The organism is Streptococcus sp. AS20, assembly GCF_000524255.1.
GTDB lineage: Bacteria > Bacillota > Bacilli > Lactobacillales > Streptococcaceae > Streptococcus > Streptococcus constellatus.
This window is the reverse complement of record NZ_JANS01000009.1, coordinates 1-211,212: the sequence shown is the minus strand read 5'-3', so window position 1 is coordinate 211,212 and position 211,212 is coordinate 1. Positions and strand designations below refer to the sequence as shown.

204 protein-coding genes, 3 tRNA genes, 1 other RNA gene, 4 pseudogenes and 1 riboswitch are annotated in these 211,212 nt (G+C 38.3%); of the genes and pseudogenes, 177 read left to right on the top strand and 35 right to left on the bottom strand.

Going from position 1 to position 211,212, the window contains the following annotated elements; genetic code table 11:
- Window positions 1-68 precede the first annotated feature (68 nt).
- A tRNA-Asn gene (locus HMPREF1514_RS05545) sits at window positions 69-142 on the top strand.
- A 345-nt stretch (window positions 143-487) separates the two neighbouring features.
- On the opposite strand, the gene HMPREF1514_RS05540 is transcribed toward HMPREF1514_RS05545, so the two are convergent.
- Window positions 488-1,837 (bottom strand): aspartate kinase, encoded by a 1,350-nt coding sequence (locus HMPREF1514_RS05540; RefSeq protein WP_037597857.1) that lies wholly within the window; start codon window positions 1,835-1,837, stop codon window positions 488-490.
- 166 nt (window positions 1,838-2,003) lie between these two features.
- Here HMPREF1514_RS05540 and HMPREF1514_RS05535 point away from each other — a divergent pair, with 166 nt between their 5' ends.
- From HMPREF1514_RS05535 to HMPREF1514_RS05470, 14 genes are all read left to right on the top strand, one after another.
- Window positions 2,004-2,795, top strand: a complete 792-nt coding sequence (locus HMPREF1514_RS05535) for an enoyl-CoA hydratase (RefSeq protein ID WP_003070416.1) — start codon at window positions 2,004-2,006, stop codon at window positions 2,793-2,795.
- 91 nt (window positions 2,796-2,886) lie between these two features.
- The gene (gene fabT, locus HMPREF1514_RS05530) at window positions 2,887-3,321 is read left to right on the top strand and encodes a fatty acid biosynthesis transcriptional regulator FabT (protein WP_003070414.1); all 435 of its coding nucleotides are present in this window, start codon (window positions 2,887-2,889) and stop codon (window positions 3,319-3,321) included.
- On the top strand, window positions 3,321-4,295 hold the full coding sequence (locus HMPREF1514_RS05525; RefSeq protein WP_037597854.1) for a beta-ketoacyl-ACP synthase III: 975 nt from the start codon (window positions 3,321-3,323) through the stop codon (window positions 4,293-4,295). The genes fabT and HMPREF1514_RS05525 overlap by 1 nt, the downstream gene beginning before the upstream one ends.
- 53 nt (window positions 4,296-4,348) lie before the next feature.
- Entirely contained in the window at window positions 4,349-4,573 is a 225-nt protein-coding gene (locus HMPREF1514_RS05520) for an acyl carrier protein (RefSeq protein WP_003026017.1), read from the top strand.
- A gap of 263 nt (window positions 4,574-4,836) precedes the next feature.
- Window positions 4,837-5,811 (top strand): enoyl-[acyl-carrier-protein] reductase FabK, encoded by a 975-nt coding sequence (fabK, locus tag HMPREF1514_RS05515; RefSeq protein ID WP_037597851.1) that lies wholly within the window; start codon window positions 4,837-4,839, stop codon window positions 5,809-5,811.
- Window positions 5,804-6,730 carry an ACP S-malonyltransferase gene (fabD, locus tag HMPREF1514_RS05510; protein WP_037597850.1) on the top strand — a complete coding sequence of 309 codons (927 nt, stop codon included), beginning with the start codon at window positions 5,804-5,806 and terminating at the stop codon, window positions 6,728-6,730. The genes fabK and fabD overlap by 8 nt, the downstream gene beginning before the upstream one ends.
- 2 nt (window positions 6,731-6,732) lie before the next feature.
- On the top strand, window positions 6,733-7,464 hold the full coding sequence (gene fabG, locus HMPREF1514_RS05505; RefSeq protein ID WP_037597847.1) for a 3-oxoacyl-[acyl-carrier-protein] reductase: 732 nt from the start codon (window positions 6,733-6,735) through the stop codon (window positions 7,462-7,464).
- An 80-nt stretch (window positions 7,465-7,544) separates the two neighbouring features.
- Window positions 7,545-8,777, top strand: a complete 1,233-nt coding sequence (gene fabF, locus HMPREF1514_RS05500) for a beta-ketoacyl-ACP synthase II (RefSeq protein WP_037597844.1) — start codon at window positions 7,545-7,547, stop codon at window positions 8,775-8,777.
- Complete coding sequence (gene accB, locus HMPREF1514_RS05495) at window positions 8,778-9,272, top strand: acetyl-CoA carboxylase biotin carboxyl carrier protein (RefSeq protein ID WP_037597841.1); 495 nt, start codon at window positions 8,778-8,780, stop codon at window positions 9,270-9,272.
- Complete coding sequence (gene fabZ / locus HMPREF1514_RS05490; RefSeq protein ID WP_003070400.1) at window positions 9,269-9,691, top strand: 3-hydroxyacyl-ACP dehydratase FabZ; 423 nt, start codon at window positions 9,269-9,271, stop codon at window positions 9,689-9,691. The genes accB and fabZ overlap by 4 nt, the downstream gene beginning before the upstream one ends.
- Window positions 9,692-9,705: 14 nt before the next feature.
- On the top strand, window positions 9,706-11,073 hold the full coding sequence (gene accC, locus HMPREF1514_RS05485; protein ID WP_006269349.1) for an acetyl-CoA carboxylase biotin carboxylase subunit: 1,368 nt from the start codon (window positions 9,706-9,708) through the stop codon (window positions 11,071-11,073).
- 17 nt (window positions 11,074-11,090) lie between these two features.
- Window positions 11,091-11,954, top strand: a complete 864-nt coding sequence (gene accD, locus HMPREF1514_RS05480) for an acetyl-CoA carboxylase, carboxyltransferase subunit beta (protein ID WP_037597838.1) — start codon at window positions 11,091-11,093, stop codon at window positions 11,952-11,954.
- The gene (locus HMPREF1514_RS05475; RefSeq protein WP_003070395.1) at window positions 11,951-12,721 is read left to right on the top strand and encodes an acetyl-CoA carboxylase carboxyl transferase subunit alpha; all 771 of its coding nucleotides are present in this window, start codon (window positions 11,951-11,953) and stop codon (window positions 12,719-12,721) included. Before accD ends, HMPREF1514_RS05475 begins: the two co-directional genes overlap by 4 nt.
- A gap of 106 nt (window positions 12,722-12,827) precedes the next feature.
- The gene (locus tag HMPREF1514_RS05470) at window positions 12,828-13,487 is read left to right on the top strand and encodes a VTT domain-containing protein (RefSeq protein ID WP_006269362.1); all 660 of its coding nucleotides are present in this window, start codon (window positions 12,828-12,830) and stop codon (window positions 13,485-13,487) included.
- Window positions 13,488-13,527: 40 nt separating this feature from the next.
- On the opposite strand, the gene serS is transcribed toward HMPREF1514_RS05470, so the two are convergent.
- The 6 genes from serS to HMPREF1514_RS05440 all read right to left on the bottom strand — a co-directional run bounded on the left by serS (window position 13,528) and on the right by HMPREF1514_RS05440 (window position 19,501).
- The gene (gene serS, locus HMPREF1514_RS05465) at window positions 13,528-14,805 is read right to left on the bottom strand and encodes a serine--tRNA ligase (protein WP_037597835.1); all 1,278 of its coding nucleotides are present in this window, start codon (window positions 14,803-14,805) and stop codon (window positions 13,528-13,530) included.
- 211 nt (window positions 14,806-15,016) lie between these two features.
- Window positions 15,017-15,388, bottom strand: a complete 372-nt coding sequence (locus HMPREF1514_RS05460; protein ID WP_003070388.1) for a DUF956 family protein — start codon at window positions 15,386-15,388, stop codon at window positions 15,017-15,019.
- Window positions 15,389-15,534: 146 nt separating this feature from the next.
- Window positions 15,535-16,446: a PTS system mannose/fructose/sorbose family transporter subunit IID gene (locus HMPREF1514_RS05455; RefSeq protein WP_003070386.1), complete on the bottom strand. Its 912-nt coding sequence runs from the start codon at window positions 16,444-16,446 to the stop codon at window positions 15,535-15,537.
- Window positions 16,447-16,465: 19 nt separating this feature from the next.
- The gene (locus HMPREF1514_RS05450; protein ID WP_003070383.1) at window positions 16,466-17,272 is read right to left on the bottom strand and encodes a PTS mannose/fructose/sorbose transporter subunit IIC; all 807 of its coding nucleotides are present in this window, start codon (window positions 17,270-17,272) and stop codon (window positions 16,466-16,468) included.
- Window positions 17,273-17,289: 17 nt separating this feature from the next.
- Window positions 17,290-18,279: a PTS sugar transporter subunit IIB gene (locus HMPREF1514_RS05445; protein WP_037597833.1), complete on the bottom strand. Its 990-nt coding sequence runs from the start codon at window positions 18,277-18,279 to the stop codon at window positions 17,290-17,292.
- A 409-nt stretch (window positions 18,280-18,688) separates the two neighbouring features.
- Complete coding sequence (locus HMPREF1514_RS05440) at window positions 18,689-19,501, bottom strand: Cof-type HAD-IIB family hydrolase (RefSeq protein WP_003070380.1); 813 nt, start codon at window positions 19,499-19,501, stop codon at window positions 18,689-18,691.
- Between the two features lie 106 nt (window positions 19,502-19,607).
- Here HMPREF1514_RS05440 and HMPREF1514_RS05435 point away from each other — a divergent pair, with 106 nt between their 5' ends.
- The 5 genes from HMPREF1514_RS05435 (at window position 19,608) to lytR (ending at window position 24,169) form a co-directional block, all read left to right on the top strand.
- Window positions 19,608-20,207: a DUF1361 domain-containing protein gene (locus HMPREF1514_RS05435; protein ID WP_037597831.1), complete on the top strand. Its 600-nt coding sequence runs from the start codon at window positions 19,608-19,610 to the stop codon at window positions 20,205-20,207.
- 117 nt (window positions 20,208-20,324) lie between these two features.
- Window positions 20,325-21,764, top strand: coding sequence for an NCS2 family permease (locus tag HMPREF1514_RS05430; protein ID WP_003070376.1), 1,440 nt, complete (start codon window positions 20,325-20,327; stop codon window positions 21,762-21,764).
- A gap of 336 nt (window positions 21,765-22,100) precedes the next feature.
- On the top strand, window positions 22,101-22,541 hold the full coding sequence (gene tsaE / locus HMPREF1514_RS05425) for a tRNA (adenosine(37)-N6)-threonylcarbamoyltransferase complex ATPase subunit type 1 TsaE (protein WP_037597829.1): 441 nt from the start codon (window positions 22,101-22,103) through the stop codon (window positions 22,539-22,541).
- Entirely contained in the window at window positions 22,534-23,055 is a 522-nt protein-coding gene (locus HMPREF1514_RS05420; protein WP_037597828.1) for a GNAT family N-acetyltransferase, read from the top strand. Before tsaE ends, HMPREF1514_RS05420 begins: the two co-directional genes overlap by 8 nt.
- A gap of 7 nt (window positions 23,056-23,062) precedes the next feature.
- On the top strand, window positions 23,063-24,169 hold the full coding sequence (gene lytR, locus HMPREF1514_RS05415) for a glycopolymer--peptidoglycan transferase LytR (protein ID WP_037597825.1): 1,107 nt from the start codon (window positions 23,063-23,065) through the stop codon (window positions 24,167-24,169).
- A gap of 40 nt (window positions 24,170-24,209) precedes the next feature.
- Here the strand turns inward: lytR and HMPREF1514_RS05410 are convergent, their stop codons facing one another.
- On the bottom strand, window positions 24,210-24,497 hold the full coding sequence (locus HMPREF1514_RS05410; RefSeq protein WP_037597822.1) for a hypothetical protein: 288 nt from the start codon (window positions 24,495-24,497) through the stop codon (window positions 24,210-24,212).
- 9 nt (window positions 24,498-24,506) lie between these two features.
- Entirely contained in the window at window positions 24,507-24,917 is a 411-nt protein-coding gene (locus HMPREF1514_RS05405) for an HIT family protein (RefSeq protein WP_003070368.1), read from the bottom strand.
- Window positions 24,918-24,986: 69 nt separating this feature from the next.
- Here HMPREF1514_RS05405 and HMPREF1514_RS05400 point away from each other — a divergent pair, with 69 nt between their 5' ends.
- The 12 genes from HMPREF1514_RS05400 (at window position 24,987) to HMPREF1514_RS05345 (ending at window position 37,198) form a co-directional block, all read left to right on the top strand.
- Window positions 24,987-25,718, top strand: a complete 732-nt coding sequence (locus tag HMPREF1514_RS05400; protein ID WP_003070366.1) for an ABC transporter ATP-binding protein — start codon at window positions 24,987-24,989, stop codon at window positions 25,716-25,718.
- Entirely contained in the window at window positions 25,715-26,761 is a 1,047-nt protein-coding gene (locus HMPREF1514_RS05395; RefSeq protein ID WP_037597819.1) for an ABC transporter permease, read from the top strand. Before HMPREF1514_RS05400 ends, HMPREF1514_RS05395 begins: the two co-directional genes overlap by 4 nt.
- Window positions 26,762-26,811: 50 nt before the next feature.
- The gene (ccrZ, locus tag HMPREF1514_RS05390; RefSeq protein ID WP_003070363.1) at window positions 26,812-27,609 is read left to right on the top strand and encodes a cell cycle regulator CcrZ; all 798 of its coding nucleotides are present in this window, start codon (window positions 26,812-26,814) and stop codon (window positions 27,607-27,609) included.
- Complete coding sequence (gene trmB, locus HMPREF1514_RS05385; RefSeq protein WP_037597816.1) at window positions 27,606-28,241, top strand: tRNA (guanosine(46)-N7)-methyltransferase TrmB; 636 nt, start codon at window positions 27,606-27,608, stop codon at window positions 28,239-28,241. Before ccrZ ends, trmB begins: the two co-directional genes overlap by 4 nt.
- A 616-nt stretch (window positions 28,242-28,857) precedes the next feature.
- Complete coding sequence (locus tag HMPREF1514_RS05380) at window positions 28,858-29,547, top strand: VIT1/CCC1 transporter family protein (protein WP_037597861.1); 690 nt, start codon at window positions 28,858-28,860, stop codon at window positions 29,545-29,547.
- Between the two features lie 247 nt (window positions 29,548-29,794).
- Window positions 29,795-30,283, top strand: coding sequence for a ribosome maturation factor RimP (gene rimP, locus HMPREF1514_RS05375; protein WP_037597813.1), 489 nt, complete (start codon window positions 29,795-29,797; stop codon window positions 30,281-30,283).
- Between the two features lie 53 nt (window positions 30,284-30,336).
- Entirely contained in the window at window positions 30,337-31,530 is a 1,194-nt protein-coding gene (gene nusA / locus HMPREF1514_RS05370; RefSeq protein WP_037597811.1) for a transcription termination factor NusA, read from the top strand.
- A 12-nt stretch (window positions 31,531-31,542) separates the two neighbouring features.
- Window positions 31,543-31,839: an RNase P modulator RnpM gene (rnpM, locus tag HMPREF1514_RS05365; protein WP_037597808.1), complete on the top strand. Its 297-nt coding sequence runs from the start codon at window positions 31,543-31,545 to the stop codon at window positions 31,837-31,839.
- Window positions 31,832-32,131: a YlxQ-related RNA-binding protein gene (locus HMPREF1514_RS05360; protein ID WP_020997605.1), complete on the top strand. Its 300-nt coding sequence runs from the start codon at window positions 31,832-31,834 to the stop codon at window positions 32,129-32,131. The genes rnpM and HMPREF1514_RS05360 overlap by 8 nt, the downstream gene beginning before the upstream one ends.
- 16 nt (window positions 32,132-32,147) lie before the next feature.
- Window positions 32,148-34,979, top strand: a complete 2,832-nt coding sequence (gene infB, locus HMPREF1514_RS05355) for a translation initiation factor IF-2 (RefSeq protein ID WP_020997606.1) — start codon at window positions 32,148-32,150, stop codon at window positions 34,977-34,979.
- A gap of 78 nt (window positions 34,980-35,057) precedes the next feature.
- Window positions 35,058-35,408: a 30S ribosome-binding factor RbfA gene (rbfA, locus tag HMPREF1514_RS05350; RefSeq protein WP_003070348.1), complete on the top strand. Its 351-nt coding sequence runs from the start codon at window positions 35,058-35,060 to the stop codon at window positions 35,406-35,408.
- 158 nt (window positions 35,409-35,566) lie between these two features.
- Window positions 35,567-37,198 (top strand): Na/Pi cotransporter family protein, encoded by a 1,632-nt coding sequence (locus HMPREF1514_RS05345; protein ID WP_006269954.1) that lies wholly within the window; start codon window positions 35,567-35,569, stop codon window positions 37,196-37,198.
- 635 nt (window positions 37,199-37,833) lie between these two features.
- Here the strand turns inward: HMPREF1514_RS05345 and HMPREF1514_RS05340 are convergent.
- Window positions 37,834-38,361 (bottom strand): hypothetical protein, encoded by a 528-nt coding sequence (locus HMPREF1514_RS05340; protein WP_020997607.1) that lies wholly within the window; start codon window positions 38,359-38,361, stop codon window positions 37,834-37,836.
- A gap of 685 nt (window positions 38,362-39,046) precedes the next feature.
- Here HMPREF1514_RS05340 and nagA point away from each other — a divergent pair.
- From nagA to HMPREF1514_RS05305, 8 genes are all read left to right on the top strand, one after another.
- Window positions 39,047-40,201: an N-acetylglucosamine-6-phosphate deacetylase gene (gene nagA, locus HMPREF1514_RS05335; RefSeq protein WP_037597806.1), complete on the top strand. Its 1,155-nt coding sequence runs from the start codon at window positions 39,047-39,049 to the stop codon at window positions 40,199-40,201.
- A gap of 314 nt (window positions 40,202-40,515) precedes the next feature.
- A complete protein-coding gene (locus HMPREF1514_RS05330; protein ID WP_037597804.1) occupies window positions 40,516-41,361 on the top strand; it encodes an aldo/keto reductase in 846 nt (281 codons plus the stop codon).
- Window positions 41,362-41,908: 547 nt separating this feature from the next.
- Window positions 41,909-42,661, top strand: a complete 753-nt coding sequence (locus HMPREF1514_RS05325) for a DUF6261 family protein (protein ID WP_006270108.1) — start codon at window positions 41,909-41,911, stop codon at window positions 42,659-42,661.
- Between the two features lie 171 nt (window positions 42,662-42,832).
- Window positions 42,833-43,192, top strand: a complete 360-nt coding sequence (locus HMPREF1514_RS09685) for a hypothetical protein (protein ID WP_232216481.1) — start codon at window positions 42,833-42,835, stop codon at window positions 43,190-43,192.
- Window positions 43,193-43,202: 10 nt separating this feature from the next.
- On the top strand, window positions 43,203-45,035 hold the full coding sequence (locus HMPREF1514_RS05320) for an AAA family ATPase (protein WP_232216480.1): 1,833 nt from the start codon (window positions 43,203-43,205) through the stop codon (window positions 45,033-45,035).
- A 449-nt stretch (window positions 45,036-45,484) separates the two neighbouring features.
- On the top strand, window positions 45,485-46,399 hold the full coding sequence (gene glyQ / locus HMPREF1514_RS05315) for a glycine--tRNA ligase subunit alpha (protein WP_037597802.1): 915 nt from the start codon (window positions 45,485-45,487) through the stop codon (window positions 46,397-46,399).
- 2 nt (window positions 46,400-46,401) lie between these two features.
- Entirely contained in the window at window positions 46,402-48,441 is a 2,040-nt protein-coding gene (gene glyS / locus HMPREF1514_RS05310) for a glycine--tRNA ligase subunit beta (RefSeq protein ID WP_037597797.1), read from the top strand.
- A gap of 15 nt (window positions 48,442-48,456) precedes the next feature.
- Window positions 48,457-48,714 carry a DUF896 family protein gene (locus HMPREF1514_RS05305; RefSeq protein ID WP_003070331.1) on the top strand — a complete coding sequence of 86 codons (258 nt, stop codon included), beginning with the start codon at window positions 48,457-48,459 and terminating at the stop codon, window positions 48,712-48,714.
- Window positions 48,715-48,761: 47 nt separating this feature from the next.
- On the opposite strand, the gene HMPREF1514_RS05300 is transcribed toward HMPREF1514_RS05305, so the two are convergent.
- The 3 genes from HMPREF1514_RS05300 to HMPREF1514_RS05290 form a co-directional block, all read right to left on the bottom strand.
- Window positions 48,762-49,427 carry a potassium channel family protein gene (locus HMPREF1514_RS05300; RefSeq protein WP_006270110.1) on the bottom strand — a complete coding sequence of 222 codons (666 nt, stop codon included), beginning with the start codon at window positions 49,425-49,427 and terminating at the stop codon, window positions 48,762-48,764.
- A gap of 11 nt (window positions 49,428-49,438) precedes the next feature.
- Window positions 49,439-50,794, bottom strand: a complete 1,356-nt coding sequence (locus HMPREF1514_RS05295) for a TrkH family potassium uptake protein (protein ID WP_003070328.1) — start codon at window positions 50,792-50,794, stop codon at window positions 49,439-49,441.
- Window positions 50,795-51,062: 268 nt separating this feature from the next.
- Window positions 51,063-51,251 carry a helix-turn-helix transcriptional regulator gene (locus HMPREF1514_RS05290; RefSeq protein WP_003070327.1) on the bottom strand — a complete coding sequence of 63 codons (189 nt, stop codon included), beginning with the start codon at window positions 51,249-51,251 and terminating at the stop codon, window positions 51,063-51,065.
- Window positions 51,252-51,405: 154 nt separating this feature from the next.
- Between HMPREF1514_RS05290 and rsmH the strand changes: the two genes are divergently transcribed.
- The 19 genes from rsmH (at window position 51,406) to HMPREF1514_RS05195 (ending at window position 68,779) form a co-directional block, all read left to right on the top strand.
- Window positions 51,406-52,356 carry a 16S rRNA (cytosine(1402)-N(4))-methyltransferase RsmH gene (gene rsmH / locus HMPREF1514_RS05285; protein ID WP_037597795.1) on the top strand — a complete coding sequence of 317 codons (951 nt, stop codon included), beginning with the start codon at window positions 51,406-51,408 and terminating at the stop codon, window positions 52,354-52,356.
- An 8-nt stretch (window positions 52,357-52,364) separates the two neighbouring features.
- Window positions 52,365-52,682: a cell division protein FtsL gene (gene ftsL, locus HMPREF1514_RS05280; RefSeq protein ID WP_003070323.1), complete on the top strand. Its 318-nt coding sequence runs from the start codon at window positions 52,365-52,367 to the stop codon at window positions 52,680-52,682.
- Between the two features lie 3 nt (window positions 52,683-52,685).
- Window positions 52,686-54,944 carry a penicillin-binding protein PBP2X gene (gene pbp2x / locus HMPREF1514_RS05275; protein WP_037597792.1) on the top strand — a complete coding sequence of 753 codons (2,259 nt, stop codon included), beginning with the start codon at window positions 52,686-52,688 and terminating at the stop codon, window positions 54,942-54,944.
- A gap of 1 nt (window position 54,945) precedes the next feature.
- The gene (mraY, locus tag HMPREF1514_RS05270) at window positions 54,946-55,929 is read left to right on the top strand and encodes a phospho-N-acetylmuramoyl-pentapeptide-transferase (RefSeq protein WP_037597791.1); all 984 of its coding nucleotides are present in this window, start codon (window positions 54,946-54,948) and stop codon (window positions 55,927-55,929) included.
- 394 nt (window positions 55,930-56,323) lie between these two features.
- On the top strand, window positions 56,324-58,282 hold the full coding sequence (locus tag HMPREF1514_RS05265) for a peptide ABC transporter substrate-binding protein (RefSeq protein WP_037597788.1): 1,959 nt from the start codon (window positions 56,324-56,326) through the stop codon (window positions 58,280-58,282).
- A 186-nt stretch (window positions 58,283-58,468) separates the two neighbouring features.
- Window positions 58,469-58,554: transfer RNA gene (locus HMPREF1514_RS05260), tRNA-Leu, on the top strand.
- Window positions 58,555-58,737: 183 nt separating this feature from the next.
- Entirely contained in the window at window positions 58,738-59,619 is an 882-nt protein-coding gene (locus tag HMPREF1514_RS05255; protein WP_003070319.1) for a class II fructose-bisphosphate aldolase, read from the top strand.
- A 150-nt stretch (window positions 59,620-59,769) separates the two neighbouring features.
- Window positions 59,770-59,842 (top strand) — tRNA-Thr (locus tag HMPREF1514_RS05250).
- 208 nt (window positions 59,843-60,050) lie between these two features.
- Window positions 60,051-60,497, top strand: a complete 447-nt coding sequence (locus HMPREF1514_RS05245) for a LytTR family DNA-binding domain-containing protein (RefSeq protein WP_003073783.1) — start codon at window positions 60,051-60,053, stop codon at window positions 60,495-60,497.
- 5 nt (window positions 60,498-60,502) lie between these two features.
- A complete protein-coding gene (locus HMPREF1514_RS05240) occupies window positions 60,503-61,165 on the top strand; it encodes a LiaF transmembrane domain-containing protein (RefSeq protein WP_037597785.1) in 663 nt (220 codons plus the stop codon).
- Window positions 61,166-61,299: 134 nt separating this feature from the next.
- On the top strand, window positions 61,300-61,488 hold the full coding sequence (gene rpmB, locus HMPREF1514_RS05235; protein ID WP_003025909.1) for a 50S ribosomal protein L28: 189 nt from the start codon (window positions 61,300-61,302) through the stop codon (window positions 61,486-61,488).
- Window positions 61,489-61,681: 193 nt separating this feature from the next.
- The gene (locus HMPREF1514_RS05230) at window positions 61,682-62,047 is read left to right on the top strand and encodes an Asp23/Gls24 family envelope stress response protein (protein WP_003025907.1); all 366 of its coding nucleotides are present in this window, start codon (window positions 61,682-61,684) and stop codon (window positions 62,045-62,047) included.
- Window positions 62,048-62,049: 2 nt separating this feature from the next.
- Window positions 62,050-63,717, top strand: a complete 1,668-nt coding sequence (locus HMPREF1514_RS05225; protein WP_006270062.1) for a DAK2 domain-containing protein — start codon at window positions 62,050-62,052, stop codon at window positions 63,715-63,717.
- A gap of 403 nt (window positions 63,718-64,120) precedes the next feature.
- On the top strand, window positions 64,121-64,996 hold the full coding sequence (locus tag HMPREF1514_RS05220; protein ID WP_006270055.1) for an ABC transporter ATP-binding protein: 876 nt from the start codon (window positions 64,121-64,123) through the stop codon (window positions 64,994-64,996).
- 13 nt (window positions 64,997-65,009) lie between these two features.
- Window positions 65,010-65,741, top strand: a complete 732-nt coding sequence (locus HMPREF1514_RS05215) for an ABC transporter permease (protein ID WP_006270050.1) — start codon at window positions 65,010-65,012, stop codon at window positions 65,739-65,741.
- Window positions 65,742-65,745: 4 nt separating this feature from the next.
- A complete protein-coding gene (locus HMPREF1514_RS05210; RefSeq protein ID WP_006270061.1) occupies window positions 65,746-66,843 on the top strand; it encodes a sensor histidine kinase in 1,098 nt (365 codons plus the stop codon).
- Window positions 66,840-67,439, top strand: a complete 600-nt coding sequence (locus tag HMPREF1514_RS05205) for a response regulator transcription factor (protein WP_006270048.1) — start codon at window positions 66,840-66,842, stop codon at window positions 67,437-67,439. Before HMPREF1514_RS05210 ends, HMPREF1514_RS05205 begins: the two co-directional genes overlap by 4 nt.
- Window positions 67,440-67,567: 128 nt before the next feature.
- Window positions 67,568-68,455 carry an SPFH domain-containing protein gene (locus HMPREF1514_RS05200; protein WP_006267612.1) on the top strand — a complete coding sequence of 296 codons (888 nt, stop codon included), beginning with the start codon at window positions 67,568-67,570 and terminating at the stop codon, window positions 68,453-68,455.
- A gap of 108 nt (window positions 68,456-68,563) precedes the next feature.
- Window positions 68,564-68,779, top strand: coding sequence for a capsule biosynthesis transcriptional regulator (locus HMPREF1514_RS05195; protein ID WP_003025899.1), 216 nt, complete (start codon window positions 68,564-68,566; stop codon window positions 68,777-68,779).
- A 358-nt stretch (window positions 68,780-69,137) separates the two neighbouring features.
- Here the strand turns inward: HMPREF1514_RS05195 and HMPREF1514_RS05190 are convergent, their stop codons facing one another.
- Both HMPREF1514_RS05190 and HMPREF1514_RS05185 read right to left on the bottom strand, forming a co-directional pair.
- A complete protein-coding gene (locus tag HMPREF1514_RS05190) occupies window positions 69,138-69,878 on the bottom strand; it encodes an amino acid ABC transporter ATP-binding protein (protein WP_003070309.1) in 741 nt (246 codons plus the stop codon).
- Window positions 69,875-71,440 (bottom strand): ABC transporter substrate-binding protein/permease, encoded by a 1,566-nt coding sequence (locus HMPREF1514_RS05185; protein ID WP_037597782.1) that lies wholly within the window; start codon window positions 71,438-71,440, stop codon window positions 69,875-69,877. Before HMPREF1514_RS05185 ends, HMPREF1514_RS05190 begins: the two co-directional genes overlap by 4 nt.
- A 127-nt stretch (window positions 71,441-71,567) precedes the next feature.
- Here HMPREF1514_RS05185 and HMPREF1514_RS05180 point away from each other — a divergent pair, with 127 nt between their 5' ends.
- The 8 genes from HMPREF1514_RS05180 to sufU all read left to right on the top strand — a co-directional run bounded on the left by HMPREF1514_RS05180 (window position 71,568) and on the right by sufU (window position 80,249).
- Complete coding sequence (locus tag HMPREF1514_RS05180) at window positions 71,568-73,457, top strand: DUF2207 domain-containing protein (protein WP_037597780.1); 1,890 nt, start codon at window positions 71,568-71,570, stop codon at window positions 73,455-73,457.
- A 66-nt stretch (window positions 73,458-73,523) separates the two neighbouring features.
- Entirely contained in the window at window positions 73,524-74,366 is an 843-nt protein-coding gene (locus HMPREF1514_RS05175; protein WP_037597777.1) for an undecaprenyl-diphosphate phosphatase, read from the top strand.
- A gap of 123 nt (window positions 74,367-74,489) precedes the next feature.
- Window positions 74,490-75,245, top strand: a complete 756-nt coding sequence (mecA, locus tag HMPREF1514_RS05170; RefSeq protein WP_037597774.1) for an adaptor protein MecA — start codon at window positions 74,490-74,492, stop codon at window positions 75,243-75,245.
- Complete coding sequence (locus tag HMPREF1514_RS05165; protein ID WP_022524656.1) at window positions 75,236-76,402, top strand: glycosyltransferase family 4 protein; 1,167 nt, start codon at window positions 75,236-75,238, stop codon at window positions 76,400-76,402. Before mecA ends, HMPREF1514_RS05165 begins: the two co-directional genes overlap by 10 nt.
- A gap of 91 nt (window positions 76,403-76,493) precedes the next feature.
- Complete coding sequence (gene sufC / locus HMPREF1514_RS05160; protein ID WP_003070295.1) at window positions 76,494-77,264, top strand: Fe-S cluster assembly ATPase SufC; 771 nt, start codon at window positions 76,494-76,496, stop codon at window positions 77,262-77,264.
- Between the two features lie 39 nt (window positions 77,265-77,303).
- Window positions 77,304-78,572 carry a Fe-S cluster assembly protein SufD gene (sufD, locus tag HMPREF1514_RS05155; protein WP_037597771.1) on the top strand — a complete coding sequence of 423 codons (1,269 nt, stop codon included), beginning with the start codon at window positions 77,304-77,306 and terminating at the stop codon, window positions 78,570-78,572.
- A gap of 8 nt (window positions 78,573-78,580) precedes the next feature.
- Complete coding sequence (locus HMPREF1514_RS05150) at window positions 78,581-79,813, top strand: cysteine desulfurase (RefSeq protein WP_037597770.1); 1,233 nt, start codon at window positions 78,581-78,583, stop codon at window positions 79,811-79,813.
- Window positions 79,800-80,249 carry a Fe-S cluster assembly sulfur transfer protein SufU gene (gene sufU, locus HMPREF1514_RS05145; protein WP_037597767.1) on the top strand — a complete coding sequence of 150 codons (450 nt, stop codon included), beginning with the start codon at window positions 79,800-79,802 and terminating at the stop codon, window positions 80,247-80,249. The genes HMPREF1514_RS05150 and sufU overlap by 14 nt, the downstream gene beginning before the upstream one ends.
- 89 nt (window positions 80,250-80,338) lie before the next feature.
- Here the strand turns inward: sufU and pbp3 are convergent, their stop codons facing one another.
- Complete coding sequence (pbp3, locus tag HMPREF1514_RS05140) at window positions 80,339-81,580, bottom strand: D-alanyl-D-alanine carboxypeptidase PBP3 (RefSeq protein WP_037597766.1); 1,242 nt, start codon at window positions 81,578-81,580, stop codon at window positions 80,339-80,341.
- 152 nt (window positions 81,581-81,732) lie between these two features.
- Here pbp3 and HMPREF1514_RS05135 point away from each other — a divergent pair, with 152 nt between their 5' ends.
- The 9 genes from HMPREF1514_RS05135 to pepC all read left to right on the top strand — a co-directional run bounded on the left by HMPREF1514_RS05135 (window position 81,733) and on the right by pepC (window position 91,662).
- Window positions 81,733-83,076 (top strand): DEAD/DEAH box helicase, encoded by a 1,344-nt coding sequence (locus tag HMPREF1514_RS05135; RefSeq protein WP_003070285.1) that lies wholly within the window; start codon window positions 81,733-81,735, stop codon window positions 83,074-83,076.
- A gap of 159 nt (window positions 83,077-83,235) precedes the next feature.
- Window positions 83,236-84,045 (top strand): amino acid ABC transporter permease, encoded by an 810-nt coding sequence (locus tag HMPREF1514_RS05130; RefSeq protein ID WP_037597764.1) that lies wholly within the window; start codon window positions 83,236-83,238, stop codon window positions 84,043-84,045.
- A complete protein-coding gene (locus HMPREF1514_RS05125) occupies window positions 84,045-84,788 on the top strand; it encodes an amino acid ABC transporter ATP-binding protein (protein WP_037597763.1) in 744 nt (247 codons plus the stop codon). The genes HMPREF1514_RS05130 and HMPREF1514_RS05125 overlap by 1 nt, the downstream gene beginning before the upstream one ends.
- A gap of 89 nt (window positions 84,789-84,877) precedes the next feature.
- A complete protein-coding gene (locus HMPREF1514_RS05120; RefSeq protein ID WP_003070280.1) occupies window positions 84,878-85,102 on the top strand; it encodes a DUF4059 family protein in 225 nt (74 codons plus the stop codon).
- A gap of 62 nt (window positions 85,103-85,164) precedes the next feature.
- Window positions 85,165-86,076 (top strand): thioredoxin-disulfide reductase, encoded by a 912-nt coding sequence (trxB, locus tag HMPREF1514_RS05115; protein ID WP_003070277.1) that lies wholly within the window; start codon window positions 85,165-85,167, stop codon window positions 86,074-86,076.
- Between the two features lie 172 nt (window positions 86,077-86,248).
- Window positions 86,249-87,625 carry an amino acid permease gene (locus HMPREF1514_RS05110; protein ID WP_037597761.1) on the top strand — a complete coding sequence of 459 codons (1,377 nt, stop codon included), beginning with the start codon at window positions 86,249-86,251 and terminating at the stop codon, window positions 87,623-87,625.
- Between the two features lie 270 nt (window positions 87,626-87,895).
- Window positions 87,896-89,356 carry a nicotinate phosphoribosyltransferase gene (locus HMPREF1514_RS05105; protein WP_037597758.1) on the top strand — a complete coding sequence of 487 codons (1,461 nt, stop codon included), beginning with the start codon at window positions 87,896-87,898 and terminating at the stop codon, window positions 89,354-89,356.
- Window positions 89,353-90,177, top strand: coding sequence for an ammonia-dependent NAD(+) synthetase (nadE, locus tag HMPREF1514_RS05100; RefSeq protein WP_037597755.1), 825 nt, complete (start codon window positions 89,353-89,355; stop codon window positions 90,175-90,177). The genes HMPREF1514_RS05105 and nadE overlap by 4 nt, the downstream gene beginning before the upstream one ends.
- Window positions 90,178-90,324: 147 nt before the next feature.
- Window positions 90,325-91,662: an aminopeptidase C gene (gene pepC / locus HMPREF1514_RS05095; protein ID WP_037597751.1), complete on the top strand. Its 1,338-nt coding sequence runs from the start codon at window positions 90,325-90,327 to the stop codon at window positions 91,660-91,662.
- Window positions 91,663-91,849: 187 nt separating this feature from the next.
- Here pepC and pbp1a read toward each other — a convergent pair whose 3' ends face one another.
- Together pbp1a and recU are read right to left on the bottom strand one after the other, a co-directional pair.
- Window positions 91,850-94,030, bottom strand: a complete 2,181-nt coding sequence (gene pbp1a, locus HMPREF1514_RS05090) for a penicillin-binding protein PBP1A (RefSeq protein ID WP_037597741.1) — start codon at window positions 94,028-94,030, stop codon at window positions 91,850-91,852.
- Window positions 94,023-94,625: a Holliday junction resolvase RecU gene (recU, locus tag HMPREF1514_RS05085; protein WP_003070265.1), complete on the bottom strand. Its 603-nt coding sequence runs from the start codon at window positions 94,623-94,625 to the stop codon at window positions 94,023-94,025. Before recU ends, pbp1a begins: the two co-directional genes overlap by 8 nt.
- A gap of 69 nt (window positions 94,626-94,694) precedes the next feature.
- Here recU and HMPREF1514_RS05080 point away from each other — a divergent pair, with 69 nt between their 5' ends.
- From HMPREF1514_RS05080 to ahpF, 7 genes are all read left to right on the top strand, one after another.
- Window positions 94,695-95,222: a DUF1273 domain-containing protein gene (locus tag HMPREF1514_RS05080; RefSeq protein ID WP_037597739.1), complete on the top strand. Its 528-nt coding sequence runs from the start codon at window positions 94,695-94,697 to the stop codon at window positions 95,220-95,222.
- A 69-nt stretch (window positions 95,223-95,291) separates the two neighbouring features.
- Window positions 95,292-95,633: a cell division regulator GpsB gene (gpsB, locus tag HMPREF1514_RS05075; RefSeq protein ID WP_006267358.1), complete on the top strand. Its 342-nt coding sequence runs from the start codon at window positions 95,292-95,294 to the stop codon at window positions 95,631-95,633.
- Between the two features lie 13 nt (window positions 95,634-95,646).
- Window positions 95,647-96,011, top strand: an RNA gene (rnpB, locus tag HMPREF1514_RS09215) — RNase P RNA component class B.
- A gap of 55 nt (window positions 96,012-96,066) precedes the next feature.
- Window positions 96,067-97,221, top strand: a complete 1,155-nt coding sequence (locus tag HMPREF1514_RS05070; protein WP_037597736.1) for a THUMP domain-containing class I SAM-dependent RNA methyltransferase — start codon at window positions 96,067-96,069, stop codon at window positions 97,219-97,221.
- Between the two features lie 12 nt (window positions 97,222-97,233).
- A complete protein-coding gene (locus tag HMPREF1514_RS05065) occupies window positions 97,234-98,718 on the top strand; it encodes a cell division site-positioning protein MapZ family protein (protein ID WP_037597734.1) in 1,485 nt (494 codons plus the stop codon).
- A gap of 104 nt (window positions 98,719-98,822) precedes the next feature.
- Window positions 98,823-99,389 (top strand): alkyl hydroperoxide reductase subunit C, encoded by a 567-nt coding sequence (gene ahpC / locus HMPREF1514_RS05060; RefSeq protein ID WP_037597732.1) that lies wholly within the window; start codon window positions 98,823-98,825, stop codon window positions 99,387-99,389.
- A gap of 11 nt (window positions 99,390-99,400) precedes the next feature.
- Window positions 99,401-100,933, top strand: coding sequence for an alkyl hydroperoxide reductase subunit F (ahpF, locus tag HMPREF1514_RS05055; protein WP_037597729.1), 1,533 nt, complete (start codon window positions 99,401-99,403; stop codon window positions 100,931-100,933).
- A gap of 48 nt (window positions 100,934-100,981) precedes the next feature.
- Here the strand turns inward: ahpF and HMPREF1514_RS05050 are convergent, their stop codons facing one another.
- Window positions 100,982-101,464, bottom strand: coding sequence for an S-ribosylhomocysteine lyase (locus HMPREF1514_RS05050; RefSeq protein WP_003070253.1), 483 nt, complete (start codon window positions 101,462-101,464; stop codon window positions 100,982-100,984).
- Between the two features lie 216 nt (window positions 101,465-101,680).
- Between HMPREF1514_RS05050 and HMPREF1514_RS05045 the strand changes: the two genes are divergently transcribed.
- The 13 genes from HMPREF1514_RS05045 to HMPREF1514_RS04985 all read left to right on the top strand — a co-directional run bounded on the left by HMPREF1514_RS05045 (window position 101,681) and on the right by HMPREF1514_RS04985 (window position 116,227).
- Window positions 101,681-103,288, top strand: coding sequence for a ribonuclease Y (locus HMPREF1514_RS05045; RefSeq protein WP_037597728.1), 1,608 nt, complete (start codon window positions 101,681-101,683; stop codon window positions 103,286-103,288).
- Between the two features lie 160 nt (window positions 103,289-103,448).
- Complete coding sequence (gene gmk, locus HMPREF1514_RS05040; RefSeq protein ID WP_003070249.1) at window positions 103,449-104,075, top strand: guanylate kinase; 627 nt, start codon at window positions 103,449-103,451, stop codon at window positions 104,073-104,075.
- 25 nt (window positions 104,076-104,100) lie between these two features.
- Window positions 104,101-104,415, top strand: coding sequence for a DNA-directed RNA polymerase subunit omega (rpoZ, locus tag HMPREF1514_RS05035; protein ID WP_003070247.1), 315 nt, complete (start codon window positions 104,101-104,103; stop codon window positions 104,413-104,415).
- A 58-nt stretch (window positions 104,416-104,473) separates the two neighbouring features.
- Entirely contained in the window at window positions 104,474-106,855 is a 2,382-nt protein-coding gene (locus tag HMPREF1514_RS05030; RefSeq protein ID WP_037597860.1) for a primosomal protein N', read from the top strand.
- A gap of 73 nt (window positions 106,856-106,928) precedes the next feature.
- On the top strand, window positions 106,929-107,864 hold the full coding sequence (gene fmt, locus HMPREF1514_RS05025; protein ID WP_037597727.1) for a methionyl-tRNA formyltransferase: 936 nt from the start codon (window positions 106,929-106,931) through the stop codon (window positions 107,862-107,864).
- On the top strand, window positions 107,854-109,167 hold the full coding sequence (rsmB, locus tag HMPREF1514_RS05020) for a 16S rRNA (cytosine(967)-C(5))-methyltransferase RsmB (protein WP_003070239.1): 1,314 nt from the start codon (window positions 107,854-107,856) through the stop codon (window positions 109,165-109,167). The genes fmt and rsmB overlap by 11 nt, the downstream gene beginning before the upstream one ends.
- A gap of 18 nt (window positions 109,168-109,185) precedes the next feature.
- Entirely contained in the window at window positions 109,186-109,926 is a 741-nt protein-coding gene (locus tag HMPREF1514_RS05015) for a Stp1/IreP family PP2C-type Ser/Thr phosphatase (protein ID WP_003028411.1), read from the top strand.
- Window positions 109,923-111,806: a Stk1 family PASTA domain-containing Ser/Thr kinase gene (pknB, locus tag HMPREF1514_RS05010; RefSeq protein ID WP_037597725.1), complete on the top strand. Its 1,884-nt coding sequence runs from the start codon at window positions 109,923-109,925 to the stop codon at window positions 111,804-111,806. Before HMPREF1514_RS05015 ends, pknB begins: the two co-directional genes overlap by 4 nt.
- 255 nt (window positions 111,807-112,061) lie before the next feature.
- Window positions 112,062-112,760 (top strand): cell wall-active antibiotics response protein LiaF, encoded by a 699-nt coding sequence (gene liaF, locus HMPREF1514_RS05005; protein ID WP_037597724.1) that lies wholly within the window; start codon window positions 112,062-112,064, stop codon window positions 112,758-112,760.
- Window positions 112,757-113,752: a sensor histidine kinase gene (locus tag HMPREF1514_RS05000; protein ID WP_037597722.1), complete on the top strand. Its 996-nt coding sequence runs from the start codon at window positions 112,757-112,759 to the stop codon at window positions 113,750-113,752. Before liaF ends, HMPREF1514_RS05000 begins: the two co-directional genes overlap by 4 nt.
- Before the next feature lies 1 nt (window position 113,753).
- On the top strand, window positions 113,754-114,386 hold the full coding sequence (locus tag HMPREF1514_RS04995) for a response regulator transcription factor (RefSeq protein WP_037597721.1): 633 nt from the start codon (window positions 113,754-113,756) through the stop codon (window positions 114,384-114,386).
- A gap of 46 nt (window positions 114,387-114,432) precedes the next feature.
- A complete protein-coding gene (locus HMPREF1514_RS04990; RefSeq protein WP_037597719.1) occupies window positions 114,433-115,833 on the top strand; it encodes a bifunctional Cof-type HAD-IIB family hydrolase/peptidylprolyl isomerase in 1,401 nt (466 codons plus the stop codon).
- Between the two features lies 1 nt (window position 115,834).
- Entirely contained in the window at window positions 115,835-116,227 is a 393-nt protein-coding gene (locus HMPREF1514_RS04985) for a S1 RNA-binding domain-containing protein (RefSeq protein WP_037597718.1), read from the top strand.
- 119 nt (window positions 116,228-116,346) lie between these two features.
- Here HMPREF1514_RS04985 and HMPREF1514_RS04980 read toward each other — a convergent pair whose 3' ends face one another.
- The 4 genes from HMPREF1514_RS04980 to HMPREF1514_RS04965 all read right to left on the bottom strand — a co-directional run bounded on the left by HMPREF1514_RS04980 (window position 116,347) and on the right by HMPREF1514_RS04965 (window position 119,020).
- Window positions 116,347-116,664, bottom strand: coding sequence for a DUF960 domain-containing protein (locus tag HMPREF1514_RS04980; protein ID WP_006269734.1), 318 nt, complete (start codon window positions 116,662-116,664; stop codon window positions 116,347-116,349).
- A gap of 119 nt (window positions 116,665-116,783) precedes the next feature.
- Complete coding sequence (gene ntdP, locus HMPREF1514_RS04975) at window positions 116,784-117,317, bottom strand: nucleoside tri-diphosphate phosphatase (RefSeq protein WP_003070217.1); 534 nt, start codon at window positions 117,315-117,317, stop codon at window positions 116,784-116,786.
- Between the two features lie 86 nt (window positions 117,318-117,403).
- Window positions 117,404-118,180 (bottom strand): recombination regulator RecX, encoded by a 777-nt coding sequence (recX, locus tag HMPREF1514_RS04970; protein WP_037597717.1) that lies wholly within the window; start codon window positions 118,178-118,180, stop codon window positions 117,404-117,406.
- 63 nt (window positions 118,181-118,243) lie between these two features.
- Window positions 118,244-119,020, bottom strand: a complete 777-nt coding sequence (locus HMPREF1514_RS04965) for an aminoglycoside 3'-phosphotransferase (protein WP_037597716.1) — start codon at window positions 119,018-119,020, stop codon at window positions 118,244-118,246.
- A 56-nt stretch (window positions 119,021-119,076) separates the two neighbouring features.
- Here HMPREF1514_RS04965 and rlmD point away from each other — a divergent pair, with 56 nt between their 5' ends.
- On the top strand, window positions 119,077-120,441 hold the full coding sequence (gene rlmD / locus HMPREF1514_RS04960; protein ID WP_037597714.1) for a 23S rRNA (uracil(1939)-C(5))-methyltransferase RlmD: 1,365 nt from the start codon (window positions 119,077-119,079) through the stop codon (window positions 120,439-120,441).
- An 845-nt stretch (window positions 120,442-121,286) separates the two neighbouring features.
- Here rlmD and HMPREF1514_RS04955 read toward each other — a convergent pair.
- Window positions 121,287-122,219: a nitronate monooxygenase gene (locus HMPREF1514_RS04955; protein ID WP_037597710.1), complete on the bottom strand. Its 933-nt coding sequence runs from the start codon at window positions 122,217-122,219 to the stop codon at window positions 121,287-121,289.
- A 334-nt stretch (window positions 122,220-122,553) separates the two neighbouring features.
- Here HMPREF1514_RS04955 and HMPREF1514_RS04950 point away from each other — a divergent pair, with 334 nt between their 5' ends.
- From HMPREF1514_RS04950 to HMPREF1514_RS04895, 12 genes are all read left to right on the top strand, one after another.
- Window positions 122,554-122,787, top strand: coding sequence for a DUF1858 domain-containing protein (locus HMPREF1514_RS04950; protein WP_003070208.1), 234 nt, complete (start codon window positions 122,554-122,556; stop codon window positions 122,785-122,787).
- Window positions 122,787-124,148: a DUF438 domain-containing protein gene (locus tag HMPREF1514_RS04945; protein ID WP_037597708.1), complete on the top strand. Its 1,362-nt coding sequence runs from the start codon at window positions 122,787-122,789 to the stop codon at window positions 124,146-124,148. The genes HMPREF1514_RS04950 and HMPREF1514_RS04945 overlap by 1 nt, the downstream gene beginning before the upstream one ends.
- A gap of 12 nt (window positions 124,149-124,160) precedes the next feature.
- A complete protein-coding gene (locus HMPREF1514_RS04940) occupies window positions 124,161-124,415 on the top strand; it encodes a DUF1912 family protein (RefSeq protein WP_006267273.1) in 255 nt (84 codons plus the stop codon).
- 385 nt (window positions 124,416-124,800) lie between these two features.
- Window positions 124,801-125,364, top strand: coding sequence for a GNAT family N-acetyltransferase (locus tag HMPREF1514_RS04935; protein ID WP_037597707.1), 564 nt, complete (start codon window positions 124,801-124,803; stop codon window positions 125,362-125,364).
- Between the two features lie 119 nt (window positions 125,365-125,483).
- Window positions 125,484-126,395, top strand: coding sequence for a hypothetical protein (locus tag HMPREF1514_RS04930; protein ID WP_232216479.1), 912 nt, complete (start codon window positions 125,484-125,486; stop codon window positions 126,393-126,395).
- Between the two features lie 108 nt (window positions 126,396-126,503).
- Window positions 126,504-126,704 (top strand): hypothetical protein, encoded by a 201-nt coding sequence (locus HMPREF1514_RS04925; RefSeq protein ID WP_037597704.1) that lies wholly within the window; start codon window positions 126,504-126,506, stop codon window positions 126,702-126,704.
- A 57-nt stretch (window positions 126,705-126,761) separates the two neighbouring features.
- Complete coding sequence (locus tag HMPREF1514_RS04920; protein WP_037597701.1) at window positions 126,762-128,396, top strand: AIPR family protein; 1,635 nt, start codon at window positions 126,762-126,764, stop codon at window positions 128,394-128,396.
- An 11-nt stretch (window positions 128,397-128,407) separates the two neighbouring features.
- Window positions 128,408-131,080, top strand: a complete 2,673-nt coding sequence (locus HMPREF1514_RS04915; RefSeq protein ID WP_037597700.1) for a valine--tRNA ligase — start codon at window positions 128,408-128,410, stop codon at window positions 131,078-131,080.
- Window positions 131,064-131,453, top strand: coding sequence for a hypothetical protein (locus HMPREF1514_RS04910; RefSeq protein WP_003028388.1), 390 nt, complete (start codon window positions 131,064-131,066; stop codon window positions 131,451-131,453). Before HMPREF1514_RS04915 ends, HMPREF1514_RS04910 begins: the two co-directional genes overlap by 17 nt.
- A 75-nt stretch (window positions 131,454-131,528) precedes the next feature.
- A complete protein-coding gene (locus tag HMPREF1514_RS04905) occupies window positions 131,529-131,846 on the top strand; it encodes a hypothetical protein (RefSeq protein WP_037597697.1) in 318 nt (105 codons plus the stop codon).
- 65 nt (window positions 131,847-131,911) lie between these two features.
- Complete coding sequence (locus tag HMPREF1514_RS04900) at window positions 131,912-132,097, top strand: hypothetical protein (RefSeq protein WP_156921872.1); 186 nt, start codon at window positions 131,912-131,914, stop codon at window positions 132,095-132,097.
- A gap of 77 nt (window positions 132,098-132,174) precedes the next feature.
- On the top strand, window positions 132,175-133,461 hold the full coding sequence (locus HMPREF1514_RS04895; RefSeq protein WP_037597691.1) for a hypothetical protein: 1,287 nt from the start codon (window positions 132,175-132,177) through the stop codon (window positions 133,459-133,461).
- A 377-nt stretch (window positions 133,462-133,838) separates the two neighbouring features.
- Here HMPREF1514_RS04895 and cysK read toward each other — a convergent pair whose 3' ends face one another.
- Together cysK and HMPREF1514_RS04885 are read right to left on the bottom strand one after the other, a co-directional pair.
- Complete coding sequence (cysK, locus tag HMPREF1514_RS04890; RefSeq protein WP_037597689.1) at window positions 133,839-134,768, bottom strand: cysteine synthase A; 930 nt, start codon at window positions 134,766-134,768, stop codon at window positions 133,839-133,841.
- A gap of 99 nt (window positions 134,769-134,867) precedes the next feature.
- Window positions 134,868-135,503 carry a YigZ family protein gene (locus HMPREF1514_RS04885; RefSeq protein ID WP_037597688.1) on the bottom strand — a complete coding sequence of 212 codons (636 nt, stop codon included), beginning with the start codon at window positions 135,501-135,503 and terminating at the stop codon, window positions 134,868-134,870.
- A 56-nt stretch (window positions 135,504-135,559) separates the two neighbouring features.
- Between HMPREF1514_RS04885 and HMPREF1514_RS04880 the strand changes: the two genes are divergently transcribed.
- From HMPREF1514_RS04880 to HMPREF1514_RS04840, 9 genes are all read left to right on the top strand, one after another.
- Complete coding sequence (locus HMPREF1514_RS04880) at window positions 135,560-136,861, top strand: DEAD/DEAH box helicase (protein ID WP_037597687.1); 1,302 nt, start codon at window positions 135,560-135,562, stop codon at window positions 136,859-136,861.
- Window positions 136,858-137,523 (top strand): ComF family protein, encoded by a 666-nt coding sequence (locus tag HMPREF1514_RS04875; RefSeq protein WP_003043136.1) that lies wholly within the window; start codon window positions 136,858-136,860, stop codon window positions 137,521-137,523. Before HMPREF1514_RS04880 ends, HMPREF1514_RS04875 begins: the two co-directional genes overlap by 4 nt.
- A 78-nt stretch (window positions 137,524-137,601) precedes the next feature.
- On the top strand, window positions 137,602-138,144 hold the full coding sequence (gene hpf, locus HMPREF1514_RS04870; protein ID WP_003032381.1) for a ribosome hibernation-promoting factor, HPF/YfiA family: 543 nt from the start codon (window positions 137,602-137,604) through the stop codon (window positions 138,142-138,144).
- Window positions 138,145-138,341: 197 nt separating this feature from the next.
- The gene (gene rsmD, locus HMPREF1514_RS04865) at window positions 138,342-138,881 is read left to right on the top strand and encodes a 16S rRNA (guanine(966)-N(2))-methyltransferase RsmD (RefSeq protein WP_037565796.1); all 540 of its coding nucleotides are present in this window, start codon (window positions 138,342-138,344) and stop codon (window positions 138,879-138,881) included.
- On the top strand, window positions 138,871-139,368 hold the full coding sequence (gene coaD, locus HMPREF1514_RS04860; protein WP_037597684.1) for a pantetheine-phosphate adenylyltransferase: 498 nt from the start codon (window positions 138,871-138,873) through the stop codon (window positions 139,366-139,368). The genes rsmD and coaD overlap by 11 nt, the downstream gene beginning before the upstream one ends.
- Window positions 139,349-140,404, top strand: coding sequence for a SepM family pheromone-processing serine protease (locus tag HMPREF1514_RS04855; protein ID WP_037597682.1), 1,056 nt, complete (start codon window positions 139,349-139,351; stop codon window positions 140,402-140,404). The genes coaD and HMPREF1514_RS04855 overlap by 20 nt, the downstream gene beginning before the upstream one ends.
- 286 nt (window positions 140,405-140,690) lie before the next feature.
- Window positions 140,691-141,248: a YutD family protein gene (locus HMPREF1514_RS04850; protein WP_003070172.1), complete on the top strand. Its 558-nt coding sequence runs from the start codon at window positions 140,691-140,693 to the stop codon at window positions 141,246-141,248.
- A 33-nt stretch (window positions 141,249-141,281) separates the two neighbouring features.
- Complete coding sequence (rlmN, locus tag HMPREF1514_RS04845; protein WP_037597681.1) at window positions 141,282-142,364, top strand: 23S rRNA (adenine(2503)-C(2))-methyltransferase RlmN; 1,083 nt, start codon at window positions 141,282-141,284, stop codon at window positions 142,362-142,364.
- Window positions 142,357-142,875 (top strand): VanZ family protein, encoded by a 519-nt coding sequence (locus tag HMPREF1514_RS04840; RefSeq protein ID WP_003070167.1) that lies wholly within the window; start codon window positions 142,357-142,359, stop codon window positions 142,873-142,875. Before rlmN ends, HMPREF1514_RS04840 begins: the two co-directional genes overlap by 8 nt.
- Here HMPREF1514_RS04840 and HMPREF1514_RS04835 read toward each other — a convergent pair.
- Window positions 142,870-143,544, bottom strand: coding sequence for a prepilin peptidase (locus HMPREF1514_RS04835; RefSeq protein ID WP_037597678.1), 675 nt, complete (start codon window positions 143,542-143,544; stop codon window positions 142,870-142,872). The genes HMPREF1514_RS04840 and HMPREF1514_RS04835 overlap by 6 nt on opposite strands.
- 150 nt (window positions 143,545-143,694) lie before the next feature.
- Between HMPREF1514_RS04835 and HMPREF1514_RS04830 the strand changes: the two genes are divergently transcribed.
- The 3 genes from HMPREF1514_RS04830 (at window position 143,695) to HMPREF1514_RS04820 (ending at window position 145,085) form a co-directional block, all read left to right on the top strand.
- A complete protein-coding gene (locus tag HMPREF1514_RS04830; protein ID WP_037597674.1) occupies window positions 143,695-144,222 on the top strand; it encodes a Dps family protein in 528 nt (175 codons plus the stop codon).
- 264 nt (window positions 144,223-144,486) lie between these two features.
- Window positions 144,487-144,711 (top strand): YqgQ family protein, encoded by a 225-nt coding sequence (locus tag HMPREF1514_RS04825; protein ID WP_003070161.1) that lies wholly within the window; start codon window positions 144,487-144,489, stop codon window positions 144,709-144,711.
- A complete protein-coding gene (locus HMPREF1514_RS04820; protein ID WP_003070160.1) occupies window positions 144,705-145,085 on the top strand; it encodes a rhodanese-like domain-containing protein in 381 nt (126 codons plus the stop codon). Before HMPREF1514_RS04825 ends, HMPREF1514_RS04820 begins: the two co-directional genes overlap by 7 nt.
- Window positions 145,086-145,105: 20 nt before the next feature.
- On the opposite strand, the gene HMPREF1514_RS04815 is transcribed toward HMPREF1514_RS04820, so the two are convergent.
- Window positions 145,106-145,831, bottom strand: a complete 726-nt coding sequence (locus HMPREF1514_RS04815; protein ID WP_037597671.1) for a 16S rRNA pseudouridine(516) synthase — start codon at window positions 145,829-145,831, stop codon at window positions 145,106-145,108.
- A gap of 180 nt (window positions 145,832-146,011) precedes the next feature.
- Here HMPREF1514_RS04815 and typA point away from each other — a divergent pair, with 180 nt between their 5' ends.
- From typA to HMPREF1514_RS04735, 17 genes and pseudogenes are all read left to right on the top strand, one after another.
- Window positions 146,012-147,853 carry a translational GTPase TypA gene (typA, locus tag HMPREF1514_RS04810; protein WP_003070156.1) on the top strand — a complete coding sequence of 614 codons (1,842 nt, stop codon included), beginning with the start codon at window positions 146,012-146,014 and terminating at the stop codon, window positions 147,851-147,853.
- A 64-nt stretch (window positions 147,854-147,917) separates the two neighbouring features.
- Window positions 147,918-148,196: a DUF3165 family protein gene (locus tag HMPREF1514_RS04805; protein ID WP_003070154.1), complete on the top strand. Its 279-nt coding sequence runs from the start codon at window positions 147,918-147,920 to the stop codon at window positions 148,194-148,196.
- A 79-nt stretch (window positions 148,197-148,275) separates the two neighbouring features.
- On the top strand, window positions 148,276-149,628 hold the full coding sequence (gene murD, locus HMPREF1514_RS04800; RefSeq protein ID WP_037597669.1) for a UDP-N-acetylmuramoyl-L-alanine--D-glutamate ligase: 1,353 nt from the start codon (window positions 148,276-148,278) through the stop codon (window positions 149,626-149,628).
- Between the two features lies 1 nt (window position 149,629).
- Window positions 149,630-150,700, top strand: coding sequence for a UDP-N-acetylglucosamine--N-acetylmuramyl-(pentapeptide) pyrophosphoryl-undecaprenol N-acetylglucosamine transferase (locus HMPREF1514_RS04795; protein ID WP_037597668.1), 1,071 nt, complete (start codon window positions 149,630-149,632; stop codon window positions 150,698-150,700).
- Window positions 150,697-151,755, top strand: a complete 1,059-nt coding sequence (locus tag HMPREF1514_RS04790) for a cell division protein FtsQ/DivIB (RefSeq protein WP_037597667.1) — start codon at window positions 150,697-150,699, stop codon at window positions 151,753-151,755. Before HMPREF1514_RS04795 ends, HMPREF1514_RS04790 begins: the two co-directional genes overlap by 4 nt.
- A gap of 122 nt (window positions 151,756-151,877) precedes the next feature.
- Window positions 151,878-153,263 (top strand): cell division protein FtsA, encoded by a 1,386-nt coding sequence (gene ftsA / locus HMPREF1514_RS04785; RefSeq protein WP_003032354.1) that lies wholly within the window; start codon window positions 151,878-151,880, stop codon window positions 153,261-153,263.
- A gap of 18 nt (window positions 153,264-153,281) precedes the next feature.
- Entirely contained in the window at window positions 153,282-154,556 is a 1,275-nt protein-coding gene (ftsZ, locus tag HMPREF1514_RS04780) for a cell division protein FtsZ (protein ID WP_037597659.1), read from the top strand.
- Window position 154,557: 1 nt separating this feature from the next.
- Entirely contained in the window at window positions 154,558-155,229 is a 672-nt protein-coding gene (locus tag HMPREF1514_RS04775) for a YggS family pyridoxal phosphate-dependent enzyme (RefSeq protein ID WP_037597658.1), read from the top strand.
- A gap of 9 nt (window positions 155,230-155,238) precedes the next feature.
- Window positions 155,239-155,329: pseudogene (locus tag HMPREF1514_RS09810) on the top strand (cell division protein SepF); the annotation flags it as partial.
- Window positions 155,330-155,415: 86 nt separating this feature from the next.
- A pseudogene (locus tag HMPREF1514_RS04770) lies at window positions 155,416-155,781 on the top strand (cell division protein SepF); the annotation flags it as partial.
- A 4-nt stretch (window positions 155,782-155,785) separates the two neighbouring features.
- The gene (locus HMPREF1514_RS04765; RefSeq protein ID WP_003028359.1) at window positions 155,786-156,049 is read left to right on the top strand and encodes a YggT family protein; all 264 of its coding nucleotides are present in this window, start codon (window positions 155,786-155,788) and stop codon (window positions 156,047-156,049) included.
- Window positions 156,050-156,053: 4 nt separating this feature from the next.
- Entirely contained in the window at window positions 156,054-156,845 is a 792-nt protein-coding gene (locus tag HMPREF1514_RS04760; protein WP_037597656.1) for a YlmH family RNA-binding protein, read from the top strand.
- 9 nt (window positions 156,846-156,854) lie between these two features.
- Window positions 156,855-157,640 carry a DivIVA domain-containing protein gene (locus HMPREF1514_RS04755; RefSeq protein WP_037597655.1) on the top strand — a complete coding sequence of 262 codons (786 nt, stop codon included), beginning with the start codon at window positions 156,855-156,857 and terminating at the stop codon, window positions 157,638-157,640.
- A 263-nt stretch (window positions 157,641-157,903) separates the two neighbouring features.
- Entirely contained in the window at window positions 157,904-160,696 is a 2,793-nt protein-coding gene (gene ileS, locus HMPREF1514_RS04750) for an isoleucine--tRNA ligase (protein ID WP_037597652.1), read from the top strand.
- 481 nt (window positions 160,697-161,177) lie between these two features.
- The gene (locus tag HMPREF1514_RS04745; RefSeq protein ID WP_037597649.1) at window positions 161,178-162,302 is read left to right on the top strand and encodes an AI-2E family transporter; all 1,125 of its coding nucleotides are present in this window, start codon (window positions 161,178-161,180) and stop codon (window positions 162,300-162,302) included.
- A 246-nt stretch (window positions 162,303-162,548) separates the two neighbouring features.
- On the top strand, window positions 162,549-164,198 hold the full coding sequence (locus HMPREF1514_RS04740) for a phosphoenolpyruvate carboxykinase (ATP) (RefSeq protein ID WP_037597644.1): 1,650 nt from the start codon (window positions 162,549-162,551) through the stop codon (window positions 164,196-164,198).
- Window positions 164,199-164,314: 116 nt separating this feature from the next.
- A complete protein-coding gene (locus HMPREF1514_RS04735; RefSeq protein ID WP_037597642.1) occupies window positions 164,315-165,655 on the top strand; it encodes a hemolysin family protein in 1,341 nt (446 codons plus the stop codon).
- 35 nt (window positions 165,656-165,690) lie between these two features.
- Here HMPREF1514_RS04735 and HMPREF1514_RS04730 read toward each other — a convergent pair.
- Together HMPREF1514_RS04730 and treR are read right to left on the bottom strand one after the other, a co-directional pair.
- Window positions 165,691-166,947: pseudogene (locus HMPREF1514_RS04730) on the bottom strand (ISL3 family transposase).
- A gap of 184 nt (window positions 166,948-167,131) precedes the next feature.
- On the bottom strand, window positions 167,132-167,845 hold the full coding sequence (gene treR / locus HMPREF1514_RS04725; RefSeq protein WP_037597640.1) for a trehalose operon repressor: 714 nt from the start codon (window positions 167,843-167,845) through the stop codon (window positions 167,132-167,134).
- 175 nt (window positions 167,846-168,020) lie between these two features.
- Between treR and treP the strand changes: the two genes are divergently transcribed.
- From treP to HMPREF1514_RS04685, 8 genes are all read left to right on the top strand, one after another.
- A complete protein-coding gene (gene treP, locus HMPREF1514_RS04720; protein ID WP_037597858.1) occupies window positions 168,021-170,033 on the top strand; it encodes a PTS system trehalose-specific EIIBC component in 2,013 nt (670 codons plus the stop codon).
- Window positions 170,034-170,213: 180 nt separating this feature from the next.
- Window positions 170,214-171,845 (top strand): alpha,alpha-phosphotrehalase, encoded by a 1,632-nt coding sequence (treC, locus tag HMPREF1514_RS04715; RefSeq protein WP_037597638.1) that lies wholly within the window; start codon window positions 170,214-170,216, stop codon window positions 171,843-171,845.
- Window positions 171,846-172,003: 158 nt separating this feature from the next.
- Window positions 172,004-174,208 carry an endonuclease/exonuclease/phosphatase family protein gene (locus tag HMPREF1514_RS04710; protein WP_037597630.1) on the top strand — a complete coding sequence of 735 codons (2,205 nt, stop codon included), beginning with the start codon at window positions 172,004-172,006 and terminating at the stop codon, window positions 174,206-174,208.
- A gap of 166 nt (window positions 174,209-174,374) precedes the next feature.
- Window positions 174,375-175,172: a pyruvate formate-lyase-activating protein gene (pflA, locus tag HMPREF1514_RS04705; protein WP_037597629.1), complete on the top strand. Its 798-nt coding sequence runs from the start codon at window positions 174,375-174,377 to the stop codon at window positions 175,170-175,172.
- A 143-nt stretch (window positions 175,173-175,315) separates the two neighbouring features.
- Window positions 175,316-176,251, top strand: coding sequence for a manganese-dependent inorganic pyrophosphatase (locus HMPREF1514_RS04700; protein ID WP_037597626.1), 936 nt, complete (start codon window positions 175,316-175,318; stop codon window positions 176,249-176,251).
- A 50-nt stretch (window positions 176,252-176,301) separates the two neighbouring features.
- Window positions 176,302-176,814: a YiiX/YebB-like N1pC/P60 family cysteine hydrolase gene (locus HMPREF1514_RS04695; RefSeq protein ID WP_003070095.1), complete on the top strand. Its 513-nt coding sequence runs from the start codon at window positions 176,302-176,304 to the stop codon at window positions 176,812-176,814.
- Complete coding sequence (locus HMPREF1514_RS04690; protein WP_037597623.1) at window positions 176,807-177,505, top strand: DUF1803 domain-containing protein; 699 nt, start codon at window positions 176,807-176,809, stop codon at window positions 177,503-177,505. Before HMPREF1514_RS04695 ends, HMPREF1514_RS04690 begins: the two co-directional genes overlap by 8 nt.
- A gap of 396 nt (window positions 177,506-177,901) precedes the next feature.
- Window positions 177,902-178,660 carry a CPBP family intramembrane glutamic endopeptidase gene (locus HMPREF1514_RS04685; RefSeq protein WP_037597621.1) on the top strand — a complete coding sequence of 253 codons (759 nt, stop codon included), beginning with the start codon at window positions 177,902-177,904 and terminating at the stop codon, window positions 178,658-178,660.
- Window positions 178,661-178,779: 119 nt separating this feature from the next.
- Here HMPREF1514_RS04685 and HMPREF1514_RS04680 read toward each other — a convergent pair whose 3' ends face one another.
- Entirely contained in the window at window positions 178,780-180,225 is a 1,446-nt protein-coding gene (locus tag HMPREF1514_RS04680) for a UDP-N-acetylmuramoyl-L-alanyl-D-glutamate--L-lysine ligase (RefSeq protein WP_037597620.1), read from the bottom strand.
- A gap of 85 nt (window positions 180,226-180,310) precedes the next feature.
- Between HMPREF1514_RS04680 and HMPREF1514_RS04675 the strand changes: the two genes are divergently transcribed.
- The 13 genes and pseudogenes from HMPREF1514_RS04675 to HMPREF1514_RS04620 all read left to right on the top strand — a co-directional run bounded on the left by HMPREF1514_RS04675 (window position 180,311) and on the right by HMPREF1514_RS04620 (window position 193,978).
- Complete coding sequence (locus HMPREF1514_RS04675) at window positions 180,311-181,939, top strand: putative polysaccharide biosynthesis protein (RefSeq protein WP_037597618.1); 1,629 nt, start codon at window positions 180,311-180,313, stop codon at window positions 181,937-181,939.
- A 171-nt stretch (window positions 181,940-182,110) separates the two neighbouring features.
- Window positions 182,111-182,206: pseudogene (locus tag HMPREF1514_RS09475) on the top strand (PLP-dependent transferase); the annotation flags it as partial.
- A gap of 1 nt (window position 182,207) precedes the next feature.
- Entirely contained in the window at window positions 182,208-183,374 is a 1,167-nt protein-coding gene (locus HMPREF1514_RS04670; protein WP_037597617.1) for a MalY/PatB family protein, read from the top strand.
- Between the two features lie 68 nt (window positions 183,375-183,442).
- Window positions 183,443-183,595, top strand: a riboswitch (M-box (ykoK) riboswitch).
- Between the two features lie 208 nt (window positions 183,596-183,803).
- Window positions 183,804-186,458, top strand: coding sequence for a magnesium-translocating P-type ATPase (gene mgtA / locus HMPREF1514_RS04665; RefSeq protein WP_037597615.1), 2,655 nt, complete (start codon window positions 183,804-183,806; stop codon window positions 186,456-186,458).
- A 97-nt stretch (window positions 186,459-186,555) separates the two neighbouring features.
- Complete coding sequence (gene upp, locus HMPREF1514_RS04660; protein WP_003025639.1) at window positions 186,556-187,185, top strand: uracil phosphoribosyltransferase; 630 nt, start codon at window positions 186,556-186,558, stop codon at window positions 187,183-187,185.
- Between the two features lie 88 nt (window positions 187,186-187,273).
- Entirely contained in the window at window positions 187,274-187,888 is a 615-nt protein-coding gene (locus tag HMPREF1514_RS04655) for an ATP-dependent Clp protease proteolytic subunit (protein ID WP_225791046.1), read from the top strand.
- A 90-nt stretch (window positions 187,889-187,978) separates the two neighbouring features.
- Entirely contained in the window at window positions 187,979-188,248 is a 270-nt protein-coding gene (locus tag HMPREF1514_RS04650; RefSeq protein ID WP_037591113.1) for a DUF2129 domain-containing protein, read from the top strand.
- 82 nt (window positions 188,249-188,330) lie between these two features.
- Window positions 188,331-189,494: an ABC transporter substrate-binding protein gene (locus tag HMPREF1514_RS04645; protein WP_006269829.1), complete on the top strand. Its 1,164-nt coding sequence runs from the start codon at window positions 188,331-188,333 to the stop codon at window positions 189,492-189,494.
- Between the two features lie 382 nt (window positions 189,495-189,876).
- Entirely contained in the window at window positions 189,877-190,746 is an 870-nt protein-coding gene (locus HMPREF1514_RS04640; RefSeq protein ID WP_037597613.1) for a branched-chain amino acid ABC transporter permease, read from the top strand.
- Between the two features lie 3 nt (window positions 190,747-190,749).
- Window positions 190,750-191,700, top strand: a complete 951-nt coding sequence (locus HMPREF1514_RS04635; protein ID WP_003070047.1) for a branched-chain amino acid ABC transporter permease — start codon at window positions 190,750-190,752, stop codon at window positions 191,698-191,700.
- Complete coding sequence (locus tag HMPREF1514_RS04630; RefSeq protein ID WP_003070045.1) at window positions 191,700-192,464, top strand: ABC transporter ATP-binding protein; 765 nt, start codon at window positions 191,700-191,702, stop codon at window positions 192,462-192,464. The genes HMPREF1514_RS04635 and HMPREF1514_RS04630 overlap by 1 nt, the downstream gene beginning before the upstream one ends.
- Window positions 192,464-193,174: an ABC transporter ATP-binding protein gene (locus HMPREF1514_RS04625; protein WP_003070044.1), complete on the top strand. Its 711-nt coding sequence runs from the start codon at window positions 192,464-192,466 to the stop codon at window positions 193,172-193,174. The genes HMPREF1514_RS04630 and HMPREF1514_RS04625 overlap by 1 nt, the downstream gene beginning before the upstream one ends.
- Window positions 193,175-193,321: 147 nt before the next feature.
- Window positions 193,322-193,978: a CBS domain-containing protein gene (locus tag HMPREF1514_RS04620; protein ID WP_003070042.1), complete on the top strand. Its 657-nt coding sequence runs from the start codon at window positions 193,322-193,324 to the stop codon at window positions 193,976-193,978.
- 56 nt (window positions 193,979-194,034) lie between these two features.
- Here HMPREF1514_RS04620 and HMPREF1514_RS04615 read toward each other — a convergent pair whose 3' ends face one another.
- On the bottom strand, window positions 194,035-194,898 hold the full coding sequence (locus HMPREF1514_RS04615) for a YitT family protein (protein WP_003070041.1): 864 nt from the start codon (window positions 194,896-194,898) through the stop codon (window positions 194,035-194,037).
- 152 nt (window positions 194,899-195,050) lie between these two features.
- On the opposite strand from HMPREF1514_RS04615, the gene tmk reads away from it, so the two are divergent.
- The 7 genes from tmk to nth all read left to right on the top strand — a co-directional run bounded on the left by tmk (window position 195,051) and on the right by nth (window position 199,448).
- Complete coding sequence (gene tmk / locus HMPREF1514_RS04610) at window positions 195,051-195,689, top strand: dTMP kinase (RefSeq protein WP_037597610.1); 639 nt, start codon at window positions 195,051-195,053, stop codon at window positions 195,687-195,689.
- Window positions 195,686-196,579, top strand: a complete 894-nt coding sequence (locus HMPREF1514_RS04605) for a DNA polymerase III subunit delta' (protein ID WP_037597608.1) — start codon at window positions 195,686-195,688, stop codon at window positions 196,577-196,579. Before tmk ends, HMPREF1514_RS04605 begins: the two co-directional genes overlap by 4 nt.
- Window positions 196,580-196,613: 34 nt before the next feature.
- Window positions 196,614-196,931, top strand: a complete 318-nt coding sequence (yabA, locus tag HMPREF1514_RS04600; protein ID WP_003025601.1) for a DNA replication initiation control protein YabA — start codon at window positions 196,614-196,616, stop codon at window positions 196,929-196,931.
- A 2-nt stretch (window positions 196,932-196,933) separates the two neighbouring features.
- On the top strand, window positions 196,934-197,797 hold the full coding sequence (rsmI, locus tag HMPREF1514_RS04595; protein WP_037597606.1) for a 16S rRNA (cytidine(1402)-2'-O)-methyltransferase: 864 nt from the start codon (window positions 196,934-196,936) through the stop codon (window positions 197,795-197,797).
- A gap of 11 nt (window positions 197,798-197,808) precedes the next feature.
- Entirely contained in the window at window positions 197,809-198,318 is a 510-nt protein-coding gene (locus HMPREF1514_RS04590) for a methylated-DNA--[protein]-cysteine S-methyltransferase (protein ID WP_006269848.1), read from the top strand.
- Between the two features lie 17 nt (window positions 198,319-198,335).
- Entirely contained in the window at window positions 198,336-198,689 is a 354-nt protein-coding gene (locus HMPREF1514_RS04585; RefSeq protein ID WP_003034329.1) for an arsenate reductase family protein, read from the top strand.
- Window positions 198,690-198,824: 135 nt separating this feature from the next.
- The gene (gene nth, locus HMPREF1514_RS04580) at window positions 198,825-199,448 is read left to right on the top strand and encodes an endonuclease III (RefSeq protein ID WP_037597604.1); all 624 of its coding nucleotides are present in this window, start codon (window positions 198,825-198,827) and stop codon (window positions 199,446-199,448) included.
- 25 nt (window positions 199,449-199,473) lie between these two features.
- Here nth and HMPREF1514_RS04575 read toward each other — a convergent pair whose 3' ends face one another.
- Window positions 199,474-200,301 carry an exodeoxyribonuclease III gene (locus HMPREF1514_RS04575; RefSeq protein WP_024052028.1) on the bottom strand — a complete coding sequence of 276 codons (828 nt, stop codon included), beginning with the start codon at window positions 200,299-200,301 and terminating at the stop codon, window positions 199,474-199,476.
- 115 nt (window positions 200,302-200,416) lie between these two features.
- Here HMPREF1514_RS04575 and HMPREF1514_RS04570 point away from each other — a divergent pair, with 115 nt between their 5' ends.
- The 6 genes from HMPREF1514_RS04570 (at window position 200,417) to HMPREF1514_RS04540 (ending at window position 204,150) form a co-directional block, all read left to right on the top strand.
- On the top strand, window positions 200,417-200,650 hold the full coding sequence (locus tag HMPREF1514_RS04570; RefSeq protein ID WP_020997663.1) for a hypothetical protein: 234 nt from the start codon (window positions 200,417-200,419) through the stop codon (window positions 200,648-200,650).
- 369 nt (window positions 200,651-201,019) lie between these two features.
- On the top strand, window positions 201,020-201,919 hold the full coding sequence (locus tag HMPREF1514_RS04560; protein WP_037597595.1) for a CPBP family intramembrane glutamic endopeptidase: 900 nt from the start codon (window positions 201,020-201,022) through the stop codon (window positions 201,917-201,919).
- The gene (locus HMPREF1514_RS04555) at window positions 201,906-202,184 is read left to right on the top strand and encodes an autorepressor SdpR family transcription factor (RefSeq protein ID WP_037597592.1); all 279 of its coding nucleotides are present in this window, start codon (window positions 201,906-201,908) and stop codon (window positions 202,182-202,184) included. The genes HMPREF1514_RS04560 and HMPREF1514_RS04555 overlap by 14 nt, the downstream gene beginning before the upstream one ends.
- Window positions 202,174-202,809: an SdpI family protein gene (locus tag HMPREF1514_RS04550; RefSeq protein ID WP_037597589.1), complete on the top strand. Its 636-nt coding sequence runs from the start codon at window positions 202,174-202,176 to the stop codon at window positions 202,807-202,809. The genes HMPREF1514_RS04555 and HMPREF1514_RS04550 overlap by 11 nt, the downstream gene beginning before the upstream one ends.
- Before the next feature lie 256 nt (window positions 202,810-203,065).
- Window positions 203,066-203,521 carry a DUF3290 family protein gene (locus HMPREF1514_RS04545; RefSeq protein WP_037597588.1) on the top strand — a complete coding sequence of 152 codons (456 nt, stop codon included), beginning with the start codon at window positions 203,066-203,068 and terminating at the stop codon, window positions 203,519-203,521.
- Window positions 203,518-204,150 carry a DUF421 domain-containing protein gene (locus tag HMPREF1514_RS04540; RefSeq protein ID WP_003025578.1) on the top strand — a complete coding sequence of 211 codons (633 nt, stop codon included), beginning with the start codon at window positions 203,518-203,520 and terminating at the stop codon, window positions 204,148-204,150. The genes HMPREF1514_RS04545 and HMPREF1514_RS04540 overlap by 4 nt, the downstream gene beginning before the upstream one ends.
- Window positions 204,151-204,513: 363 nt before the next feature.
- Here the strand turns inward: HMPREF1514_RS04540 and HMPREF1514_RS04535 are convergent, their stop codons facing one another.
- Window positions 204,514-204,774 (bottom strand): SemiSWEET family transporter, encoded by a 261-nt coding sequence (locus tag HMPREF1514_RS04535; protein WP_006267469.1) that lies wholly within the window; start codon window positions 204,772-204,774, stop codon window positions 204,514-204,516.
- Window positions 204,775-205,020: 246 nt separating this feature from the next.
- On the opposite strand from HMPREF1514_RS04535, the gene metG reads away from it, so the two are divergent.
- Complete coding sequence (metG, locus tag HMPREF1514_RS04530; protein ID WP_037597585.1) at window positions 205,021-207,018, top strand: methionine--tRNA ligase; 1,998 nt, start codon at window positions 205,021-205,023, stop codon at window positions 207,016-207,018.
- Between the two features lie 89 nt (window positions 207,019-207,107).
- On the opposite strand, the gene HMPREF1514_RS04525 is transcribed toward metG, so the two are convergent.
- Window positions 207,108-208,289, bottom strand: coding sequence for a DUF2974 domain-containing protein (locus HMPREF1514_RS04525; RefSeq protein WP_037597584.1), 1,182 nt, complete (start codon window positions 208,287-208,289; stop codon window positions 207,108-207,110).
- 91 nt (window positions 208,290-208,380) lie between these two features.
- Between HMPREF1514_RS04525 and HMPREF1514_RS04520 the strand changes: the two genes are divergently transcribed.
- From HMPREF1514_RS04520 to HMPREF1514_RS09760, 4 genes are all read left to right on the top strand, one after another.
- On the top strand, window positions 208,381-209,067 hold the full coding sequence (locus HMPREF1514_RS04520; protein ID WP_037597582.1) for a response regulator transcription factor: 687 nt from the start codon (window positions 208,381-208,383) through the stop codon (window positions 209,065-209,067).
- Window positions 209,051-210,031, top strand: a complete 981-nt coding sequence (locus HMPREF1514_RS04515; RefSeq protein WP_006269847.1) for a sensor histidine kinase — start codon at window positions 209,051-209,053, stop codon at window positions 210,029-210,031. The genes HMPREF1514_RS04520 and HMPREF1514_RS04515 overlap by 17 nt, the downstream gene beginning before the upstream one ends.
- A gap of 123 nt (window positions 210,032-210,154) precedes the next feature.
- A complete protein-coding gene (locus HMPREF1514_RS04510) occupies window positions 210,155-210,913 on the top strand; it encodes a TraX family protein (RefSeq protein ID WP_037597580.1) in 759 nt (252 codons plus the stop codon).
- Between the two features lie 106 nt (window positions 210,914-211,019).
- Window positions 211,020-211,148 (top strand): hypothetical protein, encoded by a 129-nt coding sequence (locus HMPREF1514_RS09760; protein ID WP_006269833.1) that lies wholly within the window; start codon window positions 211,020-211,022, stop codon window positions 211,146-211,148.
- Window positions 211,149-211,212: the final 64 nt, after the last annotated feature.

Genomic DNA, 211,212 nt, shown 5'->3' with positions numbered 1-211,212 from the left:
TAAGCCCTAGAACGCCGGAAGTAGTTGGGGGTTGCCCCCTGTGAGATAAGGTAGTCGCTTAGCATTTATCCGGCATAGCTCAGTTGGTAGTAGCGCATGACTGTTAATCATGATGTCGTAGGTTCGAGTCCTACTGCCGGAGTTGTATATGTTTAGAAATCTTGTTTAAACAAGATTTCTTTTATTATGTGTTCTTTGTCTGTCTGGGTCTGTGAGGTGGAAGATAAATATCTTCCGCTATGCGGGTGCGTATCAAAGGTTATACCTAAAGAACTCCAAACACCCTACAATAACAGTGCTCAAGCCTACCGTAAAGTAAAGGGAGAAAAATATGATACAAAAAGGCACATAGTTTATCACACAAAGTGGAATTGTAAAGCTTGTTACTTTGTCTTCTTTATTTTTTATGGTTCTTGTATAATGTAGCTAAGATATTTCAATGGTAATAAAAATTGACTCTATCATGACTGTCATGATAGAGTCAATTTTATGCAAAAAATGCTTTGTATAGTGCTTTAATAGCTGCTTTTTCTTGTTCGGAATTGATAACAATCATGATTGAAACTTCACTAGATCCTTGTGAAATCATTTGGATATTAATGTGATTATCTGATAATGCTTTTGTTGCGGTAGCAGTCAAACCAATGTGACTTTTCATTTTTTCACCGACAATCATAATGATTGAGAGATTATGCTCAATTTCTGCGTGGTCGACCTCTAATTTTAGTCTTAATTGGCGAAGAATCTCCTCTTCTTTAATGGGGGTCAACTCACGATCCCGAAGAATAATAGATAGGTCATCGATACCAGTAGGCATGTGCTCCCAACGGATATTTAGATCTTCCAATATTTGCAAAACTTTTCTACCAAAACCTATTTCACGGTTCATGAGGTATTTAGACATGTTGATGCTGGTGAAATGGGCATCTGCAGCGATACCTACCACAGGAATATCCCCGTTGCTATGCTTTAAAACAATTCTCGTTCCAGGATGAGTAGGGTTATTTGTATTTTTAATAACGAGTGGAATTTTTCCGCGGTAAGCTGGAATGAGTGCTTCGTCATGTAATACAGTAAAACCTGCATAAGCTAATTCACGCATTTCACGATAGGTTAATTCTGGAATGGAATGTGGCATGTGAATAATGCCAGGATGAGCTGCGAAAATACCATCAACATCTGTAAAATTTTCATAAAGATCAGCTTTTACACCTGCAGCAATAATGGAGCCAGTAATATCAGACCCACCACGTGAAAAGGTGCAAATCTGGTCGTCTTTTGTTACTCCAAAGAATCCTGGTATAATCAATACTTCATCAGCTTCATTTAATTCTTCGATTTTATCATAACTGGAGGGGAGAAGTCGCGCATTTCCTGGTTCACTGGACACAATAAGTCCTGCTTCTCTGGGATGAACATAACGTGCATTTATCCCATTTTGGGAAAAATAGGCTGCAATAAGTTTCGCATTATTATTTTCACCTGCAGCAAGAAAAGTATCATATAGGAATTTATTATTTTCGATAGGAAGGCTTGCGAGCTTTTGGATACTTTTTGAAATTCTTTCTAGAATATTTGGCTTGAGCTCCAGTTCTATCGCCATGTCTTGATAGCGCTGAATAATCCATTGTTGATGTTTTGTTACGTCATTACCAGCAACATGGTCTCGATAATATTTAATGAGGGCATCTGTTACCTTTGTATCTTGTGCGTTTCGTTTTCCGGGAGCAGATACAATCACAAAACGCCGTTCAGAATCTTCTTTGATAATCTGTAATACTTTTGCTAATTGGGTAGCAGAGGCAAGTGAGCTTCCTCCAAATTTAACAACTTTCATAACTTCTCCTATTGGCTAATTGTTTAAATTATAGCAAAATTCTGAACTTTTTTCAAATTTACCTTCCCTCCTTGCAAAAGCAATTATTTTATGCTAGAATGTAATCGCATTATTTGATAGTCAAATAATTTAATTTACAAAGAAAATAATTGTCGGAGGCAATTAAATGCAATTTGAAAATATTTTATATAGCGTTAATGACGGTGTTGCAACATTGACTTTGAATCGCCCAGAGGTTTCCAATGGGTTTAATGTTCCCATGTGTGAAGAAATTTTAAGAGCGATAAAAATGGCTTCTGGAGATGAATTAGTTCAAATATTGCTAATTAATGCAAATGGAAAAGTGTTTTCTGTTGGAGGGGATTTGGCAGAAATGCAGCGTGCGGTGGAGGCAGATGATATTCAGTCTTTGGTAAAAATCGCTGAATTAGTAAATGAAATTTCTTACTCAATGAAACAATTACCTAAACCGATCATTATGAGTGTGGATGGACCAGTTGCTGGTGCAGCAGCTAATATGGTAGTAGCTGCGGATTTCTGTATTGCAACGGAGCGTTCTCGTTTTATTCAAGCTTTTGTGGGAGTAGGTCTCTCTCCGGATGCGGGAGGATTGTATTTGCTTGCAAGAGCGATTGGTGTGACGAGAGCAACTCAATTAGTGATGACAGGTGAGGCATTGAATGCTGAAAAGGCCTTGGATTATGGGCTGTTGTATAAGGTTTGTGAAGTTGAAAAATTAGGTAACGTGACAAGTCAGTTGATTAAGAAATTAAAGCGACATTCTATAAATTCCTACCAAGCTATTAAGGAGTTGATATGGGAGAGTATGTTTGCAGGTTGGCAAAAATATGCTGATTTGGAATTAAAATTGCAGAAATCTCTCGCTTTTACAGAGGATTTTAAAGAAGGAGTTCGAGCCTATGCAGAAAAACGTCGTCCTAAATTTTCTGGGAAGTAAAAAAGTAGTTGCAATTTATTTTGATATCTGATATACTTTTTTAGTCAAATGTTTTGATGATAAAAGTTTTTTGTTAGAGGAGGATAGATTTTTGGATTACCAATTGGTCAATGATTATTTAACGTCTATTTTCAATAATGTATTGGTTATTGAAGAATCTAGTTTGAGAGGCAGTCGCTTCAAGGATATCTCTATCAAAGAAATGCATACGATTGATGTGGTTGGAAAGAATCCCAATGCAACCCCTAGCAGTGTTGCGAAGGAATTGATGGTGACATTAGGAACCGTAACAACTAGTTTAAACAACCTTGAAAGAAAAGGTTATATTGAACGAACACGTTCGGAAGTTGATCGCCGTGTGGTTCATCTAAATTTGACAAAAAATGGCCGACTGATTTATCGTTTGCATAGACGATTCCACAAGAGAATGGTTGAGAGAATCATAGACGGAATGGACAGCAATGAGATGGAAGTGATGGGGAAAGGGCTAACTAATCTGTATCATTTTCTAGAGGATTTGAAATAATGAATTATGCTAAAATTAGTCAAGTTGCTCATTATGCTCCGAGTCAGGTGGTTACAAATGATGATTTGGCAAAAATCATGGATACGAGCGATGAATGGATATCCAGTCGAACAGGAATAAAGCGTCGACATCTGTCACGAACGGAGTCAACGAGTGATCTGGCTACTAAAGTGGCAAATCAATTGTTGAAAAAGGCGAACATCAATGCAAATGAGCTTGACTTTATCATTGTGGCAACTATTACCCCAGACTCTATGATGCCTTCAACGGCTGCACGAGTTCAAGCAAATATTGGCGCCCATCATGCCTTTGCGTTTGATTTGACAGCAGCTTGTAGCGGCTTTATTTTTGCCCTGTCGATGGCTGAGAAGTTAATTTCCTCAGGTCGTTATCAGAAAGGTCTTGTTATAGGAAGTGAAACTTTATCAAAAGTCCTTGACTGGTCTGATCGATCAACTGCGGTTCTTTTCGGTGATGGTGCTGGAGGAGTGCTTCTTGAAAGTTCCTCGAAACAGCATTTTCTCGCTGAAAGTCAATTTACGGATGGTTCGCGTGGGGAAAGCTTGACTTGTGGTAAATATGGTTTGTCCTCCCCTTATTCCGAAAAGAAAGAAGCGGCACTATATTTAACGATGGATGGTCGTAAAATTTTTGATTTTGCTATTCGAGATGTGGCAACTTCTATTAAAGACACGATTGAATCCAGTAATGTTCAAGTAGAGGATATTGACTATTTACTATTACATCAGGCCAATATTCGTATTTTAGATAAAATGGCGAAAAAAATTGGTGTAGCTAGGGAAAAACTTCCTGCGAATATGATGGAATATGGGAATACGAGTGCGGCAAGTATTCCAATTCTTTTATCTGAGTGTGTTGAAAAGGGGGTCATTCATCTTGATGGCAGCCAAACAGTTTTGCTATCAGGATTTGGTGGAGGTTTGACATGGGGCACACTTATTGTTACAATTTAGTTATTATGTGGTAATCACATGAATATAAATATTTATTTTTAAAGGAGTCTATCATGGCAGTATTTGAAAAAGTACAAGAAATTATTGTGGAAGAACTTGGCAAAGAACCTTCAGAAGTTACTCTTGAGTCAACTTTTGATGACCTTGACGCAGATTCATTGGATTTGTTCCAAGTTATCTCAGAAATTGAGGATGCATTCGATATTCAAATTGAAACCGAAGAAGGATTGAACACAGTTGGTGACTTAGTTGCCTATGTTGAAGAAAAAACAAAATAAAAAGTTGAAACGGGGCTGAGATAAGATTCTCGCCCTCTTTTAAAAAAAGTATTGAGGTAGGCAGTGAAGTTAACTGTATAACCGATTTGCTTAAGAAAAAAGAACAGTAAAGAGTTAATTTTGTCGGAGTGGGATAATGAAGTCTATAGTTGGATGATATGTTCCGCTCCCTCTTGTTTAGGTAATAGTTTGATTTTCAAAGTATACAAGTGCTTGAATTGAAAGAATTGAGCCATTACTTAAGCAACATGTAAGGAGGTATTATGCAAACACGTGTCACAGAATTGTTAAATATTAAATATCCTATTTTTCAGGGTGGGATGGCCTGGGTTGCTGATGGTGATTTAGCTGGGGCTGTATCTAAAGCTGGAGGTCTTGGAATTATTGGTGGTGGTAATGCGCCAAAAGAAGTTGTTAAAGCTAATATTGATAAGATTAAATCATTAACAGACAAGCCTTTTGGCGTGAATATTATGCTGTTGTCTCCTTTTGTGGAAGATATTGTTGATTTGGTCATTGAAGAAGGTGTCAAGGTTGTGACAACTGGCGCAGGAAATTCAAGTAAATATATGCAACGATTTCATGACGCTGGGATTACAGTCATTCCAGTGGTACCAAGTGTAGCATTGGCTAAGCGCATGAAAAAAATTGGCGCAGATGCAGTTATTGCTGAAGGGATGGAAGCAGGAGGTCATATCGGAAAATTAACGACTATGACACTGGTTCGTCAGGTTGTTGAAGCGATTGATATCCCTGTGATTGCAGCAGGAGGGATTGCAGATGGTCGTGGTGCAGCTGCAGGCTTTATGCTTGGTGCAGAAGCTGTGCAAGTGGGTACACGTTTTGTTGTCGCAAAAGAGTCAAATGCACATCAAAATTATAAAAATATGATTTTAAAAGCTCGTGATATTGATACGACTATTTCTGCTCAACATTTTGGTCATGCAGTACGAGCTTTGAAAAATAAACTGACTAGAGAATTTGATCAAGCAGAAAAGGATGCGTTTAAGCAAGAAAATCCAGATTTAACTGTTTTTGAAAACTTGGGTGCAGGAGCTTTGGCAAATGCAGTTGTTCGGGGTGATGTTGAACATGGTTCTGTCATGTCAGGACAAATTGCGGGGCTTGTTAGCAAAGAAGAGACAGTTGAAGAAATTTTGAAAGATATATACTACGGCGCAGCAGAGGTAATCCAAAAAGAGGCTAGCCGTTGGGCAGGAGTAACTAGAAATGACTAAAACAGCCTTTCTATTTGCAGGTCAGGGAGCTCAGTATTTGGGAATGGCTCGTGACCTTTATGATCAGTACAATGTAGTGCGAGCAACTTATGATGAAGCAAGTCAAGTATTAGGTTATGATATAAGAAATTTAATTGATCGTGAGGAAGAAAAACTCAATCAGACACGGTATACTCAGCCAGCGATTTTGACGACTTCGGTGGCTATCTATCGGTTATTGCAGGAGGAAGGCATACAAGCTGCCATAGTGGCAGGTCTTTCTCTTGGAGAATACTCTGCTATGGTAGCCGCTGGTGCTTTGGAGTTTACAACGGCGGTTGATTTGGTGGCAAAGCGTGGTGTTTTTATGGAGGAGGCAGCTCCTGCTGGCTCTGGTAAAATGGTTGCGGTTTTAAATGCTGATTTGGCTACGATTGAAACGGCCTGTCAAGAGGCTAGTCGGCTGGGAATTGTATCACCAGCAAACTACAATACACCTAGCCAGATTGTTATTGGCGGTGAAGTTAAAGCGGTTGACAAAGCTGTTGAATTGTTAAAAGAAGTTGGCGTGAAACGTTTGATTCCACTCAAAGTTTCTGGCCCATTTCATACAGCTTTGTTAAAGCCAGCTAGTGATAAATTGTCAAAAGTTTTAGCAACAGTCGAATTTACTGATTTTAAACTCCCTTTGGTAGGAAATACAGAAGCAACTATCATGGAACAAGGGCGGATTAAGGAACTGTTAACTCGTCAAGTTATGGAACCGGTTCGTTTTTATGATAGTATCGCAACAATGAAAAAATCAGGTGTAACGGATTTTATTGAAATTGGTCCAGGTAAGGTTCTGTCTGGTTTTATTAAAAAAATCGATAAATCAATGAAGATAGCTCAAGTAGAAGATATAACTAGCTTGTCTGTTCTTCTAGAAAAAAAGGAATAGGTATGGAACTTAAAGGAAAAAGTGTTTTTATAACTGGTTCAACACGTGGCATTGGACTTGCAATGGCTCATAAGTTTGCAAGCTTAGGTGCCAACATTGTTTTAAATGGTCGCCGTGAGATTGGTGAGGAGCTCATTTCTGAATTTTCAGATTATGGAGGTCAGGTGATTCCGATATCTGGTGATGTATCAAATAGTACAGATGCTAAGCGAATGGTAGAGGAAGCTATTGAAAAACTTGGAAGCGTGGATATTCTGGTCAATAATGCTGGTATCACAAAAGATAAACTTATGTTGAAATTAACTGAGGAAGATTTTGAGCAGGTTTTGAAAGTGAATCTTGTTGGTGCTTTTAATATGACACAAGCGGTTTTGAAGCCAATGACAAAAGCTCGTCAGGGTGCTATTATCAATGTATCTAGTGTTGTCGGCTTGATTGGGAATGTCGGTCAAGCAAATTATGCAGCTTCTAAAGCTGGGCTTATTGGTTTCACTAAATCTGTAGCGCGTGAGGTAGCAGCTCGTAATGTACGAGTAAATGCTATTGCACCAGGCATGATTGAGTCAGATATGACCGATGTTTTGTCTGATAAAGTAAAAGAAGCTACACTGGCTCAGATTCCAATGAAGCGCTTTGGTAATACCAGTGAAGTGGCAGAAGTAGCGACCTTTCTAGCTCGTCAAGAGTATTTAACAGGACAAGTTATTGCTATTGATGGTGGCTTAGCCATGTAACGATAAATTAAGTTGGACAAAAATAGAAGGTTTTGAAGAGATATTTTTCTTAGCTATAAATCAGAATAAAGGAGTTCGATATGAAACTAAATCGAGTTGTTGTAACAGGATACGGACTGACTTCACCGATCGGGAATACACCTGAGGAGTTTTGGAATAGTCTTGTAAACGGCAAGATTGGAATTGGTCCAATCACGAAGTTTGACAATAGTGATTTTGCTGTTCACAATGCAGCAGAAGTTCAAGACTTTCCTTTTGATAAATATTTTATCAAAAAAGATACCAATCGTTTTGATAACTATTCTCTTTATGCACTTTATGCCGCACAGGAAGCTGTAAATAACGCAAAGTTAGATGTTGAAAGCATCAATCATGACCGTTTTGGTGTTATTGTCGCATCAGGTATTGGTGGCATTAAAGAAATTGAGGATCAGGTTCTTCGCTTGCACGAAAAAGGTCCAAGACGTGTCAAACCAATGACGCTACCAAAAGCTTTGCCAAATATGGCAGCTGGGAATGTCGCTATGCGCTTTGGCGCAAATGGAGTTTGTAAATCCATTAATACAGCATGTGCTTCATCAAATGACGCTATCGGAGATGCTTTTCGCTCTATAAAATTTGGTTTTCAAGATGTTATGCTCGTTGGTGGGGCTGAAGCATCTATTACACCATTTGCTATCGCTGGTTTCCAAGCTTTGACGGCTTTATCTACAACTGAAGATCCAGTTCGTGCTTCTATTCCATTCGACAAAGATCGGAATGGATTTGTTATGGGTGAAGGTTCTGGGATGCTGGTTCTAGAAAATTTGGAACACGCTGAAAAACGTGGAGCAACGATTTTAGCAGAAATTGTTGGTTATGGTAATACTTGTGATGCTTATCATATGACCTCCCCACATCCAGAAGGAGCTGGTGCGATTAAGGCGATGAAAATGGCACTTGAGGAAGCTGAAATTTACCCTTCAGACATTGCTTATGTGAATGCTCATGGAACTTCTACACAAGCTAATGAAAAAGGTGAAAGCCAGGCAATTGTCGCTGCTTTAGGAAAAGAAGTACCAGTTTCTTCCACAAAGTCTTTTACAGGTCATTTACTTGGAGCAGCTGGAGCTGTTGAAGCTATTGCAACTATTGAAGCGATGCGTCATAGCTTTGTACCAATGACTGCGGGAACACAAGAACTCTCAGACTACATGGAGGCAAATGTTATCTATGGTCAAGGGAAAGAGTATGATATTCCTTATGCTATCTCAAACACTTTTGGTTTTGGTGGGCATAATGCGGTTCTTGCATTCAAGCGCTGGGAGGCTTAAATGAATATTAATGAAATCAAAGATTTGATGGCTCAATTTGACCAATCAAGTTTACGCGAATTTTCTTATAAAAATCAAAGCGATGAATTAACTTTCAGTAAAAATGAAGGACAAGCTGTGACACCATCTGCCAGAGTAGTTCCGCAAGCAGCGCCAATCCAGCCTTCGGTAGGTATAGCAAATACTCTTTCACAAACAGAAATGCTGGCTCCAGAAACAACTGAAGAAACAGTATCTGTAGCAAAGCCAGAGGCAGCTGAGGGCGATGTGGTTGAAAGTCCTTTGGTTGGGGTGGCTTATTTAGCCGCTGGTCCGGATAAGCCACCGTTTGTATCAGTTGGTGATCAAGTGAAAAAAGGTCAGACCTTGATGATTATTGAGGCCATGAAAGTCATGAACGAAGTTCCGTCACCTAAAGACGGTCTAGTTACAGAAATTCTGGTTCAAAATGAAGAAATGGTTGAATTTGGGAAAGGGCTGGTACGCATTAAATGATTGATATCAATGCAATAAAAGAAGCGCTTCCTCACCGCTACCCGATGCTGTTGGTGGATCGCGTTTTGGAAGTCAGTGAAGATGAAATTGTCGCTCTTAAAAATGTGACAATTAATGAGCCTTTCTTTAACGGACATTTTCCTCAGTATCCTGTTATGCCTGGCGTTCTCATTATGGAAGCTTTGGCTCAGACTGCTGGTGTGCTGGAATTGTCTAAAGAAGAAAACAAAGGTAAGCTAGTCTTTTATGCTGGTATGGATAAGGTCAAGTTCAAGAGACAAGTTGTTCCAGGTGACCAGCTTATCATGACTGCTAAATTTGTCAAACGTCGTGGAACAATTGCTGTTGTGGAAGCTAAAGCAGAAGTTGACGGGAAGTTAGCAGCAAGTGGTACTTTAACTTTTGCACTCGGACAATAAAAGGAGATTTCACCATGTTTCGTAAGATTTTAATTGCCAACCGTGGGGAAATTGCGGTACGAATTATTCGAGCGGCCAGAGAATTAGGAATTACGACAGTAGCAGTTTATTCAAAAGCTGATAAAGAAGCTCTCCATACCTTACTGGCAGATGAAGCAGTTTGTATTGGTCCAGCAAAGTCTACAGAATCTTACCTCAATATGAATGCAGTATTGTCAGCAGCTGTTTTAACAGGCTCTGAAGCAATTCATCCGGGTTTTGGCTTTTTGAGTGAAAATTCTAAGTTTGCGACCATGTGCGAGGAAGTTGGCATTAAATTTATTGGTCCGTCGGGAGCGGTAATGGATTTAATGGGTGATAAAATCAATGCGCGTGCTCAGATGATTAAGGCGAATGTGCCTGTAATCCCAGGTTCTGATGGTGAAGTTCATACGTCAGACGAAGCACTTGCGATTGCAGAAAAAATTGGCTATCCAGTCATGCTCAAAGCTTCTGCTGGCGGTGGTGGCAAAGGTATTCGGAAAGTTGAAAAGGCAGAAGATTTAGCAGCTGCCTTTGAATCGGCTTCTAGTGAAGCCAAAGCAGCTTTCGGAAATGGTGCTATGTACATGGAACGGGTCATTTATCCGGCTCGGCATATTGAAGTTCAAATTTTGGCTGACCAACATGGTCATGTCGTTCACTTAGGTGAACGCGACTGTTCGCTTCAAAGAAATAATCAAAAAGTGTTGGAAGAAAGCCCGTCGGTTGCAATTGGTAAGACCCTTCGTTGTCAAATTGGTGAAGCTGCTGTACGAGCTGCTCAATCTGTTGGCTATGAAAATGCAGGGACGATTGAATTTTTGTTTGACGAAGGAAAAAGAGAATTTTATTTCATGGAAATGAACACTCGGGTTCAAGTTGAACATCCGATAACAGAATTTGTAACAGGGATCGATATTGTTAAGGAACAGATAAAAATCGCTGCGGGGCAAGAGCTAGCTTTTGGTCAAGAAGATATACATATAACGGGACACGCTATTGAATGTCGAATCAATGCTGAAAACCCTGCCTTCAACTTTGCACCAAGTCCAGGAAAGATTTCCAATCTTTATTTGCCAAGTGGTGGTGTGGGGCTGCGTGTAGATTCAGCAGTTTATCCAGGTTATACGATTCCACCTTATTATGATAGTATGATTGCCAAAATTATTGTGCATGGTGAAAATCGTTTTGATGCACTAATGAAGATGCAACGCGCACTCTATGAATTAGAAATTGATGGTGTGGTGACAAATACTCGCTTTCAAATGGATTTGATTGCTAATCCAAATGTTATTGCTGGAGATTATGATACAGCTTTTCTTATGGAGAAATTTTTACCAGCTTATCAAGATAAAAAATAAAGGAGTAAGTAGAATTCATGGCTTTGTTTTCAAAAAAGGATAAATATATTCGCATCAATCCAAATCGTTCTAATCGCGAAACGCCTCAATCAAAGCCTGAGTTTCCCGATGAATTATTTTCAAAGTGCCCAGGTTGTAAACATATCATTTACCAAAAAGATTTAGGAAGTGAACGTATTTGTCCACAGTGTGGTTATACGTTTCGTATTTCAGCTTTTGAACGTCTCAATCTGACCGTAGATGCCAATAGCTTCGAGGAATTGTTTACAGGGATTGAAACGAAGGATCCTCTGAATTTTCCGAATTATCATGAAAAATTGAAAAAAATTCGCGCAAAAACAGGTTTGGATGAAGCAGTGCTCACAGGAATTGCTACAATTGATGGACAAAAGACGGCTTTGGGAATTATGGATTCAAACTTTATCATGGCTTCTATGGGAACAGTTGTTGGAGAGAAAATTACCCGCCTTTTTGAATATGCAACAGAACACCAGTTGCCAGTTACGCTGTTCACAGCTTCTGGTGGTGCTCGTATGCAAGAAGGAATTATGAGTTTGATGCAAATGGCTAAGGTGTCTGCAGCTGTGAGGCGTCATTCTAATGCTGGTTTATTTTATTTGACAGTTTTAACTGATCCAACAACAGGTGGAGTGACGGCTTCATTTGCCATGGAGGGAGACATCATCTTGGCTGAAACGCAAGCGTTAGTTGGCTTTGCAGGTCGCCGAGTGATTGAAACCACTGTCCGCGAAAAATTGCCAGACGATTTTCAAAAAGCAGAATTTCTGCTTGAGCATGGTTTTGTTGATGCCATTGTCAAGCGCTTGGAATTGCGTTCCACCATTGCTAGACTGCTTGCTTTCCATGGAGGTAAACAATGACGAAGATTACTCGAATTATTAAAGAAGCACGAGATCAGGCGCGGTTGACAGCTTTGGATTTTGCACAAGGAATTTGTGAAGATTTTATTGAATTGCATGGAGATCGCTCTTTCCGAGATGACGGAGCGGTAATTGGTGGTATTGGAACTCTGAATAGCCAGCCAATCACTATTGTAGGGATTCAAAAGGGACGGAACCTTCAGGATAATTTGCGCCGTAATTTTGGTCAGCCTCATCCAGAAGGGTATCGGAAGGCACTTCGTTTGATGAAGCAGGCAGAGAAATTTGCTCGTCCTATTGTGACCTTTATTAATACAGCTGGTGCTTATCCAGGGGTTGGGGCTGAAGAGCGCGGCCAAGGAGAAGCGATTGCGCGTAATTTGCTCGAAATGAGTGATTTAAAGGTGCCAATTATCGCTATTATTATCGGTGAGGGCGGATCTGGTGGTGCGCTCGCTTTAGCGGTCGCAGATAGAGTGTGGATGCTCGAAAATTCGATTTATGCCGTTCTCAGCCCAGAAGGTTTTGCTTCCATTTTATGGAAAGACGGCAGTCGTGCTATGGAAGCAGCGGAACTCATGAAAATCACCTCTCATGAACTTCTTGAGATGAAAGTAGTAGATAAAGTCATTGCTGAGACAGGGCTTAGAAATCAAGATTTACTGAATGCTGTGAAGCAGGAAATTGTAGAAGAGCTTACTTATTTATCTAAGCAACCGGTTGAAGAATTGTTAGAAAATCGCTATCAACGATTTAGAAAATACTAATAAAATAGAGCAGAAGATAGTTTTCTACACTGCTCTTTTTATTTTTGCAAATCAGTTTTTTCGCTTTATTTTTTGATATAATAGGTAATAGACAAAAGGAGAAGAGATGTTTATTATTGATTTTATCTTGCATATTGACGAGCATATTTACAATATTGCCAATGCAGTAGGTGGCTGGACTTATCTGATTTTATTTTTGGTGATTTTTATTGAAACAGCTGCTGTTGTATTTCCGTTTTTGCCGGGAGACAGCTTACTTTTTGCCGCCGGTGCCTTATCAGCCAATCCAGAAATGCATTTTAATGTTCTGCTTTTTATGCTCCTATTTTTCGTTGGGGCTTTTGTTGGTGATACCTGTAATTTTTTTATTGGCAGAACCTTGGGCTATCGTTTTGTACATTATAAATTTTTCAGCAAGTTGATAAAAGAAGAGAATATCAAAGAAGCAGAGGTATATTTTGAAAAACATGGTTCCTCTTCCATTATTTTAGGACGTTATATTCCCATTATTCGTACCTTTGTGCCTTTTGTAGCAGGCATTAGTCAATTCCCTATTCATTCTTTTCTGAAACGAACTTTCCTTGCTGCCTTATCTTGGTCTTTGATTGCGACAGGGGCGGGTTATCTTTTTGGGAATATTCCCTTTGTGAAAACTCATTTTTCAGCTATTATTTTTGGAATTGTCATTGTTACCTTACTTCCAACTGTGATAAGTGTTATTCGCAGTGCAATGATTAAAAAGCGAAACAATCAAATGAAGAGATAAGAAAACTCTGAGATAATTTGAAAATCTCAGAGTTTTTATGTTACTTCGGTGCGATGACATCTACACCACCCATGTATGACCGTAGCACTTCTGGAATCGTAACAGAACCATCTTCATTTTGATAATTTTCAAGAATAGCTGCAACGGTACGACCAACTGCAAGACCAGAACCATTCAAAGTATGTAGAAGTTTAACTTTGCCGTCTGCTTCGTCACGGTAGCGGATTTGAGCTCGACGAGCTTGGAAATCTTCTGTGTTAGAGCAACTAGAAATTTCACGGTAGGTATTCTGTGCTGGAATCCAGACTTCCAAGTCGTAGGTCTTAGCAGCAGAGAACCCCATATCTCCCGTAGAAAGAGCTACAACACGGTAAGGCAGATTTAGCTTTTGCAGGATGTTTTCAGCGTTTGCAGTCATCTTTTCCAACTCTTCATAAGATTCTTCTGGCTTGGCAAATTTAACCATTTCCACTTTGTGGAATTGGTGCAGACGAATCAGACCTCGCGTGTCACGACCGGCAGAACCAGCTTCGGAACGGAAAGACGGACTCATAGCTGTGAAGTAGATTGGCAAGTCTTTCCCGTCTAGAATTTCGTCTCGGTAGTAATTTGTCAAAGGAACTTCAGCAGTTGGAATGAGAACATAATTAGTGTCGCACAATTCAAAAGTATCTTCTTTGAATTTTGGATATTGACCTGTTCCAAACATTGAATCATGATTAACCATGTAAGGGGGGATGACCTCTGTGTAGCCCTCTTTTTGATGCTCGTCTAACATGAAATTGTAGATAGCACGTTCTAAACGAGCGCCAAGTCCCTTGTAGAAGAGGAAGCGAGCGCCAGTGACTTTTGCTCCGCGTTCCCAGTCTAGAATATCAAGATTTTCTCCAAGATCCCAGTGAGCTTTTACTTCAAAATCAAATACACGTGGTGTTCCCCAACGGCGGACTTCTACATTATCATCTTCATCAGCGCCTACTGGTACACTATCGTGAGGAATATTTGGTAATGTGGTTGTAAATTCAGTTAGTGTAGCGTCAATTTCTGCTAATTTTGCGTCTAATGCTTTCACTTCGGCAGATAATTTTTGCATGGCAGCAATTTTATCATCAGCATTTTCTTTATTACGTTTTGCTTGGGCAATTTCTGCTGACACCGTATTTCGTTCTGCTTTTAAATTTTCGACTTTAACCAAGAGTTCACGGCGTTTGCTATCAAACTCTTTCATTTTATCAAGTGTTACAGCATCAACGCCGCGAGTTGCTAGTTTTTGTGCAATAGTATCAAAATCTGTGCGAATGCGTTTAATATCTAACATAAGACCTCCTATAATAAAAGTGCACCTGTGAAACTGTTGGAGTGGCAGGGCCACGGTTCCATCCAACTTCACATAAGTGCACTTGATTATTTATGAAATTAGTATTACGGTAGAATTTCAAGCTAGCTCTCTATCTGCTCACAGCTGCCGCAGACTTTCTGAAAGAGATACTAGATTTACTTATCCGTTTCTTACGATTATACAAAAATTCTTATTTTTTTGCAAATAGATTTTTAAAAAATTGACCAATTGTTTGAATCAGTGTTGGTAGTTTAACGACTTTGTCATTACCGATATGATTTCGGGCATGTTTCAAAATAGTCCCAGCATCTTTTGAGGCAAAGAGGAATTTACCTTTGTCGGTAAAAACTTCAAAATGACGACTAATTCGTTTGCCCGAAACATTAGCGCCAATTTGATTGATAGTATCCCAAGGGATTTGGATGTAATCTTCAACATTGGCATCCGCATAAAATTCAAGTGCTTTATCTCCAATTAAAAATTTACCAACTTTTCCTCCAATTCCCAGATAAGAAGTTCCTGTTGTTTGAAAATCAATTTTTGTATTTTGTGATTGTGCCATCTTTCCCTCTTTTTCTTAAATCTTTCCTTTTCATTATACCATATTTGCATTGAAAAATTTTTATTTTCTTCTTTGAAAGGTGTCTTTGATTGCCAAATTTTAAAAATTTAACAGTAAAAAAAGAAGGCTTCTGCCTTCTTTTCATTTTACATCAAACCAATAACCTTGGCGATAATACCAACGATGAATAATCCGATGATGATAGTGATTGGTGAAACTTTCTTCTTAAGCAACCACATGCAAAGGAAAGTAAGGAGAAGTCCCATCAAACCAGGAATCAATGAATTCAATTGACCTTGTAGCGTGTTTGCTCTTTCAGGAGTTAAGCTAAGTCCATTTGCGACATCGCCTAAGATTTTTTGAAGCTGTTCACCACTTACAGCACCTTTAGGGAAATTGATATAAGCTCCTTCTGAGAGTTTTGTTGAAGGAAGTTGAAGTGCAAAGCTAACATTTACCCAGCGTTCAACAAGCACAGCAAGGATGAACATACCGAGAATAGAAGCTCCTTTAGTGATATCTTGAAGGATACCGCCTGACATATCTTTAGTAATTTCAGAACCAGCTTTATAACCGAGTTCTTGAGTGTACCACAAGAAGGCCATACGGATAAGATTCCAAAGAACGAAGAAGAGGATTGGGCCTATGATGTTCCCTGTTGAAGCAAGAGAGGCACCAAGAGCTCCAAGGATAGGACGAACTGTGAACCAGAATACAGGGTCACCGATACCAGCAAGAGGCCCCATCATACCGATTTTAACCCCTTGAATGGCAGCATCATCAATTTCAACACCATTTGCTTTTTCTTCTTCCAAAGCAAGTGTAACCCCGATGATAGGTGCAGCTACGTATGGGTGAGTGTTAAAGAATTCCAAGTGACGTTCAAGAGCAGCAGCTTGGTCTTCTTTGTTAGTGTAGAGTTTTTTGATAGCCGGAATTAACGCATAAGCCCAACCTAAGTTTTGCATCCGTTCATAGTTCCAAGAACCTTGCAAGAAAGTTGAACGCCACCAAATTTTTTGACGATCTGATTTTGATAATTGAATTTTTTCTGTCATGATATTAGTAGCTCCTTTCTTAGTAGTCTTCTAAAATATCACCAATTGGGTCATTTGATGTAGCAGAACCTCCGCCGCCACCATTGCCACCTTTTTTAGAAAGGTTAAGGTAGATAAGAGCGATTGCAACACCGATTGTACCAAGAGCGATAAGAGTTAATTGGCTAACAGCTGCAAGTGCAAAACCGATAGCAAAGAATGGCCATACTTCGCGAGTTGCCATCATATTGATAACCATAGCATAACCAACGGCAACGACCATACCACCACCGATAGCCATACCATCTGACAACCATGCAGGCATTGCAGAAAGTAAGTTTTGTACTGATTCAGCTGGGATAGCAAGAAGAAGCGCAGCAGGAATAGCGATACGCAAACCTTGAAGGACAAGAGCAAACAAGTGAGCACGTTCTACGCTTGCGATATCACCTTTTTTAGCAGCGGCATCAGCACCATGAACAAGGGCAACTGAGATAGTACGAACGATCATTGTAAGGAAAAGACCAGCAACAGCAAGTGGGATAGCAACAGCAGTTGCGACAGCAACACCTTTGTTTGTAAAGTCTCCACCTTGTACCATAATAATAGCGGCAGCAACAGATGCAAGAGCAGCATCAGGCGCAACAGCAGCACCAATATTTGCCCAACCAAGAGCGATCATTTGTAGTGAACCACCAAGCATTACACCTGCTTCCAAGTGTCCTGTTACAAGACCGATAAGTGTACATGCAACAAGTGGTTGGTGGAATTGAAATTGGTCTAAGATTCCTTCAAGTCCAGCAAGAAAGGCAACGAAGACCACTAAAATCATAGAAATAATTGACATATTCTAAATCCTTTCTATTATTGAACGTTGGCTTTATTAATTAAGTCAAACAAATCTTTTTTAGAGTCATTTGGTACTTTACGTACGTCAAATTCGACTCCTAGGTCACGCAATTTTTCAAAGGTTGCAACGTCATCTTTATCCATTGACAAGACGTTATTGACCATTGTTTTACCCGTTGAGTGAGCCATTGAGCCAACATTAAGTGTTTTGATATCGACACCGCCTTCAACCGCACGGAGTGCATCTTGAGGAGTTTCAAAAAGAATCAATGCATGTGTGTTACCAAAACGAGGGTCTTTTGCTACTGCAATCAATTTGTCGATTGGGACAACATTTGCTTTGACATTACCAGGTGCAGCTTGCTTGATCAGCTCCTTACGAAGCTCATCTTGCGCTACTGAGTCAGAAGCAACGATGATACGATCTGCTTTAGAATCTGGTGTCCAAGCAGTCGCAACTTGACCATGCAGAAGACGTGTATCGATACGTGCAAGATTGATTTTTAACTTGCCATCGCCAATAACGGTTCCTTCTGGAATAGTAGCCTGAGCAGTCGGTGCAGTCGGCGCACTTGCTACTTCAGCTACAGGATTTAGTTCTTCAGGAAGAGCTTTTACTCCTTCCTTGGCTTCTTTGATGATGTTTGCGACAACAGTGTCAACGCCAGCATTGGCATCCATCATTCGTTCTGTATAAGCTTGAATCAACATTGGCAGATTCAAACCTGTAATGATCGCGAACTTACGGTCAGGATTTTCACCCATTACGCGGCTAGCTTGGTTAAATGGAGAACCACTCCAAAGGTCAGCCAAAACTAGAACTTCATCGTTCGCGTCAAAAGCAGCCACAGCATCATTGAACTTAGCATACAAATCATCAGGACCTTCGTTTGGCATAAAAGTTACAACTTGAACTTTTTCTTGCTCACCAAAAATCATAGAACCTGATTGATGAATACCAGCAGCAAATTCACCATGGCTTGCAATAATGATTCCGATACTCATTATTGTCTTTCCTCCTTATAAAATGTTTGACTTAAGTTTAAGAAAAATTTAAGACTATTTAAGTATAAAACGTTTTCATGAAAAATGCAATAGTTTAAGCTAAAAAAAGTCAAATTCTTTCATATTTTTGACAGATTGTAAACAGATAAGGCTAGTCATTTAAACAATATATTAACCTTGAAAAACGTTTACAAAAAATTATGAAAGTATGAAAAATATTCTTTCTTTTCTTGGAAAACATCGAACAGAAAAAGAAAACTCAATAAACAATTTAGAGAAATGTTAAATCCAAAAAGCTAAATTCATCATATAAAATTTATAGCATAAAACTGAATCCACTTTACTACATGATTTTGTAACAAACTACTAAAAAGAATCGGGCAGAAGACCTGTCCAACTCTAAGCATTGTTATAAAAATAGTTTCAATAATTGATGAGCCACCCCATCTTGATCATTGGTCAGTGGTAGTTGTTCATCTGCATAGGGAAGAAGTGTTTGACTAGCATTTTTCATAGCATAGCCTGTACCAGCAAATGCTAACATCTCTGTATCATTGTGCTCGTCTCCGAAAGCAATTAAATCTTTTCGATCTACGTTCAGAATATCTAATAAATATTTTAAAGCAAAGGCTTTGTTTACGCCCTTTGGAGTGCATTCAAGGATATTTAGCGGTCCTCCCCAAGTGTTGATAGAGAGCTGCTGTTGATAAAATTGATTTAATTCATCAGCTAAGGCATATTTATCAGTAGCGTGTGTTTGCAAGAGGATACAATTGGGATTTTTAGTCACTAAGTCAGGGATGAATTGATTTTCAGGTCGAAAGGATTCCACACCGAACAATTTTGGATCGGCAATTGCTTCATTTGGTGTTGTAATATAAAATTTCTTTCGGTACTCACCAGCGATGAAGTCTGCTTTAATTTCTTGTTTCCGTTTGACAATATCCAATAGATATTCTTTGTCTAAGGTGATGCATCTTTCTTGTTGCCATTTTTTCTCAGGAATATGAGTCAAAGAACCATTGAAATTAATCATTGGCGTATGTAACTCCAACTCTTTGTAAAATTCTCGTGCCATTCGATAAGGTCGTCCTGTTGTGATAACAACATGGTGGCCTTTTTTAGAAATTTTTTTAATGGTTTCTTTTGTAAATTCAGACAGTTTGCTGTCAGAATTGAGCAAAGTTCCGTCTAAATCTACTGCAATTACTTTTTTTGTCATAATTTACTCTTTCATTTGTGCTGTTTTCTATTATAGCAGATTTTAAGATGAAAGTGCATAATTTGTGATATAATGTTTTCTTATATAATGAAGGAGGACATCGAGTATGCGTAAAACAATTATCATTCATATTTTCTTTGCAATCATTTCTGCTATCGTTTATGTCGAAGGAATTTTAACGAAGGGACCGGATTTGATCTGGAATATGTTTTTAGCTTTGATTGCCTATGATACAGCTTTTCTAGCCATTCAGTTTAAAAAGAAATGGTTTTTCCTACCTGTCATTCTTCTTTGGCTAGCACTTTACCCCAATACGTTCTATATGATTACGGACCTGGTACACATGCACTGGGTGAGTGATACCTTGTGGAATCGAGAAAGCTTACATCTTTTTATGGCATTTGTTCCAAGTATTTTCTTTGGAGTTTTATGTGGAATTGAGAGCTGGAACATGATTGTACATTATTTAAAGTTGAATTGGTGGATAGAGTATTTAGCTATTGGAGCGGTGTCGTTTTTATCTAGTTTAGCCATTTATATAGGTCGTTATGATCGACTTAATTCTTGGGATTTAGTTAGCCATCCTACACTAGTTTTTGAGCGTCTGGCAACGTCTTTGCAGCGGGAGAGTCTGCTGTTCATTTTAGGGTTTACCTTTATTCAAATCATGTCCTTGGTCTTTTTGAGTAAAAATCAGTCTAAATAAAGATTTTATATGAAAATTACTGTGATAATTTGTTTATTTTTTGAAAAATCGTTGAAATTGTGAATGTTTTGTGTTATTATATCTACTATCGTTCGTAAATTTTAAGGAGATTTAAAAATGGACAAGTTTTTTAAACTAAAAGAAAATGGTACAACTGTTCGTACAGAAGTTCTTGCTGGTTTAACCACTTTCTTTGCAATGAGTTACATTCTCTTTGTCAATCCTGAGATGCTCAGTCAAACAGGGATGCCAGCTCAAGGTGTTTTTTTGGCGACAATCATTGGGACTGTTGCTGGAACGCTGATGATGGCTTTGTATGCCAATATTCCTTATGCTCAGGCTCCTGGTATGGGATTGAATGCTTTCTTTACTTATACCGTTGTTTTTGCGCTTGGTTATACTTGGCAAGAAGCGTTGGCGATGGTTTTTCTTTGCGGGATTATCAGCATTGTTGTTACGCTAACCAAAGTTCGTACAATTATTATTCATGCAATTCCAGAAAGTTTAAAATATGCTATTTCTGGTGGGATTGGGATTTTTCTAGCTTACATTGGAGTTAAAAAAGCTGGACTTTTAAAATTCTCAATTGATCCGGGAACTTATAGCGTTACAGGAAAAGGTGCTGATAAGGCACAAGCAGCTATTACAGCCAATGGAATGGCAACACCGGGCTTGGTAGATTTTAACAACCCAGCTGTTCTTGTAGCTTTGTTTGGAATTTTCATCACCATTTTCTTTGTTTTGAAACGTGTGCGCGGAGGTATTGTGTTATCTATTGCGGCAACCACAATCGTAGCCATTTTGGTGGGAGTTGTAGATCTTTCAAAAATCAATTTTGCTTCCAATAATATCGGTGCTGCTGTTCAGGATTTAGGAAAGATTTTTGGTGCAGCTTTAGGCAAAAACGGCTTATTAGCTTTATTTGCAAAACCTTCTCGCATCCCAGAAGTGCTTCTTGCTATTTTGGCCTTTTCATTAACAGATATTTTTGATAACATCGGAACGTTGATTAGTACAGGGCGCAAAGCGGGCATCTTTAACATTGCAGATGAAGAAGCTGCTAAAGATTCGTCTGGCCTTCAAACTAAAATGGATAAGGCATTATTCTCAGACATGGTTGGGACAACTATTGGTGCGATTGCAGGGACTTCAAATGTTACGACTTATGTAGAAAGTGCAGCTGGAATTGAAGCGGGCGGTCGTACTGGCTTGACAGCGCTTGTCGTTGCAGCTTTGTTTGCTGTGTCAAGTTTCTTTAGTCCACTTCTTGCTATTGTACCAACAGTAGCGGTAGCACCTATTCTTATCATTGTGGGAATGATGATGCTCTCTAGCATGAAAGATATTGAATGGGACGATTTATCAGAAGCAGTACCAGCATTCTTTACATCCGTTTTCATGGGCTTTACTTACAGTATTACTCATGGTATTGCTGCAGGTTTCATCATGTATGCTTTTGTGAAAATCATCAAGGGTGAAGCTAAGGAAGTTCATCCCATTATCTGGGTATTGGATGTCTTATTTATCCTAAACTTTATCAGTCTAGCTCTGGCTTAATGATTGAAAAAATGAGGTTGGAACGAAAGTTCCTAGCTTCAAGCACACTGTTGAATAAATCACCAATACAGCAGTTGATTGCTCAAAGCACAGCTTTGAGGAGGTAAATAGAGATTGCGAAGCAAGTCTCAAGAATAGTTGCTTTTCAAACTCAGAAGAGTCCTTTTAAAAAAAACTCTGTTTTCTTTATGCATTACCTCAATAGTCTCTCAGACTGTTGAGCATCTTTGTGGGAGTGAGACTACGAACTAAAAATTTTCAAAATGAGTTCTGTCCCACTCCTTTTTCTTTTGTCAAATTTTAGCAGAAAACGAAAAATTTTGATATAATAGTAAAATGTTTAGTCATAATGAAAATGAGTTAATGGCGTGGGGTGAGAAATTAGGCGCTTTACTCCAAAAACAAGATGTTTTGATTTTAACAGGTGATCTAGGAGCTGGAAAAACAACCTTTACCAAAGGATTAGCACGCGGGCTAGATATCAAACAAATGATTAAAAGTCCGACCTACACGATTGTTCGGGAATATGATGGTCGCCTTCCACTCTATCATTTGGATGTGTATCGCATTGGGGAAGATCCAGATTCGATTGATTTAGATGACTTTCTCTTTGGTGAAGGGGTGACAGTCATTGAATGGGGTGAATTATTGGAAGATAGTTTACCAAGCGATTATCTCAAATTGAAGATTCTAAGAAAAAATGATGGTCGAGAATTGATCTTTGACGCAAAAGGTCATCGAGCTGAGAATTTACTTGAGGAACTTTTCAATGGCTGAGTTAGAATTGCTGATAAGAGAAGCAGAGATTCAGGATGCTGTACATTTGATTGATTTTCTTAATCAGGTTGGGCAAGAGTCAGATTACATGACATTAGATGACGCAGGGATTTTGATGACAGAAGAGCAGATGAGCTCTTTCATTAAACATCAGGCCGCGTCAGATAATCAGATTTATCTAATTGCACTATTAGATAATGAAATTACTGGTCTTGTGAGTATCACAGCTGATTTTCATGAGCGGATTCGGCATATTGGGAAGATCTTTATCGTGGTTAAAAGAGCATTTTGGAATCAAGGCTTAGGAAAGTTTCTTTTAGAAGAGGCGATAAATTGGGCAGAGAATTCTGGAGTGATTCGGCGATTAGAATTGACTGTACAAGCAAGAAATGAACGTGCTGTTCATTTGTATCAGGCATTTGGGTTTGAGATTGAGGGCGTTCAAAAAAGAGGGGCCTATCTTACAGAAGGGGAATTTCTTGATGTTTATCTAATGGGAAAACTGATAGACTAGAATAAATATGTTTAAAAAAATTATCTTAATGTTTTTGAGCTTATGCCTTGTAACTATCGCGGGGCTAGGCGTTTATGGTTTTACTATTTATAACCAATCAACAGATGCTTTGTCTAAGACTTATAAAAGCTTTGGGAAAGAAACAAATGTGATTGCCGCTACCAAACCTTTGACCTTGCTTTTGATGGGGGTGGATACAGGTAGTGGATCACGCTCAGATCGGTGGGCTGGAAATAGTGATTCCATGATTCTCGTAACAGTTAATCCTAAGACAAAAAAAACGACAATGATGAGTTTGGAAAGGGATATTCTTACCAAAATTAAAACCGCTGATGGGACAACGCAAGCAAAACTTAATGCAGCTTATGCTAATGGTGGTGCCGAACTAGCGATTTCAACGATTCAAAAAATGATGAATATTCACATTGATCGTTATGTTCTGATCAATATGAAAGGTCTGGTACAATTAGTTGATGCTGTTGGAGGCATTACGGTCAATAACACCCTTGGTTTTCCTATCTCGATTGAAGAAAACGAGCCAGAATACAAAGCAGTTGTTGAACCAGGGAAACAACATATCAATGGTGATCAAGCACTGGTCTATTCGCGGATGCGTTATCAAGATCCGGAAGGGGATTATGGACGTCAAAAGCGCCAACGTGAAGTGATTCAAAAAGTAGTCCAAAAAGTATTGAGTTTAAATAGTGTTAGTCACTATCAAGCTATTTTAAAGGCTGTTAGCAACAATATGCAGACGAATGTTGAGTTGTCTTCTGGTAGTATTCCTCAATTATTAGGTTATCAAGATGCTTTCAAGAATATTAAAAGTAAGCAGTTAAAAGGCGAAGAAGCAACTCTAGCAGATGGTGGTTCTTATCAAATCGTCACATCAGAGCATTTATTGGAAATGCAAAATATTTTGAGAAAATCATTAGGTTTGGAAGAAGTGACTAAATTGGAAACAAATGCTGTTGTATATGAAGAACTGTATGGCAACACTGTTCCTAGTTCTAGTCAATCAGGGAGTGGTATAGTAAATGGTGTGACCGATTCATCAGCCTACTCAAACAGTTCGTATGGGGCAGATCCAAATGGACAGTATTATGTGCAGTAATAAAAAGGAATTTAGCATTTGGCTAAATTCCTTTTTATATCTATTTTTTGTGAGCATTCCAGGTATCTTGTATTTGCTGAAGACGTGCAGTAGCTTCTTGTTCAAAGAGTTTAAATTGGTAAGTCAAATCCTGTGAAATAGCTTCTAAATGGCTTTTTTGTGCTTGAATGATTTGTACATTTTTTTGAATGTTTTGAAGGTCCTGCTGTATACTATTTATAGAATCATAGGTTTCAACAGCTTCATCCATGATTTTTTTTCTATTTTTAACAAGATAAAAACTGGCAGTAGCTGCACCTGTGAATAACAATAAATTGCTAAATTTCATAGTTTCTCCTTAGGCATTTGAAATTTTTTCGGCTAAAGCTGCCAATGCAGGGAAGTCGGGTTCGTGAGCAACAAAGGTTACGTTCAAATCATCATCTTCAGTATAACGTGGCGCTAAGTGGACATGTGTATGAAAGACAGTCTGACCAGCGATTTCTTCGTTATTATTGATGATATTCATTCCTTTTGCGTCAGTCGCCTTCATCACTTTACGAGCAATAGTTGGTATGCATGCAAAGAGTTGGCCGGCTGCTTCCCCGTCCATTTCAAGCATATTACGAAAATGTTCTTTTGGTACAACTAAGGTGTGCCCAGGAGTAACTTGTGAAATATCTAAAAATGCCAAGACTTGCTCATCCTCGTAAACTTTAGAAGATGGAATTTCTCCTGCAATAATCTTACAAAAAATGCAATCTTCCATCAAAATTTACCTCCACTTTGCTAGATTTTGTTATAATATAAGAACATTATACCAGAATTTGGAGAAAATATGTTAGAAATAAAAGGGCTTACAGGAGGCTATGTGAATATTCCTGTTTTAAAAGATGTTAGTTTTACAGTAGGAAATAGCGAACTAGTAGGGTTGATTGGCTTGAATGGTGCGGGTAAATCTACAACAATCAATGAAATTATTGGACTTTTAACTCCTTATAAAGGGGAAATTTTAATTGACGGCGCTAAACTGCAAGATAATCCCATGGCTTATCGTAAGAAAATTGGATTTATTCCAGAGACCCCTAGTTTATATGAGGAATTGACTTTAAGAGAGCACATTGAAACAGTTGCTATGGCTTATGATGTTGATCAAGAGGTAGCTTTTGCGCGCGTGGAGCAATTATTGACCAAGTTTCGCTTGAAAGAAAAATTGGATTGGTTCCCCGTTCACTTTTCAAAGGGAATGAAGCAAAAAGTCATGATTATTTGCGCCTTTGTAGTTGATCCGAGTCTCTTTATCGTGGATGAGCCATTTTTGGGACTCGATCCAGTAGCGATTGCTGATTTGATAGAGCTTTTGAAAGATGAAAAGACGAAAGGCAAGTCTATCCTGATGAGTACGCATGTGTTGGACTCAGCAGAAAGAATGTGTGATTCATTCGTGATTTTGCACAAGGGGGAAATCCGAGCGAAAGGTAACTTATCAGAGTTGCAATCAGAATTTTCTATGCCAGAAGCTAGCCTGAATGAGATCTATCTGGCATTGACAGAAGAGGCAAGCCTATGAAAGAAGTGTTTCAAAAGCGCAAGCAAGTATTTCGCAATCAATGTTTGAAATATTTACGCTATGTTTTTAACGACCATTTTGTTTTATTTTTATTAGTTTTTATTGGCTTTTTAGCTGTTCAATATAGTCAACTGTTGCGAAATTTTCCTAAAAATCACCTGCCAATTATTCTTGCTTTAGCAGTTCTTTTGGTGTTCTTGTTGCCTTTGGGAAGAATTGCAACGTATATGGAAAAGCCAGATAGTCTATTTTTGTTGGTCAAAGAAGAAGAATTAAAAAGTTATTTACAAAAACAAATGTGTTCATCTTATCTATTATGGAGTGTATTTCAAACGGCTATTCTATTACTAGCAGCGCCACTCCTTTTGGCGCTAGGATTACCATTTTGGGGATGGTTTATTCTTGTATTTTTTATGTTAATAGCAAAATGGTTTCTATTTTTGAAAAAGAGCCAAAGATTTTATCAAGGTGTAGGCATAAATTGGAGCTATCTCATTGACTACGAAGAGAGACGAAAGCAGACAATCTTGCGTTTTTTTGCTCTCTTTACCAATGTAAAAGGAATCTCCAATAGCGTGAAACGCCGAGCCTATCTTGATAGTTTGACGAATATTTTGCCAAAAAGGCAATCAACCACCTGGCAGAATATGTTTTTACGCTCTTATTTGCGAAATGGTGATTTTCTGGCTTTGACCATGCGGTTGCTATTTCTATCTCTTTTAGGAATTGGCTTGCTCGGTCAATCTTGGATTGCGGCTGTTTTTGTGATACTGTTGAATTATCTTTTGCTATTTCAATTGACTGCTTTGTACAATGCTTTTGATTATCAATATTTGACATTCTTATTTCCTCTAGAAATCGGATTAAAGTTAAAGGGTGTGAGACAAGTGATTGTTCTTGTTGGTTACAGTGTGCTGTTAGTTGAAACAATTATGGCGTTGCTATTTTTCCAAGATAGAGTTGCATTGCTTTTCATGGCAGGAGTTACACTATTGCTTTATTTTCTCTATTTACCAGTTAAATTAAAAAGTTTGGTTGACTAAAGGAAGTAAAATTAGTAAAATAGATAGGAAACTTTTTACGGAGGGGAATCATGGACTTGGTTGATAATGAGCTAACTCTGACACCGATTGCAGGTAAAAGTGGAAAAGCCTACATGGGCACCTATCCAGATGGGGCGCGCGTTTTCGTCAAGATGAATACAACCCCAATCTTAGTAGGTTTAGCTAGAGAACAAATTGCACCACAGCTATTATGGAGCCGTCGCATGGCAGATGGTAATGTCATGAGCGCGCAAGAGTGGCTGTCAGGAAAAATTTTGACACCGGCTGAAATGGATAAAAAGCAAATTGTGAATATTTTGACAAGATTGCACCGTTCACGTCCGTTAATGACGCAATTACGCCGGCTAGGTTATGCTCTGGAAACTCCAGCAGATTTAGTTGAGTCTTGGTTAGATCGTGCGCCAATTGCACTTAGTCATAATCATTATTTGCGATCTGTTTTAAAAGATATGCACAGTAGTCTGCCACAATTTCGTGAGGATTATGCAACGATTGTACATGGCGATGTTCGACATAGCAATTGGGTTGAAACAGATAGCGGTTTGGTGTATTTGGTAGATTGGGATTCTGTGCGTTTGACAGATCGAATGTTTGATGTAGCCCATATGTTAAGCCACTATATTCCAGAAGTACGTTGGAAAGAATGGTTGACCTATTATGGCTATCGGTATAATGCAACCGTATTGAAGAAATTATACTGGTATGGTCAATATGCTTACTTGTGCCAGATTGCCAAGTACTATGAGAATGCAGACTTAGAAAATGTGAATCGGGAGATTTATGCACTACGTAACTTCCGTTCAAAATACGGAAGAAAGGTACTATGAGAGTCAGGAATCGTAAGGGAGCGACGGAATTACTAGAAGCAAATCCCCAGTATGTGATTTTAAATCCTACTGAAGCAAAAGGCAAGTGGCACGAGATTTTTGGAAATAATTACCCTATTCATGTTGAAGTTGGGAGTGGAAAAGGTGCATTTATTTCAGGAATGGCAAAAGCTCATCCAAAAATTAACTATATTGGAATCGATATTCAAAAATCTGTTTTGAGTTACGCCTTGGATAAGGTTTTAGTAGCTGATGTTCCCAATATCAAGCTCCTTTGGGTAGATGGTTCTGATTTGACCAACTACTTTGAAAATGGAGAGATTGATCGCTTGTATCTGAATTTTTCTGATCCTTGGCCCAAGAAACGCCATGAAAAACGGCGCTTGACCTACAAATCTTTTCTCGATACCTTTAAGCAAATTTTACCAGAACATGGTGAGATTCATTTCAAAACAGATAATCGTGGTCTCTTTGAATATAGCTTGGTGAGTTTTTCTCAATACGGCATGAAACTAAATGGCGTTTGGTTGGATTTGCACGCGAGCGACTTTGAGAATAATGTGATGACAGAATACGAGCAAAAATTTGCCAACAAAGGTCAAGTCATCTATCGGGTTGAGGCAGAGTTTTAAGGTGAAATAGATAATTGAAAGAGGCTGGGCAAAAAGTATCCCAGCTTCTATCAGATTTAGTAATAAACGAATAACGCAGTATGTGATCGGGCTCTTCATTCGCTGTTCAAGCTCGGAAGAGCACTTTTGGCGAAAACTTCGTTTTCTTCATCTGCAACCTTAAACAGCTTGATAACTGTTTAAGCACCCTTGCGGGGGTGGGACTACGAACTAAAAATTTTCAATTTTTAGTTCTGTCCCACTCTCTTTTCTGGTTTTCAGGAGAAAAGATTGCTAAAAAACAAGAGGAGCAAAAGAATGTCTCAAGCGACAAAATGAACTTTAAAAGCTTCATTTAAACATTTTGTTATAAAAGCTATTAACAAAATTTACGATTCAGGACATTGTAGAAGATTGTGGGATCAATCGGATGACCTTTTACCATATATATGTGTGTGATTTGGTAGAATGGTCTTGTTTTGAGCTTGCTAAAAAGTAAAACGTTGCTGTCCAAGTAGATGTTTAAGAAATTTTATTAAATAGTAGAACTTTTCTCATTTTGTTCTTTTCTCTTGTGCTTGATTAAGTTTTTATTTATAATAATTCTAAATAAAGAAAAAAGAGAAGATTGACGATGATGAGAGAACAAGAAATTGATAAGAATTTTAGCGGTCGGCTTAATATTTTGCGAGCTGGAGTATTGGGGGCCAATGATGGTATTATTTCTATCGCGGGTGTGGTAATAGGGGTAGCAAGTGCGACAGAAAGTATTTGGATTATCTTTCTTTCTGGGTTAGCAGCAGTCTTTGCGGGAGCTTTTTCCATGGCAGGTGGTGAATATGTATCTGTCTCCACTCAAAAGGATACGGAGGAGGCCGCAGTTGTCAGAGAGCGAGATCTTTTAATGAAAAATCCAGATATTGCTAGGCAGTCGCTCTATGCAGCTTATATCCAGAATGGCGAGTGTGAGACTTCTGCCCAGCTTTTAACCAATCGAGCTTTTTTAAAGGATCCTCTCAAAGCTTTGGTAGCGGAAAAGTATGGTATTGAAGTGGAAGAATTTACTAATCCTTGGCATGCAGCAATCTCCAGCTTTATCGCTTTTGTAGTAGGAGCCATCTTTCCAATGTTAACCATAGTTTTCCTTCCTGCTAGCTATCGCATTCCAGCAACAGTCATTGTTGTTGCTTTAGCATTGTTAGGGACGGGATATACTAGCGCTAAATTAGGAAAAGCACCGATAAAAAATGCCATGATTCGAAACTTAGTCATTGGACTTTTGACTATGACAGTAACTTATCTTGTAGGTCAATTATTTGCTATTTAATTTCGAAATAAAAAACCTTTATGAGGAGTGATTTTGATTGTAGGTTATTCTATTTGACTTTATAGTCAATTCTTTTTAGAATTATCTGTCAACCACAATGCTGAAATCAATCAATTTTCTTACGATTGATAAGTATAGCATCAAATAAAATACAGGAATATATTTTCTTGCATTTTATTTTTTCTTATGCTATAATACAAGTAGTGAATATGAAAGAGAGGCGAGGAAGTATCTTCGCCTCTTATCTGTGAGGAGGTGTAGTCTTATCGCAACGATTGTAGAATTGGTAAAAGAGGTTGTCGAGCCAGTCATCCAAGAGCCGTATGAATTAGTGAATATTGACTATGGTAAGATGGGGAGCGACCATGTTCTCAGTATTTTTGTAGATAAGCCGGGAGGGATTACCGTAAATGATACGGCAGATTTGACGGACATCATCAGTCCGCTTTTGGACACGATTAAGCCGGATCCTTTTCCTGAGCAGTATTTCCTTGAGGTGACGAGCCCAGGGTTGGAACGTCCGCTGAAAACGAAAGAACAATTAGCAGATGCAGTTGGGCAATATATCCATGTTAGTCTGTATCAAGCAGTTGATAAAAGTAAAACCTTTGAAGGAACATTGCTTTCTTTTGAGGAAGATAGTTTAACAATGGAATATATGGATAAGACGCGTAAGAAAGTTGTTCAAATTCCTTACCAGCTAGTATCCAAAGCAAGATTAGCAGTCAAATTTTAGCAAGAATATAATAAAGAAAGGATTGCTTTTGTTTCCACAAAAGCTGAAAAAACATGAGTAAAGAAATGCTAGAGGCCTTCCGTATTTTGGAAGAAGACAAAGGGATCAAAAAAGAAGATATTATCGAAGCGGTGACGGAGTCACTTCGTTCGGCTTATCGTCGTCGCTATGGTCAAGCAGATAGTGCAGCCATTGAATTCAACGAAAAAACAGGAGATTTTCGTGTTTATACAGTTCGTGAAGTGGTAGACGAAGTTTTTGATAGCCGTTTAGAAATCAGTTTAAAAGATGCTCTTGCTATTAGCTCGGCTTATGAACTTGGTGATAAAATAAAATTTGAAGAGGCACCAACTGAATTTGGACGGGTAGCAGCTCAGTCTGCTAAGCAAACGATTATGGAAAAAATGCGCAAGCAGACACGCGCAATCACTTACAATAAGTATAAAGAACATGAAAATGAAATCATGTCAGGAACAGTCGAGCGCTTTGACAATCGTTTTATCTATGTCAATCTAGGTAGCATTGAAGCACAGTTGTCGAAGCAAGACCAGATTCCTGGTGAAGTATTTGCTTCTCATGACCGCATCGAAGTCTTTGTCTATAAGGTAGAAGACAATCCTCGCGGTGTCAATGTCTTTGTCAGCCGCAGCCATCCAGAAATGATCAAGCGTTTAATGGAGCAGGAAATTCCAGAAGTTTATGACGGAACAGTTGAAATCATGAGTGTTTCTCGTGAAGCAGGTGATCGGACTAAGGTTGCTGTACGCAGTCACAATCCCAATGTTGATGCAATCGGTACAATTGTTGGTCGTGGTGGTGCAAATATTAAGAAAATTACCAGCAAATTTCATCCGGCTAAATATGACGCCAAATCTGGCCGTATGATTCCTGTAGAGGAAAATATTGATGTCATTGAGTGGGTGGCAGATCCTGCAGAATTTATCTACAATGCGATTGCTCCTGCAGAAGTTGATCAAGTTATCTTTGATAGTGAGGATAGCAAGCATGCTCTTGTCGTTGTGCCAGATAACAAATTGTCTCTTGCAATCGGTCGTCGCGGACAAAACGTACGCTTGGCAGCTCATTTGACAGGTTACAGAATTGACATCAAATCTGCAAGTGAATTTGAAGCTATGGAAGAAGCTGGTGAACTCGGCGGATTTGCTGAAGAAGTAGAAGAATTTACAGCAGTTGAAAGTCCTGTAGAAACAGAATTTGTGGAAAGTGAAGTTGAAGCAGCAGACTAAAGGAGGGAAAGAATGGCAAAAACAAGAAAAATCCCTTTACGAAAATCAGTAGTTTCTAACGAAATCATTGACAAGCGTGATTTACTCCGCATTGTCAAAAACAAAGAAGGTCAAATTTTCATTGATCCGACAGGTAAGGCGAACGGACGTGGAGCTTATATCAAACTTGATAATGAAGAAGCACTTAAAGCTAAGAAAAAGCGAGTTTTTAACCGTAGCTTCAATATGGAAGTCGAAGAAGCATTTTATGATGAGCTGATTGCTTACGTGGATCATAAGGTTAAAAGAAGAGAGTTAGGTCTTGAATAAACAAAAATTAGCCAATTTACTTGGATTAGCACAACGAGCCAATCGTATCATATCTGGTGAAGAATTGGTCGTTAGGGCAATACAAGACGGAAAAGCAAAACTGGTTTTTTTAGCCAATGATGCTGCTCCGAACTTGACAAAAAAAATTACTGATAAAAGTCATTACTATAAAGTAGAAGTATCAACCGTGTTTTCAACACTGGAATTAAGCACTGCTGTGGGCAAGTCTAGAAAAGTACTTGCTATCACTGATGCTGGATTTACAAAGAAAATGAGGTCTCTTATGGAATAGAAGAGGAGGACAAGATTTGTCTAAAGTAAGATTATACGAAATCGCGAAAGAACTGGGAAAAGAAAGTAAGGAAGTTGTGGCGCGTGCAAAAGAGCTTGGTATTGAGGTGAAAAGTCATGCCAGCAGCGTTGAAAATGAAGTGGCCGCGCGTATCACAGCCAGTTTTTCCCAAGTAGCAGCTCCTAAAAAAGAAACGAATCAAAAATCAGATCAACCTTTGGCTAAAGAGCAACAGTCGGCTTCAGCAGCAAAAGAAGTAACAATGACTGAAAAAGTAATGCCTAAGCCAGCAGCGCCGACACAAAAGTCGGAAGTAGAAAGAAAAGCTGCACCAGCGAAGCCAAAAAGTCGTAATTTTAAGGCTGAGCGAGAAGCGAAAGCGAAAGAACAGGCAGAACGACGAAATAAACAGCGAGAAAATCGGCCACAAAAACAACAAAATGGTGAAAAGCGAAATCGAGAAGAGCGCAATCCGCGTAATAATCGAAACAACCAAAATCGAAATGACCGTGGGAATCGCAGCGAGAAACGCGACAATCGCGATCATCGCAATCAGGATAATCGTCGTCAAGAACAAAATCGTTCAAATATTGCAAATCAGAATCGCCCTCAAACAAATCAAGGACCACGCATTGATTTCAAGGCGCGTGCAGCAGCTCTGAAAGCTGAACAGAATGCCGAATATGCTCGTGGAAGCGAGGAACGTTTTAAACAGGCTCAAGCTGCAAAAGCAGCTCAACGTGAGCAGAAGAAACGGAAAGAACCGGTAGAAGAATTATTCAAAGCAGCAGCGCCTATCGTGGAGGCTACGAAGCCGGCTCCACAGTCTCAAGTTGCCCCTGAGGCGGTTCCAACTCCTGCAGTTGATACTCGTCGGAAAAAACAAGCTCGACCAGACAAGAAACGTGATGACTTTGATCGCGAAGAAGATGGTCCAAGAAAACAACAAAAGAATCGAAGCAGTCAAAATCAAGTGAGAAATCAAAAGAATAGTAATTGGAATCATAACAAAAAAAATAAAAAAGGCAAGAACAATCGGAATAACACTCCAACTCCAAAACCAGTTACAGAACGCAAGTTCCATGAATTGCCTAAAGAATTTGAATACACAGAAGGTATGACCGTTGCAGAAATTGCAAAACGGATTAAACGTGAACCAGCCGAAATTGTCAAGAAACTCTTTATGATGGGGGTTATGGCAACGCAGAATCAATCGTTGGACGGCGATACTATTGAACTTCTGATGGTAGATTATGGCATTGAAGCACATGCTAAAGTTGAAGTCGATAATGCAGATATCGAACGCTTCTTTGTGGATGAAGATTATCTTGATCCAGATGCTTTAGTAGAACGTCCGCCAGTTGTGACCATCATGGGACACGTTGACCATGGGAAAACAACACTTTTGGATACCTTGCGTAATTCTCGTGTTGCTACAGGTGAAGCAGGTGGGATTACACAACATATTGGTGCTTACCAGATTGAAGAAAATGGTAAGAAAATTACCTTCCTTGATACACCAGGGCATGCCGCTTTCACCTCTATGCGGGCGCGCGGTGCTTCTGTCACAGATATTACGATTCTTGTCGTAGCAGCAGATGATGGAGTCATGCCTCAAACAATTGAAGCGATTAACCATTCAAAAGCAGCCAATGTGCCAATTATTGTAGCGATTAACAAGATTGATAAGCCAGGTGCTAATCCTGAACGTGTTATCGGTGAATTAGCTGAATATGGAGTTATGTCTACAGCATGGGGCGGTGATTCTGAATTTGTTGAAATCTCAGCTAAGTTCAACCAAAATATTGATGAACTGCTCGAAACCGTTCTCCTTGTAGCTGAAATTCAAGAGCTAAAAGCTGATCCAAAGGTTCGCGCAATTGGTACAGTAATCGAAGCGCGCTTGGATAAAGGAAAAGGTGCAGTTGCAACCTTGCTTGTTCAACAAGGGACCTTAAATGTACAAGATCCAATTGTTGTTGGTAATACTTTTGGTCGTGTGCGTGCTATGACTAATGACCGTGGACGTCGAGTGAAAGTTGCGGGACCATCGACACCAGTATCTATCACAGGTTTAAATGAAACACCAATGGCTGGTGACCATTTTGCCGTATATGAAGATGAAAAAGCAGCGCGTGCAGCTGGTGAAGAACGTGCAAAACGTGCTCTCATGAAACAACGTCAAGCAACGCATCGTGTTAGTTTGGAAAATCTCTTTGATACCCTTAAAGCTGGTGAAGTCAAGTCTGTCAATGTTATTATCAAAGCCGACGTACAAGGTTCAGCGGAAGCATTGACAGCATCTCTTCAGAAGATTGAAGTGGAAGGTGTTAAAGTAACAATTGTTCACTCAGCAGTTGGTGCGATTAACGAATCAGATGTCACTCTTGCGGAAGCTTCCAATGCCTTTATCATTGGTTTCAATGTTCGCCCTACTCCACAAGCTCGTCAACAAGCTGAAGCGGATGACGTCGAAATGCGTCTTCACAGTATCATTTATAAAGTGATTGAAGAAGTAGAAGATGCCATGAAAGGGATGCTTGATCCAGAATTTGAAGAAAAAATTATTGGTGAAGCTGTCATTCGTGAAACCTTCAAGGTTTCTAAAGTCGGTACTATTGGCGGATTTATGGTAGTTAGCGGTAAAGTAACTCGTGATTCTAAGGTTCGTGTGATTCGTGATGGTGTGGTGATCTTTGATGGTGCTCTTGCCAGCCTTAAACATTATAAAGATGATGTGAAAGAAGTCGGAAATGGACAAGAAGGCGGTCTCATGGTTGAGAATTACAATGACATCAAAGTGGATGACATGATTGAAGCTTATATCATGGAAGAAATCGCAAAATAATATAAATGAAGGGGAGACAGACTGTGATATATTGGAGCCTGCCTCAACCCTTTTCTAAAATAAGCGAAAGGAGACATCATGGCAAATCAATTTCGTGTGGATCGTGTGGGGATGGAAATCAAACGCGAAGTCAATGAAATTTTGCAAAAAAAAGTTCGTGATCCACGTGTTCAAGGAATTACCATTACAGATGTGCAAATGTTGGGCGACTTGTCAATGGCAAAAGTGTACTACACGCTGATGAGCAACCTTGCTTCTGAACAAGAAAAAGCTCAGACTGGTTTAGAAAAGGCGAAGGGAACCATCAAACGTGAATTGGGTCACAACTTGAAGATGTACAAAATCCCTGATTTGACTTTCATCAAGGATGAATCGATTGAATATGGGAACAAAATTGATCAAATGCTCCGTGATTTAGAGCAAAAATAAGGCGTGGTTTTAGCTATATCAATATATTTAAAAAGAAAGGAAATTCTATTTTTCTTTCTTTTTTTGATAAAAATGCTAAAAAAGGCTTGTTACTTTTACACTTATCCTTTAAAATAGAAAAGGAGATAATCCGCTACAGATTTTTCGGAGGAGAAAAGATGTCCATCAATTGGCAGCAAATTATATTTAGCTTTTTAGGCGGTTTAGGACTTTTCCTATATAGTATTCGGATGATGGGAGATGGTTTGCAGCAGGCTGCAGGTGATCGGCTTCGTTATTTCATTGACAAATATACCAGCAATCCATTTTTTGGTGTTCTAGTTGGAATTGGTCTAACAGCCTTGATTCAGTCAAGTTCAGGTGTGACAGTTATTACAGTTGGATTGGTGAGTGCAGGTCTTTTAACGCTCAGACAGGCAATTGGGATTGTCATGGGGGCCAATATTGGAACAACGGTAACCTCTTTTATCATTGGTTTTAAACTGGGCGATTATGCATTACCCATTCTCTTTTTAGGAGCGATTTGTCTCTTCTTTACCAAAAAACGCTCTATCAATAATATCGGTCGCGTTCTATTTGGGGTAGGAGGGATCTTCTTTGCTTTGAATTTGATGAGTGGTGCTATGGAGCCATTGAAAAATTTAGATGCTTTTCGTGAGTATATGATAAAGTTGAGTGGAAATCCAGTCCTAGGTGTATTTGTAGGGACAGGTATTACCTTGCTGATCCAAGCCTCATCAGCAACTATCGGTATTCTACAAAATTTATATGCGAGCGGCTTGATTGAGTTAAAGGGAGCCTTGCCAGTCCTTTTTGGGGATAATATCGGGACAACGATTACAGCGATTATTGCATCATTAGGAGCCAATATTGCTGCTAAACGTGTGGCAGGTGCCCATGTCACTTTCAATGTGGTCGGTACTGTTTTATGCTTGATCGTTTTAGGTCCATTTACGAGCTTAATTCATTGGTTTCAAGCAGCACTCCATTTAAGCCCAGAAATGACCATCGCCTTTGCTCACGGAACTTTTAATGTTACCAATACGATTATTCAATTTCCATTTATTGGCTTGTTAGCTACCTTGGTAACAAAACTGATTCCAGGTGAAGATGAAGTTGTGAAATATGAACCGCTTTATTTAGATCCGATTTTAATCAAACAAGCTCCGTCTTTGGCGCTTGGAAATGCCAAAAAAGAATTGCTTCATTTAGGACGTTATGCGATGCGTTCATTTGAGTTGGCTTATGATTATATTGTGAACAATACTGAAAAGTCAGCAGACAAGGGACACAAGGTAGAAGAAGCAATCAATAAAATTGATGAAGATCTCACACGTTACCTCATTGATTTATCTAGTGAGCCTCTTAGCCAAAAAGAAAGTGAAGTGCTGACAAATATTTTGGATTCATCTCGAGATTTAGAAAGAATCGGAGACCATGGTGAAGCGCTGATTAACTTGACTGATTATATCCGTCGGAAAAAGGTGGAATTTTCTCCAGCAGCTTTGCAAGAGTTAGAATTGATTTATAACATGACTCTGACTTTCATTAAAGAATCCCTGGCTTCTGTAGAAAATAATGACCTTGAGTTGGCGGATAGCTTAGTAACGAAGCATGAAGCGATTGATAAAATGGAACGAAAGCTACGGAAAACGCACATTCATCGTCTGAATAGAGGAGAATGCTCGACACAAGCAGGCGTAAACTTTATTGATATCATCTCTCACTATACGAGAGTAGCGGATCACGCCATGAACTTAGCGGAAAAGGTCCAAGCGGAACAAATATAATCATGAGAAACAAACTGCTGGTGCAGTTTGTTTTTTTGTACTCTACTTATCTTGCATGATCAAGTAGAAAGTTTATTAATAATGGCTCTATGAGATCAAGTTGGGTACACAAGAAAAAGTGGAACATCCGTGCTGTAATACTAGCTTGACTTTGCTATCAATCCAATGTAATAGAGCAAATAGAGGTTGAATAGAACTTGAAAGATGTCACAGTTTATTTTTATCAAAGCTTACAAACTCTAAACCAGTTCATCAAGGAGAAAAATACAAATTTCGAAATATACTTTTTACTTTTGATTAAATCTTTCTTGTAAAATTGCATTTGTTAAACTATTCGAACCTCTTATTGCTGGCTATCAGTAGATTGTGGGTATTGAATTAAAAAAAGTTTTAGTATGTTCTATAAGCCAGACTCATGTTTTTTGATGAGAATATTATGGTGATGGGGAGATTGTCATAACTAGTTTATTAAGGATGTTCGGAAACTAGTCATATAAAAAGCCAATCCTCATAAAGCGAGGAATGGCTGGTTGTTTAATTTATTATTAGAACAATATGTATTGAAAGTTAATTTAGCTGCTATGTACTGTATACATACATGATGTGAGAGAAGCTAAACATTAGCTCCTACTGAATTATTCAAAAGTAACCTTAATTGGTACTTTGGCTATGGTTTCTGTGATATCATAAATGACTTCTAAATTGCATTCTAAAACTTTTGGCTTAGTAATACTAACCGCTTCCAATGCATTTATTGGTAATTTAATCCCACCTTCAGAAGCAGCAGAAGCTTTTAAGGTATCAGAACAAATGATAATTTTATGGTCATCACTATTAGAAATATTATTGACTTTACCATTACGAGTTTGCACTTCATATTCCTTATTGGAAGTATTTTTATAAGCTAGTTTAAGAGTATATTCATAATCATCTTTTTCCAACCCTTTATAGGTGACCGTAAGACCTTTGCTTTCATAAATAACTGTATCAGTAGCTGTGGTAGAAAATTCAACAACTTTTGATTTTTGTTCTGCTTTTTGACTAGAACTAGTCTTGGGTACTTCAGAAGATGATGTGTTTGTTGATTTCTTATTATTACCACAAGCAGTTAAAAACAGAATAGCAAGTAAGGAAACAACAACTGTAAAGACTTTCTTTTTCATGGTACACCTCCAAAGATAAGTGTGCTAGGTGAAGACTAAAGTCATTTAAAGCTGATTTGTCTCTTCTAAATTTGAATTTGGAATCAACTCCTTGTGACAATAATCAACACAAAATACTTTTTCCTACTTTTATTATAGCATTATACAAATAATTATTCAATAAAAGATAGAACATAAAGACTTAAATAAGGTAGTAACCGGAAAGTCGAATATAAACTTGATGGTTTAGGTTGAGTGCCTTAATTGATTCATTTGACAGAAATTATCTATTTAGTACTAAAAATATGAAAACAACAAGAAAAAACAAGACGACTATAAGGTTGGCCTGAATTTAATATCGAAAAATATCTAGCAAACAAGACTTGCAAATGGAATGAGTACTAGTATCTGTCCTAAAATAAGCAGCATCAAAGTCGGCTCCTACCAATATGGAATTTAGATCACTCTTTTAAACGAAGTGTACTACAAGTTTGTTAAATGGACAGTATAGAAAATAGTATAAACAGTGGTGTTTATACAATCACTTAAAATCTAGCAAGATAGGTCTATACCATTTACAAAAAGAAAAGAAAGCGATATAATGAAAGAGACATAATGAACAATGCGAGAGTGATTTAAAATAACATTTACAGTTGTCTAAAGCGACAGCTTATATAAACTCTCACTGAAAGAAGGAGGTTTTATTATGCCTAAATATATTCAAGCAGATCGATTTTTCTATCCCCATGGTATCCGTCAAGGTGGCTACTTAGAAATCACAGATGGTAAATTTGGCAAATGGACGAAAGCTATTCCGGCAGGTGCGGATGTGATAGATTATACAGGTTATTCTATCGCACCGGGACTGGTGGATACCCATATTCATGGTTTTGGCGGTGTCGATGTCATGGATAACAATATTGAGGGCACCCTTCATACGATGAGTGAAGGTCTCTTGACGACGGGGGTGACTAGTTTTCTGCCAACGACTTTGACTTCAAGCTATGAACAACTCTTGGCTGTGACAGAAAATATCGGTGCTCATTATCAGGAAGCGACAGGTGCTAAGATTCGTGGCTTATATTTTGAAGGTCCGTATTTCACAGAAAAATATAAAGGAGCCCAAAATCCAATTTACATGAAAAATCCTCGAATGGATGAATTTCGTGCTTGGAAAAAAGCATCGAATGGTTTGCTCAATAAAATTGCTTTAGCTCCAGAACGAGAAGGTGTTGAAGATTTTGTTCGAACCATTACTGATGAAGGCGTAACAGTTGCACTTGGGCACTCAAATGCAACTTTTGATGAAGCTAAAGTTGCGGTAGATGCTGGCGCTAGTGTCTGGGTTCATGCTTATAATGGCATGCGTGGTCTGACTCACCGTGAGCTGGGCATGGTCGGCGCTATGTACGAGCTGCCACACACTTATGCTGAGCTGATCTGTGATGGACACCATGTGGATCCAAAGGCTTGTGACATTTTGATGAAGCAAAAAGGTCATGAACATATTGCCCTCATTACCGACTGTATGACAGCTGGTGGACTAGAAGATGGCGATTATATGCTGGGTGAATTTCCGGTTGTAGTGGAAAATGGCACTGCTCGACTCAAATCAACAGGCAACCTAGCCGGTTCTATCTTGAAATTAAAAGATGGTCTAAAAAATGTTGTAAAATGGGGTATTGCTAATGCGCACCAAGCTGTTATGATGGCGACGCTCAATCCAGCAAAATCAGTTCATATTGAGGATGTTTGTGGTCAAATCAAGGAAGGTCACGACGCTGACTTTATCGTTCTTGACAAGGATTTGGAACTGGTTGCAACCTACTTGGATGGCGAAAAAAGATATGAAGCTAAATAGAATCTTTTTATCTTGAAAGAGTTGGGAAACCGACTCTTTTCATTTTACTTTTTAAAATACATGTAGTTAAGAAAAGGTTTTTAAGGATTTGAATTGCAATAAGGGGCGTGATATAATGAGGTTATCTGAGTCGTATGCTCATGATTGTAGTTGGCATAACTTTTATTACTTATAGTTTTCTCGGCAGGGGAATGGCACCAACCAAGGAGAATGTCTTTAAACCCAAATCCTTGAAAAAGAAAGTTAAGAAATAGATTTTTTGTTGGAAGGGGTAGTTGACTGGGCTGCCTGCTTGCTTAATAAAGGAGACGGAGATGGAACGTTATCAATTAAACAATGGTGTAGAGATTCCGGTTTTGGGCTTTGGAACTTGGAAGGCTCAGGATGGTGAAGAGGCCTATCAGGCAGTGCTGACAGCACTTGAAGCAGGCTACCGGCACATTGATACTGCGGCTGTTTATAAGAATGAGGGAAGTGTGGGTCGTGCAATCAAAGACAGTGGTATCCCGCGGGAAGAGCTCTTTATTACGACCAAGCTCTGGAATGGTAATCATACTTATGAGGAGACTCAAGGAGCTTTTGCCCGCTCCTTAGAGCGTTTGGGGCTGGACTATCTGAATCTCTATCTTATCCACTGGCCTAATCCGAAACCTCTGCGGGAGCAGGATGCTTGGAAACAGCGCAATCGGGAGGTTTGGCGTGCTATGGAAGACCTCTATCGGGAGGGGAAAATCCGAGCTATCGGTGTCAGCAATTTCCTACCTCACCACTTAGAGCCTCTGCTTGAGACAGCGCGTATTTTGCCCGCGGTCAATCAAATTCGTCTGGCGCCTGGTGTCTATCAGGCTGAAACAGTGGACTATTGTCGTAAGCATGATATTCTCCTAGAGGCTTGGGGTCCCTTCGGTCAAGGGGAACTTTTCCGCAATGAAGAAGTCAAGGCTGTAGCCGATAAATACGGCAAATCTGTCGCCCAAATCGCTCTGGCTTGGAGCCTGCAAGAGGGCTTCCTGCCCCTGCCCAAGTCGGTTACGCCTGAGCGAATCAAGAGCAATCTGGACTGCTTTGACATTACCCTCGGTCCAGCAGACCTAGAAGTGCTGAAAAACATTCAAGGTCTTGAAGGCGGCGCTCCAGATCCAGATAAGATGGATTTTTAGATGGTGATTGATTGAAACTGTAATCAAAACTCTCTCTTCTGTGCGATAAAGAAATCAAAGGACTGATTGAGGAGGTTATTGAGCCACTGGGAGTGGGAAGATAAGGAAGAAAAGAAGCAGTCAAGGCTTCAGTCAATATCATTTATCAACATTCTCCTCCAATCTAGGAGTCGAATCGTCTTCCTTACTAAAATTTGGAGGGAATCTAGCTTTCAGATAGTCCTATTTATGAAAATTTCCAAGTAATCTATCCCTCAAATAAGAGGATTTACTAAAATTGATTGGCATTCTATGTCTAGGATGACACTAATCACTAAAGTTTCTAGGTATTCTAAGTCTTGAATGCTCAGATGATTCGTTTTTTATAGACAAATAGTCCCCGTCGGAAGGTTTACTAGCAATCAGATGGGGATTTTTGCTGCCTTTTTTCTTTGAAAAAGAGAGAAATGCTCTTTCGGGTTTTAAAAATAACATTTCAGAGTAGCCTTGCCAAAGATTTATCACCACATGCTATACTTGTTTTATCATATTTTTGGAAAGGATTATTATGACAAAAACCTACACCATTCGCCCCCTGCCTTACAGCAACTTTACTAACCGTGAGTTTGAGAGCTTGATGACGGACTCTCATCAGGTTCTTACTAGCTTTGCCAAGTCCTACAAGGATGAGGCTATGTATGATGATCATCTTGAAGTCTTTGACAGTAAGCTGGAGCAATTCCAAGCCCAGTTGGCCAGCGTAGAAAATAAACAAACCTTGAGTCTAGCAGAAGTGGATAAGGAGCGAGACAGTGCCCTAGTCGGACTGTTTACCTTGCATAGGGGCTTTGCCAAAATCAAGGAGCCCAATCTCAAAGCTGCCCACGAAACCCTAACGCCAGTCCTTGCGAAGTATAAGGACATCACCAAGCATACCAACGATGTCGCAACTGCTGAAATCAAGAGTCTCCTCAAAACCCTCAAGGAGGAACCTTATGATGCAGCAGTGACTACCTTGGGGCTTTTGCCGATGCTTACTGCCGTGGCAACAGCTCAGGAGGACTATGATCGGGCAGAAGCTCTGGCGCGTGCAGCCAAGTCCAGCAAAGAAGTCGGCAAAACCAAGCAGTTGCGTACCGAGCTCTCCCGTATCTATGACCTCTTTATGCGCTATACCGCAGCTTCCGCAGAAGCCTATCCCGAAAAACTCCACTTTGCTAAACTCCTCAAAGACCTCAACACCATCCGCGACAGCAAGCGCCGCCTATCCAGTCCAAGCAAGAAAACAAAAACGGAACCAGCAGTGGAAGTGGCTGGATAAAGTCAATCCCTTAGAAATGATTTCTAGGGGATTTTTGGTGGTTTCGTGGTATAATTTTAATAAATAAGGAGAGGAAATATTTTTAAAGGTTCATTTGATTAAAAATGACAAAAATCTTTATATTCCCTACTAATCTATCTGTTGAGTAGCCGATAGAAAGAAAGGATTTTTATGACTAACACTTCTATTAATTTAACGCAAATCCAATTTGAAGATTCAGATACTCCACTTTTTAAGGGAGAAGAATTAGAATTAGCTTCAAAGAATTTTATTTTTGCTAAAAATGGATCTGGAAAATCAACTTTAAGTAAAGCAATATTAGATCAAAAAGAATCAGAATTTGAAGTTTACGTTTTTAATGGCTTTGAGTCTTTGATAGGTGAAAATGACAATCTGGATGCTTTTTCTTTAGCAGTAGGGGCAGGTGAAAAAGAGGCGGAAATAAAAGAGTTAGAAGACAAAATTATAAAAACAGAGCAGGACTTGTCTTTAATTCAAAAACAACTTGTGGAAAAAAAGAAGCGAGGATGAAGGAACGACTTTGTTTGATGAGTATTCTGAGAAAACAAAATTATTTAATGAACAAGCTAGGAAAATACAAAATTTTTATAAAAAGTCTGCGAGAACTATTTCATTAAGAACGGAACCTATTATTGTAGATAATCCAAAATCTTATAATAAAAATATTTTCGAATCAGAAATTACAAATGCTTGTCGTTTAGAGAAAACTGATATAAAACTATATATGGATATAATGCAGAGCGTTCCGAATGAAATTACTTCTATTAGCGAGAAGAAAATTAATTTTGAAAATTATTTGAAAGCTGTTAATGAAATTATTTCAAGTAAAGTTGTTGAACGAATATTTATTGATAGATTAGATAATCAAAGAAAAATTAATTTTGCTAAAGAAGGATTAGAAATCCATAAGGGAGAGAAAATATGCTCGTTTTGTGGGAATGAGGTTTCGGATAAGGTACTGATAGAGTTGGAAAGCTATTTTTCGGCAGATGAGGTGAAGAAGTTACAAAATCGGATTAAATCTGGTAAAGAACAAATTGCTAACTTATTAAGTGAGATTACAGCAAATGTTAAGATAAAAACAGAAGAATTTTTTCCAGATCTTATAGAAAATGCTGAAAAAGAGTGTGAGAAAATAAAAAGATCTCTGGCAGAGCAGAAATCCTATTTGGAAATATTGCTTAAAACACTAGAACAGAAAGAGAGCAACCTCTTTGTGGAAAGTGAAGAATTAGAGTTATCTGTGCCAGATAATGTGAATTATGATGAGCTAAACAGATTAATTGAAGTACATAATCAAAATGTTTTAGATATAAAAAATAAACAAAAGGAGTCCAGAGACTCACTCCGATATCATGAAATTAAACTATTACTTGAGGAATTCAAATATGATGTTGAGATTGGAAATCTGAATACTTTGGAGAAAGATAGAAACGAAAAACTTTCTGTTTTAAATAGTAAAAAAGATGAGAAGACAAAGTTAGAGCAAGCTCTGCTTGAATATCGAAGTCAGGTTGATAAATTAAAACCAAAAGCGGAAAAGCAGGCTATTGAGAGAATTAATAAAAAACTTAGGTTAAGAGTTGCTTGGGAGTTAGATCATGTAGACAATGAAAATCTTGGTTATTATAGAATCAAAGAAGGTAATCGATACAGAAGTGTAAAAAAACTATCAACAGGTGAAAAAAATGTTATTGCATTTTTATACTTCATTGAGCGTTTGGAAGAGGTCAAAGAGTCTCGGCAGAATAATAAGATTATAGTCTTTGATGATCCAATGAGTTCAAATGATGATACAATGCAATATTTAATTATTTGGGAACTACAGAGACTTTATCAAAGTAAAGATAGGAATAAATTTGATGTTAATAGAGACATCATGATAATTTTAACTCACAATGTCCATTTCTATTTAAATGTTCAGCCTCATGGTAATTTTAAAGATGACCGAGGTAGAACAAAATATGATAAATTTAATTTCTATCGTATTGAGCACCGTGAATTCATTAAAATTACAAGTGAAAAAGAGGATTTTAAAACAAGCTATGATGCCTTATGGATAGAACTGAAAGATTTGTATGAATGTGGTCACAAGTTATCAATGTTAAATACAATGAGACGAATAATTGAAACATTTATGAAATTTAATTCTTTTAGTCAAGATATATTTTATCAGGGAAATGAGCAATATTTGAAATTATTTAATGTGAATTCTCACGCTATTGATGATTTATCTGCAGAGTTATATACTGAAACAATAGAAGATATGAGGGAACTTTTCTATCAAATTTTTAAAGATAACAATTGTGATGCTCATTTTGAAAAACATTGGAAGTTTGATACAGATAGTTAATTTATTCTAAGGGAGGGAAGAATATGAAATTGGAAAAAAGAAAGCAAATAAAAAGTGTTGTTAAATCGGGCAAATGCATTATCTGCCGCAATTAAAAGAACTTTAAGCGATAATTCGGATGTGGTTGGAAAATATAATTCTTGTGTAGTGTGCGTAAAAGAAAATATTTTCCTTTTACAAATTTCCTATTTCTTGCTATAATGTTTTGTATGAAAGAAGTCTCATGCAATTACTTGCTAGCGAGTCTGGGATGGTGGAAGCCAGATAAGAGCTAAATGAAGATGGAGCTTTCGGTAAATTTTAGTCCTTGATGTTATCTTAAGGCCATATTAACAATGAAGTAATAAACTAGGGTGGAACCGCGTTTTGACGCCCCTATGCAAAGCTGTATAGGGTGTCGTATCGATGCAGTTCTACTTTTTTTGATGATAAGGGATAAGGAGTTATAAATGTCTAAAAAATTAACCTTTCAGGAAATTATTTTAACGTTGCAACAGTTTTGGAATGAACAGGGCTGCATGCTCATGCAGGCCTATGATAATGAAAAAGGTGCTGGAACCATGAGCCCATATACTTTTCTTCGTGCCATTGGACCTGAGCCATGGAATGCGGCTTATGTCGAACCTTCGCGACGTCCAGCAGATGGGCGTTACGGCGAAAATCCGAATCGCCTTTACCAACATCATCAGTTTCAGGTTGTAATGAAACCAAGTCCTAGCAACATTCAAGAGTTGTATTTACAATCATTGGAATTGTTAGGGATTAACCCGCTAGAGCACGATATTCGCTTTGTCGAAGACAACTGGGAAAATCCTTCAACTGGTTCTGCAGGTTTGGGTTGGGAAGTATGGCTTGATGGGATGGAGATTACACAGTTTACGTATTTCCAACAGGTTGGTGGTTTATCTACCAGTCCAGTTACATCTGAAGTTACCTATGGTTTAGAACGTTTGGCATCTTATATTCAAGAAGTGGATTCTGTTTATGATATTGAATGGGCAGATGGAGTTAAGTACGGAGAAATTTTCCGTCAACCAGAATTTGAACATTCAAAATACAGTTTTGAAGTGAGTGATCAAGCTTTGCTGTTGGCTAATTTTGATCATTTTGAAGCTGAGGCTAAACGTTGTTTAGAGTATAATCTCGTTCACCCTGCTTACGATTATGTTTTAAAATGTTCGCACACCTTTAATCTATTGGATGCTCGCGGAGCTGTTTCTGTGACAGAGCGAGCGGGTTACATTGCTCGGATTCGTAATTTAGCGCGTATTGTTGCTAAAACCTTTGTGGCGGAACGCAGACGGCTAGGCTATCCATTGTTAGACGAAGCAACACGTAAGAATTTATTGGCTGAGGAGGAATAAAAATGACGAAGAATTTATTGGTTGAGTTAGGGCTTGAAGAAATGCCTGCCTATGTTGTAACACCAAGCATGAAACAATTGCGTGATAAAATGGCAGCTTTTTTAACAGACAATCGTTTGACATTCGATAAGATTGAAATGTTTTCCACTCCTCGTCGCTTGGCTGTACGTGTGTCCAATCTAAGTGAAAAGCAAACAGACCTAACAGAAGACTTCAAAGGACCAAGTAAGAAAATTGCTTTGGATGCAGATGGTCATTTTACGAAAGCTGCGCAAGGCTTTGTTCGTGGAAAAGGCTTGACGGTTGAAGATATCACATTTCGTGAAGTAAAAGGTGAGGAATATGTCTATGTGACCAAACAAGAAATCGGAAAACCTGTTGAAGAATTAATTGATGGAGTAACTGATGTCTTAACCTCTCTGAGTTTTCCGGTCAATATGCATTGGGGTACCAATACGTTTGAGTATATTCGCCCTGTTCATACCCTCACTGTGTTATTGGATGATGAATCTTTTTTGATGAATTTGTTCGATATTGAAAGTGGACGGACAAGTCGGGGTCATCGTTTTCTAGGTCATGAAGTGAAGATTCAGTCTGCAGATTCTTATGAAGAAGATCTGCGCGAAGTTTTTGTCATTGCAAGTCCAATGGAACGGGAAAACATGATTTTGGATCAAATCAAAGAAATTGAGAGAATGCACAATGTTCATGTGGAAATTGATGAAAATTTGCTAGATGAAGTGCTGAACTTGATTGAGTATCCAACCGCCTTTATTGGGCGTTTTGACGATCGTTACTTAGATGTGCCAGAAGAAGTCCTTGTTACGTCTATGAAGGTTAATCAACGTTATTTTGTTGTTCGCAATGAAAATGGCAAGCTTCTTCCATATTTCGTATCGGTACGCAACGGAAATGCAGAACACCTCGAAAATGTTGTTAAAGGAAATCAGAAAGTTTTAGTGGCTCGGTTAGAAGATGCAGAATTTTTCTGGCGCGAAGATCAACGATTGATTATTTCTGACTTGGTTGACAAGTTGAAAAATGTAACTTTCCATGAAAAAATTGGATCATTAGCGGAGCACATGGAACGAACAGCAAAGATCGCAGCTCTTTTAGCAGAAAAAGCACACTTATCTACTCGGGAAGCAAAAGATGTAGCCCGTGCCGCATCTATTTACAAATTTGATTTATTGACCGGTATGGTTGGAGAATTTGATGAATTGCAAGGTATCATGGGAGAAAAATATGCTCTACTTGCAGGAGAAAACACAGCAGTAGCTAGAGCTATTCGAGAGCATTATCTCCCGACTGCTAGTGATGGTGAATTACCGGATACAAAAGTTGGTGCAATTTTGGCTATTGCAGACAAGATAGACACAATTCTTTCGTTCTTCTCTGTTGGACTCATTCCAAGTGGTTCAAATGACCCTTATGCTCTTCGTAGGGCTACACAAGGTGTTGTGCGCATTTTGGATAAATTTGGTTGGCACATTGCCTTAGATGAATTGGTAGATCAACTCTATGCGCTGCAGTTTGATAGTCTCACATATAGTAATAAAGAGCAGGTACTTGATTTCTTCCGTGCGCGTATTGAAAAAATGATGGATAATGATATTCCGAAAGATATCGTAACAGCTGTGCTCAACAGCTCGACGTTTGTTGTACGTGATTTGGTCGAGGTGGCGGCCCTTCTAGCAGAAAAAGCACAAGAAAATTCTTTCAAACCAGCAGTTGAAAGTTTGGCACGTGTCTTTAATTTGGCAGAAAAAGCAGAAGCAGTGAGTGTTGTGAATGAAAGTCTGTTTGAAAATGAAGAGGAAAAAGAACTTCATACAGCAATCGAGCACTTGACTTTATCTGATGATCTTGCAGGTAATATTGAACAATTATTTGCTTTAAGTCCGGTCATTGATGCCTTCTTTGATAACACCATGGTCATGGCAGAAGATGAAGTTATTCGAGCAAATCGTTTGGCGCTCTTAGCTTCTTTAACAACAAAAGCTAAAAAAGTGGCACAATTTAACCAAATCAATACGAAATGATAAGAGGTGAATTTTATGGATTCAAAGAAAATTGCACGAATCAATGAGCTTGCCAAGAAAAAGAAAACAGTTGGCTTAACACCCGAAGAGAAAGTAGAGCAAGCTAAGTTGCGGGAAGAATATATCGAAGGGTATCGTCGTAGCGTTCGTCACCACATCGAAGGAATCAAGATTGTAGATGAAGCAGGAAATGACATCACGCCAGAAAAGCTCCGTCAAGTCCAACGAGAAAAAGGCCTGCACGGTAGAAGTTTGGATGATCCAAATTCGTAACAGAAATGATATAAAAATCGCTGAGAAATATTCTCAGCGATTTTTGGCTATTTGGTAATATCCTCAAAATGATCAAATGTTTGACTATCAACGACAGCCATTAACAGTTCTTTATCTTTAAAAATGTAGCTAGGTGGTGTATCAATATTAAGTACACCATCAGGATTTTCTCGAAAACCGATAATATTCAGATTATAGTTTTGACGAAGTTTCAATTGTGCTAAATTTTTACCAATCCAGGATTGAGGTGGATAAAATTCAACAATGGCTACATTTTTGTCTAATTCAATCACATCAGTAGTGGCTTGGTGCAAGATATTTTTAGCAAGTGAAATCCCAGTTTCACGTTCAGGGGAGATGCAGCGATCAGCCCCGACTTTTAGCAACACTTTTCGGGTTGTCTTGCTTTTTACCTTAGCAATCACTTTTTCAACGCCTAAAGATTTACAGTGCATGACGGCAAGGACGCTGGATTCTAGATTATCCCCAGTAGCGACCACTACAGTATCACAAGTATCAATTCCTGCTGCCTGTAGCAAATCATAGTCTGTAATGTCTCCTACGACTCCGCGTGCCAAAACTGGTTCAAAATGATTGATGACATCATCATGATCGTCAACTGCAATAATATCGCAGTTGTATTTGCAAAGTGTGTTAATGATACTGCGACCGAAAACTCCTAGCCCTAGTATACCAATTGTTCGTTTATCCATTAAATTCCTTCCTATCCAACGATAATATTTGCATTGGCAAACTTAATCGCTTCTTTTTTATTTGGTTTTCGATTGGAGAGACTGACAATTAATGTCAATGGTCCAATCCGTCCGATAAACATCAAAAACATGATAACTGTTAAAGCTGCATGATTTAAAGTAGGTGTTAAATTTGCAGTCACTCCCACCGTTCCAAGAGCAGACATCGCTTCAAACATTAAATAGATGAACCGATGCCCATTATCTGCAGTCAATGTTAAGAATGTCAGTCCCAAAATAAAGGTTGTTGTAAAGACAATCAAAACACTGAAAGCTTTTTGAATGGTGGATGGAGAAAAGGTATGGTGTCCGAAATTTGTATTAGGCAAACCAAGAATTTCTGTTCGAGCAAAGGCTAATACAACTAAGAAAGTGGTAATTTTTAGTCCGCCTGCTGTTCCTCCAGGAGCACCCCCTAGAAACATTTGAATGATGTAAAGAAGTAGTGTCACCGGACGAGCTTGAGTATAGTCAATCGTTGCAAATCCAGCTGTCCGCATGGTGACGGTTTGAAAGAAACTAACTAAGAGTTTATTTCCCATAGGAAGCCGACCAATTGTGTTTGCATTGTGATATTCCGTTAAGAGTGTCAAACAGGTTCCGCTTATTAAGATAATGGCAGTCAAAGCTAGAACTAATTTTGTATGAAAACGTAGTTTTCTTTTTCGACCATTTGTTTGAATATTTGTTTTTAGGTCGAACCAAACTGAAAAACCTAAACCACCCATGATAATTAAAGCAGCAATAGTTAAATTAACCAGAGCATCTGTTTGATAGGCTAGTAAACTATTACTACCTAAATTATCAAATCCGGCGTTACAAAAAGCAGAAATAGCAAGGAAAATGGAAGTTAGAGCGCCCTTTCCCCAGCCTAAAAGAGGGATAAAACGAAAACTGAGAATCAAGGCTCCAAGAGTTTCTATACTAAAAGTGATTAGAAAAATCGAGCGGAGAAAATCACGTATAGAATTTGTTTCGTTTTGACTGAGACTTTCTTGCAAAGTGGTCCGATTGGAAAGGCTGAGTTTCTGATTGGAGCGGACGTAAATCAGCCCGATGAAGCTAATCAGCCCCAAACCACCGATTTGAATAAGAAGCATGCAGATAATCTGTCCCCAAATATTGTAAGTATCTGCAACAGACTGCGTAAAAAGTCCGGTCACACAGACCATTGAAACCGACGTGAAGAGATGGTCGAAATAGTTGGCTTTAGAAGTTGCTACCTGCACGAAAGGCAGATCTAAAAGAAGAGAGCCCACCACAATAACGAAGGCAAAACTCAATAAAATACGCCTCGCAGGAGACAATCTTGATAAAAAACGTGACATTCTTATCTTCCTTCATAGAATAATGACTTTATTTTACCACAAAGCAGCTTAAAAAACGAGAAGGAAGGCGCAAGAAGTCTAATCCTTCTTCAAAAATTTTCGACCGAGAAAGATGCAGCAAGCAATCACTGCCACATCTATCCAAAATAATATCGGATCTGTCAAGGTGAAGAAAAAGTAGAAGGAAATGATAAGGAGAATAGCTAGAAGAGGTAAGATAATTTTTTTGTATTGTTGAAGATTCATTTGAATTTAGTCTTTCTATTTTTTACTTGTTCCAAAAAAGTGTGTTTAGGTCTGTCTTCAAAGCTAGCGCTAAACTAATGCAAAGTTCTAGTGTTGGGTTATATTTGTTGTTTTCAATCATGTTAATTGTCTGCCGCGAAACGCCAATCTTTTTAGCAAGGTCCAATTGTGAGAGATCTAATTTTTTCCGGAAATCTTTTACTCGATTCATGCTTTTATCCTTGGTTTGATGTTAAATATAACTGACTTTTATAATTATATTATTATAGAAGAAACTAAGTAAATATGTCAAGTATAATTTACAAAAAAACTTTACATGATTCTGAAATTCATTTTTTAAATCTTTATGGTATAATAGTAAAGATATGACAAATGAATTTCATCATGTAACAGTTCTTCTACACGAAACCATTGATCAGCTTAATGTAAAACCAGATGGAGTCTATGTTGATGCGACATTAGGTGGGGCAGGGCATAGCGAATATCTTTTGAGTAAATTAGGAAAAAACGGTCATTTATATGCTTTTGATCAAGATCAGACCGCTATTGATTATGCTCAAAAACACTTAGCGCTTTATGTAGCGCGAGGAATGGTGACCTTTATCAATGATAATTTTCGTCATTTAAAGGAACGTTTGCATGAACTAGGTGTTGAAGAAATTGATGGCATTTGTTATGATTTAGGGGTTTCTAGTCCGCAATTGGATGAGCGCAAGCGTGGGTTTTCCTATAAACAGGATGCTCCGCTTGACATGCGGATGAATCAGGATGCAAAGTTGACGGCTTATGCAGTAGTCAATCAATACAGCTATCACGATTTGGTGCGGATTTTCTTCAAGTATGGAGAAGATAAATTTTCAAAGCAAATTGCTCGGAAAATTGAGCAAATGCGTGAAAAGAAACCGATTGAGACTACTACGGAGTTAGCAGAGATTATCAAATCTGCTAAGCCTGCCAAGGAATTGAAAAAAAAGGGGCACCCTGCTAAACAGATTTTTCAAGCCATTCGCATCGAAGTTAATGATGAGTTGGGAGCGGCAGATGAGTCCATTCAACAAGCGATGGACTTGTTGACGGTTGATGGGCGTATTTCGGTGATTACGTTTCATTCGTTGGAGGATCGCTTGACCAAGCAGCTTTTTAAAGTAGCCTCAACAGTAGAAGTACCGAAAGGGTTGCCGTTTATTCCAGAGGAATTACAGCCTAAAATGAAGTTGGTCACTCGGAAACCCATTTTACCAAGTCAAGAAGAATTAGATCAAAATAATCGAGCCCATTCAGCTAAGCTGCGTGTGGCGCAAAAAGTACATAAGTGAGGATTGAGATGGCAACTAGAACAAGAACAACTGGCCAGATACTTCAGGCACGAATTCAAAAATTTTCTCGTGTTGAGAAAGCATTTTATGGAGCGATAGTCTTGACAGCGGTTATCTTAGCAACCAGTGTTGTCTTTATGCAAACAAAATTATTGCAGGTGCAACGTGATTTAACGACTGTCAATTCAAAAATTGAAGCAAAGCGCACAGAACTAGATGATGCTAAACAAGAAGTAAACGAATTGATTCGTAGTGAACGTTTGTCAAAATTAGCAAGTTCACAGGAAATGACCCAAAATAATGAAAATATCAGAACGGCGGAATAAAGCATGAATGGACTCAAAAGACAGATTTTAAACCATGCTTTGAAAAATCGGAGAAATCCTAACTATAACCGTAGACGAGTGGGGAAAAACCTAAGCGTTTTGACGGTTTTTGTCTTTTTTGTTTTCTTGATCAATTTTGCAATTATCATTGGAACTGGAAAAAAGTTTGGTGTGAACTTGGCTAAACAAGCAAGTCTGGTGCATCAGGTGACAAGGATTGTACCCGCAAAGCGTGGAACGATTTATGATCGCAATGGTCTTCCAATAGCTGAAGACGCAACTTCCTATAATGTTTATGCGGTTATTGATAAAAACTATAAGTCAGCAACTGGAGAAATTCTTTACGTAGAAGAATCTCAATATGACAAAGTAGCTGAAGTGTTTAATAAGCATCTCGGCATGGAGAAGGATTACGTCAAAAAGCAATTATCTCGAAAAAAATTACAGCAAGTTTCATTTGGTTCCCAAGGAAATGGAATCAGTTATAGTAATATGAATACCATTCGTGAGGAATTGAAAAAGGCAAAAATAAAAGGAGTTGATTTTACAACTAGTCCAAATAGAAGTTATAAAAATGGGAATTTTGCTTCAGTGTTTATTGGATTAGCGCAACTTCAAGAAAATAAAGATGGTAGCAAAACGCTTGTTGGTACGACAGGTTTAGAAGCTGCTTTAAATAAGACATTAGCCGGAACAAATGGAGTCATCACCTATGAAAAAGATAAAAACGGAAATATAGTACCAGGATCTGACAAGGTTTCAAAGAAAACACAAGATGGAAAAGATATTTATACAACCTTATCCTCAGACTTACAGTCTTTCCTTGAAACGCGGATGAATGCGTTTGTAGAAAAAGCTAAGGGAACTTATGCCAGTGCCACATTAGTCAGTGCAAAAACTGGGGAAATTCTTGCAACGACACAGCGTCCAAGCTTTGATGCTGATACGAAGCAAGATCTGACAAAAGACTTCGCTTGGTCCAGTGCTCTCTATCAAAATCAATATGAACCGGGCTCAACGATGAAAGTCATGACACTTGCTGCGGCGATAGATAACAAGACTTTTCCAGCAAACGAAACCTATAATAATAGTGGGCTGCAAATTGCAGATGTGACGATTCGTGACTGGCTTGTCAATATGGGGCTTTCTGAAGGGCAAACACTAACATATGCCCAAGGTTTTGCCCTTTCTAGTAATGTGGGAATGGCTTCTCTTGAAAAGAAAATGGGAGATGAAAAATGGCTAGACTACCTTAGCAAATTTAAATTTGGATTACCCACGCGTTTTGGAATGAATTATGAAGATTACGGTGGTCTTCCGGCAGATAATATCGTAACCTATGCAATGAGTGCCTTTGGTCAGGGAATTTCAGTTACGCAAGTACAAATGTTACGGGCTTTTTCTTCCATAGCCAATGATGGCGTAATGGTTGAACCAAAATTCATTAGTGCTATCTACGATTCAAAAAGTGGTCGTGCACGCAAGAGTTCTACAGAGATTGTTGGGCGTCCTGTTTCAAAAGAGGCTGCTAAGACAACGAGAGATTATATGGTAACTGTCGGTACAGATCCTGTTTACGGAACCTTGTATAGCAAGGCAGAAGGTGGTCCAATTATCAGAGTGCCTAACCAAAATGTGGCGGTTAAATCAGGTACAGCGCAGATTGCAGGTGAAAATGGTAGTGGTTATCTAACAGGTGAAAATGATTACATCTATTCTGTTGTGGCTATGACACCAGCTGAAAATCCCGATTTTATCATGTATGTAACTCTGAAGCAACCTTCGGAATCTTTCCAACCCATTTTCTGGAAAGAAGTTGTTAACCCTGTATTGGAAGAGGCTGCAGCGATGAAAGATACGCTGAACTTGACGACACAATCTCCTGTTCTAAAATCTGTTTCAAAAGAATTGACTTATAAAATGCCCTCCGCTAAGAATACTAGTCCTGGTGATTTGGCTGATGAATTACGACGCAATCTTGTGCAACCTATTGTTTTGGGAACCGGTAAAAATATTAAGAAAGTTTCCGCGAAAGCAGATGAAGAGCTGAAGTCCAACCAGCAAATTCTTATCCTAACAGATGATTTTACAGAAATGCCTGATATGTATGGTTGGACGAAGAAAAATGCTGAAACATTTGGTGATTGGTTAGGCATAAAAGTCCATGTCAAAGGTAAAGGCTCAAAAGTTGTAGCTCAAAGTGTCAGGACCAACGCATCGCTCAAAAAAATAAAAGAAATAACAATTACATTAGGAGATTAGCATGTTACAAGCTATCATTGCAGGTATTGTGACTTTTATTCTAACTTTAGTTGGAATACCTGCTTTTATTCGTTTTTATCACAAAGCCCATATTTCCGGCCAACAAATGCACGAAGATGTGAAACAACACCAAGCAAAAGCTGGAACTCCTACTATGGGAGGAACTGTGTTTTTGCTAGCTTCTGTGTTATCTAGTTTTGTGACAGCTCTCATTTCTAAAGAACTTTCAAGTGCTGCCTTGATGATACTATTTATTCTGGTTTTGTATGGTATCGTTGGTTTCTTAGATGATTTTTTAAAGGTTTTTCGTAAAATAAATGAAGGTTTAAATCCCAAGCAGAAACTAGCTCTTCAAATTATCGGTGGCATTGTTTTTTACTTCTTTTTTGATACCCACGGTGGGGGAGATTTACTCAATGTTTTTGGTTTCTCACTTCATTTAGGCTATCTTTATATTGCTTTTACTCTCTTTTGGTTGGTTGGCTTTTCCAACGCAGTCAATTTGACAGATGGCATTGATGGATTGGCCAGTATTTCTGTTACAATCAGTTTAGTAGCTTATGCAGTCATTGCGACAGTTCAACATCGTTTAGATATTTTAATTGTTATTTTGAGTATGATTGGTGGTCTGCTTGCATTCTTTATTTTCAATCATAAACCAGCCAAGATTTTTATGGGGGATGTAGGAAGTTTGGCTCTTGGTGGCATGTTAGCAGCAATTTCGATAGCGCTTCACCAAGAATGGACGCTTCTTATCATTGGGATTGTCTATGTCTTTGAGACAACTTCAGTTATGATGCAGGTTTCTTATTTCAAATTGACTGGAGGCAAACGGATTTTTCGGATGACACCAGTTCACCACCATTTTGAACTAGGTGGTTTGTCAGGTCATGGTCAAGCTTGGAGCGAATGGAAAGTTGATTTCTTTTTCTGGGGAATCGGTCTTATAGCTAGTTTACTAACACTTGCGATTTTATATTTATAAGAGAAGCGACTCATTTTAAAGTACTTTAAAATGAGTTTTTTATATAATATCTGAAAAATTTTCTAAAAATTCATAATTTATCTTGTATTTATATAAAAAAAGTGTATAATAGGTTCAATATTTAGTCAAAGGAGGGTAGCGGTTGCTGTTTTAATAAAGTAGAGTATCTTATTTTTTTAACTTAAAAAGAATGTTTATTCAACTTAGTCTAGATAGCGGAATTTGTAATTTTTGATTCTTTATGCATAATTAAAACTATTTTGATTGTATAACCCAACAAATGACTATTATTTAAATGGATAATATTTTATGTTTAAAAATGATTTTTACTTTTTAAAACTATTTTGGCATAATATGCGATGTAATTAAATGTGATATTAGAGGAGGTTTATCTATGAAATCATCAAAATGGATTATCGCAACGGGAGTTGTGCTAAGCACTGGAATCTTATTAGCAGGTTGTGGCAAGTCAACTTCTAATACGTCAACATACTCATATGTGTATACACAAGATCCAGACACGTTGAATTATCTGATGGCTAATCGTGCGACAACTTCAGATGTTGTGACCAATTTAGTTGATGGATTATTAGAAAATGACCGATACGGAAACTTAGTTCCAGCACTCGCTAAGTCATGGACAGTCTCCAAAGATGGTTTGACCTATACCTATAAATTACGTAAAGACGCAAAATGGTACACATCAGAAGGTGAAGAGTACGCAGGTGTAAAAGCACAAGACTTTGTGACAGGTTTGAAATATGCTGCAGATAATAAATCTGAAGCCCTTTACCTTGTGCAAGATTCTGTCAAAGGATTAGATGCGTATATCAAAGGGGAGACAAAAGATTTTTCAACAGTTGGTGTGAAAGCTATAGATGATTATACAGTACAGTATACTTTAAGGCGTACGGAACCTTATTGGAATTCAAAAACAACTAATAATATTCTCTTTCCAGTAAATGCGGACTTTTTGAAATCGCAAGGAAAGAATTTTGGTTCTGTGAAACCGAGTAGCATTCTTTACAACGGTCCATATCTGCTGAAGTCTTTGACGGCTAAATCCTCTATGGAATTTGCTAAAAATCCTCATTACTATGATAAAAAGAATGTTCACTTGGACAATATCAAATTGACTTATTATGATGGATCAGACCAAGAAGCGCTTATCCGAAACTTCACAGATGGCGCCTATAGTGCGGCTCGTCTCTATCCAAATAGTTCAAGTTTTGCTTCTGTCAAGAAACAATATGCCAACAATATCATCTATAGTTTACAAGATGCAACTAGTTATTATTACAATTTTAACTTAAATCGTCAGTCTTACAATCACACATCTAAGAAAACAGATGCTCAAAAATCTTCAACGCAAGAAGCGGTACTAAACAAAGCCTTTCGTCAAGCTATCAACTTTGCTTATAACCGCACTTCTTACGGTGCACAAAGTAATGGGAAAGATGGTGCAGCAAAGGTGTTGCGGAACACGCTCGTGCCACCAACATTTGTTTCCATTGGAGATAAGACTTTTGGCGATGTGGTATCCTCTAAGTTAGTAAATTATGGTTCAGAATGGTCTAATATGAATCTGACTGATGCGCAAGATGCTTACTACAATCCAGAAAAAGCAAAAGCTAAATTTGCTCAGGCAAAAGCAGAATTGCAAGCCAAAGGTGTTCAATTTCCCATTCACTTAGACGTACCAGCTGATCAAACTAGTAAAATCGGTGTTCAGTGGGAAAGTTCTATGAAACAATCTGTTGAGTCTGTCTTAGGAGCCGATAATGTTGTGATTGATATTCAGCAGATGAGCTCAGATGAACTGAACAATATCAGTTATTTTGCCAATACTGCCGCTCAAAAAGATTATGATTTGTACAATGGCGGTTGGTCAGGAGACTATCAAGATCCATCCACTTATCTAGATACCTTGAATACTAAAAATGGTGGTAGTTTGCAGAACTTTGGCTTAGAACCAGGTCAAGAGAATGCTAAGATAAAGGCTGTTGGTTTGGATACCTATACTACAATGCTTGAGGAAGCAAATGCTGAAACCAATGAGACGAAGCGTTATGAAAAATATGCTGAAGCACAAGCGTGGTTGATTGATAGTGCTTTGACAATGCCCAATCTCTCTCTTGGAGGGACGCCGTCTGTGACAAAGACTGTTCCGTTTAGTCGTTCTTACTCTCTGGTAGGGATTAAAGGTGGTTCAAGTAACTACTTTAAATATGTTAAATTACAAGATAAAATTGTGACGACTAAAGAATACGAAAGTGCTAAAAAGAAATGGCTGAAAGAAAAAGAAGCGTCTAATCAAAAAGCACAAGATGATTATGAAAATCATGTAAAATAAAACGGGTACAAGAAATTTCTATGAACGATAAGTTTCATAGAAGTTTCTTTTTTGTACGAAAAGAGCTGTTTTGAAACGATACTGCTTAAAATGCATGTTTCGGATTGTTTACTGACAGTTCCATTTTTTCAAAAAAATTTCTTGACAAGGTGGTTCTATCTTGTTATACTAATAAAGTACTCAATCGCGGGGATGGCGGAATTGGCAGACGCGCAGGACTAAGGATCCTGTGACCGCTTTAGGTCGTGAGGGTTCAAGTCCCTCTCTCCGCATCAGATAGGCTGGCTTCGGTCGGTTTTTTTGTTTTGCCATTTTGAAATATGAGAATGAGAAAATTGTTTTATATGAGAAAACGCTTAAAAGATTAGGAAATGCTGGTATTTTTTCCTGAAAAGTGATAAAATAAACAATGTAAGTGGGGAAACCCATAAAAATAAATAGGAGGCCTAATACTAATGGCAATCGTTTCAGCAGAAAAATTTGTCCAAGCAGCTCGTGACAATGGTTATGCAGTTGGTGGATTTAATACAAACAACCTTGAGTGGACTCAAGCTATCTTGCGTGCAGCAGAAGCTAAAAAAGCTCCAGTTCTTATCCAAACTTCTATGGGTGCTGCTAAATATATGGGTGGTTATAAAGTATGTAAACTCCTCATTGAAAGCCTTGTAGAATCAATGGGAATTACTGTACCAGTTGCTATTCACCTTGACCATGGTCATTATGAAGATGCACTTGAATGTATCAAAGTTGGTTACACTTCAGTTATGTTTGATGGTTCTCATCTTCCAGTTGAAGAAAACCTTGAAAAAGCTCGTAAAGTGGTTGAATTTGCGCATGCAAATGGAGTATCAGTGGAAGCTGAAGTTGGCACAATCGGTGGCGAAGAAGACGGTATCATCGGTGACGGTGAATTGGCTCCAATCGAAGATGCAAAAGCAATGGTTGAAACTGGAATTGACTTCCTTGCAGCAGGTATTGGGAACATTCACGGACCATATCCAGCTAACTGGAAAGGTCTTCACCTTGATCACTTGCAAAAATTGACAGAAGCTGTTCCGGGCTTCCCAATCGTATTGCATGGTGGCTCAGGTATTCCTGATGACCAAATCCAAGCAGCTATCAAATTGGGTGTGGCAAAAGTTAACGTAAATACTGAATGTCAAATTGCTTTTGCTAAAGCTACTCGTAAATTTGCTGCTGAATACGAAGCAAACGAAGCAGAATACGATAAGAAGAAACTCTTTGACCCACGTAAATTCTTGAAACCAGGTTTCGAAGCAATTACAGAAGCTGTTGAAGAACGTATCGACGTATTCGGTTCAGAAGGTAAAGCTTAATTAAGCTTACCAAATAAAAAAGAAAATCTCGCTTTGGCGGGATTTTCTTTTGACTTGAGTTGTTTGTGATGTAGTATAGGATTCATTATTTTTTCTTTTCCTCTTGACAAATCAAATTTGCATGCTAGAATAGATTTATACGTTTATTTCGCCGATTTAGCTCAGTTGGTAGAGCAACGCACTCGTAACGCGTAGGTCGTAGGTTCAAGCCCTATAATCGGCATCATTGAAGGTCTTCATTGAATTGAAGGCTTTTTTGTTGTTTATACAGTACGTAAAAAGGGGCTATAATCTGGTCAGCTCATGAAAAACAAGTAAGTTATTCAGATTTCACGACCACTTACCTATCCAAATGAACCACTTACTGAAAATCGCTTGAATTTCATGTGACAATTGTTATAATAAAATAAAGAAAAGCGAGGGGAGCGTTTATGAAAATTCGAGTAGAGTTAGATTCGAATCTGGAAGAAGCAGAAATTGTCATTAAGGCACCTCGCTTTGATGAACAGATAGAGCGCATTCAACGTTCTCTGGAAGAAGTTGCCAAGCCATCTATACTTTTTTACAAAGATACGAGTGAATATTATGTTGATTTAGCAGATATCCTCTTCTTTGAAACGGATGGAAATAAAATTTTTGCGCATGCTCGAAATAATGCTTATGAAGTCAAACTGAAATTGTATGAGCTAGAAGAATGTTTGCCGCGGTATTTCTGTCGTATTTCTAAATCAACGATTACGAATATTAAAGCAATTTATTCATTAGAAAAGTCTTTTTCAGGAACGAGCAGTATTCGCTTTTATGATACCCATAAGCAAGTACATGTATCTAGGCATTATTTTCAATTCTTAAAAGAAAAATTAGGTGAAATGAGGTAAATATTATGAGAAAAACATTATTTGGAGTAGGGCTTTTAGTACTGGCTGGTTGGATACTGTTGCAAGGGAATTTTGGTATACCATCTATTCGCTTCAATTTTTGGCCACTACTTATTGTGCTTGGATTTGCTTACTTTGCAATTGAAAATTTTTGGAGAGGAAATTTATCTGGCGGGATTATTTTAGCCATTATTTCCTTAATCGTTGCAAATAGCAGCTATCACTTTTTGCCTATCTCATCTGGAACGATTTTCCTAGCAGGGATTTTGGCTTCTATTGGTATTGGATTGATTTTCAAACCAAAACGAATTTGGGGTATTTATCATGGTCAAAATGCTCGTCGTGTCATAAATGGAGACATCAATTTTGGAAGTGGTACACGCTATATCCATTCGGATGATTTTACTTATGAAACACTAGATTGTGCTTTTGGGAATGCTACGGTTTATTTTGACAATGCTATCATTAAAGGAGACTCTGCAACTTTTGATATTGATGTATCTTTTGGGAATGCTACATTATATGTACCAAGTAATTGGCGTGTAGAGTTAGATGTGGATAATGCTTTTGGTACAGTGACGAATCCCCGTAATATCAATGAGAAAGATAAGACTCTTTATGTAAAAGGAGATGTATCTTTTGGTCGCTTAGGAATTATTTATGTTTAAAATTTAAGAAAGTCATTGATCTACTTGAATTTTGAAATATAAGAAAAATAGTCTTGCAAAATCTTAAAAATTGTGATAAAATTTTACGGTATGTGGTATAAAGCCCGTGAAACTAATCAGGAGGACAAGTATAAATGGCAAAAGTATGTTACTTTACAGGTCGTAAAACTGTATCAGGAAACAACCGCTCTCACGCAATGAACCAAACAAAACGTACTGTGAAACCAAATCTTCAAAAGGTGACAATCTTAGTTGATGGTAAACCTAAGAAAGTTTGGGCTTCAGCACGTGCCCTTAAATCTGGCAAAGTTGAACGCGTTTAATTAACGAAAGGATGGACCTTTGAGAGGTTCATTTTCTTTTGCATAAGAAAGCGGATTACGGATATGTTTGTTTTAAGATAAGTAAAAGAAACATTCCATATTGATTGAATCCTTTTTAATGATGTACTCTCTCTTGTACAGTCCGCGTAAAATATGGTAAAATAAACTATAAAATACTTTTGAGGTAGAAATTATGACTGTAAAAATCAATACAAAAGATGGTCAAATCGAGCTGACAGATGATGTTATTGCGACAATCGTTGGCGGAGCGGCAACTGAAATTTTTGGTGTAGTCGGAATGGCCAGTAAAAATGCCATTAAGGATAATTTCCAAGCTTTGTTGGGCAAAGAAAATTATGCAAAAGGTGTTGTAGTAAAAACAACGGAAGAAGGAAGCATTGCTGTTGATGTGTATACAGTTTTGAGCTATGGTACTAAGATAAGTGAAGTGTCTAAAAATATTCAAGAGCGTGTGAAATTCAGTCTTGAGAATCAGCTTGGAATTACTGCTGAAACAGTAAATGTCTATATCCAAAATATTAAAGTTGTAGGAGAATAATCGTGTCAAATATTACTACTAGTTTATTTCAAGAAATGGTGCAGTCTGCATCTACTCGTTTGAATAAACAGGCTGAATATGTCAATTCTTTAAATGTTTTTCCTGTGCCGGATGGTGACACAGGTACCAATATGGGAATGACCATTGAAAATGGAGCAAAGGAAGTTGCAGATAAATCTGCTTCTACTGTTGGTGAAGTGGCTGGAATTTTTGCTAAAGGTCTCTTGATGGGGGCGCGTGGGAATTCTGGTGTTATTACTTCACAGCTTTTCCGTGGTTTCTCTCAAAGTGTGAAAGAAAAGGAAGAATTAACAGGACAAGATTTAGCTCTTGCTTTTCAGTCTGGAGTTGAAGTGGCCTACAAAGCTGTGATGAAGCCTGTTGAAGGAACGATTTTAACTGTTTCTCGCGGGGCTGCAATCGGTGCTAGAAAAAAAGCAGAAGAAACAGACGATGCTGTTGAGGTGATGAAGGCTGCTCTTGAGAGTGCTAAGATAGCTCTTGCGAAGACACCAGATATGCTTCCGGTCTTAAAGGAAGTGGGAGTTGTGGACTCTGGTGGTCAAGGTTTGGTGTTCATCTATGAAGGCTTTTTGGCAGCCTTGACAGGTGAATACATTGCATCCGAAGAGTTTCAGGCAACGCCTGCAACAATGACGGAAATGATTAATGCAGAGCATCATAAGTCAGTAGCGAGTCATGTGGCAACAGAAGACATCAAATTCGGTTATTGTACTGAAATCATGGTGGCTTTGAAAAAAGGTCCAACGTATGTAAAAGAATTTGATTATGATGAATTTCGCAATTATTTGAATGAATTGGGGGACTCACTCCTTGTCGTCAATGATGACGAAATTGTAAAGGTTCATGTCCACACGGAAGATCCAGGTTTAGTCATGCAGGAAGGCTTGAAATATGGAAGCCTTGTCAAAGTCAAAGTAGATAATATGCGCAATCAACATGATGCACAAGTTGAAAAGGAAGAGCGTGAGAACAAGCAAACTGCTGAAGAAAAGGAGTATGCTGTTATTGCAGTTGTGGCTGGTGAAGGTTTGGCAGAAATCTTTAAGGCACAAGGAGTAGACTACATCATCTCCGGTGGTCAAACGATGAATCCTTCAACAGAAGATTTTATTAAGGCAGTTGAACAGGTCAATGCTCGCCATATCATTATCTTGCCAAACAATAAGAATATTTTCATGGCGGCACAATCGGCAGCTGAGGTAATTGAACAACCTGCTGCAGTAATAGAAACAAGAACGATTCCGCAAGGTTTAACAAGCCTATTGGCTTTTGATTCAAGTAAATCTATTGAGGAAAATCATGACCGAATGACGGCTGCTCTTACGGATGTGATAAGTGGTAGTGTGACAACAGCTGTTCGCGATACAACGATTGATGGATTGGAAATTCATGAAAACGATAATCTTGGTATGGTAGATGGAAAAATTGTTGTGTCTAATCCGGATATGTTGACAACATTGAATGAAACATTCAGTAAAATGTTAGATATAGACAGCGAAATTGTGACGATTTACATCGGTGAAGATGGAAGTGAAGATTTGGCAAATGAATTAGCACAAGATATTACTGAAAAATTTGAAGATGTAGAAGTGGAAATCCATAAAGGTGGACAACCAGTTTATCCATATCTTTTTAGTGTTGAATAAAATCAAAGAATCATTGAAAAGCGACTCAACCGAGTCGCCTTTTTTGTGACATTTGTCATGCGAAACGATGACAAAATCATCTAGTTGGAATTTTTGACAAAATATATAATAGAATTATCAAAAGGAAAGGCAGCTGGTTTATGAAAAAGATGTTTGATTCTTTTGTTGCTTATGATAATGATGTTCAGCTCTCTATATTTTAGTGATTCAGCAATCAATGAGAATTGGTCATTATAATGTAATATCTTGATGAAGACTGATAACGAGTATTCTGTACGGCTTGTTCTTTGGAAGTAGGATTTCCAATCAAGATAGGACCGCTGGTATTTTACACTATTTTTGGAGTGTCTTTGCAATCTTGGTTGCTCAGTCTTTATGTATGTACTTATCAAGGAGGAAAAAGATGAATTTGATTGAAGTAAAGGATTTGTCCAAAGAGATTCGTGGGAAAGAAATTTTGAAAAATATTTCTTTTACAATTAACGATGGAGAATGTGTGGCGTTGATTGGTCCAAATGGGGCTGGGAAAACGACATTAATGGATTGCTTGTTGGGCGATAAGTTTCTTACAGGTGGACAGGTCAGGATTCAGAGTTTGCAGCCGACAAATAATCAATTGAAACAGGTAGTTGCTATTTTGCCACAAGAAAACACAGTCGTGGCAGACTTGAAGGTAAATGAACTATTAAACTTTTTCCAAAGTATTTACCTAAATAGTCTGAGCAATCAGGAAATTGATGTTCTGTTGAAATTTACGGATAAACAAAAAGAACAGTTGGCCAGTAAATTATCTGGTGGACAAAAACGGTTACTTTCTTTTGTTTTAGCTCTTATCGGGCGTCCGAAGATACTCTTTTTAGATGAACCAACTTCTGCTATGGATACTTCTACAAGACAGCATTTTTGGGAAGTTGTGGATGAACTAAAGAAAAATGGTGTGACTATTGTTTATTCTTCTCACTATATCGAAGAAGTGGAGCATACAGCGGATCGTATTTTGGTGCTACATAAGGGAGAACTAATCCGAGATACGACGCCGTATGCCATGCGTAGTGAGGAACAGGAAAAACACTTCACTATTCCACTTTCTTACCGAGCTATTGTAGAAAACTTACCTGAAGCAACCGAAATCGAAATCAAGCAAAGTGCTCTGTCCTTTGCAACTAAAGAGGCCAGTAAAGTATGGCAAGTCTTGATCCATAATGGCTGTACGATTGAGGAAATTGAAGTACGCAACCGAACGTTGTTGGATAGTATTTTTGAGACAACGCAAGAGTAAAAGGAGATCTATCATGAAATATATGACTAGTTTAATGAAGATTGAGTTAATTTTGATGAAGCGACAAGCAGCTTATTATTTACTGTCTATCGGCTTACCCAGTGTTTTTTACTTAATATTTTCTGGTATGATGTCGGGGAATGCACCAGCTAGTGTACTTCAGGCATATCTCTTTTCAATGACTGTTTTTAGTATCATGTCTAGCGCCTTCTTTAGTATTCCAAGCACTTTGCAGTCTGATAAAAATAATAACTGGCAAAAAATGATTCAGCACTCGCCGATTTCTATGGTAAAATACTATATATCAAAACTCTGTAGTACGCTGTTGACTTTCATGCTTTCCATTATCGTGGTCTTTTCAGTCGGGCATTTTGTACGCGGTGTTGATCTGCCAATGGTGGACTGGCTCGTTATTGCCTTGATACTTCTGGTGGGAAGTATGGTCTTTATTGCCATGGGTGTATTGGTTAGCCTCTTGCCAAGTGCTCAGCTCATGTCTGTAGTAGGCAATATCGTCTATATGGCACTGGCTGTTCTGGGCGGGCTATGGTTCCCTCTGACCATGTTCCCAAAATGGCTCCAATCCATCGGTAAGCTGACGCCAAGTTATCAACTGATGCAGGTCGTGTCTTCTTATCTAGAACACCATCAATTCAATGGTAAGGCCGCTTTGATTGTTCTGATTTATACGGTTTTGGTTAGCATTCTTGTGTTGCAACTCAAAAATCGAATTGAGGTAAAATAAAACCATGTGGGAAAAATTTAAACAAGTCCACTATATGTTTCATATTGCGCTGGTCTTTATCATCTTTCCAGTGGCGGGAGTGATTAGCGGGGAATACCCGCTTTTCCTCTTGCTCTGGACAGCTACTTTTGTTGTGTCTTACTATGCGGTCTTGTTAAGTAACCATCGCCTTATCCAGTTTTTTTCTTGGTGGTTCTTGGTAGCTTACATATATTATGGTTCTGTCTGGTTAAATGGAGGGTTTACTTGGTACATTTTTTATCTATCTAATCTGCTTATTTACGAACTAGATGATATTTCTTTTAAATCCTGGCGTTTTTTAACCTTTATCGCCTTGCAGCCTATTATTGTGATGACTAATTACTTGGTGGGTAATGTTGGTCCAGCAGAGCTACTCTTCTTTGTTGTAACCTTTCTCTTTTCGGATGGCTTGACCTTTGGTCTCCATCGGATTCAAATGACAGAGCGGATCAAGGAAGAAAAGGTCAAACAAAATGCCCAGCTGAATCTTTTTCTAGCAGAAAATGAGCGTAATCGGATTGGTCGAGACTTACATGATAGTCTAGGGCACACCTTTGCTATGCTCAGTATCAAGACAGAATTGGCGCAACAGTTTCTTCAAATGAAAGCTTATGAGAAAGCTGGCAAAGAATTGCAAGAAGTGCATGAAATTAGCAAGCAATCTATGGCGGATGTACGACGAATTATTGATAATCTCAAAACACGAACGTTAGATGATGAATTGGTGACGATTCAAGTGATGTTAGAAATGAGTGGGATTCAAGTACAAGTACTGAATCAACTCAATATAGCTAGTATTGCACCAACTATGCAATCAAGCTTAAGTATGGTTTTACTAGAATTGGCGACGAATATCATCAAACATGCTCAAGCAAGTCATTGTAAAATTCGTTTATATTCTGAAGACAAATGCTTAATTGCTGATGTTGAGGATAATGGGAAAGGTTTCAAAACTGTCACAGGAAAAGAATTACATTCGGTTCAGGAGCGTGTAGAAGCTTTGTCTGGACAAGTAGAGATTTTAAATTATAAACAGCCAACTAAGATTCGAGTACATTTGCCAATGGAGGGATACAGATGAAATTATTAGTAGCCGAAGATCAAAGTATGTTACGGGATGCTTTGTGCCAATTACTAGAAATGCAGCCAGATGTCGAAATGGTTCATCAGGCTTCTAATGGTCAGGAAGCACTGGATCTTCTCCAATCCCAAAATATTGATGTTGCTATTTTAGATGTGGAAATGCCAGAAAAAACAGGTTTAGATGTTTTAGAATGGGTTAAGGAGCAGCAATCAGTTGTTAAAGTTATCATTGTCACCACGTTTAAACGTCCGGGCTATTTTGAACGTGCTGTAAAGTCTAATGTAGATGCTTATGTTTTAAAAGAACGTAGCATAGCTGACCTTATGAAAACGATTCAAACAGTATTAGCCGGAAAAAAAGAATATTCTCCTGAGTTGATGGAAGTCATGATGACAAGTAAGAATCCCCTGTCCAATCAAGAAATTTTAGTTTTGCAAGCAACAGCAAGAGGCTTATCTAGTAAAGAAATTGCGCAAAAGCTTTATCTATCAAATGGTACCATTCGCAATTATATGTCGAGTATTCTAACGAAATTAACAGCAGAAAATCGTTTGGAAGCAGTTCGAATTGCTCAAGAAAATGGTTGGATATAAATAAGTTTTTGTGAGATATGGATGCAGAGAAATTTAATATAATAACTTAACTAGTTTTTATCGCTTTTGTTTGATAAACACGTTTAAGTATGCTATAATCTTGAAAAAGAAGATAGGAGTTTCATATCATGTTATTTTTAGTATTGCCAATTATTGTTATCGTACTGATTGTTATTCTTTTTAGTTCCTTATATGTTGTTCGTCAACAGTCTGTAGCAATTATAGAGCGCTTTGGTAGATATCAAAAACTTAGTAATAGCGGAATTCATTTGCGCTTGCCATTTGGCATTGATCATATCGCAGCGCGTGTGCAATTACGCCTGTTGCAAAGTGAGATTGTTGTCGAAACGAAGACACAAGATAATGTATTTGTCATGATGAATGTTGCAACGCAATATCGTGTGAATGAAAATAACGTAACAGATGCTTACTATAAATTGATTCGTCCAGAAGCTCAAATTAAGTCTTATATTGAAGATGCCTTGCGGTCATCTGTTCCTAAATTGACATTGGACGAATTGTTTGAAAAGAAAGATGAAATCGCACTTGAAGTACAAAAGCAAGTAGCAGAAGAAATGTCTACTTATGGTTATATTATCGTAAAAACCTTGATTACAAAAGTTGAGCCAGATGCAGAGGTTAAACAATCAATGAACGAAATCAACGCTGCTCAACGGAAACGTGTCGCTGCTCAAGAATTAGCTGAAGCCGATAAAATTAAAATTGTCACTGCTGCAGAAGCAGAAGCAGAAAAAGATCGTCTTCATGGTGTTGGGATTGCAGAACAGCGTAAAGCGATTGTGGATGGCTTGGCAGATTCTATCAAAGAGTTAAAAGGTGCAAATGTTGAATTGAAAGAAGAACAAATCATGTCAATTCTTTTAACCAACCAATATCTTGATACATTGAATAATTTTGCAGATAATAAGGGAAATAATACAATTTTCTTACCAGCCAATCCTGACGGAGTAGAAAGTATCCGAACGCAAATTTTATCAGCTCTTAAAGCAAAATAAAGAATATTCTGAATTATTTTATTCGTCAAAATAAGTTGTCTTTTCCATTGACAAAACAAATAAAAACATTTAAAATGTTTAGTTAGAAATAATAAATAGGAGAAGGAAATGGCTAAATCTAACTTTGAAAAAGTAGAATCAGTTGTTAGCTGGGTTCGTGATAAAAAAATCACGGGTTATCGCATCAGTAAAGAAACGAACGCTCGTGAAATGTCTATCATTGCTCTTGCTCAAGGACGTGCTAAAGTGAAGAATATTTCATTTGAAACCGCTCTCGGATTGATTGATTTTTACGATAAAAATCACGAAAAATTTGAAAACTAATCATCGAATTTTTAGCAGGCTGCCAGCCTGCTTTTTTTATTTACTATCGTACAATAATGTGGCTTGAGATTAAAACAATGAATAATTATATATAAAAAAACTTATTTATTCAAAAAATATCATACACTTTAAACGAATATTTTTACAAAAAAATCATAAAACGCTTTCTTTGATAGATTATATTTTAAAAAATATTCCAAAAAATTAGAAATTTACTTTTTTATAGTATATTTTCTAAGAAATATATATTCAAACGTTTTGTTTTGTTTGAATAAAAATTAGTTTTCAAAAGAGATAGTAACTATTTTGGATAGAAAAAAAGACGAGGCTAGATGTTTTAGTCTCGTCTTTCCTATTTTTATCGTAAATAGCGTTGTAAGAATTCTTTCGTACGTTCTTTTTTAGGATGAGTGAAAATATCATCTGGTTTGCCTTCCTCAGCAATGATGCCTTTGTCCATGAAAATGACACGGTTTGAAACATCACGCGCAAATTCCATTTCATGGGTGACGACAATCATGGTTAAACCTTCTTGAGCAAGGTCTTTCATAATTTTTAGTACTTCACCGACCATTTCAGGGTCGAGGGCTGATGTTGGTTCGTCAAATAAAATGGCATCTGGATTCATAGATAAGGCGCGTGCAATAGCGACACGTTGCTTTTGTCCACCAGAGAGTTGTTTTGGCTTTGCTTGCCAATAAAGCTCGCCCATACCGACTTTTTCAAGATTATCTTTGGCAATTTTTTCAGCCTCTGCGCGTTCTCTCTTGAGAACGGTTGTCTGTCCAACAATGGTATTTTCAAGAACATTGAGATTTTCAAAAAGATTGAAACTTTGGAAAACCATCCCCAATTTTTCACGGTAGTGGGTGAGATTATAATTTTCTTCTAGCACATTTTCTCCACGGTAAAGGATTTCACCGCCACTTGGTTCTTCGAGGAGATTGATAGAGCGCAAGAAAGTTGATTTTCCGCTACCAGAGCTTCCAATGATAGAGATAACTTCGCCGGAGTGGACAGTGAGAGAAATATCTTTTAAAACTTCATTTTGTCCATAAGATTTTTTGAGATGCTTAATTTCTAAAATGATATCACTCATGCTTTTATTCCTTTCGTTTGCATTTGATTAGCGCCTGTTGTGTACTCGTCTGTGTCAAAACGGCGTTCTATATAGCGAAGAATGCGAGTGACAGTAAATGTTAGGACAAAGTAGATAACAGCAATAATAGTGAAAGTTTGGAAATATTGGTAAGTTTGAGTGGCAATCGTATTTCCTGAGAAATAAAGTTCAACAACGGAGATAACATTCAGTACAGAAGTATCTTTAATGTTGATGACAAATTCATTCCCTGTAGCAGGTAGAATATTGCGTACGACTTGTGGAAGAACAACTTTGCGCATGGTTTGATTATGTGTCATTCCTAGAGCGGTTGCGGCTTCAAATTGTCCTTTGTCAACGGCGAAAATTCCTCCGCGGACAATTTCACTCATATAAGCGCCGGTGTTGATTGAAACAATAAAGATAGCAGCGATTGTCCGATCAATAGAAACCCCAAAAGCTTGTGCTGTACCGTAGTAAATAACCATCGATTGAACAATCATAGGCGTTCCACGGAAAATTTCAATATAGATATTCAAGAACCAGCTGAATAAGGTTTGTAACATCGCTAGAACTTTATTTTTGGCAGTAGGAGCTGTGCGATAGACACCGATTAAGAGTCCAATGATGAGTCCTGCAATTGTGCCAGTAATGGAGATGAGAAGAGTTAAACCAGCTCCACGCAGAAACTGGGGCCAGTTATCTTTTAGAATCTTTGTCACTTGTCCAAAGAAACTTGTCTTATCTTGGCTAGAGTCTGTCTCAACAGGCTGATTTCGAATCATCTTATCCATTAAAGCGGTTTGGTCTTTGGCACTGATTTTAGCGATAGCAGCATTAACTTGCTCTATACGATTGTCGTTTTTGCGCATTCCAATTGCGATGGTAGCGTCTTCTTGATTCACTTCAAAACCTTTTTTGAACTGAATCATTTTAAATTTTGAGTTCGCAGCTTCTGCAGTGAGGGCTTCAGGGCGCTCAGAAATGTAGCCGTCTATCACTCCTGACTCAAGTGCTTGGCGCATTTGAGCAAAGTCTCCCATTGCAGTTTCTTGCTTAGCACCAGTCAATTGTGAAATTAGATTATAAAGATAGACACCTTGCTGGGACGTGATTTTTGCCCCTTTGAAGTCATTTAAGGTTTTGGCATTGGCGTAGGCACTATCTTTTTTGACAAGTAGAACTGGCTCACTAGTATAGTAGCTATTTGAAAAAGCAATTTCTTTTTTCCGCTCGGCAGTTGGGCTCATACCTGCTATAATCATGTCCAATTTTCCTGATGTTAAAGCAGGAATCAAACCATTCCAAGACGTTTTGACCACTAACGGTTTTTTGCCTAATTCTTTTGCGACTTGTTTTGCAATTTGGACATCATAACCGTTGGCATATTGATTGGTACCTTCGATTTTGACTGCGCCGTTTTTGTCATCGTCCTGCGTCCAGTTGAACGGAGCGTAAGCTGCCTCCATTCCGATACGTAAATATTCATCGGCATGAACGGTATTTACAAATCCTAGACTGAACAGAAAAAGTGTAAATAGAGATAAGCAAATTTTCTTCATATTATTCTCCTAATTTTAAAATAGGTTCCTTGTATTATATCGAAAAAAGCAATGCTTTTCAATATTGGGTAAACCCTTACTTGAAAAAATGGTATAATAAATCTAACCAGTAAAAGGAGGTTGTCAGATGAAAAAGTTCTTTTGGAGTATAGTGATTTTTTTCTCGTGTTTGTTCATTAGCCAGCGAGTTTTGGCAGTGAGTTACGATATTGAATCCTATAAAGGCAATTTACAGATTCATTCTGATAATACAGCGACATTTGTTGAAACAGTCAATTACCATTTCTCAAGCGGCTACAGGGGACAAATCATTACTTTGGGGACATCTGGTAAAGTTCCTCTGGGCTTTGATGTGGAAGGAAAGCCGACGATTCTAGCTTTAAGAAATGGACAACCAAAAACGGATATTACTGCTGTTCAGGAATACATTGCGGGTGGTTATAAATATAAAATTTATAATGCCGGTAATAAAGGAGACCGTGTAACCATTACGGTTACTTGGAAGTTGAAGAATATGTTGTTTGTCTACAATGATATTGTAGAATTACACTGGATTCCAATCAGTGATTGGGATAAAAAATTAAATAATGTAGAATTTCGGATTACTCCTCCAGCTACTTCACAACAGACTGAATTGTATGCTCACACGGGTTATTTTATGAAGTCAGCTCAAGTGACACGAGAGGGAGATAGCTATCTGATCCGTGTCGCTAGTATTGCTAAAAATAGAAATTTAGAATTTCATGCATATTGGGATCGATCGCTAGTAACTGTTCCTGAAAATAGTTTAGCTGTTACAAAACGCAATCGGTTGCAAGAGTTTCGTCAAGTTGAAAAGGAAGTTGCCACCAGTACAAAAAAATACCAGAGATTAGTAGACTGGGACTTACCACTTGCTTTGGTATTGGTTGGCCTAATTAGTTTGGCTTTTTACATTATTTTTCATCTTAGAACAAAATCCCGTGTAACGTTTCCTAAGCATGCTCGTTTGTATGAAATACCGCAAGATTTACCACCAATGGTCATTGCTTCAAATGTTTATTCAGTAGATTTGACAGAATTGGATCCGACTGAGCGACAAGCTACATCTCTGAAATTTGAAAATCTTGTCCAAGCTACTTTATTAGATTTGATTGATCGAGGTAATCTTGTTTTTACAGATGATACGAAACAGCCAAAATTACAAAGAGTGACAGATAAGGGTTTAGCTGATTTTGAAAAAGAATTTTTAAAAATGGCTATGGGAAACAACAAGCAGTTGCTTGTGAAAAATTTGTTTTCAGATTTTAAAATTGACGATAAGATATATAATAGTGGCGAGAAAGCTGTTCGTAGCGCAGGCAACAGAGTGAGACAACTATTAAAATGCTATTTAAAACTTATTACAGAAAATATACATGAAATTATTGAGCGTGAGCAATTACCAAATAATTATCGCCCTGTTGCTAAAAAGGAGCTCTTGTGTTTATATCTTTCAATGCTCCTTATGAATCTTATTGTGTTTGCTTCTCTTGGCATCTTAGCTTGGATTTTCTTGGAGTATGGACTCGTATTTTATCAATTTGTAGTTAGCTTCTTCATTGCTGGCGGAATGCTGTATTACCTTTTGAGAAAATGCAAAATGGTGAAGCGTGATGGCGTCTTAAATGAAGAAGGGGCAGAAAACTATTATTACTGGAAGAGTTTTGCTAATATGCTGCATGAGATTGCTCATTTAAAGGATACAGAAGTGGAAGGAGTGATTTTGTGGAACAGATTATTGGTTTATGCTGCTATGTTTAATTGTGCAGATAAGGTGGCCAAGACGATGAAACTACGAAAAATCACAATTGATAATCCATCGATGAATGCTTTTGTTTATCAGGATATGGTGTATGATTTTCATGCGAGCTCACATGCTTTTGTTGGCTATGGGGCAGCAGCTAATTCGGCTAGCAGTTTCTCTGTTTCATCAGGTGGAAGTAGCGGTGGCGGCTTCTCTGGTGGTGGCGGAGGCGGAGGAGGAGGCGCTTTTTAAAAAAGTGCCCTATTCTCTTGCTTGAAATTATGCTATAATAAAACAAATCAATCTTAGGAGAAGAAAATGTTTATCGTTGAAATATTGAAGTCCATTATCTTTGGGATTGTAGAAGGAATTACCGAGTGGTTGCCGATTTCGAGTACAGGTCACTTAATTTTAGTGCAAGAATTTCTCAAATATAAAGATCAGAATGCTGCTTTTATGGAGATGTTCAATGTTGTAATCCAATTAGGAGCGATTTTAGCGGTTGTCGTGATTTATTTTGATAAATTAAATCCGTTTAAACCGGGAAAGACAGCGCGTGAAGTGCAGAAAACATGGCAATTATGGGCGAAAGTGGTGATTGCAGCTGCGCCGGCTGCCATTATCGGGCTGCCTTTGGATGATTGGTTTGATGCTCATTTTTATAACTTCATTTCTGTTGCATGTATGTTGATTATCTATGGTGTTGCCTTTATTTTGTTAGAAAAACGCAATAAAACTGTGGAACCTGCGATTACCAATTTGGATCGCTTGCCTTATAAAACAGCGCTTTACATTGGGCTATTTCAAGTATTGTCGCTTTTCCCAGGAACAAGTCGTTCAGGAGCAACCATTGTAGGTGGGCTTTTGAATGGGACCAGTCGTTCTGTGGTAACAGAGTTCACTTTCTTTTTGGGAATTCCTGTCATGTTTGGTGCCAGTGGTTGGAAGATTTTGAAATTTATTATCAAAGGAAACACACTTGGATTTGGGCAATTCTTCTTGCTGCTTGTAGCAATGGGCGTTGCGTTCGGGGTCAGTCTCTATGTGATTCGTTTCTTGACGGATTATGTGAAAAAGCACGACTTTACGATCTTTGGGAAATATCGTATCGGGCTCGGTGTTTTGCTTATCGTGTACGGAATCTTTAAAGCTATTTTTTAAGTATTCAAAACTCAACAGTTTTTGTTGAGTTTTTTATTGGTAAAAGAAAATGAGGTTGTCTATTTTTTGTAAAAAACCCGAAATTTTAGTATAATGAAAAGACTAGAAGTATGAGGTAATGCGATGGAAATGAAGCAAATCAGTGATACAACGATTAAGATCACAATAAAATTAGAAGATTTAGAAGAACGTGGAATGGAGATGGCAGATTTTCTCGTTCCGCAAGAAAAGACAGAAGAGTTTTTCTATGCAATTTTAGATGAGTTGGAAATGCCAGAGAGTTTTTTGGATAGCGGTATGCTCAGTTTTCGTGTAACTCCTAAACCAGACCGACTGGATGTTTTTGTCACCAAGTCTAAGATTGATAAGAATCTGAATTTTGATGATTTGGCAGATTTACCAGATGTAGAAGAGCTGTCTCAAATGTCTCCAGATGAATTTTTAAAGACATTAGAAAAAAATATTTTTGAGAAAAGCAAAGACGATATTGAAGCTGTTCGGTCTTTGGAAACGGCAGAAGCAGAAAATAATACGAGCACTTCTGACATAGAAGATCAAGAAGAAAATAGTGACGACCTTACTCAAAAATATATCTATTATATCTTGAAATTTTCCAGCTTGAAAGAAGCGATTGTCTTTTCTAAAACAGTAGACTATGCTGTTAACACTTCGGAGTTGTACAAAATGGATGGTTACTATTACTTAACAATCTTGGTTGATATTGAAGGACATCCTAAGCGTTATCCAGCTTGGCTTTTGGCTTCTATGCGTGAACATGCAGAAGACACAGATGTGACAAGAGCTGTTTTGCAAGAGCATGGTTATTTATTGCTTGTCAACGAGGCGGTTGCTAGTCTTCAAAAGGTTAAATGCTCATGATTCCTTTCCCTTTAAAATTCATTTTGGTGTTGCTTGGAACCTTTTTTATTGGTGTAATTCTCACACCTTTAGTGCGTCTATTGGCATTTAAGATAGGCGCGGTTGATTATCCCAATGCTCGAAGAATCAACAAAAAACCAATGCCAAGCAGCGGAGGTTTAGCGATTGTCATTTCTTTCTCGGTTGCTACACTTGTTTTTATGCCGATGATTGTGCAAGCGACCTTTCATGGAAAGGGTTATTTTGATTATATTTGGCCGGTTGTCTCAGGCGGCGGCATCATTGCTTTAACGGGGCTTATTGATGATGTGAAAGAGTTGAAGCCTTTAGCAAAGATGTCAGGAATTGTGTTGGCTGCCAGTTTGATTTGGTTATTGACTGATTTCCGTTTGAATCATTTTAAAATTCCTTTTGGCGGACCACTATTGCACTTTGCCCCTTGGTTATCTTTTATTTTGACGGTTATCTGGATTATTTCGATTACCAATGCCGTCAATTTGATTGACGGGTTAGACGGATTAGTGAGTGGTGTATCGATTATTTCGCTGGTGACAATGGGGATCGTTTCTTATTTTTTCTTGCCGGATCACAATGTGTTTTTAACCTTAACTATTTTTGTTCTGGTCATGTCTATCGCGGGATTTTTTCCTTACAATTATCACCCAGCTATTATTTATCTGGGTGATACGGGAGCACTGTTTATCGGTTTTATGATTGCTGTTTTGTCACTGCAAGGCTTGAAAAATGCGACAGCCGTCGCGGTGATTACTCCGATGATTATTCTGGGTGTGCCGATTACAGACACATTTTTAGCGATTGTGCGTAGAACTTTATCTGGTCAAAAATTCTATACGCCAGATAAGCGTCACCTTCATCATCGCCTGCTCTCTTTGGGCTTGACCCATCGTGGGACAGTCTTGGTTATTTATGGCATTTCGATGATTTTTGCCATGATTTCTCTTTTGCTAAATGTTTCAAGTCGAATTGGTGGTGTACTATTAGTGATTAGTCTGCTCTTTGGAGTGGAACTTTTATCGGAACTTATCGGTGTTTTGGGTCAAAATCGGACACCACTCCTTAATGTTCTTCGGTTCATTGGAAATTCTGCTTATCGGGAAGAAATTCGTACAAAATTCAGAAATAGAAGAAAGAAATAGAATCTTAATTAAAACAAAATAAAAGCCTTTTTGGCTTTTTTTTGCTATACTTATAAGGTATATTATGGTTACAAAGAAAGGAAAATTTACCATGTCTGTCTTAGAAATCAAGGATCTCCACGTAGAAATCGAAGGAAAGGAAATTTTAAAAGGAGTTAATCTGACTCTTAAAACAGGAGAAGTAGCTGCGATTATGGGCCCAAATGGGACAGGTAAATCAACTCTATCAGCCGCCATTATGGGAAATCCAAATTACGAGGTAACCGAAGGGGAGGTTCTGCTCGATGGTGTCAATGTTTTAGAACTGGATGTGGACGAACGAGCTCGTATGGGGCTTTTTCTTGCTATGCAGTACCCAAGTGAAATTCCAGGTATTACCAATGCAGAATTTTTGCGTGCAGCTATGAATGCAGGTAAAGAAGACGACGAAAAAATTTCTGTTCGTGATTTTATTATGAAATTGGACGAAAAGATGGAATTGCTGAATATGAAAGAGGAAATGGCCGAGCGTTATCTGAATGAAGGCTTTTCTGGCGGTGAAAAGAAACGCAATGAAATCTTGCAATTGTTGATGCTAGAGCCAACTTTTGCGCTACTGGATGAAATTGACTCTGGATTAGATATTGATGCGCTGAAAGTGGTATCTAAGGGTGTCAATGCCATGCGTGGTGAAAATTTTGGAGCTATGATTATTACGCACTATCAACGCTTGTTGAATTACATTACGCCTGATGTGGTGCATGTTATGATGGATGGGCGAATAGTGGCTTCAGGTGGCCCAGACTTAGCTGTTCGTTTAGAGCAGGAAGGCTATGCCAAATTAGCTGAAGAACTTGGTTTTGATTACCAAGAAGAAGTTTAGTTACCCCTTCTTTTTGCTTGAAAAAGATAGGAGAATGAAATGACAAAAGAAACCATTAAACATTTTTCACAAATGCATGCGGAGCCTGAGTGGTTGGCGAATCTTCGTCAAGCTGCTTTTGATAAAATAGAAGAGTTGAAGTTACCGATCATTGAGCGCGTGAAATTTCACCGCTGGAACTTGGGAGACGGCACGCTTTCAGAAAGTGAATCTCTTGCAAATGTACCTGATTTTACAGCACTGGATAATCATTTGAAATTAGTTCAGATCGGAACGCAGACTGTTTTAGAGCAACTGCCGGCTGACTTGGCGGAGCAGGGTGTCATCTTCACAGACTTTTATTCTGCTCTTGAGGAAATTCCAGAAATCATTGAGAAACATTTTATGTCTGCTGTTAAATATGACGAAGATAAGCTAGCAGCTTACCATACAGCTTATTTCAATAGTGGAGCGGTGCTATATATTCCGGATAATGTTGAAATCAATCAGCCCATTGAAGGCATTTTTTACCAAGATAGTGAAAGTGATGTGCCATTTAACAAGCATATTCTGATTATCGCAGGAAAACATTCTAAAGTGACTTATTTAGAACGGTTGGAAACTTATGGTTCTGGCAGTGTTTCTGCGACAGCAAATATCACGGTGGAAGTCATTGCCCAAACAGGAGCGCAGATTAAGTTTTCAGCTATTGATCGACTAGGAGAAAATGTGACCGCCTATATTAGTCGTCGGGGCAAGTTGGACGATGATTCTATGATTGATTGGGCGATTGGAGTCATGAATGAAGGGAATGTGATTGCTGATTTTGACAGTGATTTGTTTGGGCGCGGAAGTCATGCAGATATGAAAGTGGTGGCTCTCTCTCGTGGTAAGCAGATTCAGGGGATTGACAGTCGCGTCACCAATTACGGCTGCAATTCGATCGGCAATATCCTCCAACATGGAGTGATTTTGGAAAAGGGAACGTTGACTTTTAACGGAATTGGTCACATTATCAAGGGAGCCAAGGGGGCAGATGCGCAACAGGAAAGTCGAGTGCTCATGTTGTCTGACAAAGCACGTTCAGATGCTAATCCTATTCTTTTGATTGATGAAAATGATGTGACAGCAGGGCATGCGGCGTCTATCGGTCAGGTAGATCCAGAAGATATGTACTATCTTATGAGTCGAGGGCTAGATCAGGCAACGGCAGAACGGTTAGTCGTGCGTGGTTTCTTAGGTTCTGTTATCGTTGAAGTTCCGGTCAAAGAAGTCCGTGTTGAGATGATTGAAACTATTGATGAAATTTTAGCTAAAAATAAAAGATAGGAAAAGAAATGTCTAAACTTGATGTAGAAGTCCTTTGGAAAGATTTTCCGATTTTAGATCAGATCGTCAATGATGAGCCACTAGTTTATTTGGATAATGCAGCAACGACTCAAAAGCCAAGGCAGGTTTTAGGAGCAATTACGGATTATTACGAAAAAGATAATGCCAACGTTCATCGTGGTGTTCATACGCTGGCTGAGCAGGCAACGGCAGCTTATGAAGCTGCGCGGGAACGAGTGCGCTCTTTTATCCATGCTGCTTCAACGAAAGAAGTTCTCTTTACGAGAGGTGCGACGACTGGGCTCAATTGGGTGGCACACTATGCTGAAAGTGTGTTGCAGCCAGGAGATGAAGTGCTGATTTCTGTTATGGAACACCATTCCAACATCATTCCTTGGCAAGAAGCCTGTCAGAAGACAGGTGCCAGATTGGTTTATGCTTATTTGAAAGACGGCATGTTAGACCTTGCTGACTTTCAGTCAAAATTGACTGAAAAGACGCGGTTTGTTGCCTTGGCTCACGTTTCTAATGTATTAGGTGTGGTGAATCCTATAAAAGAAATAGCAGGGCTAGTGCATCAGATAGATGCTCTTTTGGTAGTGGACGGAGCCCAATCTGTACCTCACATGGAGATTGATGTTCAAGACTTGGATGTTGATTTCTTTGCTTTTTCAGGTCACAAGATGCTAGGTCCGACGGGTATCGGTGTGCTTTATGGAAAAGAGAAACTCTTGAATCAAATGCCTCCGGTAGAATTTGGCGGGGAAATGATTGATTTTGTTTATGAGCAGAAAGCAACATGGAAAGAGCTCCCTTGGAAGTTTGAGGCAGGCACACCCAATATAGCTGGAGCTATTGGTTTAGCTGCCGCTATTGATTATCTGGATAAGATCGGAATGGAAACTGTTCATCAATATGAGCAAGAATTACTGGCTTATGTCTTTCCCAAATTACAAGCTGTTGAGGGTCTCACCATTTATGGTTCGGAGGATTTGGCTCAGCGGTCAGGTGTTATTTCTTTTAATCTAGCTGGTCTTCACCCCCATGATGTAGCAACAGCTCTGGATTATGAAGGCGTGGCTGTACGAGCCGGACATCACTGCGCTCAACCCTTGTTGAGTTACCTAGGAGTGGCAGCGACTGTTCGAGCTAGCTTTTATATGTATAATACCAAAGCAGACTGTGATAAGCTCGTTGAAGCTTTGCAGAAAACAAAGGAGTTTTTCGATGGCACTTTCTAAACTAAATAGCCTTTATAAGGCAGTTGTGACGGATCATTCAGCTCACCCTCATCATCAAGGTCGTTTGGATGGAGTGGAGCAAGTGAATCTCAATAATCCTACCTGCGGAGATGTCATCAGTCTGTCGGTTCAGTTTGATGAGCAGGGAGTGATTGAGGATATTGCATTTGTGAATTCTGGTTGCAGTATTTCTACAGCATCAGCTAGTATGATGACTGATGTAGTCTTAGGGAAGACGAAGTATGAAGCACTAAAGTTGGCAGAGATTTTCTCTCAAATGGTTCAAGGGAAAGAAGATAAGCAGCAAGCGGAATTGGGAGATGCAGCTTTTTTGGCTAGTGTTGCTAAATTTCCTCAGCGTATTAAATGCTCAACCTTAGGTTGGAATGCTCTTAAAAAGGCAATTGAAGAAGCTGAAAAGTCTGAAAAAGATTAATAATTGAGGTTAAATAAAAAATGCACCGCACCCCAAAAGTTAGACAGAAAAAATCTAACTTTTGGGGTGCGGTACATTATCGCGATTTTTTATAATTTTTCATTGACATATTGGACGAATTCATTCCACCAAGATTTGAGGAAGAAGGGGCGTTCTATTCTTTCTGCTGAAAGCATGGAAATAGTCGGTGGTTTCTTGTCAAGATAGCCTTTTCCAATCAAATCATTGTCTGTATAGGTCAATTTTCCAACAACGACACCCTTTTTTAAAGGCGTAGGATACCCTTTTTTATCGGTTGTAAAGTGGACAGTAGGTTTTTTATGATTGTATCTCCGCACAATAGTAAGTTTCTTACTTGCAACGGCAGTGACTTCATCTTTTTGACCGTTGATAATGCGAGCAGAACTTTTATCATAGGCTTCACCTTTTTTTACAAGAGTTTGGACAGTAAATTGCTGATAAATATAAGACATAAACCTAGAAGTAGCTGTGAAACGGGCGTTTTCATCTTTATCTGCATGATCGACATTGAGAAGGACTGTAATCAAACGCATGCCTCTCTGCTGGATTGTTCCGACAAAGGAAGTTCCTCCTTTATCAGAAGAACCAGTTTTTAGACCATCCACTCCAGCTCGAAAAGCCGGCATATCTTTAAGCATATGATTGGATGATGTAAGCGTCATACCTGCAAAGTTAGATGTAGTTTTTTTGGTAATTTCTAAAACTTCTGGGTAATCAAGAATTAAACGACGAGCAACAATTGCAATATCATAAGCACTCAATTTATTTTCATCATCTTTGTTTGAACCAGGATAAATATGTTCTTCTCCTAAAACAGAATTTTTAAGTCCAGAAGCATTGACAATAGTGGCATTTTTGATTCCCCATTGTTGTAATTTAGCTTTCATCAAATCCACAAATTTTTTCTCACTACCTGCGACCTTCTCAGCCAAAGCAATCGCTGGGCTATTGGCACTGGCTATTAAGGAAGTTTCTAATAGTTCTTCGATAGTGTACCGTCTTGCTTCCAACGGAACGTTACTGGCATCTGGATTAACGGTTAGTTGATAAGGATAGTCAGAAATATCCACTGGAGTTTGTAGAGTGAACTTTCCTTGATGAATGGCTTCATAGACCAAATAAGCTGTTAGCAATTTAGTAATAGAAGCAACTTCAACTGGCTGATCAGCATCTTTTTCATACAAGATTTTTCCAGTTGTGGCATCAACCGCAATAGCGTGCTTGGCGCCTACGTTAAAATTATCGGCCCAGACAGTAGGAGTTAAGATAAGTAAGAGAGTTGTTACAAGAGTAATAATAAATTTTTTCATGGTAATCCCTTTTTGTGAACTTAACATTATTGTATCATAAAAAGAGAGAGCTTCATAGAAAAGGGCGGGAAATGACAAAAGAAATGATTCGTTTTTATTTTTAAAGTAAGTTCTGGTATAATAGGTAGGACAAGTAACGAATAGAGGAAAACATGAAATTTACAGAATTTAAGTTTAAAGATTATATTCAAGAGGCATTAATAGATTTGAACTTTGTCGAGGCGACAGAAGTACAGGAAAAATTGATTCCAATCGTACTTGCGGGTCGAGATCTAGTTGGAGAGTCCAAAACAGGTTCAGGGAAAACCCACACTTTTTTATTACCGATTTTTCAAAAGATGAATGAGGATGCAGATAATGTTCAGGCTGTCATTACAGCTCCCAGTCGTGAATTAGCCACGCAGATTTATCAAGCTGCACGCCAAATTGCTACTTTCTCTGATAAGGAAATCCGAGTGGCTCATTATGTTGGTGGGACTGATAAAAATCGTCAGATTGGGAAATTGGCTTTCAGTCAGCCGCATATCGTTATTGGAACACCGGGACGTATCTATGATTTGGTGAAATCAGGTGATTTGGCTATTCATAAGGCGAATACCTTTGTAGTAGATGAAGCAGATATGACCTTGGATATGGGCTTTTTAGAAACAGTGGATAAGATTGCGTCCAGTTTGCCAAAAGAATTGCAATTTTTAGTCTTTTCAGCAACGATTCCACAAAAATTACAGCCATTTTTAAAAAAATATCTATCAAATCCTGTCATAGAGCAGATCAAGACCAAAACAGTCATCTCTGATACGATTGAAAACTGGCTGATTTCGACTAAAGGTCAGGATAAAAATGCGCAAATTTACCAAATCACTCAGCTTTTGCAGCCTTATCTAGCCATGATTTTTGTTAATACTAAAACACGAGCTGATGAGCTGCACAGTTATTTGACAGCGCAAGGACTTAAGGTCGCTAAAATTCACGGAGACGTTCCTCCGCGAGAGCGCAAACGGATTATGAATCAAGTGAAAAATCTGGAATTTGAATATATTGTGGCGACCGATCTAGCAGCAAGAGGGATTGATATTGAAGGGGTCAGTCATGTTATCAATGATGCAATTCCGCAAGATTTGTCTTTCTTTATCCACCGAGTTGGTCGGACAGGACGAAATGGGTTGCCAGGCACTGCCATTACCCTATATCAGCCAAGTGATGATTCAGATATTCGCGAGTTAGAGAAATTGGGGATTCAGTTCATTCCTAAGATGATAAAAGCTGATGAGTTTCAGGATACTTATGACCGAGATCGTCGTTCTAATCGTGAAAAACGCCAAGAAAAATTGGATACAGAGATGATTGGTTTGGTTAAAAAGAAGAAGAAAAAAATCAAACCGGGCTATAAAAAGAAAATTCAATGGGCTGTCAATGAAAAACGCCGAAAAACCAGGCGTGCTGAAAATCGAGCACGCGGTCGTGCAGAAAGAAAAGCGAAACGTCAGAGCTTTTAGTCTTAAAATTTTTTTATCACTCTCATAAATAAAAACAATTATTTTTTATAAAACGAATGTGATAGACTAGTCTTGCTAGTCTATTTTTATCGTAGTAAATAATTGGTGAATTTATAAAATTGTGATAGAATTAGACATTATTGAGAAAGAGAAGTTACAATGATTGTTACAACAGTGATTTTAGCGTCTAATTGGTATCAAGAATTGATTCAGAAAATTCCAGACGGGCAGCTTTTTAGCTGGCGATCTGTGTTTGACGGACTGCCAAGAATTATCGAAAAATTACCGACAACTTTGCTATTGACTTTTGGAGGAGCTTTTTTTGGCTTGATTTTGGCTCTCATTTTTGCGATTGTCAAAATCAATCGTGTGAAGATTTTGTATCCTCTTCAAGCCTTTTTCATTAGCTTTCTGCGCGGGACCCCTGTGCTTGTTCAGCTCATGCTAACGTATTATGGGATTCCTTTGCTTCTGAAAGCAATCAACTTGCGATTCGGTACGGGTCTAAATATAAATGCTATTCCAGCTTATCTATTTGCAATTGTAGCTTTTGCCTTTAATGAAGCAGCTTATGCCAGCGAAACTATTCGAGCAGCGATTTTATCAGTAGATTCGGGTGAGGTTGAAGCGGCTCGTAGTTTGGGCATGACAAATAGGCAAGTTTATCGTCGTATCATTATCCCAAATGCAGCAGTCGTTGCTACACCGACTCTAATTAATTCTCTGATTGGTCTGACCAAAGGTACTTCTCTGGCTTTCAGTGCTGGAGTTGTGGAAATTTTTGCTCAAGCGCAGATTTTGGGCGGTGCGGATTATCGCTACTTTGAGCGCTTTATCTCGGTGGCTCTTGTCTATTGGGGTGTGAATATAGTGATTGAACTATTTGGGCGGTTTATCGAAAAGAAAATGGTGATTGAAGTGCCTGATAATCTCAATCCACAAATACGAACGAAAGGAGATGTTCGTTAATGATTCGTATTTCAAATCTCAGCAAATCCTTTTCTGGACAAATTGTTTTAAATAATCTTAGCTTAGAGATTCAAAAAGGTGAAGTAGTTGCTTTGATTGGCTCATCTGGTGCAGGGAAATCTACTTTCTTACGCAGTTTGAATTATTTAGAGCAACCAGATAGCGGAACGATTACAATTGATGATTTTACAGTTGATTTTTCCAAGATTAGCAAAGAAGAAATTCTAACTTTGAGGCGAAAGTTGGCGATGGTATTTCAACAGTTTAACCTTTTTAATCGTCGGACAGCTTTGGATAATGTCAAAGAAGGTTTGTTGGTTGTAAAAAAATTCTCAGACCGAGAAGCAACGAATCTTGCAAAAAAAGAACTGGCAAAAGTTAGTCTGTCGGATCGTGAAAATTACTATCCACGTCATCTGTCAGGTGGACAAAAACAACGGGTCGCTTTGGCACGAGCTTTAGCGATGAAACCAGATGTGTTACTATTGGATGAGCCAACATCTGCCCTGGATCCTGAACTAGTAGGAGAAGTTGAAAAATCTATTGCAGATGCAGCCAAGGCTGGTCAGACCATGATTCTAGTTAGTCATGATATGTCCTTTGTCTCTCAAGTGGCAGACAAGGTACTCTTTTTGGATAAAGGACACATCATTGAAATGGGAACTCCCGAAGAAATAATGAGCCACCCTAAAGAAGAACGCACAAAAGAATTTTTTGCCAGTTACAAACGGACATATATTTGATATAATAAAAAAGAAGCCCAGTTCTTGCTAGCTGGGTTTATTTTAAGCATTTTATGTTAAGTAAAAGTTAATTTGATGGGGAGAATGACATGTTATTTCGAGTTTTTATACTTTATTTAGAGAGTTTACTGATTACAGCGCTACTGGTAGGGAGTTTTTTAGGATTATGGATTGGTCTTCGCGCTGTCCGGCGTGTTGATAAAACGGTCAGAGATCGACAAGCTCATCTGTATGACATGTTGCTAATCGCAGTGATGACAATTCCGATTTTATCTTTTGCTATGATGGGGATTTTACTTGTCTTAAAAGCATAATTCTTGAAAAAAAGCTCTACTAACGTTAGAATAACAGTGATTACAATAAAGGAAGTGACGATATGTACGATACAATTATTATTGGATCAGGACCAGCGGGAATGACAGCCGCTTTATATGCTGCTAGAAGTAACCTCAAAGTTGCTCTTTTGGAGAGAGGCATTCCAGGCGGGCAAATGAATAATACCTCAGATATCGAAAATTATCCTGGATATGCTAATATTAGTGGTCCAGAACTAGCAGAAAAAATGTTTGAACCGCTCGAAAAATTGGGAGTAGAGCATTTGTTTGGCTATGTTAAAAAGATTGAAGATCATGGAAATGTGAAAAAAGTATTCACAGAAGATGAAGTTTTTGAAACAAAGACTGTTATCATTGCTTCGGGAGCTTTCCACCGCCATCTTGGCGTATTAGGAGAAGAAGAGCTCAACAGTCGTGGTGTTTCCTACTGTGCAGTTTGTGATGGTGCCTTTTTCCGTGATGAAGATTTGTTAGTAGTCGGTGGAGGCGACTCTGCAGTGGAAGAAGCTGTATTTTTGACTCGTTTTGCAAAAACGGTGACGATTATTCATCGGCGCGATGAACTCCGTGCACAAAAAGTGCTTCAAGATCGTGCATTTGCCAATGAAAAAATCCGCTTTATTTGGGGTTCAGTTGTGAAGGAAATCAAAGGAGACAAGCGTGTTAGCAGCGTTATAGTAGAAAATGTCAAAACAGGTGAAATATCTGAACATGAATTTGGCGGTGTCTTCATCTATGTTGGATTAGAGCCAGTCAGTGAGTTTGTCAAAGATTTAGGCATTACCAATGAAGCTGGCTGGATTGTGACTGACAATCATATGAAAACGGCTATTTCTGGCATCTATGCCATTGGTGATGTTCGAGAAAAGAACCTTCGTCAAGTAACGACAGCTGTTGGTGACGGAGCAATCGCAGGACAAGAAGTTTATAAATATATTACAGAGAATTTTTAAGACTGGGTTCATATCCAGTCTTTTCTGATTAGCAAAAACACATCAATGCACTGATGGAGTGATAATAAGAGTGCTTCTTTGGACTTGTTCAATTCTCGTGCCTTCATAAATGACTAGTGAAATTGTCAGAATTGTGGTACAATAGAAAAGTTCACGTAAAAAGGAGACTTGTATGAGTGATAAACATTCTGAAAAAAATCAAAACAAGATGGAACGTGGTTTGCAAAATCGCCATGTGCAAATTATAGCTATCGCTGGGACCATTGGGACGGGTCTCTTTTTGGGAGCTGGACGTTCGATTAATCTGACAGGACCGTCTATTATCCTCATTTACATGTTGACAGGTGTCTTTATGTATTTGATGATGAGGGCGATTGGAGAAATGCTGTACTATGATCCAGACCAGCATACATTTATCAATTTCATCACAAAATATCTTGGTAATGGCTGGGGTTATTTTTCTGGCTGGTCGTATTGGATCTCCCTCATTTTTATTGGTATGGCAGAAATCACGGCAGTTGCGCAATATGTCCAATTTTGGTTCCCAACTTGGCCGGCTTGGTTGATTCAAATTGTCTTCCTTGCTATTTTGAGCATGGTCAATCTGATTGCGGTACGAGTCTTTGGCGAGGTTGAGTTTTGGTTTGCCATGGTTAAGATTGTAGCGATTATTGCTTTGATTGTGACAGCTATTTTTATGGTGTTGACAGGCTTTAAAACCCCAAATGGTGTAGCCAGTTTAAGTAATATCAGTCAAAATTTCCAACTTTTCCCCAATGGCTTTATGAGTTTTGTCATGGGCTTTCAAATGGTTTTCTTTGCTTATCAGGCGATTGAATTTATTGGAATTACGACTTCAGAAACAGCCAATCCTCGTCAAGTATTGCCTAAAGCAATAAAGGAAATTCCTTTACGAATTGTCTTGTTCTATGGTGGCTCACTTTTGGCAATTATGGCGATCATCCCGTGGAAAGATTTAGCAACAACAGACTCTCCTTTTGTTATTGTATTTAAGTTAGCAGGGCTCAAATGGGCGGCAGCTTTGATTAATTTTGTGGTACTGACCTCAGCCGCTTCGGCCTTGAACTCTACTTTGTATTCAACAGGACGCCATTTGTATCAAATTGCTCATGACTCGCCAAACCGCTTTCTGAATGGAATTGGTGCTGGCAAATTATCCAGACAGAACGTTCCGAAAAATGCTATTTTGACATCAGCGGTAGTGATTGCATTGGCTGCTTTTATTAAGGTTTTACCGGGAGTGTCCGATTCCTTTGTTTTGATTACAGCCTCTTCATCAGGTGTTTACATTGCTATCTACGCCCTCACTATGATTGCTCACTTGAAATACAGAAAATCAAAAGAATTTATGGCAGATGGTTATCTAATGCCAGCTTACAAATTTCTCAACCCACTCACCTTACTCTTCTTTGCTTTTGTATTTGTCACGCTCTTTTTACAAAAGTCAACTGTTGTGGGTGCTATCGGATCAGCCATCTGGATAGTTGGATTTGGAATGTACAGCCAATGGAAGTTTAAATCAAAATAAATATGTCATAAAGCTAAGAAAAATGATACGATGTTTTCAAGTTGTTTCAAGACTTTCTTAGCTTTTTATATTGGTAATGAGATTGTCAACAGGGAGAAGTTTCTGATGAAAAAAGTAATGGATAAACATTCTAATATATAATCAAACGCAATCTTATAATCACTAAAAGTTAAAAATAATTGTTTTTGCCATTCAAAGATTGACAAGATTTCCGCTTGCTCTTTTTATTTGTGGTATAATAAATGAAAATATATCTTACAAGGAGTCATTATGTACCCAGATGATAGTTTAACTTTGCATACAGATTTGTACCAAATCAACATGATGCAAGTTTATTTTAGAAAAAATATTCACAATAAACGAGCAGTTTTTGAAGTATACTTCCGCAAAGAGCCTTTTCACAGTGGTTATTCTGTTTTTGCAGGCTTGGAACGGATGATCCATTATTTAAATCATTTGACATTTTCAGGAAGTGATATTGCCTATCTTCGTTCTCTTGGCTATGATGAAGAATTTCTAGCTTATCTAGCCAATTTAAAATTGGAATTAACAGTACGCTCTGCACAAGAGGGCGACTTGGTCTTTGCCAATGAGCCAATTGTTCAAGTAGAAGGCCCACTTGCCCAATGCCAATTGGTGGAGACAGCGTTATTAAATATTGTCAACTATCAAACTTTGGTAGCGACAAAAGCAGCCCGGATTCGCTCAGTCATTGAAGATGAGCCTTTAATGGAGTTTGGTACCCGCCGAGCACAAGAAATGGATGCAGCTATTTGGGGGACTCGTGCGGCAGTTATTGGTGGAGCAAATGGAACCAGTAATGTGCGTGCTGGAAAACTTTTTGATATTCCAGTCTTGGGAACGCATGCTCATGCGCTCGTTCAAGTCTATGGTAATGATTATGAAGCTTTCAAAGCATATGCTGAAACGCACCATGACTGTGTTTTCTTAGTGGATACCTATGATACGTTTCGTCTGGGGGTGCCAGCAGCTATTCGTGTGGCACGTGAAATGGGAGACAAAATCAATTTCCTCGGTGTACGGATTGACTCAGGTGACTTGGCTTATATTTCTAAAAAAGTCCGGCAGCAACTGGATGAAGCTGGATTCCCAAATGCGAAAATCTATGCATCAAACGACTTGGATGAAAATACAATTCTCAACTTGAAAATGCAGAAAGCCAAAATTGACGTTTGGGGCGTCGGAACGAAGCTCATCACTGCTTACGACCAGCCAGCGCTGGGAGCAGTTTACAAGATTGTGGCTATTGAAGATGAAAATGGCAATTTGCGCAATACAATCAAGCTCTCTAATAATGTGGAAAAAGTATCAACGCCAGGTAAAAAGCAAGTTTGGCGTATTACTAGCCGTGCAAAAGGGAAGTCGGAAGGGGATTACATCACTTATGACGGTGTAGATGTTAATGCGATAACAGCATTAGAAATGTTCCATCCGACTTACACTTACATTAATAAAACTGTGACAAATTTTGATGCAGTACCTCTGTTAGTAGACATTTTTAAACAAGGTCAACTTGTGTACCAATTGCCAAGTTTAACAGAAATCCAAACATATGCTCGCAAAGAGTTTGATAAGTTGTGGGACGAGTACAAACGGGTTCTCAATCCACAAGATTATCCTGTGGATTTGGCACGTGATGTATGGCAAGATAAGGTGGATTTGATTGATCAAATGCGCAAAAAAGCAAGCCAAATGGGAGAAACAAAATGACCTTACAGGAAACGATTATCCAGCAATTAGGTGTGAAACCTGTCATTGATCCACAAGAAGAAATCCGTAAATCTATTGATTTTTTAAAGACTTATCTAAAAAAACATCCGTTTTTGAAAAACTATGTTTTGGGAATCTCAGGTGGACAAGATTCAACCTTAGCAGGACGTTTAGCACAATTGGCCATAGAAGAAATGCGAGCTGAGACTGGCGATAATAATTATCAATTTATCGCAGTGCGTTTACCATATGGAGTGCAGGCTGATGAAGCCGATGCCCAAAGAGCACTCGCTTTTATCCAACCAGATGTCAGCCTTGTAGTAAATATCAAGGAATCCGCAGATGCGATGACAGCTGCTGTGGGAGCAACTGGTGCTAAGGTTTCAGACTTCAATAAAGGCAATATCAAAGCGAGGAGCCGTATGATTGCGCAGTATGCTTTAGCTGGTTCCTATAATGGGGCAGTTATTGGAACAGATCATGCTGCAGAAAATGTGACAGCTTTCTTTACGAAATTTGGTGATGGTGGTGCAGACATTCTACCACTTTATCGTCTCAATAAACGTCAAGGGAAACAGCTATTGGCTGCCTTGGGTGCGGACCCCATTCTCTATGAGAAAGTGCCGACAGCAGACCTAGAAGAAGAAAAACCAGGGATTGCAGACGAGGCTGCTCTCGGTGTTACCTACAATGAAATTGATGATTATCTGGAAGGCAAAACTGTATCAGAAGAAGCACAGGCTACCATTGAATCTTGGTGGCGTAAAGGGGAACATAAACGTCATTTGCCAATTACCATCTTCGATAATTTTTGGAAATAAGCAGAAGAATTGTTCTAACTTACGTTTTTTAAATCCGTAGGTTATTAAAATCAGATGTAGAGCGAAAAAGTTAGGTGCGCCTAACTTTTTATTTGAAGAATTTTAAAAATAAGCTATAATAGTGTGTAGAATTAGAAGGAGGTATCTATGAATTCATTAGATCAACAATTTACAGATAAATTATATGCTAATTATGAAGCAAATGTGAAATATGCTGCAATTGAAAATGCAGTCAGTCACAATGGCTTATTAACTTCACTGGAAAAACGCAATAGCGCTGCTGAAAACAATCCTGTATTTTCAATTGATTTGACCAAAGATAAGGTCAGCAATCAAAAAGCTTCTGGTCGCTGCTGGATGTTTGCAGCGCTCAATACATTTCGCCACAAAATGATTGCGGGCTTTCAATTAGAAGAATTTGAATTGTCACAAGCCCATACATTCTTCTGGGATAAATATGAAAAATCGAACTGGTTCTTGGAGCAAGTATTAGCAACTGCAGACCAAGAATTAACCAGTCGCAAGGTCAAATTCTTACTTGATACACCTCAACAGGACGGTGGTCAATGGGATATGGTTGTGGCACTTTTTGAAAAATATGGTGTGGTGCCAAAATCTGTTTATCCAGAATCTATTTCATCAAGTAACAGTCGTGAGCTTAATCAATATCTCAACAAATTACTCCGCCAGGATGCACAAATTTTACGTGACTTGGTTACTAGCGGAGCTGATGCAGCAGCTGCTCAAGAAAAGAAAGAAGAACTTTTGCAAGAAATTTTTAATTTCTTGGCAATGACCCTTGGACTCCCTCCTCGTACTTTTGATTTTGCTTATCGTGATAAAGACAATAACTTCCATAGCGAAAGTGGATTGACACCACAAGCATTTTACAAGAAATATGTGGATATTAAGCTAGATGACTATGTATCCATCATCAATGCCCCAACAGCTGACAAACCTTATGGCAAATCTTACACTGTCGAGATGTTAGGAAATGTCGTAGGAGCACGTGACGTCCGCTATTTGAATGTCGATATGAATCGTTTGAAAGAACTGGCCATTGCTCAAATGCAAGCAGGAGAAACGGTTTGGTTTGGTTCTGATGTGGGTCAATCTAGCAATCGCAAGGCTGGTGTGATGGTGAATGATATGTATGATTTTACTTCCAGCATGGATATTGAATTGATACAAGACAAAGCAGGGCGCTTGGATTACAGTGAAAGTCTCATGACTCATGCTATGGTCTTGACAGGTGTTGACTTGGACGAAAATGGCAAATCGACAAAATGGAAAGTGGAAAATTCTTGGGGTGATAAAGTTGGGAACAAAGGCTATTTTGTTGCTAGCGATGACTGGATGGACGAATACACTTATCAAATCGTTGTCCGCAAAGAATTTTTAACAACTGAAGAACTAGCGGCCTATGAAGCAGAGCCAAAAGTGCTTGCTCCGTGGGATCCAATGGGAGCTCTGGCTAGCAAATAAGAATAAAAAGAAGTAGGATAAATTTTTAAGCTTGCTTTAAAAGATTCTGTAAGAGAATGAAATAGAAAAACACGAGCAATCAAGACCAGTAAGCAACTGGATAAATTGTTCGTGTTTTTTAATTTTTACAAAACTCTGATTTAAAGATGTTATCTTCTAAACTGCTTGGCTTTCAGAAACTTCTTCGTTATTGATTTCGTGAAGGAGGAGTTTCCGAATTTCTACTGTTATTAGGAGAATTTGTAGACGTGGAAGCACTGGGTTCCGTACTTGATGAAGAACTGCTTGATGAAGAACTACTTGATGACTCTTGAGTAGAGCTTTCTTGACTATTTGAAGATGTAGACGATTCTTCTAAGCTAGAACTTGAAGTAGAATTATAATAATTTTGTTGATATCTATTAGTTGCATTGGCTAAAAAGACATAACTTCCGCTACGATAGAGACCGCTAGGCATCTCCCAGTCTTCTGTCCCACTTTCAGACAAGTAAGACATCATAGCACGGTAAACATCTGTTGCAACTTTCACACCGTCATCCAGAACAGGAGTGAGACGATTGGTGTAACCTGTCCACACTGCCATTGAATATTTCTGTGTATAACCAACAAATAGTTCATCTGGAGTCACAACACTTGAACCACCATAAGGTTTTGTTAGTTTCGCCAATTCATCATCAGAATAGTTGGAAGTCCCTGTCTTACCAGCTTGGTAGACACCTGATATAGCTGCGTTGGTTCCTGTACCTGAAGTGAGAACTGTTTTCAGCATATTTGTCATCATGTATGCAGTTGTTTCTTTCATTGCGGTTGTGCCTTGATTAGCGAAGTTTTTTGAAGTTCCATCACTAAAGACAACACGGCTGACGTATTGAGGTTTATAATAAGTTCCTCCATTTGCAAAAGCAGCATAGGCAGCTGCCATTTTTTCACTGCTGGCACCATATTTCTTATCTGATTTTGTGGTATTACTTGAAATGGCATTTGCATAGACCATATCTGGATAATCAATGCCAAGTCCATTAAGGAATTTCTTTGATTTGCTGAGACCAACAGCTTCTAATGTTTTGACAGCTGGGATGTTCCGAGATTCCTGAAGTGCATACTGAATGGTGATGTTTCCGAAATACCGCATATCCCAGTTGTAAACCGGAGTAGTTGTTCCAGGATAATGATAAGGGGTATCGCTAATATAAGCAGCTGTCGAAGTGTAAATTCCGTTTTCAATGGCTGGAGCATAATCGGTGATTGGTTTCATGGTTGAACCCCAGTCACGATTGGTTTCAACGGCTTGATTGGTACCAAAAGAAACATTTGAAGTTTGATTTCGAGCTCCTAGTTGAGCAATCACCTTGCCATTTGTAACATCCATAATCGTAGAAGCTACTTGCAGTTCATTATCTGGATAGGCAACATATTCATTGCTATTATAAATGTTCCAAAGGCGTTCTTGAACAGCTCTATTGACGTTAGTATAGACTTCCATTCCTGTCGTCAGCAAGTTATAGCCAGTTTCTTGCTGAACTTGCTCAATTACTTGTTTTAAGTAATTGTCCATGTAAGCCGGATAAGAAGCAGAATTTTTTAAGCTTTGCAGACCATCGGTAATGGGGGTGTTGACTGCCTTTTCGTATTGCTCAGCAGAGATGTATTTGAGTTTATACATTTCTGATAAGACAAGATTCCGACGATTTTTAGCAGCCTCTGGTTGTGTATAAGGATCGTATTGATTTGGTGCTTGAGGCATCCCTGCCAATAAAGCAATTTGAGCCAAGCTCAAATCTTTCAAATCTTTGCCGTAATAACTTTTAGCAGCTGTTTGCATACCGTAGTTACCATTTGACATATAGACCTTGTTTACATAATAAGTAATGATTTCTTGCTTAGTGGCTTTGCGCTCCAGCTGGACTGCTAACCAGGCTTCTTGGATTTTACGTGATAGCGTTTGATCGGCAGTTGAGGTAGAGAAATAAGTCAATTTAATCAACTGTTGTGTCAGAGTGGAGCCGCCTTGCCGATTTCCTTTGCGCAAGTTATTTAAAAAAGCACCTAAAATACGAACAGAATCCACACCACGATGGTTGAAGAAACGGTGATCTTCAATTGCAACGATAGCTTGAACTAAACCAGTTGGAATATTACTTGTTGCTGCGTTTACTCTTTTTTCAGAGCCTAAGTCAGCAATAAGATTGTTTTCACTATCATAGATTTTACTGGAAGTTGTAGCAACTAGTTTCTTTTCTGACAAGGCGGGCGCCTTGTGAACTTGATAGAGAAAGATTCCTCCGCCAGCAACAACTCCTAGAAGAAATAACGAGATGAGACCGATAGCAGCATATTTAGCAGCTGTCAGTAAAGATTGCTTATTCATTTATTTTACCACCTAGTAAGTTTTGTTGAATGATTTCAAGATACGGAATGCTAGGAAGTCCATTCTGTGAAATAGAATATCCATGTTGTTGAATGTAATCAAGTGGCATGGATTTTGTCCCTTTGTCAATCTTGAAGAAGTTAATCAGATAAGGAGCAGGAAGCAAATACGTCAGTTTTAAGGCTGAAAAGTGCAATAAAACGAAACAAATTCCTCCTTGTTTGACGACTTGTTCCATGTGTTCGATTTGATGCGCATGAAAATTTTTCATAGGCATAGAAGCCTTTTGACGAGTTTCTTTTGCTTCAAAATCTATGTAACGCCCCTGGTAGACACCAGAATAGTCTGTTGTAGAGGCTTGTCGAAAGTAGGCTTCTACAATTTTTGCCCGACTACGCCTAGGATAATCCACTTTTACGATTTGAATAGGTGTCGGTTTTTTGTGAATGACCGCCAACCCATGACTAAGATAATAATCATTTGTTTCATTGATCATTTTTTCAAAAGACATTCCTCGATTGGCAAAATCAACTGATTTCTTTTTAGGAAATTTCAATGAGTTGCGCGAGGAAACTTTATGTGGATAGTTGACCATATATCTCCTTATTGGTACAATAACATCACTCTATTATAACATAAAAAAGGAAATAAAGGGATAATTTAAGTGGTTAGTATATTAGTAGTGGGCTATCGAAATTTTGATCTGGGAATTTTTGATGAAAAAGATCCTCGAATCAAGATTATTAAAAAAGTGATTCAACGTGATTTGACTCGATTATTGGAACAAGGAGTGGAATGGCTGATTTTCACTGGAAATTTAGGTTTTGAAGTTTGGGTACTAGAAGTTGCAAAAGAATTACAGCAAAACTACGATTTTCAAATGGCAACAATTTTCACTTTTGAGAATCAGGGGGAAAATTGGAATGAAGTCAATCAAGAAAAATTAAACCATTTCAAACAGGTGGACTTTGTAAAATATGCTTATCCGCATTATGAAAACCCGAGTCAATTTCGTGACTACAACCATTTTCTACTCAACAATACAGATGGTGCCTATATTTTTTACGATGAAGAAAATGAGACGAATTTGAAATATCTTTATCAAATGATGAAAAGTCAAGAACAATATTTTATCAAAAAATTAACATTTGATGACTTGAACGAAGTCGCAGAAAATTTTTCCGAAAATTAGATGTTTAATCTTGATTTTTGCGGTTCATTTTTTATATAATTAAAGTAATGAACGAGAATGGAGAGAGAAATGGCAAGTATTATTTACACACCGAAAGATATTTTTGATCAAGATTTTAAAGTTGGCGTCCGAGGTTATAGTAAAGTAGAAGTAGATGAATTTTTAGACGATGTCATTAAAGATTACGAAACGTATGCTGCTTTGGTGAAAGAACTGCGTGAAGAAAATACTCGTTTAAAGGCTGAACTCGCTAAAAAGTCAACTGAGTCGGCAACTTCACCTTTAACACAGTCTATCATGGAAACTCCTCAGACGGCTTCTGCTACGTTGACAAATTTTGATATTTTAAAGCGTTTAAATCGTTTGGAAAAAGAAGTATTTGGCAAGCAAATCTTAAATAACGAAATTTAATAAGTAATGTGCAATTTTTGGATAATCGCGTGAAGAGTCGTCTTTTCATGAGGAAAGTCCATGCTAGCACGGGCTGTGATGCCCGTAGTGTTTGTGCTAGGTGAAACAATAAGCCTAGGGACGAGAAATCGTTACGGCGGACGAAACAGCTACGTCTCTGGATATGCTGGAATAGTCCTGAAAGTGCCACAGTGACGTAGTTTTTGCGGAAACGCAAAAAGTGGAACGCGGTAAACCCCTCAAGCTAGCAACCCAAACTTTGGTCGGGGCACGGAATGCGTGGAAACGAACACAGCATTCTGACTGGAAACAGTAGACAGATGATTATCGAAGGAAATGATACCTAGTTATTTCTGGAACAAAACATGGCTTATAGAAAGTTGCATATAGGTTTAGCTAGCGTATTATGCTAGCTTTTATTTTGAGAGGGTAAATGAAAACAAAATTTAAGTTGATTGCGACTGCTGCGGCTGGTTTAGAGGCTGTAGTTGGTCGCGAAATCAGAAATCTTGGCTTAGAATGTCAAGTGGAAAATGGACGTGTTCGATTTGAAGGAACTGTCGAGACCATTATTGAAACCAATCTCTGGTTGCGTGCAGCAGACCGTATTAAAATTGTTGTTGGCAACTTTCCAGCTAAGACTTTTGAGGAATTATTTCAGGGGATTTTTGCTTTAGATTGGGAAAACTACCTGCCACTTGGAGCAAAATTTCCAATTGCTAAGGCAAAATGTGTCAAATCAAAACTCCACAATGAACCAAGTGTGCAAGCTATTTCTAAAAAAGCAGTAGTCAAAAAGTTGCAAAAGCACTATGCTCGACCAGAGGGTGTTCCCTTAATGGAAAATGGAGCTGAGTTTAAAATTGAAGTTTCTATCTTGAAAGATGTAGCGACTGTTTTGATTGACACGACAGGCTCTAGCCTTTTTAAACGTGGCTATCGGACTGAAAAAGGTGGCGCGCCCATTAAAGAAAATATGGCGGCTGCAATTTTGCTCTTATCCAATTGGTATCCAGATAAGCCTCTGATTGATCCGACTTGTGGTTCAGGAACTTTTTGTATTGAAGCAGCTATGATTGGCATGAATATGGCGCCGGGGCTTCATCGCCATTTTGCATTTGAAGAATGGAATTGGGTTGACTCAGACTTGGTTGGGTGTGTTCGCGCTAGAGCTTTAGGGCAGATTAAGCAAGATATTCAGTTGGATATTTTAGGAACTGATATTGATGCGCGGATGGTAGAGATTGCCAAGCGAAATGCTGAAGAAGCAGGTGTTTCTGAGCAGATTGTTTTTAAGCAAATGCGTTTGCAAGATTTGCACACCAACAAGATAAATGGTGTCATTATTTCCAATCCACCCTATGGAGAGCGATTGTTGAATGATGATGCTGTGACCAAACTTTATCAAGAAATGGGACAGACTTTTGCACTACTAAAGACGTGGAGTAAATTTATCTTAACTAGTGATGAAACATTTGAAACAAAATTTGGTAGTCAAGCCGATAAAAAACGTAAACTCTATAACGGGACTTTAAAAGTAGATTTATATCAATATTTTGGCCAGAGAGTCAAGCGCCGGATAGATTAGAAAGGATTTGCCGTGAGTAAAGACGAAAAATATTTGTCAGAACAAGAAGAATCAATTCTTGATTTTGAAACAGCTAAAGAAATGACAATTGGTCAGGCTGCTCGAAAAAGCGAAGAGCTTGAAGCAGGGGTGACGGAAGAGGATAATGTGCTGGATAAATACATTAAACAACACCGTCAAGAAATTGAAGCTGGAAAATTTTCGGCTCAATCTACAGAGACAGCGTCTGAAGTAGAGGGACAGGAACAACTGAGTCAGTTAGATTTGGCAGAATTTATCCGAGAGATGCACGAGGGCGTTCAAGAGGAAGAAGTCTTAGAAGCTGCGGATGTAGCGTCTGAGGAGTCTGCCTTTGATGAAACGGTCGCTGCACTTGCAGCCAGCGAAGCAGAGCCGCAGGAAACTTTGGAAAAAAACAGCACACAGATTTCGGAGGAATCAGAGGCTGAGACGAAAGTAACGGAAGCAATTCAGCCTGAAATGGATAACATTCCTGTGAGCTCAACTGAGACAATGGAAAGTTTTTCAACTTTTACAGTATCTGATGAAGAAATGGAAACAGGGAACGTTCCATTTTATAAAAATAAGAAAGTCCTGTATTCTGCAGCAAGTGTAGCTTTACTGGCTTTAATCGGTGGGACTGTTTATCTGTCTTTGAATAGAAAGCAAGCAAAACCAGTTACAAATTCAACGAGCCAAACAAGTAAATCTTCTACTACTTCTAGCTCTGAAAATAAGGATTTGAAGGCTTTCAACAGTCTTTATGATTCATTCTTTACGGATGCAAATAAATTAGCTTTGAAAAATAGTAGTTTTGGCAATGTAGATAAATTGAAAGCAGCATTAGAAAAGTTAAAGAATACAAAGGAATACAATGTTGCTAAGGGAAAATACGACAGCTTGCTCAAACAAGTTGAAGCTGTAAAAACTGTGAATGCACAGTTTACCTCAGTGGCAATCACAGACGGCGTTTTAGATACTAAGGCAAAGATTAAAAATGATGCTAAATTTACAGATATCACAACAGGAAATACAGATTTGGATAAAGTCTTGAAAGCTGCTATCAGTCTAGGAAAGAGCCAGCAATCAGCGATTTCTGCTCCTAAATCTGAGACCGCCACTACACCGTCTCAAAGTCCGGCACAAACCCAAACGCCGAAAACTGAGGCACCAGCAGCTACTCCAGCCACACCAGCTTCTGGTCCAACTTTACAGCGACATTTAAGTCGAGTCCCGTACGATCAAGCAAAAATCAATGATTCTAGTAATCCTTCTTGGAATTTCAATCCTGGTGTATTAGAGAAAATCTTAGCAACCTCACGGGAACGTGGTTATTTCACGGGAGATAATTATATTCTTGAACGTGTGAATATTATCAACGGAAATGGTTATTACAATCTATTTAGAACAGACGGCACGTATCTCTTTAGTATCAACTGTAAAACTGGCTATTTTGTAGGAAATGGCGCGGGTTATGCAGATGCTTTGGATTATTAGGAAACGATTTCAAGCAAATTATTAGACTCTAAAAACCTTATACGCTATAATAAAACGTATAAGGTTTTTATTTTATAATTAAACTATTTTTGGAGGTAATCCTTATGTCACTTATTGGTAAAGAAATTGTCGAGTTTACAGCAGATGCTTATCATGCTGGAAATGGGAAGTTTATCACAGTTTCTAGCGAAGATTTAAAAGGTCATTGGAGCGTTGTTTGCTTCTATCCTGCTGATTTTTCATTTGTTTGCCCGACTGAGTTGGAAGATTTGCAAGAGCAGTATGCAGCTCTTAAAAAGTTAGGTGTAGAAGTATATTCTGTTTCAACAGATACCCATTTTACACACAAAGCTTGGCATGATCATTCAGATGCCATCGGAAAACTTGAATACATTATGATTGGCGATCCATCTCATACCATTTCACTTGGTTTTGATGTGTTAGATGAAAGTGGATTGTCTCAACGTGGTACTTTTATCATTGACCCAGATGGAGTTGTACAAGCACTTGAAATCAATGCAGACGGTGTTGGGCGTGATGCTTCTGTCTTGATTGACAAAATCCATGCTGCACAATATGTTCGGAGTCATCCAGGTGAAGTTTGCCCAGCTAAATGGAAAGAAGGAATTGAAACACTTACACCAAGTCTTGATTTAGTTGGTAAAATTTAAGGAGGCTTCTTATGGCTTTAGATGAAACAATTAAAGCGCAACTTAAGCAGTATTTGGAGCTTCTAGAATCTGATGTTGTGTTTCAGGCTTCTTTAGGTCAAGATGAGCGTTCTGAGCAGGTACGAGCTTTTTTAGAGGAAATCGTAGCGATGTCTCCACGTTTATCACTGGAAAATACAGAAACTAATCGCCAACCAAGTTTTACTGTTACACAAATTGGTCAAGCAGGGCGTGTGCAGTTTGCAGGACTTCCCTTGGGACATGAATTTACATCTTTTGTGCTTGCTTTGCTACAAGTCTCTGGTCGCGCACCTAAAGTAGAAGATGCTGTTATAAACCGAATTCAGGCTATCCAATTCCCGCTTCATTTTGAAACTTATGTCAGCTTAACCTGTCATAATTGTCCAGACGTTGTGCAAGCTCTCAATGTGATGGCTATTTTGAATCCTAATATCAGCCACACAATGGTTGAAGGAGGCATGTTTAGACAAGAAGTTGAAGATAAAAAGATCATGGCTGTTCCAACGGTTTTCCTAAATGGTGAAGAATTTGCGAATGGTCGTATGACAGTTGAGCAACTGCTTGATAAGATTTCTGGACCTGCTTCAAGTGAGGAATTTGACAATAAAGAACCATTTGATGTGTTGGTTGTTGGAGGCGGACCTGCAGGGAGCAGTGCAGCGATTTATGCCGCTCGTAAAGGCATTCGTACTGGTATGGTCGTTGAAACTTTTGGTGGACAGGTGATGGAGACCGTTGGTATTGAAAATATGATTGGTACTCCTTATACAGAAGGACCTAAGCTGATGGCGCAAGTAGAAGAACATGCCAAAAAATATCCAATTGATATCATGAAGAACCAACGTGTTAAAAACATCGAGAAAAAGGATTTGATTGAAGTGGAACTTGAAAATGGAGCTGTTCTGAAAGCGAAAACGGCAGTTCTTTCTGTTGGTGCTCGCTGGCGAAATGTCAATGTTCCTGGTGAAGAAGAATTCCGAACCAAAGGTGTAACTAATTGTCCACATTGTGACGGTCCTATTTTCACAGGTAAAAAAGTGGCTGTTATCGGTGGAGGTAATTCTGGAATTGAAGCAGCAATTGACTTAGCTGGTCTGGCAGAGCATGTTTATGTACTAGAATTTCTACCAACTTTGAAAGCTGATCAAGTGTTGCAAGACCGCGTGCATCAACTTGAAAACGTGACGGTTCTAACCAATGTAGCAACAAAAGAAATTCATGGTTCCGATCAAGTTGAAGCTATTACTTATCTCGATCGTGCGAATAATGAAGAACATAAAATTGAGCTCAGTGGTGTCTTTGTTCAAATCGGTCTTTTGCCAAATACAGACTGGCTTAAGAATAGCTCAGTGGCTTTAAATGAGCGTGGTGAAATCATTGTTGACAAACATGGTGCAACAAATGTGCCAGGAATTTTTGCAGCAGGTGATTGTACAGATAGCGCTTATAAACAAATCATTATTTCAATGGGTTCAGGAGCGACGGCAGCTTTGGGAGCATTTGATTATTTGATTCGTCAATAAAAAAGAAAACGAGCAGGAGAATTTGTATTTCCTGTCCGTTTTTTTATTTTATACAAGATGCCGCTCAAAAGGATCGTCAGAGATCCCTTGAGCTAAAATTAACTTGCACCATTCTTTGGCAGAAAAGAGACTGTGGTCTTTGTAATTTCCACAGGATTCAATGCTTGTTCCGGGAACATCAGTCCAGGTGGTTTCTCCAGCAATTTCCTCTAAAGAGGCTTTTATGACTTTGGCAATTTCGGTTGTACTATGTCGTCCCCACATAATCATGTGAAAGCCAGTACGACAGCCAAAAGGTGAGCAGTCAATCATACCGTCAATCCGAGTGCGGATGAGCTTTGCTAGGAGATGCTCAATTGTGTGTAGTCCAGCGGTTGGGATAGAATCCTCGTTAGGTTGAACCAGACGAATATCAAAATTCGAGATAACGTCACCTTTTGGACCGATTTCTTCGCCAATCAAACGTACATAAGGGGCTTTGACAATCGTGTGGTCTAACTCAAAACTTTCAACAATGACTTCTTTGACCATAAAATAGAACTCCTTTTGCTTTTACTAAATTATAGCATATTTTACCTTAATAAAGAAAAATTTATTTTTTTAAGAAACCTTGGCTGAGAGAAGGGAGAATAAAATAATATGTGAAAATGTTCACTTTCGATAATAATTTAGTTTGTGAAAAATGGATTTTTATGATAAAATAATTAAGAATTTTACAATTCAATATCAATAATTTGAGGTAAAAACATGGAAATGATTTTTGCAGGTGTTTTTGCCGTCGTCATTGGTTTAGTCATTGGGTATGTAAGTATCTCAGCTCGCATGAAATCAGCGAAAGAAGCTGCGGAACTTACTCTTTTAAATGCTGAACAAGAAGCAACTAATTTACGTGGACAAGCTGAGCGTGAAGCGGATTTGTTATTAAAAGAAGTCAAGCGCGAAAGTAAATCCCTTAAAAAAGAAGCACTGTTAGAGGCAAAAGAAGAAGCCAGAAAATATCGAGAAGAAGTTGAGGCAGAATTTAAATCTGATCGTCAAGAATTGAAGCAACTTGAAAGTCGTTTGACAGAACGTGCGACAAGTCTTGATCGTAAAGATGACAATTTGACCAACAAAGAAAGAACACTCGATCAGAAAGAACAAAGTATTTCTGACAGAACAAAAAACCTTGAGGCGCGTGAAAACAAACTGACAGAGTTGGAGCAAAACAAAGAAGCAGAATTAGAACGTGTTGCCGCACTCTCACAAACAGAAGCCCGAGATATTATTCTCACTCAGACTGAAGATAAGTTATCGAAGGAAATTGCAACACGGATTCGTGAAGCAGAGCAAGATGTCAAAGAACGTTCTGATAAAATAGCGAAGGATATTTTAGTCCAAGCCATGCAACGAATTGCAGGTGACTACGTTGCTGAGCAAACCAATTCAACTGTTCATCTGCCAGATGATACGATGAAGGGGCGGATTATTGGACGTGAAGGTCGGAATATTCGGACCTTTGAAAGTTTGACGGGTATTGATGTCATTATTGATGATACGCCAGAAGTGGTGACCTTATCTGGATTCGATCCAATTCGTCGTGAGATTGCTCGTATGACAATGGAAGGACTATTGAAAGATGGTCGCATCCATCCAGCTCGTATTGAAGAATTGGTAGAGAAGAATCGTCTGGAAATTGATCATAAGATTCGTGAGTATGGTGAAGCAGCGGCTTATGAAATCGGTGCACCAAATTTGCATCCCGATTTAATGAAGATTATGGGACGCTTGCAGTTCCGTACATCCTACGGTCAAAATGTACTGCGCCATTCTGTTGAAGTCGCGAAATTATCTGGTGTCATTGCAAGTGAACTTGGTGAAAATGCTGCCTTAGCTCGCCGTGCTGGTTTCCTTCACGACATTGGAAAAGCTATTGACCGTGAAGTGGAAGGTAGCCACGTGGAAATTGGAACAGAATTGGCTCGTAAGTATAAGGAACATCCAATTGTGGTTAACACGATTGCCAGTCACCATGGTGATGTAGAGGCAGAAAGTGTCATTGCTGTTATCGTAGCTGCAGCAGACGCTCTCAGTGCAGCTCGACCAGGCGCACGCAGTGAATCTCTGGAAAGCTATATCAAACGTCTCCAAGATTTGGAAGAAATTGCCAATAGCTTTGAAGGCGTGAAAAATAGTTTTGCCTTACAAGCAGGTCGTGAAATCCGAATTATGGTTAATCCTGGTCAAATCAAGGATGATAAGGTCACGATTCTCGCTCATGATGTGCGTGAAAAGATTGAAAACAATCTGGAATATCCAGGTAATATCAAAGTTACCGTTATTCGTGAACTGCGCGCTGTGGATTACGCAAAATAGACACTGCTTAAAATGAGTTGCGCATCTATGATATATAACTCTCTGTAAGCAAATGTGCCTGTATTGATTTTCAAAAACAGGTACATATCTATGAGAAAAAGCAGTTGAAAAAATACTGCTTTTTTGTTACACTAGTTAGAAAGATAATGAAGGAGATATGATGGCGGATCGTGGCTTGTTAATCGTTTTTTCTGGTCCCTCAGGTGTGGGAAAAGGAACGGTTCGACGTGAGATTTTTGAAAGCTCGGACAATCAGTTTCGATACTCTGTATCCATGACAACTCGTGCTCAGCGTCCCGGTGAAGTGGACGGGGTGGATTATTTTTTCCGTACGCGAGAAGAATTTGAGGAGTTGATTCGACAAGGTCAGATGTTGGAATATGCAGAGTATGTCGGTAATTACTATGGAACTCCTTTGAATTATGTGAATGAAACCTTAGATAAAGGAATTGATGTTTTCCTTGAGATTGAAGTTCAAGGGGCACTTCAAGTGAAGAAAAAAGTTCCAGATGCTGTTTTTATCTTTTTGACGCCACCTGATTTGGCAGAATTACAAGATCGTTTGGTGGGGCGCGGAACAGATAGTGCTGAGGTAATTGCTAGACGCATTGCTAAGGCAAGAGAAGAGATTGCTCTCATGCGCGAATATGACTATGCGATTGTCAATGATGAAGTTCCCTTAGCAGCAGAGCGCGTCAAACGTGTGATTGAAGCTGAACATTTTCGAGTGGAGCGTGTTATCGGTCACTATCAAGATATGCTATCAGAACAACTTTCAGTTAGATAAGAATTTAGAAATTAGGTAAAGAATTATGATGTTAAAACCTTCAATTGACACCTTACTTGATAAGGTACCTTCAAAATATTCCTTGGTGATTCTTGAAGCAAAACGTGCTCATGAATTGGAAGAGGGTGCTACTCCAACCCAAGAGTTTAAGTCTGTCAAATCAACACTTCGTGCTTTGGAAGAAATCGAATCTGGCAATGTTGGGATTCACCCAGATCCTGAAGGCAAGCGAGAAGCTGTTCGTCGTCGCCTTGAAGAAGAGCGACTTCGTAAAGAAGAAGAAGAGCGTAAAATTAAAGAACAAATTGCCAAGGAAAAAGAAGAGGGTGAAAAAATTTAAGGTTGGGTCAGCTCAATCTTATTTTTTCTTTTACTGAGAAATGCGAGGTGGTGAGAAAGTGCAGATTGCAAAAGTCATTGTGGATGTTCCTCTAATGCAGACAGATAAACCTTATAGTTATGTGGTGCCGAAAGAATTTTCTACTATGCTAGAAATTGGCATGCGTGTGCATGTGCCTTTTGGGAAAGCCAATCGCTTGATTCAAGGGATTGTCGTAGCGCTAGAAGAAGAAACGACGACAGAATTGAAAGAAATCGTGGAAGTATTGGACTTTACGCCAGTTTTAAATGAGGAGCAGCTGTGGCTGGCAGAAGAATTGAGAAAATCTGTTTTTTCTTACAAAATTTCAATTTTAAAAGCTATGTTGCCGAGGTTTCTAAACTCCAGTTATGATAAAATTCTCCATGCTCAACCCTCTTTGAATGAAGAAGATCGACTGCTCATTTTTGGCAATGTAGATCAGCAGCATTTCTCATCACTTGATAAAGAACTGCAAGCTAAGGTCATGCGTTTGGCACGGCAAGGAGCGATTCAGGTAGAATACCAAGCGATAGACCAAAAACATATCAAAACAGAAAAATGGTATCAGGTTAATCACGAGATTTTAGGTCAATTGGTCATTCCTAATCGGGCGAAAAAAAAGCAAGCCTTGCGAGACATTTTGCAAGTTCAGACTGGAATGCACCGTTTAGCAGATTTGAAAGAAACATTTTCACGGGAAATTATTCACTATTTTATAGAGCAAGCAGCTTTGCAAATCGTTGAAAAAGAGGTGAGTCGTTCTGAGGCTTATTTTGAAAATATTTCAGCGACTTCTGCATTGGTGTTAAATGAAGAGCAGGAAGCTGCGGTTCAAGCTATCACGCAGCAGATCGGGCATGACGGCAAGCCATTTCTACTAGAAGGAGTAACAGGGAGTGGCAAAACGGAAGTGTATTTGCAGGTTATTCAAGAAGCACTCAGCCGTGGTAAAACAGCTATTATGTTAGTTCCTGAAATCTCTTTGACACCGCAAGTTACTAATCGCTTTATTTCTCGGTTTGGTAAAAAAGTTGCTATTCTTCATTCGGGACTTTCTAATGGTGAGAAATATGATGAATGGCGCAAGGTTGAGCGAGGAGAAGCACAAGTTGTTGTTGGTGCTCGTTCTGCTATTTTTGCTCCATTAAAAAACATTGGCGCTATTATCATTGATGAGGAACATGAGGCGAGCTACAAACAAGACTCTAATCCGCGCTATCATGCACGAGATGTTGCCTTGCTACGTGCAAAGTACAATCAAGCCGTTCTGGTATTAGGGTCGGCGACGCCGAGTTTAGAAAGCAGAGCGCGGGCTAGCAAAGGTGTTTATCATTTTTTGCAACTGACCAAGCGAGCAAATCCGCATGCTCAGATTCCTAAAGTAGAAATTGTGGATTTTCGTGATTATATTGGGCAAAACGAAGCTAGTGATTTTACTCCGGTTCTTTTAGAAGCAATTAAAGACCGGTTAGAAAAAAAAGAGCAAGTTGTTTTGATGCTGAACCGACGGGGCTATTCTAGTTTTGTCATGTGTAGAGAATGTGGGACGGTTGACACTTGTCCAAATTGTGACATTTCACTGACCTTGCACATGGATACCAAAAGTATGAATTGTCACTATTGTGGATTTTCAAAAGGTATTCCTCATAGTTGCCCGAATTGTTCCAGTCGGAGTATTCGTTACTATGGGACAGGAACCCAAAAAGCCTATGATGAATTAGTAGAAGCCTTTCCGCAAGCTCGAATTTTGAGAATGGATGTTGATACTACTCGGAAAAAGGGCAGTCACGAACAAATTCTCAAAGAGTTTGGGGGAGGAGAAGCAAATATTTTACTGGGAACCCAAATGATTGCAAAAGGACTAGATTTTCCAAATGTCACTCTCGTAGGAGTGCTCAATGCAGACACGGCTCTGAATTTACCTGATTTCCGCTCATCTGAGCGAACTTTTCAACTTTTGACTCAGGTTTCCGGGCGTGCAGGACGAGCTGAAAAAGCAGGTCAGGTGATTATTCAAAGTTACAATCCGAATCATTATGCGATTGCATTTGCGAAAAATCAGGATTATGAAGGCTTTTATGCTTATGAAATGCGTGTTAGAAGGCAGTTGGCTTATCCACCTTATTATTTTACGGTGGGTATTACCTTGTCTCATAAAATAGAAGAAGCGGTGATTCAAAAGTCATACGAAGTGCTGAATATACTACGTTCTGGTTTGTCAGATAAAGTTCAGATATTAGGTCCAACTCCCAAGCCGATTGCTCGCACGCATAATCTTTATCATTATCAGTTGATGATTAAATACCGTTTTGAAGATCATTTGCCAGATGTTTTAAATCAGATTTTGGATTGGACGCAACAAAAGGACAATAAAGATTTACGTTTGAGCATAGATCATGAGCCACAAAGCTTTATGTAGGGATATTTTTAGCTTTTTTTGAGGAAAAGCGTGACTTCTTCTGATATAATAGTAAAAAGAATATGAGGAAACCATGACAAAAATTATTTTTATGGGAACGCCGGATTTTTCTGCAACAGTGCTCAAAGGATTATTGGAAAGCAAGCAGTACGAAATTTTGGCAGTTGTAACCCAGCCAGATCGTGCAGTAGGACGCAAAAAAGAAATCCGTATGACACCAGTCAAGCAGGTGGCTGTAGACCATCATTTAGCCATTTATCAGCCAGAAAAGTTGTCTCGAAGTGAGGAACTGGAGAAAATAATGGCGCTTAGTGCAGACGGGATTGTCACAGCAGCTTTCGGTCAATTTTTGCCGAGTCGACTACTGGATTCGGTCAGTTTTGCTGTCAATGTGCATGCATCGTTGTTGCCTAAATATCGTGGAGGGGCACCCATTCACTACGCCATTATCAATGGTGATAAAGAAGCTGGTGTGACCATCATGGAAATGGTCAAAGAGATGGATGCGGGTGATATGATTGCGCGTCGAGCGATTCCTATCAAGGAAACAGATAACGTTGGTACGATGTTTGACAAGCTAGCACTTGTAGGGCGTGATTTACTGCTTGAGAGCTTGCCTAGTTATATAGCTGGGGATTTAAAACCAGTTCCGCAAGACAAAAATCAAGTTACTTTTTCGCCAAATATCTCACCAGAAGAAGAGCGCATTGACTGGACTAAGACAAATCACCAAATTTTTAACCAAATTCGAGGAATGAATCCTTGGCCAGTGGCACATACGCTTTTAAATGGAGAACGTTTTAAAATTTACGAAGCTACTCCAGTAGAGGGCTCAGGACAAGCTGGAGAAATTCTTGTTATTGGAAAAAAAGAATTGATTATAGCAGCTGGTGAGGGTGCAATCTCTCTTAAAGTCGTACAGCCAGCAGGAAAGCCTAAAATGGCTGTCGTTGATTTTCTGAACGGTTTGGGGCGACAATTATCGGTAGGTGATTTCTTTGGTCGATAAGAAAAAGACAGCGCGTCAAACAGCTTTTGCTGTTTTAGAAAAGGTCTTTTCAGAAGGAGCTTATTCAAATATTGCCTTGAATCAAGCCTTGCTAGAGGCGTCGTTAAGTTCTGTTGATAAAAGGCTTGTAACAGAAATTGTATACGGAACAGTTGCGCGCAAAATGACCTTAGAATGGTATTTGTCTCATGTTGTTGAAGACCGTGAAAAGCTGGATTCTTGGCTTTATATTCTCTTGTTGATGAGCTTGTATCAATTACAGTATCTTGATAAAATTCCGACGCATGCAGTTGTTAATGAAGCGGTAGAACTGTCAAAGGCACGAAAAAAGGGAAGCGAAAAGTTCGTCAATGCAGTGTTGCGAAGACTATTGCGGGATGGTGTGGCAGATATAGCCAGTATTAAGCGTAAAAATAAACGGTACTCTATTCAGTATTCTCTGCCGGTTTGGTTAGTGAAAGTCATTATCGAAGAGTATGGTGAAAAACGAGCTTTAGCCATTTTTGAGAGCTTATTTCTTCGGAATAAAGCTAGCGTTCGAGTGGCGGACTTAAGTCGCAAAGAAGAATTAAAACAATTGTTGCAGGCAGAAGATTCACTATTAGCTCCGAGTGCGTTGGTGAAAAATCATGGTCATTTTGCAGGGCATGCCTTGTTTGAAGAAGGAGTAATAACCATTCAAGACGAGTCTAGCCAATTGGTTGCGCCAACACTTGATTTACAAGGTGACGAGAAAGTGTTAGATGCATGCAGTGCACCGGGGGGCAAAACCATGCACATTGCTTCTTACTTAACGACAGGGCAGGTTACGGCATTAGATCTCTATGATCATAAGCTGACTTTAATAGAAGAAAATGCACAACGTTTAGGTTTAGCAGATAGGGTCATTACCAAAAAACTGGATGCCAGAAGGGTTTTTGAGACTTTTGGAGTGGATGCCTTTGATAAAATTTTAGTCGATGCACCATGTTCAGGAATTGGTCTGATCCGGCGGAAGCCAGATATTAAATACAATAAAAAAAATGCAGATTTTATCTCGTTGCAAAAAATTCAGCTAGAGATATTGGATAGTGTTTGTCAAAGCTTGCGAAAAGGTGGTATAATAACTTACAGTACCTGTACGATTGTTTCGCAAGAAAATTTTCAAGTGGTTGAGCAGTTTTTGGCAGCTCATCCAAATTTTGAACAGGTAAAACTAGAACATAATAGACAGGATATTCTAAAAGACGGTTGTATCTTAATTACACCGGAATTATATGGAAGTGACGGATTTTTCATCAGTCAATTTAAACGAATATCTTAACAGGAGGAAACTGACAGTATGGAAATTTCATTATTAACAGATGTTGGTCAGAAACGTACAAACAATCAAGATTATGCCAATCAATTTGTTAATCGTGCTGGTATGACAATGATTCTTTTGGCAGATGGCATGGGCGGACATCGGGCAGGCAATATTGCTAGCGAGATGGCTGTCACAGACCTTGGTGCTGCTTGGGTGGACACTCAAATTGATTCTATTAATGGTGTCCGTGAATGGTTTGCAGAGTACCTTGAAACAGAAAATCAAAAGGTTCACCAATTTGGTCAAGATGAAGAGTATAAAGGAATGGGGACGACGCTTGAAGCGTTAGCTGTTATTGGCAATCAAGCCATTTATGCTCATGTAGGGGATTCTCGTATCGGTCTAATTCGTGGTGAAAGTTATAAACAGTTGACGAGCGACCATTCCTTGGTAAATGAATTGCTTAAAGCAGGACAAATTACGCCTGAAGAGGCAGAACGTCACCCACAACGAAACATTATCACACAATCAATCGGTCAAAGAAGTGAAGTGCAACCGGATGTCGGCATGATTAGTCTAGAGGACGATGATTACATTGTTTTAAATAGTGATGGTTTGTCTAATATGATTTCAGAAAGTGAAATTTATGATATTGTGACAAGCGACATCACTCTTTCAGAGAAAGCAGAAACCTTGATTCGTTTTGCGAATAACGCAGGTGGTTTGGACAATATTACAGTTGCCCTGATTCATTATCATAAGGAGGATGCAGAATGATTCAAGTCGGCAAGATATTTGCCGGGCGATATAGAATCATCAAACAAATTGGGCGAGGTGGCATGGCAGATGTTTACTTGGCCAAAGATTTGATTTTAGACGGGGAAGAAGTCGCGGTGAAAGTTCTAAGAACGAATTACCAGACGGATCCGATTGCTGTGGCGCGCTTTCAAAGAGAGGCGCGAGCGATGGCAGACTTGGATCATCCTCATATTGTCCGGATTACCGATATTGGAGAAGAAGAAGGTCAGCAATATCTAGCAATGGAGTATGTGGCTGGGCTTGACTTAAAACGCTATATTAAAGAGCATGCTCCTTTATCTAATGAAGAAGCGGTTCGGATTATGGGACAAATCCTTTTGGCGATGCGTTTGGCGCATACGCATGGAATTGTTCATCGTGATTTGAAGCCACAAAATGTCCTTTTAACTCCAGATGGCGATGCAAAAGTAACGGACTTTGGAATTGCAGTAGCTTTTGCAGAAACGAGTTTAACCCAGACAAATTCAATGCTGGGATCTGTGCATTATCTATCACCAGAACAAGCGCGTGGTTCAAAAGCGACCGTTCAAAGCGATATTTATGCTATGGGGATCATTTTCTATGAAATGTTGACAGGACATATCCCTTATGATGGGGATAGTGCTGTCACAATTGCTTTGCAACATTTCCAAAAGCCTCTTCCTTCTGTGATTGCTGAAAATCCAAATGTGCCACAGCCTCTAGAAAATGTGGTCATCAAGGCAACGGCTAAAAAATTAACAGATCGTTATCAATCTGTTGCAGAAATGTATGTGGATTTATCAAGCTGCTTATCCGCAGATCGCCGAAATGAGAAAAAGTTGGTTTTTGATGATACTGCCAAAGCAGATACCAAGACGCTTCCTAAAGTGTCACAAAATACCTTAATTTCTGCAAGCAAACCAACTACTCCTACGCCTATAAAAGAAACAGTCAGTAGTAATTCTCAACCCACAACCAAGCCAAAAACAAAGAAAAAGCGTCGTTTAAGAACGCGTTATAAGGTTCTGTTGTCGGCAGTAGTTTTAGTGATTGCTGCTCTGGTGGCATTAGTCTATCTGAGTCCGTCAAATGTAAAAATTCCAGACGTTACTGGAAAAACTGTTGCACAGGCTCGTTCTGCAATTGAAACAGCAGGTTTGAAAGTTGGTAAGGAAAAAGATGAATATAGCGACTCTGTCAAAAAGGATTCTGTTATTCGCACCAATCCAGAAGCGGGAACACAGCGTCGCGACGGAAGCACGGTGGATCTGATTGTTTCCAAAGGTACAAAAACCTTTATTATGGAAGATTATAAAGGTCAGAAAAGAGCGGATGCTATCAACAATCTAGTCCAAAAATACAAGGTTTCAAAAGGTTTAATTAAAACAGAAGAAGTTGAAAGTAGTGAGTATGCGGCTGGAACAGTCGTTGGTCAAACGCCAGCAGCAGGTAGTACATATGATTTGACTTCAAAAGTTCGTATTACTTTGAAAGTAGCCAAGTCCGTTTCAAGTGTTGTCATGCCAAGTTATATCGGTTCAACCTATGAATTTGCCTATAACAATTTAACGCAAGTGCTTGGCATTCAAGGTGCTAATATTGAAAAACGAACGGTTCCAACAGCTCCGGCGGGAACACAAGCAAATACGATTATTAAACAAACGCCAGAAGCAAATCAGTCCTTGGATTTGAAGAGCGACCGCATTGTCCTATATGTATATGAGCCGAAAACCGAAAGTTCGTCTACATCTGAAAGTAGTTTGCAATCTGAAAGTAGTTCAGAAAAAAATAGTCCATCGTCTAGTAACTCATCAACTAGTGGTAATGATGGTTCAAGTTCAAAAACGCCAGACACAAGTGCTAGTGCAAGCAATTAAACAAGTGAGAGGATAAAGTCGTAGTTTTTAACCGATTTTCCCTCACTTTTTTTGCGCTCGTTTTACAGCATTGATAAGCGTTGTTTCTGATTAATCAAGTTTATCTAGTATATTGTAAATAAACATGTTAATTTCTAGGACTACATACTAGAACCTGAAAATATTTAGTTCCATTTCATTGCTTTATTTTCATACCTTAGTCGGAGGAATTTTTAAAAGTTTTTGATACAATAGAAGCAGAAAGGTATCGAGATTATGCGAAAGATCCAATTTTTCATTTTTGTTGAATCTATTCTATTAACATTTGCATTAGTGACGATTTTGTCTGGTCACTTTTCACGTGTTATTCTTTTTTTGGTGCTTTTCTTGTTGCTGCTCTATTATTATTTTGGTAAACAAAGAGGAAATTTTCTGCTAGTAACTTCTACCATATTGCTTTTTTTCATTATTATGCTCAATCCTTATGTCATTGCTGCCTTGCTCTTTGCGGTCATTTATGGCATGATTGTAGCTTATCCCTATATTTATAAAGAAAATGAAGCGACAACTCTGATCTTTGATGATGCAATGGAGCAAAAACGAGAGAATAATCAATGGTTAGGAAATCTTCATCATTTTGCTTCGTCTGATACCTGTCAATTTGACGATATCAACCTTTTCCGTCTCATGGGCAAGGACACGATTCATTTGGAGCAAGTGATTGTTACAAACCATGATAATGTGATTGTTTTGCGAAAATTTTTCGGGAATACAAAAATTATTGTGCCAGTTGATGTGGCAGTCAGCTTGAAAGTGAATAATCTATACGGTGAATTGAAGTTTTTAGACCAACCTATCTATGAATTGCGAAATGAAAGTTTCAGTCTAACGACGCCAGACTTTAAACAAGCACATAAAAGTGTCAAAATTATCCTATCAACATTTGTAGGGAATATTGAGGTGGTTCGTAAATGAAAAAAGTCTACTATCTCTTGATTAGTTTTTATTCCTTACTCATTTTAGGGATTATTATTCATTATATTTTTGCTCTATTTGATTTTGACTGGCAATTGGTTTTTAGTAATGTAGAGCGACTGGAAAAATTCAGTTTCTTTGTGATTGTGCTCACTGTATCTCTAACGATGCTGATGATTTTAGGAATCAAAGTGATTCAAACGGTAACATTGTCGACCATTCAGTCGAATTTGAAAAATATTTTGGAAGGTCGAGCATTACAAGAAGTACAGCAACCGGAAATTGATGCTTCCTTTCGGCAGGTATCAGAGAAAGTAAATCATTTAACAGAAAATCTACAAAAGTCAGAGAACCGTGCCTTACAAAATGAAGAGACGATTATTGAGAAAGAGCGCAAGCGAATTGCGCGTGACCTGCATGATACGGTCAGTCAAGAACTTTTTGCTGCCAATATGATTTTATCAGGTGTGACAGGGCAAGTGGAGAACTTAGATACGGACACCTTATCGAAACAATTGATGGGCGTATCAGGAATTTTAAATACTGCTCAGAGGGATTTGCGTATTTTGCTTCTACATTTGAGACCGACAGAGTTGGAAGGGAAAAGTTTGGTTGAAGGGTTAAACCTTATTTTAAAGGAGTTATCAGACAAGAGTGATATTGAAGTGAGTTTTCATCATGATGTTCAACAATTACCGAAACAGATTGAGGAGCATATTTTTCGAATTGCTCAGGAAATTATCAGTAATACGCTCCGTCACGCCAATGCGAATCATTTAGATGTATATCTGTATCAAACTCAGAATGAATTGCAGTTGAAGATGACAGATGATGGAATTGGTTTTGAGCACACTTCGTCTGATGAGTTGAGTTATGGTCTGAAAAATATGGAAGAAAGAGTAAATGATATGGCGGGAACGATGCAGATTTTAACAGCTCCGAAGCAGGGAGTAGCGATTGATATTCGTGTACCATTATTGAAAGGAGCTTGAGATGCAGATTTTATTAGTAGATGATCATGAGATGGTACGACTTGGCTTGAAAAGTTATTTGGATGTACAAGATGATGTTGATGTAGTGGCAGAAGCTTCAAACGGTCGTGAAGGAGTTGAAAAAGCTTTAGCATTACGACCAGATGTTATTATGATGGATATTGTTATGCCTGAAATGAGTGGAATTGAAGCAACTCTGGCTATTTTAAAAGAATGGCCTGAAGCTAAGATTCTCATTCTGACTTCTTATTTGGATAATGAAAAAATTTACCCAGTTTTAGATGCAGGAGCTAAAGGATACATGCTTAAAACATCCAGTGCTGACGATATCTTACGAGCAGTTCGAAAGGTAGCCAAGGGTGAACTTGCTATTGAAACAGAGGTCAGTCAGAAAGTGGAATACCATCGAAATCATATTGAATTACATGAAGAGCTAACAGCGCGTGAGCGCGATATTTTAAGTCTATTAGCAAAAGGGTATGAAAATCAACGCATAGCAGATGAGTTGTTTATTTCGTTGAAGACTGTTAAAACACATGTATCTAATATCTTATCAAAATTAGAAGTAAGTGATCGGACACAAGCTGTTGTCTATGCCTTCCAGCATCACCTCGTCCCACAGGATGATATTTAGTGGTATAATAGAAAAATAAATAAATTGCTATTGTTAGAGGGAGATTATGGACGCAAAATTAAAATACAAATCCAAGAAGATCAAAATCGTCTTTTTTGATATTGATGATACCTTGCGAGTAAAAGCAACTGGCTACATTCCAGAATCGATCAAAACGGTTTTTAAACAATTAAAAGAAAAAGGAATTTTGACGGGAATTGCTTCAGGGAGAGGAATTTTTGGTGTGGTGCCGGAGTTGAAAGCGTTGCAGCCTGATTTTTTTGTCACCTTGAATGGGTCCTATATTGAAGATAAAGCAGGAAAGGTTATTGCGCAAACCCCGATTGATCGAAATTTAGTAGAAACTTATATCGCTTGGACGAAGGAAGTTGGGATTGACTTTGGCCTCGTTGGTAGTCATGAGGCAGCGCTTTCGACGCGAACACCGCTTATTGATGAAGCCATTGATATTGTTTATCCTAATTTACCTATTCAGCCGGATTTGTATCAAGATCACAACGTTTATCAAATGTGGACATTTGAAGATATTGGAGATAGCTTGCAATTGCCCAAAGAGTTAGAAGAACATCTACGATTGGTTCGCTGGCATCCGCATTCATCAGATGTAGTTCTAACAAATGGTTCAAAAGCATCTGGAGTTGCGACAGTTGTGGAGCATCTAGGGTTGAAGCCTGAGAATGTGATGGTTTTTGGAGATGAACTCAATGATTTAGAGTTGTTTGATTATGCAGGTATCAGTATTGCTATGGGCATTTCACATAAAAAAATAAAAGCCAAGGCTGACTTTGTGACAAAAAAAGTAGAAGAAGATGGCATTTTTTATGCTTTGGAGGAATTAGGAATGATAGAAAAAGAATTACATTTTCCACAAGTAACGATGGAAACAGCAGAAGGACCGAAAGCGACTATTAAAACCAACCACGGTGATTTGAAATTTCAATTATTTCCAGAACAGGCACCGAAGACAGTGGCTAATTTTATTGCTTTATCAAAAGATGGCTACTATGATGGAATCATTTTTCACCGGATTATCAAGGACTTCATGATTCAAGGTGGTGATCCAACTGGTACGGGTATGGGTGGCGAATCTATTTATGGAGAAAAGTTTGAAGATGAATTTTCTCCGGAACTGTACAATATCCGTGGTGCACTTTCGATGGCCAATGCTGGTCCGAACACAAATGGCAGCCAATTTTTTATTGTGCAAAACAGCAAGATTCCTTATGCACAAAAGGAATTGGAACGTGGTGGTTGGCCGACACCAATTGCTGAAATCTATGTAAGCAATGGTGGAACGCCGCATTTGGACCGCCGCCATACTGTATTTGGTCAATTATTAGATAAATCTTCTTATCAGGTATTGGATAAGATTGCAGCTGTTGAAACCGGTGCGATGGATAAACCACTTGAAGATGTCGTGATTGAAACCATTGAAATTGAGGATTAAAATGAGAATTGGTGAAAAACTAAAAGGAAGAATTACAGGAATTCAGCCTTACGGTGCATTTGTGGAATTGGAAACAGGAACAATAGGCTTGATTCATATTTCAGAGATTCGGACAGGTTACATCGAAAATATCCATGATATTCTGCACGTGAATGATCCGGTCTTGGTGCAGGTGATGGACTATGATGAATTTTCAGGTAAGGCTAGTTTGTCGATGAGAACATTGGAAGAGGAAAAGCATCATTTACCTAAACGCCATCGTTTTTCAAATGACCGTTACAAGATTGGTTTTGCACCACTTGCTAAAAGTTTACCAACTTGGACCAAGGAAGCAATGAATTTTCTGAATCAGAATCAGTCAAAAGAAGAAACTGACGGAGAAACGGAAAAATAAACACATAAAAGAATCCTACTAAAAATAACAAAATCCCTCAATAATTTATTGAGGGATTTTACTTATTCTCAGATATTTTTAAGCAGCCATCAATCTTGTATGCTTCAGATTTTGTGCTATCATATCAAAGTATATTCATCTGGCAACATAATGGTTTCTTTACCGTTATTGTCAGTTACAAAGATTTCTCGTGGAAAAAATGGGTCGAAAGTGTCATTAAAATCAAAGGTAAGAATGGTTGCTAGACTATCTTGTGAAAATCGGAAAGTTGTTTTTCCTTTGTTGTTGATGAGTTCAAACTGAAGCAGTTCGTCTAGCTCAAACACACCCTTTAGAAAATTATCAATAATATACCAGAAAGAATCAATGATATTATCTGGTAAACTTGTTACAACGCCAAAGCTAGCATAGCGTCCACGTGTATTTGTAAAAGCCATTGTCTCTTCCTTTCTGTACTTATTCATCAAAGGATTTTCTATATGATACATAAAATAACCTTGAATTGCAAGAAATTGTTCTTTGAAAATCAAAAAGGACCAGTGGTCCTTTGGAAACTTTAGCGACTCTTTAGCTCTACATAACGTTTGTACCAAATATTAACATAGGCTTGCGAAAAAGGTCCGCGCTTATTGTTAATCCAGTCTACTAAGATTTTGACATTCTCTTTGAGGATATAATCTAAATCATTAGAGTAGTTCATCTGCCGTTTGTGACGCTCGTATTCATCGACATCAAGTAATCGCTTTTCACCATTGGTAAAGACTTTGACGTCTAAATCGTAGTCTATGTATTTTAATGCTTCTGCATCAAGATAATACGGACTGGCTAGATTGCAATAGTAAGAAACCCCATTTTCGCGAATCATAGCGATAATATTGAACCAATATTTTTTGTGAAAATAGATAATAGCTGGCTCACGTGTCACCCAACGTCGACCATCACTTTCTGTGACCAAGGTGTGGTCATTGACACCAATAATGGCATTTTCTGTTGTTTTTAGTACCATGGTGTCGCGCCAAGTGCGGTGCAGACTTCCATTATGCTTATAACTTTGAATTGTAATAAAGTCGCCTTCTTTTGGAAGCTTCATCTTCTACCAACTTTCTACAATTAATCAGGTTATCGCTCTTATTGTAACATATTTTCATGAAAAAACATAAATAAACCTTACATTTTTTATAGATATTCTCTGAGAGCGCTAGCAATATCAGAAAAATCATAACCTTTGCGCGCAAGAGTTTGAGTAAGACGTTGTTTTAGCTCATATCCATTGTATTTTTTAGAATACTTGCGGTATTGCTTGTCTAATTCTTTGTACAGTAATTTCTGCTGAGTTTCCTCATCTTCTTTGATATCTAAGGTTTGATAAGCTGCCTTAGCTTCGGTATAGGAAAAGCCTTTGTTCATCATGGATTGAAGAATTTTATCCTGCAGGGACTTACTTGGTAGTTTGCTTTGATAGTTGCGGAGTAGTTTTGCAGCAACTTTTTGACTTACTTCTGTAAAATCAAATTTGCATAATTCTTCATCAATAATAGGAGCTGTGATACCTTTTTGAGCCAATTTTTGCTTGAGGACAAAAGCACCTTTATCACCAGATAGAAGATTGGAATGAATAAAGGAATAAGCATATTGTCTGTCATCTATCCAGTTATCTTTTATGAGAATCGTTAGGACTTTCTCGATAGTATCTAAGGAAATCTCGTGTTTTGTCAAATAATCCCGCACTTCTTTGACAGTTCTTTGCTTGAAAGAAAGATAATATAGAGCTAGATTTTTTCCGTAAGAAAACTGTGCGTAGTCCTGAATTTCTTTTAATTCTTGCTCACTAATGTTCATGCCTTTTGATAACATAAAGTGAACGATAGTATCTTCAGTGATGTAAAGTTTGTCAGTTTCGTCCAATTCTAAAAGATAGAGACGCTTTTTCTTTTCAATTTTAGTGATTTTCATAATCATTCTTTCGATAACTTGTGTGAAATTTGGAGCTAATGGATGGGATAGTAAGTGTGACTATTAGCCAAATGCTTCAAAAGCTGCGATAAGTCGTAATTTCTCGGAGTTGATATTTTCTCGACCATAGTAGTCCAAAAATAGGTCGCCATATTTTGGATTGCCTAGATTATAATTCAGTGACCAGATAGCCCAGTAAAGGTCAATGTGGCGATTACTAAAGCCAGATAGCCCAACATCAATGAAGCATGAAAAATGACTGGCATCATTGAAGATAAAATTTGGAAGACAGGCATCGCCATGGATAAAGACTTCTTCAGTCAGCAAGTACCCTAGCTTTTGAATGAGGTGATAAGCCTCTTCTCGGCTGCGAATCTGAAATTGTGGCAGGAGAGCTTTTTCATAGAAAAGCCCTTTTTGATAATTCTCTTCTGCTAGCTGAATATAGTTCTTTAGAAGTGAGTTTGTGGGAAAGTGGACTGGTTGGAGGTTATGGAGCTGTCTTAGCGCTGTTGCCATGGTTTGGCAGAGGACTTCTGGTTGGTCTAGCACTTCCAATCCTGATATGCCGGATGCTTCTTTAGTGAGCAAGTAGTCCCTGTCTTGGCTGATGTATGTCAAGACAGGAACACCGAGCCCTTGTTTGTCAAACCATTTAGTACATTGTGCCTCTCGTGCTAGCTTTCCTTTTTGGTCTATTTTAAGATAGTAGCCTGTGTCTAGATAAAGCACGGTTGCGCCTGAGTGGGAAGAACTGTCATACAAAGTGGCTTTCTCTGTATATATTCGTAATTCTTCTGGGAATTGAGAAATTGTGAGAGTTACTTTTTCTTTTTTCATACTGATTATTGTATCATATTCTCAACATTATCGTGTTAGCGTGGTATAATAGAAACATGAATCTGAAAGTAAAACAAAAAATCCCTTTAAAAATCAAGAAAATGGGAATTAACGGGGAAGGGATTGGATTTTATAAAAAGACCTTAGTTTTTGTACCAGGTGCTTTAAAGGGTGAGGATATTTTTTGTCAAGTTACGACGGTTAAGCGCAATTTTGTCGAAGCAAAGCTCTTGACGATTAATAAGCATTCTAAGTATCGAGTAGAGCCGCCTTGTGAGATTTATGAAAAATGTGGGGGCTGCCAGATTATGCACTTGCATTATGACAAACAGTTAGAATTTAAGACAGATTTATTGCGGCAGGCTTTGAAAAAATTTGCGCCAGCTGGTTATGAAAACTATGAGATTCGTCCAACGATTGGCATGCAAGATCCTCAATACTATCGCGCTAAGCTTCAATTTCAGACACGGAAATCAGGAGATGAAGTCAAAGCAGGGCTTTATGCGCAGAATTCCCATTATCTGATTTCTTTGAAAAACTGTCTGGTTCAGGATAAGGTAACGCAGAAAATCATCAATAAAGTGGCTCTCCTTTTGGGGAAGTACAATCTTCCTATCTACGATGAGCGTAAGAGAGCAGGTGTTCGGACGGTTATGATTCGCAGGGCTCGGAAAACGGGACAGGTGCAGATGATCTTTGTCACGGGAAAGAAGTTGGACTTCTCTCCAGTTATTCGAGATTTAACAGCAGAATTTCCAGAATTAGAAACAGTGGCGGTCAATTACCATACGACAAAATCAAGTGAAATTTATGGAGATAAGACGGAAATTATCTGGGGAAAAGAGACAATTCAAGAAGGTGTTTTGGATTACGAGTTTTCCTTATCGCCTAGGGCTTTTTACCAGCTCAATCCAGAGCAGACAGAAGTGCTTTACAGTGAAGCAGTCAAGGCGCTTGATGTGACATCTGAAGAGCATTTGATTGATGCTTATTGTGGCGTGGGAACGATTGGCTTTGCCTTTGCTAAAAGAGTCAAGTCTCTGCGAGGTATGGACATTATTCCGGAAGCCATTGAAGATGCTAAGCGAAATGCTGCTCGCCTAGGCTTTAACAATACTCATTATGAGACTGGGACTGCTGAAAGCATTATTCCTCGTTGGTATAAGGAAGGCTATCGGGCGGATGCTTTGATTGTCGATCCACCACGAACTGGCTTGGATAAAAAGCTGCTTGAGACGATTGTCCGTTATGCACCTAAGAAAATGATTTATGTCTCTTGTAATGTCTCTAGTCTAGCCAGAGATTTGGTGCAATTAAGCAAGATCTATGATGTCCATTATATCCAATCGGTGGATATGTTTCCGCACACAGCTAGGACCGAGGCTGTAGTGAAATTGGTGAAGCAGGAAGAAAACAGCTGAGGTCAAAATAAATTTGACTTGTGTTCAATTAAAGATGATGTCTTGAGAAAAAAATTAGTTTTAATAGAGTGGGAAAATGACAATGAATCAGAAATGAAGCCCAAAGATTTCCAAATTGTCTATCTGACAAAGAAGCGTCTATTACAACATTAGGGACATTATGGAAATAAAAATAGATGGAGAAAAGTCCTATCCTGAATATAGCGAACGAGCAAATTCTTAGTGAAAATGCTCGTTTTATTTTATTCGTGTTTTTAAATGGATGTATTTGAATTAAATTTTGTGATTTTTGCTGTTTAGTTTGCAAAATATGTCTATAAATTGGGAGAAATAAAATCAAAGGTTGCCTTAAAATGTGGAAGTATTAACTTATAATAAAAAGACAAGTTGTCAATCAATTTATTAAACATTATTCATCTTAAAATCTTTTAGACAATTCTCTATTTGAATATACATGAGCATATTTTCATAAATTTTGCACAAATTCCGAGAGTCAATAAGATATCCTAGGATTTCTTCAGTATTTAATATATCTTCTCTTGCATTTACTAGTATTGTGAATTTTAATTTCTTCAATAAAGAAAATATTGCTAGTGTTGCATTTTAAAAAATGGAAATATTATAATAAAGGGAATTATATACCTGTTTACACAACTACAAAGTATAGTTGTCAAATTTACAAAAATCTTATTTTAAGATACTATATATTGTGATTAGGGTAAAGTGCTATATAGTTCCCATAATAAATTCAGATAATTATTGTGGTAAATACTAAAATGTTAAACCGCACCTCAAAGTTTAGATTTTTCTCTAACTTTTGGGGTGCGGATTATTTTCATAAACATTTACAGCCTAATCTCTGTATTTTCTAACACTTTTTGAGCATCGGCTACGATGGTTTCAATGATGTCTTTGCATGGTCGGATTTCGTTTATCATGCCAGCGATTTGACCGCACATCATGGAGCCATGTTTGGTATCTCCTTGATAGACAGCTTTTGAGAGGGCACCGATTGTGATTTCTTCTAGTTCTTCACGATTGGTCCCTTTGTTTTCAAGTTCTATGTAGTGATCGGTCATTTCGTTTCGAATACAGCGAACAGGTGCACCAGTAATGCGCCCAGTTACAGCTGTGGCTGTGTCATTGGCGTGGATGACAGCTTCTTTATAGCTTTCGGCAATGGGGCATTCTTCTGAGGCGAGGAATACAGTTCCAAGTTGTGCGCCTTGTGCACCTAAAACAAAAGCAGCAGCAAGTCCACGCCCATCCGCAATTCCACCTGCTCCAATCACGGGAATGTCAACAGCGTCAACAATTTGTGGCAACAGAGCCATCGTATTTGTTTCGCCGATATGACCGCCCGCTTCTGCTCCTTCTGCGATAACGGCATCAACACCTAATTCTTGCATTTTTTTAGCATGCTTCACGCTTGCAATAACTGGGATAACTTTGATACCGGCTTCTTTTAAAAAGGGTAGAATGAATTTTGGAGTACCTGCACCAGTTGTGACAACAGGGGCTTTCTCTTCAATGATGACTCTGACAATTTCTTCGATATTTTTCATCATTAGCATCACATTAACGGCAAAGGGCTTGTCTGTTAGCTTGCGTAATTCACGAATTTCTTTACGCAGTTGTTCACCAGTCATGCCACCTGAAGCGATAATTCCCAAACCGCCTGCCTCTGAAACAGCGGCAGCTAACTGATAGTGAGAAATTTGAGCCATAGCACCTTGAACAATTGGATATTTGATGTTCAGTAAATTTGTAATAGACATAAAATCTCCTTAATCTGTTTTTTTCTATTATTATATCACGGGTAGAAAAGCGTTTTCAACTCTAGTATTTATTAAAATTTCTTTTGTTTGTGATACAATTCACTCTGAGCACCTGATTTATCAATTTCATTGATTGTGAAAAAGAGTAGAATGGTTATATTATAACAATAACTTATAGCCTATTAAAAATAGTTATAGGTTATTTCAATGAAGAAAAGCAATTTATAAAGCAGAATTTGGCATCCCTAAAAGAGAATAATACTTGATTTCATTTTACTGAGAAGTCGACACTTTTTTATGTTATAATGATAGAAAAATGAGGATGAGGTGAGGAATGGACAATATCATTGATGTATCAATTCCTGTTGCAGAGGTGATTGACAAACATCCAGAGGTGCTGGAAATTTTAGTGGAGCTTGGGTTTAAACCTTTGGCAAATTCTCTCATGCGTAATACAGTTGGGCGGAAAGTTTCGCTGAAGCAGGGGTCTAAGCTGGAAGGCACACCGATGGAGAAAATTGTTAGGACCTTAAAAGCAAATGGCTATGAAGTGATAGGACTAGACTAATGGCAGATGAACGAATTGAGGTTTTGAAGAATATTTTGCTTGATTTGCACCATGGAGCAAAGGCAGAAGCAGTTCAAGAAGAATTTAATAAACATTTTACCGGTGTTTCCGCTATTGAAATCAGCTTGATGGAACATGAGCTGATGAATTCTGACACGGGTGTAACCTTTGAGGATGTGATGTCTCTTTGCAATGTCCATGCGAATCTGTTTAAGGGAGCTGTTAGAGACGTTGAAGTTGCAGATACGGATCATCCAGGTCATCCTGTGCAGATTTTCAAGCAGGAAAATTTGGCTTTGCGAGCGGCTCTGATGCGAGTAGGTAGACTGCTGGATACTTATGCAAATTCTGATGAGAAAATGCAGGAAGAAATTCGCAAGGGCTTGAAACGACAGTTGAGCTTGGTGGAACAATTTGAGCGCCACTACAAGCGCAAAGAAGAACTCATGTTTCCAATCATGGAGAGCTATGGACATGATTCACCACCTAAGGTCATGTGGGGTGTGGACGACCAAATCCGTGAATTATTTAAAGAAGTGAAAACAGCGGCAGAGCAGTTGCCTGCCTTAGACATTGAAGAGGTCGCAGAAAAGTTTCGATTATTTGCAACTGAGTTTGAAGCCATGATTTTTAAGGAAGAATCAATTTTACTCATGATTCTGTTGGAATCTTTTACACAGGATGATTGGTTGAAAATTGCGGAAGAAAGTGATGTTTATGGTTATGCAATCATTCAGCCAGCAGAGAAGTGGATTCCGCATCGTCATTCATTCTCGGAGAAAGAAACAGACAATTCTACTAAGGTGACGAGCGAGGTGCTAGCCCGTTCAGAGCAAACTAATGATGGCAAGTTTCAGCAAGTTATTGACACACCTGATGGGCAGGTCACCATTTCTTTTGAGCCAAAAAAGAAAAAGGTAGAAAACAACTTTGATCGGCAGAACCAACAGCCGTTTGGACATGGCTATTTGTCAGTGGAGCAAGCAAATCTGATCCTGAATCATTTGCCAATGGAGATTACCTTTGTCAATAAGGAAGATATTTTCCAGTATTATAATGACAGTGTGCCAGCTGATGAGATGATTTTCAAACGGACGCCGGGTCAAGTGGGGCGCAATGTCGAGCTGTGCCACCCGCCTAAGTTTTTGGAGAAAGTTCGCTTTATTTTTAAGGAATTGCGTGAAGGCAAGCGAGACAAGTTTGTTATGTGGTTCAAGTCGGAATCGCGGGGAAAATTTGTCCATGTGACTTATGCCGCAGTACATGATGAAGCGGGAGAATTTCAGGGGGTGTTGGAATATGTGCAGGATATTCAACCTTTCCGTGAGATAGATGGTGATGTTTATCGTGGTTTGGATTAGAAAGAAGGAACAATGACGTACGAACAGGAATTTTTAAAGGACTTTGAAGCTTGGGTTGAAACTCAAGTTAAGATTAACCAGATGGCGCTCAAGGAAAGTCAAGCTGTCTATGAAGCTGATAAAGATGAGCGAGCAAAGGATGCTGCGATTCGTTATGAAAGCCGGTTAGATGCTTATGAGTTTCTTTTAGGAAAATTTGCTAATTATCGAGCAGGAAAAGGATTTCATGATTTGCCAGACGGGCTTTTTGGTGAGAGAAGTTATTGATTTTCCGTAGGAAACATGATAGAATAAGGTCATTAGAGGTGTTTTGAGTCCCATTTGTCACAGAAAGCGGTGCTGCTGAGAAATCCGCACAAATGTCAAAACTGGTTGCTGATGACCGAAAATGAAATAATAGTGTCTTTTTGTTTACTTTTAGAACGAGGCAGCGAGCTGCAAGTTGCTCAAAGCATTGCTTTGAGGTTGCAGATAAGGCTGACAAAGTCAGTAAAAGGCGTACGCTCAAGCGAGCTAACGACGTCCTAAAAGAGCAACAAGAAGACTAGAGTTGCGGGCATGGCCCGAAATTGGGTGGTACCGCGGATAATTGCATCCGTCCCTGTCATGTAGATGACGGGGTGTTTTTTATTTAAGAGAGCGAGGGAAAAAGATGGAAAAGTTTGATTTACCAGAACGATTAGAAACGGAGCGTCTTGTCTTACGAGTCCGTACAGTAGCGGATGCCGAGGATATCTTTAACTATGCCAGTCGTCCAGAGGTTTCTTATCCAGCAGGTTTTCCACCCGTCAAGATCTTGGAAGATGAGATTTACTACTTAGAGCATATTCTCCCTGAACGCAATCAAAAGGATAACCTCCCAGCTGGCTACGGGATTGTTGTCAAAGGGACGGATAAGATTATCGGGTCTGTTGATTTCAACCATCGACACGAAGACGATGTGCTTGAGATTGGTTATACCTTGCATCCAGACTACTGGGGACGAGGCTATGTGCCAGAAGCGGCGCGTGCCTTGATTGAACTTGCTTTTACCATTTTGAACCTTCACAAAGTCGAAATTAGTTGCTATGACTATAACAAACAAAGCCAGCGTGTAGCAGAAAAGCTTGGTTTTACCCTAGAAGCTCGCATTCGTGATCGCAAAGATGCTCAAGGTAATCGCTGTGATGGTCTGATATATGGGCTGCTGAAGAGGGAGTGGGAAGAAAGAAGATGAACTAGTGCAACAGTTACACAAATTGGAGTCTCTTAACTTGTAAAAAAATTTTACAAGTTGAACAGTTCGAAAAAATTGAACAGTTGGGGCAATGCTTATCAAAGTAACGAAAGGAAACTATGGCAACAGAACAAAATGAAATAATTTCACGGAAGGGCGATTCACTTTCACCAGTAAGAAAACGTGCTTTTAATGTTGCATTGTATAATCGACAAAAAGAAAACTTATTAGCGAAAAAAATTAAAACGCAATTATCCAATACTACTCATTTTTTTGAGGAGTTACAGAAAAAGTCGAGATACGAATTGGACTTAACCCAGTTTGCAGAAAAACTAGCTTCGGGAGAAGTTCAGTTTATGAGAAAAAATCGAACAGGGGAATCTTTAGCGACCTTAGTAGATTCTGTCACTAATAAAACCTATGCTCAGGTGCCAATCAAATCTGTACCGGTCGAACTTGGAGCAAGCATAGCCACAGCTGGACTAGCCCAGAAATTGGAAGAACTTTCTGCAAAGCTTGATTTGCTAGAAAATAAAATAAACCAAGTCAATAGGAATTTTGATTTAAACAGATATGCTGAAGTATTGTCTGCAAAAGAAAAATATGAGACAGCTCTCCTTATTCAAGACTTTGATACAAGAAAACAGTTACTCAGGGAGGTCTATTCTCAAGCAACCAATGCTAAAAATTTGTTGCTACAACAGATTTATGATTCCAAGTATAAAATTGAAGAGCGAAATAAAGATGAAAGAAATAAAAATAAGTTACAAAAATTGACTTCTAGAAGTAAGACTAAAGAAGATAATGAATTAGCAGAAACAACTTTAATGAATTTACAGTATTTAAAAGATGCATTCAGTTTCCAGATTGGTAGTTTGACTGAATTGCAGGAATATGAGGCGTTAAATTATTGTTTACTTGATTTTGAAAATATTATTTTAGATGATTTCTCTAGCAATGATGCTCTCTTATTGGACGAGTTTACTTCAAATTCAAAAAATCCTTTTAAATTTTTTTTAGTGAAGTATTAGAATCAACAAAGTCACTAACAGAATTTATTGCCAATAATGATGATCTTTTGGAAGTTCATTTTATTCCTGAACAACTTATAATATCTCAGAATGAGGAGGAAATTGATAGTGAAAACTAATATTTGCAAAAAATGTGGCAAAGAAATAAGTGATAGCAAAGAAATGTGCCATGACTGCCAGAATAAAAGGAATGATAAACAAAGAAAAATTGGCGGAGGAATTTTAGGATTAGCATTTCTAACAATTCTTGGAGTTATTAAATATTTTTCCGGTTCGCATAATGATGAATCCAATAATAAAGAACTCTGAGTAGTTAATTAGTAACTGAACTTATTTTTTATATATTAGAAAGAATTGAGGAATAAAATGGGGACATTGAATGATTTTAAATTAATAAATAATATTTCAAGAAAGTATTTTGAACAACTACAATTGGATATAGATATATCTGATATTGAAAAGTCAAGATTAGGTTTTTATATGTTTATCTTATCTTGCGTAACAGATATTACAGATGTTGAGGATCTAAAAGGACTTGTGATAGATACTGACTTTCAAAGAAAAATATATAAAAGAACAAATAATGATTTAGGAATTGATGCAGTCTATATTGATGAAACAAATTATGAAATTAATCTGTTTAATTTTAAGTATCGAGAAAAGTATAATATAGATAAGACACAGTCTTTGAATACAGTTAGTGATAGTTCAAAATTTTTAAATACTATCTTAAGTGGTAATCTAGACGGCTTGGATGAACTTACCAAAGAAACTGTAGAATCAATCATTGAAAAATATAATTCCAACGATATTTGGACTACACGGTTGTATCTAATTTCTAATGAAAACCAGAGGTTGAATTTAAATATTAATGAGGTTCAATCATTTATTGATACTTATGACGTAAAAGTTATTCCAATTAGCTTAGATGATATTGTTGACTTTATTTCAGAAAAACCAGATGATAGGAAAGCGGAGTTTGTTGTTGACTCTGATTCGGTTATGATATTTAAGGAGGATCCAATGTCTTCCTCACAATCATATTTAGTCAAATTGTCGCTCATTACTTTAATTCGACTAACATGCAAGAATGAACAGTTGAGAAATGATTATTCAATTGAAGATTACAACAGTTTAAAAAATCAAAATCTTGATGTTGCATTGCTATATGATAATGTAAGAGGGTATCTAGGAAATACGAAGTTTAATAAAAATATTCTCAATTCATTAGATGAAGAACCAGACAGATTCTTTATGTATAATAACGGAATTACCATTACAGCAAATAAAGTTCAAGCGAACAAAATTAATGGAAATAAAAAACTAAGATGTACTTTGGATGGATTTCAAATTGTGAATGGAGGACAAACATTACGCACAATTTATAAATATAAGGAAAATAAATTCGATGAGGAAAAACTATCAAATGCTGAGATATTAGTCAGAATTTTTCAAACAGAAAATAATTCTGTTTTGACTAATAATATTGCAGAGTTTACAAATAGTCAAAATGCAATTTCTGCTGTGGATTTAAAATCAATTAGCAATATTCAGATAAAAATTGAAGAATATTTTAAAGAAAATGGTATTTCTTACATAAGGAAAACTGATAAAAGTAGCGATGTTTTATCAGAGTCAATAACTATGGAAGTAATGGCACAGCTTATCTATTCTAAATTGGGTTATCCTGAACTTGTGACGAATCAAAAAGCTGCTTTATTCAATAGATATTATGATGACATTTTTAATGATAATTTAGATTTTGATGATTTAATTTCACTATATAGGACTTATAAAGATATTGAAACAAATTATAGTGATTCAACAAAACAAATGCGTTTTTATATTGTATGGATGATGTTAAATAAGGGAATTGATATGGAAACTTCAATTGCAAAATTAAAGGAAGCATTATCAACATACAAGAAGGATGAAAATTTATCGAATGCTCGTAAAATAATTCAAAAACCTTTTAAATTACATCTTGAACAAATATTATGAGGAGAACTAAAATGACACAACTTTCACCAAAATACAATCCAGCTGAGGTTGAGGCTGGGCGCTATCAGAAATGGCTTGATGAGGATGTTTTTAAACCGTCAGGCGATGAAAAAGCGCACCCTTACTCTATCGTGATTCCACCACCAAATGTGACGGGGAAATTACACCTTGGTCACGCTTGGGACACGACTTTGCAGGATATTATTATCCGCCAAAAGCGCATGCAGGGCTTTGATACGCTCTGGCTGCCGGGGATGGACCACGCTGGTATTGCCACACAGGCCAAAGTAGAAGCTCGCTTGGCTGAAGATGGCATTTCCCGTTATGACCTTGGTCGTGAGAAATTCTTGGATAAGGTCTGGGAATGGAAGGACGAATATGCGGCAACCATTAAAGAACAGTGGGGCAAGATGGGGATTTCCGTTGATTATTCGCGGGAACGTTTCACCCTTGATGAAGGCTTATCCAAAGCGGTCCGCAAGGTTTTCGTAGAACTCTATAAAAAAGGTTGGATTTACCGTGGCGAATTCATTATCAACTGGGACCCTAAGGCCCGCACAGCTTTGTCCGACATCGAAGTCATCCATAAGGATGTGGAAGGTGCCTTCTACCATATGAATTATATGTTGGAAGATGGCTCGCGCAGTTTAGAGGTTGCGACAACTCGTCCAGAGACCATGTTTGGGGATACGGCTGTTGCTGTCCATCCAAATGATGAGCGTTACAAAGATTTAATTGGGCAAAATGTTATCTTGCCAATTGTTAACAAGCTGATTCCAATCGTAGCAGATGAACATGCTGACCCTGAGTTTGGAACAGGTGTGGTTAAAATCACACCTGCCCATGATCCTAACGACTTCCTCGTTGGTCAGCGTCACAATCTGCCTCAAGTCAATGTCATGAACGATGACGGAACCATGAACGAACTGGCTGGCGAATTTGCTGGCATGGATCGTTTTGAAGCTCGCAAAGCAACTGTTAAAAAGCTAGAAGAAATTGGTGCTCTTGTCAAAATCGAAAAACGTGTTCACAGTGTTGGTCACTCAGAGCGGACTGGCGTTATGGTCGAGCCACGTTTGTCTACCCAGTGGTTTGTCAAGATGGACCAATTGGCTAAGAATGCCATTGCCAACCAAGATACTGATGACAAAGTGAAATTCTACCCACCACGTTTCAACGATACTTTCCTTCAATGGATGGAAAATGTTCACGACTGGGTCATTTCCCGTCAACTCTGGTGGGGCCACCAAATCCCTGCTTGGTACAATGCAGATGGCGAAATCTATGTGGGCGAAGAAGCGCCAGAAGGTGATGATTGGACGCAAGATGAAGATGTCCTTGACACATGGTTTAGTTCAGCTCTATGGCCATTCTCAACTATGGGTTGGCCTGACACAGAAGCAGAAGACTTCAAACGTTACTTCCCAACGTCAACATTAGTAACTGGTTACGATATCATCTTTTTCTGGGTATCACGTATGATTTTCCAATCATTGGAATTCACAGAACGCCGTCCATTTGAAAACGTTCTTATCCACGGTCTTATCCGTGACGAGCAAGGACGCAAGATGTCTAAGTCACTTGGTAACGGTATTGACCCAATGGATGTTATTGAAAAATATGGTGCTGACGCGCTTCGTTGGTTCTTATCAAACGGTTCTGCACCGGGTCAAGACGTGCGTTTCTCTTATGAAAAGATGGATGCTGCCTGGAATTTCATTAACAAAGTTTGGAACATTTCCCGCTATATTCTCATGAACAATGACGGTTTGACCCTTGACCAAGCTAGCCAGAATGTTGCTTTGGTAGTAGAGGGAAAAGCTGGGAACGTCACTGATTGCTGGATTCTTCATAATCTCAATGAAACCATTGCCAAAGTCACCGAAAATTTCGACAAGTTCGAATTCGGTATAGCTGGTCATATTCTTTACAACTTCATCTGGGATGAATTTGCTGACTGGTACGTTGAATTGACGAAAGAAGTACTTTACAGCGACAATGAAGACGAAAAAGTTATCACTCGTTCTGTTCTTCTTTACACACTTGATAAGATTTTGCGCCTCCTTCACCCAATCATGCCATTTGTTACAGAAGAAATCTTCGGTCAATACGCAGATGGTTCGATCGTGACAGCAGCTTATCCAACTGTTAATCCTGCTTTTGAAAATCAAACGGCGCATTCTGGCGTAGAAAGTCTGAAAGACCTGATCCGTGCTGTCCGTAACGCACGTAGTGAAGTGAATGTTGCCCCAAGCAAACCAATCACAATCCTTGTGAAAACAAGCGACAGCGAATTAGAAGCATTTTTCAATGCTAATGTCAACTACATCAAGCGCTTCACCAATCCAGAACATTTGGAAATCGCGGAGGACCTTGCTGTGCCAGAACTAGTCATGTCCAGCATCATCACAGGAGCAGAAATCTATCTGCCTCTCGCTGACTTGCTCAATGTTGAAGAAGAACTAACCCGCCTTGACAAAGAACTTGCTAAATGGCAAAAAGAATTGGATATAGTTGCACGCAAACTTGGCAACGAAAAATTCGTCGCTAACGCCAAACCAGAAGTCGTCCAAAAAGAACGCGACAAACAAGCCGACTACCAAGCTAAGTATGATGCGACACAAGAACGTATCGAAGAGATGAGGAAATTGGAGGAGAGAGTAGTAAGTGAAGAATTTAGTTGAGTTGATAACAATCTTATTGGGATTATTTACTCTAATTTTTGGAATTCTACAATATTTTTGGCAAAAAAGGTTCGATGAAAAATTACGCGTCTATAAAAATTATCTTGAAGTAGTCGCATTATCAACTTTATCACCAGAAAAGCAGACTAAAATTCAATTAGTACAAAAACACATTCTTGCAAAACAAGAATTAGTTCTCTATGCTCCTAAAGAAATTGTAGAATTAGCAGGAAAAATTGAACCTATAAATTTTACTGAAAGTAATGAACAAAAATATTTGGAATATTTAAAGTTAATCAATTTTATGAGATTAGATTTGCAAAGATTTAATAAAAACATTTCAGAGGAATCCCTTAGAAAATTACTTGGTTAGCGAATTTTATAAGCACAGTCGAAAGGCTGTGTTTTATGGTATAATGGAATAAAAATGATTATAGGAGGTTAGAAAATGGATGAAGATATTGCATATCAAATTTTAAACAAACATCAAAATCAATATTACTCAGAAGATGGGCAGTTTGTGGTTGAATATACATATTTTCCTATAGGAAGAAGGGGGAAGGAGTTTTTAGACGCTTTCAATTTAATTTTTGGTCAGCATGGAAAGACAGTCACTTTTAATGATATCGAATATAAAGTAGTCAATGGAAGATATGGATTTTATGATGGCGGAGTAATCGATAGTTTTTTAAGTGTCCATTATGCTAGAGCATATTTAAAAGAACCTACTCAAGTTAGGGTATCGGCTGATCGGCTGGTGAGGTAACGGTTTCTGCTAATCAAGTGACAATTTATAGTGATTCGATTGCACAAATTAAAGCTGAGCGATTTATGTATGCAGATGAATTAAATAATACTCAATTACTTAATGTGTTGAATCAGATCCTTGAAGAATTAGAAGCAGAAAAAGGTCCATCTGATGAAAATCTAAAATTCTTGAAAAATGTTGCGAGATCAACTTCAGAGTTAGCTGGATTTGCAGCAAATATAATTACCATTCTAAGTCCCTTTTTATAATGTCATAATAGAAATTCACGATCTAAAGGTCGTGTTTTTTGGTATAATGAACTTAAATTAATAGAGGTGGTTAAATATTGTTTAAAAAGAGTTTCAAAATTTTATTGTATTTCTTTGTTATTGTGGTAGCTATTCTTTTACCGTTATTCAGAAACCAGAATCCCTTTATCACAAATATATATAACTTTATATCCATGGCAAATAAAGACTACTATGGAGTTGTTCTGTCAGCTTTAACAATCATTGTAACTTTCTTGATTTTTAACAGTCAAAATGAGAAAGAAAAAAAGTTACGTTTTGAGGATGAGCAAAGAAGGAATGATCGTGAAGAAAACGAGTATCTCGAAAATAGAGAAAAGCGTTTTGCTTCAGTACGCCCCTATTTTATAATTGAAAAAGATAATGCTGCAGCAAAAGCAAAAATTAAATTTTTTATGGAAGACAATGTTCCATTAGAAAATATTTTGGTTTGTGAAAGAAGATTATCTGATAGAGAAGCTGGAGTTAGAACACAGATTATAGGAACAAAAAACTCAGGTGACTACCTTTATGAATTTTCTTTAAAAGACTTAGAAATGATAGTAGTGAAATGTACAACATATTTTAACGAAGAGATCTATTTTCAATATTACACAGGAGATATAACGATTCATTATCGTATAGTTGAGAATAATGAAGATCTAAATTATAGTAAAAATTTAGGACGGTCATATCTTTCAGATTATTTAATTGAGAAAGAAGAAAATTACGAGCCCAAAGATGAGAACACAGAGATATACAAACAAAATATTTATAGTATTGCTTGGGAAAGAGTTGCAAAGAAACGTTTTTCTCAATATAGATTCCAGATTTTAGGGTCAATTGTAGCGGATAGAATTTTTACAGGGAATAAAAATTTAGAAATAGTTGGCGTAATTGAAAAGGATAGTGTAGGAGATATACTAGGTAGCTCGATTACTTATTTAAGGGAACATAAAGAAGATTTTTCAAATGAAACTATTATTGAGCTATTAGAAATAATAAAAAGATATCTTAATGACTATTGGTATACTAAATGTACAGAGCTTAGTAAGGAAAGAAAAGATTATTTCAAAGGAAATTTGACTAATGCCATATTTCTAAAAAAATACAGTCCTCTTTTTGAAAAATCAGTTGATGCTAAACTTATGACGAATTATGCTGATGATCTAATTTCATTTGCTAAAAAGGATCAGTTTAGTGATTATCTGTTTAGAAATTTAGAAGTATATTTAGAAGAAAATGTTACAATAGCCAATGGAAGGATTGGTTATGAAAATGAAGTTAACTTAGTGTATAACGAAATTCGTTCAAAGATAAAACAAATACTTTCTAAGACATTATAAATACATATAAGGAAAAAGAGGTGGCTAATTTTAAAGGTTAGTTTATTCTGTTTAAAACTTTTTCAATACAAGTGAGTTTTTCTGTATACTAGTTCTTTTAATTCTGACAATGATAGTAACTAAAAGTTGATCGGTTTAAAAGAATTTACAAAAGGACTATTTTCTTACTGATATAATAAATACTTACGTCAACATCTGAGATCAGAAAGGTTCTTACTTAGTTATACATTTTAGGTGGAGTATCTGAAATAAGAAAGTTACCAACATCTTCCAATATCCCCACCCATCAAAAAAAGAACAGCTCTATCATTGAGTTGTTCTTTTTAAATTGTTATCAAATCCAAATTTAAAGTTTGTACATGTATATGCCTTGATTTCTAAACTTCAAAATTATAGAGAGCGGTTGATAGGTAGCGCTCGCCATTATCTGGAGCAAGAGCTAGGACTTTTTTGCCTGTGCCTAATTTTTTGGCTACTTCAAGTGCAGCATAGATAGCTGCGGCAGAAGAAATCCCTACAAGAAAGCCTTCTTGTCCACCGACACGGCGTCCAAGGTCAAGCGCTTGATCAGAGGTAACACGGACAATACCGTCATAAGCTTGAGTGTCCAGTGTTTCTGGAATAAAACCAGCTGAAATTCCTTGAATCTTGTGTGGTCCAGGATTTTCACCGGACAGGATAGCGGACTCATCGGCTTCAACTGCGTAAACTTGTATATTCGGATTGACTTTTTTGAGAGCGTGAGAAACGCCAGAAATTGTACCACCTGTGCCAACTCCTCCGACAAAGGCATCCAATCCTTTTTCACCGAAAGCAGAGATAATTTCTGCTCCTGTTGTTCTTTCGTGTACTTCAGGATTAGCTGGATTATTGAACTGTAGCGGCAGCCATCCGTTGCGTTCTTTGGCGATTTCTTCAGCTTTGGCAATCGCGCCTTTCATTCCCTCGCTTCCGGGAGTGAGCACCAATTCGGCGCCATAAGCTTGGATAATTTTGCGGCGTTCCACACTCATGGTTTCTGGCATAACAATAACGACCTTATAACCTTTAGCTGCACCGACCCAAGACAAACCGATTCCGGTATTTCCGCTGGTTGCTTCGACAATGGTTGCACCCGGCTGAATCAAGCCCTCTTGCTCAGCAGTCTCAATCATGCTAAGAGCAATGCGATCTTTGACGGATGACCCCGGATTGAAAGCTTCTAGCTTGACATAGACATCAGCAGCGCCTTCTGGAACCAGCTTGTTCAATTTCACGATAGGAGTATTTCCAATGAGTTCTGTAATGTTACGATAAATTTTTGCCATAAAATAATACCTCAATTCTGTTGATACAATCAGTATAAAACGAAAAAGAGTCTTTGTAAAATATAAAAAAACTATCAAGTTGATAGCTTTTTTTAATATTTAGGATAAAGAAATGGGAACCTCAACTTTCCGCAATCCCTGCTCAACAATGTCGATTTTTCCATTAAACAACTCAATCAACTCCTCTATAATGCTGTCCTTATCATCTTTATCAACAAAAATGGTCGTTTGGACTTGTTCTGTAAAGGATGTATCTTGTTCTTGTAAATGGTTAGCTTTAAGAAAATTGGGTAATTCTTGATATTGACTGTAAGAGAGAGCGATCCTCAGCCCAAGTTGTTCTTTTATATGGACGATCCCGATTTCTTTGATAGCTAAAGCAACGTTGCTGCTATACGCCCGAATAAGACCTCCTGCCCCTAGCTTGATACCACCAAAATAGCGTGTCACGACAGCACAGACATTAGTTAGTTGATGATTTTCTAAAACGCCTAACATAGGTACACCAGCGGTCCCACTTGGTTCTCCATCATCGCTACTTCGCTTCATTTCACTCCGCTCTCCTAATATAAAGGCAGAGCAGTTATGAGTAGCTTTGTAGTGTTCTTTTTTGACAGCCTGAATAAAATTTCGTGCTTCGTCCTCTGTTGTTACACGCTTGATGTGACAAATAAAGCGCGATTTTTTGATTTCTTCTTGGACTTGTCCGTCCTCTTTGATTGTTCTAAACTCCATATCTTCATTTTACAAAAAAACTTGTATTTTGCCAAAGTTTTTTCGAATAAATAGATATGATAGAATTACAAGATTGCTTAGGTCGTATGTTTACAAAAGCACAACTACCAGCAGAATTGCAATTATATGCGCAAACTTTACCAGCAATGAAAGAAGAAAAAGGGAAATTATGTTGCAATCGCTGTGGGCAAGCAGTTGATAAAGAAAGACACCAACTGCCAATAGGTGCTTACTACTGTAGATCCTGCTTGATCTTAGGAAGGGTCAGAAGTGATGAAGAACTCTATTATTTTCCACAGGAAGAGTTTCCTAAAGCGGATGTCTTAAAATGGCAAGGAACGTTAACAGAATTTCAAGCCAAGGTTTCTCAAGGACTTGTGGAGGCAGTTGCCAAGCGAAAAGATAGCTTGGTCCATGCAGTCACGGGAGCTGGAAAAACAGAAATGATCTATCAGGTGGTAGCACAAGTTATTGATCAAGGCGGGGCCGTCTGCTTGGCTAGCCCACGAATTGATGTCTGTTTAGAACTTTATCGTAGACTGAAAATAGATTTTGCTTGTGATATTTCACTTCTGCATGGCGAATCAGAAGCGTATTTTCGCAGTCCTCTTGTGATTGCCACAACGCATCAGCTTCTCAAATTTTACCGAGCATTTGATCTGCTCATCGTTGACGAAGTGGATGCCTTTCCTTATGTAGACAATCCAATGCTTTATCATGCGGTTCATCAAGCAGTCAAAGAACAAGGTACGAAAATTTTCTTGACAGCAACCTCCACAGATGAGCTGGACAAAAGAGTTAGCAAGGGAGAGTTGAGCCGCTTAAGTCTCCCTAGACGTTTTCATGGGAATCCTTTAATTGTTCCTCGAAAAGTTTGGCTGGCAGATTTTCAAAAATACCTTTGTCAAAAGAAGTTGGTTCCTAAATTAAGACAATTTCTGCAAAAGCAAAGAAAAACAGGTTTTCCTCTTCTCATTTTTGCTTCTGAGATTAAAAGAGGACAAGAATTTGCAGAGATTCTCCAAAACAATTTCCCTAATGAAAAAGTTGGCTTTGTAGCCTCAACGACTGAAAATCGACTAGATATTGTAGAGAAATTTCGTCAAAAGGATATCACAATTTTAGTAACAACGACGATTCTGGAACGTGGCGTGACTTTTCCTTGTGTAGATGTTTTTGTGGTGGAAGCTAACCATTGTCTGTTTAGTCGCAGCGCTTTGGTACAAATTGCTGGTCGTGTTGGTCGTAGTATGGAGCGACCAACAGGCGAGTTAATCTTTTTTCATGATGGTACAACTATGGCGATAGAAAAAGCTATTAAAGAAATTCGAGAGATGAATCAGGAGGCTGGTTTATGAATAACTGTCTGTTATGTGAAAGTCTACTTGATGAAAAGCTAACATTTTGTGATTTGCTGACTTTGAAGAAGCCCAAAGCAAAAGCTTGTGATGCCTGTTTTGAAAAATTCCAGCGTATTTCAGCGCAACATTGCCCTAAGTGCTATCGTGACGGAATAGATGAAATCTGCATAGACTGTGATGTGTGGACAAAGAAAGGAAAAGAAGTTTGCCATAAGAGTTGTTTTGTCTATAATGAAGCTATGAAAAACTTCTTTAGTCAATATAAATTTCAAGGAGATTATGCTCTTTCTTCTGTATTTACTGAAGTTTTGCATCAAGAATTAAAAAATTATAGCGATTATACACTCGTGCCAATTCCTGTGAGTGTAGAAAAGTATCAAGCAAGAGGGTTTAATCAAGTAACAGCTTTTCTTGAGGGTACAAAGTTGCAATTTAAGGAAATTTTAGAAAAATATGATACAATTGCTCAATCAAGCAAGATGAGAGAGGAGCGATTGCAGAGCCAGCAGTGCTTTAAAGTAAAAGACAAGGTTACACTTCCAGCAAAAATTCTTTTGATAGATGATATTTATACCACAGGAGCAACCTTACAACTTGCCAAAGATATTTTAGTGGAAGCGGGTGTGAAAGAAATTTTGACATTTTCATTAGCAAGATAACAAAAAATTTGCAAAAAAAAAATGAAAGCGTTATAATGAAGTAAAGAAAAACAAAATGCTTAGAAAGAAGGTACTTATATGATTAAATATAGTATCCGTGGTGAAAATCTAGAAGTAACAGAAGCGCTTCGTGATTACGTAGTTTCTAAACTTGAAAAAATCGAGAAATATTTCCAAGCTGATCAAGAATTGGATGCTCGTGTAAACTTGAAAGTATATCGTGAAAAGACAGCTAAGGTTGAAGTAACCATCCCACTTGGCTCTATCACTCTTCGTGCAGAAGATGTTTCCCAAGATATGTATGGTTCTATTGATTTGGTGACAGATAAAATTGAACGTCAAATTCGTAAAAATAAAACAAAAATTGAACGTAAAAACCGTAATAAAAAATCAACTAGTCAGTTATTTACAGATGCTGTTATTGAAGAAGTAGAAGCTGCACCTGCAAAAGTGGTACGTTCAAAACAAATCGACTTAAAACCAATGGATTTAGAAGAAGCTCTTCTTCAAATGGATTTATTGGGACATGATTTCTTCATCTATACTGATGTAGAAGACAACACAACCAATGTTCTCTATCGTCGTGAAGATGGTGACGTTGGCTTGCTTGAAGTGAGATAATCAATCGGTCCTCTGATTTATATCAGGGGATTTTTGTTTGGTTTGCAATTATCTTGAATTAATTGCAAAAAAACTGTATTGAGAAATCATCATATTTGAGCTGCATTCCAAAAGTAGGACAGAAAAAACAATTGATTTACAGCTATCACAGAAGAAAAACTGATACATTCTTTAGAGATTTTGTTATAATATTCTTTATGAGAGTTGTGGCAGGGAAATATGGGGGACGTCCTCTCAAAACGTTAGCAGGTAAAACGACTAGACCAACGACCGATAAAGTTAAGGGAGCTATCTTTAATATGATTGGTCCTTATTTTGATGGAGGGAGGGTTCTAGATTTGTATGCTGGAAGTGGTAGTCTCGCTATTGAAGCTATTTCGCGAGGCATAGCATCGGCTGTTTTGGTTGAAAAAGAGCGCAGAGCGCAAGCGATTATCAGCCAAAATATCAAGATGACTAAAGAAGAAAAGCGGTTTGAACTTCTTAAAATGGAGTCTAATCGAGCACTTGAATTACTAGCAGGGCAGTTTGACTTAGTTTTGTTAGATCCTCCGTATGCAAAAGAGCAGATTGCTGCAGATATTGAAAAATTGGCTGAACGAGAGCTTTTGAGTGATGATATACTGGTTGTTTGTGAGACAGACAAGTCGGTGGATTTACCAGAAGAAATCGCAGGGTTAGGTATCTGGAAGCAAAAAATATATGGAATTTCAAAGGTGACGGTTTATGTCAGATAAAATTGGATTATTTACGGGTTCTTTTGACCCGATTACAAAGGGGCATGTTGACTTGATTGAGCGAGCTAGCAAGCTCTTTGATTGTCTTTATGTTGGTATTTTTTATAATCTTGAGAAAACGAGTTTTTTTAGTATTGAAGCGAAAGAAAAAATGATAGCAGCTGCTCTAGTTCATTTGGATAATGTTAAAATTGTCATTTCTCATGACGAATTAGCAGTAGAAGTGGCACGAAGATTAGGAGTGACAACTTTTGTACGGGGATTACGGAATAGCCAAGATTTGGATTATGAGGGAAAGCTCAACTTTTTCAATCATGAATTGGCACCTGAATTGGATACCATCTTTTTGATTAGCAAACCAGCTTATCAGCATCTCAGCTCATCAAGAATTCGTGAATTGATTGCTTTTGAGCAAGATATTTCAAAGTATGTGCCCGAAAGTGTCGTAAAGGAGTTAAAGAAACAATATGGAAAAACCAAGAAATAAATTTAAAAAATGGCCGATAGTGGCTGTGGTAGGATTGGTTCTACTTTTCGTATCTTTTGTGGTTCCTCTTCCTTATTATATTGAGGTACCAGGTGGTGCGGCAGATGTTCGGCAAGTATTACGTGTAGATAATAAAGTGGATAAGGAAAAAGGTTCTTATAACTTTGTCACTGTTGGGATTCAGCATGCAACCTTTGCTCATTTGGTTTATGCTTGGTTGACTCCTTTTACAGATATTTATTCGGCGAAAGATCTGACTGGCGGAACTTCTGATAAAGAATATATGCGAATCAATCAATTTTATATGGAAACATCACAAAACTTAGCCAAATATCAAGGGTTAAAAAAAGCAGGCAAGGATATTAGCCTGAAATATTTAGGTGTCTATGTGTTGCAAGTTACCAAGAATTCAACCTTTAAAGGGATTCTAAATATTGCAGATACTGTGACAGGCGTGAATGATAAGACTTTCAACAGTTCAAAAGATTTGATTGATTATGTAGGCTCACAGAAAATTGGTAGCAAGGTCAAGGTGAACTATGTAGAAGACGGTCAGAAAAAATCTGCTATAGGTAAAATTATCAAACTTGAAAATGGGAAAAATGGAATTGGTATTAGCTTAATTGACCGAACAGAAGTCACAAGTAATATACCAATTGAATTTTCAACAGCTGGGATTGGTGGACCAAGTGCGGGTTTGATGTTTAGCTTGGCGATTTATACACAGATTGCAGACCCGACATTGAGAGATGGCAGAAATATTGCTGGGACAGGATCGATTGACCGTGAAGGAAAAGTTGGTGATATTGGTGGGATTGATAAAAAAGTTGTTTCAGCAGCTAAAAATGGCGCAGAAATTTTCTTTGCGCCAAATAATCCAGTTACCAGGGAAGTGAAAAAATCCAATCCTAAAGCGAAAACAAATTATGAGACAGCTTTGGCAGCTGCTAAAAAAATTAAAACTAAAATGAAAATTGTACCTGTCAAGACCTTGCAAGACGCAATTGATTACCTCAAAAGTACTAAAAAATCTTAAATAATGAAGAAAACTAAAAGAACCAGTTGGCAATATGAGACTGAGACGAAGGTCTTCAGTTTTAAAGAATACAATGCAATAGTTGAGTAATTTCTAATGTGCTGAGGCTATTAGCTTTTGCAGACTTACTCAACTTTGCCGGGGGTGAGGCGATAAAATCGATTTCTTACGAAATATCGATTTTTGTCCCATTCCCTTTTTTCATTCCATATTTCAACTGTCAAAAACACTTCTTTTTATGGTAAAATAAGATAATACAAGTAAATAACGTTTATAAAGGATAACTATGCGAAAAGAAATTGCACCTGAATTATATAATTACAATAAATTTCCTGGACCGGAATTTCGGCAAATAGGAACAAAAGTGATGGCTGAGACAATTGAATTTGATTTGGTGGACAACTACAAAGAAGGTTTTGATGTCACAGCTTTTAATCAGCGTTTTTCAGATATTTTAACAAAATTTGATTATATTGTTGGCGACTGGGGCAACGAGCAGTTGCGTTTGCGTGGATTTTATAAAGATGACAAGGCAAATGAAAGCGAGGAAAAAATCAGTCGCTTAGAAGATTATTTGTTAGAATACTGCAATTATGGCTGTGCTTATTTTGTCTTGGAAAATTTGAAACCGCGTCGAGCGTCCTTTGATAAAAAATCTCATCACAAAAAGGAAAATGAAATCAAACCACGCCGTTCTAAACAGGCTCGCTCCTATAAGGAGCAAGAGCAGCCGAAGCGTGAAAATCGTCAGCGTAGCAGACGCCAAAAACAGAGAACAAAAAGACAGAATGAGGGAAAGCAGCAGACAAACAATCAACGTCACTTTGTTATTCGTCAAAAATAGCAAAAACTGGGAGCTGGTATAGAGAGGAAGAACATGAAACCATCAATTTATAGTTTGACTCGTCAAGACTTGATAAATTGGATAGAAAGTAAAGGAGAAAAGAAATTTCGAGCTGTTCAGATTTGGGAGTGGCTCTATCGCAAACGAGTTCAGTCTTTTACAGAAATGACAAACATTTCAAAGGGTTTATTAGCAAAGTTAGAAGATGAATTTGTTGTCAATCCGCTAAAGCAAAGAGTGGTGCAGGAATCAGCAGACGGAACAGTGAAATATCTGTTTGAATTGCCAGATGGCATGTTGATTGAGACAGTTCTTATGCGGCAACATTACGGTCTTTCAGTCTGTGTAACCACGCAAGTGGGCTGCAATATTGGCTGTACTTTTTGTGCCAGCGGGCTGATTAAAAAGCAGCGTGACTTGAATAACGGAGAGATTATGTCTCAGATTATGTTGGTACAAAAATATTTTGATGAGCGAGGACACGGTGAGCGAGTTAGTCATATTGTGGTCATGGGGATTGGAGAGCCCTTTGATAACTATGACAATGTTCTCAAATTTGTGCGAACTGTCAATGATGACAAAGGTCTAGCCATTGGTGCTCGCCACATTACTGTTTCTACTTCAGGATTAGCGCATAAAATTCGTGATTTTGCAAATGAAGGAGTGCAGGTTAATTTAGCGGTTTCTCTTCATGCTCCTAATAATAATTTGCGTTCCAGCATTATGAAAATTAATCGTGCTTTTCCGATTGAAAAACTATTTGCGGCGATTGAATATTATATTGAAACGACCAACCGCCGAGTGACTTTTGAATACATTATGTTAAATAAAGTCAATGACGGAGTAGAGCAGGCACTGGAATTGGCTGAATTGCTCAAAAACATCAAGAAATTATCTTATGTCAACTTAATCCCCTATAATCCTGTTAGTGAACATGATCAATACAGTCGTAGTCCCAAGGAGCGTGTAATGGCTTTCTACGATACTCTGAAAAAGAATGGCATTAACTGTGTTGTTCGTCAGGAGCATGGTACGGATATTGATGCAGCTTGCGGTCAATTGCGCTCAAACACCATGAAGCAGGACAAGGAGAAAGCTCTTACCAAGCATGCTTAAATTGAACAATCTATTGAAAACAGATGGTGAATTAACCGTTAAGGGACGTACTTTTCTTACTTGGGGAAGCATTTTCTACATTTTATTATTATGTCTAATGTGTTTTCTCCCTCAAGTGCCAGAAAAGGGAATGGAGACGCCGGGGATTCAGCAGTTTGGTCGTATTGTAGTGCTTCTCATTCCTTTTAATTCTTTTATCAATCTTGGGCAAATTACTTCTTTCTTTCAATTAATTAAGGTTTTTGTGCAAAATATAATGAATATTTTTCTGCTTAGCCCACTGATTTTTCAACTTCTCTGGCTTTTTCCTAAGATGAGGAGCGCTAAGCGTGTGCTATTTGCCAGTTTTTCAATGAGCTTGTTTATCGAATGCACCCAGATTTTACTAGATATTTTAATTGATGCCAATCGTGTTTTTGAAATAGATGACTTATGGACAAATACATTAGGCGGATATCTAGCTTTTCTATTTTATAAATTTTTGGTAAAGCAACTCTCAAATAAATCATAAGGCATTTTGGTGAAGAACGATAAATTGTATCATTATCAGGATACTGCTACCACAGAAAAGACAGGGAACAAAGGCTAACCTGTCTTTTTTTGATTTTAAACCAAAAAGGAGCAGACCAATGATACTAGCAATTTGAATAATGAGAAGAACTTCAGTCAGATGAAAAATAGTTGAGCAAGATGCCAGAAAAAGAAAGTCTCCTGCACCGATACGTAAATCAACGAAGTGAGTCAAAATCCCAAGTGCTAAAAAAGCAACCATTAAAAGATTGAAGCTTGTCAAAAAAAGGAGAAAAATATGGAAGATTAACCAAATGAGGAGAGGATATTCTTGTTCTCTTTGATCATAAAGGGATAAGGTCATTCCCATTGCAAGCAAAACGAGCCGGTTGATGTTTAGATAACCTAAAGATGTTGCAAGAAAGAGACAGCCACCAGTTAGTTCTAGAAGGATGTAACGGATGGGAATTTTTGAGTTGCAAAAACGGCAACGCAGCCGATTGATAAGCTGTGAAAGAACAGGAATTAAATCACGAGGTGCTAATTTCTGTCTACAAACGTTGCAATGACTAGCAGGTGTGATAATAGACTGCTCAGGAAAGCGATCAACGACCAGTCCTAAAAAGGAAGCTACAATACTTCCAACCAAGAAAAAATAAAAATGAATCATACTTTTTTATTCGTAAATTATTCTAAAAAATTGCAACTTCTCTAATAAAAGAAATTTATGAGTTTAATTAGTTGACTTTCTTATTTAGAAACATTATAATTAAATTATAATAAAAATTAGAATCATTCTAAATAAAGTGAGGTAAAGAAAATGATTAAAGTAAACAACGAAGCAGTCAAGGATGTTGCAACTTTCTCAAGTGTTGGATCTTTGAATAAGTCTCTTCCCAAAACAAAAGTGGTATTGAACCAAGCGGTAGCAGATTTATACACTGCTCGTATTGCTCTTCACCAAGTACATTGGTACATGCGTGGAGCTGGTTTCATGGTTTGGCATCCTAAGATGGATGAATATATGGAATCCTTGGATACAACTTTGGATGAAGTGAGTGAACGTTTGATTACTCTGGGTGGAACTCCATATTCAACTTTGAGTGAATTCATCCAACACAGCAATATTGAAGAAAAAGAAGGAAAATTTAGCAAGAGTGTCGAAGAAAGTTTGGAACGTGTCATCGAAATCTTCCGTTACTTGGTGAAGCTTTACCAAGAAGCTTTGGACGTAACAGATGAAGAAGGAGATGATGTAACGAACGATATTTTTGTCGGTGCTAAAGCTGATCTTGAAAAGAATATCTGGATGTTAACGGCTGAAATTGGACAAACTCCAGGAGTGTAAGCAAATATTTGAGAATAGAAAATAAAATTTTAAAATCTTTTAAAGTTTAAGATAAATTTAAGGAGGTAGCGTTATACTAATACCATCAGATGAAGACCTCCTAACTTTATTTGATAAAAATCCTAAACTTTTCTTTTTCATAATAATCTCCCTATAGAAGTCACCAAATTCGGTGGCTTTTTTGTCTGTTTTTGAATGCTTAAAGAGATAAACATCCTCTTTTTAACCTTGAAATACTCTTAAAATTCTGGTAAAATAAGGCTCATGAAAACACTTTATGATGTACAGCAATACCTCAAAAGTTTTGGCATTATTATCTATATGGGGAAGCGCTTGTATGATATTGAAATGATGAAAATTGAGCTAGAGAGGATTTACGATGCAGGCTTGATAGAAAAACTAGACTATCTAGAAGCTGAAAGCATCTTACGAAGAGAGCATCGATTAGAATTACAATATTTGAAAAAGAATGAGGAGAAAACATGTTAAACTGGATTTTATTGGCAATTATTGTTGGAATGTTAGGATGGATGGGCTTTAACTATGTACGTGTCCGTCGTGCGGCTAAAGTGGTAGATAATGCGGAATTTGGTGATATGATTCGTCAAGGTCAGTTGATTGATTTACGAGATCCAGCCGATTTTCGTCATAAACATATTTTAGGGGCACGAAATATTCCGTCACAGCAATTAAAAACAAGCTTAGGAGCGATTCGTAAGGACAAGGCTGTTTTACTATATGAAAATAGTCGTGGACAACGTGTGATGAATGCAGCTATTCTATTGAAAAAGCAAGGTTATCAAAATATTTACATCCTCTCTACAGGACTAGATGGATGGAAAGGAAAAGTTAAAAGTGAGTAATCTAAAAGGATTGCTCACTTTTAATAGCTTTTTTCTAGGTAGTGCTTCACTATTTCGAGTTCTGATTGGTTGAATGCTCGATATTCTCCTGCGGCTAAGTTTGGGTCTAACTCAAAAGCTCCAAAATGAGTCCGTTTAAGAGAAGTAACTTTAACACCGACAGTCAAAAACATTTTTTTGATTTGATGAAATTTTCCCTCAGAAATAGTGACTGTCGCAGTACTTTTGTTTGGAGTAGAAGAATGAATTGTAAGTAGAGCTGGTTTACAAATTGTTCCATCAAGAAAAACGATGCCCTTTTGAAAGGATTGCACTGCTCGGTCATCTAGGAGACCATTAACTTCAACCTCATATGTTTTTGTGACGTGATATTGAGGATGAAGCAGTTGAAAACCGAGTGGACCATTGTCAGTGATTAACAGCAATCCACAGGTATCTCGATCAAGTCGACCAACAGAATATAGGTCTTCATTGAAGTCTTCAGGTCTGATGAGATCCAGAACGGTTTGGTGTTTCCTATCGGAGTTAGCTGTCATGACACCAAGTGATTTATTCATCATAAAATACTGATGAGGCTTGCCCAGAACAGGTTGTTCTTCTAGCGTAATAGTCTGCAAGCCTGTATCAACATTTTGGCTAAGTTTTCGAGCAGGGCAGTCATCTACCAAGATTTTCTTTTTTAGGAGAGCTTGCTTCATTTTTTTACGGCTAATGTGAGCTTGAGCTAGTAGGACATCTAAACGCATATCATTTTCCTTGAATTTTTTCTTATCATACCATAATTTTTTGTGATAAGAAATGGAAATAAAATTGGAGAAGATTGATTTTTTAATGAAAACATTTACACCTGGTTTAACCGTGTTTTTTACCTCAATCTGTGATATAATTGTTCAGTTAGAAATAAAACATAAGATATAGAGGACAAAATGACAAAATTAAGAGAAGACATTCGCAATATCGCTATTATTGCTCACGTCGACCACGGGAAAACAACCTTGGTTGATGAGTTGCTTAAGCAATCACATACATTGGATGAGCGTAAAGAGTTGCAAGAACGAGCAATGGACTCCAACGATCTTGAAAAAGAACGCGGGATTACCATTCTCGCCAAGAACACAGCTGTTGCTTATAATGGTGTTCGCATCAATATTATGGATACGCCAGGGCACGCGGACTTTGGTGGAGAAGTTGAGCGGATCATGAAAATGGTTGATGGGGTTGTTCTAGTTGTTGATGCTTATGAAGGAACTATGCCACAAACTCGTTTTGTGTTAAAAAAAGCTTTAGAACAAGATCTTGTACCAATTGTAGTAGTAAATAAGATTGACAAACCATCAGCTCGTCCAGCGGAAGTCGTGGATGAAGTTCTTGAACTTTTCATTGAACTCGGTGCTGACGATGACCAATTAGATTTTCCAGTTGTTTATGCTTCAGCTATTAATGGGACATCTTCTATGTCAGATGATCCAGCTGACCAAGAACACACTATGGCACCACTTTTTGATACAATTATTGATCATATCCCAGCACCAGTTGATAACTCAGATGAGCCCCTTCAATTCCAAGTTTCTCTTTTGGACTACAATGACTTTGTGGGGCGTATCGGGATTGGTCGTGTTTTCCGCGGAACGGTGAAAGTTGGTGATCAAGTTACTCTTTCTAAACTAGATGGTACAACGAAAAACTTTCGTGTTACCAAGTTATTTGGTTTCTTTGGGCTAGAGCGTCGTGAAATTGACGAAGCCAAAGCGGGTGATTTGATTGCTGTATCTGGTATGGAAGATATCTTCGTTGGTGAAACCATTACTCCGACGGATGTGGTAGAACCATTGCCGATTCTTCACATTGACGAGCCAACACTGCAAATGACTTTCTTAGTGAACAATTCACCATTTGCTGGTCGTGAAGGGAAATGGGTAACGTCTCGGAAAGTTGAAGAACGCTTGCAGGCTGAATTGCAAACGGACGTTTCACTTCGTGTGGATCCGACTGACTCACCAGATAAATGGATTGTGTCAGGTCGTGGGGAATTACACTTATCAATCCTAATTGAAACCATGCGCCGTGAAGGCTATGAGTTACAAGTATCGCGTCCAGAAGTTATCGTCAAAGAAATTGACGGTGTGCAATGTGAACCATTTGAGCGTGTGCAAATTGACACTCCAGAAGAATATCAAGGTTCGGTTATCCAAAGTCTTTCTGAACGGAAAGGTGAAATGCTAGATATGGTATCAACAGGAAATGGACAGACTCGTTTGATTTTTCTTGTTCCTGCACGTGGTTTGATTGGGTACTCAACTGAATTCCTTTCTATGACGCGTGGTTACGGGATTATGAACCATACTTTTGACCAATACCTACCATTGATTCCAGGTGAGATTGGCGGTCGTCGTCGCGGAGCTCTTGTTTCGATTGATACAGGAAAAGCAACGACTTATTCAATCATGTCTATTGAGGAACGTGGAACCATTTTTGTCAATCCAGGTACAGAAGTTTACGAAGGAATGATTATTGGTGAAAATTCACGTGAAAACGACTTGACGGTCAATATTACAAAAGCCAAACAAATGACTAATGTACGTTCTGCAACGAAAGATCAAACAGCGGTTATAAAAACACCTCGTATTTTGACATTGGAAGAATCACTCGAATTTTTGAATGATGACGAATACATGGAAGTGACACCAGAATCGATCCGCTTGCGTAAACAAATTCTTGATAAAAATCAACGTGCCAAAGCTGCTAAAAAGAAAAAATCAGCTGAATAATGAAAGAACGATTTGCTTCGTTGCTAATATATTAAAGAAGCAAATAGGCTAGAAAGGAGCAGAAATGTTTTATTTAATCTTTGGAATTCTCATTCTATTATTTTACATTTTTGCTGCTCCGCAAAGCATTAAAGGGACTTTAAATGTAGTAGTTTTAGTGATTGCCCTAGTAGCCTTTATCATTTTATTAGGATTAGCAGTATTTCAAATTTTTCAATTACCGTCTGAATTTTTCATAGGAATTGCAATGATTGGCGTAGCATATTTTTCGCTACGTGATATTTCAAAATTGTCACAAAAAGATAAAAAAATATCGTTTCACTCAAAACTTCGTGACAGATAAGAATAAAAAGCCATAAAGGCTTTTTTATTTTCTGAAAAAAAGGTAAAATAGAGACAGAAGAATTAAAAAGAGGCGTGTTATGAAGCACATTACAAATTTTGCAAATAAGAAAGTTTTAGTTTTAGGCTTGGCCAAGTCTGGTGAATCTGCTGCTCGTTTATTAGATAAGTTAGGAGCGATTGTTACAGTGAATGACGGGAAGCCATTTGAGGAAAATCCTGCTGCTCAGTCTCTCCTTGAAGAAGGAATCAAAGTTGTAACAGGTGGGCATCCTTTGGAACTCTTGGATGAAGAGTTTGAATTGATGGTCAAAAATCCTGGTATTCGTTATGACAATCCTATGGTAGCAAGAGCTTTGGGAAATAAAATTCCAGTTATAACTGAAGTTGAACTGGCCTATTTGATTTCAGATGCTCCAATTATTGGGATTACGGGTTCTAATGGAAAAACAACGACGACAACAATGGTTGCGGAAGTTTTGACTGCAGGTGGTCAAAATGGTTTGCTTTCTGGGAATATTGGTTTTCCAGCCAGTCAAGTTGCAACAACTGCAACAAAAAATGATACTTTGGTCATGGAGTTGTCTTCTTTCCAACTCATGGGCATTGAAACCTTTCATCCAGAAATTGCAGTGATTACCAATCTGATGCCAACTCATATTGATTATCATGGCTCTTTTGAGGAATATGTAGCGGCTAAGTGGAACATTCAAAACAATATGACTAAAACAGATTTTCTTGTATTGAATTTCAACCAAACATTAGCGAAAGAGTTGGCTTCAAAGACACAAGCGACTGTCGTACCCTTTTCAACACAAGAAAGAGTAGATGGTGCCTACTTAGAGGGAAATGTTTTGATGTTTCGTGGGGAGGCAATTATGGCAGCTGATGAGCTTGGTGTGCCAGGGAGTCATAATGTTGAAAATGCCCTCGCAACTATTGCAGTTGCAAAATTACGTGGCATTGAAAATCAAGTCATCAAAGAAACATTAGCAGGTTTTGGTGGCGTTAAACACCGCCTTCAATATGTTGGTGAAATGAACCATGTAAAATTTTATAATGACAGCAAATCCACAAATATTCTAGCAACACAAAAAGCCTTATCTGGTTTTGAGAATAGCAAGGTTATCTTGATTGCTGGTGGACTGGATCGTGGCAACGAATTTGACGAATTGATCCCAGATATTCAAGGATTGAAGAAAATGATTATTCTTGGAGAATCCGCAGCACGTGTCAAGAGAGCAGCGGCTAAAGCAGATGTTAGCTATATTGATGCTACTGATGTGAAAGATGCAACTCGAAAAGCTTTTGCTGAAGCTCAAGCAGGCGACATTATTCTGCTCAGTCCTGCAAATGCTAGCTGGGACATGTATCCAAATTTTGAAGTTCGGGGCGATGAATTTATTACAACATTTGAAGAATTAAAGGGTTAAGATGAAAAAGATTATATTTACAGGTGGAGGAACAGTTGGTCATGTGACGCTAAACCTTTTGCTCATTCCAAAATTCCTAGACGCAGGCTGGCAAGTTCACTATATTGGTGACAAACATGGGATTGAATACAAAGAAATCCAGAAGTTGGGATTGAATATAACTTTTCATTCCATAGCGACAGGGAAACTACGCCGTTATTTTTCTTGGCAAAATATGCTGGATATTTTCAAAGTAACGTGGGGGATTTTACAATCTTTAGGGATTATGGTAAAAGTTCGTCCACAAGTTCTCTTTTCCAAAGGGGGGTTTGTATCGGTTCCTCCTGTCATTGCAGCGCGTTTATCTAGAGTACCAGTTTATGTGCATGAGTCAGACCTCTCGATTGGTTTAGCCAATAAAATTGCTTACAAATGTGCTACGAAAATGTATTCGACTTTTGAACAAGCTCATGCTTTGACAAAAATTGAACATGTAGGAGCTGTAACAAAAGTAGGAGAAAAAATTACTGCACCAAATGAGCAGATTCAAAGGATTCAGCAACATTTTGATAAAAATCTTCCGACCCTTCTGTTTGTTGGTGGATCGGCTGGTGCTAAGGTCTTTAATGATTTGGTAACGGAAAATAAAATAGAATTAACTCAGCACTACAATGTTATCAATTTATCAGGAGATGCTCATTTAGATGAATTATCCAATCATCTCTATCGGGTCGCCTATGTGACAGATCTCTATCAACCGTTGATGAACTTAGCAGATGTCGTTATAACACGTGGCGGATCTAATACTATTTTTGAGTTATTGGCTATGGCAAAACTCCATGTGATTGTTCCTTTGGGACGAGAAGCAAGTCGTGGTGATCAGATTGAAAATGCAGATTATTTTGTAAAAAAAGGCTATGCTAAGAAGTTGGACGAGGGTCAACTAAACTTTGAAAATCTACAAAAAGTGATTGCCGAAATGCTTGAGCGAAAAGAAATGTATGAACGAACCATGAAACAGTCTCAAGAAATAAAATCGTTAGATGAATTTTATAACCTTTTAACAAATGACATAGATAAAGGAAGAAAATGACAAAAAAGAAGCAAGAGGATCAGAAAGGACAAGAGACAGAAAAACTTTCTGAGTGGCAAAAAAGAAACAAGGAATATCTTGAAAAAAAAGCTCAAGAAGAAGCTGAAAAAGAGAAAGAACTGGCAGAGCAAAAAAAGCAGCATTTGCCAAATCCTGAGAAATTAGATGCAGGCGAGGAAGATGAAAAGCCAGAAGTAACATCTGATACTCAAAAAGCAGAATCAGAAGACTTGGAAGAATCCACTAGTACAGAGTTCTCTGAGGAAGAACAAGATAAGCCTCTTGATAAAACAGACTTGAGAAAAAAGAAGAAAGCAGAGCGCAAACAAACCAAACAAAATGAAAAAGAGACTAGAGAAAAAATTGCTCCTCGTCATGTTTACCGTGCTCTTCCAGTCTTGATTCTCAGTTCTGTTTTGTTGATTTTAGCTGTTTATTTTATAAGTCCCTATTCAAAATTAAAGAATATAGAGGTAACGGGCAATAAACAGCTTTCAAAAACAGAGGTGCTGGATGCTTCTAGTATTCAAAAAGAGGACTACACCTTGACAACCTATTTGAGCCAAAAAGCCCATGCTAAGAATATCAAACAGTCAAATTTATGGGCTGAAAAGGCAGAAATAACGTACCGGTTCCCCATTACATTCAAAATTAAAGTGACAGAATATAAAGTTGTCGCTTATGATTATTCTGGAGAGCAATATTTTCCAGTATTATCTAGCGGAGAAGAAATTGCTAACCCAGTTACTAAATCACAATTACCTAAAAGTTATATTAGACTTGATTTTTCAGATAAAGCTATGCTTAAGAAATTTGTGCGACAATTAGCAGGTATTTCCGATACGATCAAATCGGAAATTCAAACAGTTCAGCATACACCAAGTAAAGCGACCGAGGATTTGTTGACTCTCATGATGACAGATGGAAATAAAATTATAGTTCCTCTGTCAGAAGTGGCCAAAAAGCTACCTTATTATGAAAAAATTAAACCACAATTAACCGAAGCAAGTATTGTGGATATGGAAGCAGGGATATTTAGTTATCGAATTAGCTAAAATAATGCAGAAAATCTAACCACTTTTTAAATTTTTATGTTATAATATGCTTTGAATAACTATACTTTTTTGATAGTTAAATTGATAAGTGAGAAACTTGGTAAACAGAGAGGAATGGTCTAATGGCTAGAGATGGCTTTTTTACAGGATTAGATATCGGAACAAGCTCCATTAAGGTCTTGGTAGCAGAACACGTAAACAATGAATTAAATGTAATTGGGGTTAGTAACGCCAAAAGTGCTGGTGTCAAAGATGGTATCATTGTAGATATCGAAGCAGCAGCAAGTGCTATAAAGTCTGCAATTTCACAAGCAGAGGAAAAAGCAGGGATTTCAATTAAGTTGGTGAATGTTGGTTTGCCTGCTAACTTGTTGCAGATTGAAGCAACACAAGGTATGATTCCTGTGACAAGTGAAACGAAAGAAATTACAGATGCAGATGTTGAAAATGTTGTACGATCTGCTTTGACAAAAAGTATGACTCCAGACCGAGAAGTTATTACCTTTATTCCAGAGGAATTCATCGTAGATGGTTTTCAAGGAATTCGTGATCCTCGCGGAATGATGGGAATTCGTTTAGAAATGCGTGGTCTTCTATATACAGGTCCACGTACTATTCTTCATAATTTGAGAAAAACGGTTGAGCGTGCAGGAGTTCAAGTTGAAAACATTATCATTTCTCCGCTCGCTATGACAAAATCCGTTCTGAATGAAGGAGAGCGTGAGTTTGGTGCAACTGTCATTGATATGGGGGGCGGCCAAACAACTGCAGCTTCTGTTCGCAATCAAGAATTACAATTTACCAATATCTATCAAGAAGGTGGCGAATATGTTACAAAAGACATCTCTAAGGTTTTAAAAACATCTAAGAAGTTGGCAGAGAGCTTGAAGTTTAACTATGGAGAAGCATACGTACCTGCCGCTAGCAATGAGTCTTTCCAAGTGGAAGTAATTGGTGAAGTGGAACCAGTTGAAGTGACAGAGCGTTATTTAGCAGAAATTATTTCAGCGCGTGTTAAACATATCTTTGAACAAATCAAGCAAGATTTAGAGAGAAGACATTTATTAGAGCTTCCAGGTGGTATTGTTATTATTGGAGGCGGTGCGATTTTGCCGGGCGTGGTTGAATTGGCACAAGAAGTTTTCGGTGTTCCCGTTAAATTATATGTTCCAAATCAAATCGGTATTCGTAATCCAGCGTTTGCCCATGTTATTAGTTTATCAGAGTATGCAGGAAACTTATCTGAAGTGGATGTTCTAGCACAAGCTGCTGTTCATGGTGATGAACTTTTACGGCATCAGCCAGTTGAATTCTCTCGTTCAACACAGCAAAGTCAGTCGTTCAATCCGTTGCAACGCTTTACTCAACCACAACAGCCAACTGCGGCTTTGGTTGATGAAGCAGTAGAAGAAGTTGAACGTCCAGAACCACTTCCAACACAATCTCAACAGCCAAAAGAAAAATTGACAGATCGTGTTCGAAATCTGCTTGGTAATATGTTTGATTAAAGGAGAAGGTAATACATTATGACATTTTCATTTGATACAGCTGCGACACAAGGAGCAGTAATTAAAGTTATTGGTATCGGTGGTGGTGGTGGCAATGCCATTAACCGCATGATTGATGAAGGAGTATCAGGCGTTGAATTTATCGCTGCCAATACAGATGTTCAAGCTCTTAGTGGTTCAAAAGCAGAAACAGTCATTCAGCTTGGTCCAAAGTTGACGCGTGGTCTTGGGGCTGGAGGACAGCCTGAAATCGGTCGTAAAGCGGCTGAAGAAAGCGAAGAAACATTGACAGAAGCTCTTACAGGAGCTGATATGGTTTTTATTACAGCTGGTATGGGCGGTGGCTCTGGTACAGGTGCTGCACCGGTTATTGCTCGTATTGCAAAAGGACTGGGAGCTTTAACAGTTGCAGTTGTCACTCGTCCATTTGGCTTTGAAGGAAGTAAGCGGGGGAATTTTGCAATTGAAGGCATCAATGAACTTCGTGAGCATGTAGATACGCTTCTCATCATTTCAAACAATAATTTGCTTGAAATCGTTGATAAGAAAACCCCTCTGCTTGAAGCTTTAAGCGAGGCAGACAATGTCCTTCGACAAGGTGTGCAAGGAATTACAGACTTGATTACAAGCCCAGGACTTATCAACCTTGACTTTGCTGATGTGAAAACAGTTATGGCAAATAAAGGCGATGCTCTTATGGGAATTGGTATTGGTAGTGGTGAAGAACGTGTTATTGAAGCTGCGCGTAAGGCTATCTATTCACCACTTCTTGAAACAACGATTGATGGAGCAGAAGATGTTATCATAAATGTTACAGGTGGGCTTGATATGACTTTGATTGAAGCAGAAGAAGCATCAGAAATTGTCAATCAGGCAGCTGGTCATGGTGTGAATATCTGGCTAGGAACATCTATTGATGATAGTATGAAAGATGAAATTCGTGTGACAGTTGTTGCAACAGGTGTTCGTCAAGAAAAAATTGATCGAGTAAGTGGTGTTCGCCCAGTTGCTCAACAAAATTCTTATTCAACGGCAGTTCGTGGAAATCGTAATTCTCGAGGAACTCAAGGCTACGATCGTAACTTTGACTTGACTGAAAATCTTGAAGTACCAAAGCCAAGCCATCAACGAGCAGAAAGCCCAAAAGTTTCAGCATTTGGTGACTGGGATTTGCGTCGTGAAAATATTGTTCGTTCAACAGAAACGAATACTACACCAGCTGTAGAACGTTATGAAGATACTAGTTCTGATGACGATGAATTAGAAACACCACCATTCTTTAAAAACCGCTAAAATGGATTTAGAAAAGAATACATCTCAAATTTTGGAGAATGTAGCACAGGCTACACAACAAGTTAATCGCTCAGAAAAATCAGTAGAAGTAATAGCTGTCACCAAATATGTTGACAGCTCTACTGCTAAAAAACTGATTAAAGCAGGGATTCATCATATCGGTGAAAATCGAGTAGATAAGTTTCTAGATAAATATCAGGCTCTACAAGATGAACATGTGATTTGGCACTTAATTGGTACGCTTCAAAGGCGAAAAGTGAAAGATGTCATTAATTATGTTGACTATTTCCATGCCTTAGATTCAGTAAAATTAGCTCAAGAAATCAACAAAAGAGCAGAGCATATCATTAAATGCTTTTTACAAGTCAATATTTCCAAAGAAGCCAGTAAACATGGTTTTACTGTAGAGGAAATTGATACTATTTTACCTGAGCTAGAAAAACTTGAAAAGATTCAGATTGTTGGTTTGATGACAATGGCACCATTTGAAGCGAATGAGGCTGAATTAAATGCTATTTTCCAACAAGCTAATCAATTACAAAAAAGATTACAACGTAAACAGTTACCCAACATGCCTTTTACTGATTTAAGTATGGGAATGAGCCGCGATTATGCAATAGCCATTGCAAATGGTTCGACTTTTGTCAGAATTGGTACCGCATTTTTTAAATAGGAAAGTATTATGTCTCTTAAAGATAGATTTGATAAATTCATTGATTACTTTACAGAAGATGGTGAAGACGCAAGCGTTCAAACGCCAGAGTTGCCACCGCGTGTGAGTAATCAATCTACACCTACCAAAGAAAGACTAGTACATACAGCGAGTAGCTCTTCACAATCTTCTACAAAGTCGGGAGCAAATGAGAACATTACTCGTCTGCATGCACGTCAGCAAGAATTGGCACAACATCGGACAATTTCAGATGACAAAGTGACAATCAATGTTCGTTATCCAAGAAAATATGAAGAAACAACTGAAATTGTTGATTTGTTAATTGTTAATGAAAGCATTTTGATTGATTTTCAATATATGACAGAAGTGCAAGCTCGTCGTTGTTTGGATTATTTGGATGGTGCTCGTTATGTGCTTGCAGGAAATATAAAAAAAGTTGCAAGTACAATGTACCTTTTAACACCAATCAATGTTGTTGTAAATGTTGAGGATTTGAAATTACCTGAGGATTTACAAAGTGGCGAATTTGATTTTGATATGAAACGTAGATAAAAACATGGTTTGGATTGTAAATATACTTTATAATTTGGTAAGAGTGTATTCATTTATTTTAGTGGTGTATGCTCTCTTATCTTGGTTTCCGGGTGCCTATCAAACATCACTTGGTCAGTTGATTTTACGGATAGTAGAGCCTGTTTTGAAACCATTTCAACGTTTCAATTTACAATTTGCTGGTCTTGATTGGACGATTCTTATCGTTATCTTTCTTTTGAATTTGGTTTCTGGCATCATTTTGAATGCTCTTTTGCTTTTAGCTTAAATTCATGAAGAATATTAAACATTTATACCAACATTTTACAGAAGAAGATCGTGAATTTGTTGATAAAAGCTTAGAAAAGATGCAGCGAGTTGAGGATTCTTATTCTTTTGAAGTAACTTCGTTTGTGAATCCACACCAAGTTGAAATTTTACAGAATCTTGGAAATCATTTGCAATTGCAAATATTTTCAAGTTCGGATTATTATACGAGTGAATTGGCTAAAGTCATTATTGCTCCTCTCTACTATGAGTTGCAAGTAAGTGATTTTGAAATAGATCTGTTAGAAATCAGCTATGCGAATAAATTTCACCACTTAACCCATTCGCAAATAATGGGAACAGTGCTGAATCAATTAGGAATTGAGCGCAAAGTTTTTGGTGATATTCTTGTTGCTTCTGGTAGAGCACAAATTATGGTAGATAGAAAATTTACTCAATTTTTCATGGATCATATCTCAAGGATAGCAAAGACATCTGTAAAATTGAAACAAGTAGATTTTTCACAACTGATAGCTGTTCAAGCAGATTCAAAGCTAAGAGATGTGCTTGTTTCTAGTATGCGTTTGGATAAAGTCTTAGCTGCTTCATTTCGTTTGTCACGAAGTGTTGCGACTAAGTTGATAGCAACAAAGCAAGTTAGGGTAAATTATTCTATGTTGGATAATCCTAGTCATCATTTGTTATTAAATGACTTGATTAGTGTACGAGGATATGGAAGAGTAAAAGTTTTAAGAGAAAATGGCTTTTCAAAAAATGGAAAGTACAAATTAACTGTTGAATTATTGTCTAGTAAGTAAGGAGAAAATATGGCTATTACATCATTAGAAATTAAAGATAAAGCTTTTGCTCACAAATTTAGAGGATATGATGTTGACGAAGTAGATGAATTTCTTGACATCATTGTCCAAGATTATGAAGATTTAGTTCGTGTCAATCATGAGCAAGAGTCAAAAATTAAAAATCTGGAAGAACGTTTGACTTACTTTGACGAGATGAAGGATTCCCTTAGCCAGTCTGTATTGATTGCACAAGATACAGCGGAACGTGTGAAACAAGCGGCAAATGACCGTTCTGAAAACATTGTTCATAAAGCTGAGCAAGAAGCCCAACATTTGTTGGATGAGGCAAAATACAAGGCTAATGAAATTCTTCGTCAAGCGACAGATAATGCTAAGAAAGTGGCTGTTGAAACAGAAGAGTTGAAAAATAAAACGCGTGTCTTCCACCAACGTTTAAAATCAACAATTGAAAGTCAATTAAGCATTGTGAATTCTTCAGAATGGGAAGATATTCTTCGTCCAACAGCTACTTACTTGCAAACAAGCGATGAAGCTTTTAAAGAAGTTGTTCAATCAGCTCTAGGGGAAGTTGTTGAGACAGCAGAAGAAGATGAAATTGATCTGACACGTCAATTTTCTCCGGAAGAAATAGAAGAACTACAGCAACGCATTGAAGAAGCAAATCGTGAATTAGCAGAAACACAAGCATATGAAACTTTAGACGAGTCTGTTTTGGGTTTGCATTTAACAAATGATGAGAACTCAACAGAAAACTCAGAAGCTACTTCAACAGAATCAGTAGATATTTTATAAGAAAATGTAAAAACAAGATGCTAACAAAATATTCGCAGCGAGCAGGTGACGGTGAGAGACCTGTAATCCCTTTTGTTAGGATTATCATTTTACAAACTTAGATCTGAAAAACAGTAAGATTTAACGCTTAACTCACGTTACGAGTAAGAGGGATAGGAATATTATTCTTGTCTAAATGAAGGTGGTACCACGAATTTTCGTCCTTTGGATGAATTTGTGGTTTTTTTATTTTAATATGTTACTAATATGAAAAAGGAGAACTTATGAAATTAAAGGAAACTCTTAATCTTGGAAAAACAGCTTTTCCAATGCGTGCTGGTTTGCCGAATAAAGAACCTCTTTGGCAAAAAGAATGGGAAGATGCAAAATTGTATCAACGCCGTCAAGAATTGAATGAAGGAAAACCGCATTTCACACTTCATGATGGACCTCCATATGCCAATGGAAATATCCATGTTGGTCATGCTATGAATAAGATCTCAAAAGATATTATTGTGCGCTCAAAATCAATGTCTGGCTATTATGCACCTTACATTCCAGGGTGGGATACGCATGGTCTTCCAATTGAGCAAGTCCTAGCAAAACAAGGTGTGAAACGAAAAGAAATGGATTTGGCAGAATATTTAAAGCTTTGTCGTGATTATGCACTGAGTCAAGTGGATAAACAACGTGAAGATTTCAAACGCCTAGGTGTCTCAGGTGACTGGGAACATCCATATGTGACTTTGACTCCAGACTATGAAGCTGCTCAAATTCGTGTTTTTGGAGAAATGGCGAAAAAAGGCTATATCTATCGTGGTGCGAAACCAGTTTACTGGTCTTGGTCATCTGAATCAGCCCTTGCTGAAGCAGAGATTGAATACCATGATTTGGTTTCAACTTCACTTTACTACGCCAACAAAGTCAAAGATGGAAAAGGCGTTCTAGATACAGATACTTACATTGTCGTATGGACAACAACTCCATTCACCGTCACAGCTTCTCGTGGGTTGACAGTGGGTGCAGATATTGATTATGTTTTGGTACAGCCAGCAGGTGAAACTCGCAAGTTTATTGTAGCGTCTGAATTGTTGAATAGCTTATCTGAGAAATTTGGCTGGATTGATGTTCAAGTGTTGGCTACTTACCGTGGTCAAGAGTTGAACCACATCGTGACGGAACACCCGTGGGATATTGAAGTAGAAGAACTTGTCATCCTTGGTGACCATGTTACAACAGATTCTGGTACTGGTATTGTCCATACAGCACCAGGCTTTGGTGAGGACGACTATAATGTCGGTGTTGCCAACGGCTTGGAAGTGTTTGTCACTGTTAACGAACGCGGTATCATGATGGAAAATGCTGGTCCTGACTTTGAAGGCCAATTCTATGACAAGGTTGCACCAACTGTTATTGAGAAACTTGGTGACTTGCTCCTTGCTCAAGAAGAAATCTCTCACTCTTACCCATTTGACTGGCGTACGAAAAAACCAATCATCTGGCGTGCCGTACCACAGTGGTTTGCATCTGTATCAAAATTCCGTCAAGAAATCTTGGATGAGATTGAAAAGGTTAAATTCCACTCAGAATGGGGAAAAGTGCGTCTCTACAATATGATTCGTGACCGTGGCGACTGGGTTATCTCTCGTCAACGTGCTTGGGGAGTGCCACTTCCAATCTTCTATGCAGAGGATGGGACACCGATTATGACAGAAGAAACGATTGAGCATGTAGCAGAACTTTTCGCTGTTCATGGTTCGATTGTTTGGTGGCAACGGGAAGCGAAAGACTTACTTCCAGAAGGATTTACTCATCCAGGATCACCGAATGGTATATTCACTAAAGAAACAGATATTATGGATGTGTGGTTTGATTCAGGTTCTTCCTGGAATGGCGTAGTTGTGAATCGCACAGAATTGACTTATCCTGCTGACCTGTATCTTGAAGGGTCAGACCAATATCGTGGTTGGTTTAACTCCTCTCTGATTACTTCTGTTGCAAATCATGGAGTGGCTCCTTATAAACAAATCCTTTCACAAGGGTTTGCTTTGGACGGCAAAGGTGAGAAGATGTCTAAGTCTCTCGGCAACACCATTGCTCCAAGTGATGTTGAAAAACAATTTGGGGCTGAAATCTTGCGTCTTTGGGTGACGAGTGTGGATTCTAGCAACGATGTGCGTATCTCTATGGATATTCTTGGTCAAGTATCTGAAACCTACCGAAAAATCCGTAACACCCTGCGTTTCTTGATTGCTAATACTTCTGATTTTAATCCGAAAGAAGACGCTGTTGCTTACGATGATCTTCGCTCCGTTGATAAATATATGACTGTTCGTTTTAATCAACTTATTAAGACCATTCGTAAAGCTTATGCGGACTTTGAATTTTTAGATATTTATAAAGCAATTGTAAACTTTGTGACAGTTGATTTATCAGCTTTCTATCTTGATTTTGCAAAAGATGTTGTTTACATTGAAGCAGCTAAATCATTAGAACGTCGTCAAATGCAAACCGTCTTTTATGATATTCTAGTAAACATTACAAAATTGTTGACTCCTATTATTCCACATACAGCAGAGGAAATCTGGTCTTACTTAGAGCATGAACCTGAAGAGTTTGTTCAGTTAGCGGAATTGCCAGATGCGCAGACTTTCCCTAATGAGGAAGAACTGTTGGATACTTGGACAGCCTTTATGAACTTCCGCAGTCAAGCTCAAAAAGCTTTGGAAGAAGCACGTAATGAAAAGGTTATTGGAAAATCCTTGGAAGCTCACTTAACGGTTTATCCAAATGAAGTAGTGAGAACACTACTTGAAGCAGTTAATAGCGATGTTGCACAACTTCTCATTGTGTCTAAATTAACAATCGCAGATGAACTAGTTCCTGAAAATGCTGTTGCTTTTGAGGATGTAGCCTTTACAGTAGAGCATGCAGTAGGTCAAGTTTGTGAACGTTGCCGTCGAGTAGATGAAACAGTCACAGAACGTAGCTATCATGCAATTGTTTGTGATCACTGTGCAGAAATTGTTGAAGAACATTTTGCGCAAGTGCTTGCAGAAGGTTTTGAAACGAAATAAAGAGACTGAACACACACTTAGTCTCTGGTCAACATAAAGGAATGAACAATAACAGAAAAGATTAAGCTCAACGTTTTTACTAACTTGGGCTTAGTTTTTTGTATAACGAGAATATTTGAAAGGGAGAAACTATTTACTTTGGTTGTGTTCTAACGGTGACATTTGCTCGCAGTCAAGGACTTGGGTGCAAGTTGATCCGGAGACTTGTGCTGAAAAATGGCTTGAAAGAGAGATTCGGATAGAGGAGCAAGAGTAGGTTGTTGGTTTGTATGAAAAATTTGGGTTTAAATCTATTAGCGAACCCTTTATTCTAGAATCACGAGTCTATGTTATCATGATTTATAAGCAAGCGAGAAAAATGAACTAGTTTTTGGAATTGTGAGATAGAAGTACATCTTTTTAAAAAATAATTTGATTCATTTTTAAAAAAGCACTCATTTTTCCTGGAAAATATGATAGAATAGCTGTTAGGAGGAACTGTATGTTTCATAAAAGTAAGTTATTTTTTTGGACCACCGAAGTCTTACTACTGACAATTATCTTTTTTATCTGGCGACAAATGGAAGGCTTGATTTCCCCCTTTGTGAGTGTTTTAAATACGGTTTTAATTCCTTTTCTTATCGCAGGCTTTTTATATTATGTAACCAATCCATTGGTGAAATTTTTGGAGAAAGAACTGAAAGTTAAGCGGATTTTTGGTGTTTTAATTACCTTGGTGCTTTTGTTTGGGCTTATTACCTTGGGTATCATTTATCTCTTGCCTATTTTAATTACGCAGTTGACCAGTTTGATCAATTCTACTCAGGACGTTTATGAAGGGTTACAAAAGTGGATTAATCAACTTTCTCAGAATGAATTATTTAAAAACTTTAATATTCAATCAATCTTGCGGCAGTTAAATTTATCTTATGTGGATATTTTACAAAATATCCTAAACGGTGTAACTAATAGCTTGGGAAGTGTTGTGTCAGCTGTTTTAAACACGCTTTTAATCTTGATTATGACACCGATTTTCTTGGTTTATTTCTTAATTGATGGAGACAAATTGCTTCCGATGTTGGAAAGAACTGTTCTGAAGCGAGATAAGCTGAATATCAGTAAGCTGTTGACCAATCTAAATGCAACGATTGCACGATATATTAGTGGGATTTCGATTGATGCTTTTATTATAGGAACGTTGGCTTTCATTGGTTATAGCGTCATTGGTTTGAAGTATGCTTTGGTATTTGCTATTTTTTCTGCTATTGCAAATTTAATTCCCTATATTGGGCCAAGTATTGGTTTAATTCCAATGATTATTACCTATTTGATTATGGACCCTCAAAAAATGGTCATTGCTGTTCTTTATATGCTCATTGTGCAACAAATTGATGGTAATATTCTCTACCCACGAATTGTAGGTGGTGTGATGAAGGTGCATCCGATTACCATTATGGTTCTCTTACTTTTGTCGAGTAATATCTATGGGATTGTTGGGATGATTGTAGCGATTCCAACTTATTCCATTCTGAAAGAAATTGCGAAGTTCCTAGCAAATTTATATGATAATCACCGATCAACACAGGAACAAAAGAAAAACGAAGAGTATGGGATTATCAACAAGTAAGAAGGGAAACAAAATCGGTATTGCGAAAGCAATTGATTTTGTCAGCCCACTCTCAACTACTGCGCTTCGTTATAAAAACAATATCTTGTAAGAGTTTGGGAAATTTGTATCCCAGACTTTTTGTTTTAAAGTTATCTGAATTACGTTCCGAGCTGGAAAAGACTTCTTTTTTATAATGCGTTTTATTAAAACTAAAAATGTATTTTTATGCTAAAATAGAACTAATAAGATAGAGGAGGTGCACTTATGGTAACACGTCGTAAATATTCTCCGCAGGAAATAAGAAAAGATTCTTCTTATTTCTCTCCTTTGAAGGCAATCATTGAAACAGCTTTTTATGAAAATCAGGTTGTTGCAATAAAAACCGTAGAAGAAGCTTATCAATTGGCTTCCGCAGCTGCTGGGACAATTGTTTTAGATATGCCCGTGATTCATACGAAGGAACTGGGCTTACCTTCTTATGCTCGTGTTTTATTAACGAATTCTGGCGCAGTTGTTGGTCGAACGGCTAAAGCTCGACGGATTTTTGGTAGAGACAGTGAGGAAGATGAGAAGCTGCTTTCGATAGTACGCAGTGCAATCTATCAGGCTCATCATCGAAAATTTTATAAGGCAGATGCAGTTGTAGGGCTAGATGAAGCCTTTATGGCTTGTGCTCATCTCATGGTTCCTGAAGATGAAATCAACAATCTTTATTCTTGGCTTTTAAACTTTCAAATTTTGGATGAAGAGTTTAAAAATCGTTTGAGAGTTTCTAAAAAGTACGATGAAAATGACATATTTGTCTTTTTCGATCCAAAATGGAAACATCCGGATTATCCTGAAGGATTGGTATATTTTGATACTCAGCACAATTGTGTCATTATTTTGGGTTTAAATTACTTTGGTGAGTTGAAAAAAGCGACTTTAACCTTAGCTTGGGCAACCGCTGCTAGAAATGGATATGTAGCTTGTCACGGCGGCTTGAAAATCTTTAAACAAAAAGAGGCTGAAAAGCAAGACTATGTAGCCTCCTTCTTTGGTTTATCTGGTTCAGGAAAATCCACGCTGACGCATGCCAAACATAATGGAAAATATGATATTAAGGTTTTGCATGATGATGCCTTTATTATTTCTGTCAAAGATGGCTCTTCCATTGCTCTGGAACCGTCCTATTTTGATAAAACGAATGACTATTCCATTGGACATAGGGAGCAGGACTTTTTTGTAACAGTTCAGAATTGTGGTGTGACACTGGATGACAATGGTCTAAAAAAATTGGTAACAGAGGATATTCGAAATGGAAATGGTCGGACAGTTAAGTCTCGTTTTGCAACGCCAAATCGGGTCGATCGAATTGATGAGTCTATCCAAGCTATTTTCTGGATTATGAAAGACGATTCTCTCCCGCCTTTAGTTAAAATCAATGATCCGCTGATGGCTTCTACGATGGGGTGTACATTGATGACCAAGCGTTCCAATGCTGAAAATGTGACTGGTAAGCATGATGATTTGGTTATTGAACCTTATGCTAATCCATTTAGAGTGTATCCGTTGGTAGAAGACTATCGGAAATTTCGCAGCCTTTTTGAATCTGGTGTCGACTGCTATATCATCAATACTGGATTTTATATGGGCAAGGGAATTTCAAAAGAAGTTAGCTTGAATATTATTGAAAAAATTGTTGATGAAGAAGCAGAATTTAAACCATTTGGGCCATTGGAGGGTTTTGAATACATGGAATGTGAAGGGTATCCGATTCCGAATTTTGATGCTCGCTACAAACAATTACTTAGAGAAAGAATGCAAGTACGGCTGAACTTCTTGCTTGCCTTTAATCAAAAATACCCTAAAACGGCACTTCCTGTTGATGCAATTTCACGCTTGGAAACAGTTCTGCAAAATTTAGAAGCCTAAACAATCGATTTTCTTCTTTGCAATCTTCCTTTAAACTTTCTTTTTAACACTCCCTGTGCAAGAAGTCAAAAAGTATGCTATAATTAAGATTACTTATATATGAGGAGAGAACATTCATGGAAGACCCTAGCAGTCAGACCTTGTTACTGCAAGCTTTACTATTATTGGTTTTAACACTATTAAACGCCTTTTTTTCAGCAGCTGAGATGGCGATGGTATCCTTAAACCGTGCTCGTGTGGAACAAAAGGCTGAAGAAGGCGATGCAAAATATATTCGCTTATTGAAAGTCTTGGAAAAACCTAATCACTTTTTATCCACCATTCAAGTTGGAATTACTTTGATTACAATTTTATCAGGGGCTAGTTTGGCTAATACACTCGGTCGGGAAATTGCTTCTTGGATGGGAAATTCTGAGACAGCAAGAGCGATTGCAAGCTTCTTATCTGTTGCTATTTTGACTTATGTTTCTATTGTTTTTGGGGAATTATATCCAAAGAGAATTGCTTTGAATCTCAAAGATGCTCTAGCAGTTCATACAGCACCAGTTATCATTTTCTTAGGGAAAATTGTTGGTCCCTTTGTTTGGCTTTTATCAGCCTCCACTAATCTGCTTAGTCGGATAACGCCGATGACCTTTGACGATGCTGATGAGAAAATGACTCGTGATGAGATTGAATATATGCTAACGAATAGTGAAGAAACCCTGGATGCTGATGAGATTGAAATGTTGCAAGGAATTTTTTCACTAGATGAGATGATGGCGCGTGAAGTGATGGTTCCTCGTACAGATGCTTTTATGGTGGACATCAATGATGATACCAAGGAAATTATTGAAAGCATTTTGAAGCAGAACTTTTCACGGATTCCGGTTTATGATGATGATAAAGACAATGTTATTGGACTGATTCACACCAAGCGTCTATTAAATGAGGCTTTTACCAATGGTTTTGATAACATTGTGCTGCGAAAAATTTTACAAGAACCACTCTTTGTACCAGAAACCATCTTTGTAGATGACTTGTTGACAGAGTTGCGAAACACCCAAAATCAAATGGCAATATTGCTAGATGAATATGGTGGTATGTCTGGCTTAGTAACACTTGAAGACTTATTGGAAGAGATTGTTGGCGAGATAGATGATGAAACAGATAAGGCTGAAGTAGAAGTGTATCAGGTTTCTGAGCATACTTACTTTGTCCTTGGAACCATGAGTTTGAATGATTTTAATGAGTATTTTGAAGTGGAACTGGAAAGTGATGATGTTGATACGATTGCTGGTTATTATCTGACGGGCGTTGGCTCCATACCGGATGCTAAGGAACGTTTGAGTTATGAAGTAGAAAGTCAGAATAAAAAGCTCGTTTTAACCAATGATAAAGTGAAAAATGGACGTGTGACAAAGCTCAAAGTAGAAGTTTCTGAAATAGTAGAAGAAGAGGAAGAAGTTGAGAAATAATGGCTCTTTGTCAACTGTAGTGGGTTGATGAAAAGTTACAACCTGGAGAGGACTGAATTTGCCCTCTCCTTTTTGATGTTCAAAGCAATAAGGATTCTAGTTTTAAAGTTATCAAAGTTCCGGAATCCAAAAGCATTTCGCTTGATAACTTTGATGATGTTGTTAGTAGCCTCCAGTTTTGCATTAGAATAGGGTAATTCCAGAGCGTTCATGATCTTGTCCTTATCTTTCAAAAAAGTCTTAAAAACAGTCTGAAAAATAGGATTAACACAAGAAATTGTCTCTTCAATAAGGCCAAAGAAATGATCAGCTTGTTTCTCTTGAAAATGAAAGAGTAAGAGCTGATAGAGGTCATAGTGCTCTCGAAGTTCTTGAGAGTATGCAAGGAGTTTTTCTAGAATCTCTCTATTGGTCAAGTGCATGCGAAAAGTAGGGCGATAAAATCGTTTATCGCTGAGTTTCCGGCTATCTTGTTGGATGAGTTTCCAGTAGCGTTTCAGTACCTTATATTCGTGCGATTTTCGATCCAACTGATTCATGATTTGGATGCGAAGACGGTTCATAGCCCGGCTGAGATGTTGTACAATGTGAAAGCGATCAAGGATGATTTTAGCGTTTGGAAATAGTTTTCTAGCAATATCGTAGTAGGGACTAAACATGTCCATGGTAATGACTTTCACGCGGCTTCTCACCTGTCTAGAATAACGAAAGAAATGTTTGCGAATAGTCACCTGTGTCCGCCCATCTAGGATAGTTATGATTTGTCTTGAATCGAAATCCTGAGCAATGAAGTTCATCTTGTCTTTCTTGAAACTATATTCATCCTAAGACATGTGAGTTGGAAGGAAAGATAAATCTGTCTTGAATTTGAATTCTTTCAATTTACGAATGACGGTGGAAGTAGATACAGATAAACTTTCAGCGATGGTAGTCATAGGGACTTTCTCGATCAATTTTTGTGTGATTTTCTGCTTGACGATAGTTGCGATTTGGTGATTTTTCTTGACTAAGGAAGTCTCAGCGACAGCCATTCTCCCACAGACTTTACAATGAAAACGGCGCTTTCTCAATCGAATGAGAGTCTTGAATCCCGCACACTCTAGATAGGGAATTTTTGATTCTTTCTGGAAGTCATATTTAGCCATTTGTCCTTGGCAGTGAGGACATTTAGGTGCTGGATAATCTAGCTTAGCAATGATTTCTTTATGCGTTCCAGCATCTAGAACATCCAAAATAGTGATGTTAAGGTCTTTTATTCCGAGTAAGTTTGTGATAAAATTTAATTGTTCCATAAGATTCTTTCTAATGATGGTTTGGTCACTTTTCATTATAGGTCTTATGGGACTTTTTTTCTACAACAAAATAGGCTCCATAATTCCTAAAGTGGTTTTACCCACTACAGAAATTATAGAGCCGAAATAATCTCAGCTTCTTTTAGTTTTTTTAAGTTGTGAAAGTGGTATTTCTGAGGGGTAGTTAGCGTTTTTGTCGCTTAGCAAAGTCAATAAAACGGAATTTTTCCAGTTTATGGCGGCTATCTGTGAATTGGAATTGCTGTCCATCTGTAAGATAGACTTTGGATTTAACAGAAACGACGTGTTGATCATTTTCAATGTCCATCAAAATTTTATCGCGGTTTGTAGCTAGATCAATTGTGATTTCTTTTTGGGCATAAGCAATGTGCAGCCCTAATTTTCCTTCTAGATAAGCATAAATCGATTGTTCTGCTATTTCTCGAGTCATGGAAGAGACAAGGCTCTTATCAAGGTAATCAATATCTAAGACGGAAGCGACGTCATCGACTACTCTCTGGCGGACAATTCGCCATACCAGACGGTATTCAGGAAAGCCTGTGAGATTGGATAACTTTTTATCAACCGTGATTTTTTCTAACTGAATGACATTTGTTTTAGAATTTATCCCATGCTGTTGCACGAGTTCTTGGTAACTAGTCAGATTGGAGACAGGAAAGTCAATCTGTTCTTGTTTAGTAACTTTAGAGCCCTGCCCTTTCAGTTTTTGGATAAGACCAGCTTTTTGAAGTAAATCAAGTGACTTGCGAATGGTATCACGGCTGACTTTGTAGGTTTGGACGAGTTCATGCTCGCTAGGGAGATAATCATTAACTTGATATTTTTCATTTAGAATATCTTGTTCTATGAGTTTAAAAATTTGTTCATATTTCTTCATAATCCCCTCACTTGTTTGTTTTTTATCATACAACTATATTAATTTTATCAAAAATATGAGGAATATGCTGCACACAACTTGCATACATCTTTGCTATCGTTTACAATAAAAACATCAATTGTACAATGATGAAAAAAAGAAGGAGAGTGTTAGGTTGATCCTAGCCAAGCAGAAAATGGGAAAATTTGAGAAAGATGCCAAGATTTTATTAGATGCCATTGGTGGCAAAGAGAATATCTCCGCAGTTAGCCATTGTGCGACTCGGATGCGTTTTGTGCTAGCTGATGAGAAGAAAGCAGATGTAAAAGCGATCGAAGCCATTCCGGCGGTTAAAGGAACCTTTACAAATGCAGGGCAATTTCAGGTTATTATTGGAAATGATGTTCCGATTTTTTACAATGACTTCACAGCTGTATCAGGGATTGAAGGTGTTTCAAAAGAAGCAGCAAAAGCCGCTGCTAAGAGCAATCAAAATCCAGTGCAGCGTGTGATGACAATGTTGGCGGAAATTTTCACCCCAATCATTCCAGCGATTATCGTTGGGGGGCTGATTCTAGGATTCCGTAATATTTTGGAAGGTGTGCAAATTCAAGCTCTGGGGCAAAAGATCGTTGATGGTGTAGCACAGTATGCTAAAGATGGGACACCAGTTTATAATACGATTGTGGATGTTTCACAGTTTTGGGGTGGTGTTAACTCTTTCTTGTGGCTTCCTGGTGAAGCGATTTTCCACTTTTTACCAGTTGGAATTGTTTGGTCGGTTTCTCGTAAGATGGGAACTAGTCAGATTCTTGGGATTGTCTTGGGAATCTGTTTGGTATCTCCGCAATTGCTCAATGCTTACTCAGTAGCTGGTACGCCAGCTTCAGAAATTGCCAAAAAATGGGTTTGGGATTTTGGCTTCTTTACCGTCAGAAAGATTGGTTACCAAGCACAAGTTATTCCTGCCCTACTTGCAGGCCTGTCTCTTTCCTATCTTGAAATTTTCTGGCGGAAACGGATTCCAGAAGTTGTATCCATGATTTTTGTGCCTTTCTTATCATTAATTCCGGCATTGATTTTAGCTCATACAGTTCTTGGACCTATCGGTTGGACACTTGGGCAATGGTTGTCAACAGCAGTGCTTGCAGGGTTGACTGGTCCCGTTAAATGGCTCTTTGGTGCGATATTTGGTGCTCTCTATGCTCCGTTTGTTATCACTGGTTTGCATCATATGACCAATGCTATTGATACACAGCTCGTTGCCGATACAGGTGGCACAGCTCTATGGCCAATGATTGCTTTGTCAAATATCGCCCAAGGGTCAGCTGTATTTGCTTATTATCTGATGAATCGTCGTAGTGAACGTGAAGCACAGATTTCCCTACCTGCAACAATTTCTGCCTATCTTGGAGTCACAGAACCGGCACTATTTGGAGTTAATGTGAAATATGTTTATCCATTTGTGGCAGGGATGATTGGTTCTTCTATTGCAGGCCTCTTGTCTGTAACATTTAATGTTACAGCAAATGCTATCGGAATCGGTGGGATTCCGGGTATCTTGTCTATTCAAGCGAAATACATGCTGCCATTCTTCTTTGTCATGCTGGTGGCTATTGCAGTACCGATGATTTTGACGTTCTTCTTCCGTAAGACAGGTGTGTTTACAAAAGCAGAAGATGAAAGTGTCAAATCACCGCAAATTGAAGCCATTGACGAAGCAAAAGAAGCAGCTCCAAAAGTGGATTTTGCAGAAATTGCTAGCCCACTTGCTGGAGAAGTGAAAGAATTAAGCCAAGCAACTGATCCTGTTTTTGCACAAGGTGTCATGGGACAAGGTGTAGTAATTGAACCGAGCGAAGGTGAACTTGTTGCACCAGTGAATGGTGTTGTGTCAGTTCTTTTCCCAACCAAACATGCTGTAGGAATCGTTTCTGATGAAGGTGTCGAGTTATTGATGCATGTCGGTATGGATACGGTGAATTTAGAAGGAAAAGGCTTCGAAGCTCATGTGGCTCAAGGAGATAAAGTTAGTGTGGGAGATAAGTTGATTTCTTTTGACATGTCAGCAATTAAAGAAGCAGGTTATGTGACAGAAACGCCGGTGATTATCACCAACCAAGATCAATTTCAGGCAGATGAACGTGGTCAACTTCCACGGATGATTGAACTTGGTGATAAGCTCATGACGGCTACACGAATTGGCTAACATTCGTCGCAGGTAGACTGAGCTAGGTGAATGAATAACTGAACAAAGTATAGTCTGCAATAAAATATTCTTCTCTGATAAGTATGAAGTTTGAAGAAATTCGTGATACAATATAAAACTATACAGGGGTGGGAGCGTAAGCCCCATCTCTTTCTTTTGTAAAATAGAAAAGGAAAACAAATGACATTCGATAAAAGAAAAGTAGTCTATCAGATCTATCCAAAATCTTATAAAGACACTACAGGAAATGGTATTGGAGATTTACAAGGGATCATTGAAAAAATTCCTTACCTTGCTAAGTTGGGGGTGGATATGGTTTGGCTCAATCCTTTCTATCCTAGTCCACAGCATGACAATGGATACGATATTTCTGATTATACTGCGGTAAATCCACTCTTTGGGAGTATGGACGACTTTGAAGAAATGATTCAAGTTGGAAAAGAATATGGTATCGAGTTTATGTTGGACATGGTGCTCAACCATTGTTCGACAGAGCATGAGTGGTTTCAAAAAGCCTTGGCTGGAGATAACTATTATCAGGATTTCTTTTTCCTACGTGATGAGCCGACAGACTGGTTGTCTAAGTTTGGCGGCAGCGCTTGGGCTCCTTTTGGAGACACGGGTAAGTATTACCTGCATCTTTACGATGTGACGCAGGCTGATCTCAATTGGCGCAATCCTCATGTTCGTGAGGAACTCTTTAAAGTTGTCAATTTTTGGCTAGGCAAGGGTGTGAAGGGGTTCCGTTTTGATGTTATTAACGTCATCGGGAAGGATGAAATATTAGAGAATTGTCCGGAGAATGACGGGAAGCCAGCCTATACTGATAGACCTATCGTACACGAGTATCTTCACATGTTGAATGAGGAGACTTTTGGAACGGATGAGACTATTATGACTGTTGGTGAAATGAGCGCGACGAATATTGAAAATTGTATTCTTTATACAGCTCCGGAACGCCACGAATTATCTATGGCTTTCAATTTTCACCATTTAAAAGTGGATTATGAAAATGGCAAGAAATGGACACTGAAGAATTTTGATTTCGAGGAATTAAAGCGTCTTTTCCATACATGGGGCAAGGAGATGAGCGATCATAATGGTTGGAGTGCTCTTTTCTGGAACAATCATGACCAGCCTCGCGCACTAAATCGTTTTGTAGATGTTAAGAATTTCCGCAATGAAGGTGCAACAATGTTGGCAGCGAGTATCCATTTATCTCGTGGAACACCTTACATTTATATGGGAGAAGAAATTGGTATGATTGACCCAGGCTATGATAGCATGGAAGATTATGCAGATGTCGAATCTTTCAACGCTTATCAAATGCTATTAAATGCTGGCAAAACACCAGAAGAAGCGTTTAAGATTATTCAGGTTAAGTCTCGTGACAATTCCCGAACTCCTATGCAGTGGGATGATTCAGAAAATGCTGGCTTTACAAGTGGAACACCTTGGTTAAAAGCAGCTAAATCCTACTCTGAAATCAATGTTAATAATGAAATTCAAGGTCCAATTTTTACTTTTTACCAAAAATTGATTGCTCTTCGTAAAAAATTGCCTCTTATAGCGGAGGGCAGCTACAAACCAGCTTATGAAGATAGTCAGCAAGTATATGCCTTCGAGCGTCAATTGGGTGATGAAAAACTGTTAGTGCTCAATAACTTCTACTCAGATCCGATTACAGTAGACGTGTTACCGGAGTACCAGAATGGTGAAGTCCTCCTTTCTAATTATGAGGTAGCTCAAATAGCAGCAGTTGTGGCCTTGAGACCTTATGAAAGTTTGGCAATTATTGTGAATAAGCGCTAGATACAGTAAGAAATTCCAAAATCGACTGAATCATTCAGCCGATTTTTAAAGCCTGAGAGAAAGCGCTTGCAATATTCTTCCGTTTTATTTATAATAGTTACGGTAGAAATACATCTCAAGGAAAGCTGATTTCCAATTTATGATGTAAAGGAGAATATATGAAAAAAACATCAAAACAATTACCTGTTTTGTTTGCGACAGCTATTTTGCTCGCTAGCACTGTTTTAAGTCCTCTTGCTCAGGCGAATGAGACAAGTTCTTCATCTTCGAGCTCAGAATCATCTGTAACGACTTCGAAATCTAGCTCAGTTGCTTCAACGACACAATCACAGCCATCAGAAGCAATTTCTGACAGTTCAACGAGCAATACGAATGAGCCAAGTAGTACAAGCGAAGAGACGCCTAAGACAGAAGCTGCAAGCGGTGAAGCCCATGTTACAACTTCTGAATTTACAACAGTGGTAAATATCGGTCAAATACAAGGGGAAGCCCATGAATCACCTTATAATGGGAAGAAAGTCAAGGTTTCAAATGTTGTTGTAACAAAGACAGATCGGTATGGCTTTTATGTACAAGATCTCAAAGCCGATGGCAATACTAAGACCTCAGATGCTATTTATGTCGTCTCAAAAGAAAAGGTTGCAGTTGGCGATCAGTTGACGATTGAAGGTCAAATCAAAGAAGGTTATATGGAAGAACTCAGTGTTCGTCCTGGACAAACTTTCCGTAAACCAACTGACAGCTTAACTGTAACACAATTGTTTGCTTCTAAGGTAACGAAAAACGGTACAGCCGCACTACCAGAACCAGTTAATATTTCAGATCGTATGCCAAAAGATATCGTGGATAATACTCCGACTACTTATGATCCAGAACATGATGCATTGGATTATTGGGAAAGTCTGGAGGGTATGTTGACAACAGTGAAAAAACCTCGTGTGCTTGGCCCACAATATCGAGGAGATATTTATCTCTTGCCGAATGGTTATCAAGCGCTGCCGCTCAATAATATCGGTGGTGTCAACCTTCGCCCTAATGTCCAAAATACAGCAACTATCCCCGTTTATGTTGGGAATAAATATATTGCAAAAGCTAAAGATTACTTTAATGAAGATGTTTCTGGTGTTGTAACTTATCGCAGCAAGGTTTATAAGTTGGAGCCAACGAAGTTGCCAGATCTGCAAGATGGCGGTCTACAAAGAGAGGTTTCTAAGATTTATCCAAGTGAAGATAAATTGACTATTGCTTCTTATAATATTGAAAACTTCTCAGCAAACAATGCAGCAGGTGAGACGCCTGATGCAAAAGTAGACAAAATTGCTAAATCTTTTATCAACGAAATTCACAGTCCAGATATTATTACCCTTATAGAAGTTCAAGACAATAATGGAAGCGTTAATGATGGTACTGTCAGCGGTGTGCAAAGCGGTGAAAAACTGGCTGCTAAAATTAAACAATTAGGTGGCAAAGAATACAAATATACCGAAGTCGCCCCTGTTGATGGAGCAGATGGTGGAAAGCCGGGCTCCAATATTCGTGTGGCTTACTTGTATAATCCTCAACGAGTGAAGCTAGTTGAGCGTGAAGCAGGAAGTAGCACAGAAGCAGCTGCCTTCAAAGATGGGCATTTGGTGAAAAATCCTGCAAGGATCGATCCAACCAATCCAACCTTTACGAAAGTTCGAAAATCTTTAGCAGCAGAGTTTGAATTTAAGGGCGAGCATATTGTCGTGATTGCCAATCATTTAAAATCCAAACTCGGTGATGATGCAGTATATGGTTCTAAACAACCAGCAGTGCAAAATACATTAGCACAGCGGATTGAGCAAGGGAAGCTGTTGAACGCTTTTGTCAAAGAAGGTTTAAAGCAAAATCCAAATTTGAAGTTTGTCTTGACTGGTGACTTTAATGACTTTGAATTTTCAGAAACTGCCAAAGCAGTGGCTGGTAATGAATTAGTCAATATGATGCTGAATCACGACGCAGCAGATCGCTATTCTTATTTTTACCGTGGTAGCAATCAAAGTTTAGACAATATCTTTGTTTCAAAAAATATTGCTGATAAAACAGTGTTCTCACCAGTTCACATTAATGCTTCTTTCATGGAAGAACACGGTCGGGCATCAGACCATGATCCCGTCATTGCACAGCTTGACTTTAGTCAGAAGAAAGATGACACGACGCCGACTCAACCAACTGAGCCAAAATCTTCTGATGACAGCACAACTCCACCAAATAGAGATGATAAACCAACTAAAAAGAGAATTTTACCATCTACAGGAACAACAGGTGCTGAAGTAGCTGTTGTAGGGCTTGTCATCCTAAGTGCAACCCTCCTTTGGCGAAAGAAAGTGACGGATTAAAAGACATAGATAAACGAGAGAGTTTTAAGATTCTCTCGTTTTTTTGAAAAATATTGAAAATGAAACTGAAAAACAGATTATTTTCTAAAAAATAGACAAATTGTCCCTCTATCTAGAAAAGAAGTGTTATAATAGTATTATAAAACGTTTTCAAGAGGATAAGACGATGGAAAAAGAAGTCATTGATTATGGAAAAGTAACAGGTATGGTCCATTCGACTGAAAGTTTTGGAGCTGTTGATGGGCCTGGTATCCGTTTCATTGTCTTTTTACAGGGTTGTAAAATGCGTTGCCAATATTGCCACAATCCAGATACATGGGCAATGGAAACCAATAATTCAAGAGAGCGAACGGTTGAAGACGTTTTGCAAGAAGCGCTTCGTTATCGTGGCTTTTGGGGTAAAAAAGGTGGGATTACAGTAAGTGGTGGTGAAGCTCTTTTGCAGATTAATTTTGTGACTGCACTTTTTACCAAAGCTAAAGAATTGGGAATTCATTGCACTTTAGATACTTGTGCGATGCCGTTCCGCAATACACCAGAGTATCTCAAAGTTTTTGATCGCCTGCTTGAAGTGACAGATTTAGTGTTGCTGGATATTAAAGAAATCAATGATGCCCAGCATAAATTTGTGACAGGGCACACCAATAAGAATATTTTGGAATGTGCAAAATATCTGTCTGATAAAGGTGTTCCAATGTGGATTCGCCATGTTTTGGTTCCAACGTTAACAGACCGTGATGACGACTTAAAAGAATTAGGTGAGTTTGTCAAAACGTTAAAAACAGTTGATAAATTTGAAGTGCTACCTTATCATACAATGGGAGAATTTAAATGGCGTGAATTGGGCATTCCTTATCCATTAGAAGGTATAAAGCCGCCAACTGCTGATCGAGTAGCAAATGCCAAAGAACTTATGAAAACAGAATCTTATACCGAGTATATGAACCGCATACATAATAGTTAATAAAAGCAGGAAGTGAGATTTTGATCAGCACTCAAAAAGTTAGACAGGAAAACTAACGATTGGGTGCTTTTCTATTCCTCTCTTTGTGAAAATCTTAAAATTGTGCTAAAATAAAGTATATAAAAAGTTTACGAGGTACGATCATGTCTAAAATTTTAGTTTTCGGTCATCAAAATCCAGATTCAGATGCGATTGGCTCAGCTGTGGCCTTTGCTTATCTTGCGCGTGAAGCTTATGGCTTGGATACAGAAGCGGTTGCTTTGGGAGAACCAAATGAAGAAACAGCTTTTGTTTTGGATTATTTTGGAGTAACGGCACCGCGTGTGGTGACATCTGCCAAAGCAGAAGGAGTTGAGCAAGTCATTTTAACAGACCATAATGAATTTCAACAATCTATTTCTGACATTGCAGAAGTAGAAGTCTATGGCGTTGTGGATCACCATCGTGTGGCAAATTTTGAAACAGCCAGCCCACTTTATATGCGTTTGGAGCCTGTCGGTTCAGCTTCTTCTATCGTTTATCGCATGTTTAAAGAATCTGGTGTAGCTGTACCAAAAGAACTCGCAGGTTTGATGCTCTCAGGTTTGATTTCAGACACGCTTCTTCTGAAATCACCAACCACTCATCCGAGTGATAAAGTGATTGCACCTGAGTTGGCAGAGCTTGCAGGAGTTGATTTGGAAGAATACGGTTTGGCTATGCTTAAAGCTGGAACCAACTTAGCTAGCAAAACAGCCGAGGAATTGATTGATATTGATGCTAAAACATTTGAATTAAACGGAAACCAAGTTCGTGTAGCACAAGTCAACACAGTTGATATTGCAGAAGTCTTAGAACGTCAAGCTGAATTGGAAGCAGCTATTGAAAAAACAAATGCGGCTAATGGTTATTCTGACTTCGTTTTGATGATTACCGATATTATCAATTCTAACTCAGAAATCCTTGCACTTGGAGGCAATATGGATAAAGTGGAAGCAGCTTTCCATTTCACACTTGAAAATAATCATGCTTTCCTTGCTGGTGCGGTTTCTCGTAAAAAACAAGTTGTACCACAATTGACTGAAAGTTTTAATGGATAAAAATTTGGAAGAAAAAGGAGTTTCGGCTCCTTTTTTGATACAATAGTTCTATGAAGATTCAAGATTTACAAAATGGAGATTTAATTTTTGTATCCAGTCAATCTGATATAGCAGAGGCCATTCAGCGATCAACTGGTTGGTATAACCATGTGGCAATCTTCTTTGCTGGTTGGATTTACCATGCGACAAGCAAGCGCGGTGTCATTAAAGAACCGATAGATCAATTTTTACAGGTTGATGAATGTTATGCTGTTTATGCTTGTTCTGACATAGATGTAAAAGCTGTCTGGAAAAGAGCAGAGCAACACCTTTATAAACCTTATAATAATAGCTTTTATCCAGATACGACAGGCTTTTATTGTTCTGAATATATTGCAGAAATCCTCCCCATTTTTGAAACCATTCCTATGCAGTTCGGTGATGAAAAAGAGGAAATAGCTCCTTTTTGGCAGCAGTATTACAAAGAGTTAGGTTTAGCAGTTCCTCTTCATCAGCCAGGAACCAATCCTAGCCAATTGGCTCAATCCGAAAAATTAGTTTATAAAGGAAGATTAGATGATTAAAGTAATCAATCCCAGTCGTTTAACACGTCAGCCTTTTTTTCATGAATTGATAAATTATTTAGACCGACATGATGATGTTACTTTGCGAGAGATAAAGTGCGAATTTGCAAACTTTTCCAATATTGATCGCTCTATAGAGGACTATATCAAGGCAGGCTATGTGGTTCGAGCAAACAAACGGTATCAACAAACCCTTCCTCTACTGCAAAATGTGACGGATTTGTCTTTGGATCAGGAAGTATTTGTACGAGATGACAGTTCTCTTTATAAAGAATTGCGGAATGTGCGCTTTAAGACACGCTTGACCAATCAGACCAACCAGGCTATTTTAGTGGAAACAACAGATTTTCTCAGAGAGCAGCTGACACTTTCCAATTATTTTTATAAGCTAAAGCAACAATATCCATTGAATAATCAGCAACAAAAGCTTTATAAGTTGATAGGAGATGTTAATCCGGAGTATGCTCTAAAATATATGACAACTTTTCTGCTAAAGTATGGTCGTAAAACTGAGCTGATGCAAAAACGGCACGATATTTTTGTAGATGCTCTAGTGATTTTAGGCTATATCGTACCTAACGAATCAGGAAACTATGAGTTGAAACTGGATTTTGATAAAGAAACCTTAACCTTTCGTGTACAAAAGTCTGTAGACTTTTACAATAAACATCATAGAATAATAAAATTTTGAGATTTTTTGATAGATTTATAGGTACAATGGTTATGGTTGGTATGAGGCTGGGATGAAAGTCTCTAGCTTCAAAGGATACGGTGCAATAAATCAACGATGCAGTAGCTGATTGCTCCAATAGTCCACTGGACTATTGGAGGTTGAAAAGAACCCTTCCATGAAGATGTGTCAAAAACACGGCTTTGAATTGGCGGATAGGGGAGTAAAGCAAGTTTCAAGGTTTGTTCGCTTTTCAAGCTCGGAAGAGTACTTTTGATGAAAATTTCGTTTTCCGCACTCGCCACCTCAACAGGCTCCCAGACTGTTGAGCAACCTTTCGGAGTGAGACTATAAACTAAAGATTTTTAGTTTTGAGTTCCGTCCCTCTCCCATTTCGTTTTATGAAAGGAATATATCGTGAATCTTTTAGCAAGAATTTGTCCCACTCAATCCCTGAAGTATCTGAAATGGTTTGATATTGTCATCGTGACGGTCTTGCTATTTGGGCGATTTATCTATCGTTCAACAGAACTTTATCTTGCTAGCTTGTCTCCGTCCACTACAACAGCAGTAGCAGATGCAACTAGTAAAACAGCAAATGATGGAGCCGCTTATTCTAGTAACTTAGAATTACAACTTCTCATGTTAGCTTTGACGATAGCCTACTTAATACTTCGTCGGTTTGATTTTAGACAGTTGCCGATTCGTCTATCGTGGTCTGTACTCTTTTGGGTTCCATTTATTTTTGCAGTTATGGGGATTCTAGCAGATACCGTGACGACCCTTAGCGGAGAATATAACTATTTTGATCCCCAGTTATGGAAATACATTGATCTATTAGAAATTTTCCGTAAGTTTACCGATTTGACACCGATGATGATTCTCTATGCTTTGCTAAATGGCTTTTATGAAGAATTTTTCTTCTTAGGCTTATTAACTTCGGTAAAAGAAAAATATAAATGGTGGGTTCTTCTTTATTCGATGATTATTCGTGTTTCTTTCCACACTTATCATGGAATGCTCTGGGCACTGACGATCGGTGTTGGTTTTGGACTTCTCTATTATTGCCTTTACAAATATAAGGTTAAAAATCTCTTACCTTTCTTCCTCGCGCATGCTCTTGCGGATATCTATGGTTCAAGTCTAATGTATGTTTTGATTAGTTGGAGAAAGTAAAATCATAAGGCAAGATTCTGATTTCTAAAAAATGATGCTTATTTTACTTTACTAATATAAAGTTGTTGTTTTTTCAATAATTAAAGGTCGAAGACTGTTATCTCGACCTTTATTCAATTCTATAAATACCTTTCCGCAATCGCGTAATCGCCTAGATAGTCTGTTTTTTCTCCATTTATGATTTGGTAACAATCAGCACCTTTACCAGCTAGAATAACAGCATCGCCTTCTTTGTTTGTTAAGCTAAGAGCTTTTTTGATAGCTTCTTTGCGGTCTGCAATCGTGTAAACGTCAAAAGAAATGTAGCTGGCAATTTCTTTAGCAATGGCAATCGGATCTTCGTAGTTAGGGTCATCTGCTGTCAAGATAACTATCAATTCTGGATGGCGATTGAGTAGTTGTCCAAAATCTTTGCGACGACTTTCTCCTTTATTTCCGGTTGCACCAAGTACTAAAACAATTTTGCCTTTTTGGTGTTCTTGAACGACAGATAGGAGATTAGCCAGACTGACACCATTGTGCGCATAATCAACAAAAACTTTTGCACCGTTGTTTTGAGTTAGCACTTCCATGCGCCCAGGTACGCGTGTGTTTGCAATTCCCTTCTTGATGTCCGCAATGGAAGCACCCAAGCGGAGACAGGCAAGGCTAGCAGCAAGCACATTTTCTTGGTTGAAACGACCAATCAGCTGAATGTCAAATTTCTCTGCTAACTTTCCGCTTGTTTCAAAAGAAAATGCTTGCGAATGATGAATTTGATTGTCGGAATATTGTCCATAGAAATCATGTTCTATAGATGCAACTTGCTCAGCCACCACTTGGAAATAATCCATTTCGCTATTAACGACAACAGCTCGGCTATTTTCCATGAGGAGTCGCTTATGATAAAAATAATCTTCAAATGTCGGATGTTCAATTGGTCCGATATGATCAGGGCTGATATTAAGGAAAACACCAACGTCAAAGGTTAAACCGTAAACTCGCTTTTTTAAATAAGCCTGACTGGAAACTTCCATAATCAGATGAGTTCGGCCATTTTCAACCGCTGTTGCCATCATTTTGAACAAATCTAAGCTTTCCGGTGTTGTCAAAGTAGACTTGAAGAAGTGCTCTCCGTCGAGCGTCGTGTTCATAGTAGACAACAAAGCAGGCTGATGACTTTGTTGGAGAATGTGATAGGCAAAATAAGCCGAAGTTGTCTTTCCTTTGGTTCCTGTAAATGCGAGCAGTTTGAGTTTGTCTTGCGGATTTCCATAAAATTCCATGGCAAGAAGACTCATGGCTTGTTTGACATCATTGACTAGAATCACTGGGATAGTTACTTCAAAATCCGTCTCACTGACATAGAACCGTAAGCCTGATTCAACCGCTTTTCCCAAAAATTCTTTTTTAAAATTGTCACCTTTGACAAAGAAAAGAGTTGAAGCAGTCACATCGCGGCTGTCATAGCTGATGTTATCAAATGTGACATCAGTAATGTTATAATAGTATTCACCTTTATCAATGATTTCGCGGAAATTGTGATCATTTTTTAAAATTTTTAATGCGTTCTCAATTGTTATCATATTTCTATTGTAAACTTAATGGCGAGGTTTTACAAGCGGAAAGGAAAAGTTTATAATAAGATAAGACTACTTTTAGAGGTTATGTATGGATCAACAAACAACAACTCAACAAAAACAAATGCTTCTAGGGACAGCTTGGTTGACAGCAAGTAACTTTATCAGCCGTTTTTTAGGGGCGATTTATATCATTCCTTGGTATATCTGGATGGGCAAACATGGTGCAGAAGCTAATGGCTTGTTTACGATGGGCTATAATATTTATGCTTGGTTTCTTCTGATTTCCACAGCAGGCGTACCTGTTGCGGTCGCTAAGCAAGTTGCGAAATACAACACAATGGATCAAAAGGATCATAGTTTTACCCTCATTCGTGAATTTTTGAAATTTATGCTCTTGTTGGGAGCCATTTTTGCAGTGGTGATGTATCTCTTATCACCTTTCTTTGCGCATGTATCAGGCGTTGGGAAAGAACTCATTCCTGTCATGCAAAGCCTATCTTGGGCTGTACTGGTCTTTCCAGCTATGAGTGTTATCCGTGGCTTTTTTCAGGGATTTAACAATTTAAAACCATATGCAATCAGTCAAATTGCTGAGCAGGTGATTCGTGTTATTTGGATGCTTTTGACAACATTCTTTATTATGAAATTGGGTTCTAAAGACTATGCTGCTGCAGTTACACAATCAACATTTGCTGCTTTTATTGGCATGTTTGCCAGTATGGCGGTTTTGGTTTATTTCCTCTGGAAAGCGAATTTGCTGTCATCCATTCTGCATAAGCCAGTGTCAAGCACCAACATTAACAGTCGTGCTCTTTTAGTGGATACGATTCGGGAAGCTATTCCGTTTATTATCACTGGTTCTGCCATTCAGCTTTTCCAGATTATTGACCAAGTAACTTTTATCAATGTTATGAAATGGTTTACGAACTATACGAATTCTCAGTTGGTGGTTATGTTTAGCTATTTCTCTGCTAATCCCAATAAAATTACGATGATTTTGATTGCGGTAGCGACTTCTATCGGGGGTGTAGGAATTCCACTGCTAACAGAAAACTATGTCAAAGGTGATTTGAGGTCTGCAGCACGTCTTGTTCAAGATAACTTAAGTATGTTACTGTTATTTCTCTTACCAGCAACAATTGGCTCTGTCTTAGTGGCGCGTCCATTATACACAATTTTTTATGGGCGACCAGATAGTTTAGCTTTAGGTTTGTTCATTTTTGCTATGTTACAGACAATTATTTTGGGCATTTATACTGTCTTGTCGCCAATGATTCAAGCGCTTTTCCAAAATCGCAAAGCTATTATCTATTTTGGCTATGGAGTTCTTGTTAAGCTTATTTTGCAAATTCCATTTATTTATTTATTCAGAGCTTATGGTCCGCTTCTTGCAACGACAGTCGGACTGATTGTTCCAATTGTTTTGATGTACCAACACATTCGCCAAGTAACAGGACTCAATCAAAGAATTCTCGTTAAACGGAGTTTATTGATAGGGATTTTAACTGCTATCATGTCTCTTTTAATTGCCATTGTGGAAGTGGTACTGGGAGTTGTCTTTCATCCAAATGGACGCATTTCTAGCATGCTTTATTTAATTATGATTGGTGGTCTGGGAATGATCATTTATGGAGCAATGGTTTTGAGGGTTCGCTTGTTAGACCGATTTATTGGTGAAAAAGCTCAAGTTTTACGTCAAAAATTTCATATTCATTAAAAAGTCGTAAGGCTTTTTAATGTTGTAGAAAATTTATAAAAATTAAGCTATAATAAAAATAGCTATTCTTGCAATAAAAGTTTATAAATGATGAATCCTTCAATAAAAATTATAGAGCAGCTTTTTTGAGAGGATATTTAATGTTAGGCTATTCTAGCGAAGATATCAAGATGCTATGGTTTAACAGATGATTTTTTCCGATTGTCCATTGGGATTGAGGATAGCCAAGATTTGATAACAGATTTAACATTTGCTTTGGAGGTATAATATGAGCAAATACAATTTTCAAACAGCACCGAATCGCTTGTCTCACCACACTTATAAATGGAAAGAAACAGAGACTGATCCTCAATTGCTACCAGCATGGATTGCAGATATGGACTTTGAAGTCATGCCAGAAGTGAAAAATGCGATTCACGACTATGCAGAACAGTTAGTTTATGGCTATACGTATGCGAGTGATGAGTTGCTCCAAGCGGTGTTGGATTGGGGAAAAAGCGAACATCAGTATTCGTTTGATAAGGATTCTATTGTTTTTGTGGAAGGTGTTGTGCCAGCCATTTCTATTGCAATTCAAGCCTTTACCAAAGAAGGAGAAGCGGTCCTAATCAATTCTCCTGTCTATCCACCCTTTGCTCGTAGTGTCCAGTTAAATAATCGAAACTTAGTATCCAATTCTCTAAAAGAAGAACATGGTCTGTTTCAAATTGATTTTGAACAATTGGAAAAAGATATTGTCGAAAATGATGTGAAACTCTATCTTCTTTGTAACCCGCACAATCCCGGAGGACGTGTCTGGGAAAAAGAAGTTCTAGAAAGAGTAGGTCAGCTTTGTCAAAAGCACCATGTTATTTTAGTATCAGATGAAATTCATCAAGATTTGACTTTATTTGGTCATCAACATGTTTCCTTTAATACTGTTTCACCGGATTTTAAAGACTTTGCTCTGGTACTTTCTAGTGCTACCAAGACTTTTAATATTGCAGGCACCAAAAATTCCTATGCCATTATTGAAAATCCTACGCTATGTGCACAGTTTAAACACCAGCAACTTGTTAATAACCACCATGAGGTGTCAAGTTTAGGGTACATTGCGACAGAAACGGCCTATCGTTATGGCAAACCTTGGTTAGTGGCACTAAAAGCTGTTTTAGAAGAAAATATTCAATTTGCAGTGGAGTATTTTGCCAAAGAGGCTCCGCGTTTAAAGGTTATGAAACCACAAGGGACCTATCTGATTTGGCTTGATTTCAGTGACTATGGTTTGACAGATGATGAACTTTTTGCTTTGTTGCATGACCAAGCAAAAGTCATTCTCAATCGAGGAAGTGATTATGGAAGTGAGGGTGAGCTGCATGCGAGACTAAATATTGCAGCGCCTAAGTCTTTGGTAGAAGAGATTTGTAAGAGAATCGTGCGTTGCTTGCCCAAATAAAATAAAAAGAAATGTTCGAAAACAGTCACTTTTGGTTGACAATCATTCTTAAGTGGAGTATAGTTAGTATGAAAAATCGGTAGGTGAGGCTACCATAGGGATACGGATGGCTACCGCAAAGTAGTGGAGACACTATGCGCTGGTTAGCAGTTGAGATCGCTAAGGTTTTGACTAATGTCATTTCATTGCCCTACGGAGTTAAAGCTTGAACGGTAACACAAGACATACAGTCCTGCCATGTTTTTCATGGTAGGATTTTATTGTTTTGAGCTGATTTTTTAAAGAAAAAATGCAAGGGAAAGGAGTGAGGAATATGAAAATAGACGATCATCCGGGACCGCAGAAACTCAGTCAATTGCTGATGTTGCGTATTCCTCATGAGTATATGTATATAAGTGATTGACTCCTTAAAAATAAAGGAGATTTCCTATGAAAACAGCAAAAGAAAGATTAACAGATGCTCTTCGTATGTCTGTAGTGGATACGATGACATTTTTCAACACATCTAGATTGGGTTTGACAGAGGAGCAAGTAGAAGAAAATCGTGATCTATACGGTGAAAATGAATTGACCAAAGGGCAAGAAGATTCAATTGTTAAAAAAATTTATGAGTCTATTATCAACCCGTTTACCGTTATTCTTTTACTCATCGCATTGGTGTCTTTGGTTACCAATGTTTGGCTGGCAAAGCCAGGGCAAGAAGATCCGACAACGTTTATCATTATTGTTGTCCTTGTCTTGCTGTCTGGTAGTATTCGCTTTGTGCAAGAATTGCGGAGTGACAAAGCTGCCAGCAATCTTTCACGTATGATTGTCAATACAGTGACAGTTGTTCGTGAGGGAAAAGAGCAAGAAATTCCGATTACAGAATTAGTGGTGGGAGATATTATCCGCTTGAGTGCAGGAGACATGTTGCCAGCAGATGTGCTAATTTTGGATTCGCGCGACTTCTTCGTACAACAGTCAGGTTTGACAGGTGAAAGTGACGCTGTTGAAAAAATGGCACTGGATAAATGTGATATCAAAGATACAGGGAGTTTACTTGAATCTGACTCACTTGCCTTTATGGGAACCAATGTAATCTCTGGTCGTGCTAGCGCGCTTGTGCTTGTTGTTGGCGACGACACAAAAATGGGAGCTATTGAGCAAACGCTTAACACTTATGATGAACCAACTTCATTTGAACGAGAAATGAACAGTATTTCATGGTTGTTGATTCGCCTTATGTTGGTACTCGTACCTATTGTCTTTTTTATCAATGGTCTGACAGATGGGGATTGGCTAGAAGCTGGGGTATTTGCATTAAGTGTCGGTGTCGGTTTGACGCCAGAAATGCTTCCTATGGTCATCACAGCAAGCTTAGCGAAGGGTTCAATTCTTATGGCAAAAGAAAAAGTTGTCATCAAGAAACTCAATGCCATTCAAGATTTAGGAGCAATTGATATTCTTTGTACGGATAAGACAGGGACATTGACACAAGATGAGATTGTCTTGGAGTATCCACTTGATATTCATGGAGATCTTGATTTGGCAGTGCTTCGTCGGGCTTACTTAAATTCTTATTATCAAACAGGGTTAAAAAACCTGATGGATCGTGCTATTATCAATCGGACAGAAAAAGAAGCTGAAAAACACGAAATCGTTCGCAATTTAGACCAAACTTTTAAGAAAATTGATGAATTACCTTTTGATTTTGAACGTCGCCGCATGAGTGTGCTGGTTCGAGATGATGAGAATGTCGTTAGCATGGTGACAAAAGGTGCTTTAGAAGAAATGCTGGCCATTTCAAATTATGTCGAAGACAAGGGGAAAATCCTTCCTTTGACAGAAGAAATCCGTCAAGAAATTTTAACAGAGGTCGCACAGTTAAATGAGCAGGGTCTGCGTGTGCTGGGAGTCAGTTATCGTTCGGACTTGGATGCTGATTATGAATACACGGTCAAAGATGAGTCTGACATGATTCTGACAGGTTATCTTGCTTTTCTCGATCCACCAAAACCGTCAGCAGCCCCTGCTATTAAAGCATTAACCGAGTATGGCGTAGCTACCAAAATTTTAACAGGTGACAATGAAAAAGTTACAGAAGCAGTTTGTGAGAAGGTTGGCTTAGATGCAAAGAACATCTTGCTAGGCTCTATGATTGAAACGATGTCGGATGAAGAATTGATCAGAGTTGTTGAAACCACAACTGTTTTTGCTAAATTATCGCCTGACCAAAAGGCGCGCATCATTTTACAACTGAAAGCAAACGGGCACAAGGTTGGTTATATGGGTGATGGAATCAATGATGCTCCTTCTATGAAAGTAGCTGATGTAGGTATTTCAGTTGATACAGCTGTTGATATTGCGAAAGAAACAGCTGATGTTATTCTGTTAGATAAAGACTTATTGGTGCTTGAAAAAGGCTTGGTGGAAGGTCGCAAAGTCTATGCCAACATGACCAAGTACATCAAGATGACAGTGAGTTCCAACTTCGGAAATATCTTTTCTTTGCTAATCTCAAGTATTTTCTTACCATTTTTGCCTATGGCACCGATTCATTTGATTGTGTTGAATTTGGTCTATGATATTTCTTGTATCGCTTTACCATTTGACAATGTAGACCGTGAATTTTTGCAAAAGCCTCGCATTTGGAGTGCAAAATCCATTACTCGTTTCATGGCCTGGATTGGTCCAATTAGTTCTATTTTTGACTGTACAACCTTTTTAATTTTGTTCTTTATCATTGCACCAATGATAACAGGGTCTGTTTATCATCATGGTATGTCTAGTAATTTCATTACGATTTTCCAAACAGGTTGGTTTATTGAGTCCATGTGGACGCAAACGATGGTTATCTATATGTTGCGCTCACCCAAGTTACCATTTATTCAAAGTAGACCAGCTTTATCCGTAGTCATGACCACTCTAGCGGCAGTCTTCTTTGTGACTTTATTGCCCTACGGTCCTTTTGCAGCTCTTTTAAAAGTCACTCCATTAAATGGGATGTATTTCCTATTCCTAATCCTCATTATGGTATTGTATATGGCAAGTGTTACATTTGTGAAGCATTTATATATAAAAAAATACCACGAATGGTTATAAGGACTTGGTAATCTTTGAAAAGGCTTGTTTATTATAAGCCTTTTTTATGTTTTTTTGTTATAATAAGAAGAATAAATTGAAAGAAGGAACACCAATCATGGAAAAATTTCAAGTGATCGCACATCCGCTCATTCAGCATAAATTGTCTATCTTACGCCGTACAGATACATCTACCAAGGCTTTTCGTGAGTTAGTAAATGAAATTGCTATGCTAATGGGTTATGAAGTTTTACGTGACTTACCATTAGAAGATGTGGAAATTGAAACACCCATTACAAAGACAGTTCAAAAACAACTAGCTGGTAAAAAATTAGCTATTGTCCCAATCTTACGTGCAGGTATTGGTATGGTAGATGGTCTTTTGAGTCTTGTACCAGCTGCTAAAGTCGGACATATTGGAATGTATCGTGATGAAGAAACTTTGAAACCAGTTGAATACCTTGTGAAATTACCGGAAGATATTAGCCAACGTCAAATTTTCGTAGTGGATCCGATGTTAGCAACAGGTGGCTCAGCTATTTTAGCTATTGATTCACTGAAAAAACGTGGAGCACACAATATTAAATTTGTCTGTCTTGTTTCGGCTCCAGAAGGCGTGAAAGCTTTACAAGAAGCTCACCCAGACGTGGAAATCTTTACGGCAGCCCTTGATGATCACTTGAATGAAAATGGCTACATTGTTCCAGGATTGGGAGATGCAGGAGATCGTCTTTTTGGTACAAAATAATAAGTTTTATGTTTGACCTTTTTTGACCAAAAGGCTATAATAGTCTCATATTTGAAAAATCTTACTAAGAATTGTTGGTCAGATTAAAATATCAGATGAAAAGGAGAATACAATGATTCCTGTAGTTATTGAACAAACAAGCCGTGGGGAACGCTCGTACGATATTTACTCACGTCTTTTAAAAGATCGCATTATTATGCTCACTGGAGCAGTTGAAGACAACATGGCCAATTCCATTATTGCCCAATTGCTTTTCCTAGACGCTCAAGATAGTACAAAGGATATTTATCTTTATATCAATACACCAGGAGGTTCTGTATCGGCGGGTCTAGCGATTGTTGATACAATGAACTTCATCAAATCAGATGTTCAAACAATTGTCATGGGAATGGCTGCGTCCATGGGAACCATCATCGCTTCAAGTGGTGCTAAAGGCAAACGCTTTATGTTGCCAAATGCAGAGTACATGATTCACCAACCAATGGGTGGAACTGGTGGCGGTACGCAACAAACCGATATGGCGATTGCTGCTGAACATTTGCTGAAAACTCGAAACAATTTGGAAAAAATTCTTGCAGATAACTCTGGTAAGACCGTTAAGCAAGTTCATAAAGATGCTGAACGTGACTACTGGATGAGTGCTCAAGAAACGCTAGATTATGGTTTCATTGATGAAATCATGGCAAATAACAACTTGAACTAATGCTCTCTTTGCTATTATCTGAAAAAAATGTCCTCTGATGGGCATTTTTTTGATATACTTATAAATGAAAAAATGTTAGAAAGAAAACTCATGTTTAAAAAAGAAGAACGAACAGGTATCATTGTCTATTTATATTATAATCGTGACATAAAAAGAATTGCGTCCATTGGTGATATTATCTATCATTCTAAAAAGCATCGTTATCTCCAGTTGTATGTAGATACTGCGCAAGTAGATGGTATTGTTGAGAAACTATCTAAGGAAAAATATGTCAAACAAGTACGGGTTTGTCATATTCAAGAATTGGATACAGACTTCGTTGGAAGTTTGTTTAGAGAGAAGGAAAACGTAAACATGTAAAAAAATTCTGTTGACTACTTGACAATTGTCAGATAATTCGGTATATTCTTAACATATTATTTTGAAACAAGGAGTTAAGAATATGAAAAAGAGAATTGCGCTATCATTTGTTGCTCTTGCAAGCGTTGCTCTTCTTGCCGCTTGTGGGGAAGTGAAGTCAGGTGGATCTAATGCAACAGGTACAAAAGTTGCTGATAAGACTATTAAAATTGGATTCAACTTTGAAGAGACAGGCGCAACAGCTGCTTATGGTACAGCCGAGCAAAAAGGCGCTCAGCTTGCAGTTGAAGAAATCAATAAAGCAGGTGGTATTGACGGAAAAAAACTAGAAGTAGTGGACAAAGATAATAAATCTGAAACAGCAGAAGCAGCTTCTGTCACGACCAACTTAGTAACCCAATCGAAAGTCAATGCAGTTGTAGGACCTGCGACTTCTGGTGCAACGGCAGCAGCTGTTTCTAATGCAACAAAAGCAGGTGTACCATTGATTTCACCTAGTGCTACTCAAGATGGCTTGACAAAAAATCAAGAGTATTTATTCATTGGGACTTTTCAAGACAGTTTCCAAGGGAAGATTATTTCTAAGTATGTTACAGAAACGTTAAAAGCGAAAAAAGTTGTGCTTTATACGGATAATTCAAGTGATTATGCTAAAGGTGTTGCAAAAGCTTTCCGCAATGCGTATAAAGGCAAGATTGTTGCAGATGAAAAATTTGTCGCTGGTGATACGGACTTCCAAGCAGCTTTGACCAAGATGAAAGGGAAAGATTTTGATGCAATTGTCATCCCTGGTTACTATACTGAAGCTGGTAAAATTGTCAATCAAGCGCGTGGTATGGGAATTGATAAACCAATCGTTGGTGGTGACGGCTTTAATGGTGAGGAATTTGTCCAACAAGCAACTCCAGCCAAAGCCTCAAATATCTACTACATCTCAGGTTTTTCTTCGACAGTTGATGTCTCAGCGAAAGCTAAGAAATTCCTAGAAGCTTACAAGGCTAAATACAACAATGAAGAACCTTCAACATTTGCAGCACTAGCATACGACTCTGTTTATCTTGTTGCCAATGCTGCCAAGGGTGCGAAAACATCTGTTGACATCAAAGATAATCTTGCCAAGACAAAGAATTTTGAAGGTGTAACAGGTGATACCAGCTTTGACAAGAATCATAACACTGTTAAAACAGCCTTTATGATGACCATGAATAATGGGAAAGTCACAGCAGCTGAAACAGTTAAGCCATAATCTTTCATAAAGAACTGCTTAAAATATATTTTATAGTGTATAGAAGAGTAACTATTTATGGTGGACATCGTAGATAGTTACTTCTCTTTATGTGGATTAAAAGAAATAGTTAGGATAGATATCTTAGTGTTAAGAATGTAGCTCATTATGATTTGTAAGATAGACTAACTGCTAGATCGGTCTTAAATTGTTTAACATCAATCAGCTATAAGGTGAGAAAAAGGAACTGACGACTTCTTTTGCTCAAACTTGGAATAGAGGGTGAGGAGAACTAATTTCTTTGAAACCGCGACTTACTCACTCTTTTTTGCGATAGGATAAGAAAGATGTGAATCACCACATCATCCTTTGATCGATATTATATTTAGAAAGTGTGGTGGCCATGCTCCAACAACTTGTTAATGGTCTAATTTTAGGGAGCGTCTATGCTTTGCTTGCTCTCGGCTATACCATGGTTTATGGAATTATCAAACTCATCAATTTCGCTCATGGAGATATTTACATGATGGGTGCTTTTATGGGGTATTTCTTGATAAATTCCCTTCATCTTAATTTTTTCCTTGCCTTAATCTTGGCAATGATTGGGACAGCGACTTTAGGCGTACTAGTCGAATTTTTAGCTTATCGCCCGTTGAGAAATTCGACTCGAATTGCAGCTTTGATTACTGCAATTGGTGTTTCGTTTTTCTTGGAGTACGTGATGGTGTATTTTGTAGGAGCCAATACTCGTTCGTTCCCCCAAGTGATTGAAACGGTTCGTTATAGTTTTGGACCGATTAGTCTCACCAATATCCAATTAATGATTTTGGCTGTTTCCCTAATTTTAATGGTGTTGTTACAAGTCATCGTTCAAAAAACAAAAATGGGGAAAGCCATGCGGGCAGTTTCGGTCGATAGCGATGCAGCGCAGTTAATGGGAATTAATGTCAATCGGACGATTAGTTTCACTTTTGCTTTGGGTTCTGCTTTGGCAGGAGCGGCAGGTGTGCTCATTGCGCTTTATTATAATTCCCTTGAACCATTGATGGGAATGACTCCAGGGTTGAAATCGTTTGTTGCTGCAGTTCTTGGTGGGATTGGCATTATCCCCGGAGCAGCATTAGGAGGCTTTGTCATTGGTTTGTTAGAAACCTTTGCAACAGCTTTTGGTATGTCAGATTTCCGTGATGCGATTGTGTATGGTATTTTAATCTTAATTTTACTCGTTCGTCCTGCAGGGATTCTTGGTAAGAATGTGAAAGAGAAGGTGTAAGCTATGAAGAAGAATTTAAAAATAAATATTTTATGGTTTGTTCTCCTTCTTGCTGGGTATGGGTTGATTACCTTGCTTGCTAGTGCAGGAGTTTTGAATGATTTTTATCTACAAATCTTACAACAAATTGGTATTAACATCATTTTGGCAGTAGGTTTAAATTTGATTGTTGGCTTTTCAGGTCAATTTTCTCTGGGACATGCTGGATTTATGGCAATTGGCGCCTATGCAGCTGCGATTATTGGCTCGAAATCAGCTACTTATCCGGCCTTTTTTGCAGCTATGGTATTAGGAGCGTTGATTGCAGGAACAGTAGCTTTGATTGTCGGGATTCCTACTCTTCGCTTGAAAGGTGATTATTTAGCGATTGCAACGCTTGGGGTCTCTGAAATCATTCGCATTTTAATCATTAACGGTGGTGATTTGACCAATGGAGCTGCGGGTATCTTGGGTATTCCTGCCTTTACCAATTGGCAAATGGTATATTTCTTTGTAGTTATTACAACTATTTTGACCATCAATTTTTTGCGGAGTCCAATTGGACGAGCAACCTTATCAGTTCGTGAAGATGAAATCGCGGCAGAATCTGTAGGGGTCAACACTACTAAAATTAAAGTGGTTGCGTTTGTCTTCGGAGCTATAACAGCTAGTATTGCAGGCTCACTTCAGGCTGGATTTATTGGTTCAGTTGTGCCGAAAGATTATACCTTCATCAATAGTATCAATGTCTTGATTATCGTGGTCTTTGGTGGTCTTGGTTCTATGACAGGTACTATTGTTGCAGCAATTCTCTTAGGTATCTTAAACATGGTGCTACAAAATGTGGCAAGTATTCGTATGATTATTTACTCTCTTGCTTTGATTTTAGTGATGATTTTCCGACCAGGTGGACTTCTTGGTACTTGGGAATTGAACTTCTCACGCTTTTTTAAAAATGATAAGGAGGTCAACTAATGGCGCTTCTTGATGTAAAAAATCTAACAAAAAATTTCGGCGGGCTGACCGCTGTTGGTGATGTAACCTTGGAGCTGAATGATGGGGAATTAGTCGGTCTCATTGGCCCAAACGGTGCAGGAAAAACAACGTTGTTCAACTTGTTAACGGGTGTTTATGAACCAAGTGAGGGAAGCGTGACCTTGGATGGCCATTTGATCAATGGCAAGGCTCCTTATAAGATTGCTTCGTTAGGGCTTAGTCGCACATTCCAAAATATTCGATTATTTAAGGATTTGACAGTGCTAGATAATGTCCTGATTGCTTTTGGAAATCATCACAAAGCACATGTCTTTGCTAGCTTTTTTCGTTTGCCAGCTTTCTATAAAAATGAGGCAGCATTGCGTGAGAAAGCTCTCAAATTACTGAAAATTTTTGACTTAGACGGAGAAGCAGAGACTCTTGCTAAAAATTTAGCTTACGGACAGCAGCGGCGGTTGGAAATTGTGCGTGCTCTAGCAACAGAACCCAAAATTCTCTTTTTAGATGAGCCTGCTGCGGGAATGAATCCGCAGGAAACAGCAGAATTGACAGAGTTAATCCGTCGTATTAAAAATGAATTTCAAATCACAATTATGTTGATTGAGCACGATATGAGCCTCGTCATGGAAGTAACTGAGCGAATCTATGTATTAGAATATGGTCGGTTGATTGCACATGGGACTCCTGATGAGATTAAAAATGATAAACGTGTTATCGAAGCTTATCTGGGAGGTGGAGCCTAATGTCTATGCTAAAAGTTGAGAATCTTTCTGTCCATTATGGCATGATTCAGGCAGTCCGAGATGTCAGTTTTGAAGTCAATGAAGGAGAAGTTGTTTCTCTTATTGGTGCAAATGGTGCTGGAAAAACGACGATTCTTCGGACAATTTCAGGACTGGTTCGTCCAAGTTCAGGAAAAATTGAGTTTTTAGGAAATGAAATTCAGAAAGTTCCTGCTCAGAAAATTGTGGCGGCAGGACTGTCTCAGGTACCGGAAGGACGCCATGTATTCTCAGGTTTGACCGTTATGGAAAATCTGGAAATGGGTGCCTTTCTGAAAACAAATCGTGATGAAAATCAAGCAAATCTAAAGAAAGTTTTTTCACGTTTTCCGCGTTTGGAAGAGCGTAAGAATCAAGATGCTGCAACTCTTTCTGGAGGTGAGCAGCAGATGCTTGCCATGGGACGGGCTCTCATGTCTACTCCTAAACTCTTGCTTTTAGATGAGCCCTCAATGGGATTGGCTCCTCTTTTCATCCAAGAAATTTTTGATATTATTCAAGATATTCAAAAGCAAGGCACAACTGTCTTATTGATTGAGCAAAATGCTAATAAAGCGCTCTCGATTGCTGACCGTGGCTACGTTTTAGAAACAGGAAACATTGTTTTGTCTGGCACAGGAAAAGAATTGCTCGCTTCTGATGAAGTTCGCAAAGCTTATCTTGGTGGGTGAAACGAGGACAAAAAGAAGTGGTTTTCTGCTTCTTTTTTATTCACTAATTTATTATTGGAAAGCGGAACAATGACTTTGAAAGCGTTTGAAATAAGCTGAAAAATACAGTATAATAGAACTAAAAATTAGAGATAAAGGAGAATTTCCATGGCTGTTAAAGATTTTATGACACGAAAAGTGGTATACATTAGTCCAGATACGACAGTAGCACATGCGGCAGATATCATGCGGGCGCAGGAACTTCATCGACTTCCCGTTATTGAAAATGACCAATTGGTCGGTTTGGTGACTGAAGGAACGATTGCAGAAGCAAGTCCTTCAAAAGCAACAAGTTTGTCTATTTATGAGATGAATTATTTGTTAAACAAGACCAAAATCAAAGATGTCATGATTCGTGATGTGGTGACAGTGTCGCAATTCGCTAGCTTGGAAGATGCAACTTATTTAATGTTAAAAAATAAGATTGGGATTTTACCGGTTGTGGATAACCAACAAGTTTATGGTGTTATTACAGATCGTGATGTTTTTAGAGCCTTTCTGGAAATTGCTGGCTATGGAGAAGAAGGCATTCGTGTCCGCTTCATTACAGAAGATGAAGTCGGTGTGTTGGAAAAAATTGTGCATTTAATTGTTGAAGAAAATCTTAATATCTCTAATGCTGTCAATATTCCACGAAAAGATGGGAAAGTTGTTATTGAAGTGCAAATCGATGGCGATATTGATTTGCTAGCTTTGAAAGCAAAATTTGAAGATAAAGACATTCAGGTTGAGGATATAACCCGTACTTCAGCAAAAGCTTTATAGCAAAATAAAAACGCATGGAATCAGTAAAAACTGGTAGCATGCGTTTTTTATAGTTATTATCTTTGAAGTGGTTGTTTATTAGCATCTAGAGTAAAGCCTTCACCCAGGATTTCATGAGCATCTGTAATCGTAATAAAGGCACGTGGATCAACACTATGAATCACATTTTTCATCGTTTGCATTTCGTTCCGTCCAACGACACAGTAAATGAGTTTTAAGTTGTTTTCACTATAGTAACCTTGTCCATTGATGAAAGTAACCCCGCGGCCGAGATCTTCATCGATTTTCTTTGCTAACTCTTCTGGATGATTTGTGATCACCATAAATCCTTTACCAGCATAACCGCCTTCACTAATCAAGTCAATCACTCGTGAAGCGATAAAGACAAAAATCAAGGTATAAGTCACTAGGCGAACATCTTTAAAAACAAGTACAGTGAAAATAAGGACGCAGAAGTCTACAGTAAACATCAATTTTCCCATGGAGATGTTCGTATACTTGTTAGCGATTCTAGCAATGATGTCCGTACCACCAGTGGTGCCACCAGCATTGAAAACAATTCCCAGTCCAACGCCAGCAATAACCCCTGTTAGGAGCGCTACAATTACGAGATCGCCTTCAAGGTTAATCACGAAAGGAATTTTCTCAAAGATAGTCAGCCAACCAGAGACTGCAAAGGTTCCTAAGATGCTAGAGTATAATAGCCGTGAGCCAAAGACTTTCCAGGCAATGATGAAAAGAGGAATGTTGATGATGAGATTCATCAGTGAAACAGGAATTTTAAGTAGATAGTATGTGATGAGAGTCACCCCAGTCGCGCCCCCTTCATACAAATGATTTGGAATAATCAGATAATTGATGGCGAAAGCAAAAATTCCAGCTCCTAGAATAATCGTCAGATAGTTTTTAAACTTAGACATGATAACCTCCTAATAGTTTCTGCACACTCTATTGTATCAAATCTTGAAAGCTTATGTACAATTTTGAAACTAATTTTTAAAGTTTTTTTGTCGGTGATTTTTCTTTCTTTTTTTGATAAAATAGAGAATAGAAAAATTAGAAATGAGTTACTATGTCAAAAGGAATGTTCATCTCTTTAGAGGGACCAGATGGTGCAGGGAAATCAAGTGTTTTAGAAGCTTTGATTCCTATTTTAGAAACAAAAGGGCAGGCGTTTATCACAACGCGAGAACCTGGTGGGGTAGAGGTTGCTGAAAAAATCCGTGATATTATTTTAGATCCTAAGCATACAGAAATCGATGAAAAAACAGAATTGCTCCTTTATATTGCCAGCCGCAGGCAGCATTTGGTTGAGCGCATCGTACCAGCCTTGAACCGCGGTGAGCTTGTGTTAGTAGACCGTTTTATTGATAGTTCTGTTGCTTATCAAGGATTTGGTCGCGGGCTCAAGGTAGCAGACATTGACTGGCTAAATAATTTTGCGACAGACGGTTTGAAGCCAGATTTGACTCTTTATTTTGATATTGAAGCAGAAGAAGGCTTAGCCCGCATTGCTAAAAGTAAGGATAGGGGAGCAGATCGTTTAGATCAAGAAAGTGTGGAATGGCATAAACGAGTCCGTGAAGGATATTTATCTATTCTTGAAAAAGAGCCAAATCGTATGAAAAGGATTGACGCCAGTCAGCCACTTGAAAAAGTAATTTCCGATACGGTAGCAGTGCTAGCAGAGCATGTTGAGAGTCTAAGATGAAAATAGAAGAATTAGCTCAGTTACAGCCAGTCTTGTTTGAGCGTTTTGAACAAATTTTACAGCAGAATCGTCTGAATCATGCTTATCTGTTTACAGGAGCTTTCGGCAGTTTTGAGATGGCTAAATGTTTAGCTCAGAGTTTATTTTGCACTAATAAAAATGGTGTCTTGCCTTGTGGAGAATGCCGAAATTGTCGTTTGATTGAGGAAGAGGATTTTTCAGATATGACGGTTGTTCGACCAATCAATAATATTATAAAGACAGAGCGAGTCAGAGAATTGGTACGCAATTTTTCGCAGTCAGGATTTGAGAGCAACAAGCAAGTTTTTATCATTTGTGACGCAGAAAAAATGCATGTCAATGCGGCTAATTCACTGTTAAAGGTCATCGAAGAGCCGCAAAGTGAAGTGTATATTTTTTTACTGACGGCAGACGAAAACCTTATTTTGCCGACCATTAAAAGTCGAGCGCAGCAATTTTATTTTCCGAAAAATAAAGCATATTTGTTTAAGAAATTAGAACAAGCTGGAGTGATGAAGACGCAAGCAGAATTGTTGACGGTTTACAGTCAGACGGAAGAAGAAGCTATGCGTTTGGCAGCTAGTTCATCATTTTTTGAACTAGTTAATGAATGTGAATGTTTTGTATCTTTTTGCTTGAATCAAAAAGCAATCGCCTATTTGCAGGTTGCGAAGTTAGCTAGTCTGGCTGATGATAAGGAAAAGCAAGGACAGGCTTTGAAGGTGCTGGAAATTTTATTTGCTAAAGAGATGGAAACAGAGTGTGGACGCTATTACTTAGACGGTATATTTACAGCGAGGAAAATGTGGCAAGCAAATGTTAGTTTTCAAAATGCACTCGAATATATGGTGTTACAAGAAAGAATCTGATGTGCTGTATTAGCATAGGAAAATGGTAGTGAGGATGAATAAAAAAGAATTATTTGATGCGCTGGATGAATTTTCTCAAAATCTGCTTGTGACTTTGGCAGAAGTAGAGGCAATTAAGAAAAATCTGAAAGGCGTAGTAGAAGAAAACGTAGCGCTTCGTTTGGAAAATGATAAATTACGAGAGCGATTGGGCCAAGTGGAGCATACAACAACACCAAAAACAAAAAGAAATCGCGATAATCTGCGTAAATTATACGAAGACGGTTTTCATGTCTGTACGGATTTTTATGGCCAACGCCGTGAAAATGATGCAGAATGCATGTTTTGTGACGAGTTGCTGTTTAGGGAGTAGGCATGCAGATTCAAAAAAGTTTTAAAGATCAGTCGCCTTATGGAAAGCTCTATCTAGTGGCAACTCCGATTGGGAACATGGAAGATATGAGTATCCGCATGGTGAATACTTTGACAGAAGTCAATTTCATTGCAGCAGAAGATACCAGAAATACTGGTCTTTTACTTAAACATTTTAGTATTGCGACGAAGCAGATTAGCTTTCACGAGCATAATGCCAAAGAAAAAATTCCTGATTTGATTCGTTTGCTGAAAAGCGGGCAGGATATTGCTCAGGTTTCGGATGCAGGTTTGCCTAGTATTTCTGATCCAGGGCATGATTTAGTCAAGGCTGCTATTGCTGAGGGAATCGCAGTAGTAACTGTGCCTGGACCGAGTGCGGGAATTTCAGCGTTGATAGCAAGCGGTCTAGCTCCGCAACCTCATGTTTTTTATGGATTTTTGCCACGCAAGGCTGGACAACAGAAAGAATTTTTTGAAAGTAAGAAATCTTATCCTGAAACTCAGATTTTTTATGAATCTCCTCATCGGGTCAAAGCTACTTTAGAAAATATGCTCAGTATCTATGGGGATCGTTCTGTAGTACTAGTACGGGAATTAACTAAGATTTATGAGGAATACCAGCGCGGCTTGATTTCGGAAGTGATTGGCTTTATTACGGAAAATCCACTAAAAGGCGAATGTTTGTTAATCGTAGAAGGTTTTAAGGAAGAAGAGGTTGAACAGTCAGAAGCGGATTTGTTGGTAGAGATTGAACAGTTAGTAGCAGCGGGGACAAAGAAAAATCAGGCTATCAAACAAGTGGCAAAAAAATACGGATTGAATAAAAGTTCGCTTTATGCACGGTACCATGAACAAGCGAAATAGTGAGAAAAATCATGATTTTTTACAAACAAATGTATCTCTCTCCTTTAGGAGAAATGTCTCTTGTTGCTAATGAATCAGGTCTTGTTGGAGTTTGGTTTTTACAGCAGAAATATTTTGAACATGGTTTAGAAGAAGGAAACCTGCTTCTGGAAAAAAATGACGTTTTGAAAGAAACGGAACTTTTGCTAGAACACTATTTTAGCGGAGATTGTCCAGATTTTTCGAGTCTTCCTTTAGCTTCTGTTGGGACAAATTTTCAACAACAAGTTTGGGCTTATCTGCAAACTATTCCTTACGGAGAAACAGTTACTTATGGTCAGATAGCAAAGAAGTTAGGTAATCGTTCTGCGCAGGCTGTTGGCGGTGCTGTAGGTAGAAATCCTTTTTCTATCATCGTTCCTTGTCATCGGGTGCTAGGCAGTCAAGGACAACTAACTGGCTATGCTGGGGGGCTGGACAAGAAACGGTGGCTTTTGGAGCATGAGGGCGTTGAGCTTAACGAGAAAGCTTTAGATAAATGATAAATGGAGGAGAAAATATGTTACGATTTATTGAATATCCAAAATGTTCGACCTGTCGCAAAGCTAAAACTGAATTAAACCAATTGGGTTTGGACTTTGAAGCAGTAGATATTGTCAAAGAAACACCGAGTAAAGAGGAGATTCTAACTTGGATTGAAAATTCTGATTTGAGCCTTAAATCTTTCTTCAACACTAGTGGACTTAAATACCGTGAGTTAGGTTTGAAAGACAAACTATCAGGATTGTCAATTGAGGAAGCCGCAGATCTTCTAGCAGCAGATGGCATGCTCATCAAGCGTCCAATCTTAGAAAAAGATGGAAAAATCCTGCAAATAGGCTACCGTACAGAGTATGCGACATTAGATTTATAGAATAAAAAGGAAGTGAGATGACGAAATGGATTTCTTTGAAACCATGACGGTTGTCCCACTTTTTTAAGCTCTACATTTTGGTATCATTGGCGTTCATGTTATAATATTTTTAATAAACAAAGGGAAAGGGGAAAAATGGTTTTATCAAAAAAACGTGCACGAAAGGTGATTGAGGAGATAATTGCCCTATTTCCAGATGCCAAGCCCAGCCTAAATTTTAGAAATCATTTTGAACTGCTGGTAGCGGTCATATTGTCAGCTCAAACAACAGATGCAGCGGTTAATACGGTTACACCAACCCTTTTTAAAGCTTATCCGACTCCATTAGAAATGGCTGGGGCGTCAGAAAGCGAAATTGCTAGCTATATCGCTCGTCTGGGACTGTATCGTAATAAAGCTAAATTTTTGAAAAAGTGTGCTCAGCAATTGCTCGCTAATTTTGATGGGCAGGTACCTCATGCACGTGAAGAATTAGAAAGTCTGGCGGGTGTGGGACGCAAAACAGCAAATGTGGTTATGAGTGTTGGATTTGGTATTCCTGCTTTTGCAGTGGATACCCATGTGGAGCGAATCTGCAAACACCATGATATTGTCAAAAAGTCAGCTACCCCGCTAGACGTTGAACAACGAGTGATGGAAGTTTTACCAAAAAGTGAATGGTTGCCTGCGCATCAGGCTATGATTTGCTTTGGACGCGAAATTTGCCATCCTAGAAATCCTAAATGCGATCAATATCCGCAGTTGTACCATTTTGATTGAAAAAAAAGAGGGGAAACCTCTTTTTTTATAACTCAATTTCCAATACAATTGGTGTGTGGTCTTGCCTTGTACCTGAGTCAATCATTTCTGACTTGGTTACTTTATCTGCAATTCGATTGCTGGTCAGCCAGTAATCAATTCTCCAGCCACTGTTATTGATTTTGCTGGTCTTGCTGCGTTGTGCCCACCAGCTATAAACATTTGGAATATCGCCGTGAATGTAACGGAAAGTATCAGTAAAACCACGATTTAACAGATTGGTAAATCCGGATCGTTCTTCATCTGTAAATCCAGGTGAGCGACGGTTGCTAGAAGGATGAGCGAGGTCAATCTCATTGTGAGCTACATTGTAGTCCCCTGTCGCAAGGACAGGTTTTTCTATGTCTAAAGCTGTTAGATAGTCAGCATATTTTTTGTCCCAGATTTGTCGTTCTTCTAAACGTTTTAAACCATCACCTGCATTGGGAGTGTAGACTTGTGTGACAAAGAATTTTTCAAACTCAAGGGTAATAATACGCCCTTCGGCATCCATAGTAGAAGGTGCACCGATTTCTGGGAAGGTTATTTTTGGAGATAGATTCTCTTTGTATAAAAACATAGTTCCAGCATAACCTTTACGTGCAGGTTCTATAGAAGAGCGCCATGTAGTTTCATAATGTGGGAATAATTCATCCAAAACTTTTAGATGTTTTTTAGTTGGTCCGTTAGCAGATAATTTAGTTTCCTGAATGGCGATAATATCAGCGTCTAATCCTACTAAAGTCTGTAAAACAGCTTGTGACAATTGCGCGCGTGCGGAGTCGCTGGTCAAAGCTGCGTTGAGAGAGTCAATATTCCAAGAAATGAGTTTCATATAGATACCTTTTCTAGATTCATTTTTTTCTATTGTATCAAAAAATGACTGACTCGGCGAGTTTGAGGTTGTAAAAAGGAGAGTAAAGTGTATAATACTGGTGAAAGGAGATATAATGGGAGGACTATTGTTACATATTGTTTTATTCATATTCTTTATTTGGTACCTTATTAGGTTACTTCGTTTGAAGGGAAAGCAATCTTCTACTGAACCATTTTGGATACCTAAAGAAATCGGTGTGGGAATTGGGATCAATCCAAGGAACACAGCTGGTTTTTGGGTAAGTCTGGCTGTGACACTTTCTATTCTTACTGTTCTTCTTGTTTTGATAGTATCTTTGATTTTGTAAAAGAGATTTGGGAAAATGTTTTTATAATAATATTGTTTGTAAAACGCAGTTTAGTGTGGTTTACTCAAAAAATGTGGCAGGTGCTAAATAGATCTTTCGTAGAAAGCAATAACAAAGTTTTAATCAAGTTTATTGACGCTGATCTCGTTAGCTGTATTTGTAGCCTTCAACAGTTCCTCGGACTACTGGAGCTAATCATTGCTGCTGCGGAGCGGAATGACAAAATCCAACTCTTTAAGTTATTGATTTTGTCCTGCCCTCTTTCTTTTTTAAAACTATTTAGAAAAAAATCTAAATAGGTCTTGTGTTTTTTAAAAGAAAGAGTATAATTCTATTTAGAAGATTATCTAAATAGAAAGTGTAACTTAAATGTCGAAGAAAACGGATATGCTTACTTTTATTTTTTTATCTTATAGCTTAGCTTGGTTGATTTGGATTGGGCTATGGTTAGCTGATGTCAAGCTTGGCGAGCCTATCGCTCAGGCTGGAACTATTCTTGCCATGTGGATGCCAGCTTTTGCTTTTTTTATCTTAAAGAAAATGAGATCAGCAAACATGAAATTACAGGCTCAATTTTCAACAAATCTCAAAGGATGTTGGCGCTATTATTTATTAGCGCTTTGGCTGCCTGCGGTATTGAGTTTTTTAGGAGCAGGACTGTATTACATCGTCTTTAGCAAACAGTTTAGTCTTGGTTTTGAGACGTTGCGAGAAATGCTGGGAAGAACAGGTAGTCCTCAAATAAATCTTCCCATACAGGTCGTTATTTTTGCACAACTATTTTCAGCTTTGACGTATGCGCCTTTTCTTAATAGTCTGTTTGCTATTGGTGAGGAAATTGGGTGGCGTGGTTATCTTTATCCAGCACTACGCAAGCGTTTTTCAATAGTTCAAGCGCACTTATTAGTTGGACTTATCTGGAGTATTTGGCATCTGCCAATTAATTTGCAGGGATATAATTATGGACTAACTTATTTTGCATATCCTTGGCTGGGAGTGATTGCAATGTTTGTTTTTTGTTTTAGTTTAGGCATTTTATTAAGTTGGGTGATGGAAAAGACGAATTCTATCTGGGCTCCAGCACTCTTGCACGGTGCTGTTAATGCCATTGTTGGCGTGGGTCTTTTATTTCAATTGCCAACAGAAAAAGCATTAGCCTTGCGTATTCTAGGTCCGACACCCACAGGACTTCTGGCAGTTTTACCTTTCTTGTGTTTAGCGCTAGCCATTTTACAAAAAGAAAAGAGGGAAACTCATGAGTTTCGCTAATACCTTTAAGGCCTTATCTCATCCTGTGAGAAGAGCGATTTTAGATTTGCTAAAAATGGGCAGTCTGTCCGCTGGGGAAATAGCAGACCAGTTTGAATTGACGGGAGCTACCATTTCGCACCATCTTAATATTTTAAAAAAAGCAGATTTGATTTTGGAGACGCGCCAGAAAAATTATATCTATTATGAACTCAATACTTCAGTCTTGGAAGACATTGTAGTTTGGTTAGCTGAATTGAAAGGAGATAAGATTAATGAAGATTGATAAAAAACTATTGATACTAACGAGTGCTAGTATTTTGGTGCCTATGTTGATAGGCTGCCTTTTCTGGCAACAGTTGCCCCAAACAGTCGCAACGCATTTTGATTTTTCGAATCAAGTAAATGGATTCAGTAGTCGAGGGTTTACAGTTTTTGGTATTCCTAGTTTTCTGCTGCTTCTACATTGGTTTTGTTTATTTGTGACTAGCAAGGATCCTAAATCTAAGAATATTAGCTTGAAAATGTGGCATCTGGTTTATTGGATTATTCCTTTGACATCTTGTTTAGTCATGACAGTTATTTACGCGCAAGCCTTGGGTTATGCAGTTAATCATGCTCTGATGAATGGTATGTTTTTAGGAGTTCTATTTATTGCTATTGGGAATTACATGCCAAAAACTCGTCGCAATTATACGGTTGGTATACGTTTGCCATGGACTTTGGATAATGATGATAATTGGATAAAGACACATCGTCTGGCTGGTAAAATTTGGGTGATTGGTGGTATTATCATTTTCTTTAATGGTTTCGTTCAGATTGCAGTTACGTTCGTGCTTGTTTTTATTCTAATCATTATGATTGTAGTGCCAATGATTTATTCTTACCGGTTATCTAAAAGGATACACTGATTCATTGCTAGATTGGATTTGAAAAGAAAGACCCTTATTTCAGATGTTTATGATGCGACTTGTACGACACAGTTGCTGTTTAGCTTGAAACTTTTTTAGTCTAATTATCGTTGTGGGAGTGGGACGACAAAATTGAACTCTTTGAGTTACTAATTTTTGTCTCGCTCCTATTATCTTGTTAAAATACGATTTCTAGAAATATTGAAAAATATTGAAAAATTTTCTATAATAGACCGAAAAAATAGAGGGAGATAAAATGAAATTTTATTCTTATGATTATGTTTTGAGTCAAATCGACCAGCAAAACTGGGGGACGATTGGACTTTCTATTTTGTTGTTACTTGTGACAGGTTTTTTTGCTTTTAAGGCTTATCGAAATAAGCGCGATTCGAAATTTCGTGAATTGGCGATTATCTCCATTTTGTCTTTGATTGCTATCGTTCTGATTGGGATTAGCACTTTTCAGACGAATCAAGCCTCTAATAACCAGTTCCAAACCTCTCTTCATTTTATTGAAGTTATTTCAAAAGATTTGGGAGTAGATAAGTCAGAGGTTTATGTCAACACTTCAGCTGCGACGGATGGAGCAATTTTAAAAGTTGGAAAAGATTTTTATCGAGCTATGAGTGGCAGTGAGCCAGATAAGTATTTACTGGAAAAAATTAAATTGCATAAGACAACAGATATCAAATTAGTGGAGGTTAAAAAATGACATTGAATTTTCTTGAAATCTTGATTAAATTAGCGTTGGGGCTGTTTTCACTCGTGTTTGTTATCAATGTGACAGGAAAAGGAAATCTGGCACCTAATTCCGCGATCGACCAGATTCAAAATTATGTTCTAGGTGGTATTATTGGTGGGGTGATTTACAATAGTTCTATTAACATTCTCCAGTATGCGATCATCCTCATTATGTGGACGATCTTAGTTTTGACTCTAAAATGGCTCAATAACAATATTCGGGCAGTCAAGCATTTGATTGATGGTAAACCGACTACCCTGATTCAGCACGGGAAGTTGAGCCCTGAAGCTTGCCGCTCCGTTGGCCTTTCAGCGGCTGATGTGGCTCTGAAGTTGCGTAGTCAAGGAATTTTTCAACTAAAGCAGGTCAAGCGAGCAGTCATGGAACAAAACGGTCAGCTTATTGTCGTACAAGCAGGTGAGGAAAATCCGAAATACCCCATTATCACAGATGGTGTCATCCAGATTGATATTTTAGAGTCTATTGACAAAACAGAAGAATGGTTAATCGAGAGGCTCGCTAAGGAAGGCTATACTGATATTTCTAATATCTTCATCGCAGAATATGAAAGCGGAAACCTGAGTGTCGTGACGTATTAAAACGATTTTCCTTTTTGAATAGATAAAAGCGAAAAATAGAAAAGGAGATCTTGCTAGGAATCTTGCAGAGAAATCAGGATAAAGGTGCTGCGAAGCTTATGTGAGATAAAAAGGTGAAAAATGAAGCTGCTGTTGAAAATATAGTTTAAAAACAGATAGCATTAAATATAGTAAAGGAATACTAAAAAATCTTTTTCTAAAAAGGTACAAATATAAAAAAATAGAGCTCTATCTGACTAGTCCATTTAGATAGAGCTTTTGTTTTTGAGTAAATCAGAGTTTTTGTTTGTAATTCTATTATTGTAAGAACTGTCAACAAAAATCCTTACTGTCAGATAGGACAGTAAGACAATTCAATCAGGGTTAAAACATTGCTGTTAGTACAGTAATAAGTCCAAATACAATACCTGGAGCATTTGCAGCAGCAAGTGGTAAATCGCGTTCTTTTTTAAACAAACCATAATAAACCCAAAGGCTACAGTTGATTGCAGCTACCAAAGGTTGGATAAAGTTTCCCTTATGTCCAGCTAAATTATCCATAATTTGTGGGATATAAGATACATACATCATAACAGACATGAATGTCGCCACCCAACCTATCATTTTCATTCGTTTTTCGCTCATTTCCATAACTCCTCATAAAACGTGGTGTAGAGAACGAAAACTCATTTATAACATACTAAATTCATATAAAACAAGCCTCATTCAATATTATTATTTTATACTAAGCATAAGATTTAAGCAAGAATAATATACTAATGATTATGAGCATAACGTGAGTCAACTCTATTTTTCATTTAAAAAGCTGTGTAATATGTTATAATAAAGTGTTATCAAAAAAGGTTTCATTCGCCTTGAAAGGATTAAAAAATGACTGAAAAACAACCATTTTATATTACGACACCGATTTATTACCCATCTGGCAAGCTCCATATAGGGAGTGCTTATACGACTGTTGCTTGTGATGTCCTCGCTCGTTACAAGCGTCTCATGGGGTATGATGTTTTTTATTTGACAGGGCTTGATGAGCACGGTCAAAAGATTCAACAAAAAGCAGAAGAAGCGGGCATAACTCCTCAGAAATATGTGGATGGAATGGCAGAAGAAGTAAAAGAACTCTGGGAATTGTTGGATATCTCTTATGATCAATTTATCCGCACAACTGATGACTACCATGAAAAAGTTGTGGCAGATGTCTTTGAACGTCTCTTGGCTCAGGATGATATTTACTTAGGTGAATATTCAGGCTGGTACTCTGTTTCTGATGAAGAATTTTTCACTGAAAGTCAGTTAGAAGAAGTTTTCCGTGATGAAACTGGCAAGGTTATCGGAGGAATTGCCCCATCAGGTCACGAAGTTGAATGGGTGTCAGAAGAATCTTACTTCTTGCGTTTGGGTAAGTACGCTGACCGTTTGGTAGAATTTTTCCATGCACATCCTGATTTTATCCAGCCAGATGGTCGTATGAATGAAATCATCAAGAACTTTATTGAGCCCGGTTTGGAAGATTTAGCAGTTTCGCGTACCTCCTTTACGTGGGGCGTTAAAGTACCTTCAAATCCTAAGCACGTGGTTTACGTATGGATTGATGCCCTTCTCAACTATGCAACAGCTCTTGGTTACGGTCAAGATGACCATGCCAACTTTGATAAGTTCTGGAATGGTACAGTCTTCCACATGGTTGGGAAAGACATTCTGCGCTTCCACTCCATTTATTGGCCAATTATGCTCATGATGTTAGACTTGAAATTACCAGAGCGCCTGATTGCCCACGGTTGGTTTGTTATGAAGGACGGCAAGATGTCTAAGTCTAAAGGAAATGTCGTTTACCCAGAAATGCTGGTAGAGCGCTACGGACTTGATCCGCTTCGCTATTATCTCATGCGTAGTCTTCCAGTCGGTTCTGATGGCACTTTTACGCCAGAAGATTATGTTGGTCGTATCAACTATGAACTTGCCAATGACCTTGGTAATCTCCTCAACCGTACCGTTGCCATGATTAACAAGTATTTTGGTGGTGAGATTCCTGCTTATGTGGAAAATGTGACGGACTTCGATGCTGATTTGGCAGCAGTAGTTGCTGATAATTTGGCACAATACCACAAACAAATGAATGCTGTGGATTATCCACGCGCCCTTGAAGCGGTTTGGAATATTATTTCTCGTACCAATAAATACATTGATGAGACAGCTCCGTGGGTATTGGCTAAGGATGAAGCTAAACGTGATGACTTAGCAGCGGTTATGGCGCATTTGGCAGCCAGCCTACGCGTGGTGGCTCACCTCATTCAGCCATTTATGATGACCACATCAAATGCCATCATGGAACAGCTTGGTTTGGAGGCAGATTTTGACCTAGAAAATCTAAATTTAGCAGGACTGCCAACGGGTATTAAAGTAGTTGCCAAAGGGACACCAATCTTCCCACGTCTTGATATGGACGAAGAAATTGCCTATATCAAAGAGCAGATGGAAAGTGGCAAGCCAGCTATTAAGAAGGAATGGAAGCCAGAAGAAATAGAACTCACACTCAACCGTAAAGAAATCAAATTTGACGACTTTGATAAGCTGGAAATTCGTGTCGCAGAAGTCAAAGAAGTTTCTAAAGTGGAAGGGAGTGATAAATTACTCCAATTTCGCTTGGACGCCGGAGACACAGAAGATCGTCAAATCCTCTCTGGGATTGCTAAATACTATCCAAACGAACAAGAGTTAGTCGGTAAGAAAGTACAAATCGTAGCCAACCTTAAGCCACGCAAAATGATGGGGCGTATCAGTCAAGGCATGATTCTCTCAGCCGAATATGGCGATCAGTTGACACTTCTGAGTGTTGACCCAAGCGTGCCAAATGGGAGTTTGATTGGGTGATTTAGAAAGAATAATATTAGAATAAAAAATGAATGACGGTCTTACAAATGTGACTAGTCATTCATTTTTTGATTAAATTAGTTAAAGTACTATTCATCTTTATTTAAAAATGAAAACCTCTCCGCCAGACTAGCCCAATTCCCTCGCATATCGGTCATAAAAGTGGCTGGATTGGGTGTTTTAAAATCATCAATCCAAGTTTGGTAACGGATTGAAATGAGGAGTCGAGTTAAGCGGTTCAGCATTTCTTTTTCTTGGTCTGTTAGGGCTTGGGCATTTTGGACAATAGTCAGTAATTTCTTGATACTGTTGGGCTGGAAAAATTCATCAATAGATGTAATTTGAGCGTCTAAAATGAGACCGAAAAAGACATCAAAGAAATCTTTTAGATCGTCATCTGGAACAGCATCCACCCATTCTTTTAGAGTTTTGTCTGTCTGAATGCTGTCTGGATTGAGCGTGTTAAGTAAAACAAAGTGCTTATTTTCAATCTGCCAAGAGAAAGTGTCATGTTGAGCAATTCCACCAATGGCTACGCTTTTAACAATGTGAGCTTGTTTAGGCGTTTCCAGCATCATTCCGACGATAGAGCCCTGCGGAATGTAGCGTTTGATTTTTGAAGCAATGCTTTGATATCCCTCTGTTTCAATAATCGTATGGTTTAATCCTGGAGCATCAAAACTGTAGATTTGCTTGATTCTATCTTGCAAAGCAGGCTCTACTTGGCTGCTAGCATAAGTCGCTAGATTACCACCTTTGGAATGTCCGGTCAAGATAAAGGTGGCTTTTGGAAATGCCTTCATAACCTTTTGAACGTAGTGCACAGCAGTTTGCTGGGCAGGGACATGTTCCATATAAGTCATATGGAAATCTTCTTTCCAGCCGATAATGGAATCATCTGTTCCGCGAAAAGCAATGACATAGGTGTCTAAGTTAATTTTATAAACCATAGCGGCAAATTGCTTTTGCATCTCAAGATCAATATCGTTTACATAACCAAAGAGTTTGAGGTTTTTATAACGCTTCACTATAGCAGCCTGCGTCAAAAGCTTTAAGCGATGTTTGGTATTCATCAGGGAGTTTACTTCAGACATATATTGTGGTACATCAATTAAACGGCTCGCTTTTTGTAGTTCAAGACTGTCCGTGACGATTGTATCGTAGTTTAAGTAAGTAATTTCGGTTAGGAGCAAAAAATCCAGCTCTGTAAAGGGCTGATCATAGATGTTATCGTATTGTATGTCTTCTAAATAGTTAAAAATATTTCCCATAGTCATTCTCTTTCGTAGATTTACTGTTAGTATAGCATATTTCATCAAGTCTTTGTTATAATAGAAAAAGAAAACAGAAGAGAGGGATAGCATGCACAAGATATTATTAGTGGAAGACGATGCCGTCATTCGTCAACAAGTCAAAAAAATGCTGGAACAATGGGGATTTGAGGTGATTGCTGTAGAGGATTTTATGCAGGTGTTGACGATTTTTGTTAAGGAAGAACCGCATCTAGTCCTGATGGATATTGGTCTACCGTTATTTAATGGTTATCATTGGTGCCAAGAAATTCGCAAGATTTCTAAAGTGCCTATTATGTTTTTATCTTCACGTGATCAGGCGATGGATATTGTCATGGCGATTAACATGGGCGGAGATGATTTTGTGACGAAGCCATTTGATAATAATGTCTTGTTGGCTAAGGTTCAAGGACTCTTGCGTCGTTCGTATGAATTTGGGACAGATCAAAGTTTGTTGGAATACCATGGGGTTATTCTCAATCTCAAGTCCATGGATATGATGTATGATGGAGAAGTGATTACGTTAACGAAAAATGAATTTCAAATTCTGCGTGTGCTATTTGAGCATTCTGGCAGTATTGTTTCGCGTGATGATCTCATGAAAGAACTTTGGAACAGTGATTTCTTTATTGATGACAATACCTTATCAGTCAATATCGCCCGCCTGCGCAAGAAATTAGAAGATGCTAGACTGAAAAATTTTATTGAAACCAAGAAAGGAATTGGGTACGGATTGACGAATGAATTCTCAAAATAAATGGTTGTTTTTCAGATATTATCTGCGTTCGCGTCAATTTTCTTTTATTATTCTGCTGATATTTTATGTGATATTATTTGCTTTTAGTTTACTGTATGATGATGCGCAGGCTGTATTGTACTATGTCATGTTGATGCTGTGTTTGCTTAGCATGATTGGTCTTGTGTTTGATATTGTTAAGCACTATCAAAACTTTCGACGAGCTGCTTTATATGGCGAGGGACAAGCAGATACACCTTTAGAAGCTCTGCTATTTTCCAAAATAGAAAAATTAGAGGATGAAAAAAAGGAGCTGAAAGCGCAGGAGCGAGTTAGGCAGAATGATTTGCTGGATTATTATACACTTTGGGTGCATCAGATAAAAACACCGATTGCTGCTAGTAAGCTTTTGGTGCAGGATTTGGGTGAGCAAACACTGAAAAAGCAGCTGGAACAAGAAATTTTTAAAATCGATTCTTATACCAATCTGGTGTTGCAATATTTGCGCTTGGAGAGTTTTCATGATGATTTGAGTGTCCAGAAAGAAAACATAGAGGAAATGGTCAAGGAAGTTGTCAAAAAATATGCCATTTTCTTTATTCAGCAAGGTTTAAGTTTGGACTTGCATGATTTGAAACAAACGATTATTACGGACAAAAAATGGTTTGTGGTGATTTTGGAGCAAATTCTCTCAAATAGTCTGAAATATACCAGTCAAGGTGGCATTGAGATTTATTTTAAAGATGATACGCTTTATCTGAAAGATACAGGTCTGGGCATTCAAAACAGTGATATTTTGCGTGTGTTTGAGCGTGGCTTCTCTGGTTATAACGGTCGTTTAACCCAGCAATCATCTGGTTTAGGACTTTACCTGTCTAAGAAGATTGCGGACGAGTTAGGACATGAACTGCACTTGCAGTCGGTTGTAGGTGAAGGGACAACTGTCATGGTTACGTTTAAAGAGCAGAAACTGCTGTTTGAATGAGCTGACAATCTTACAAAAGTGTAAGAAAAAACGATACAAATGAAAGGTTATGTTATGGTGGCAACCTTTCTTTTTTTTGTATCATAGAGTTAGAAAATAAGTTCATATTTAGGAGAAACTAAAATGAAAACAAAAGGTTTAAATGCTTTTCAGCTAAAATTGTTAATGGCTTTTCTCATGATCTTTGATCATCTGGATAAAATACCAGGTTTGTTATCGGGGGAATGGGCTGGTATTTTTCATGCTTTGACACGCTGTGTTGCAGCTTGGTTTGCTTTTGCAGCAGTGGAAGGTTTTATTTATACTCGCAGCCGTTTGCTTTACAATTTCCGTCTCTTTTCTTGGGCTGCTATTATGTTTATAGGAAATACAGTTATCAATTTTCTTTTCCAGGCAAAAAGCGTTCAGCTCAACAATAATATTTTCTTAACCTTGGCATGTGGCGTGCTTGTGCTCAATCTTTTTTTCGGCATTTCCAAGAGTAATCATACTTATCGAATGAAAGAAAATCCTATTCGTTTTCTTCTGGGGATTCTTGTTTTGCTGGCAGCTAGTTTCATAACGGAAGGTGGCCTGCCCTTGATTCCATTTATGCTGATTACGTATATCTGTCGAGAAAAGAAAAACTTACGAAATCTGCTGTATGGTATTTTAGCGCTTGCCCTATTTTGTATGAGCATTCAGATTTATCCGACATGGGTTACAACCCTCTCAATGATGCTTTATAATTCGGATTGGCTCTTTATTACAGTGCTGCCATTCATTTCGCTCTATAATGGTGAGCGCGGTCCTGTGACTAAGTGGAGTAAATATTTCTTTTATGTATTTTACCCTGCTCATCTCTGGTTGATTGCTCTGATTGCTTATCTAGTGCAAAAATGAATCTTACAAAAATGTAAGATAAAAGCAATAAATGAAAGATTAAGTTATGGATGAACACCACAAGATATCTTACAATAAACTTGTCAGAAAGAAGAAGGAGCAGAAGATGAGACGATTGAAAAAACAATTCAAAAGCAAAACTTCACAAGGTCAACCTAGTTTGAAAGAAATTGAACGAGCAGAATTTGGCTATGCAGTTCGTCAATCTGTTCAAACTCTCTACTTAGGATTTTAAAATAGATAGGAGAAAAACGATGACATTATTAGATGTTCAACATGTTAAAAAGATTTATAAAACG

Bases quoted from the DNA above. Each gene is read 5' to 3' on its own strand.
- HMPREF1514_RS05540 (WP_037597857.1), bottom strand. From the start codon at position 1,837: ATGAAAGTTGTTAAATTTGGAGGAAGCTCACTTGCCTCTGCTACCCAA.
- HMPREF1514_RS05535 (WP_003070416.1), top strand. From the start codon at position 2,004: ATGCAATTTGAAAATATTTTATATAGCGTTAATGACGGTGTTGCAACA.
- HMPREF1514_RS05525 (WP_037597854.1), top strand. From the start codon at position 3,321: ATGAATTATGCTAAAATTAGTCAAGTTGCTCATTATGCTCCGAGTCAG.
- HMPREF1514_RS05520 (WP_003026017.1), top strand. From the start codon at position 4,349: ATGGCAGTATTTGAAAAAGTACAAGAAATTATTGTGGAAGAACTTGGC.
- fabK (WP_037597851.1), top strand. From the start codon at position 4,837: ATGCAAACACGTGTCACAGAATTGTTAAATATTAAATATCCTATTTTT.
- fabD (WP_037597850.1), top strand. From the start codon at position 5,804: ATGACTAAAACAGCCTTTCTATTTGCAGGTCAGGGAGCTCAGTATTTG.
- fabG (WP_037597847.1), top strand. From the start codon at position 6,733: ATGGAACTTAAAGGAAAAAGTGTTTTTATAACTGGTTCAACACGTGGC.
- fabF (WP_037597844.1), top strand. From the start codon at position 7,545: ATGAAACTAAATCGAGTTGTTGTAACAGGATACGGACTGACTTCACCG.
- accB (WP_037597841.1), top strand. From the start codon at position 8,778: ATGAATATTAATGAAATCAAAGATTTGATGGCTCAATTTGACCAATCA.
- fabZ (WP_003070400.1), top strand. From the start codon at position 9,269: ATGATTGATATCAATGCAATAAAAGAAGCGCTTCCTCACCGCTACCCG.
- accC (WP_006269349.1), top strand. From the start codon at position 9,706: ATGTTTCGTAAGATTTTAATTGCCAACCGTGGGGAAATTGCGGTACGA.
- accD (WP_037597838.1), top strand. From the start codon at position 11,091: ATGGCTTTGTTTTCAAAAAAGGATAAATATATTCGCATCAATCCAAAT.
- HMPREF1514_RS05475 (WP_003070395.1), top strand. From the start codon at position 11,951: ATGACGAAGATTACTCGAATTATTAAAGAAGCACGAGATCAGGCGCGG.
- HMPREF1514_RS05470 (WP_006269362.1), top strand. From the start codon at position 12,828: ATGTTTATTATTGATTTTATCTTGCATATTGACGAGCATATTTACAAT.
- serS (WP_037597835.1), bottom strand. From the start codon at position 14,805: ATGTTAGATATTAAACGCATTCGCACAGATTTTGATACTATTGCACAA.
- HMPREF1514_RS05460 (WP_003070388.1), bottom strand. From the start codon at position 15,388: ATGGCACAATCACAAAATACAAAAATTGATTTTCAAACAACAGGAACT.
- HMPREF1514_RS05455 (WP_003070386.1), bottom strand. From the start codon at position 16,446: ATGACAGAAAAAATTCAATTATCAAAATCAGATCGTCAAAAAATTTGG.
- HMPREF1514_RS05450 (WP_003070383.1), bottom strand. From the start codon at position 17,272: ATGTCAATTATTTCTATGATTTTAGTGGTCTTCGTTGCCTTTCTTGCT.
- HMPREF1514_RS05445 (WP_037597833.1), bottom strand. From the start codon at position 18,279: ATGAGTATCGGAATCATTATTGCAAGCCATGGTGAATTTGCTGCTGGT.
- HMPREF1514_RS05440 (WP_003070380.1), bottom strand. From the start codon at position 19,501: ATGACAAAAAAAGTAATTGCAGTAGATTTAGACGGAACTTTGCTCAAT.
- HMPREF1514_RS05435 (WP_037597831.1), top strand. From the start codon at position 19,608: ATGCGTAAAACAATTATCATTCATATTTTCTTTGCAATCATTTCTGCT.
- HMPREF1514_RS05430 (WP_003070376.1), top strand. From the start codon at position 20,325: ATGGACAAGTTTTTTAAACTAAAAGAAAATGGTACAACTGTTCGTACA.
- tsaE (WP_037597829.1), top strand. From the start codon at position 22,101: ATGTTTAGTCATAATGAAAATGAGTTAATGGCGTGGGGTGAGAAATTA.
- HMPREF1514_RS05420 (WP_037597828.1), top strand. From the start codon at position 22,534: ATGGCTGAGTTAGAATTGCTGATAAGAGAAGCAGAGATTCAGGATGCT.
- lytR (WP_037597825.1), top strand. From the start codon at position 23,063: ATGTTTAAAAAAATTATCTTAATGTTTTTGAGCTTATGCCTTGTAACT.
- HMPREF1514_RS05410 (WP_037597822.1), bottom strand. From the start codon at position 24,497: ATGAAATTTAGCAATTTATTGTTATTCACAGGTGCAGCTACTGCCAGT.
- HMPREF1514_RS05405 (WP_003070368.1), bottom strand. From the start codon at position 24,917: ATGGAAGATTGCATTTTTTGTAAGATTATTGCAGGAGAAATTCCATCT.
- HMPREF1514_RS05400 (WP_003070366.1), top strand. From the start codon at position 24,987: ATGTTAGAAATAAAAGGGCTTACAGGAGGCTATGTGAATATTCCTGTT.
- HMPREF1514_RS05395 (WP_037597819.1), top strand. From the start codon at position 25,715: ATGAAAGAAGTGTTTCAAAAGCGCAAGCAAGTATTTCGCAATCAATGT.
- ccrZ (WP_003070363.1), top strand. From the start codon at position 26,812: ATGGACTTGGTTGATAATGAGCTAACTCTGACACCGATTGCAGGTAAA.
- trmB (WP_037597816.1), top strand. From the start codon at position 27,606: ATGAGAGTCAGGAATCGTAAGGGAGCGACGGAATTACTAGAAGCAAAT.
- HMPREF1514_RS05380 (WP_037597861.1), top strand. From the start codon at position 28,858: ATGAGAGAACAAGAAATTGATAAGAATTTTAGCGGTCGGCTTAATATT.
- nusA (WP_037597811.1), top strand. From the start codon at position 30,337: ATGAGTAAAGAAATGCTAGAGGCCTTCCGTATTTTGGAAGAAGACAAA.
- rnpM (WP_037597808.1), top strand. From the start codon at position 31,543: ATGGCAAAAACAAGAAAAATCCCTTTACGAAAATCAGTAGTTTCTAAC.
- rbfA (WP_003070348.1), top strand. From the start codon at position 35,058: ATGGCAAATCAATTTCGTGTGGATCGTGTGGGGATGGAAATCAAACGC.
- HMPREF1514_RS05345 (WP_006269954.1), top strand. From the start codon at position 35,567: ATGTCCATCAATTGGCAGCAAATTATATTTAGCTTTTTAGGCGGTTTA.
- HMPREF1514_RS05340 (WP_020997607.1), bottom strand. From the start codon at position 38,361: ATGAAAAAGAAAGTCTTTACAGTTGTTGTTTCCTTACTTGCTATTCTG.
- nagA (WP_037597806.1), top strand. From the start codon at position 39,047: ATGCCTAAATATATTCAAGCAGATCGATTTTTCTATCCCCATGGTATC.
- HMPREF1514_RS05330 (WP_037597804.1), top strand. From the start codon at position 40,516: ATGGAACGTTATCAATTAAACAATGGTGTAGAGATTCCGGTTTTGGGC.
- HMPREF1514_RS05325 (WP_006270108.1), top strand. From the start codon at position 41,909: ATGACAAAAACCTACACCATTCGCCCCCTGCCTTACAGCAACTTTACT.
- HMPREF1514_RS09685 (WP_232216481.1), top strand. From the start codon at position 42,833: ATGACTAACACTTCTATTAATTTAACGCAAATCCAATTTGAAGATTCA.
- glyQ (WP_037597802.1), top strand. From the start codon at position 45,485: ATGTCTAAAAAATTAACCTTTCAGGAAATTATTTTAACGTTGCAACAG.
- glyS (WP_037597797.1), top strand. From the start codon at position 46,402: ATGACGAAGAATTTATTGGTTGAGTTAGGGCTTGAAGAAATGCCTGCC.
- HMPREF1514_RS05305 (WP_003070331.1), top strand. From the start codon at position 48,457: ATGGATTCAAAGAAAATTGCACGAATCAATGAGCTTGCCAAGAAAAAG.
- HMPREF1514_RS05300 (WP_006270110.1), bottom strand. From the start codon at position 49,427: ATGGATAAACGAACAATTGGTATACTAGGGCTAGGAGTTTTCGGTCGC.
- HMPREF1514_RS05295 (WP_003070328.1), bottom strand. From the start codon at position 50,794: ATGTCACGTTTTTTATCAAGATTGTCTCCTGCGAGGCGTATTTTATTG.
- HMPREF1514_RS05290 (WP_003070327.1), bottom strand. From the start codon at position 51,251: ATGAATCGAGTAAAAGATTTCCGGAAAAAATTAGATCTCTCACAATTG.
- rsmH (WP_037597795.1), top strand. From the start codon at position 51,406: ATGACAAATGAATTTCATCATGTAACAGTTCTTCTACACGAAACCATT.
- ftsL (WP_003070323.1), top strand. From the start codon at position 52,365: ATGGCAACTAGAACAAGAACAACTGGCCAGATACTTCAGGCACGAATT.
- pbp2x (WP_037597792.1), top strand. From the start codon at position 52,686: ATGAATGGACTCAAAAGACAGATTTTAAACCATGCTTTGAAAAATCGG.
- mraY (WP_037597791.1), top strand. From the start codon at position 54,946: ATGTTACAAGCTATCATTGCAGGTATTGTGACTTTTATTCTAACTTTA.
- HMPREF1514_RS05265 (WP_037597788.1), top strand. From the start codon at position 56,324: ATGAAATCATCAAAATGGATTATCGCAACGGGAGTTGTGCTAAGCACT.
- HMPREF1514_RS05255 (WP_003070319.1), top strand. From the start codon at position 58,738: ATGGCAATCGTTTCAGCAGAAAAATTTGTCCAAGCAGCTCGTGACAAT.
- HMPREF1514_RS05245 (WP_003073783.1), top strand. From the start codon at position 60,051: ATGAAAATTCGAGTAGAGTTAGATTCGAATCTGGAAGAAGCAGAAATT.
- HMPREF1514_RS05240 (WP_037597785.1), top strand. From the start codon at position 60,503: ATGAGAAAAACATTATTTGGAGTAGGGCTTTTAGTACTGGCTGGTTGG.
- rpmB (WP_003025909.1), top strand. From the start codon at position 61,300: ATGGCAAAAGTATGTTACTTTACAGGTCGTAAAACTGTATCAGGAAAC.
- HMPREF1514_RS05230 (WP_003025907.1), top strand. From the start codon at position 61,682: ATGACTGTAAAAATCAATACAAAAGATGGTCAAATCGAGCTGACAGAT.
- HMPREF1514_RS05220 (WP_006270055.1), top strand. From the start codon at position 64,121: ATGAATTTGATTGAAGTAAAGGATTTGTCCAAAGAGATTCGTGGGAAA.
- HMPREF1514_RS05215 (WP_006270050.1), top strand. From the start codon at position 65,010: ATGAAATATATGACTAGTTTAATGAAGATTGAGTTAATTTTGATGAAG.
- HMPREF1514_RS05210 (WP_006270061.1), top strand. From the start codon at position 65,746: ATGTGGGAAAAATTTAAACAAGTCCACTATATGTTTCATATTGCGCTG.
- HMPREF1514_RS05205 (WP_006270048.1), top strand. From the start codon at position 66,840: ATGAAATTATTAGTAGCCGAAGATCAAAGTATGTTACGGGATGCTTTG.
- HMPREF1514_RS05200 (WP_006267612.1), top strand. From the start codon at position 67,568: ATGTTATTTTTAGTATTGCCAATTATTGTTATCGTACTGATTGTTATT.
- HMPREF1514_RS05195 (WP_003025899.1), top strand. From the start codon at position 68,564: ATGGCTAAATCTAACTTTGAAAAAGTAGAATCAGTTGTTAGCTGGGTT.
- HMPREF1514_RS05190 (WP_003070309.1), bottom strand. From the start codon at position 69,878: ATGAGTGATATCATTTTAGAAATTAAGCATCTCAAAAAATCTTATGGA.
- HMPREF1514_RS05185 (WP_037597782.1), bottom strand. From the start codon at position 71,440: ATGAAGAAAATTTGCTTATCTCTATTTACACTTTTTCTGTTCAGTCTA.
- HMPREF1514_RS05180 (WP_037597780.1), top strand. From the start codon at position 71,568: ATGAAAAAGTTCTTTTGGAGTATAGTGATTTTTTTCTCGTGTTTGTTC.
- HMPREF1514_RS05175 (WP_037597777.1), top strand. From the start codon at position 73,524: ATGTTTATCGTTGAAATATTGAAGTCCATTATCTTTGGGATTGTAGAA.
- mecA (WP_037597774.1), top strand. From the start codon at position 74,490: ATGGAAATGAAGCAAATCAGTGATACAACGATTAAGATCACAATAAAA.
- HMPREF1514_RS05165 (WP_022524656.1), top strand. From the start codon at position 75,236: ATGCTCATGATTCCTTTCCCTTTAAAATTCATTTTGGTGTTGCTTGGA.
- sufC (WP_003070295.1), top strand. From the start codon at position 76,494: ATGTCTGTCTTAGAAATCAAGGATCTCCACGTAGAAATCGAAGGAAAG.
- sufD (WP_037597771.1), top strand. From the start codon at position 77,304: ATGACAAAAGAAACCATTAAACATTTTTCACAAATGCATGCGGAGCCT.
- HMPREF1514_RS05150 (WP_037597770.1), top strand. From the start codon at position 78,581: ATGTCTAAACTTGATGTAGAAGTCCTTTGGAAAGATTTTCCGATTTTA.
- sufU (WP_037597767.1), top strand. From the start codon at position 79,800: ATGGCACTTTCTAAACTAAATAGCCTTTATAAGGCAGTTGTGACGGAT.
- pbp3 (WP_037597766.1), bottom strand. From the start codon at position 81,580: ATGAAAAAATTTATTATTACTCTTGTAACAACTCTCTTACTTATCTTA.
- HMPREF1514_RS05135 (WP_003070285.1), top strand. From the start codon at position 81,733: ATGAAATTTACAGAATTTAAGTTTAAAGATTATATTCAAGAGGCATTA.
- HMPREF1514_RS05130 (WP_037597764.1), top strand. From the start codon at position 83,236: ATGATTGTTACAACAGTGATTTTAGCGTCTAATTGGTATCAAGAATTG.
- HMPREF1514_RS05125 (WP_037597763.1), top strand. From the start codon at position 84,045: ATGATTCGTATTTCAAATCTCAGCAAATCCTTTTCTGGACAAATTGTT.
- HMPREF1514_RS05120 (WP_003070280.1), top strand. From the start codon at position 84,878: ATGTTATTTCGAGTTTTTATACTTTATTTAGAGAGTTTACTGATTACA.
- trxB (WP_003070277.1), top strand. From the start codon at position 85,165: ATGTACGATACAATTATTATTGGATCAGGACCAGCGGGAATGACAGCC.
- HMPREF1514_RS05110 (WP_037597761.1), top strand. From the start codon at position 86,249: ATGAGTGATAAACATTCTGAAAAAAATCAAAACAAGATGGAACGTGGT.
- HMPREF1514_RS05105 (WP_037597758.1), top strand. From the start codon at position 87,896: ATGTACCCAGATGATAGTTTAACTTTGCATACAGATTTGTACCAAATC.
- nadE (WP_037597755.1), top strand. From the start codon at position 89,353: ATGACCTTACAGGAAACGATTATCCAGCAATTAGGTGTGAAACCTGTC.
- pepC (WP_037597751.1), top strand. From the start codon at position 90,325: ATGAATTCATTAGATCAACAATTTACAGATAAATTATATGCTAATTAT.
- pbp1a (WP_037597741.1), bottom strand. From the start codon at position 94,030: ATGAATAAGCAATCTTTACTGACAGCTGCTAAATATGCTGCTATCGGT.
- recU (WP_003070265.1), bottom strand. From the start codon at position 94,625: ATGGTCAACTATCCACATAAAGTTTCCTCGCGCAACTCATTGAAATTT.
- gpsB (WP_006267358.1), top strand. From the start codon at position 95,292: ATGGCAAGTATTATTTACACACCGAAAGATATTTTTGATCAAGATTTT.
- HMPREF1514_RS05070 (WP_037597736.1), top strand. From the start codon at position 96,067: ATGAAAACAAAATTTAAGTTGATTGCGACTGCTGCGGCTGGTTTAGAG.
- ahpC (WP_037597732.1), top strand. From the start codon at position 98,823: ATGTCACTTATTGGTAAAGAAATTGTCGAGTTTACAGCAGATGCTTAT.
- ahpF (WP_037597729.1), top strand. From the start codon at position 99,401: ATGGCTTTAGATGAAACAATTAAAGCGCAACTTAAGCAGTATTTGGAG.
- HMPREF1514_RS05050 (WP_003070253.1), bottom strand. From the start codon at position 101,464: ATGGTCAAAGAAGTCATTGTTGAAAGTTTTGAGTTAGACCACACGATT.
- HMPREF1514_RS05045 (WP_037597728.1), top strand. From the start codon at position 101,681: ATGGAAATGATTTTTGCAGGTGTTTTTGCCGTCGTCATTGGTTTAGTC.
- gmk (WP_003070249.1), top strand. From the start codon at position 103,449: ATGGCGGATCGTGGCTTGTTAATCGTTTTTTCTGGTCCCTCAGGTGTG.
- rpoZ (WP_003070247.1), top strand. From the start codon at position 104,101: ATGATGTTAAAACCTTCAATTGACACCTTACTTGATAAGGTACCTTCA.
- fmt (WP_037597727.1), top strand. From the start codon at position 106,929: ATGACAAAAATTATTTTTATGGGAACGCCGGATTTTTCTGCAACAGTG.
- HMPREF1514_RS05015 (WP_003028411.1), top strand. From the start codon at position 109,186: ATGGAAATTTCATTATTAACAGATGTTGGTCAGAAACGTACAAACAAT.
- pknB (WP_037597725.1), top strand. From the start codon at position 109,923: ATGATTCAAGTCGGCAAGATATTTGCCGGGCGATATAGAATCATCAAA.
- liaF (WP_037597724.1), top strand. From the start codon at position 112,062: ATGCGAAAGATCCAATTTTTCATTTTTGTTGAATCTATTCTATTAACA.
- HMPREF1514_RS05000 (WP_037597722.1), top strand. From the start codon at position 112,757: ATGAAAAAAGTCTACTATCTCTTGATTAGTTTTTATTCCTTACTCATT.
- HMPREF1514_RS04995 (WP_037597721.1), top strand. From the start codon at position 113,754: ATGCAGATTTTATTAGTAGATGATCATGAGATGGTACGACTTGGCTTG.
- HMPREF1514_RS04990 (WP_037597719.1), top strand. From the start codon at position 114,433: ATGGACGCAAAATTAAAATACAAATCCAAGAAGATCAAAATCGTCTTT.
- HMPREF1514_RS04985 (WP_037597718.1), top strand. From the start codon at position 115,835: ATGAGAATTGGTGAAAAACTAAAAGGAAGAATTACAGGAATTCAGCCT.
- HMPREF1514_RS04980 (WP_006269734.1), bottom strand. From the start codon at position 116,664: ATGGCTTTTACAAATACACGTGGACGCTATGCTAGCTTTGGCGTTGTA.
- ntdP (WP_003070217.1), bottom strand. From the start codon at position 117,317: ATGAAGCTTCCAAAAGAAGGCGACTTTATTACAATTCAAAGTTATAAG.
- recX (WP_037597717.1), bottom strand. From the start codon at position 118,180: ATGAAAATCACTAAAATTGAAAAGAAAAAGCGTCTCTATCTTTTAGAA.
- HMPREF1514_RS04965 (WP_037597716.1), bottom strand. From the start codon at position 119,020: ATGAAAAAAGAAAAAGTAACTCTCACAATTTCTCAATTCCCAGAAGAA.
- rlmD (WP_037597714.1), top strand. From the start codon at position 119,077: ATGAATCTGAAAGTAAAACAAAAAATCCCTTTAAAAATCAAGAAAATG.
- HMPREF1514_RS04955 (WP_037597710.1), bottom strand. From the start codon at position 122,219: ATGTCTATTACAAATTTACTGAACATCAAATATCCAATTGTTCAAGGT.
- HMPREF1514_RS04950 (WP_003070208.1), top strand. From the start codon at position 122,554: ATGGACAATATCATTGATGTATCAATTCCTGTTGCAGAGGTGATTGAC.
- HMPREF1514_RS04945 (WP_037597708.1), top strand. From the start codon at position 122,787: ATGGCAGATGAACGAATTGAGGTTTTGAAGAATATTTTGCTTGATTTG.
- HMPREF1514_RS04940 (WP_006267273.1), top strand. From the start codon at position 124,161: ATGACGTACGAACAGGAATTTTTAAAGGACTTTGAAGCTTGGGTTGAA.
- HMPREF1514_RS04935 (WP_037597707.1), top strand. From the start codon at position 124,801: ATGGAAAAGTTTGATTTACCAGAACGATTAGAAACGGAGCGTCTTGTC.
- HMPREF1514_RS04930 (WP_232216479.1), top strand. From the start codon at position 125,484: ATGGCAACAGAACAAAATGAAATAATTTCACGGAAGGGCGATTCACTT.
- HMPREF1514_RS04920 (WP_037597701.1), top strand. From the start codon at position 126,762: ATGGGGACATTGAATGATTTTAAATTAATAAATAATATTTCAAGAAAG.
- HMPREF1514_RS04915 (WP_037597700.1), top strand. From the start codon at position 128,408: ATGACACAACTTTCACCAAAATACAATCCAGCTGAGGTTGAGGCTGGG.
- HMPREF1514_RS04905 (WP_037597697.1), top strand. From the start codon at position 131,529: ATGGATGAAGATATTGCATATCAAATTTTAAACAAACATCAAAATCAA.
- HMPREF1514_RS04900 (WP_156921872.1), top strand. From the start codon at position 131,912: ATGTATGCAGATGAATTAAATAATACTCAATTACTTAATGTGTTGAAT.
- cysK (WP_037597689.1), bottom strand. From the start codon at position 134,768: ATGGCAAAAATTTATCGTAACATTACAGAACTCATTGGAAATACTCCT.
- HMPREF1514_RS04885 (WP_037597688.1), bottom strand. From the start codon at position 135,503: ATGGAGTTTAGAACAATCAAAGAGGACGGACAAGTCCAAGAAGAAATC.
- HMPREF1514_RS04880 (WP_037597687.1), top strand. From the start codon at position 135,560: ATGATAGAATTACAAGATTGCTTAGGTCGTATGTTTACAAAAGCACAA.
- HMPREF1514_RS04875 (WP_003043136.1), top strand. From the start codon at position 136,858: ATGAATAACTGTCTGTTATGTGAAAGTCTACTTGATGAAAAGCTAACA.
- hpf (WP_003032381.1), top strand. From the start codon at position 137,602: ATGATTAAATATAGTATCCGTGGTGAAAATCTAGAAGTAACAGAAGCG.
- rsmD (WP_037565796.1), top strand. From the start codon at position 138,342: ATGAGAGTTGTGGCAGGGAAATATGGGGGACGTCCTCTCAAAACGTTA.
- coaD (WP_037597684.1), top strand. From the start codon at position 138,871: ATGTCAGATAAAATTGGATTATTTACGGGTTCTTTTGACCCGATTACA.
- HMPREF1514_RS04855 (WP_037597682.1), top strand. From the start codon at position 139,349: ATGGAAAAACCAAGAAATAAATTTAAAAAATGGCCGATAGTGGCTGTG.
- HMPREF1514_RS04850 (WP_003070172.1), top strand. From the start codon at position 140,691: ATGCGAAAAGAAATTGCACCTGAATTATATAATTACAATAAATTTCCT.
- rlmN (WP_037597681.1), top strand. From the start codon at position 141,282: ATGAAACCATCAATTTATAGTTTGACTCGTCAAGACTTGATAAATTGG.
- HMPREF1514_RS04840 (WP_003070167.1), top strand. From the start codon at position 142,357: ATGCTTAAATTGAACAATCTATTGAAAACAGATGGTGAATTAACCGTT.
- HMPREF1514_RS04835 (WP_037597678.1), bottom strand. From the start codon at position 143,544: ATGATTCATTTTTATTTTTTCTTGGTTGGAAGTATTGTAGCTTCCTTT.
- HMPREF1514_RS04830 (WP_037597674.1), top strand. From the start codon at position 143,695: ATGATTAAAGTAAACAACGAAGCAGTCAAGGATGTTGCAACTTTCTCA.
- HMPREF1514_RS04825 (WP_003070161.1), top strand. From the start codon at position 144,487: ATGAAAACACTTTATGATGTACAGCAATACCTCAAAAGTTTTGGCATT.
- HMPREF1514_RS04820 (WP_003070160.1), top strand. From the start codon at position 144,705: ATGTTAAACTGGATTTTATTGGCAATTATTGTTGGAATGTTAGGATGG.
- HMPREF1514_RS04815 (WP_037597671.1), bottom strand. From the start codon at position 145,831: ATGCGTTTAGATGTCCTACTAGCTCAAGCTCACATTAGCCGTAAAAAA.
- typA (WP_003070156.1), top strand. From the start codon at position 146,012: ATGACAAAATTAAGAGAAGACATTCGCAATATCGCTATTATTGCTCAC.
- HMPREF1514_RS04805 (WP_003070154.1), top strand. From the start codon at position 147,918: ATGTTTTATTTAATCTTTGGAATTCTCATTCTATTATTTTACATTTTT.
- murD (WP_037597669.1), top strand. From the start codon at position 148,276: ATGAAGCACATTACAAATTTTGCAAATAAGAAAGTTTTAGTTTTAGGC.
- HMPREF1514_RS04795 (WP_037597668.1), top strand. From the start codon at position 149,630: ATGAAAAAGATTATATTTACAGGTGGAGGAACAGTTGGTCATGTGACG.
- HMPREF1514_RS04790 (WP_037597667.1), top strand. From the start codon at position 150,697: ATGACAAAAAAGAAGCAAGAGGATCAGAAAGGACAAGAGACAGAAAAA.
- ftsA (WP_003032354.1), top strand. From the start codon at position 151,878: ATGGCTAGAGATGGCTTTTTTACAGGATTAGATATCGGAACAAGCTCC.
- ftsZ (WP_037597659.1), top strand. From the start codon at position 153,282: ATGACATTTTCATTTGATACAGCTGCGACACAAGGAGCAGTAATTAAA.
- HMPREF1514_RS04775 (WP_037597658.1), top strand. From the start codon at position 154,558: ATGGATTTAGAAAAGAATACATCTCAAATTTTGGAGAATGTAGCACAG.
- HMPREF1514_RS04765 (WP_003028359.1), top strand. From the start codon at position 155,786: ATGGTTTGGATTGTAAATATACTTTATAATTTGGTAAGAGTGTATTCA.
- HMPREF1514_RS04760 (WP_037597656.1), top strand. From the start codon at position 156,054: ATGAAGAATATTAAACATTTATACCAACATTTTACAGAAGAAGATCGT.
- HMPREF1514_RS04755 (WP_037597655.1), top strand. From the start codon at position 156,855: ATGGCTATTACATCATTAGAAATTAAAGATAAAGCTTTTGCTCACAAA.
- ileS (WP_037597652.1), top strand. From the start codon at position 157,904: ATGAAATTAAAGGAAACTCTTAATCTTGGAAAAACAGCTTTTCCAATG.
- HMPREF1514_RS04745 (WP_037597649.1), top strand. From the start codon at position 161,178: ATGTTTCATAAAAGTAAGTTATTTTTTTGGACCACCGAAGTCTTACTA.
- HMPREF1514_RS04740 (WP_037597644.1), top strand. From the start codon at position 162,549: ATGGTAACACGTCGTAAATATTCTCCGCAGGAAATAAGAAAAGATTCT.
- HMPREF1514_RS04735 (WP_037597642.1), top strand. From the start codon at position 164,315: ATGGAAGACCCTAGCAGTCAGACCTTGTTACTGCAAGCTTTACTATTA.
- treR (WP_037597640.1), bottom strand. From the start codon at position 167,845: ATGAAGAAATATGAACAAATTTTTAAACTCATAGAACAAGATATTCTA.
- treP (WP_037597858.1), top strand. From the start codon at position 168,021: ATGGGAAAATTTGAGAAAGATGCCAAGATTTTATTAGATGCCATTGGT.
- treC (WP_037597638.1), top strand. From the start codon at position 170,214: ATGACATTCGATAAAAGAAAAGTAGTCTATCAGATCTATCCAAAATCT.
- HMPREF1514_RS04710 (WP_037597630.1), top strand. From the start codon at position 172,004: ATGAAAAAAACATCAAAACAATTACCTGTTTTGTTTGCGACAGCTATT.
- pflA (WP_037597629.1), top strand. From the start codon at position 174,375: ATGGAAAAAGAAGTCATTGATTATGGAAAAGTAACAGGTATGGTCCAT.
- HMPREF1514_RS04700 (WP_037597626.1), top strand. From the start codon at position 175,316: ATGTCTAAAATTTTAGTTTTCGGTCATCAAAATCCAGATTCAGATGCG.
- HMPREF1514_RS04695 (WP_003070095.1), top strand. From the start codon at position 176,302: ATGAAGATTCAAGATTTACAAAATGGAGATTTAATTTTTGTATCCAGT.
- HMPREF1514_RS04690 (WP_037597623.1), top strand. From the start codon at position 176,807: ATGATTAAAGTAATCAATCCCAGTCGTTTAACACGTCAGCCTTTTTTT.
- HMPREF1514_RS04680 (WP_037597620.1), bottom strand. From the start codon at position 180,225: ATGATAACAATTGAGAACGCATTAAAAATTTTAAAAAATGATCACAAT.
- HMPREF1514_RS04675 (WP_037597618.1), top strand. From the start codon at position 180,311: ATGGATCAACAAACAACAACTCAACAAAAACAAATGCTTCTAGGGACA.
- HMPREF1514_RS04670 (WP_037597617.1), top strand. From the start codon at position 182,208: ATGAGCAAATACAATTTTCAAACAGCACCGAATCGCTTGTCTCACCAC.
- mgtA (WP_037597615.1), top strand. From the start codon at position 183,804: ATGAAAACAGCAAAAGAAAGATTAACAGATGCTCTTCGTATGTCTGTA.
- upp (WP_003025639.1), top strand. From the start codon at position 186,556: ATGGAAAAATTTCAAGTGATCGCACATCCGCTCATTCAGCATAAATTG.
- HMPREF1514_RS04650 (WP_037591113.1), top strand. From the start codon at position 187,979: ATGTTTAAAAAAGAAGAACGAACAGGTATCATTGTCTATTTATATTAT.
- HMPREF1514_RS04645 (WP_006269829.1), top strand. From the start codon at position 188,331: ATGAAAAAGAGAATTGCGCTATCATTTGTTGCTCTTGCAAGCGTTGCT.
- HMPREF1514_RS04640 (WP_037597613.1), top strand. From the start codon at position 189,877: ATGCTCCAACAACTTGTTAATGGTCTAATTTTAGGGAGCGTCTATGCT.
- HMPREF1514_RS04635 (WP_003070047.1), top strand. From the start codon at position 190,750: ATGAAGAAGAATTTAAAAATAAATATTTTATGGTTTGTTCTCCTTCTT.
- HMPREF1514_RS04630 (WP_003070045.1), top strand. From the start codon at position 191,700: ATGGCGCTTCTTGATGTAAAAAATCTAACAAAAAATTTCGGCGGGCTG.
- HMPREF1514_RS04625 (WP_003070044.1), top strand. From the start codon at position 192,464: ATGTCTATGCTAAAAGTTGAGAATCTTTCTGTCCATTATGGCATGATT.
- HMPREF1514_RS04620 (WP_003070042.1), top strand. From the start codon at position 193,322: ATGGCTGTTAAAGATTTTATGACACGAAAAGTGGTATACATTAGTCCA.
- HMPREF1514_RS04615 (WP_003070041.1), bottom strand. From the start codon at position 194,898: ATGTCTAAGTTTAAAAACTATCTGACGATTATTCTAGGAGCTGGAATT.
- tmk (WP_037597610.1), top strand. From the start codon at position 195,051: ATGTCAAAAGGAATGTTCATCTCTTTAGAGGGACCAGATGGTGCAGGG.
- HMPREF1514_RS04605 (WP_037597608.1), top strand. From the start codon at position 195,686: ATGAAAATAGAAGAATTAGCTCAGTTACAGCCAGTCTTGTTTGAGCGT.
- yabA (WP_003025601.1), top strand. From the start codon at position 196,614: ATGAATAAAAAAGAATTATTTGATGCGCTGGATGAATTTTCTCAAAAT.
- rsmI (WP_037597606.1), top strand. From the start codon at position 196,934: ATGCAGATTCAAAAAAGTTTTAAAGATCAGTCGCCTTATGGAAAGCTC.
- HMPREF1514_RS04590 (WP_006269848.1), top strand. From the start codon at position 197,809: ATGATTTTTTACAAACAAATGTATCTCTCTCCTTTAGGAGAAATGTCT.
- HMPREF1514_RS04585 (WP_003034329.1), top strand. From the start codon at position 198,336: ATGTTACGATTTATTGAATATCCAAAATGTTCGACCTGTCGCAAAGCT.
- nth (WP_037597604.1), top strand. From the start codon at position 198,825: ATGGTTTTATCAAAAAAACGTGCACGAAAGGTGATTGAGGAGATAATT.
- HMPREF1514_RS04575 (WP_024052028.1), bottom strand. From the start codon at position 200,301: ATGAAACTCATTTCTTGGAATATTGACTCTCTCAACGCAGCTTTGACC.
- HMPREF1514_RS04570 (WP_020997663.1), top strand. From the start codon at position 200,417: ATGGGAGGACTATTGTTACATATTGTTTTATTCATATTCTTTATTTGG.
- HMPREF1514_RS04560 (WP_037597595.1), top strand. From the start codon at position 201,020: ATGTCGAAGAAAACGGATATGCTTACTTTTATTTTTTTATCTTATAGC.
- HMPREF1514_RS04555 (WP_037597592.1), top strand. From the start codon at position 201,906: ATGAGTTTCGCTAATACCTTTAAGGCCTTATCTCATCCTGTGAGAAGA.
- HMPREF1514_RS04550 (WP_037597589.1), top strand. From the start codon at position 202,174: ATGAAGATTGATAAAAAACTATTGATACTAACGAGTGCTAGTATTTTG.
- HMPREF1514_RS04545 (WP_037597588.1), top strand. From the start codon at position 203,066: ATGAAATTTTATTCTTATGATTATGTTTTGAGTCAAATCGACCAGCAA.
- HMPREF1514_RS04540 (WP_003025578.1), top strand. From the start codon at position 203,518: ATGACATTGAATTTTCTTGAAATCTTGATTAAATTAGCGTTGGGGCTG.
- HMPREF1514_RS04535 (WP_006267469.1), bottom strand. From the start codon at position 204,774: ATGAGCGAAAAACGAATGAAAATGATAGGTTGGGTGGCGACATTCATG.
- metG (WP_037597585.1), top strand. From the start codon at position 205,021: ATGACTGAAAAACAACCATTTTATATTACGACACCGATTTATTACCCA.
- HMPREF1514_RS04525 (WP_037597584.1), bottom strand. From the start codon at position 208,289: ATGGGAAATATTTTTAACTATTTAGAAGACATACAATACGATAACATC.
- HMPREF1514_RS04520 (WP_037597582.1), top strand. From the start codon at position 208,381: ATGCACAAGATATTATTAGTGGAAGACGATGCCGTCATTCGTCAACAA.
- HMPREF1514_RS04515 (WP_006269847.1), top strand. From the start codon at position 209,051: ATGAATTCTCAAAATAAATGGTTGTTTTTCAGATATTATCTGCGTTCG.
- HMPREF1514_RS04510 (WP_037597580.1), top strand. From the start codon at position 210,155: ATGAAAACAAAAGGTTTAAATGCTTTTCAGCTAAAATTGTTAATGGCT.
- HMPREF1514_RS09760 (WP_006269833.1), top strand. From the start codon at position 211,020: ATGAGACGATTGAAAAAACAATTCAAAAGCAAAACTTCACAAGGTCAA.